The sequence below is a fragment of the Isoptericola halotolerans genome, assembly GCF_045689585.1.
Taxonomy (GTDB): domain Bacteria; phylum Actinomycetota; class Actinomycetes; order Actinomycetales; family Cellulomonadaceae; genus Isoptericola; species Isoptericola halotolerans_B.
Genome location: NZ_CP140108.1, coordinates 3512492 through 3743177, shown reverse-complemented (window position 1 = coordinate 3743177; position 230686 = coordinate 3512492). Strand labels below are relative to the sequence as shown.

Here is a 230686-nt window from a genome sequence, read left to right as displayed (position 1 = left end):
TCGGGCTCGTCGGCCTCGCGCTCGGGCTGGTCCCGCTCGGCGGCTCGTGGATCGTCCCGGCCGTCCTCGGCATGGGGATCGTGGGCTTCACCGTCACCAGCGCCGTGGTCGCCTACGTCACCGAGCGCCAGGTGCTCACGCCGGCCCGCATGCAGGGCCGCGTCGGCGCCGCCAGCCACGTGGTGCTCAACCTGCCCGGCGTGCTGGTGACGCTGGCCGGTGCGGCCGCGCTCGCCGTCCTCGACCACCGGGTCCTCGTGGCCGTCAACGTCGCCGTGTGCCTGGTGTGCGGCCTGGTCGCGCTGCGGATGCGCACCCCGGCCCCCGGCGCGGACTGACGACGTGGGCCCCGGCGACGGCATCCCTCGCCAGCACGTCTCGCACACGGCTTCTTCGCTGGTGGCAGCGGCTCGCCACGGTCGCGACCAGATCGGTGCCCCCGGCAGGATTCGAACCCGCGACCCGGTCATTAGAAGTGACCCGCTCTATCCGACTGAGCTACGGAGGCAAGCGTGCCGAGTTTAGCCCAGGGGTCAGGGCGTCGGGCGACCGGTTCGTCCGGAACGACCGGCAGGGCGCTCACGCGAAGCCGGTCGACAAGAGCGCTATCGATGTGGTCTGCATCTACTGTCCTGAGACCGACGGGTGCTACGACATCCGGCCGAGCGACCACGGTGCGTCGGTCACGCTCAGGATCACGCCGAGCAGAAACGGCCAACGAACCGGGGTGCTCGATGCTGGCGGATCTCGCAGTCTTGCGGATCGTGCCGGGGGTCGATACGACCTGCCAGTGCGAGGGGCCCTGGCAACGGCGTCTCGCGACCGAGGGGTACGGTCGGACGACCGCACCGTCTCCCGGACTGCCGAAGAGAGGACCGTCATGGCGAGCTCCGAGCTCAAGCTCCAGGTCGACCTGCCCAGCGAGCACGAGGCGGGTGTGCCGGCGGACTTCGCGTCGGTCTGGCACACCTCGGCGTCGTTCGTGCTGGACTTCGTGGCCGCGAAGTCCCCGGCCAAGGCGGCCGTCGACCAGTCGACCGGCACGCCGACCGGTGGCCGCGTGATGCCCGCGCGGGTCGTGTCCAGGGTCCGGATCCCCCCGCAGCAGGTCTTCGAGCTCGCCCGGGCGCTCACGCAGCAGCTCGACGCCTGGGAGCGGGAGACCGGACGCAAGGCCGACGGGTCGGGGGCGAAGGACTGACGGCCCGCCCCGTCGTCGGCGAGGAAGAGAAGTCCGGCCCGCACGGCGCGCGCGTTTGGCAGCGACCGCCGCGCACGCCAGGATGAGCGCGTGACATCCTCCACGCGCGCCTCCCGCTTCCGCGGCGGGCGGCCGGACGCCGCTGCGGCCGAGGAGCTCGGCCTCACCGTCCACGACGTCGCCCGCGACCTGCGCCGCGACGTCTCCGGTGTGCGCCTCCCGCTCCCGATCGAGGGCGCGGACGACGCCACGGCGTCCCGGGACCGTCTGCTGGCCCAGCTCGACGAGCACCTGCTGCCGCGGCTCGCGGAGCTCAGCTCACCCGCCGTCGTCGTGGTCGCGGGGTCGACCGGCGCCGGCAAGTCCACCCTGTACAACTCCCTGCTCGGCGAGGAGGTCTCCGCGGCGGGGGTGCTGCGCCCCACCACGCGCGAGCCCGTCCTGGCGTTCAACCCGGCCGACGAGGACGTGATCGCCCAGGGGCCCATCACCCGCCTGTCGCGGGTGATCCACCACGGCGGGGTGCCGCGCGGCACCGCCCTGCTCGACGCCCCCGACCTCGACTCGTTCGTGCAGGAGAACCGCTCCATCGCCCAGCAGCTCCTCGAGGGCGCCGACCTGTGGCTCTTCGTGACGACGGCCTCGCGGTACGGCGACGCGCTGCCCTGGCAGGCGCTCGCGCGGGCCACCGAGCGCGGCGCGTCGGTGGCGATGGTGCTCAACCGGGTGCCGCAGGCCGACCTCACCACGGTCCGGGGCGACCTGATGTCCCGCCTGCGTTCGCACGGCATGACGGACACCCCGCTGTTCGTGGTGCCGGACGTCGGTCCCCACGAGGGTCTGCTCGACGAGTCCGTCGTGCGGCAGATCAAGCGGTGGCTCAACATGCTCGCCGGCCCCGACCGCTCCCGCGCGGTGGTCGTGCGCACCCTCAAGGGTTCGCTCGCCGCGCTGCCCGGTTGGGTGACCTCGCTCGCCGACGCCGTCGAGGCGCAGGCGGACGCCGCGAGGGCGCTGCGGCGAGCGGTCGACGCCGAGCTCCCCGCCGCGGAGAAGCTTGCCCGGGAGGCGGTGGCCGCGGGAGTGGTCGCCGGGGCGTCCGTCGAGGCCCGGTGGCGCGAGCTCTCCGGGACGGCCGGCATCGACCGGGTCAAGGTCCGCGGTGACCGGGCGCGCAGCACACGACGGGCCGGACGGACCCGGTCGGAGGCGCTCGAGGTGCTGCGCGACGACGTCGAGGCTGCCGCCCGGCGTACCCTCACGGCGGCCGGGGCCCGCGTCGAGGAGCGGCTGCGGGCCGTCCTCGGGGGCACGGCGGCGCCGGCCGGCGGGTCGTACGTCGCGCCGGAGGTCGACGCGCGGGCGGACGCGCGCGCCGAGGCGGCCGAGCGCACGGTGGCGGGATGGGTCTCCGGTGCGGACGGCCGCGTCGCCGGGATGCTCGGAGCCGACGCCGGCGCCCCGGTCCGGGCGGCCGCGAAGGCGTTCGGGGAGCGTGGTCTGGCGACGCTGCTGCTCGCCGCCGCCGCCGGCAGCGACGACGCCGGCCGGCTCCTCGACCGGGTCGTCGGTGACACCGCGACGGAGCCGGCGGAGGTCCTGCGCGACGACCTCGCTGACCGCGCCGCGGCCGTCGTCGCTGCCGAGATCGACGCCGTCCGGGAACGGCTGGACTCACCCGACCTGGCCGACGACGCCGCCACCGCGCTGCGTCTGCGGCTCGCCGAGCTGAGGAGACTCACATGACGACGGCCTCGCACGACGCGACGCTGCGCGCGCGCACCGAAGACCTGGCCGAGGCGCTCGCGCTCGCGGGGCCCCGGCTCGACCGTGCCACCGCCCAGCGGGTCGAGACCGCGGTCGGGGGCGTCCGGCGCCGCCTCGAGCTCGGTGTCGACCACACCGTCGTGGCGTTCGCCGGAGGTACCGGCTCGGGCAAGTCGAGCCTCTTCAACAAGATCTCGCGGCTGTCGTTCGCGGACGTCGGGGTCAAGCGTCCGACGACGGCACGTGTCACCGCGTGCTCCTGGTCCGACGGCGCGGACTCGTTGCTCGACTGGATCGGCGTCGACCGCGAGCGTCGGATCACCCACAGCGAGGACCTCGAGGGCGACGGCGCGGCCGGCCTCGCCGGCCTGGTGCTCCTCGACCTGCCCGACCACGACTCCGTGGAGCCGGCGCACCGCGAGGTCGTGGACCGGGTGCTGCCGCTGGTGGACCTGCTGGTGTGGGTGGTCGACCCGCAGAAGTACGCCGACGACGCGCTGCACACCGGGTACCTGCGGGCGCAGGTCGGTTCCGAGTCCTCGATGGTGCTGGTGCTCAACCAGGTGGACACGGTGCCGGACTCGCAGCGGGAGAACCTGGTCGAGGACCTGGGCCGCCTGGTGACCGACGACGGTCTGACCGGCGTCCACGTGCAGCCTGCCTCCGCGAAGACGGGCGAGGGGATCGCCCGGGTGCGAGAGATCCTCGAGGAGGCGTGCGCACGACGCTCGGTGGCCGCGGGGCGGGCCGCCGCCGAGCTGGACGCGGCGGCGGGCGCGCTCCTCGCGCAGACCCCCTCGGACGTGCCGTGGCAGCTGGACGCGGCGGTGGAGCGCGAGCTCGAGCCCGTGGTCGGGGCCACCGGGCTGGACGCCGTCGCGAGCCAGGTCGGCGCGGCGGTGCGCAACGGGTACGGCATGCCCGAGCTGCCGGCGCCCGACCGGGACACGATCGCCCTGTCTCGGGCGCGCTGGCTGACGAGGGCCGGTGCGGCCCTGCGGCCGGGGTGGCAGCGCTCGCTCGCGGAGTCGGTGGCGGGTGCGGACCGGCTGCGGACCGCCGTGTCGGGTGCGCTCAAGGGCGTCGACCTGGACGTGCGCGGGCCGGCGTCGTCGCGAGCGATGCGCCGTGCGGCGTGGGCGTGCGCGGCCCTGGGCCTGGTGCTGGGGGTCGTGGGAGCGCTCGCTCTGACGGAGGTGCTCGACGTCCCCGCGCCGTGGGGCCAGGTGCTCGTGGGTGCGGGTGCGCTGCTCCTCGTCACGGCGGTGGTGCTGACCGTTGTACGGGTGGCGATGCGGCGCCGGCGCGCCCGGCGACGTTCCGCGGAGGTCGCCCGCCGTGGCCGCGCGGCGCTCCGTGACGTGCTGGTCCAGCATCTCGGTGAGCCGACGCAGCGCGTGCTCGTCGACCACCGGCGGGTGCGTGAGCTCGCACGGTCCGCGCGTGACCTGCCGTCGTCGCGTCCGCTGACCGGGGCGCTGAGGCTGCCCACAGCGGGGTCGCCGTCCACAGATGTCCCCGAGGAGGGCGACAGGGCCTCCGCCTCGGCCTGAGCCTGGGGCTGCGGCCGGCACTGTGCCGGCCGGAGACCTCAGGAGGAACGATGAGCGATGCGATCGTCACGGTGACCGGCTACGTCGGCACGAGCCCCGCGCTGCACCTGTCGCCCCACGACGTGCCCTGGACCAGCTTCCGGGTGGCCAGCACCCGGCGGGTGCGTGACCCGCGCACCGGTGAGTGGCGCGACGGGAAGACCGCGTGGTTCACGGTCAAGGCGTTCCGCGGCGCGGCCCGGACCGTCAGCGAGTCCCTCGTGCAGGGACAGCCGGTGGTGCTCACCGGACGGTTGTCCACCGAGGAGTGGACGGATCGGGACGGACGCGAGCGCACCAGCCTGGTCGTGGACGCGGACGCCGTCGGGCCGGACGCGACCCGGGGCATGACCCGGTTCACCCGGGTGGTGCACGAGTCGTCGGGCGAGCCCGTCGGGCGAGCCGTCGCCTCGGGCGCGCCGGACCGGTCCGACCCGTGGGCCGTCGCCGCGGCGCCGGACGACGCCCGCGCGCTGACCGGCGGGACCGACGACCAGGGGAGCACGGCCGCCGACGACCTCACCGGCGCCGGCGACGACTCCGCGGACGATGGTGCGGACGACGGCGCGGACGAGCCGGCGGCGTCGACCGTGGGCTGAGGGAGCACGTCGCGTAGGCTGGGGGACCGGCCGTACGCCGGTTTCCCCGGCGTGCCGCCGGTCCCTCTCCAACAGCGCGATCGAACGGTGGAAACGAGCCAGTGGCTGAGTTCATCTACTCCATGTACAAGGCGCGCAAGGCGCACGGCGACAAGGTCATCCTCGACGACGTGTCGCTGAACTTCTACCCCGGCGCCAAGATCGGCGTCGTCGGCCCGAACGGGGCCGGGAAGTCGACGATCCTCAAGATCATGGCCGGCCTCGACCAGCCGTCGAACGGCGACGCCCGGCTCTCGCCGGGGTACACGGTCGGCATCCTGCAGCAGGAGCCGCCGCTCAACGAGGAGAAGACCGTCCTGGGCAACGTCGAGGAGGCGGTCGGGCCGATCAAGGCCAAGGTCGACCGCTTCAACGAGATCTCGGCGCTCATGGCCGAGCCCGACGCGGACTTCGACGCGCTCATGAGCGAGATGGGTGAGCTGCAGGAGGCGATCGACGCGGCCGACGCCTGGGACCTCGACAGCCAGCTCGAGCAGGCGATGGACGCGTTGCGCTGCCCCCCGCCGGACGCCGACGTCACCGTGCTCTCGGGTGGTGAGCGCCGCCGTGTCGCGCTGTGCAAGCTCCTGCTGGAGAAGCCGGACCTGCTGCTGCTCGACGAGCCGACCAACCACCTCGACGCCGAGTCGGTGCTGTGGCTCGAGCAGCACCTGGCGACGTACCCGGGCGCCGTCCTGGCCGTGACGCACGACCGGTACTTCCTCGACCACGTGGCGCAGTGGATCTGCGAGGTCGACCGGGGTCGCCTGTACCCCTACGAGGGCAACTACTCCACGTACCTCGAGAAGAAGCAGGCGCGCCTGGAGGTCCAGGGCAAGAAGGACGCGAAGCTGTCCAAGCGTCTCAAGGACGAGCTGGAGTGGGTGCGGTCCAACGCCAAGGGCCGGCAGACGAAGTCGAAGGCCCGTCTGGCCCGGTACGAGGAGATGGCCGCCGAGGCGGAGCGCACCAAGAAGCTCGACTTCGAGGAGATCCAGATCCCGGCCGGCCCGCGGCTGGGCAGCCTGGTCCTGGACGCCGAGAACCTGCAGAAGGGCTTCGACGACCGCCAGCTCATCGACGGGCTGTCCTTCACGCTGCCGCGCAACGGCATCGTCGGCGTCATCGGCCCCAACGGCGTCGGCAAGACGACCCTGTTCAAGACGATCGTCGGCCTGGAGCCGCTCGACGGGGGAGAGCTCAAGGTGGGCGACTCCGTGAAGATCTCCTACGTCGACCAGTCCCGCGGAGGCATCGACCCGGAGAAGTCCCTGTGGGAGGTCGTCTCGGACGGGCTGGACTTCATCCAGGTCGGCAACGTCGAGATCCCCTCGCGGGCCTACGTGGCCTCGTTCGGCTTCAAGGGCGCGGACCAGCAGAAGAAGGCCGGCGTGCTCTCCGGCGGTGAGCGCAACCGCCTGAACCTCGCGCTGACTCTCAAGCAGGGCGGCAACCTGCTGCTGCTCGACGAGCCGACGAACGACCTGGACGTCGAGACGCTGGGCTCGCTGGAGAACGCGCTGCTGGAGTTCCCGGGCTGCGCCGTCGTGGTCTCTCACGACCGGTGGTTCCTCGACCGCGTCGCCACGCACATCCTCGCCTACGAGGGCACCGACGAGGACCCGGCGAACTGGTACTGGTTCGAGGGCAACTTCGCGTCCTACGAGGAGAACAAGGTGGAGCGCCTCGGTGCGGACGCCGCGCGTCCGCACCGCGTGACCTACCGTCGCCTCACGCGCGACTGACCCCGTCTCGCTGTGGGTAGGGAATCTCCCGGTCTGCGCCGCGCAGACCGGGAGATTCCCTACCCACAGCGAACGTGTGGCGACACGACGAGGCGGCCGGGTTCATGCACCGAACGTCCGATGTGTGCAGACTGGGCACATGACCGCGACCGGCCGCCCCGACGATCCCGACGAGAGCGCCGAACCCGACGAGCGCGCCGCGGGCGCCGTCTCCGTGAGCTCCGCGCTGACCCCCGACGCCGGCGCGGCCGCCCTCCTCGACGCCCTGGATGCGCTGCGCGCCCGGCTCGGCGCCCTGCGGCTGCCGCTGGAGACGCCGGGGGTCCACCACGCCCGCACCGACCTCGCCCGGGCGACCGACCAGCTCGACGACTACCTCCTGCCGCGGCTGCGCGCCGAGCGTGCGCCGCTGCTCGTCGTCGTCGGCGGCTCGACGGGTGCGGGGAAGTCCACCCTGGTCAACTCGTTGCTGGGGGAGCAGGCGACGGCGCCCGGCGTGCTGCGTCCCACCACCCGCGCGCCCGTGCTCGTGCACCATCCGCTCGACGCCCGCTGGTTCACCGGCGACCGGGTGCTGCCCGGCCTGGCGCGGACCAGCGTGCACGGCACGCCGCCGGACGGCGGCCGTGACGACGACCGCGGACCGGCGGCCGGGCCTCGTGCGCTGCGTCTCGTGGCCTCCAGCAACCTGCCGCAGGGGCTCGCCCTCCTCGACGCACCCGACGTCGACTCCGTGGAGGAGGCGAACCGCGACCTCGCCGCCCAGCTCCTCGGCGCCGCCGACCTGTGGCTCTTCGTCACCACCGCGGCCCGGTACGCGGACGCGGTGCCGTGGGAACTGCTGACGACGGCGGCGGCCCGCCGTGCGCAGGTCGCGCTCGTCCTCGACCGGGTCGACCCGGGCACGGAGGAGGTCGCGGCCGATCTGCGCCGCCTCATGACCGAGCACGGTTTGGCCGAGGCCGCGCTGTTCGTCGTCCCCGAGGCGGGACCGGGCGGCGAGACCGTGCTGTCGGACGGGCTGCTGCCGGAGCACGCCGTCGGTGAGCTCGCCACCTGGCTGACGGGCCTCGGCGGCGACCCCGACTCACGAGCGCGCGTCATCGCCGCGACGCGCGACGGCGTCGTCGACGACCTGGTCCGGCGCGCGAACGAGCTGGCCACGACGGCGGACGTCCAGCACGCGGCGGACACCCGCCTGCGCGACGTCGTCGAACGCCACCACGCCGACGCCCTGACGCAGGTCGAGGCAGCGACGTCGGACGGTGCGCTGCTGCGCGGCGAGGTGCTCGCCCGGTGGCAGGACTTCATCGGGACGGGCGAGTTCTTCCGGTCGCTGGAGGCTCGTGCCGGCAAGGTACGCGACGCCGTCGGCCGCGTCCTGCGCGGCCGCGTCAAGGAGGCCCCGCAGGTGGAGCAGGCGATCGCCCACGGCCTCGAGTCCGTGATCCTGGACGCCGCCGAGCAGGCTGCCGAGCGGACGCATGCCGCCTGGCGCGACGATGCCGCGGGCGCCGCGCTCCTGGACGGGCTCGAGCTGAGCAGGACCGCGCCCGGGCTCCGTCGTGAGGTCGCCGCGGCGATCCGTGCCTGGCAGGGCGACGTCCTGGAGCTGGTCCGGGAGCAGGGCGAGAGCCGGCGCGGGACCGCCCGAGCGCTCTCCTTCGGTGTCAACGCGCTGGGCGTGAGCCTGATGGTCGTCGTCTTCGCCTCCACCGCCGGCCTGACGGGACTCGAGGTGGGTATCGCGGGGGGCACCGCCGTGGTAGCCCAGAAGCTGCTCGAGGCGGTCTTCGGCGACGACGCCGTCCGTCGCCTCGCCGCGCAGGCGAAGGAACGGCTCGCGGCCCGCGTCGACGCCGTGCTGCGGGGCCAGTCCGCCCGGTACACCGCCCAGCTGGACGCGCTCGGCACCGACGACGTGCGGGGGGACCGGCTGCGCGACGCCGCACGCGACGTGGCGGATGCTGCCCGCCGGGAGCGGGCCACCCGTTCCCGGGCCGACGACGGCCTCACCCGGCCGTGGAGCGGCGGCATGCTGCGGGGAGCGGGGACCTTCCGGCCACCGACCAGCCCCGAGGGCATCCCGGGGCTCCCGGGAACTCTCGCGGGCCGTGAGGTGACGGTGCAGGACGCGGACGGCGCAGGCTCGCCCGAGGAGCCCAAGGTGCCCTTCTGGCGGCGCTGGCGACGAAAGGACCAGGGATGAAGCCGGACCTCGCCACCCGCACCGCCGCGTTGGAGCAGGCCCTGGCTGCCGGAGCCGGACGGCTGGACCGTGAGCTGACCGACGAGGCCCGCGGCGTCGTCGAACGTGCCCGCGAAAGGGGCGGCCTGAGCGCCGAGCACACGGTGGCGGCACTCGCCGGAGCCACCGGGTCGGGCAAGTCCAGCGTCCTCAACGCCGTGGCCGGCACGGAGCTGGCGGAGCGCGGCGTGCAGCGGCCCACCACCTCGTACGCGCTGGCGGCCGTGTGGGGCGAAGGGGCGGACGACCTGCTCGACTGGCTCGAGGTGCCACGCCGCCACGAGATGGAGCCGGACCCTGACGCGAGCACGGGCCGGGCGGCCGGGCTGCTGCGCCGTGCTCGGCCGCCGGCCGGCATCTCGACGGGTCTGGTGCTCCTGGACCTGCCGGACCACGACTCGGTGGTGGTCGAGCACCGGGTGCGCGCCGAGCGACTGGTGGAGCGCGCCGACCTGCTCGTCTGGGTCGTGGACCCGCAGAAGTACGCCGACGCGGCCCTGCACGAGCGGTACCTGCGCCCGCTGGCGGGGCGCTCCGAGGTCGTCGTCGTGGCCCTGAACCAGATCGACCGGCTGGCACCGGAGGAGGCCGACGCGATCCTGGCGGACCTGCGCCGGCTCGTCGCCGCGGACGGGCTCTCCGGGGCGCGCGTGCTCGGGGTCTCTGCGCGCACGGGGCAGGGTGTCGACCGGTTGCGCGGGCTGCTCGCCGACGCGGCCCGGCGGCGGGAGGCGGCGACGGCACGCCTGGCCGCGGACACCCGGGCGGTCGCGCGCCGCGTGGTGGACGAGTGCGGTCAGGCGCCGCCGGTGCGCGCCGCGGACCGAGCGCACGGTGCGCTCGTCGATGCGCTGGAGGAGGCGGCCGGCGTCACCACGGTGGTCGACGCCGTCCGCGGCACGGCGAGGCGGGACGCGCACCTGGCGACCGGCTGGCCCGTGACCCGCTGGATCGCCCGCGCCCGCAAGGATCCGTTGCGACGCCTCGGGCTGCGCACCGACCAGGTGCGGGTCCCGGTCGACCGGCCGGACCTGGCCCGCACGTCGTTGCCCCAGACCCGCCCGAGCGTGCGGGCCTCCGCGGCGACGGCGGTGCGCACCTACGTCGACCAGGTCACCGGCGGCGCGCCGGACGCGTGGGTGCTCGCCGCACGGGAGCGGGGGACCGAGGCCGTCGAGCGTCTGCCGGACACCCTCGACCAGGCCGTCGCCTCGACCCGGCTGGAGGAGGCGCGGCGGCCCCTCTGGTGGCGGGCGGTCGGGGTCCTGCAGTGGCTGCTGCTGGCGGCGGCGGTCCTCGGGCTGCTCTGGTTGGGTGTCGCGGCTGCGCTGCGCTACTTCCAGCTCCCGGCGCTGATCATGCCGGTCCTGACGGTCGACTTCACGCGGTGGGGCGGTGGCACCTTCGACGTGCCGTGGGCGACGGTGCTCGCCCTGGGCGGCGTCGTCGCCGGCCTTCTCCTGGCGCTGGTCTCCCGGCCGCTCGCCGCGCTGGGTGCCCGACGACGGGCGGGGCGGGTGCGCCGTCGGCTGCGGACGTCGGTGGAGGCCGTGGCGCGCGAGCAGGTGCGGGAGCCGGTCGCGGCGGAGATGGCCGCGCAGGCGTCGTGCCGGGAGCACGCGACGACCGCGGCGGCGTGAGGCGCGTGGTGAGACGCCGCCGCACCCGGGCCGGCCGTGGAGACGTGCGACGATGCCAGGCATGACTCGTCTGCACGTCCCCGTCTCGCTGCGCTGGTCGGACCTCGACGCGTACCAGCACGTCAACAACGTCGCGATGTTCCGGCTCCTGGAGGACGCCCGCATCACCGCGTTCTGGCGGCACCCGGAGGCGGAGGACCCGTGGCCGACGGCGATCCTCGACACGGGCCCGCACGCGACGTCGCACACGTTGGTGGCCGGTCAGCAGATCGAGTACCTGCGGCCGCTGGAGTTCTCCCGCGACCCGGTACGCGTCGAGATGTGGATCGGGTCGATCGGGGGAGCGTCGCTCGAGGTCTGCTACGAGGTGTACGACGGCGCCCCCGGCGGGTTCCCGCGCACGGGGCCGGCCTCGGGCCTGGATCCCTACACCCGGGCGACGACGACGATCGTGGTCCTCGACGCCGCGGCAGGGCGTCCGCGTCGGCTGACGGCCGACGAGCGCGCGGTGTTCGGAGAGTTCTCTGGGGACCCGATCGCCTTCCGCCGCCGCCGCTGACCCCCGCCCGAGCGCTGTGGGTATGAAATCTGCGGTTCTCCGCGTCGGAGAACCGCAGATTTCATACCCACAGCGGGGTCAGGCGGGGGTGCAGGGGTCGCCGTTGGCCGTCAGGCCGGTGACGGCGGCCGGTTCGCCGGCGCCGATGAAGCCGACGGTGGTGGACTGACCTGGGGCGAGGGTGGTCTGCCACGACGGACCGGTCACCGTGACGTGCGCGCCGGTCTGGGTGAGATCGCCGCCCCAGGACTGTGCGACGGTCTCGCCGCCGCTGAAGTCCCAGGCCAGCTCCCACGGGTCCAGCGCGTCCTGCCCGGTGTTCGTCAGCCGCGCCTCGCCCTGGAAGCCGCCCTGCCACTGGCCGACGACGGCGTCGATGTGGTCGTACATCGCGTCGCGCAGCCGCGCCGGGTCGGTCAGGCCCTCGACCCACCCGGGGAGCTGGGAGTGCCACACGAGGGTGTGGCCGTACAGGTCGGCGTCCTGCGCGTCGGCGAAGGCCACCACCTGGTCGGCCCGCCCCCAGCTGAATCCCCCCTGGCTGGGCTCCGTGGCGTCCCACTTCATCGCGTTCTCCGCGACGACGAGGTCGATCTCGCGCTCGGCGATCTCGCGGTAGCCGGAGTCGTTCAGATGGCCAGGCGTGAGGGCGAAGCCTAGCGTGACTCCCTGACGCTCGGCGGCGTCGCGGAGCGGCTCGTGGACGGGTTCGGCGGCCTGTGCGGGGTTGAGCAGCAGGCCTCCGGCGAGCAGCGTGCCGCCGACCAGAGCGGTGGCCGCGGCAGCGGCGGTGGTCCGTCGCGTCCGTCGATCGTCGTGGTAATCGTTTTCGAGACGTGGTCGCATGATTCCTCCGAGAAAGGGTGGAACCGCGGCCGGGGCACGCAGCCCCGGCCGCGGGGAGGTGGGGCGGGGGCGGCGCGAGCCGCCCCCGCGGGGGTCAGGCGATGTCGCAGACGACGCCGTCGAGGGCGAAGTCGTCCGGCGCGGTGTTCGTGCCGGAGTGCGACCCGTTGAAGCCGAAGGTCACGGACCCGCCGGCCGGGATGGTGGTCGACCACGCGGCCGGCGTGATCGTCACCGCGGAACCGGACTGCGACGCCTGCGCCGACCAGATCTGGTCGACCGTCTGACCGTCGGCGAACGTGAACGTCAGCTCCCAGCCGTCGACGGCGGCGCCGGAGTCGTTCGTCACGACGAACGACCCGGTGAAGCCCGAGTTCCACGAGTTCGCCGTGTAGTCGACGGTGCAGCCGCCGCCCGGGGTGACGTCGTCCTCCTCGGTCGTCACCGACAGCGGTGCCGAAGCGGCCGAGACGTTCCCGGCGGCGTCGTAGGCGGAGACCGTGTAGGAGTACTCCGTGCCGGCCGCCAGGCCGGAATCCGTCACGGAGGTGCCGGACACGTCCGCGACCTGCTCGCCGTCGCGGTGCACGAGGTATCCGGCCACGCCCGTGTCGTCGTCGGAGGCGTCCCAGTCGAGCGCCACCGAGGACGACGTCACGTCACCGGCTGCGAGACCCGCCGGCACGGTCGGCGCCTCGGTGTCCTCGCCGCCACCGCCTTCGGTCGTGGTGACCGACAGGGCGTCCGACGCGTCGGAGACGTTCCCCGCGGCGTCGCGAGCCGTGACGGTGATCTCGTACGTGGTCGACGCCGTCAGGCCGGTGAGCGTGGCCGACGTCGTCGCGCTGGTAGTCGCGGCGTCACCGTCGACCAGCACGGTGTAGCCGGTCACGCCGGTGTCGTCCGTCGAGGCGTCCCAGGTCAGGGCCACCGACGACGACGTCACCTGGCCGGCCGCGAGCCCCGCCGGGGCGCTGGGCGCCTCGGCGTCGGGGTCGACGGTCCCGCCGTCGATCGCCGGGTAGGCGTTCGTCACCAGCATCTCGAACTGGTCCTGGAACCACTGGCCGGCGAGCGGCGCGCCGCCGAGGGCGCCCGTGAGCGCGCCGTCGAGCTTGGGCGAGGCGAACGTCGGGTCGCACATGCGGTCGAAGCTCTTGCCCTGGTCGTTCGGGATCTCCTCGGAGTTGCCGTCCGACTCGCCCGGAGGCTTGACCCACACGTAGGCGTCGAGGTGCGAGGCGGCGTTGTCCGTCGGGTTGACGGTCGGGCGCTCGCCCAGGCCGGCGCCGTCCGGGTTGCACCACGCGCCACGGTGCGTGCGACGGTCCACGCGGGACTCGTCCACGTAGATGTTCAGGGTGCTGGAGCTGCTCTCGGCCGTCGGCCGGTCCGGACCGCCCCAGCCGTTGCGCGAGGTGTCGATGAGCATCCCGATGTCCGACGGGAACCCGGCCGCGACGGCCAGCGAGTACAGGTGCTCGGTCCAGTCGAGCTCGTCGAAGTCGCTGTTCCACTGGTAGAACTCCGCCTGGCGCACCTGGGTGCCGCCGCCGCTGCCGAAGGGCTCGTCCTCGAGGAAGGGCTCGTGCAGCGGGGTGGAGTTCGCGGTGTTGGTGACGAAGCCGGCCACGGTGTCGTACCCGTGCTCGGTGCTGGTCACGACCTCCTGGAACACGTCCACGGCGGGCCCGGCGTTGGAGTCCCAGCCCAGCCAGCCAGCGTGCGCGGCGTCGATGTACGAGTACACGTTGCCGGCCTCGTAGAGCCGGTCGAGGGCGTACGCCGTGCCCTCGCGGTAGTAGGGTGCCGACTCCTGGCACGCGGGCTCGGACATGTTGGTGACCAGGTTCGGCAGCGAGTCCGGCTCGATCGTCGCCACGACGCGCAGGTCGGCGTACTGGGGTTCGGCCAGCATGTCCGCGATGACGTCGATGTACTCGTTCTTGTACTCGGCCATGCCCTCCGGTGTCGGTTCGAGCAGGCCGTTGGAGGCGAGGGCGTAGCAGTCCCGCCCCGGCAGGTTGTAGATCACCAGGTTGAACACCATCGGTGTGTCGCCCTGCTGCTGCTCCACGGCGGCGTCCAGGTGGTACCGCAGGCCGGGCCCGTCCACGTTGCCCTCGATGGCGCTGGTCCGGTCCATCCAGACCGAGGTCGGGGTGTCGGCGATGGTGAGCATCTTCTCGCCGAGCTCGCCGCCGGCCACCGCGGCGGCGTCGACCACGTTCTCGGACCAGTAGGAGTTCACGTACTGGTCGGCGCCGACGTACGGGTTGTCGACGCGTTCTGCCGCCGAGGCGGTGGTGGCCATCAGCGGGCTCGCGGCCAGCGCCAGGGTCGCGGCCACGGCGAGCGGTCGGACCGACGCGGCTCTGCGCGGTCGCCAGGATCGAGATCGCACGGGATCCTCCAGAGGTTCGGGGGCACGGGCCTCGTCGCCCGTGCGCCGGGCGAGCTGCCCGACGCCCCCAACGTGGACTGGTTGCGCTCCCACGCGCACCTCGCCAAAACGTTTAGGTACCGACGCCGGGGGGTGGCGGCGCCGTCGTGCCCCGGATGACGAGACGTGCCGCCGGCGGGTCGACGGAGCCCTCCGGGCCGACGCCCAGGGCTGCCGCCACCGCCGGGGCGAGGCCCCGCCACGGGCGGGCGACCGCCGTGAGCTGCGGGTCCACCAGGCGGCACGTGTCGGCGTCGGCCCCCGAGACCACCGAGACGTCCCACGGCACCCGCAGGTCGCGGTGCCGGGCGGCCTCCAGGACGGCCAGTGCCGTCACGTCCCCGTCGGTGACCACCGCCGTCGGCGGGTCCTCGTCGGCGAAGAGGCGGGCCGCGACCGCTCCCGCCGCGGGCGCCGTGCTCGCTTCCAGGACGGAGACCGTCGCGGCCAGGCCCGCGGTCGCCGTGAGCAGCCCGGCGTGCAGGGCGCGCGCGACGTCCGCCCCGGCGTCCGCGACGAGCAGCACCGTCCGGCGGTGACCCAGGTCGACCAGGTAGCGCCCGACGGCGTCGTCCGCTCCGCCGCCGAACCACACGGCGTGCTCGGCGCCAGCGGTCCCGAGGTCCGGCGGCGTGACGGCGACGACCCGGGCGCCGACCCGGCCGACGACGCGGACCCGCGGGTCGTCGACGAGCAGGTCCGGCACGACGAACGCCGTGTGCCGCCGTTCGCTCCAGGCGCGTTCGAGGTCCGCGCTGCCGGTCTCCCGGTCCGCCGTGACCTCGAGCGCCAGCGCGACGTCGCCGAGGACGTCGCGCAGCCCGGCGGCGAGGTCGAGACCGGCCGAGCGGCTGTGCACGGAGCCCGTGCCGTCCAGGACCTGCAGCCCGACGCTGGTGGTGTCCGTCGAACGCAGGGAGCGGGCGGCGGCGCTGGGCCGCCAGTCGAGGTCCTGGGCCACCTTGAGCACGTGCCGGCGGGTGGTCTCGGAGACCCCGGGTCGACCGTTGAGCGAGTAGGAGACCACGGCGATCGAGACGCCGGCCGCCCGGGCGACGTCGGTGATCGTCACCCGACGCCCGGGGGCCGGTCGGGCGTCGTCGCCGCGCTGCGTTCTGGGCACGCTCCCACACTCTGCCGGTTTTCGGGGCATGATGCACCTGCGGGGGGCGCACGCAGGACTCGACGACGAGGACGGTGGTGCAGGTGTCGACGTGGACACGTGCGAGCGGCAGACCAGGCAAGGTCTCGACGATCGGGGTGCTGTGCCCGGTGGTCGGCGGCTACTACTTCGGCCGCGTCCTGGCCGGCATGGCGAGGGTGGTCCGGGCGGAGGGGCACCGGTTGGTCGCGGTGCAGACCTACCCGGCCGACGTCGACCGGGACGAGTTCCCCGTGCCGCCGTACCGGCGGGCGGCACCGGGCCTCGACGTGTACGACGGCCTCGTGGTCGTCACGACGGCGCTGCCGGACGAGGAGCTGCGCCGGCTCGACGCGACCGGTGTCCCGATGGTCACCCTCGGGGTGCCGCCGGACGACCTGCGTGCCCCGGCGGTGTCGCCGGACAACGCCGGTGGCGTGCGCGCCGCCGTCGACCACCTGGTCGAGCACGGTCACCACAGCATCGGGTTCCTGGGCAACACCGACCAGCGGGACATCGCCGAACGCTACGCCGCGTTCCGGGACGCGTTGGCTGTGCACGGGCTGGAGCACCGGCCCGAGCAGGTCTACCGCACGCGGGACAACCAGGAGGCGGCGGCCGAGACGGTCGGGCGCCGGCTGCTCGAGCAGGGTCTGACCACGACCGCGACGGTGGCCGCGACCGACCGCAACGCGATCGGGTTCCTGCGTGGCCTGCACGGGGCCGACCCGGATCGGGGCGCGGGGCAGGCGGTGATCGGTTTCGACAACGCCGACGTCGGTGCGCGCACCTGGCCACGGCTCACCTCCGTCGACCCGTTGCACGACGCCGTCGGTGAGCTCGCGGCCACGCTCGTGCTGGCCAGGACGCGTGGGGAGCAGCTCGGCGGGGTGCACCGGCTCGAGACGGCTGCGCTGGTGCGGCGTGAGTCGTGCGGCTGCGCCCGCGGCACCCGCAGCACGGTCGTGACCGCCGGCTCGACGGCGCCGCGGGACCCGGATTCGCTCGGGGCCGTCGCCCGGGTGGTGTTCGCCCGTGCCGAGGGGATGCACAGCCGTGGCGCGACCGACGCCTGGCTCGCCCTGACCCGACAGCTCGTCGAGGCGAGCGTCGCGACGGGTCAGCAGCCGCTCGCGGCCGCGCTGCGTGCGCTCGGGGACCGCACCGCGTCGCTGCGCCCGGGACCCGGAGCGCTCGAGCAGCTCGTGCCGGCCCTGCACGCGGAGGGCGTCCGGGTGCGTGAACGGCTCGCGGCCCGCTCCGCCGCACCGCGCGGGAACGACGACGTGCCCGCCCTGCCCGGGCTGGACCCGGGCGCCGCCGACGCCGTGGACGAGGCCCTCTTCCAGGTCATCGTCGCCCTGAGCCGCGGCTGCGCCCACGGGGACCTGGCCCGCGCCGGTCGGCTCGAGCAGGACCTCGTGGACCAGAACCTCGTGGACCTGGAGCTGATGCGGGCCGACGGCGAGTCCCTGCGACGCCTGGACTGGATGCCGAGGGCGCGGATCTCCACGGCTGCCCTGGCGCTGTGGGAGGACCACCCGGACCGCCCCGCCGAACGCGTCCTGCGCATCGTCGGGGCGCGGGGCGCGGCCGGCGAGCATCTGGTGGGTCAGAGCCTGGCGCCGCAGGAGTTCCCCCCGCCGGGCCTCGCGGACCCTCGCTCGCTGACGGTCGTGGTGCCGGTCGCGTTCGGCCGGGTCGACCTCGGTCTGCTGGCCGTAGGCGGCCTGGTCGACTCGCGGGCGACGAGCACACGGGCCCGCTACAACCACTGGGCGGCGATGCTGGCCGTCGCGCTCGAGGCCGAGGAGTCGCTCACGGCGCTGGAGGCGCAGCGCCGCTGCCTCGCCGAGGAGGCGGAGCGCGAGCGGGCGCTCGCGCTCGACGTCGCCGCGGGCGAGGAACGGTCGGCGCTCGTCTCCATCGCCTCCCACGACGGCACCTGGGACTGGGACGTCGACGCGGGCACGGTGCGCTACTCCCAGGCGTGGGCGCGGCTCGTCGGCGAGGACCGGGCGTCCCTCGCCGACGACCCGCGCGAATGGCTCTCCCGGGTGCACCCGGACGACCTGCGCCGGGTCCACGCCGCCGTGGCCGCCCAGCTCTCCGGGACCCGGGAACCGCTCGACGTCGAGCACCGGATCCGGGCGGCGGACGGCACCTATCTGCCGGTGCGCTGCCGCGCGGTGACCGTGCACGACGCCGGGGACCGGCCCGTCCGGCTGGTGGGGGCGATGGCGGTGGTCGCCGAGCAGACCCCTGACCAGCCACGGGACGTCGTGCCGCCCGAGAGGCCGTTCGTCGACGTCGCGACCGGCCTGGTCGCGCACGACCTGTTCGTCGACCGCCTCGACCGGGCCATCCGCCGTCGCAGGAGGCTGCCCGCCTACGCCTGGCAGGTCCTGGCGGTCGCGGTGCCGCAGGGCATCGACGGGCCACCGCTGCACCTGCTGCGCGGGGAGCTCGACGAGGACGACTGCGCCACCGCCGTCGGTGCCGGCGGGGTCGCCGTGCTGCTGGACGGCCAGGACGGCCGCTCGGCGCAGCACCGGGCCGCCCGCCTCGCCGCCGTGCTCGGCCCGCGGGCCGTGGTGCGGCGGGTGCCGACCGTCGAGCCGGCCGGGTCGACGCTCGTCGCGGCGGACGTGCTGGAGCGTGTCGTGGTCGCGCTCGGAGCCGCCGACGCGCAGCGGTGGCAGGTCGCGGTCGACGTCCACGCCTGAGCGGCGCCCTGCCGCCGGGCGGGGCTCGGGCGCCTCGTGGAGCGCCGGCCCTAAACGTTTCGTCGCGTTGTGGGATCGCTCCCACTGGCTGATCGTCGGGGAGTCCGCTCAACGAAGAGAGGTTCCCATGCATCGCACAACCGTCCGCACCCGCCTGGTGGCGGGTGCCGCGGCGTCGGTCACGCTGGCCGCCCTCGTCGCCGCCGTGCCGGCCGGCGCGGCGCCACCGGTGCCGTCCGTCGCCACCGCCGTCGAGGACCTCGACACCGGCGGGGAGTACACGCAGCGGTTCCTGGAGCTCTACGACAAGGTCCACGACCCCGCCAACGGCTACTTCTCACCGCAGGGCATCCCTTACCACGCCGCCGAGACGCTCATGGTCGAGGCGCCCGACCACGGCCACGAGACCACCAGCGAGGCGTACTCGTTCTGGCTGTGGCTCGAGACCTCCTACGGGCAGGTCACCGGCGACTGGGAGCCGTTCAACCACGCCTGGGACACCCTCGAGGCGTACATGATCCCCACCACCGAGAACCAGCCGACCAACGGCGCCTACGACCCCGGCAGCCCCGCCACCTACGCCCCTGAGGCCAACCACCCCAGCGAGTACCCGTCCGAGCTGGGCACGTCGGTCAGCGTCGGCACCGACCCCCTCGGCGACGAGCTGGAGCAGACGTACGGCACGCCGGAGATCTACGGGATGCACTGGCTCGCCGACGTGGACAACGTGTACGGCTTCGGGGCCGCACCCGGCTCCTCCGAGCTGCTGGGGCCCGACCACGAGGGCACCAGCTACATCAACACCTTCCAGCGCGGTCCGCAGGAGTCCGTCTGGGAGACCATCCCGCAGCCGTCGATCGACGACTTCTCGTACGGCGGAGAGAACGGCTACCTGGACCTGTTCACCGGGGACTCCTCGTACACGGAGCAGTGGAAGTTCACCAACGCCCCCGACGCCGACGCCCGCGCCGTCGAGGCCGCCTACTGGGCGAACAAGTTCGCCACGGAGCAGGGGCAGCCCGAGGCGGTGGCCGACACCGTCGGCAAGGCGTCGAAGATGGGCGACTACCTGCGGTACGCCCTGTTCGACAAGTACTTCAAGACGCCCGGCTGCGAGTCCGAGTCCTGCCCGGCCGGGACGGGCCGCGAGAGCGCCCACTACCTGCTGAGCTGGTACTACGCCTGGGGCGGCGCCCTGGACACCTCAGCACCCTGGGCGTGGCGCATCGGCTCGAGCCACGCGCACTTCGGCTACCAGAACCCGATGGCCGCGTGGGCGCTGGCCAACGACCCCGCGCTGGCGCCCGGGTCCCCGACCGCCGAGGACGACTGGTCCGCGAGCCTCGACCGCCAGGTGGAGCTGTTCCAGTGGCTGCAGGCACCCGAGGGCGGCATCGCCGGAGGGTCCACCAACAGCTGGGACGGGCACTACGCCGACCGGCCCGACGGCGTGGCCACGTTCTACGACATGGCCTACACCGAGGCGCCGGTCTACCACGACCCGCCCTCCAACGAGTGGATGGGCATGCAGGGCTGGGGCGTCGAGCGCATCGCCCAGCTCTTCCACGAGACGGGGGACGAGCGCGCCGAGGACATCCTCGACGACTGGGTGCCGTGGGTCATCGACCACATCACCGTCACCGAGGACACCTGGGAGATCCCCTCGAACCTCGCCTGGTCCGGCCAGCCCGACGACTGGGACCCCGCGAACCCCGGCGACAACGCCGGCCTGAGCGTCGAGGTCACCGGCTACGGCCAGGACGTCGGCGTGGCCGGGGCGCTGGCCCGCACGCTGATGTACTACGCAGCCGGGCCGGGTGAGGACCCGCAGCAGATCGCGGCGCAGCAGACCGCCCACGACCTGCTCGAGGCGATCTGGACGCAGAACAGCGACCCGCTCGGCGTCGCCACCACGGAGACCCGCGCTGACTACGGGCGCTTCGACGACGTCTACGCCGGCGGCGACGGGGACGGGATCTACGTCCCCGACGGCTGGAGCGGCACCATGCCGAACGGTGACGTCATCGAGCCCGGGGTGTCGTTCCTGGACATCCGCTCGTTCTACGAGGACGACCCGCAGTTCGACAAGGTCCAGGCCCACCTCGACGGCGGCCCCGCACCCGAGTTCACCTACCACCGGTTCTGGGCGCAGACGGCGGTGGCCACGGCGCTCGCCGACTACGACCGGCTCTTCGGCGACTCGCCGGAGCCGCCGGAGGACACCGAGCCTCCGACGGCCCCGCAGGACCTCACCGCGACGGCTGACGGCACCACCGTGGAGCTCACGTGGACGGCGGCGAGCGACGACGTGCGCGTCGCGGGCTACGACGTCAGCCGGGACGGGGCCGAGGTCGGCAGCGTCGGGGGGACCGCGACGTCGTTCACGGACCCGGGGCTCCCCGCGTCGACCGACTTCACCTACACGGTCACGGCGCGCGACGCCGCGGGGAACGTCTCGGAGGCGTCCGCCCCCGCGACGGTGACCACCGGGGACGACGAGCCCGACCCGCCCGCCGGGGCCTGCACGGCCGCGTACACCACCGCCAACGCGTGGTCGGGCGGGTACCAGGGCCAGGTGGTCGTCACCGCCGGGGCCGACGGCGTCCGGGACTGGGAGGTCATCGCCCCCGACGGGCTGACCACGTCCAGCCTGTGGGGCGGCCGGCTCGACGACGGCGTGATCACGCCCGAGTCCTGGAACGCGGACCTGGGTGCCGGGCAGTCCGCCACCGTGGGGTTCGTCGGCACCGGTGAACCGCCGGCCGCGCAGGAGCTCGGCTGCACGGGGGTGGTGCCGGGGTCCTGACCGGCGTCCCTCGAACCGGTCTCAGGAGGCCGGGCGGCCCGCCTGCCGCTCGGCCTCCTGAGCCACGTTGCGCTGCATCCCGCCGAAGACGATGCCGTGGAACGGGGCCACCGACCACCAGTACGCCTGACCCGCGAGCCCGTGCGGGTGGAAGAGCGCCCGCTGGGCGAAGTAGGTCCGGCCCGGTCCGACGGCGTCCCGCAGGCTCGGGGCGTCGGCCGCCTCGTCGGTCACCTCCGCGGCGGCCTCGTCCACGCGCAGCTCCAGCCACGCCAGGCCCGGCAGGCGCATCTCGGCGCGGAGCAGCAGGCGCTCGCCCGGCTCGATCGCCTCGACCCGCCAGAAGTCCAGCACGTCGTCGACGCGCAGCCGGTGCTCGTCGCGACGGCCGCGGCGCAGCCCGGGGCCACCGAGAAGCCGGTCCACCAGGCCCCGGGCCTGCCAGGCCAGCGACCACGAGTACCAGCCGCCCTGACCGCCGATCTCCTCGATCACCCGCCACAGCACCTCCTGCGGCGCGTCGACCACGGTGCGCCGCTCGTCGACGTACAGCGAGCCGCCCGTCCAGTCGGGGTCCGTGGGCAAGGGGTCCGACGGCGCGCCGGGCACCGACGCGGACGACCAGCGGGTGGTCACCTCGCCGTGGTGGATGCGGGTCAGCGCGAGCTCGATCGCACGGTCGACGCCGACGAGACCCTCCGGCGGGTCGGGCACGTAGCGGCGCACGTCGTCCTCGAGACACACGACCTCGTGCTGCAACGAGTCGACCAGCGGGCGTGCGATCCCGGACGGCACCGGTGTCACCAGGCCGACCCAGTGGCTCGACAGTCGCGGGGTCAGCATCGGCACGCCGACGATGACCCGCTGCCGCAGCCCTGCGACGCGTGCGTAGCGGTGCATCATCTCGCGGTAGGTCAGGACCTCGGGACCACCGATGTCGAACCCGCGCGAGACGTCGGCCGGGAGCGTCGCCGCACCCACGAGGTACCGCAGCACGTCCCGGATCGCGATCGGCTGGATCCGGTTGTCCACCCAGCGTGGCGTCGTCATCGCCGGCAGCCGCTCGGTGAGGTACCTCATCATCTCGAACGACGCCGAACCGGACCCCAGGATCACCGCCGCCCGCAGCACCGCCGTCGGCACCCCCGAGGCGAGGAGGATCTCCTCGACCTCCTTGCGCGAGGCCAGGTGCGCCGACAGGTCACCCTCCGGCACGTCCGGGTACAGACCGCCCAGGTAGACGATGCGGGCCACGCCCGCCTCGCGGGCCGCCTGCGCGAAGGTCAGGGCGTTGCGCCGGTCGACGGCCTCGAACGTCCGGCCCGTCCCCAGCGAGTGCACCAGGTAGTAGGCGACGTCGGCTCCGTCGAGGGCCGTACGGATCGCGTCGAGATCTCCCACGTCCGCGGCGACCCGCTCGATGTCATCGGCCCAGTCCCGTCCGTCGAGGCGAGCAGGGTCGCGGGAGACGGCGCGGACCGTGTGCCCGGCCGCGAGCAGCTCCGGGACCAGACGTCCCCCGACATAGCCGGTCACCCCGGTGACGGCGGCCCTCATCCGAGGAGCTCCAGGACCGCGCGCTCGGCCCGCGAGCGGACCCGCGTCGCGCCGATCGTCTCCCCGCGCTCCCACCGGTCGAACAGCCGTGGGTCGATGTAGGACGACCGGGCCACCGCCGGGGTGTTGCTGAGCTCCTCGGCGACGTCGCGCACGACGCCGGCGACGACGCGTCGTGGGGCACGCCGCGGCGACGGCGCAGGACCGGCGTCTGCCAGCGCCTGCGCCGTCAGCACGGTCGCGTGCCAGGTGCGGAAGTCCTTCGGTGTGGCGTCCTCGCCGAGCCGTGCCCGGACGTCGGCCTGCACGTCCGCGCTCGTGACGTCGTTCCAGGTCCGTCCGCCTCGCGTGTCGTCGCACCAGGCCAGGAGCTCGGTGCCACCGCGACGGCGTTTGAGCGTGGTGACGTGCCGCGCCACCGTCGCGTCGTGCACGACCGACTCGCGCACCTGGCCGGACTTGGCCGGGTACCGGAAGCAGACGCTGCCGTCCCGGCGCACCCGGGCGTGCTCCTTGCGGATCGTGGCCAGCCCGTAGCTGCCGTGGCGCCGTGCGTACACCTCGCTGCCCGCGCGGAAGGAGGCGTCGTCGAGCAGCCGGAACGCCAGCGCCAGCGCCTTCCGCCGCGGGAAGCCCGGACGGCGCAGGTCACGGCTCACCCCGCGCCGCGCCACGGGCAGCCGGCGACCGACCTCCAGGACGTGGTCGTGCTTGCGCCGGGCGCGCCGCTCCTGCCACTGCGGGTGGTACAGGTACTGGCCGCGTCCGGCGCCGTCGTGACCGAAGGCCTGCAGGTGGCCGTTCTCGAAGCGGCAGATCCAGACGTCGCACCACGCGGGCGGGATCGCCAGGTGCCGGCACCGTTCGATCGCGTCGGCATCGGCCAGGGGCATGCCGTCGACGTCCAGGAGGACCCAGCCGTCGCCCTTGCGACGGCGCGAGTACCCCGGGTCGGACGGTGACGAACGGCGCAGACGCACCCTGACAGTGTGGAACGACAGGCGCCATCGCGCACGGGGTACGGGTCAGCCGGGCAGGCGCACCATGCCCTCCTGCGCGATGGTCGCCACCAGGGCGCCTCCGCGGTCGTAGACCCGGGCGAGCCCCAGGCCACGGCCGCCCTGTGCTCCGGGTGACTCCTGGACGTACAGCAGCCACTCGTCGGCGCGCGCGTCGCGGTGGAACCACATCGCGTGGTCGAGGGAGGCCATGGGCACCTTGCCACCGACGTCGAGCCAGGACGTGCCGGCCTGGCGCAGCACCGGCTCCAGCATCACCTGGTCGCAGGCGAACGCCAGCAGGGCACGGTGCAGCAGCTTGTCGTCGGAGGAGATCTCGTGCCGCGCGCGGACCCACACCAGCTGCTCCGGGCGAGGGTCGGACGCCGCGCCGAGGTAGACGGACCCGCCCACGTGCGCCAGCTCGAACGCCGACCCCTCGGACCAGTAGCGGGCCGCCGGGTGGTCGACGCCCGCGAGAGCCTCGACGGTGGAGGTGACGTCCTCCGGCGCCGGGACGCCGTCAGGCATCGGCACCTGCGCCTCGTAGCCGGGCTGGTCCACCTGGAACGACGCCGTCAGCGACAGGATCGGCCGTCCGGCCTGGATCGCGTGGGTCCGCCGCGCGCTGAAGGACCTGCCGTCGCGCAGGCGCTCGACGGCGAAGTCCACCGGGGAGTCGAGCGCTCCCTCGCGCAGGAAGTAGGCGTGCAACGAGTGGGGGAGGCGGTCGTCCTCCACGGTGCGGCCGCAGGCGATCAGCGCCTGGGCGAGCACCTGGCCGCCGTACACGCGCCGGCCGGGCCCCGGCACGGAGTCGCCGCGCCACAGGTCGTCCTCGCCGCGCGGTCCCCAGCCCTCGACCTCGCGCAGGTCGAGTGCGGCCAGCAGCTCGTCGAGGGGCCCAGGATTCTCGGTCACGCTCGGACTCACTCCTCTGTGTCCTGTGGTCGGAATGGTGCTGCGCTCGCACGCTCGCTCCGCATCATTCCTCGAGCTTGTGGTCGGAATGGTGCTGCGCTCGCACGCTCGCTCCGCATCATTCCTCGAAGGTGTTGATCATGCTGAAGGCCGCCCGCTCCAGGTAGTCCCACAGCTGGGACTCGTGCGCGGGCGCCAGGTCGAGGGAGTCGACGGCGGTGCGCATGTGCTGCAACCAGCGGTCGCGGGCCTCGGGGTTGACCTTGAACGGCGCGTGCCGCATCCGCAGGCGAGGGTGGCCGCGCTGCTCGCTGTACGTCGTCGGACCACCCCAGTACTGCTCGAGGAACAGCGTCAGGCGCTCCTTGGCCGGGCCCAGGTCTTCCTCGGGGTACATCGGACGCAGCACCTCGTCCTGCGCGACGCCGTCGTAGAACACGTCCACGAGGCGCTCGAACGTGGTGTGGCCGCCGACGTCGTCGAAGAAGGTGGGTGTCGTCACCGGCACATCCTCCCAGATCGGGGACGGGCCGGGCCGCCGTCCGTCCGTGGCGGTGGTCACCCGGGAACACCCGCTCGTGCGAGACGTTAGGCTGGTAACGGACCTGCAACGACGCGATCCGACGAACCACTTCCTGGGGAGACACCGAATGAGCAAGGCGGACGACATCCTCTCAGCACTCGGCGGGACCACCAACGTCGTCGAGCTCGAACCCTGCATCACGAGACTGCGTGTCCAGGTGTCGGACCCGCAGCTCGTGGACGAGCACGCTCTGAAGACCTCTGGGGCGTTCGGCGTCGTCCGCTCGGGCCGCGTCATCCAGGTCATCGTCGGCCCGGAGGCCGACAACCTGGCCGCGGAGCTCGACGGGCGCCTCGCCTCGGCCTGAACCGCGCCGAGACGGTCCGCACGCGCCCCCAGGCGGGCGCGTGCGGACCGCGGCAGCACCCTGGTCCGCGCGGGCGCGTGCGGACCGCGGCAGCACCCCGGTCCGCGTCTGTGTCAGCCCTCGTCGCTCGCCGTCATCTCTGTCCGCAGCACGCCCGCGCCACGGAGGTGCGCCTGCGCGGCGCGGAGCATCGCTCGTGACACGTCCCACTGCACGCCGGGCTTGACCTGCGCGTGCAGGGTGAAGGTCATCGAGAAGTCCGTGACGGCGTCGACACCGCGGACCGACGGCGGCTCGAGGAACTCCGCGGCCAGCTCCGGGTCGGCCGCGACGGCGTCGGCCGCACGGCCGAGCGCGGAGCGGACCACGTCGACGTCCGCGTCCACGGGAACGCGGACCTCGGCCAGCGCCCGCGACCACCCCTGCGTGCGGTTGCCCGCCCGCAGGATCTCGCCGTTGCGGACCCACCACAGGGTGCCGTCGATCGAGCGCACCTGCGTGGTGCGCAGCTGCACCTCCTCGATGACGCCGTCGGCGCCCGAGCCGAGGTCGACGACGTCTCCGACACCGAACTGGTCCTCGACGAGGATGAAGACGCCGGAGATGAAGTCCTTGACCAGGGACTGGGCGCCGAAGCCCAGGGCAATGCCGGCGACGCCCGCGGAGGCGAGGAGGGGTCCGACGCTGAAGCCGATCTCGGTCAGGACCATCAGCAGGATCATGACGCCGACGACGATGTTCGCCGTCGAGTTGAGGACCGATCCCACGGTGCGCGCCCGCTGGGCGCGTCGCGCGGAGGCCAGCGGGTTCGCGGTCCCGATCGCGTCGCCCACGATCGGTGAACGGCGGAACCAGTCCTTCGCGCCCTTCTCCTCGGTGGGCGGCTTGCCGGTGGCGATCCGCTCCGTGACGTGGGAGATGAGGCGACGCAGCAGGACCAGCGCGAGGACGCCGACGACCACGATGATCACGACGCGCAGCGGCCAGCCGGTGAACCAGGGCCAGAACGAGTCGGTGATCCAGGTGCCGAACGAACTGAACCAGTCGGAGGCCTCCTCCACGGTGCCCGGATCGGGGACCGGCGTGCTGGCGTCGACGGGTGCGGGGGCGAGGTGTGGCGAGATCACGCCCGCCACCGTAACGGCCCGCGCCGCCGGTCGACACCGTCGACGAGCCGTCCGCTGGCGTGGGGCGACTGCTGCAGGCGTCCGATGGTGGCAGGATCGTCCCCGTGAGCATCAAGGACATGGACCAGACCGTGCCCGACGACGGCACGCGCCCCGACCTGCACGAGCTCGCCGGGGCGCACGGGGTGCTCACCGAGTACCACCGGTTCGGCGGCGGCACCGCCCAGGTGCCCGACACGACCCTGGTCGCGGTCCTCGGCGCGCTCGGGGTCGATGCCTCCGGGCCGCAGCAGGTGGCGCACGGCCTGCGCCGCGTGCGCGACGAGGAGTGGCGCTCGGTGCTGCCGCCGACCGTGGTGGCGCGCCAGGGCCACGAGACGCTCCTGCCCGTGCACGTCAGCGACGGCGCGTCGGTGCACGTGTGGCTGGAGCTGGACGGCGCCGAGCCGGCCGCGCGGCGGCATGCGGTCCGGCCGCGACGCGACCTGCAGCAGTCCGGCGACTACGTCCCGCCACGCGAGGTCGACGGACGGGTGGTGGGACGGGCGACGTTCGTGGTCCCGGCCGACGTCCCGCTGGGCTGGCACACCCTCTATGCGCTCAGCGAGGGCCAGGAGTCCTCGACGACCCTCGTGGTCACGCCCGACCGGCTCGACCTGCCGCCGGGGCTCGAGCGGGGCCAGGCGTGGGGGGTGCTCGCGCAGCTCTACTCGGTACGGTCGCGGACCTCGTGGGGCATCGGCGACCTGGCCGACCTCGCGGACCTCGCCTGGCTCACGGCGCACCGGGCGGGTGCCGACTTCGTGGCGGTCAACCCGCTGTCCGCGGCAGAGCCCGTCACGCCGATGACCCCTTCGCCCTACCTGCCCACCTCGCGCCGCTACGGCAACCCGATCTACGTGCGCGTCGAGGACATCCTGGAGACCGCCTACCTGTCGGCCGCAGACCGTTCCCTCGTGGAGTGGGCGGCGGACCCGGTGCGCGACCTCGACGGCAACGGCGGACCCATCGACCGCGACGCCGTCTGGGAGGCGAAGAAGGCGGCGCTCGAGGTGGTCTACTCGGCGCCACGGCGCGCCGCCCGGCAGGCCGCCTTCGAGGACTTCGTCGCCACCGAGGGCGCCGGGCTGCAGGACTTCGCGACCTGGTGCGCGATCGTCGAGGAGCTCGGGGGCCGGCCCTGGCCCACCGAGCTGGCCGACCCGGCGTCGCCGGCGGTCGCCGCGGCCCGCGAGCGGCTCGCCGAGCGCATCGACTTCTACGTCTGGCTGCAGTGGGTGTTCGACGAGCAGAAGGCCGGCGCCCAGCGCACGGCGGTCGACGCCGGCATGCGGCTGGGTATCGTCCACGACCTCGCCGTCGGCGTGCACCCGGACGGGGCCGATGCCTGGGCGCACGCGGACGTGCTGGCCCGCGGGGTCGGCGTCGGCGCCCCGCCGGACATGTACAACCAGCAGGGGCAGAACTGGTCCCAGCCGCCGTGGAACCCGCGGGCGCTGGCCCGGGCCGGCTACGCGCCGTACCGCGACATGCTGCGCACCGCGCTGCGGCACACCGGGGCGCTGCGCGTCGACCACATCCTCGGTCTGTTCCGCCTGTGGTGGGTGCCCGAGGGCGCCGACCCCACGCAGGGCGCCTACGTGCGCTACGACCACGACGCGCTCGTCGGCATCCTGGCGCTCGAGGCCCAGCGGGCCGGGGCGGTCGTGATCGGTGAGGACCTGGGCGTCTTCGAGCCGTGGGTGCGCGAGTACCTGGCGGACCGTGGCGTGCTCGGGACGTCCGTGTTCTGGTTCGAGAAGGACGGCGGGCGTCCGCGGGCGCCCCAGGACTACCGACGGCTGACGCTCGCGACGGTGGGGACCCACGACATGCCGCCGACGGCGGGATACCTGGCCGGCGAGCACGTCGACCTGCGCGAGCGGCTCGGCCTGCTCACCGAGGACGCGCAGGCGTTGCGGGGCCAGGCCAGGTCGGAGCGCAACGCCGCCGTGGCGGTGCTCGCCGAGCAGGGGCTGGTCGGGGACAACCCGTCCGAGCGCGAGGTCGTCGAGGCGCTGCACCGGTACCTGCGACGGTCGGAGGCCGCCCTCGTGGGGGTCCAGCTCGTCGACGCGGTGGGCGAGCGTCGCTCGCAGAACCAGCCGGGCACCGACACCGAGTACCCGAACTGGAAGGTCCCCCTCGGCGACTCCGCCGGCAACGTGGTCCTGGTCGAGGACCTCTTCGACAACGCGCGGCTGCGGTCGCTCTTCGCCGCGGTGGGCGCGGGCCGCTGACACCGGGAGCCCGCGAGGCGACGGCCTCGCGGGCTCCCGGAGTCAGGCGGCGTCGACCGCCTGGGCGGCCAGCGCCCGCTCGGTGCCGGCCAGCCCCTCGACGACCATCCGGCGCAGCGCCGCCGGTGCGTCGTGGTGCGTCTCGAGCCAGCCACGGACCACGTCCCGCAGCCGGGTCGACGCCAGGGGCGCCGGGTACAGCCCCTCGATGAGCTCCTCGGCGATGTGGTAGCTGCGCGTCTCCCAGATCGGCAGCAGGGAGTCCACGTACCGCTGGGCGAACGGAGTCAGCACGGCGGGGTCGGTGACCTGCACGAACCCGGCGGCGGTCGCGCGGATGATCGCGTTCGGCGCGTCCGCGTCGTCCACCACGGAGGCGAACGCGCGCTCCTTGCCCTCGACCGTGGGCGTGGCGGCACGGGCACGGGCCGCGGCCTGGCGGCCCGACGCCGTGTCGTCGGCGGACAGCGAGTCGTCGATCTCGTCGTCGCCGGCGGCGCCGAGCTGGACGAGCCCCTGGAGCAGCTCCCAGCGCAGGTCGGTGTCCACGGCGAGCCCGTCGAGGACGACGGAGCCGTCGAGCAGCCCGCGCAGCGGGGCCACGTGGGCGTCGGAGGAGGACATCGCCGCGAAGTACTTCACGAGCTGCAGCTGCAGGTCCGACCCCGCCGCGGCGTCCTGCGCCAGCGACCAGAGCGTGTCGCCGACGCGCTCGAGGGTCTCGGCGCGCCGCGCGGGCGCCACGTACGAGCGGGCGGCGAGCCCGAGCTGGGCCAGCGTGGTGCGCACCGTCGTCGACTCCGTCTCGGCCGCGATGTTGCCCAGCACCAGGTCGACGTACGCCGACGCCGGGGTCTCGCCGTCGCGCACGGCGTCCCACACCGAGCCCCACACCAGAGAGCGAGCCAGCGGGTCGCTGATGCGCGAGAGGTTCTCGACGGCGAAGGCGAGGGAGGCGTCGTCGAGCCGCACCTTGGCGTAGGCCAGGTCGTCGTCGTTCACGAGGACCAGGTCGGGCCGGGTCAGGCCGACGAGGTCGGGCACGGCGGTGCGTGGGCCGTCCACGTCGACCTGCACCGAGCGCGTGCGCACGACGGCGCCGGAGTCGTCGAGGTCGTAGCAGCCGATCCCGAGACGGTGCGGGCGCAGGGTGGGGTGGTCCGCGGGCGCCGACTGCTCGATGTGGAACGCCGTGATCCGGCGGTGGTCGTCCAGCTCGATCGCGGGCCGCAGGGTGTTGACCCCGGCCGTCTCGAGCCAGGTCTTCGACCAGGCGGTCAGGTCGCGCCCGCTGGTGGCCTCGAGCTCCACGAGGAGGTCGGGCAGCTCGGTGTTGCCCCACGCGTGCTTGCGGAAGTACGCCGACACCCCGCGGATGAACTCGTCACGGCCGACCCAGGCGACGAGCTGCTTGAGGACCGAGGCGCCCTTGGCGTACGTGATGCCGTCGAAGTTGACCTGGACGTCCTCGAGGTCGTTGATCGGAGCGACGATCGGGTGCGTGGACGGCAGCTGGTCCTGCCGGTAGGCCCAGGTCTTCTCCATCGCGTTGAAGGTGGTCCAGGCGGCCTCCCACTCGGTCGCCTCGGCGGTGGCGAGGGTGGAGACGTACTCGGCGAACGACTCGTTGAGCCACAGGTCGTTCCACCACTTCATGGTGACCAGGTCCCCGAACCACATGTGCGCGAGCTCGTGCAGGATCGTCACGACCCGACGCTCGCGGACGGCGTCGGTGACCTGGGAGCGGAACACGTACGACTCGGTGAAGGTGACGCAGCCCGGGTTCTCCATCGCGCCCATGTTGTACTCGGGCACGAACAGCTGGTCGTACTTGTCGAACGGGTACGGGACGCCGAACGTCTCCTCGTAGAACGCGAAGCCCTGCCGGGTGGTGGCCATGATGGCCTCGGCGTCGAGGTGCTCGGACAGCGACGACCGGCAGAACACACCGAGGGGAACGGTCCGGCCGTCCGACGACGTGACCTCGCCGCGCTCGACGGCGTACGGGCCGGCGACGAGCGCCGCGAGGTACGTGGAGATGCGCGGGGTGGGCCCGAACTCCCACCGGGCGGCCTCGATCCCGGGCTCGGTGGAGTGCGTGGCGGGGGTCGGCGCCGGCGTCGGCTGGTTCGACACGACGTGCCAGGCGGCCGGTGCGGTCACCGTGAGCTGGAAGGGAGCCTTGAGGTCCGGCTGCTCGAACGTCGCGAAGACCCGCCGGGCGTCCGGGACCTCGAACTGCGTGTAGAGGTAGACCTCGCCGTCGACGGGGTCGACGAACCGGTGCAGCCCCTCGCCGGTGTTCATGTAGCCGCAGTCCGCGACGACGCGGACCTCGTTGTCGGCCGCGAGACCGTCCAGGGTGATGCGGGAGTCGGCGAACACCTCGGCGACGTCCAGGGGGCGTCCGTTGAGCGTCACCTCGCGCAGGCGCGGGGCGACCAGGTCGAGGAACGTGCTGGCTCCGGGGGTCGCGGAGAACCGGACGACGGTCGTGGACTGGAACGTCGTCGGCCCGGTGGTCACGTCGAGCTCGACGCGGTAGGACTCGACGGTGCTGATGACCCCGGCGCGCTCGACGGCTTCGACGCGGGTCAGGTTCTCTCCGGGCACGGGTGCTCCCTGGGACGGTGACAGGTGACGGCGACCACGAGGTCGTCGCGGCCGCGTGCGTCGATCATGCCACCTCGGACCCGGCGTGCCGAACCCTTTCGCGGCGGAACGACGCCGGTCCGGCGAGGGCGTGGCACGGAGCTCTGGCGGACGGCGACCCGCACGACGGCGCGGACGGGTTCGACGGACGAGACCCGGTCGTGACATCCTGCGCTGTGCGCGTCAGCGCGTCGGCCGGTCGTCACGGCCGTCCGTCCCGGGAGGGAGCCCAGATGTCCGGCACCGTGCCGCCGCCACCGCCGCCCGGCCCTGCCCCGCAGGGACCAGGTGCCGACTCGCCGCAGGAGCCCGTGCGGCCCGCGTCCGCCGCGGCGACCGCGGCGACCCCACCGTCGTTCGCGCCCGGTTCCGCGCCGCAGGCCGGCGGGGCGGGTTCACCGTCGCCGGCGCCGGCGCCGGCGCCGCCGACGGCCGTGCAGCAGCCCACCGCGAGCCCGCACGCGCCGGTTCCGCCCGCTCCCACGCAGCGCCAGCCCGCGGGTCCGGCACCGACGAGCCCGGCACCGACGAGCCCGGCACCGACGAGCCCTGCGCCGGCCGGGTACTCCGCACCCGTCCGCCAGCCCGCCTATCAGCCGGCGGCCTACCGCCAGCCGGAGTACCACCAGCCCGCGTACCAGCAGCCGCCTGCTCCGCTCGCGGCATCTCAGCAGTACGGGTACACGCCTCAGCAGTACGCCTACCAGCAGCCGTCGCCGCCGACCGGGACGGCGCAGGCCCCCGCCGCGGCGGGCAGCGCGAAGCGTCCGAGCCGCCGGCTGTCCCCGGGGTGGATCGTGTTCATCGTCGTGGACGTGATCCTCATCGTCGTGGCGGTCACGTTCGCGATCAACATGCTCGGCGGCTCCGACGTGCCGACCGTCGCCGACGCGGAGCCGGACGCCGTCGCGACGCAGGACGCGCAGGACGGCGCGGAGGGCGAGGGCGCCGAGGAAGAGCCCGCCGCCGACCCGGGCGCGTCCGTCGCCGAGTTCGCCTCGCCGTCGCGGAACATCTCCTGCGAGGTCTTCGAGAACCAGGTCTCCTGCGCGATCGCCGAGCTGAACCAGCAGCCGGCCCCGGTGGAGGGCTGCGACGGGACGACGGGCTACGTGGTGACGCTGGGAGGAGACGGCGAGGTCGCCCTGCCGTGCGTGCCCGGTGCCGACAAGCCCACGGCGGCCGCCGGCGGCCTGGACGAGCTGCCCTACGGCGAGTCGACGACCGAGGGCGACTTCACGTGCACCAGCGAGCAGGACGGCATGTACTGCCAGCACGACCCGAGCGGCAAGGGTTTCTCGCTGGCGCGCGCCGGCGTCGGGACCTACTGACCGGTCCCGACGCCGGGCACGGTCACCAGATCCGCACGCGCTCCGCGGGCGGCAGGTACAGCGCGTCGGACGGCGCGACGTCGTACGCCGTGTAGTACTCGTCGAGGTTGCGCACGACGCCGTTGCACCGGAACTCGTTCGGCGAGTGCGGGTCGGTGGCCAGCCGTCGCACGACCTCCTCGTCGCGCCCCTTGGCCTGCCAGACCTGGGCCCAGCCGAGGAACACCCGCTGCAGCCCGGTCAGGCCGTCGACCACCGGGGCGTCGTCGAGGGAGCCGCCGAGGGCGATCCGGTAGGCCTTGATCGCGATCGAGAGGCCGCCCAGGTCGCCGATGTTCTCGCCGATCGTCAGCGCGCCGTTGACGAACGCGTCCTGGCCCGTGAGCTGGGCGGGGCGGAAGGCGCCGTACTGCTCCACCAGCGCCTTGGTGCGCTGCTCGAACTCCGCCCGGTCGGACTCGGTCCACCAGTCCTCGAGGCGACCGTCGCCGTCGTACTTGGAGCCCTGGTCGTCGAACCCGTGCCCGATCTCGTGCCCGATCACGGCACCGATCCCACCGAAGTTCACCGCGTCCTCGGCGTCCGGGTCGAAGAACGGCGGCTGCAGGATCGCCGCGGGGAAGACGATCTCGTTCATCCCCGGGTTGTAGTAGGCGTTGACCGTCTGCGGGGTCATGAACCACTCGTCGCGGTCGAGCGGGCGGCCGATCTTGCCGAGCTCGTGGTCCTGCTCGAAGGCGTGGGCCCGGCGCACGTTGCCGACCAGGTCGTCGGCGGTGATCTCGAGGCCGGAGTAGTCCCGCCACTTCACGGGATAGCCGACCTTGGGGGTGAACTTGTCCAGCTTCGTCAGGGCGCGCTGCTTGGTCTCGTCGGTCATCCAGTCGAGGCTCTCGATCGACTCGCGATAGGCGGCGACGAGGTACGCGACGAGCTCGTCCATGCGTTCCTTGTGCGACGGCGGGAAATGACGCGCCACGTACTCCTGGCCGACGGCCTCGCCGAGCGCCCCCTGGACGACGGTGACGGCCCGCTTCCAGCGCTCCCGGACCTCCTGCGCGCCCGAGAGGGTCCGCCCGTAGAAGTCGAAGTTCGCCTCGACGACCGCGTCGGCCAGGTACGGGGCGCGGGCGGTGATGAGGTGGTAGGCGGCCCACAGCTTCCAGTCCGCCAGCTCGGCCGAGGCCCACAGCGCCGCGAAGCCCGTGGCGAAGGACGGTTCGCGCACCACCAGGGCGTCGAGGGACCCGGCCGGCGCGCCCAGCTCCTCCGCCCAGCCCGCCCAGTCGAAGCCCGGGGCCGAGGCGACCAGGTCGTCGAACGTCGTCGGGTTGTAGGTCTCCGTGGCGTCGCGGTCGCGCACCACGTCCCAGTGGTGGGCGGCGAGCCGCGTCTCCAGCGCGACGACCCGCTCCGCGCCGTCGGCCGCCGCCGTGCCTGAGGCGTCCTGACCGACGCCCGCGAGCGCCAGCATGCGGGCCACGTGCGGCGTGTAGGCGGCCCGCACGGGGGCGTACTGGTCCTCGCGGTAGTACGCCTCGTCGGGCAGTCCGATGCCGGCCTGGGCGAAGTAGGTCACGTACGTCTCGGGATCCTTGGCGTCGTTGTCGACGTAGAACGCCACGGCTCCGCCGCCGCCGGTCCGCTGGAGCGCCCCGAGCACGCCGGCGAGCGAGGCGTGGTCGTCGGCGTCGCGGATCGCCACGAGCTCGTCGTGCAGAGGGGCGGTGCCCAGCTCCTCGACCCGCTCGGTGTCCATGAAGCTCGCGTACAGGTCGCCCACCTGGGCCTGCGCGCCGGTGGCCGCGCCCCGCCGGGCGGCCGCACCCGCGTCGGTGATGATCTCGCGGACCTGCTCCTCGGCGGCGTCGTGCAGGGCACGGAAGGCGCCGTCCATGGACCGGTCGGCGGGGATCTCGTAGGTGTCGAGCCACCGGCCGTTGACGTGGCGGAAGAGGTCGTCCTGGGGCCGGACGGCGTCGTCGAGCGTGGATGTGTCGATGCCGGACCGCAGCCCGGTCGCGTCGGTCGTCATGGCGCCAGACTACGCATCGTGCTCGCGCGTCCGTGCGACGGGTGCGTGAGACGGGTCGGCGGGCGGTCCGTCCGGTGGGGGAGAATGGGGCCATGCGTCTGCACATCGCCGCCGATCACGCCGGATACGAGCTCAAGTCCCACCTCGTCGAGCACCTGCGCGCCGCCGGGCACGACGTCCTCGACCACGGGGCCCACGACTACGACGCCCAGGACGACTACCCGTCGTTCTGCTTCTCCGCCGGCGAGGCCGTCGTCGCCGAGCCGGGCTCGTTGGGCGTCGTCATCGGCGGGTCGGGCAACGGCGAGCAGATCGCTGCGAACAAGGTCACGGGCGTCCGCGCGGTGCTCGCCTGGTCGCTGGAGACGGCCCGCCTCGGGCGCCAGCACAACGACGCCAACGTCATCGCCGTCGGCGGGCGCATGCACTCCCTCGAGGAGGCCACGTCGTTCGTCGAGGCCTTCGTCGCCGAGCCCTTCAGCGGCGACGCGCGCCACCAGCGCCGCATCGACCAGCTCGCGGCCTACGAGGCGTCGCGGCCGACCGCCTGACGTGCCCGAGGGGCACACCGTCCACCGGCTCGCCGGGATGCTGACCGGCCTGTTCGTCGGCCGAGGGGTAAGCGTCACCAGCCCGCAGGGCCGGTTCGCGTCCGGGGCGTCGCTGCTCGACGGCGGCACGGTGGTGGCGGCCGAGGCGTGGGGCAAACAGCTCTTCGTCGGGTTCGCGACCGGGTCGGCGGGCACCGACCGCTGGCTGCGCGTGCACCTGGGTCTCTACGGGGCGTGGACGTTCGCCGGTGACGCGAGCACCGACGTCGTGCATGCCATCGGCGCGCCACGGCGCCGGGTCGGTGAGCGGGACTCGCTCCCGGCTCCCGAGCCGTCGGCCGGTGCGTGGACCCCGCCGGAACCGCGCGGCGCGGTGCGGGTCCGCCTCCTCGGGGAGCACGCAGTGGCCGACCTGACCGGTCCGACCGCCTGCGAGGTGCTCACACCGGCCGAGAAGGCGGGCGTCGAGGCGCGGCTCGGTCCGGACCCGATCCGGCCCGACGGGGGCCGGGAGTCCCTGGCCGAGGCTCGCGAGGCCTTCGTCGCCAGGGTGCGGCGGTCGCGCGTGACCGTCGGGCAGCAGCTCATGGACCAGGCCGTGGTCGCCGGGGTCGGCAACATCTACCGCGCGGAGGCGCTGTTCCGCGCCGGTGTCGACCCGCTGCGCCCAGGCCGTGAGGTCCCCGCCGACGTCCTCGCCCGGATGTGGGGCGACCTCGTGGAGCTCATGCGCGACGGCGCCGCATCCGGGCGGATCGTCACCACCCGCCCGGAGCACCGCGGTGGCGGGACGCTCCCGCCGGAGGAGGGTCGTCGACGGACCCGCCAGAACACCGACGGCGACCCCGCGGCCGTGCCCGCCGACGAGGCGTTCTACGTCTACCACCGCGACGGGCTGCCGTGCCGGGTCTGCGGCACCCCCGTGCTGCTCAAGGAGCTGGCGGGACGCAACCTCTTCTGGTGCGGCGTCTGCCAGGCATAGCTCAGAAGACCCAGCTGCACACCGGAGCGACCGGCCACCCGAACGCCGCGCCGACCGTCGCGAGGGCGTCCGGCGTGCGCGCGGTCACCCGCCCCGCGGCAGCCAGCGCGGCCAGCGACGTCCCGCCCAGGTAGGCGGCACCGAGCTCACGCACGTCCAGCGCCAGGTCCGCCTCCGACGGCGGCACGTCGGAGCGCTCGCACGTCGCCGCGCCGAACGGTGCGGCCCGCAGCCGCCACACGCCGTCGTTGGCCCCGAGCCGGGTGTCGGTCACCGCGAGGGTCGTGTCGACGGGTGCCGCGTACTGCCGTCCGGCCAGCGCGACGGGGACGTCCACGAGTCGCACCCACACGTTGTCGACCCGCTGCTGCCCGACGGCCCGGGGGTCGGCGAGCAGGGAGAGCAGCGGGTCGTCGGGGGAGAGGATGAACGGCTTGATCTCGGTCATGAGATCCAGGTCGAGGAGCACGCCCCACAGTGCCCGCGAGGCCGCGGCGTCCAGGGCGACCGCTTCCTGGACGCTCACCGTGCCCCGCGCCCCGGAGGGGGCCCAGTCGAGCTTGCGGCGCAGCAGGGCATAGCCGCGAGGCGCGCCCGCGCGTTCGACCACGACGACGCGACGGGACTCCTGCCCGCCGCGGAAGGCCGGCGCGTCCTGCCACCAGGCGGCCTGCAGCTCGGGCGTCTCCCGGGTCGCCCACCCCGGACGGTTCAGCCCGGTGCCACCCACGGACTCCCCGGCGCCGCGGTGCACGGCGTCGACCAGGGCCGCGTGCCGCTCGCGGTCGGCGTGCTCGATGCGCACGCTGTGGTCGGAGGCGCCGGGTACGTTCCGCAACGCGGCGCCCCGCGCGATCGTCACGCGGACGTCGTCGGCGGCCTTGCCGTAGCCGAAACGGCCGTAGATCGGGTACTCGGCGGCGAAGAGCGCCGAGAGCGGCTCGCCGCGCTCGCTGCACCGGGCCAGGTGCAGGTCGATCATCGCCGTGGCGATGCCGCGGCGACGGTGCTGGGGGTGCACCCCGACCCAGGTGAGCCCCGCCGTGGGCAGGGTCCCACCCGGCACCGGGAACCGGCCGAACGGGTAGGAGGCGTGCATGGCCGCCAGCCCAGGGGCCGACGTCGTCGCGTCGTCCACCTCGACGCCCACGGTGCGCTCCCACGTCAGCGGCGAGGGGCCCCTCTCGATCACGTCGGGGTCGACGGAGGCCGGGAAGGCCCAGGAGTCCATCTCGGTGACCGCGCGGCGGTCGTCGGCGGTGAGCTGGCGGAATCGGTACCCGGGGGGTGTGGGAGCGTCGATGGTCACGGGCCGATCCTGCCGCCTGGCCGGGTGCGGCGCCAGACGATCTCGGCAGCGGTAGGGTCGCGGCGTGACCGACGACGCCGCCACCAGCGCCGGGACGAGCCCTGCCGAGGAGTACCTGGACGAGGTGCTCGCGGTCGTCGAACGGGTCCCCTCGGGGCGTGCCACGACCTACGGTCTGGTGGCCGAGGCCGTCGCCGAGGTGCTCGGCCGGGGAGGTCCGCGCCAGGTCGGTCAGGTGATGGCTCGCGCGGGCTCGGGCGTGGCCTGGTGGCGGGTCGTCAACGCCGCCGGGTCACCGCCCGCCCGGCACCTGGACCGGGCGCTCACCGAGCTGCGCGCCGAGGGCTGCCCGCTGACCCGCGACGGGCGACGGGTCGACCTGCACCGCGCCGCCTGGCTGCCCTGAGCCTCCCCGCAGGACCCGGCCGTCCCGTCGTCAGCCGAGCAGCGCGGCCGCGGAAGCGGCGTCACCCTGCACCAGCAGCGTCGTCAGCGCGGTGTCCTCCCACCGGGCGAGGTCGGCGCGGACCTTCGCCGCCGGGCCCACGAGCGCGATCTCCTCGACGAGCTCGGTCGGCACCGCGCGGGCGGCGTCGTCCTTGCGGCCCTCGAGGTAGAGCCGCTGGACCTCGTCGGTGACCTCGCCGTAGCCGAGGCGGTCGAGCGAGGCCTTGTGGAAGTTCGCCTCCTTGGCACCCATGCCGCCCGCGTACAGCGCGATGTGCGGACGCACGACGTCGGCCGCCGACTCGACGTCGTCGCGCACCACGACGGGCACGGTCGCCACGACCTCGAAGTCCTCGCGGCGGGAGCGTTCGTCGGCCCGGCGCGCGAAGCCCTCGGCCAGCAGCTCCCGGTGCTCGGCGTCCGTGCGGGGCGCGTAGAAACCCGCCATCCAGCCGTCGGCGATCTCGGCCGCCAGCGCCACGTTCTTCGGACCCTGCGCCGCGAGGACGATCGGGACCTCCGGCCGGACGGGGTGCACCGTCGGCTTGAGGGCCTTGCCCAGGCCGGTCGCCCCGAGGGTGTCGCCCGGCAGCGGCAGGCGGTAGAACTCGCCGTCGAACGTCACGGGGCGCTCGCGGGCGATCACCTGGCGCACGATGTCGACGTACTCGCGGGTGCGGGCCAGGGGCCGGCGGTACGGCTGGCCGTACCAGCCCTCGACCACCTGCGGGCCCGAGGCACCGAGGCCGAGCACGAACCGACCGCCGGAGAGGTGGTCCAGGGTCAGCGCCTGCATCGCGGTGGCCGTGGGCGTGCGGGCGGCCATCTGCGCGATCCCGGTGCCGAGCCGCAGGCGCGAGGTGTGCGACCCCCACCAGGCGAGCGGCGTGAAGGCGTCCGACCCGTAGGCCTCGGCGGTCCAGACGGAGTCGAGGCCGGCGGCCTCGGCCTGCTGCAGGGCCTCCACGATGCCTGCCGGCGGCTTGCGGGACCAGTAGCCGGTCTGGATGCCGATGCGCAGCGTGGTCATGGGTCTCCTCGTCGAGTCGTGGTACCTGGGACGTCCGGTCCCGGATATCGCCCACCCTAGCCGAGGTGGCGTCGACGGACGGCGTCCCGGATCCTGGGCAGATGCCCCCTACGACGACGTCGCACGCCTGGCGCTCGCCCTCCCGGGGGCCGCTGAGGGCACCTCGCGCGGCTGGCGGGTGTGGCAGGTCGCCGGCAGGCAGTTCGTCTGGGAGCGGCCCTTCACGCAGGCGGACCTGCGGAGGTCCGGGGACGACCCGGTGCCGGGCGGACCGATCCTCGCGGCCGCCGTCGAGGACCTGGGGGAGAAGGAGGCGGTGCTGGCGGCCCACCGCGGCACGCACTTCACCATCCCGCACCTGGACGGGTACGCCGCCGTGCTGATGCGGCTCGACGCGGTCGGCGATGGCACGCTCGCCGAGACCGTGGAGGACGCCTGGTTGGCCAGGGCGCCGCGGGGCGTGGCGGAGGACCACCGGGCCTCGTGACGGCCTCAGTGGTGCGGTGCCCCATTGCACCGCACCGCCCTCCTTTCTAGTGGCGTGGGCCACACCGGGCAAGGGCTGGGTGGCTCCGTTGCCGAATCGCAATCAGATGACGTACTCGATGAGCTGTGAGGGGTCCTCGAAGGTCTGCCCGTTGGACGGTCGCCGCGCCGGAGGCGTGCGCAGGCGTGCCGGGACGCCCACCGCGACGGCGGACGCGGGCACGTCCCGCGTCACCACGGCGTTGGCGCCGATCTTGGCGTCGTGACCGATCCAGAGGGGACCGAGCACCTTGGCACCGGACCCGACCATCACCCGGTCACCGAGGGTCGGGTGCCGCTTGCCGGGGTTCATGGAGCGGCCGCCGAGCGTCACGCCGTGGAAGAGCAGGCAGTCGTCCCCGACCTCGGCGGTCGCGCCGATGACGACGCCCATCCCGTGGTCGATGAAGAGCCTCCGGCCGATGCGTGCGCCGGGGTGGATCTCGATGCCCGTGAGAAGCCGCGAGACGAGCGACAGGATGCGGGCGAGCAGTCGCAGGGCCGGCTGCTGCCACAGGGAGTGCGCGATGCGGTAGTGCCACACGGCGTGGACGCCCGGGTACGTCAGGACGACCGCGGCGAGCGAGGACGCGGCCGGGTCCTGGGCGCGCGCGACCTCTGCGTCCTCCCGCAGGAGGCGCAGGAGCGCGCGCGCCGAGGAGTCTGCCATCAGTCGAGCAGGTCGGAGAACAGGATGGTGGACAGGTAGCGCTCACCGAAGCTCGGGATGATGACGACGATCGTCTTGCCGGCGTTCTCCGGGCGCGCGGCGACCTGGGCGGCAGCGGCGAGCGCAGCGCCCGAGGAGATGCCCACGAGCAGGCCCTCCTCCTTCGCGGCGCGCTTGGCCCACTCGACGGCGGTCTCGGCGTTGATGTCGAGGACCTCGTCGTAGACGTCGGTGTCGAGGATCTCCGGGACGAAGTTCGCGCCGATGCCCTGGATCTTGTGCGGTCCCGGCGCACCGCCGTTGAGGATCGGGGACTCCTCGGGCTCGACGGCGACGATCTGCACCTCGGGCTTGCGCTCCTTGAGCACCTGGCCCACACCGGTGATGGTCCCGCCCGTGCCGATGCCCGCGACGACGATGTCGACGCCGCCGTCGGTGTCGGCCCAGATCTCCTCGGCGGTGGTCTCGCGGTGGATCTTCGGGTTGGCCTCGTTGGCGAACTGGCGGGCCAAGACGGCGCCCTCCCGCTCGGCGGCGATCTTCTCGGCGGCGGCGACCGCGCCCTTCATGCCCTCCGCGCCGGGCGTGAGCACCAGCTCGGCCCCGTAGGCGCGCAGCAGCGCGCGCCGCTCCTTCGACATGGTCTCGGGCATGGCGAGCACCACGTTGTAGCCGCGGGCCGCGCCGACGAAGGCCAGGGCGATCCCGGTGTTGCCCGACGTGCCCTCGACGATGGTGCCGCCGGGCTTGAGGTCGCCGGACGCCTCGGCGGCGTCGATGATCGAGACGCCGATGCGGTCCTTGACCGAGCTCGCGGGGTTGTAGAACTCGAGCTTGGCGACGACCGTCGCCGCGGAGCCCTCGGTGAGGCGATTGATGCGGACCAGCGGGGTCCGGCCGATGAGCTTCGTCGCGTCGTCGTAGATGACCATGAGCGGTTGTTCCTCCGTGGGTAGCGGTGAGGCTGGCTGGTGAGAGCGGGGGTGCGGCACCGGTCGGGGCGGGGCCCCTGGTGCGGGCAACCGTGAGAAGCGGTGCACTGCGAGCGTCGCACGGTCGCCGCGGCCCGTCAGGTCGGGGTCAGGCGTGGCGTGGACGCTCTACCGACAGCGGCAGGCCGTCATGGGGGCGGCGCAGGCCGGCGAGCACGTCGACGTGCGCGGACGGGAGGCTGCCGCGAGAGCCGTGCGGGGGAGCGCGGTGGGCATCGTGCGTTCCTCCCTCGTGAGCGGCGTGCGCCGCGTGCATCGGCTCTCGTGCAGGGCTAACGTGCCCTGCGGCGCCGAGCCTATCCATGGCCCGACAGATCGACAAGGCCAGTCTCACTGATCGAGAACATCGATGAGTCGACGGCCTCGATGGACGCGCACGCCGGCCCCGGCCGTCTTCGGGCCGGGGCCGGCGCGGAAGCGGAGGGTCAGGTTGCCGAGCACTCCGTGGACAGCGCGGCGGGGTCACCGTCGCCGAGGAAGCCGAACGAGGTCGACGTGCCGGCCGCGAGGCTGCCGTTCCACCCGACGTTCGAGACGGTGCCGCCGGACACCGACCCGTTCCATGCCTGGGTGATCGTCGCTCCGTCGACGACGACGTCCCAGCCGTCGATCGCCGCGTCACCGGCGGTCACCGTCACGTCGGCCTGGTAGCCGCCGGACCAGGCGTTGGTGACGGTCACCTCGGCCGTGCACTCGCCCCTGGTCCCGTCACCGGGGTCTTCACCGTCGCCGGGGTCCTCACCGTCGGCGGGACCGTCGCCGACGATGTCCTCGCCGCCGATGTTGATGTCGGAGCACAGGTAGTACGGCTGGTCGGCGTGGCTCACCTGCCACACGGTGTAGAGCACGGCGCGACCGTCGTAGCCGGTCAGGTCCACCTCGGCCTGGTACTGCGAGGTGGTCGGGTAGGAGTCGGTCACCTGGAGCAGGTCGAGGTCGTCCCAGCCGAGCCGCTCGGTGGTGGGGTCGAAGCTGGGCTTGGAGACGTAGATCTGCAGGTAGTCGGCGCCGTGGTTGGCGCCGTCGGTCAGGGTCAGCGTGAACTGGTGGTCCACGCCCGTGGCGTACCAGCCGCCGGGCGTGTCGAGGTAGTCGTACCGGCCGCCCTCGGTCTGCCCGCCGGAGCAGAGCTGCCCGTCGGGGATGAGCTCCTCGTGCCGGTGGTTGATGCCCTCGTGGTAGAGGCCGTTCCAGTTCCACATGGCGGCCGGCTCGGCCTGCCAGGCTCCCCAGCACATGGGGTCCGCCTCGGCCATCTCCGGGTTGAGGTGGTCGTCACCCCACCGCTCGAGACAGCCGTAGTTGCGGGTCGGTGGGTCGGTGACCGACCCGTGAGCGGTGGCCGAGCTCGCGCCCACCGTGGCGACGGCCACGAATGCGAAGGGTGCGACGAGGGCGGCCGTGGCAGGCATCGCCGCCTTGCGCCATCGGGTTGTGCGGGACATCGATGTCCTCCTGGTGCTCGTGCGGCGGCCGCCGTGCAGCGGCCCGGACAGATGTCATGAGGACACGGGAGGGCACTGGAGGCCACGGCTCGAACCGTTTAGGTGGCGCGGGAGGTCACAGCAGGCGCTCGTACCCGGAGACGGAGAAACCCAGGCCGGCGCGACGCGGACCTGGGCTTCGACAAGGGGAGCGGGCGACGGGAATCGAACCCGCGTCATCAGTTTGGAAGACTGAGGCTTTACCATTAAGCTACGCCCGCACGTGCCCGACGGCGCCGCACCGGTGGGTGCCGCATGCGTCGGAACGCGGGCGCCAGCCTAGCAAAGGTCGTGGCATGCTCCGGGGCACTACACTTGCGCCGGGCCTGCCGTCCTCGGGCGGACAGGTACCTCGGGGTGTGGCGCAGCTTGGTAGCGCATCTGCTTTGGGAGCAGAGGGTCGCAGGTTCAAATCCTGTCACCCCGACCAGGGTCCGGGCGGTCTGCACGGGACGGACCGCCTCTTGTGGTGGCACGGGCCGGCGAGGATGCTGGTGGTGTGCGGCCCGTCGAGTTCGAGCTCGAGCGCCTGGTCCAGGCGCCGATCGACGAGGTCTTCGCGCGTCTCGTCGACATCGGCGGGCACAACGGCTGGCTCGCCGGCACGGTCCCGGTCGCGGTCCCGTGCCTGCTGAGGCAGGCTGCTCGGTGCAGACGCCGAGCGACCGGAGGCCAGCGCGTGAGCGACGAGACGGACGCCGCGGACGAGTCTGTCGCCTCCCGTGGACGCCGTCGCCACGATGACCCTGCTGGTGGGCGCCTGGATGATGCGCCTCGGCGTCCTCCGGCCCCAGGTCGCTGCCACCTTTCACGCTGCCTGACCTGGCGGCGATGCCTGCGCTCGTGACCGGCAGCCTCGCGATCGCCCTCGTCGCCCTCGCCCAGGCAGCCGGCATCGGGGCCGCCGTGCCGAACCCGGACGGCTCCCGCACGGACATCTCGAAGGACTTCACCGCCCAGGGGCTGGCGAACGCCGCCGGCGGCTTCTTCGGCGCCCTGCCCACGGGCGGGTCGTTTGTCCCGCACCGGTGTCGCCACCAGCGGCGGGGCGCAGACCCGGTGGGCGGGTGTCTTCGCGGGCGCCTGGCTGGTGGTCCTGGTGCTCCTGCTCGGCCCGTCGGCGGGGGCGATCCCGATGGCGGTCATCGGTGGACTGCTGCTCGTCATCAGCGGCGAGCTCGTCGCGGGCAGAGTGGCTGACGTCCGACTCGTCCTGCGCACCTCGAGGCTCTCCTCCGCGGCGATGATCGCGACCTTCGCCGCGACCACCCAGATCCCTCTGCAGCAGGCGATCTTCGTCGGTGCCGGGCTGTCGATCGTGCTGTTCGCCGTGCAGGTCGCGAGTCGGGGGCGGATCGTCGAGCTCGTCCCCACCGACGACGGCGCGGACTTCCGCGTCGCCGAGGTGCCGACGGCGCTGCCCAGCGGTCGCACGACCGTGCTGCACTACGTCGGCACCGGGTTCTTCGCGGAGGTCAACCGGCTCGAGGAGGAGTGGCCGCACACGGCAGGCACGCACGACGCCGGGCTGGTCGTCTCGCTGCGGGGGTCGGCGGGCATCCCGTCGACGACGTTCCTCAAGTCGCTCGACCGGCTCATCGACCGCTGGCACGCCCGGGGGGTCGAGGTGGTCCTCTGCGGCGTGCCGGACGACCTGCGCCGTCGCCTCGACACCGGCGGGGTGACCGACCGGTTGACCGGCGCGATCCTCTCCGACGCCGGCGGCGTCCTCACCTCCGTGCGCGAGGCCTACGACCTCGTGGAGAGCCGCCGTCGGGCACGCGCTGCGACCGAGGGCGACCCCGGCGGCGACGTGCCTCCTCCCCGCGCGGAACGTCCCCCGCGGTGCCATCGTGTGGCCATGGCCTCAGAGTCCAAGCCCCCCGCAGCCAGCATCGTCGACCAGCAGCAGGCCGTCCGGGACAGCCTGCCGTTCTCGGACACGCAGGACTTCGAGGACGCCACCCGCGGGCTGATCGGCCGTCGGCAGCCGAACGCCGTCACGGCGGACGACGGCACCGTCCTGTGGGACAACGACACCTATGCGTACCTCGACGGCGACGCGCCCGACTCGGTCAACCCGAGCCTGTGGCGCCAGTCACGGCTCAACGCGATCGACGGCCTGTTCGAGGTCGTCCCCGGCATCTACCAGGTGCGCGGTATGGATCTGTCGAACACCACGTTCGTCGAGGGCGACGAGGGCGTCGTCGTCATCGACACGCTGCTCTCCGTCGAGACCGGTGCCGCGGCACTCGCTCTCTACCGCGAGCACCGCGGCGACCGCCCGGTCAAGGCCGTCGTCTACACCCACTCCCACGCGGACCACTTCGGAGGTACCAAGGGGTTCGTCTCGCCCGAGGACGTCGAGGCCGGACGGGTGCGTGTCTTCGCTCCCGAGGGGTTCCTCGAGCACGCCGTCTCGGAGAACGTCTACGCGGGCGTCGCGATGAACCGGCGGGCTGGGTACATGTACGGGGCGGCGCTGGCGCGCGGGCCCCAGGGGCAGGTCGGTGCCGGCCTGGGGCAGACGCTGTCCGTCGGCGAGGTCTCGTTGGTCCCGCCGACGGACACGATCTCGACCACGGGCCACGAGGAAGTCGTCGACGGCGTCCGACTGGTCTTCCAGATGGCCCCCGGCACCGAGGCGCCGTCCGAGATGCTGATCTACCTGCCCGACTTCCAGGCGCTGTGCGCGGCGGAGGACGCCACCCACACGCTGCACAACCTGCTCACCCTGCGCGGTGCCGTGGTGCGCGACCCGCACGCCTGGGCCCGCTACCTCACGGAGACCATCGACCTGTTCGGGGACGTCGAGGTCGTGTTCGCCTCGCACCACTGGCCCACCTGGGGTCGGGAGCGGGTCGTGAAGTACCTGCAGGACCAGCGCGACATCTACGCCTACCTGCACGACCAGACGCTGCGGATGCTCAACCAAGGCCTGACCGGTCCGGAGATCGCCGAGGAGATCACGCTCCCGCCGGCACTCGAGAACGCGTGGAACGCACGCGGCTACTACGGGTCGGTCAGCCACAACGTCAAGGCCATCTATCAGCGCTACCTCGGCTGGTTCGACGGCAACCCGGCGCACCTGTGGGAGCACCCGCCGGTGGAGCGGGCGAAGCGCTACGTCGAGCTCGGGGGCGGCGCCGACGCCGTCGTCGAGGCGGCACGCGCGGCGTACGACGCCGGGGACTTCCGCTGGGTGGCCGAGCTCGTCAACCACGTGGTGTTCGCCGAGCCCGACCATGCCGCGGCCCGCGAGCTGCTCGCCGACACGTACGAGCAGCTCGGCTACGGTGCAGAGAACGGCACGTGGCGCGACTTCTTCCTGTCCGGCGCCACCGAGCTGCGGGACGGGCAGTTCGGTACCCCGACGGAGACCAACGCGCCGGACGTCATCGCCAACCTGTCGCCGGAGATGCTGTTCGACGCCCTCGCGATCCAGGTGAACGGTCCGCTGGCGTGGGACGAGAAGCTGACGGTCGACGTCGTGCTCACCGACACCGGCGACCGCTACCGGCTCCGGCTGGCCCACGGCGTGCTGACCTACAGCGCGGCGCCCCAGCGCGGCGAGGCGGACGCGACGCTGACGGCGTCGAAGCAGGCGCTGCCGGTGCTCGCGATGGGGGGCCTGCCGCCGGAGAAGCTCGCCGCCGTCGGCATCGAGCTCTCCGGCGACCCTGCCGTCCTCGGCCGCCTCGTGGCCGTGCTCGAACCGGGCGACAAGGACTTCGCGATCGTCACGCCCTGACCCTCTCGGGACCTGCCTGCGCGACCTCGGCGGACGTCAGAACGCGAGGACCAGCGCTACGCCGCCGAGGCCGAGCAGACAGGTCCCCGCGCAGATCAGCGCGATGCGTCGGCCGTGCCGCAGCCGCGGCGTCTCCTGCCGCAGGTGGGCGTCGGTGTGGCGCGCGTGCTGCTGGGTGAACCACCACAGCGGGGGAGTGGCCACCAGCAGGACGCCGACGGCGAGGGCGAGCGACCGCGAGCCCTGCACGGCCGGGAAGACCTGCACGGTCACCAGGGCGGCCGCCATGAACGACAGCAGGGTGCGCCGCCAGGCGAGGGCGGTCCGCTCGGCGGCCAGACCGCGCTCGGCCGGGTCGGTCATCGCAGCAGCAGGGCGAGCAGCGCCAGGATCCCGACCACGGTCACCGTCACCACCAGCACGAACCCGGTGATCGCGCCGGGCAGGGGGGCGTCCTCGCGCATGGCCCGTTCGGTCCGTGCCCACTCGACGGCGGCGACCACGGGGACCGCCGATCCGGCGACGAGCAGCACGATCGCGGCGGCCAGCCGCAGGGTCGGCTCCATCGGCAGGTCGAGGGCCTCCAGCGCCGTGCCCCCGGCGAGCAGCCCGAGCGACGTGCGCACCCAGGCGAGGATCGTGCGCTCGTTGGCCAGGGAGAACCGCGCGTCGGGCTCGGTGCCCCGGGAGTACACCCACCGGGGGAAGCGTTCGGCGGCCATGGGTCGACCCGTCTCCTCTCGCACGATGCGTCGCCGCCATCCTGGCACCTGGCGAGCCGGACGGCGCGGCGGTGCGGTGCGGCGGTGCGGCGCGACGGCGGTGTCCGCCGAGCGCCGGGTGCCCGCGGACCGTAGTTTGGGCGCGACGAGCGGAGAGGCGCACATGAGCACCGACACCACGGCCCGACTGGCGAGCGGGCGCGACGAGTCCTCCGAGAGCACGGTCACGGTCGTCGTGGCGTTCGCCGCCAACGCGCTGGTCGCCCTCGCCAAGTCCGCCGCCGCCGTGCTGACCGGGTCCGCGTCGATGCTCGCGGAGGCGGTGCACTCCTGGGCCGACACCGGCAACGAGGTGTTCCTGCTCGTCGCGGACAAGCGGTCGCGTCGGCCCGCCGACCGCGACCACCCCGTCGGGTTCGGTCGCGAGGCGTACGTGTGGTCCATGTTCGCCGCGATCGGGCTCTTCGCCGTCGGGGCGGGCGTATCGATCACGCACGGGGTGCAGGAGCTGCTCGACCCGCAGCCGGCGGAGGACTTCGGCATCGCCTACGGCGTGCTGGCACTGGCCTTCGTGCTGGAGGGCGTGTCGTTCGTGCGGGCGTGGCGGCAGGCCCGCGCCGAGGCGCGGGAGGCGCGACGCGACGTCGTGCGGCACGTCGTGGTCACGTCCGACCCCACGTTGCGCGCGGTGGTGGCCGAGGACGCCGCGGCGCTGGTCGGCCTGGCCGTCGCGTTCGCCGGGATCCTCGCCCATCAGCTCACCGGGTCCGCCGTGCCGGACGCGATCGGGTCCATCGCCATCGGCGTGCTGCTCGCGATCGTGTCCGTCGTCCTGGTCGACCGCAACCGGCGGTTCCTGGTCGGCGAGGTGGCCCAGCCCGCCACGCGCGACGCCGTGCTGCGCCACCTGGTGTCGCTGCCGCAGGTGGAGCGCGTCACCTACCTGCGCCTGGAGTTCGTCGGCCCGCGGTCCCTCTACCTCACGGCCAGCGTCGACCTGCTCGGCGACGAGCACGAGGTGGCGGTGGCCCGGCGGCTCGACGAGCTCGAACGGGCAGCGGTGCGGGTCGGCCCGATCAGCGGTGCCGTCTTCACGGTGTCGACCCCGGAGGAACCCTCGCTGGCCCCCGGTGCGGGTCCTCGCCCCGACGGCGCACCTCTGGCATGATCGTCGCCGTCTGACTTCGACCACTTTCGGCCGACTTCCACCTGGAGAACCATGACCACGCCGGACCCGAACGTCCCGCAGAACCCGTCGACCGGCCCTGACGGGTCCCACCCCGCCGGTGCGCAGGGTTCCTACCCCGCGGGTCCGCCCGCGCCCGCCTACGGTCAGCCCCCGGCCGAGAACCCCGGCAAGACGATGGGCATCGTCGGCCTGGTCCTCGGGTTCCTGGGGCCGCTCTCGCTCGTCGGGCTGATCCTGTCCATCGTCGGCCTGCGCAAGTCGAAGAAGGTCGGCCAGTCGAACGGCGTCGCGGTGGCGGGCATCATCGTGAGCAGCCTCATGCTCGTCGGCGTCATCATCGGCTCGATCGCGCTCGGCCTCGGTGTGGCGCACGTCCTCGAGGTGTGCAACGACCTCGGACCGGGCACGCACATCGAGAACGGTGTCACCTACACCTGCGGCTGACCCGCCGCCCGCGACGGCCCGCCCCGGCATGATGCCGGAGGCGGGCCGTCGTGCGTCAGGCGGCGGCCACGAGCGCCGCCGTGTCGGCCTCGACGAGCTCGGCCGTGATCTGGACCGCGGCCCAGGTGCCCTCCGCTGCCGCGGTCGAGACCTGGGCGGACAGGTTCGTCGCGTTGCCCACGACCCACACACCGGGAACCGAGCTGCGGCCGACGGAGTCGACGACGATGTGCTCGCCCTGCCCGGACGGGTGCGGCGCGACCTCGAGGCCGAGGTGCCGCACGACGTCGGCGCGAACGCGCGGGATGGTCGCCACGACGAGCGCGTCCAGCGGCACCGGTGTGCCGTCGTCGAGGAGGACGCCGGTGAGGCGGTCGTCGCGCACGATGACCTCCTGTACGCCCCCGTCGACGGTGCGCACCCCGCGCGCGGCCAGACGGGCGGCGTCGTCGCCGGAGAGCCCCGGTGAGGTATGCGTCAGCAGCGTGACCCGGTCGCTCCACTGGCTGAAGAGCGACGCCTGCCGGACGGCGTGCGGACCGGTGGACAGGACACCGAGGCGCTGGTCACGCACCTCGTAGCCGTGGCAGAACGGGCAGTGGAGGACGTCGCGTCCCCAGCGCGGCGCGAGACCCGGCACGTCGGGGATCTCGTCGACGAGTCCCGTCGCGACCAGCAGACGGCGTGCCCGGGCCACCCGGCCGTCGTCGAGCGTGACCGCGAACGGATGGGTGCCGCCGTCGTCGCGCACGATCTGCACCGCCCGTGCCTCGACGACGAGCCCGCCCGCTGCCCGCACCTCGCCGCGCCCGGCCGCGAGGAGGTCGGCGGGCGGCACGCCGTCGTGACCGAGGAGTCCGTGGATCCCCGCCGCCGGGGCGTTGCGCGGCTCTCCCGCGTCGATCACGGCGACGCGCCATCGGGCGCGCGCCAGGGTGAGGGCGCCGCTGAGTCCGGCGGGGCCTCCGCCGATCACCAGCACGTCGTAGGTCTGCTCCAGAGTGTCGTTCATCAGGCCACCATGAGAATGGTTCTCTTGCCGCGCAAGAGGTGTTGCCGGGATGGCAACATGGTGGCATGGCGCACCACGACCATCACGACCACCACGGCCCGACCGGTACCGACCTCGCTGCGGCCCTCGGAACCGTCGGGCCGCGGTTGCGGACCCTGCGCGCCGAGCGCGGCGTGACCCTCGTGACGCTGGCCGCGCAGACCGGCATCTCCGTCAGCACCCTGTCGCGGCTCGAGTCAGGTCTGCGCAAGCCCTCCCTCGAGCTGCTGCTGCCGCTGGCGCGGGCTCACGGGGTCGCCCTCGACGACCTGGTGGACGCGCCCGCCACGGGTGACCCGCGCGTGCATCCGGAACCGGTGACGGCCGACGGGGTCACCTCTATCGCGCTGACCCCCGGCGCCGCGGAGATCGGCGCCTACAAGCTGATCATCGAGGCCGGTGCCCGGTCCGGCGCCCCCGACCTGCGTACCCACGAGGGCTACGAGTGGTGCTACGTGCTGAGCGGCCGGCTCCGGCTGGTCCTGGGGCACCACGACCTCGTCATGGGACCGGGTGAGGCCGCGGAGTTCGACACCCGGGTGCCGCACTGGTTCGGACCCGCCGCCGACGGCGCGGTCGAGCTGCTCAGCCTGTTCGGCAAGGAGGGCCAGCGTGCGCACACGCGGGTCCGGCCCCGTGCGAAGGGCTGACGGTGGGTCGCGCGCGACAGTGGCGGACGCCACCGCCGCACGCCGTCCGGCCGTGCCGGCCGCAAGGCCGTGTGGCGTATGATCGACGGGTTGCCCGTACGCCTGCCGTATGGGCTCCGGTTCACACAGAGCACGTCCACAGCACAGCATCCAGCGCCGCAGCACACAGCCCGGCACCCACCGGCGAGACGCGCGCGCACGCACCCGACACGTTGGAGACCATCGAAGTGAAGAGCGCCGTCGAGACCCTGGACCCCACCAAGGTCAAGCTGACCGTCGAGGTGGAGTACGACGAGCTCAAGCCGAGCATCGACCACGCCTACAAGCACATCGCGGAGCAGGTGAACATCCCGGGCTTCCGCAAGGGCAAGGTCCCCCCGCGCATCATCGATCAGCGGGTCGGCTGGGGTGCCGTCGTCGAGCACGCCGTCAACGAGGGCCTGTCGGGCTTCTACCGCGACGCCGTCAACGAGAGCGAGCTGCGCCCGCTGGGCCAGCCCGAGGTCGAGGTCACCGAGGTCCCGGAGAAGGCCGGCGAGGGCCAGCTCGCCTTCGTCGCCGAGGTCGAGGTCCGCCCCGAGCTCACGCTGCCCGAGCTGTCCGGCCTCGAGCTGACCGTCGAGTCGACCGAGGTCGCCGACGCCGACGTCGACGAGCGGCTCGACTCCCTGCGCGAGCGCTTCGGCACCCTCGTGGGCGTCGACCGTCCCGCCGTCGAGGGCGACTACATCGTCATCGACCTCAAGGCCGTCATCGGTGACGAGGAGATCGACTCGGTCTCCGGCGTCTCCTACCAGATCGGCGCGGGCAACATGCTCGAGGGCCTGGACGAGGCCCTCACCGGCCTGTCCGCCGACGAGACGACGACCTTCACCTCGAACCTTGCCGGCGGCGAGCACGCCGGTGACGAGGCGACCGTCACGGTCACCGCCACCTCCGTCAAGGAGCGCGAGCTGCCCGAGGCGGACGACGACTTCGCGCAGATGGCGTCGGAGTTCGACACGCTCGACGAGCTGAAGGCGGACCTGCGCGAACAGGTCGCGTCCTCCAAGACGTCGAACCAGGCCGTCGCCGCCCGCGACGCCCTGCTCGAGAAGCTCCTCGAGGCCGTCGAGATCCCCGTGCCGCAGGGCGTCGTCGAGGCCGAGGTGCACCGCCACCTCGAGCAGGAGGAGCGCCTGGAGGACGAGGAGCACCGCGCCGAGGTGACCGTGGACGCCACCAAGGCGATCAAGAACCAGATCCTGCTCGACACCCTCGCCGAGGAGCTCAAGGTCCAGGTGGGCCAGGGCGAGCTCATCGAGTACCTGGTGCAGGCCTCCCAGCAGTACGGCATGGAGCCGCAGCAGTTCATCCAGACCCTCGACCAGGGCGGGCAGATCCCCGCGATGGTCGGCGAGGTCGCGCGCTCCAAGGCTCTCGCCGTCGCGCTGCGTGACATCGAGGTCAAGGACGGCGACGGCAACGTCGTCGACCTGACCGAGTTCATCGGCACGGCCGAGGACGACGCGGCCGAGGCCGCAGCGGCCGAGGACGCCGCCGAGGAGGAGACCGCCACGGAGGAGACCTCCGAGGGCGAGTCGACCGAGGAGCAGGCCAAGGCCTGAGCCTCCTCCCACGACGACGACGGCCCGCCCCTCCCACGACGGAGGTGCGGGCCGTCGTCGTCCCCGGTGGTGGCCTGTGCGCCCGCAGCGAAACAGGGCGTACCGGGGACTCTTCGTGCCGGTCGGGCGCGTTAGGGTCGAGCGACAGCGAACCGAAGGAGACGGACGTGAACGACCTGCTGCAGGTGGACCAGGCGGCACCCGAGGCCCGGTCCGAAGGACAGGGCCTGGGCCTCAACGACTCCATCTACAACCGGCTCCTCAGGGAGCGCATCATCTGGCTGGGTTCGGAGGTGCGCGACGACAACGCCAACGCGATCTGCGCCCAGCTGATGCTCCTGGCGGCCGAGGACCCCGACAAGGACATCTACCTCTACATCAACTCCCCGGGTGGCTCCATCACGGCGGGCATGGCGATCTACGACACCATGCAGTTCATCCAGCCGGATGTCGCCACGGTGGCCATGGGCATGGCCGCGTCGATGGGGCAGTTCCTGCTGTCCTCCGGCGCGAAGGGCAAGCGCTACATCACGCCCCACGCCCGCGTGCTGATGCACCAGCCCTCGGGCGGTGTCGGCGGCACCGCGACAGACGTGCGCATCGGCGCCCAGCTCATCATGCACATGAAGAAGGTGCTGGCCGAGCTCACGGCGGAGCAGACGGGGCAGCCGCTCGAGAAGATCCTCAAGGACAACGACCGCGACAGCTGGTTCACGGCGACCGAGGCGCTCGAGTACGGCTTCGTCGACCGCGTGGTCGACACGGCGTCGTCGGTCGCCGGTGGCGGTGGCACCAACGCCGGCTGACACCACCCATCGACCTCCGGTCGCCAGACCTTTCTTGTTCCGAGGAGAACCATGAGCCACTCGCCCGAGTACCAGTTCGCCATGACGGCCGAGCGCCTCGCCGGTGGCGCCGCACGCCCGGGTGGCGTCGCGATGCCTGCCGGTGCGCCGACCGCCCGCTACGTGCTGCCCCAGTTCGAGGAGCGCACGCCGTACGGCTTCAAGCGCCAGGACCCGTACACCAAGCTGTTCGAGGACCGCATCATCTTCATGGGCGTCCAGGTCGACGACGCCTCCGCCGACGACGTGATGGCGCAGCTGCTGGTCCTGGAGTCCCAGGACCCCGACCGCGACATCATGATCTACATCAACTCGCCGGGCGGGTCGTTCACGGCCATGACGGCGCTGTACGACACGATGCAGTTCATCAAGCCGCAGATCCAGACGGTGTGCCTGGGCCAGGCGGCGTCGGCGGCGGCCGTGCTGCTCGCCGCCGGGCAGCGGGGCAAGCGTCTCGCGCTGCCCAACGCCCGCGTGCTGATCCACCAGCCGGCGATGGAGAACGGTGGCTACGCGCAGGCCTCCGACATCGAGATCCACGCCAACGAGCTCATCCGGATGCGTGAGTGGCTGGAGACGACCCTCGCCGAGCACACCGGCAAGGACGTGAGCCAGATCCGCGACGACATCGAGCGGGACAAGATCCTCACGGCCGCGCAGGCCAAGGACTACGGCCTGGTGGACCAGGTGCTCGAGTCCCGCAAGGCCGCCCAGCTCGAACGCTGAGCGAGGCCGCCGTGGGGTGAGACCCGCGGCGCGACCCGGGGTGCCGACGCTCGTCGGTTGCCTCGGGTCGCGCCACACCGGGCCTATCGTGCTGACAACGGGGCCCGTGTGGTGTGGAATGGGCGAAGGACCTGCACGAGACGGCCCTGCACGAGACAAGGAGGCCCGAGGTGGCTCGAATCGGTGACGGCGCAGACCTGCTCAAGTGCTCGTTCTGCGGCAAGTCTCAAAAACAGGTCAAGAAGCTCATCGCCGGGCCGGGCGTGTACATCTGCGACGAGTGCATCGACCTGTGCAACGAGATCATCGAGGAAGAGCTCGGCGAGGCCACCGAGGTCGGGATGACCGAGCTGCCCAAGCCGCGCGAGATCTTCGCGTTCCTCGAGCAGTACGTGATCGGGCAGGAGCCGGCGAAGCGGGCGCTCGCCGTCGCGGTGTACAACCACTACAAGCGGGTCCAGGCCCCACCACCGGCCAAGGACGACGACGACTCCGTCGAGATCTCCAAGTCGAACATCCTGCTGATCGGCCCCACCGGTACCGGCAAGACGTACCTGGCCCAGACCCTCGCCAAGCTGCTCAACGTCCCGTTCGCCATCGCGGACGCCACGGCCCTCACCGAGGCGGGCTACGTGGGAGAGGACGTCGAGAACATCCTGCTCAAGCTCATCCAGGCCGCCGACTACGACGTCAAGAAGGCCGAGACGGGCATCATCTACATCGACGAGGTCGACAAGGTGGCCCGCAAGGCGGAGAACCCCTCGATCACGCGCGACGTCTCCGGCGAGGGCGTGCAGCAGGCGCTGCTGAAGATCATCGAGGGCACCAGCGCGTCGGTGCCGCCGCAGGGCGGGCGCAAGCACCCGCACCAGGAGTTCATCCAGATCGACACGTCGAACGTCCTGTTCATCGTGGCCGGCGCGTTCGCGGGGCTCGACGACCTCATCGCCGCCCGCGCCCGCAAGCGGGGGATCGGGTTCTCCGCGCCGATGGAGTCGAGCGTCAACGAGGACCTGTTCTCCGAGGTCCGGCCCGAGGACCTGCACAAGTACGGGCTGATCCCCGAGTTCATCGGACGCCTGCCGGTCATCGCCTCGGTGTCGCCGCTCGATCGGGAGGCCCTGGTCCGGATCCTGACGGAGCCGCGCAACGCGCTCGTCAAGCAGTACCAGCGCATGTTCGAGATCGACGGGGTGCGCCTCGAGTTCGCCGACGACGCGATCGACGCCATCGCCGAGCAGGCGCTGCTGCGAGGTACGGGGGCCCGCGGGCTCCGGGCCATCATGGAGGAGGTCCTCCAGCAGGTGATGTTCGACGTGCCGAGCCGTGACGACGTCGAGGGCGTGGTGGTCACGCGCGACGTGGTCGAGGAGAACGTGAACCCGACGATCGTGCCGCGGACCTCCGGGCCGGTGCGCAACCGCAAGTCGGCCTGACGCCTCGCCCCGGGATCAACCGTAGATCGCGTCGATCTCGTCGGCGAAGTCCTTGACGACGGCGGTCCGGCGGACCTTCATCGACGGTGTGAGGTGACCGCGGGACTCGGTCAGGTCGGAGTCCAGCACCCGGAACGCGTGGATCTGCTCGGCTCTCGAGACCGTCGAGTTCGCGTCGTCGACCGCTGACTGCAGCGCGGCGAGCACCTCCGGCTGGTGCCGCGCCGTGCGGGCGTCCGTCCGGGGCAGTCCCCGCGCCGCGAGCCAGCCGGCGAGCAGCTCGGCGTCCAGGGTGAGCAGCGCCGCGACGAACGGTCGGTCGTCACCCACCACGACCGCCTGGGACACCAGGGCGTGGGCGCGCACCCGGTCCTCGAGCGGTCCGGGAGCCACGTTCTTCCCGCCGGCCGTCACGATGATCTCCTTGGCGCGGCCGGTGAGCCTCAGGTGGCCGGACGCGTCGAGAGTCCCCAGGTCGCCCGTGCGGAACCAGTCCCCGTCGAATGTCTCCGCCGTGCGCGCGGGGTCGTTCGTGTATCCGCGCATGACGTGCGGTCCCCGGACCTGGACCTCTCCGCCAGGTGCGATCCGGATCTCCGTGCCGGGGAACGGCGGGCCGACCGTCCCGACGGTCATCGACCCCGGCAGGTTGACCGCCGGCGGGGCGGTCGTCTCGGTCAGACCGTAGCCCTCGAGGACGCTCACGCCCGCCCCCCGGAAGAAGTGTCCGAGCGGCTCGCCCAGCGGGGCGCCCCCGGAGATCGCGTGGCGCACCCGTCCGCCCATGGCGGCGCGCAGTCGGGCGAGGACGAGCCGGTCGGCGACCGCGTGCCGCAGCCGCAGCGCGAGACCCGGTCCGCCGTCGTCCAGGGCCCGCGACCACTCCGTCGCCACCTGCGCGCACCAGGCGAAGAGCCGGCCGCGCAGACCGCCGCCCGTCGACTGCTCGGCGGCGTGGTAGACCTTCTCGAAGACGCGTGGGACCGCGAGAAGGTAGGTCGGCCGGAACGAGCGCAGGTCCGGCACCAGGTTCTTCACGTCGCCCGAGTGCCCCACGACCGTGGTGCCCGCGATCGCTGCGACCTGGATGAGGCGGGCGAAGACGTGCGCGAGCGGCAGGAACAGCAGGGTCCGTGCGTCCCGGGCGGCGACGACGTCGGGCAGCGCCTGCTGGGCGTTGAGGGCCAGGTGGCAGAATGCCCGGTGCGTCAGCTCCGCGCCCTTGGGCCGGCCGGTCGATCCGGAGGTGTAGACGATCGTGGCGAGGTCGTCGGGGCCGACGGCGTCCCGCCGGGCGAGGAGGTCGCGGTTCGACACGCTGCGCCCGGCCGCGCGGAGCGTCGCCAGCGCCGTGTCCTGCCGGCCGCAGGCGCCGCCGTCGAGCACGAGGACCCGCTCGAGGTCGCCCAGGTCCGCGTCGACCTGCCCGACGGCGTCGGCGTGCGCGGGCGTCTCCACGACGGCGAGCCGCACCCGGGCGTCCGACAGGATCCAGTGCACCTGCTCGGGCGAGCTGGTCTCGTAGACGGGGACCGGGACGGCGCCGGCCGTCCAGATCGCGAAGTCGAGCAGCGTCCACTCGTACCGGGTGCGGCTCATGATCGCCACACGGTCGCCGGGACCCACGCCGAGGGCGACCAGGCCGCGCGCCACGGCGAGGACGTCCGCGTCGAACTCGTGGGCGGAGACGGGAGTCCAGGTGCGCCCGTCACGCCGCTCGAGGAGCGGTCCGTGGCCGGTCCGGTCGACCCGGTCGGCGAGCAGGGTGGTGATGCTGGTGCCCGCGGGTACCTCCACGAGGCTGGGCGTCGCGGCATGGTTCATCGAGAGTGGTCTCCGGCTACGGGCGGTGCGGCCCCGGGCGCGGAGCCTGCAGGACACTACACGGCGAAGGTCACATGCCGGTCACGGCCGCGGGCAGGGACCGGCGACCGTAGGATCGAGGCATGGCTCAGCCCTTCGACGAAGCACCCGTCCCCGAGACCGGCCGGGCCCTCCCGCCCGAGATCCTCGCGTTGCGCAGCACGATCGACAACATCGATGCGGCGCTGGTGCACCTGCTGGCCGAGAGGTTCCGGGCGACCGAGCGGGTGGGCGAGCTCAAGGCCACGGACGGTCTCCCGCCGGCCGACCCGCAGCGGGACCGCCAGCAGATCGAGCGGCTCAAGACCATCGCCGCCGGCGCGGGCCTCGACCCGCAGTTCGCCGAGGAGTTCCGTCATTTCATCGTCTCGGAGGTCATCCGCCACCACGAGCGCATCGCCGCCGAGCACGAGGCCGGGCGTCGCGCGGGGAACGCGCCCCCGCTCGACACCTACAGTTGAAGGGGTCCGAGGTAGCAGATCCGAGGTGGCGCACTGCGGGGATTCGTCGCACGCTGGGAGGCACAGTCGACCGACGCGAGGGAGACCCTGCATGACGATCGAATGGATCAAGCCCCTGGTCGGCCACCCCGGCCCGTTCGCCACCGTCTATCTGGACGCGACGCGATCGGTCGAGGCCGGCGACCGGGACGTGGCGAACCGCTGGCGGGCGATGCGCAAGAACCTGTCGAAGCAGGGCGCACCGGACCCCGTCCTGGCCGAGCTCGACGAGGCGGTCGGCCGCCCCACCCGGGTCCGGGGACCCCACGGACGGGTGCTCATCGCGGACGCCGGCGGGGTGCTCGTCGACCGGGTGCTGCGCGAACCGCCCTCGGTCATGGCCGCCGTCTGGCACCGCGTGCCCTCGTTGCTCCAGGCGGCCCGCTCCGCCGACGAGGCGGTGGACGCCCTCTGCGTCGCGGTGGACCGCCAGGGCGCGGACTTCTTCCCGGTCGGCACCGATGGTGCCCGCACCGGTGAGCCCGACACGTTCGAGGGTGGGCACGACGAGCTGTCCAAGACGTCGAGCACGTCGACGAAGCGCGCCACCATCGAGTCGCGGGCGGAGGACTCCTGGCGCCGCAACGCCGAGGCGGTCGCCGGCGAGATCGACCGGAGGGTCGCCTCCCAGCGTCCCGAGGTCGTGCTGCTCACCGGCGACGTCCGGGCCGTCAACCTGGTCCGCGGCGAGCTCGGCCAGCAGGCGACCGAGGTGACCGTCGAGGTCGCCGGGGGAGGGCGTGACGCCGGGGTGCACCAGGAGGCGTTCGCCGAGGCCGTGGCCGACGCCCTCGACTCGTTCCGCGCCCGGCGCAGCGAGCAGGTGCTCGCAGAGCTGCGCGAAGGGCTCGGGCGGGACAGCGGCGCCGTCGCCGGTGTCGAGGACGTCGTCGCCGTGCTGTCACGTGGCCAGGTCAAGCACCTCGTGCTGTCCGAGCAGCTGGCGGACGACGCGGCGCGCGCCCTGCGGTCGTGGACCGACGGCGCCGAGAACGGCCCGGACGCCGGCTCGCTGCTGAACGGCCGACAGCTCTGGATCGGCCCGGACCCGCTCCACATCGGCGTCGCCAGGGCTCAGCTCGAGGGGCTGGGGGTCAACGAGGGCCTGGAGGAGCTACCCGTGGCCTCGGCCCTGATGCGAGCGGCGGTCGGCCAGGACTCCGGACTGGTCTTCGCCCCGCAGGGGTCGGTGGAGCTGATGGACGGGGTCGGCGCGACGCTCCGGTGGGAGGACGACGGCACCCCGCACGAGTCGGCCGCCTCGATGAGCGGTGACGGGGGACGGCTGCGGGCCCTGTAGGTCCGGTGAGCCCCGGGGGAGGCCGTCCGGCGCACGATCGCGTTCACGGGCGCTGGGCGCCCTGCACTTCGCGTCTGACGTTCGTGCGCCGGACGGCCTCCCCCGGGCCGTGCGACCTGCGCTCTCAGCCGCGCGGCTTCTTGGCCGGCGGCTCGCCGAGCTCGTGACGCAGGACGACGATCCCGCCCTGCACGTCCGGGTCGCCCTGGCCCGCGGTCGCCTCGACCAGCTCGAGATCGCCGGTGGCGCGGCCGGCACCGCGGACGTCGTCGATCGCCGCCCGTACCCCGGGCAGGAGCCCGGCGGGTACCGCGACCGTCGCGGACAGGATCGGCGTCTTCATGGAGACCTTCGCCGCGGACTTCAGCTTGCGCAGCGAGGCGAGCGCATGCCCGGCCGCGGTGAGGTCCAGCGCGTCCGCGCCGTCGGCCGCCGCCCGCAGCGGCTCCGCCGTCGGCCACTCGGCACGGTGCACGGACCCGGTGCGCCACCAGGACCAGACCTCCTCGGTGGCGAACGGGATGAACGGTGCCAGCAGGCGCAGCATCACGTCGAGGGCGATCGCCAGCGCGGTGCGTGCCGACACGGTCTCGGCCGAAAGGTCGTCCGCGGTGGCGCCCGCGCCGTAGGCGCGATCCTTGACGAGCTCGAGGTAGTCGTCGCAGAACGCCCAGAAGTACGACTCGGTGATCTCGAGCGCCCGCGTGTGGTCGTAGGCCTCCAGCGCAGCGGTGGCCTGGTCGACGACGTCGGCCAGGCCGGCGAGCATCGCGCGGTCGAGCGGGACCGTCACCGCGTCGGGGTCGAGGACGATCTCGCCCGCACCCGTCTCCGGGTCGACGCCGAAGGTGAGAGCGAACTTCGAGGCGTTGAGGACCTTGATCGCCAGCCGGCGACCGATCTTCATCTGCCCCACCTCGAAGGCCGCGTCGGTGCCCAGGCGCGCCGCGGCGGCCCAGTAGCGCACCGCGTCCGAGCCGTGCTCGACGAGCAGGTCCATCGGGGTGACGACGTTGCCCTTGGACTTGGACATCTTCTTGCGGTCCGGGTCGAGGATCCAGCCGCTGATCGCCGCGTTCTTCCAGGGCAGGACACCGCACTCCAGGTGCGAACGCACCACCGAGGAGAACAGCCAGGTACGGATGATGTCCTGGCCCTGCGGACGCAGGTCCATCGGATAGACGCGCGCGAACAGGTCGGCGTCACGTTCCCAGCCGGAGACGAGGAGCGGCGTCAGCGAGGAGGTCGCCCAGGTGTCCATGACGTCGGCGTCGCCGACGAAGCCGCCGGGCACACCGCGCTGGGACTCGTCGTAGCCTGCGGGTGCCTGCGACGTCGGGTCCACCGGAAGGTCGGCCTCGGTGGGCACGATCGGGTGGTCGTGGTCGATGCTGCCGTCCTCGTCCACGGGGTACCAGATCGGCACCGCCACGCCGAAGAACCGCTGCCGGGAGACGAGCCAGTCCCCGTTCAGCCCGCCGACCCAGTTCTCGTAGCGCACGCGCATGAAGTCGGGGTGGAAGTCGAGCTCCTTGCCGCGGGCGAGCAGCTCCGCCTTCAGGTCGCGCTCGTCCCAGTCCCGGCCGCCGTTGCGGATGTACCACTGGCGCGAGGTGACGATCTCGAGGGGCTTGTCGCCCTTCTCGTAGAAGTTCGTCATCCGCTGGGTGGCCTTCGGCTCGCCGTCCAGGTCGCCGGACTCGACGAGCGCCTCGACGACGGCCTTGCGGGCGCTGAAGGTGGTCTTGCCGGCGAGGCCCTCGGCGTAGAGCTCGGCACCAGGGCCCGCGGCGATCCACTCCGGCGTCTCGCGGTGCAGCCGGCCGTCGCGTCCGATGACGGACCGGGTCGGCAGCCGCAGCTCGCGCCACCACTGCACGTCGGTCAGGTCGCCGAACGTGCAGCACATCGCGATGCCGGCACCCTTGTCCATCGCGGCGGCCGGGTGTGCCAGCACCGGGATCTCCACGCCGAACAGCGGCGACGTCACCGTGGTGCCGAAGAGGTCCTGGTAGCGCTCGTCGTCCGGGTGGGCGATGAGGGCGACGACGGCGGGCAGCAGCTCCGGCCGGGTCGTCTCGATGTAGACGGGCTGGGCCGGTGCGCCCTCGGGACCGGCGCGGTGGAACGCCACGCGGTGGTAGTGGCCCGGGTGCTCGCGCGCCTCGAGCTCGGCCTGGGCGACCGCCGTCTGGAACGTCACGTCCCACAGGCCCGGCGCCTCGGCCTGGTAGGCCTCGCCGCGCTCGAGGTTGCGCAGGAACGCCCGCTGCGAGGCAGCACGTGACGTCGCGTCGATCGTCTGGTAGGTCTGCGACCAGTCGACGCTCAGTCCGAGCCGGCGCCACAGCTCCTCGAACTGACGCTCGTCGTCGGCGGTGAGGCGCTCGCAGAGCTCGATGAAGTTGCGGCGGCTGACCGGGACCTGGTCTGCGGGCTTGACGTTCTTGCCGTCGGTGCCCTCGTGCGGAGGCTGGAAGTCCTCGGTGTAGGGCAGGGAGGGGTCGCACCGCACACCGAAGTAGTTCTGGACGCGACGCTCGGTGGGCAGGCCGTTGTCGTCCCACCCCATGGGGTAGAAGACCTCCTTGCCACGCATGCGCCGGAAGCGGGCGACGACGTCGGTGTGGGTGTAGCTGAACACGTGACCGACGTGCAGGGAGCCGGAGACGGTGGGCGGCGGGGTGTCGATCGAGTAGACCTGCTCGCGGGTCGCAGCGCGGTCGAAGGCGAACGTGCCCTCCGCCGACCAGCGTTCGTCGAACTTCTGCTCGAGACCGTCGGTGCTGACCTTCTCGGGTACCTCCCGGACCACCGCGCGCACGACGTCGCCGGCCTGACCGGTTCCGGTGGTGGGTGCGGAGGTCTGTGCGAGGGCCGCGTCGGACTGCGCGCGGGCCCCGGTGCTCGGGAAGTCGCTCATGGTCAGCCATTGTCCCAGATCGTGCTCCGTCCTCGTCACGGATTCCGTAGCACGAAATCCTCTGACTATGATCAGAGGTATGGCCTCCCCTCCGTCCGCACCGGCCGGCCTTGACGCGCCCGACGTGCCGCAGCACGTCGAGGTGGTCCGCCGCTTCAACCGCAGCTACACCCAGCGCATCGGCGTGCTGGAGGAGTCGTTCCTCGGCCTCGGCATGCCGCTCGGCACGGCCCGGCTCCTCTACGAGATCGGCGTGGAGGCCGGCACCACCCGCGACCTGCGCGCCCGCCTCCAGCTCGACTCGGGCTACCTGAGTCGGCTGCTGCGGCGCCTGGAGTCCGACGCGCTGGTGTCCGTGGAGCCCGACCCGGACGACCGCCGTCGACGGCGCGTGCACCTCACCCCGGCCGGACGGCGGGCGTGGGACGAGCTCGAGCGACGCTCGGGCGAGCGCGCGCGCCGCCTGGTCGCACCGCTGACCGACCGTCAGCGGGCCCGGCTGGCGGCCGCGCTGGCCGAGGCCGACCTGCTGGTCCGTGCGGCCACCGTCCGGATCGAGCAGGTGGAACCGACGGACCCGGCTGCGCTCGCCGCCGTCCGGGCCTACGTCGACGAGCTCGACGAGCGGTTTCCCGGCGGCTTCGCGGTGGGGGACCTCGCCGCGGGCACGGAGGGGCTGCGGGCACCGGACGGCGCCTTCGTCGTCGCCACCAGCGACGGCGTCCCGGTCGCCTGCGGGGGAGTGCAACCGCTCGGCGGCGGCGCCGGCGAGATCAAGCGCACGTGGGTGCACCCGGAGTGGCGCGGCGCCGGCCTCGGCTCGCGGCTGCTGCGCCACCTGGAGGGCGTCGCGGGAGACCTGGGCCACACCACCGTGCGGCTCGACACGAACGGGACGCTGGCCGAGGCCGTCGCCATGTACGAGCGCGCCGGGTACCGCGCCGTCGAGCGGTACAACGACAACCCGCACGCCACGCACTTCTTCGCCAAGGATCTCCACGACCGGCCCCCGGGTGGTGAGGGATACGCTCGGACGCATGGCTTCTGATCTCACCGTCGGCTACGCCGCGATGCTCGAGCAGTTCCACCCCACCGAGGTCGTCGACCTCTCGGCCTACGCGGAGGAGCACGGCTTCTCCGGCGTCATGGCCGCCGACCACTTCCAGCCCTGGGTGCCGCAGCAGGGCCACGCGGCCTTCGTGTGGAACGTGCTGAGCGCGCTCGGCGAGCGCACGCGCGGCGATCTCGGCCCGGGGGTCACCGCTCCCACCTTCCGCTGGCACCCGGCCATGGTCGCGCAGGCCTCGGCGACGCTCGCCGCGATGTACCCCGGCCGGCACTGGCTGGGCCTCGGTTCGGGGGAGGCGCTCAACGAGCACGTGACCGCGGGCTACTGGCCCGAGGCGCCGGAGCGCATCAACCGGATGTTCGAGGCCATCGACATCATCAAGAAGCTCTTCGCCTCCGGGCTGGAGGGCAAGGACGTCAAGCACTCCGGCCAGTTCTACAAGATGGAGTCGACCCGGCTGTGGACCATGCCGGAGGTCGCCCCGGAGATCCTGGTCGCCACCGCCGGGCCCGTCACGGCCAAGCGCGCCGGCAAGCACGCCGACGGGCTCATCACGGTCGGCGCCCCGCTGGAGAAGATCGAGATGCTCTTCGGCCGGTTCGACTCGGGTGCGCGCGAGGTCGGCCGCGACCCCGAGCCGATGCCCAAGGTGCTGCAGGTGCACATGTCCTGGGCCGAGACGGACGAGGAGGCCATGACGAACGCCATGACCGAGTGGCCCAACGGCGGCATGAAGTTTCCCAAGGCGGACATCCGCTCACCGCACGACTTCGCCCAGATGGCCAAGCTGGTCCGTCCGGAGGACTTCGAGGGCCGCATGGTGGTCTCCGCCGACCCCGACAAGCACCGCGAGGCCATCCAGAAGTACGTCGACCTCGGGTTCGACCGCATCTACCTGCACAACGTGGGCCGCAACCAGCGCGAGTGGATCGAGACCTTCGGCCGCGAGGTGCTGCCGAAGCTCGTCCGGTGAACCGGCCGCAGTCCCCGGGCGGGCACGGCACCGTGCCGCTCGACGGCGCCCGCCTGACGCTCTGGGCGCCGGCCGGCCTGCGCGAGGTGCGCCCCGGCGACGACCTCGCGGTGCTGGTCGGCGACCTGCTGGCGAGCGATGCGGAACGCTCCGGCGACGCCCTGGCAGAGGGCGACGTCGTCGTCGTCACGTCCAAGATCGTCTCGAAGGCCGAGGGCCGGGTGGTCCGTGCCGACGACCGGGAGCAGGCGATCACCGACGAGACGGTGCGCGTCGTGGCCACCCGCGAGCGGCCCGCGGGCCTGCCGCCGTTGCGGATCGTCGAGAACCGGCTCGGGCTGGTGATGGCGGCCGCGGGCGTGGACGCCTCGAACACCCCCGAGGGGACCGTGCTGCTGCTGCCCCTCGACCCGGACGCGTCCGCGCGGGCGCTGCGCGCGGCGCTGCGTGAGCGGTTCGGGGTCGACCGCCTCGGCGTGGTCGTGACCGACACCGCCGGTCGCCCGTGGCGGGACGGGCTGACCGACATCGCGATCGGTGCGGCCGGCGTGACCGTCGTCGACGACCTGCGGGGCGGGGCCGACACCCACGGCAGGGAGCTGTCGGTCACCGTCGCCGCCGTCGCCGACGAGATCGCCGCGGCCTCCGAGCTGGTCCGTGGCAAGGCGAGCGGACGAGCCGTGGCGGTGGTGCGCGGCGTGGGACGGTACGTGCTGGCGGGGGACGGTCCGGCGGGCGACGGCGCGGGGGCACGCAGCCTCGTGCGCGGTGGACCCGACGACCTCTTCCGGGAGGGGACGGCCGAGGCGTACGCGCGCGGCCTCGCGGACGGTCGCGCCGGGGCGGCGCGGCAGGAAAACTGATGGCCGGACGGCGGCCCGGTCGCTAGCGTGAGCCGCATGCTGCCTGCGGAGTGGATCGAGCACCGGCGACCCGGCGACCGTGAGGTCGTCGGTTGGATCCGGCCCGACGGCGACGACTGGGTGGCCGTCTCGCTGCTGGGTCACGACCTGACCGGGCCGGTCGACTGGCTGGCCGCCGAGGAGGCGCTCGACGCGACCAGCCTGGCGTGGTTCGCCGACCCGTGGATGCTCGAGACCGAGGGCGGGCCGCTGCGCGTCCGGATCGTGGAGGTCACCCCCGACCAGGTCGTGGTGCAGACCGACGACTTCGGCGCGATCGACGCGCCGGTCGAGCGGCACGTGCTGCCGTGGCCGGCGCCGTCCCGCCTGCGCGCCCGACGCTCCGGCGACCCCGACGGCCGCGTCCTCGCCGGAGTGCAGGACGAGACGTCGTCCGAGTCGCACTAGGGCGGTTCAGACGGGGTCGAGGCGGGCGCGGAGCAGGCAGAACTCGTTGCCCTCGGGGTCGGCGAGGACGTGCCACGGCTCCTTGCCGGTCCGGCCGACGTCGGCCCGGCGCGCACCGATGCCCAGGAGGCGTTCGAGCTCGGCGTCCTGGTCGCGGTCGGTGGCGTTGACGTCGATGTGCAGCGGGAGCTTTCCACGCCTCGGGTCGTGGCAGTCGAGGACGAGCTCGCTGAGACGGCACGCCACGGTCCTTCTCCTCTCAGTCCGTGATGGCGGCAGGCGCTTCGACCGGGGTGGGCTCGCCGCCGGTGATCCGCACAAGCTCGTCGAACGTGGTCGGGAACACGGTGCGTGCGTGCCCGGCCGCGGCCCAGATCTCGTCGAAGGACGCCAGGGCCGTGTCGACGAGGGTCCGCACCGGAGTGGGGTGCCCCAGCGGCGCGACGCCGCCGATCACCTGGCCGGTCGCCCCCTTGACCAGCTCCTTCGACGCGCGCCCGACGTGGCCGCCGAGCCCTTCGCCGAGGAACGCGGTGTCCACGCGGTGCGCGCCGGAGGTCAGGACGAGCAGCGGGTCACCGTCCAGGGTGAACACCAGCGAGTTCGCGATCGCGCCGACGTCGACCCCCAGCGCCCGGGCGGCGGCCGAGGCCGTGGTGACCGCGTCGTCGAACCACCGGATGCCGTCGGCGGCGGACGCGGCGTCGGCGGCGAGGAGGGCGGCCCGGACCTGGTCGACCGCGGAGTGGGACGTCGGGAGGCTCATGCCGTCGCAGCGTAGCGGCCACCATCGACGGGCGCACCGGCCCGCGCCGTCCCGCGTGCTGACGTCGCCGGTGTGGGTGGCAGGCGCTACGGTCGCGGAGGAGATCCGGGCGCCACCGCCCGGCGAGGGAGGAACCACGGATGACCCAGCACGTCACGAGCGTGACCGGTGATCGCATCGGCTTCGACCGCTACGGCGAGGGCGGCCCCGCCGTCGTGTTCGTCGCCGGCGCCGGCCCGTTCCGTCCGGTCGACCCCGTCACCGACCGGACGGCGAGGCTCTGCGCCGAGCACGGGCTCACGGCGGTCGTCCTCGACCGTCTCGGCCGCGGGGTCAGCCCCGCCGACGGCGTGCTCGACCTCGACCGTGAGCTGCACGCGCTGTCCGCGGTGATCGACGCGGCCGGGCCGCCCGCCGTGCTGGTCGGGCACTCGTCCGGCGCCGCGCTCGCCCTGTGCGCCGCGGACGCGGAGCTGCCGGTCGCCGGTCTGCTGCTGTGGGAGGCGCCGCTCGCCGCCCCGGCGGACGACGTCGCCAGGTGGATCACCGAGTTCGAGCGCCGCCTCGACGCCGAGGACTACGTCGGCGCCACGGAGCAGTTCATGAAGGACATGCCCCCCGAGTGGCTCGAGGGCATGCGCGCCTCGCCCGACTTCGACAACCTGGCGCGGGCCTCGGCCAGCCAGCGCGCGGACGGTCAGGCGTTGGTCCGGGCGACGGACCTCGTGGAGACCGAACGCCTGCGGGAGCTCGCCATCCCCGTCCTGGCCACCTACGGGTCCCAGACCTTCGCGGAGATGCCGGTGGCGGCCGAGCGGATCGCCGGAGCCGTCACGCGCGGGGCGGTGGAGGAAGTTCCCGGCGCCGAGCACTCGTGGGACCCCGACGCGATGGCTCAGCGGATCGTGCGCTTCGTGCGCGACGACGCCTGACGACGGCCGACTACCCCGCGGTGTCCCGCTCGGGCACGGTGTCCCGCGTGCCGGGAGCGGCCGAGGGGTCGTCGTCCGCCTCCGCGGACGAGGGGCGCTCTGCGCCGCCGGTCGGCACACCGCTGCCCGGTACGTCGTCGGTCACGTCGTCGCCGGAGAGCCAGCGCAGCCAGTTGTTCCGCGGGTCGCCCTCCAGGACGAGCGCTCGCACCAGCAGCGTCAGCGGGATGGCCAGGATCGCGCCGAGCGGACCGATGACGAACGTCCAGAACACCACCGAGACGAAGCTCAGGGTGAGGGAGAGCGAGACGGCGTCGGAGACGAACTTCGGCTGGACGAAGACCTGCAGCACCACGTTGACCACGCAGTACACGGCGACGACGGCGAGCGCGAGCTGCCACCCGCCGACGACGAATCCCATGACCATCGGTGGAATGAGGCCGAGCACGAACCCGATGTTGGGCACGAAGTTGGTGACGAACGCGAGGATCGCCCAGATGGCGGCGCCCGGGACGTCGAGCAGCCAGAGCGCCACGCCGTCGATGACCGCGACGACCGCTCCGAACGTCGCGTTGACGACGTAGTAGCGACGCACGCCGGTGCTGAACCGCGTGGTGCGGTCGATCGCGTCGGAGCGCGTGGCACCGAAGTGCTGGGCCGCCGTGGAGTAGCGCGCGGCGTCGACGGCCATGAAGACCGCGTACGCCAGGACGAAGAAGAACGCGGTGCCGACGGTGACGACCGTCCCGCTGACGGTGCCGGCCACCGACAGGACGTTGGCCGGCTGCAGCCAGGCGGTCACCGTCTCGGTGATCTGGGTGTCTATGCCGGTCGCCGCGAGCTGCTCCTCGATCTCGGCGACCGAGTCGGCCAGCTGGGGGATGTAGCTCTGCACCAGCGCCGCGAAGCGGAACCCGGCCCAGACCAGCATCGCCAGGAGCGCGGCGAGGATGAGGTAGGCGACGAGGATGACCGCGGTGCTCGCCGCCCAGGTTGGCCACCCACGGGCCTCGAGCGGGAACCGCACCGGGTGGCAGATGATGACGATCACGACGGCGAGGAACAGCGGGGCGAGGACCCCGGCGGCGACATGGACCGCGGCCAGGACGACGGCTCCCGCGGCCAGGACGAGCAGCGTCCGCAGTGCTGGGGACAGCACGGGGACGGTCGGGCCGGCCGGGGCGCTGGGCGTCGAGGTCACGCTCCGACCCTAGCGGGCGGGGCGGCGACGGCGAGGCGAGCCGCGCCGTCGGGCCGGTGCTCCGGCGCGGGGATATGCTCCCAGGACGGTGTCGAGAGGGGTGGTGGCCGTGCGTGGCGAGGTGGTGCGGTACGACGCGATCAAGGGCTACGCCTTCGTCGCGGTGGACGGCCTGGACGACGACGTGTTCCTGCACGTCAACGACATCGACTTCGACAAGGCGCTGATGGCCGTGGGCACGGTCGTGGACGTCACCCATGAGATGGGCGACCGCGGGCCCCGGGCGCTCGGCGCCGAGCTCGTGAGCTCTCCCGTCGCCGACGCCGTGCAGGCGGCCCTCGGGTCGCGGCCCGACGACGGGCCGGTAGTGGGCACCGCCGGCCCCCGCGCGCACGACGGGTTCGCCGACGTGCTGTCGGCCGCCGAGCTGCGTGCCGAGCTCACCGAGCGTCTGCTCGCCGCGGCCGGGGACCTCACCGGACGGCAGGTCCTGGCCGTGCGCGCCGCCGTCGAGCAGATCGCACGGAACCACGGCTGGCTGGACGCCTGAGCCCGCGGGCTACATCCACTTCTTCCAGCGGAACACCCCGTACAGGCCGATGCTCACGGCAAGCATCAGTACGAGCGCGAACGGGTAGCCGAACGCCCAGTGCAGCTCGGGCATGGCATCGAAGTTCATGCCGTAGATCGCTCCGACGAGGGTCGGCGCGAAGAGGATGGCCGCCCAGCCGGAGATCTTCTTGACCTCGTCGCCCTGCTTGATCGACACCTCGGTGAGGTGCGTCATCTCCTCGTTCTGGCGCTGGGCCACCAGCGTGGCGTTGACCGTGAGGATGTCGCGCAGCGCGACACGGAACGTCTCGACGGACTCCGCGACCTCGATGAGGTGGTCGGCGACGTCGCGCAGGTACGCCTGCATCTCGTCGTCCACCCGGTACTTCTCGGCACCCTTGGCCAGCGACTGGCAGACGTTCTGCAGCGGTCGCACGGCGCGCTGGAAGTCGACGACCTCGCGGGACAGCTCGTAGATGCGTCGCGACACCTGCGCGTCGCCGGAGAAGACCTCGCCCTCGATCTGGTCGATGTCGTAGTCCAGCCCGGACACGACCGGCGCGTAGTCGTCGACGATGCGGTCCATGATCGCGTAGAGCACGGCCTCGGGGCCGCGGGCCAGCATCTGGGGCGTCGACTCCAGGCGTGCGCGGACGGCGGCCAGGTCGGGGGAGTCGCCGTGCCGCACCGTGACGACGAAGTCCGGCCCGATGAAGACGTGCAGCTCGGAGAACTCCACCTCCTCGACGGAGTCGAGGTAGCGCGCCGCGTGCAGGACGACGAACAGCGTGTCGCCGTACCTCTCGATCTTGGGACGCTGGTGCGCCTGGATCGCGTCCTCCACGGCCAGCGGGTGGAGGTCGAACTCCCGTGCCAACGCGGCCAGCTCGCGCTCGTCAGGACGCTCCAGCCCGATCCACGCCATGCCGCCCGGTGCCGAGCGCAGCGTCCGGAACGTGTCCGCGAGACGCGTGAACGAAGCGGTGCGATGTCCCTCGTCGTCGTACACCGCCGCGGCGACGATCGCCGAGCGCGGGCGGATCGGCGTCGGGGGCGACGGCTCGGGGCTGGGGGCCGGCGTCCCGCCGCGTCGCGGGCGCAGGGCACCGAGGACCTGACGGGGGCGTGCCGAACGAGGTGAGCTGAAGGCCATGAGGGACTCCCAGGCGTGCAGGAACGATGGTCTGCGTGCTGTGGATCCCGCGACTGAGGCGGTGTCGCGTCAGGGGACGCGATCGAACGGGGGACGACGGCGTCGTCCGGTGCGGGCACCGGACGGTGTCGAGCCGAGGTCAGTCGCGGCTCGGACTACTAGGAGGCTCGCTGCGAGTCATGCGCGATACCTCCTTCGTTCTCGGACGGTGCCTGCACCGCGTGCTCCGGGCCGCCGTCAGTCTACTCCGACCTGCCCGGACGTGCCGGGAGGCGCCTGGTGACCTGTCTCACGGCGGCGACGATCAGCGGAGGCGGACCGACAGGCAGGTCACGCAGCCCTCGAGCTTCTCGAGCTCGGACACGGGTGTGGTGAGGACCTCGAGACCTCGGGTGCGGAACAGCCCGGCCGTGCGCGGGGCGCTCGCGGACATCAGGACGGTGTCCTCGTCGAGCACGACGACGGCGTTGCCCTCGGGCTCCGGGACAGGGAGGAACCGTTCGAAGACCGTCGGGTCGTCCACCAGGGGAGGGTGCCCGACGACGGTGCCGTCCGGCAGGGCGGTCACGCCGCTCTTGAGATGCAGCACCCGGGTGACGGGGACCGCCACGACCTGCCACCCGCGGGGGGCGAGCAGCTCGCGCAGGGTGGCGACCCCGGCATCGTTCGTCCGCGAGCTGCGGCCCACGTAGACCGTCCGCCCGACCGTGAGGACGTCCCCGCCGTCGAGCGTCGCCGGTGCTTCGATCACGGCCGTGTCGAGCCCGAGACCCGTGACGACGGGAACCAGCGTGTCCAGCTCGCCGCGGCGCGACGGTGCCCCGGGCCGCGTGATGACGGCCAGGCGGTCGAAGACGACGACCCCGTCCTCGACGAACACGCCGTCCGGGTGCTCGTCGGCCGTAGCGGCCTCCGACACGGTCCAGCCGCGCTCGCGGAAGACGGCGACGTAGTCCTCCCACTGCCGACGGGCGAGCGCGGCATCGACGGGCACCCGGTCGAGGTGGGTCAGCTCGCCGTCGGCGAGGTGCGGGGACGGCGGGCGGACGATGAGTCGGGTCACGATCCGACCGTATGACCGTTTTGCCGATGTCGGTAGTTCGTGTCGAGGTCGGCAGTGCGCACTGCCGACCTCGGCACAAACTACCGACATCGGCAAAACGGGTGGCGAGGGGAGGGTGGTCAGCGGCGGGGGTCCAGCACGGTCATACCGCTCCGCGGCTCGTCCCGCATCGACGGCAGGAGCCTCGCGGCCTCGTCCAGCCCGACGACCCGGCCCACCAGGTCCTGCGGCCGCAGGGAACCGTCCGCCACGAGCGCCAGCATCTCGGGGTAGTCGGCCGCGGCCATGCCGTGGGAGCCGAGCAGGTCCAGCTCGTAGGCGATGACACGGTCCATCGGCACCCGGGGATGCCCACCTGCCCCGCCTGTCTCACCGGCCCCCGCCGCGGCGGGCATCAGCCCGACCTGCACGTGCCGGCCCCGGCGACGCAGCCCGTGCACCGAGACGGCGCAGGTCGCCTCCGAGCCGGCAGCGTCGATCCCGACGTGCGTGCCGCCGTCGGACGCCGCCAGCACCTGCGCCGCCACGTCGGTGGTGCCGTCGGCGAGCACGGTGTGCTCCGCCCCGGCGTCGCGCGCGGCGCGCAGGGCGTCGGCGCTGCGGTCGACGGCGACGACCCGGGCGCCGTGGGCGGCCGCCACCATCACGGCGCTCAGTCCGACCCCGCCGGCACCGACGACGGCGACCAGCTCGCCGGGCCGCACCCGCGCACGGTGCACGACGGCGCGGTATGCCGTGGCGAAGCGGCAGCCGAGGCTCGCCGCCGCGACGGCGGTGACGTCTTCGGGCAGCGCCACCAGGTTGTGGTCCGCCGCGTGCAGCACGACCTGTTCGGCGTAGGAGCCGTGGTGCGTGAAGCCCGGCTGGGTCTGGTCCGGGCAGACCTGCGACTCCCCGGCGCGGCACCAGGAGCACCGTCCGCAGCCGCCGACGAACGGTGCGGTGACCCGGTCGCCCACCCGCCAGCGCCCGACGCCGGTGCCCACCGCCGCCACGGTGCCCGCCAGCTCGTGACCGGGGACGTGGGGGAAGGTGGTGATGTCCGGGTCGTGGCCCGCCCAGGCGTGCCAGTCGGACAGGCACAGACCGGTCGCGTGCACCTGGACGACCACCCCGCCGTCGGGCGCCGACGGCGGAGGCAGCTCACGGACGGTGAGCGGACCGCCGAAGCGGTCGAAGGTGAGGGCGCGCACGCTCACGCCTCGGCGATGCGCCGGATCGCTGCCAACGTCGCGGGGATGCCCTCGTGGGCCATCGCCGTGCGCGCCTCGATCTGGGCGTCGGCGTCGTCGCCGTACCGCTGGACGAACGCCGCCTGGCCCTCCGGGGTGAACTCCCAGGACTCGGTGAGCACCGTCGCCTCGCCGTCCCGTGCGGGCTCCAGCGTGTACGCCCAGCGCACGAACCCCTGGCCGACCACCCAGGCGAACTCCCGGCCCGGGTCGGCCACGACGACCTGCGACCGGGTCTCCCACGTGCGGTCCGCGGTCTCGTTGCGGCCGGTGAAGTGCGCGCCGATCCGCGGCGACACGTCCGGTGCGGGCGCGTCCGCCTCGTCCCACCAGCACGCCTTGCAGACGGGGGACCACTCCCCGGTGCGGGTCACGTCCGAGACGAGGGCGTAGACCTCGACCGGGGGCGCGGCGATCGTGATCGAGGCGGAGTGGGTGCGTGCGTCAGCCATCCCGCGATGATGGCACGTCCAGGCCGGCGCCCGTCACGGACGTCGAGCGGGTGGGGCCGACGGGGTCGGTGTGGCCGGGTCGCACACCTCCGAGCTGGTGCTGGTGGCGACGACCGTCGTGCTCTGACGGGTCGGGAGATCTCCCGACCGACAGCAGGCCGTCGTCCGACGTTCACCCGGTCGGGTCCTGGAGTTCGCCCACGGCGGGCAACGTGCGGGGCAACGCTCCCGAGCCGAAGGTGCCTTGTCGCATGCCGTCGTCCCGCCAGCTCCCCGTCCGCCTGACGTCCGCCCTGACCGCAGCGGCCCTCGCCACCGGGGCGCTGGCCACCGCGGTCCCGGCCGCTGCCGCCCCCTCACCGGGTCCCTCCGCGGACCTGCCCTGGCCGCTGGTCGTCACCGAGATCGCCCCCGACAACAGCGGGCCCGACCACTTCGAGTTCTTCGAGGTCACCAACACCACCGACGAGCCCGTCGACCTCGCCGAGCACACGTTCACCTACGTCTTCACGAACGAGGGCTCCTCGGGCAGCGACCGCCCGCTGACGCTCGCCGAGGACACGGCGACCGTGCCCGCCGGTGGCAGCGCGGTGCTCTGGCTGCAGTACACGAGCTCCACGGTCGACAGCTTCGCCCGGTCCGACGACGACTTCCGTGCGGCGGTCGGCGCGGAGGCCGACGTCCCGCTCTTCCACGTCACGGGCCAGGCCGGGATGGCGAACAGCGCCGAGCGCGGGATCCGCGTCGACGACGCGAGCGGCGACACGGTGAGCTGGTCGGTGTACGACCGGGTCTCGACCGCTCCGGACGTCTCGACGCACTTCGCAGTGCCCGCCGAGCCCGAGGTCGCGGCGATGGTCGAGCTCTCGTCGGGGCCGCACACACCCGGCGTGGTCGACCCCGACCAGCTCACCCCGACGGAGCCCGAGCCGGATCCGGAGCCGAGCGTGCCCGAGCAGGGCGCGCCGCCGCCGTCGGACCCGGACCTGGACGCCCCGGAGCTCCTGGTCACGGAGGTGGCGCCGGACACGACCAACGTCGGCGGTGCCGACGGGTACGAGTTCATCGAGGTGTACAACGCCTCCGACGCCCCCGTGCCGTTCTCCGAGCACACGATCGACTACCTGTACCTCGACGGTTCCCACCTCGTCACCAACAGCGCGACGTGGTCGTCCGTCCCGCGCGACCCGGTGATCGAGCCGGGCCGCACGCTGGTGCTGTGGATCAAGAACGGGTCCAACGACGACCTGACGGCGGCGGACTTCAACGCGCACTTCGGCAGCCGCCTGACCGCGGGCGTCGACCTCGTCGAGATCCCCGCGGCCGGGATGGCCAACGGGGGACAGCGTGGCATCCAGGTGGTGTCCAACAGCGGACACGTCCTCTCCCGCGCGGACTACATGGACGACGATCAGACCGTGGCCGACCGGCCGATCCAGTACCGGTGGGACGAGGGCACGAACCAGACCCTGGTCGGTACCGGTCTCGCGACCCCGGGCTACGCGTCGCCGGACCAGGTGCCCGCCGGCCTCGTCGTGGTGCCCGAGGACGCCGCCGACCCGGTGATCAGCGACCTCACCGGCGACGGCGAGGCCGGTGGGGACCTGCCGCTGCGGTTCGACGTCACCGACGACCGCCGGGTGACCACCGTCGAGCTCACCCTCGCCACCGACGTCGGCGAGCCCAGCACCCGGAACCTGCGGTTCGGCGAGGAGGGCGCCTACGTCTACGACGTGCCGGCCGTGGACGTCTACGGCAAGGCCTGGGCCGAGTACACGCTCACGGCGTCCGACGGCGTGCGTACCAGTACGCTCGGACCGGTGCGCGTCGACCTGGCCGACGGCGAGCCCGACCCGGTACGGCTGGACGTGACCGACGGGCAGCACGTCGGCGGGCGGACGCGGGTGACGGCGACGACGGCGGGCGCCGCCGCCGCGCTGCGCCTGGCGGTCGACGGTGTCGAGGTCGCCGCGACGCCGTCGCTCGAGGCGCCCGCGATGTTCGCCTTCGAGGCCACGAGCACTGACGCGTTCTTCCGCAACGGCGTCAAGATCGACGACGAGGTGCTCACGGTGTTCGACGAGGGCTTCTACGAGCTCGTCGAGACCGTGGCGAGCGAGGTCCCGATCGACCGGGTCGTACCCGGCGAGAGCGTCACGCTCGGCATCTACGCGGGGACCAAGGCGTGGCCGGAGCCCGACCCGGACGAGAACAACGACGACTTCAGCGCCTACGACGTGCGCCTCGCGCTGCCCGACGGGCGCGTGCTGCTCCCCGTCGCGTGCGGCGGTGCGGGCGAGGACCAGGAGGAGACCGTCCGCGACTGCCCGGCGCCCGGCGCACGGATCGGCTTCTCCGACGCCGACCAGGTCTACTTCACGGCCACGTTCGACGTGCCGGACGACGCCTTCGACTCCCTGGCGCACGTGTGGGACACCACCGCGCTGCCCGACGGGGAGCACACGATCACCGCGACGGCAGGAGAGGAGACGGTGACGCGCACCGTCGTCGTGGACAACACGGCGCCCGAGGTCGCCACCGACCTGACGGACGGCGAGACGTACCGCGGCGAGATCGTGGTGGGCGCACGGGCCACCGACGCCGGCTCCGGTGTCGCGACGCTGACCGCCATCCTGGACGGCGAGGAGATCGAGCTGCCCTACTCGACCAGCTCGATCGCGCTGGAGGCCGGGGAGCACACGCTCGTGCTGGAGGCAGAGGACGAGGTGGGCAACACCACCACGCGGACGGTCGGCTTCAGCACCCCTGACGAGACGCCCGACGTCGCGCTGGGCGAGCCGGCGGACGGTGCCGTGGTCGATGCCGGCGACGTGGTGCTGTCCGCCACCCCGGACACCGCGACGGGCGACGTCGTCGACGTCGAGTTCCGTCGCGGCCTCACGTACGGCGCCGCCGACGCCGAGGTGAGCGCGTTCGCGGGCACGACCACCGATGCCTCCGCGACCGAGCGGGACGGCCGGACGGCGCTGACCGAGGAGGAGGCCGCGCGGACCGTGACCGCCGACGGGACGTCGAGCGAGATCAGCTCCGACAGCGAGCTGCCGTACCAGCTCTTCACGGTGGACGTGCCCGACGACGCCGGGACCGACGGGCAGGTCCGCGTCTCGTGGACGGGGTCGGCGAACGCGGACGCCAAGGTGCTGCTCTCGGTGCTGGACACGGCCGACGACTCCTGGGACGAGATCGACCGGCACGTCACCACCGACGGGGTCACCGAGCTCGAGCTGGGTGGGACCGTGCCGCTGGCCGACCACGTCCGCGACGGCGAGGTGACCGTGCTGGTTCAGCACTCGGAGGGCTTCGCGGGCACGGAGCGGTCGCCGCGCGAGGACGCGGCCGCGCCGTTCCACCCGGATGCCACCCCGCGTTCGGAGTACGACTTCACGATCGGCTGGGAGTCGGACACCCAGTACTACAACGACAACGAGGGGCAACCCACCGACGGCTCGGGCGGGGAGTGGTACTCGCACCAGGAAGCCATCCACGACTTCTTCCTGGACCGGCGTGACGAGCTGAACCTGCAGTACGTGGTCCACACCGGCGACGTCGTCGACGACTGGGACCAGGAGTACCAGTGGGCGAACGCCGACCCGTCGTACCGGATGCTCGACGAGGCCGGGCTGCCGTACGGGGTGCTGGCCGGCAACCACGACGTCGGTGGGGCGCTCGCGGACTACGGCCCGTTCTCCCGCCACTTCGGGGCGGACCGGTTCTCGGGCAACCCCTGGTACGGCGGCGACCACCAGGACAACCGCGGCCACTACGACCTGGTCAGCGTCGACGGCGTGGACCTGCTCCTGCTGTACATGGGCTGGGCGCCGGGTGACGAGCAGATCGACTGGATGAACGAGGTCATCGCGCAGTACCCGGAGCGCACGGTCTGGCTCAACCTGCACGAGTACATGCTCACCACCGGTGGCCTCGGCCCGGTCCCGCAGCAGATCCTCGACGAGGTCGTCGCGCCGAACTCCAACGTCGCCCTGGTCAGCTCGGGCCACTACCACGACGCCTACACCCGCACGGACGACTTCGACGACGACGGCGACGGGGTGGCGGACCGGACCGTCTACTCGATGCTGTTCGACTACCAGGGCCTCGCCGAGGGCGGGCTCGGCTACATGCGGCTGCTGCACTTCGACAACGATGGCGGCGAGGACGGGACCGGGCGGATCGTCGTGCGCACGTATTCGCCGTCCTTGGACGACTTCGACTCCGACGACGCGGCGCTCAACGACCCGTCCGGCATGCAGGACTTCGAGATCCCGTACGCCGCCCTCGGGCTGACCCCGACGACGAAGACGCTCGCGACGGACGCCCTGAGCTTCGACGTGCTGACCACCGAGTCGATCGACACGGTCACCGGCGTGGCGAGCGGTGAGACGGCGTCCGGGACGTGGTCCGGGGTGGAGCCCGGCGAGCACGGGTGGTTCGCCGAGGTCACCGGTCCCTTCGGCGGCGTCGTCGCCTCACCGGTGCGGACATTCACCGCGCGCGAGGTCGCGGGGCCGGTCGTCGAGCCGGGCACGCCCCGGGTGGTGGCCCCCGGTCGTGGCGGGCCTCGCGAGGGCAAGCCGCTGCGCGTCGACCCGGGGCGGTGGACGCCCGGCACCCAGCTGACCTTCGTGTGGCGGGCCGACGGCGAGGAGGTCGCCGCCGGCAAGCGGCGGACGTACAAGCCGGACGCCTCCGACGTCGGCAGGCGGATCACCGTCGAGGTGACCGGAACGAAGAAGGGGCACGAGCCGGCGACCGCGACGTCGCAGCCCACGGAGCCCGTGGCCGGCCGCTGACCCCGTCAGCGGCCGTGCGGTGGACGGGGATGACGGCCGGTCCCCGCGGTGTTGGCGCCGGTGTGAACCCGACCGCTGCGCCGACCGTGCCCGAGACGGCCGACGTGGTCGTCATCGGTGCGGGCCAGGCGGGCCTTTCCGCCGGCTACCACCTGCAGCGGCGAGGCTTCGTGCCCGCCGGTGCACCGCCGTCGGGCCAGCACGACGCCACGCCGACGTACCTGGTCCTCGATGCCGAGGACGGGCCGGGCGGAGCGTGGCGACACCGTTGGCGCTCGCTGCGGATGAGCACGGTGAACGGCATCTACGACCTGCCCGGCATCGAGCAGCCGGGGGTCGCCCCCGAGGCGGCGAGCGTGGACGTGCTGCCCGCGTACTTCGGCGACTACGAGGCGGAGCTGGGGCTCGCCGTCGTGCGGCCGGTCCGGGTCCGCCGCGTGGAAGAGGCCGACGGCGCGACGGGCCGGCCCGGCGACCTTCTGGTCCGCTGGGCCTCCGGCGACCGGTCCGGCGCGATCACCGCGCGGGCGCTCGTCAACGCCACCGGGACGTGGTCCAAGCCGTTCTGGCCTGCCTACCCGGGTCAGGAGACGGTCCGCGGCCGCCAGCTCCACACGGCCGACTACGTGCGGGCGGAGGACTTCGCCGGTGCGCGCGTCGCGGTGGTGGGCGGCGGGATCTCCGCCGTGCAGCTCCTCGAGGAGGTCTCGCACGTGGCGCGGACATTCTGGTTCACGCGGCGCGAACCCGTGTGGCGTGACGACTTCGGGCCCGACGAAGGGTCGCGCGCCGTCGCGATGGTCGACCAGCGGGTGCGCGAGGGGCTGCCCCCGCAGAGCGTCGTGTCCGTGACGGGCCTGATCCGGACGCCGTCGCTGCATGCTGCCGCGGAGCGGGGTGTGCTCGAGCGGCGGCCGATGTTCACCCGGATCGTGCCCGAGGGTGTCGTCGCGGCGGACGGCCAGCTCCTGCCCGTCGACGTGATCTTCTGGAACACCGGGTTCCGCGCGGCCTTGGACCACCTGCGGCCGCTGCACCTGCGGGCCGCCGGTGGCGGCATCCGCATGGACGCCACGCAGGTGGCCGGTGAGCCGCGCGTGCACCTGGTCGGGTACGGGCCGTCCGCGTCGACCGTCGGGGCCAACCGTGCCGGGCGGGAGGCCGTGGCGCGGATCGTGCGGTATCTCGCCGCTGAGGACGAACCGCTGCCCGTGCCCCACGACGGGACACGGGCAGCCGCTCGTCGGCGGTCCAGGGACGTCACGGCGTCGTGAGGTCCGTGACCTCCCCGTCCGTGACGGCACCTGGCCGGCCGCGTGCGCGCGGGGGAGATCAGGGCCTGCCGGTCCGGACCTCGAGCGTGGCCGGCTCGGACGCCGTCGGCGTCGCGCCCTGCGCACCGGCGACCAGCACGCGGTACTCGCCCGCGTCCGGCGGCACGGCGCGCACCGTCAGGGACGACGCCGTCGCGCCCGGCACGTCCGTCCACTCGCCGTCGACCAGGCGCTGCCACTGGTAGCCCGTGGCGGCGACGATGCCGACGTCGAACGTGACCTGCCGCCCGGGCCGCGACGAGACGTCCTGCGGCTGCTCGGTCACCACGGCCGCTACCGGCGTCTGACCGGCGGTGTACCGCGTGAAGTTGTACTCCCGCGGTGACTGCGGACGCTGCTCGCCGGTGACCTTGGCCTCCAGGTCGCACTCACCGTTGGCCTTGATCTTGAGCCAGTCGCCCATCACGTACTCGACGACCTCCTCCTTGTCGTCGCTGCAGATGTCGACGTGCCACAGGCGGTCGTCGTCGAGCTCGGTGACGAACTCACCGTCGCCCGAGTGGATGCCGGTGGGTTCGCCGCAACCGCGGTTCCAGACCATGATCTGGTCGGTCCCGTCACCGGTCCAGTTGTGGATGGGTTCGGGGATCGTGCCGTAGCAGCCGCGGGTCTGGCGCTCCTCGGCCCACACGGTCTCGCCCTGGGCGTCGATCATGAACAACCCGTCCAGCCCGTTCGAGGACCGGTTGATGCGGTCCAGCCCGAACGTCTCCAGGCCGGGAAGGTCGGCACGGAACTCGCCGACCATGATGTTCTGCGACTCGACGGTGTCGTCGTTGACCCAGATGGTCTCGCCGGTGTCCCAGCGGTGGGCCGACGTCGAGGCGCCGCCGAGCAGCACGTCCGCGGTGCCGTCGGAGTCGATGTCCGCGACCCAGATGGTGTCGGCATGGTCGGGCAGGTCGGCGGACCACAGCAGGTTGCCGTCGGCGTCGACCATGTCGTAGCCGATCATGATCTCGTCGCGACCGTCGCCGTCGAAGTCGTACGGCCACGGGTAGTGCCCGGTGTTGCCCTCGTGCTCCCAGATGACGGTGCCGTCGGACTCGACCAGCCAGGCCTTCGTGTAGCGGTTCTTCAGCAGGATCTCGTCCGGGTGGCCCTCGCCGTCGGCGTCGACGAACACGATGGCGTCGTGGGCCTGGGGGTCCGGCAGGGCGAAGTCGCGCACGTGCTCGCCGGTGGCGCCGTCGAACACGTAGAACCGGCCCCCGGCCTCCGTGTCGCCGTCCGGGTACATGCCCGCGACGACCTCGAGGTCGCCGTCGCCGTCGGTGTCCACGACCTGGGCGGGGATGTCCTGGCTGTTGTTGCGCCCGTCGGGGTCGACCTCGCCGATCTGCCAGAGCTGCTCGCCGGTGGCCGTGTAGGCCGTCATCGAGGAGACCATCGGGCCGTCGCGCAGGGCACCCGCATTGATGTGGTGCGGCTGGACCATGACGATCTCGGGCCGGCCGTCGCCGGTGAGGTCGCCGAACCACGGCCGGGCGCCGTCGCCAGCACCGCTGGTGTCGATCTCGGCCACGGTTGTCGACTCGACCATCCGCTCGAGCACGGTGTTCTCGGACGGCGCGGAGATGCCGCCCGGACCGACCGCACGCACCTGGTAGGTCCAGGTGAAGCAGCACTCGGTGCCCGGGCCGACGTCCAGCGCGCTCGACGTGTCCTCGGTGCGCTCCAGCAGCTGCCAGTCGTGGGAGACGTGGTCGGTGCGGTAGACGTCGTAGGCGACGGCACCGTCGGAGGCGTCCCAGCTCAGCGTCGAGGTCGTGGCGTCGTCGTCGCCCACGACGCGCAGGTTCGCGGGTGCCGACGGTGGGTCCTGCTCCTCGTCGGCGGCCTCGATGACCAGAGGCTGGGATGGGCCGGACTCGGCGGCCGCGCCGTTCGTCTGCGTGACGGTGTACGTCAGGGAGTCACCGAGGCGGATGCTCGGGTCGGCGTCCGCGAACACCGGTGCGGTGGTGTTGCCGACCTGCTCGGCCTCGCCGCCGTTCATGCTGCGATACACGGTGTACCGGGCGGCGTCGGGGCGGGCGTCCCACGTGAGGTTGACCGTCACGGCCGTGCCGTCGACCTCGACGTCGGAGGCGAGGTTCGACGGCGGCAGCTGCGACGAGACCGTGACGCCGTTGAGCCGCCCGTCGCGGGCGACGTCGAGGTCGAGCCGGCCGTCGTCGACGGTGACGACGTCGGCCCAGGTGGCGAACTCCCCGGCGCCGGCCCCGAGCGTGCCCTCGTCGGAGCCCTCGACGGTGAGCTCGGTGTAGTTGGCGGCGATCTCGTCGCCGCTGATGACGGTGACCCAGTAGGTGCCGTCGGGTACGTCGGTGGAGAACGTCGTCGTGCCGACGGTGAAGTCGCGGCGCAGGTCGTCCGGGGCTCCGCGGTCGCGGACCGCGACCTGACGGGACAGGCCGTAGCCCGCGCCGTCGTCGTACAGCTTGGTGTGCGCCACGCGGGTGTGGCCGTCAGCCACGGGTGAGCTCGCCGAGCCGAAGTCGAAGCGCTGGTCGACGGTCGTGGCCTCGGTGGCGCCCTCGTCCGCCGTGGCGCTGGCGGCCAGGGTGAGCGGCGCGAGCGCGACCGTCGCGGCGGCCACGACGGCGATCGCTCGACGCGGTGATCGGGTGGTGCTGCGGTGGGTGGGTGACAACGTCGTCCTCCATCGGTGCGTGCCGACGCGTCGCCTGGATCGACGACGTCGTCGGTCTGGAACTGGTCATGAATCGATTCAAGGCCGGGATGGAAAGCGTATGCCACCTGCTCGGCCAGCGCGAATGGCGCCGACTCGCGCCTGTTCGGCAATTTGCGCTCTGTTCGGCAGTTCGAACTGCCGAACAGAGCGCGAAGTGCCGAACGGGATGGGAGGAACGCTCGGGCTACCAGATGGTTGCCCCGGCGACGGGTGAAGTTTCCCGAGCCGTCGTGGCGAGGCCAGCCGGGCTTCACTCTCCGGAGCCAGCGTGATCGTGGGCCGGCAGGGGGCCGGCCCACGATCACGACAGGAGAAGCTCAGTGAGATCTACTGCCAGCCGATCGACCTCTCGCACGTCCCGACTGCTCGGCGTGACCGGTGGCGGGCTCGCGCTCGTCCTCACCGGCGCGCTGCTCCCGTCCGCCTCCGGCGCACCCGGCGGGGACGGCTCCTCGTGGGGAGAGTCGGCCTACCGCGGCTCCGTCGACGTCGTCGCCGGGACCGACGAGGACCAGCAGACCATCGACGGCGTGGTCTTCGTCGACAAGAACCAGAACTCCGTGCAGGACCGCGGCGAGCGCGGCCTGCGCGGTGTCACCGTCACCAACGGCCGCGACGTCACGACGACGGACCGCCGGGGCCGCTACGAGCTCCCAGCGTTCGACAACATGACCGTGTCCGTCACCCAGCCGCGCGGGTACCAGGTGCCGGTGGACGAGGACAACGTCGCCCAGTTCTTCTACCACCACCTGCCGGAGGGCTCGCCCGAGCTGCGCTACGGCGGGATCGAGCCCACCGGCCCGCTGCCGGACGCGGTGAACTTCCCGCTCGTGAAGAGCGGCCTCACGGGATCCGCCGCCCAGCAGTGCGTCATCGGCGGCGACGTCCAGACGTACACCCAGGACGAGGTGGAGTACGCCCGCAACGGCGCGTTCGCCGACCTCGCCGCGCGGACCGACTACACCGGCTGCGGCGCGCTCTTCATCGGCGACGTCGTCGGCGACGACCTGGCGCTGTATCCCCAGACGCGCGAGCTCGTGAGCACGCTCAACGGCCCGGCACGATTCCTGCCCGGCAACCACGACCTGGACTTCGACGCCACGTCGAGCGAGCACACCTTCGACACCTACCGGGCCCAGATCGGTCCCGAGTACTACTCCTACGACGTGGGCAAGGCGCACGTCGTCGCGCTGAACACGGTCGAGTACCCGGTGGGCACCTCGTACACAGGCTCGCTCGACGAGCGTCAGCTCGAGTGGCTGCGCAACGACCTCGCCCAGGTCCCGGCGAACAAGCTGATCGTCATCGCGGCGCACATCCCGCTCCTCGACTACGCCGACCAGGGGAGCAGCAAGCACCAGGTCGCCCAGGTGAACGAGATCTACGAGATGCTGGAGGGTCGCGAGGCCATCGCCCTGGGCGGGCACACCCACAGCATCGAGAACCTGCGCGAGGGTGACCGGCTCGAGGGCTGGTCCGAGGTCATGGGTGTCGACGAGCTCCCGTTCACGCACATCACGGCCGGCGCGATCTCGGGCGACTGGTACTCCGGCGACCTGCTTCCCCAGGGGTATCCGGCGGCACTCCAGCGCGACGGCGGCCAGCCCGGTGTGCTGACCCTGGACATCACGGGCAACCGGGTCCAGGAGCGCTTCACGGTGCGCGGGGAGGACGAGTCGCTGCAGATGGCGCTCGGCGTGAACACGCCGCGCTACCGCGAGTGGTTCACCACCCACCGTTCCGCCGTCGGCTCGGCGCCGGAGTACACCGACCCGCTCGTGGTGTCGCGCGCCGACCTGGCGGACACCACGTGGCTGACCACCAACTTCTGGATGGGCGGCACGGGCTCGACCGTCACGGCGACGATCGACGGGGGCGAGCCGGTCGAGGCGGTGCGCACCCAGCCCCTGCAGGGCGAGGGGCAGAAGGTCGGCGCCGAGTGGTCGGACCCGGTCGCCGCGCAGCAGCAGCTGGTGCACGGCGGCAGCGTCGCCGAGCGCTCCATGCACCTGTGGCGGCTCGAGCTGCCCGCGGACCTGGCCGCCGGTGAGCACACCACCGAGGTCACGGCCACGGATGTCCACGGGCGTGAGTTCACCGACACCTTGACGTTCCAGGTCACCGACTGACGGCTGCACGACTCCGGGCCGGTGGCTCGCGGCGCTCGGTTCGCCGCGGGCCACCGGCCCTCTCGTATCGGTCGGCCACAGCGGGCACGCGTCCGGACGAGCCGTGTGCCGGCGTCTCGACGGGAAGACCGCTGACACGCTCCGAGTGGCGCCCCGAGCAACTGTCCTGGATCGTCGATGGCGATGAACCGGTCGACGACGCCCCGCCGCCCCCGCCCCTTCACCACGGTCGCCGCCCTCGCCGTCGGCGCGCTGCTCGCCGCCGGCCTGCCGGCCACGGCTGGCGCCGCTGAACGTGCGGCACCCGCCACGATGACGCCGTCCGCCGCCCCGCCGTCGTTGCCGGCCACGAGCGGGCTCCAGATCGACGCCCCGGTGCCGGACATCGACTGGCAGCCCTGCGCCGACGCCGAGGGCTACGACTGCGCCGAGATCCAGGTCCCGCGGGACTACGACCGCCCGCACGGCCGCACCACCACGATCGCGCTCACCCGGCTGCCAGCCACGGACCCCGAGAGCCGGATCGGGAGCGCACTGGTGAACTTCGGCGGCCCGGGCGGCCCCGGCGTGGAGACCCTGCACACCGTCGGCGAGGTGATGGTCGATCCCGGGGTCCGGGAGCGGTTCGACCTGGTGAGCTTCGACCCGCGCGGGGTCGGCCAGTCCGACCCGGTGACCTGCTTCCGCGACGCGGAGCGGGAGGCGGAGTACGTCGCCGGGCTGCCCGAGATGCCGATCACACGTGCCGAGGAACACCGTGCCGTCGCCGGGTTCGCGCGGATCGCCGCCGGGTGCCAGGTGATCTCCGGCGACCGGCTCTCGACCGCCTCGACGGCGAACGTCGCGCGGGACATGGACGTGCTGCGGCAGGCGCTCGGGGACGAGCGGCTGACGTACATCGGCTACTCCTACGGCACCATCCTCGGCGCCACCTACTCGGCGTTGTTCCCCGAGCGGGTCCGTGCCCTGGTGCTCGACGGCACGATCGACCCGGTCGCCTGGTCCGGCGAGGGTTCGCCGGACCCGATCGCGACCCGCCTCGGCCAGGCGGAGGCCACCACCGAGACGTTCGCCGAGTTCAACCGGCTGTGCGCCGAGGCCGGCCCCGGGGCGTGCCCGCTCGCCACGCTGGGCGATCCCGCCACCGTCACCGAGGAGGTCCTCACCACGCTGCGCGAGGGGCCGGTCGAGGTGCCGGCCGGTGACGGCACCACGGTCACGGTCACCTACGGCCAGATGGTGTCGGCCTCGTTCCAGGCGATGTACGGCACGTCGACGTGGCCGGAGCTGTCGCTCGCGTTCACCCAGGTCGCGGTCGCCGACGGCATCGGCGAGCAGCCGCCGTCGGCGCGCACGCAGGGTCCGTCGCTGGACGACCTGCTGCGCGAGCTCGGCGTCGTCGAGGACTACCCGTCCGTCGGCAACGCGCTGGCCGCGCAGTGCATGGACACCGTCGAGCCGCTGCGCCTGTGGCAGTACCCCGCGTACGTCGAGGAGCTGGACGCGGCGTACCCGCACTTCGGGCGCTTCCGCGGGTGGACCGGAGCGGGGTGCGCCCCGATGGTCCTGCGCGACGAGGACGCCTACACCGGGCCGTGGGAGCAGACGACGCAGGCACCGGTCATGGTGATCGGCACCCGGTACGACCCGGCCACGCCGTACCGCTTCACCGCCCCGTGCGCCGAGCACTACGACGACGCGCGGGTGATGACGGTCGAGGGCTGGGGTCACACCACCCTCGGCGTGAGCTCGTGCGCGGACGCGGCGATCGCCCGCTACCTCGTGGACGGTGAGGCAGACGACGGCGTCACGTGCACGCAGGACGTTGAGCCCTTCGCCCCGGTGGCGCAGCGCTCCGACCGCGAGGACCTGCGCACCGTCGTCGGCCGGTCCGCCTGGGGCGTCTGACCGGTTGCCTCAGACGCCCAGCAGGTCGCCGTCGATCGCTGCGGCGGCGATCTGCCCGGCGCTCATCGCGGCGGTCACCGACGCCATCGGCATCGGGAAGTCGGCGGTGTGCGCCAGGTCCCCAGCGGCGAGCACGCCGGGCCGGCTCGTGCGGCCCATGGCGTCGACTGCGACGCACCCGGACTCGCGCAGCTCGAGGCCGAGCTGTTCCGCGAAGGGTGCGGACTGGTGCAGCGACGGCATCACCATGAGCCCGCCGAGCAGCTCGGGCTCGCCGTCGTCGAGCACGGCCAGCGCGCCGCGGTGGCCGCCGTCGAGCAGCGTCGGCTCCACCTTCAGCACCTTCTCGTGCCGCACGGCGACGTCGCGGCCCTCGAGTGCCGCACGGACGTCCGGGTCGAGGGTGCCACCGTCGGCGAGGACGACGAGCCGGCTCGCGATGCGCTCCATGAGACCGGCGACGCGCGCGACGTGCGTGCCTGACCCGAGGATGCCGACGGGGGTGCCGGAGAACTCGTGGCCGTGGCAGTACGGGCAGTGCGCGGCCACGGTGCCGAACAGGTCGGCGACGCCGGGGGTGTCCGGCAGCTCGTCGCGCAGCCCGGTGGCGAGCAGCAGGCGCCGGGCTCGGACGTCGCCGTCGTCGGTGCGGACGACGAACCCGTCGCCCGACGTGCCCGTGTCGGCACTGTCGAACGCCGCGACCTCGTGGGCCGTGGTGCGGCGCAGCTCGACCGTGTCGTACGCGGCGAGCGTGCGGTGGGCGGCGGCACGGAACTCGGCCGGCGGCGTGCCGTCGAACCCGAGCACGTTGTGCATGGCGTCGGCGGGGTCGTTGCGGTACGCGCCGGAGTCGAGGACCACGACGTCGCGGTGGGTGCGGCCGAGGGTGAGGGCGGCCTGCAGCCCGGCCGGGCCGCCGCCGATGACGATCGCGTCGTGGAGGGTCTCGTCCATGGTGGTCTCCTTGCTGGTGGTTGCGTCGTTCCCCAGCCTGTGAGTTCATGTTGACATGAAGTCAAGCGGTGCGACGTTCAGCGTCGGAGAGCTCGCGGCACGGTTCGCCCTGGAGACGCACGTGCTGCGCTACTGGGAGGAGGTCGGGCTGTTGGCGCCCTCACGCGACGCAGCCGGACGGCGCAGGTACGGCGCCGACGACGTCGTGCGGGTGGCGACGATCCTCAGCTCCAAGGTCGCCGGGATGAGCCTCGAGCAGATCCAGGTGCTGCTCGACGCCGGCCCGGAGGGCGCCGGGGCGCCGGAGCGGCACCGGGTGCTGGCAGCGCATCTGGCCGATCTCGACCGTCGGCAGGCGGAGATCGAGCGCTCCCGGCACATGACCGAGCACGCCATGTCCTGCCGCGCGCACGACATCGCCGCCTGCCCGAACTTCCGCACCCACGTCGGCGAACTGTTCGAGGGCACCCGCACCTGGCCGGATCTGCAGGTCGACCGGGCGTCCGTCACTGACAGCAGCGCGGACCCGCGCTAGCCTGGTCGTCGGGTCGGCACCCCGGCCCGGACAGGTTTGTGTATCTACCAGGTGCTCCTCGCGCCCACGGCGGCACGACGACCGTGCGGCCCCGCCGCGCTGGAGGAGACCGACAAGCATGACCCTGACGCACGATCGCGCCGCTGCGCACGACACCGGCCCCGCGCCGGCCACCACCGTCCTGCAGGCCGTCGGCCCCACCTACTTCCCGCTGGCGTTCGTCGCGCGCCTGCCGTTCGCGATGATGGTCGTCGGCGTGCTCACGCTCGTCGTCGCGGGCCGCGACTCGCTCACGCTCGGCGGTGCGACGTCGGGCATGGTGGGCCTGGGCGCCGCGGCGTGCGGGCCGCTCATCGGCGCCTGGGCGGACCGCGCGGGTCAGCGCCGCGCGCTGCTCGCGGCCGCGACGGTGCACAGTCTCCTGCTCCTCGTCCTGACCCTGGCGGTGTTCTCGTCGCTGCCCGACGCCCTCGTGCTCGCCGTCGCGTTCGGCGTCGGCGCCAGCGCCCCGCAGGTGCCGCCGATGTCACGCAGCCGCCTGGTCGCACTCATCGGCTCCCGTCTCCCCGCGGCCCGCCGGGGCACGGCGCTGAGCCGGACCATGTCGTACGAGTCCGCCGTCGACGAGGTCGTGTTCGTCTTCGGCCCGTTCGTCGTGGGGATCCTCGCCGCGCTGCTCGGGCCGGCCGCGCCGATCCTCGCCGCGGCCGCGCTGACCGCCGTTGCCGTCGGCGCCTTCGCCCTGCACGCCTCCGCCCGGACGACGGCGGAGCAGCGCCCGACGGCGGAGCGCCCGGAGGCGGAGCGCACCGCCCGCTCGCGGTCGTCCGCCGCGCAGGCCCCGGTCCGCGAGCTGTGGAGCGGGCGCGTGCTGGTGCTGGTCGCCGGGTTCGTCGGCATCGGGCTGTTCTTCGGCTCCGTGCTCACGGCGCTGTCCGCCCACACCGGCGACGTCGGGCACGCGGAGCGGGCGGGGCTGCTGTACGGGTTCATGGGGATCGGCTCCGCGGTGACCGCGCTCGCCGTGGCAGGCTTCCCCGCGCGGTTCAGCCTGCGTGCCCGCTGGCTCGTCTTCGCGGCGGTCCAGCTCGCCGGTGCCGTCGTGGTGGCGACCGCGCCGTCGACGCCGGTGCTGGTCGTCGGGCTGCTGCTCGCCGGCCTGGGTATCGGCCCCAGCCTGGTGACGATCTACTCGCTGGGCTCCGAGCGCAGCCCGGTGGGCCGCAACGCCACGCTCATGACGATGCTGGGCTCGGCGATCATCCTCGGGCAGTCGGCCGCGTCGGCGGTCACCGGGGTGCTCGCGGACGCGTTCGGCACATCGGCGGCCATGCTGGTGCCGGTGGTCGCGGCCGGCGTCGTGGCCGGTGCCGCGGCGGTCAACTGGCGGCTCGGCCGGACATCCGACGTCGTGGTCGATCACGCATCAGCCGCCGATGCGTGATCGACCACGTCGTCGGACGCGCGGCGGTCAGCTCGATGCTGTGGGAACCGTGGCGCTGGTCACGCGGTCCGACGGCGGTGCTCGGCGGGACTGACGCCCCGGACCCGCTTGAACGCGGCGCTCAGGGCGAACGGCGAGGCGTACCCCACGGCGCGGGCCACGGAGGTCAGGGTCGCGGCGTCGTCGGCGAGCAGCATGTCCGCGGCCACGTCGAGCCGCCACCCGGTGAGGTAGGTCATCGGCGGTTCGCCGACCAGCTCGGCGAACCGGCGGGCGAACGCCGCGCGCGACAGGCCGACCTCACGAGCGAGGGTGTCCACCGTCCACGGCCGCGCGGGGTCGTGGTGGATGAGCCGCAGCGCGGTCCCGACGGCGGGATCGGCGTCGGCGCGGTACCACCCCGGGGCCTGCGGGTGGTCGAGCCAGGCGCGCAGGCACGTGATGAGCAGCAGGTCGAGCAACCGGTCGAGCACGGCCTCCTGGCCGGGCAGGTCCTGGACCACCTCGCGGGCCAGCAGGTCGACCAGGGTCGGGTCGACGTCGCCGCGGCGCAGCACCACGCGGTGCGGGAGCACCCGCAGGAGCCGCCGCCCGACCGCCCCGTCGAGCGGGTACGTGCCGGTGATGATGACGGTCTCACCGTCGAGGTCGTTGCCCCACGACCGCACGCCGAACACCGTCATCGGCGACGGACCGCCGTCGATGGCGCGGCAGACGTCGCTCGGTCCGACGACGACGGTCGGGACGGTCGCGGGGGAGTCGGCGACCACGTAGTGCTCGGGTCCGCGCAGCAGGACGACGTCGCCGGCCTCGACGGTGGTACCGCCGTCGGACCCGGTACCGTCCGTCCCTACCCAGGCCGAGCCGCGCAGGACGGGGACGATCGTCAGGGGCGCCTCGTCCTCGATGCGCATGCCCCACGGTGCTCGCAGGTGGCTGCGCAGGAGGAACGCATCCCGGGCACGGGGGCCGTCGAGCAGGCCGGAGACGACGTCCATGCCGTCACCCTAGCTCGGGTGTCGTGAGAACGGGAGACGATCTCGTATGTGACAGAGCGTCCAGGCGATGGATCGTCTCGTGCGGTGCCGCTTGACTCGGCATGTCAGCTCACCGCAACTCGGAGGTCACCATGTCTCAGCACACGCTCCACCCCTCGTCCGACGCCCTCGCGGGCACGCCCGTCGACCCGGGCACCGTCGCCGTGCTCGGCGCCACCGGCAAGACCGGCCGGCGCGTCGCCGAGCGGCTGGAGGCGCTCGGTGTGCCTGTGCGCCGCGCGTCCCGCAGCACGACACCCCGCTTCGACTGGGAGGACCCCGAGACCTGGGCGCCCGTGCTCGACGGCACCGCCGCCGTCTACGTCGCCTACGCTCCCGACCTCGCGATCCCGGGCGCACCCGAGACCGTCACCCGGCTGGCCGAGGCCGCCCGCGACGCCGGGGTGCGGCGGCTGGTGCTGCTGTCCGGGCGGGGCGAGACCGAGGCGCAGCGCGCCGAGCAGAGGGTGGCCGACGTCTTCCCGGGCCGCACCGTGCTGCGGTGCGCGTTCTTCGCGCAGAACTTCGACGAGAGCTTTTTGCTCGAGCCGCTGCTCGGCGGCGAGCTGGCACTGCCCGTCGACGGCGTCGCCGAACCGTTCGTGGACCTGGAGGACGTCGCCGACGTGGCCGTCGCCGCCCTCACCGACGACGCGCACGCCGGCCAGGTCCACGAGCTCACCGGGCCGCGCCTGCTGACGTTCGCCGAGGCGGTGGCCGAGATCGGTGCGGCCAGTGGCCGGGACGTGCGCCACGTGCCGATCACGATGGCCGACTTCACCGCGGGTCTGGCGGCGGTGGGCGTGCCCGCCGAGGAGGTCGGCCTCCTGGAGTACCTGTTCACCGAGGTGCTGGACGGCCGGGGATCGTTCGTGACCGACGGCGTGCAGCGGGCGCTGGGCCGGCCGGCGCGCGACTTCCGTGACTACGCCGCACGCGAGGCGTCCGACTGGGTACCGGAGGCCGGGGCGTGACCCCGTACACGGTGCTCGCCGGCGCCGCCGCGGTCGCGACGGGCCTGGCCGGCGGCGTCCTCTACGCGTTCTCGGCCTTCGTCATGGCCGGCCTGCGGCGCCTGCCGCCCGACGACGGCGCTGCGGCCATGCGAGGCATCAACCGCGACGCGGTCCGACCGCCGCTGATGGCGCTTCTGCTGGCCGCGACCGGGCTGCCCGTGGCGGCTGCCGTCGTCGGCCTGGTCGGCTCCGAGCCCGGCACCGCCTGGGCGGTCGCCGGGGCGGTCGTCGCAGTGCTCGGCGTGCTCGGGGTGACGGGTGTCGGGAGCGTGCCGCTGAACGACCGGCTCGAGGCCGCCGACGACCCGGGAGCCGAGTGGCAGCGGTTCGGGGGGCCCTGGCTGCGGTGGAACCACGTGCGCACCGCCGCGGGAGGCGTGGCCGCGGGGCTGTTCGTCGTCGCCGGCTGACGGGCCGTCGGCGGGCTCGGCAAGCGTGTCAGCCGAGCTCGGCGGACAGGACGATCTCCTCGCCGACGTCGAGACGCACGTCGGTCAGCCGCACGCCGGGAGGCAGCGCCTCGGCGAGGTCGATCCGTCGGCCGGCGACCTCCTCGACACGGCCCTTCATCGTGCCGAGGAGCGCGCCGACGATCGGGTTGCCGCTGGAGAGCCGGATGTCCCCGACGGTCACCACCATGGCGTCGTCCACCGCGGCCGACGCGGTCGCGGTGATCTTCGCGGAGAGGAACATGCCCTTCTTGATCGACGCGTCGATCGCGATGGCGGCGTCTCGTGGGCCGGTCTGGTCGATCCGCAGGTCGAAGTCCGTGAGCTGGATGCCGTTCCCGGCCAGGGCGACCGTGAGCAGCCCGCGCACGGTGCCGGCCAGCCCCTCGCGGGAGACCGCCACGCGCGCGTCGCCGGTCACGGGCGAGTCCTCGGACGGCTCGACCAGCTCGGCCCCGACCGAACCGTCGGCGCCGGCCACCCAAGAGAACCGCACGCCCTGCAGCTCGGTGGACACGTCCACCGGGAGGTCGACGGCGGTCAAGGGGTGGGCTCCGACGTGCAGCGTGCGCAGCACCGCGTCGTCGCGCGAGACCACGTCCGGGGTCCATGACGGGGCCTCGGGCGAACCGCCCTGGCCGGGCACGAACGCCACGCCCGTGAGGTCGATCTCGAGCGAGTGCACGTCGGCGCCGTCGAGGGTCGCCTCGATCCGCGCCTCGTCGAGTCCGTGCACCTGGCCGCGGGCGGTCTCGCGCAGAGTGTCACGCAGCCGCGCGGCGAGGTCGTCACCGGTCGCGGGGCGCGGGGCGGTACCGAGAGGCAGCAGGGAGTCCATGACGCCTGAGTCTAAGGCGGCCCGACCGCCGGGCCCGCACGGCGCACCGCGCGGCGCACCGCCCGGCGGGGTGGGCGGTGCGGACCCGCCGCTCAGACCGCCGCCAGGTCGTGGTAGCGCCCGCGCGGCAGCATCATCGGCCGCCCGGAGACGGGGTCGAGGATGATCTGGCAGGACAGCCCGAACACCGTCTCGACGGTCTCAGCGGTGAGGACCTCCTCGGCGGTGCCGGTGGCGAGCACCCGCCCCTCGGCCAGCGCCACGAGGTGGTCGGCGTACCGGGCGGCGAGGTTGAGGTCGTGCAGCACCATGACGACGGTGGTGCCCCGTTCGCGGTTGAGCGTGGTGAGCAGGTCGAGCACGTCGATCTGGTGACTCACGTCCAGGTACGTCGTCGGTTCGTCGAGCAGCAGCACGTCGGTGCGCTGGGCGAGGGCCATGGCGATCCACACGCGTTGTCGCTGCCCACCGGACAGCTCGTCCACGGACCGGTCGGCGAGCGCGACGGTGTCGGTGGCCTCCAGGGCGTCGGCGACCGCCTCGTCGTCGGCGGCGCTCCACCGCGCCAGCAGCCGCTGGTGCGGGTGCCGCCCCCGACCGACCAGGTCGCTGACGGTGATCCCCTCGGGGGCGGTGGGGGCCTGGGGGAGCAGCCCGAGGGTGCGCGCGAGCTCCTTGGCGGGCATCGTGTGCACCGCGCGTCCGTCGAGCAGCACCCGCCCACCGCGGGGCGACAGCAAGCGGGACATGGAGCGCAGCAACGTGGACTTGCCGCAGGCGTTGGCGCCGACGATCGCGGTGATCGCCCCCGCGGGCACGTCGAGGTCGAGGCCGTCGAGGACGACGTGGTCGTGGTAGCCGACGGTGAGGGTGTCGACGCGCAGTTCATGACCCATCAGAGCGCACCTCCGGTGCGGTTGGTCCGGATGACGAGGTAGACGAGGTAGGGGGCGCCGAGGACGCCGGTGACCACCCCGACGGGGAACCGGGTGCCGAACAGGTACTGCCCGGCCAGGTCCGCCACCAGGACCAGCAGCGCACCGACGAGCGCGGCGGGCACGAGCAGCGGCCCGTTGGGACCGACGATCCTCGCCGCGATCGGCCCGGCCAGGAACGCGACGAACGCGATGGGCCCGGTGGCGGCCGTGGCGCAGGCGATGAGGACGACCGCGGCGACGACGGCGGTCAGCCGGGAACGCTGCACCCGCACTCCCAGCGCGGCGGCGGTGTCGTCACCGAGCTGGGTGGCGGCGAGGTCGCGGGTCTGGGCCAGCAGCAGGGGCCCGAGCAGGGCCAGAGCGACCCCGACGAGCGCGACGTTCTCCCACTGCGAACCGTTGAGGCTCCCGGTGAGCCAGCGCATCGCGGTCTGCAGGTCCCACTCGGCGGCGCCGTCGAGCACGTGCAGCGTGACGGAGTCGAACATGGCGGCGAGGCCGATGCCGACGAGGATCAGCCGGCTGCCGGCCACCCCGTGCTTGGCGGCGAGCAGGTGGACGAGCAGCGCGGTGCCCAGCCCGGCACCGATGGCGATGCCGGAGACGGCCCACCCGGTCAGGCCGAGCACGACGATGCCGACGGCAGCGGCGGCGCTCGCCCCCGCGGTGATGCCGATGATGTCGGGGCTGGCCAGCGGGTTGCGCAGCATCGTCTGGAAGGTGATGCCCGACATCGCGAACGCCGCCCCGCACACGACGGCGAGGGTGGCGCGGGGTAGTCGCAGGGTGCCGACCGTGAACGAGGCGCCCTCGACGTCCTGCCCGGCCGCGACGCGCAGCACGTCCTCGAGCGGGTAGAAGGTGTGGCCCACCATGAGACTGACGGTGTACACGGCGAGGACGGCGACGAGCAGCGCGCCGGTGACCACGCGCCACCGGCGCCGTCGACGCCGTCGTCCGGCCACGACGGCGTCGAGCGCGTCGGTCCCGCTCGACGGCGGCGCGACGGTGCGGCGGACGGGTGCGGTGACGGTCACAGGGCACGCACCTTCTGTCGGCGGACGATGGCGATGAAGAACGGGGCGCCCACGAGGGCGGTGATGATCCCGACGTCGATCTCGGCGGGCGGCGCGACCACCCTGCCGAGCACGTCGGCGGCGGTGACCAGCGCGGCACCGCCGAGGGCGGTCAGGGGCAGCAGCCACCGGTGGTCCGGTCCGGCGAGCAGGCGGACCACGTGCGGCACGACGAGTCCCACGAACCCGATCGGCCCGGTGACCGCGGTCACGGCCCCGCACAGCACGACGGCACCGGCGCTCGCCGTGGCGCGGGTCAGCGCGACCTTCTCCCCGAGGCCGGTGGCCAGGTCGTCCCCGAGAGCGAGGGTGTTCAGCCCGCGCGCGGCCAGGAAGCACACGGCGAACCCGACGAGCAGGAAGGGCAGCACGGACGTGATGGTGGCGGTCGTGGCACCACCGACGCCGCCGACCTGCCAGGACTGGGCGCCGTCGGCGATGTCCCGGCGGGGCAGCACGACGGCGTTGACCAGGGAGATCAGGGCGGCGGACGCGGCGGCGCCGGCCAGTGCCAGCTTGAGCGGGGTGGCGCCGTCGCGGCCCAGGGACCCGATGACGTAGACGACGACTGCGGTGACGGCGGCACCGGCGATGGCGGCGCCGATGTACTGCCCGACCGTGCTGATCGAGAACCAGGCCATGCCGACCACGACGGCGAGCGCCGCCCCGGCGTTGACCCCGAGGATCCCGGGGTCGGCCAAGGGGTTGCGGGTGACGCCCTGCATGACGGCGCCGGCGACGGCGAGCGCCGCTCCGGCGAGCATCGCCATCAGGGTGCGGGGGATGCGCTTCGCCACGGCGGCGTGGTCGTAGCCGTCCGTGGAGCCGGCCAGGGCGGCGACGATGTCGTCGAGTCCGACGTCGCGGGACCCGAAGGCCACCGACAGGCAGACCAGTGCGGCCAGCACCACGGCGAGGACGGCGAGGGCGACGGCGCGCGCCCGGCGCGGGGCTCGCAGTGCGGCGAGCCCCGCGCCGGGCGGGGAGGCGGTGGTCACGGGTGCGGGCTCAGTCCTGGACCGCGCCCGCGAGGGCGTCGAGGTAGTCGTCGAGGATGTACGGGATCTGGAGCGGGGTGGGGTTCGCCGCGGTCCCCAGCGGGCCGTCGCCCGGCAGGTTGACGATGGCGTCGTCGGCCACGGCGGGCAGCTGGGACAGCACCGGGTCGGCCTCCAAGGCCTCGATCAGCTCGTCGCCGCCGTAGGTGACGAAGATGTCGACGTCCGAGAAGATGTCGGCGTTCTCGGTGCTGACGCTGCCGTTGTAGGAGTCACCCTCGGTGGAGTCGATCAGGCTCTGCGGCACCGCCATGCCGAGGTCCTCGAAGTACTGGCTGCGGGGGTCGTTGGCGGAGTAGAAGCTGATCTCGCTCAGGTCGGTGGGGTCGACGTGGGTGACCATCATCGCCGTCGCGCCCTCGATCTCGGGGTGCTCGGCGACCGCGCCGGCGATCTCGGCCTTGAGGTCGGCGATGAGCTGGTCACCCTCGGCGGACAGGCCGAGCCCGGCCGAGTTGATCTCGATCATCTCGCGCCAGGTGGTCGCCCACGGGCCGCTCTGGTAGGCCACGACGGGGGCGATCTGGCTGAGGGTGTCGTAGTCCTCCTGGCTCAGCCCGGAGTACGCGGCGAGGATGACGTCGGGGTTCGTGTCGGCGACGGCCTCGAAGTCGATGCCGTCGGTCTCGTCGAAGACGGCCGGCATCTCGGCGCCGAGCTCGTCGAGCTCGTCCTCGACCCAGGGGTGCACGCCGTCGCCGTCGTCGTCGCCCCACGGGGTCGCGGCCATCCCGACCGGGACGACGCCGAGGGCGAGGGCGATCTCGTGGTTCGCCCACGCCACGGTGGCGACCCGCTCGGGCTTCTCCTCGATGGTGGAGCTGCCGAAGGCGTGCTCGACGGTCACCGGGAACTGGTCGCCGGACCCGGCCGCGGCGTCGGTGGCGGCGGCGTCGGCCGCGGGCTCGTCGGTGTCGGTCGAGCAGGCGGCGAGCCCGAGCGTGAGGGCGGCGGCCGCGGTGAGCGCGGTCAGGCGGGCGGTGCGAGACATGGTGTCCTTCCACAGGTGTGAGCCGCGTGGCGGCGAGGTCGTCGGCAGCCGTCGTCGTGCGTCCGTCGCCGGACGTCGTGCTAAGTGAGGCTTGCCTTGCCTAACCTATGGTCGTCGTGACTCGGTGCGCAACGCCCCACGGTCGGTGGTGACGGGTCTCACAGGGGCGGGCCGCGTCGGCTCGCCAGGGGGCGCTCAGGCGGGAGCGAGCGGGCTGTGCCCGGCCGTCACCTGTTCGCCGTCGGGCACAGGGCCGGGTGGCGTGCCGCCGCCCCACGGGTCGTCGCCGAGCGCCTCGCGGCCGTGCGGTTCGAGCCATCCCCGCAGGTCGGGGCCGGCCGGCACGATCCGTGTCGGGTTGATGTCGGTGTGCACCACGTAGTAGTGCTCCTTGATCTGGGCGAAGTCCACGGTGTCGCCGAAGCCGGGCAGCTGGAACAGGTCGCGCGCGTAGGCCCAGAGCGCGGGCATCTCGGTGAGCTTGTTCCGGTTGCACTTGAAGTGGCCGTGGTAGACGGCGTCGAACCGAACGAGCGTCGTGAACAGCCGCACGTCGGCCTCGGTGATCGCGTCGCCCATCAGGAACCGTCGCGTGGTGAGTCGTTCCTCGAGCCAGTCGAGTGCCGTGAAGAGCCGTGCGTACGCCTCGTCGTAGGCCTCCTGGGAACCGGCGAAGCCGCACCGGTACACGCCGTTGTTCACCTCGGTGTAGACACGGCGCATCACCGAGTCCATCTCGGACCGCTCGGCGGGGTCCTCCGGGAGCAGGCGCGGCGCCCCCTCACGGTGGTGCTCGGTCCACTCGGTCGACAGGTCGAGCGTGATCTGCGGGTAGTCGTTGGTGACGACGGCGCCGTCGTGGGTGTCCACGACCGCGGGAACGGTGATGCCGCGCGGGTAGTGGGAATCGCGGGCGAAGAACGCCTCCTGCAGCCGCTCGATCCCCAGCACCGGGTCCTTGCCGCCCGGGTCGAGGTCGAACGTCCAGCTGCGCTCGTCGTGCGTCGGCCCCGGCGGGCCCAGGCTGATCGCGTCCTCGAGGCCGAGCAGCCGGCGCACGATGATGGAGCGGTTCGCCCACGGGCAGGCCCGTGCGGCGATGAGTCGGTAGCGGCCGGCCTCGACGGGGTAGCCGTCCTCGCCGTCGCGGGTGATGCGGGTCGAGAGGTAGTTCGCGTCGCGCACGAACTCCTGGCCCTCGACCGTGTAGGTGCCGCCCTGGGAGTGCTCCGGGCGTTCCGTCGTCGCGCCGTCGGTCACGGGGCCTCCTTCGCGGCAGCCTTGGCGGCCTTCTTGAACGCACGGACCTCTAGGAGGGTCTCGGCGCTGGTCACGTCGGCGATGGAGCGTCGGGAACCTTCCTCGCCGAACTCTCCGGCAGCTTCGCGCCACCCGGCCGGTTCGACCCCGCGCTGCTTGCCGAGCAGCGCGAGGAAGATCTTGGCCTTGCGCTCGCCGTAGCCGGGCAGGTCGTTGAGCCGACGGCGGACCTCGGCCCCGGTGGGTGCCTCGCCGGAAGCTCCGGGATCGGTCCAGATCCGGCTCGCGTCGCCGTCGTAGTCGTCGACGACGGCGCGGGCCACCGCCTGCACGCGGCCCGCCATCGAGCGCCCGTACCGGTGGATCGCCGGGGGAGTGGTCGCCATCGTGACGAACTCGTCCGGGTCGGCGTCGGCGACCGCCGCGGGTTCTAGCGTCCCGAACCGGTCGAGGATCTTGCGAGGCCCGGCGAACGCGTGCTCCATCGGGTACTGCTGGTCGAGGAGCATGCCGATGAGCAGCGCGAACGGGTCGTCGCCCAGGAGCTTGTCCGTGTCGGCGTCGCCGGTGATCCAGAGGTCGGTTGCCATGGATCCATCCTGCCTGGACGGGGACGTGGATGCACGACCCGTGCGGTCTGGGCCCGCGAGCGCGTGTGGGGCCGATGAGTCTGCCCGCCCCGCGGGGTCGGACCTGAGCACCGTGACAACCGATGAGGAGAGCTGACCATGCCGACATTCGTGACGATCGGGTACGGCGACCGACAGGGCTACGACCGCACCGCCGAGGGGATCCGCGACGCCGCGCACGATCACGACCGCCACCTGCAGAGCCTGGGAGCCACCATGGGCGTCGCCGGCGCTCCGGTCCAGGTCCGCAATCACGACGCGGCCGGTGTCACCACGTCGAGCGGGGCCTTCATGAGCGCGTCGCTTCCGGTGGCAGGCTTCACCGTCATCGAGGCCGCCGACATCGAGGAGGCCGTGAGGCTGGTGTCGGGCACTCCGTGCGCCGTAGCGCGCGGGGTGGTCGAGGTCTGGCCCCTCGAGCAGGCGGGGTAGCGCGGGCCGGTTGTCCACAGGCTGTGGACGACGGCGGCGCGCGGCAGCGCTGCCGCCGTAGCGTCGGCGGGCATGAGAGCACACGAGGTATCGCCCGTCCGCCCGACCGGTCGCCCGCCCCGGGCGGCCGCCGCCCTGGTGGCGGTCGCGACCGTCCTGGTGGGCGCCTGTGCCGGTCCGACGGACGACGGGTCAGGGCCCGCCGGCACGTCCGATGGATCCGGCGACGCCGTCGACCCGGACGCCGTCGACCCGGACGCATCCGACCCGGACGCCGTCGACCCGGACACGCCGGAGGCGGCCGCGGGCGCCGCTGTCGACTTCTTCGCGGCGTTCGACGAGATCGTGCTGTCCGGGGACGAGAGCCACTGGACGGACCGCTCCTCGCCGGACTGCTTCTACTGCACGGCGATGGCGGGGTTCGCCTCCACCTTCGGGTTCGGTGCGGGTGCCCAGGACGCCCGCGCCACCGATGCCGAGGTGACGCTGGAGGAGCTGGGTCTCGCAGGGTTCGACGTCGAGGTGCTCCAGGTCGCGCGGCGCGACGAGCGGACCGTCGCCGTCGACGTGGAGCTCGAGCAGCACCTGAGCGACCACGTCCCGGTCTCGCCGCGGGTGATCGGGCCGGACGGCACGGTGGATGCCACGCGCGCCGGCCTCGGCGGCGGGTCGGGCCCGCAGCGGGCGCGTGTGACGATGACGTACGACGGCGCGCGGTGGACGGTCACGGACATCACCTCCGTGCCGGGCGGTGACGGAGCTCGTGCGGGGGCGGCCGGGGCTGCCGGCGCGACGGAGCCGGCACCCTCGGCGGCGATGTCCCGAGGAGCCGTCGACGGCGCGGTCGCGGCGCTGGAGCACTTTCTCGCCCTCGAGCAGTTTGCGTACCGCACGGGCGAGGTCGAGGAGCTGGACAGGATGTCCGCTCCCGACTGCGCAGCCTGCCGGACGAACCGTGACCTCGCCGTGCAGGCGTTCGCCGCGGGGTTCGAGATCGAGGCCGGGCGTTCCCGGGTCGAGCTCGTGCGGCGCGTCCCTGCCGAGGAGGTTCTCGCAGCCGAGGACCTCGACCCGGAGATGGACGAGGACGTCTACCTGCTGGAGACCCGCGTGCACACGACCGACACGGCCCTGCGGACCGCTGAGGGAGAGGAGGTCTTCCCGGCCGGGCAGTACGGGCTGCGGGCGACCCTCCTGCACGGCCCGGAGGGGCGCTGGTACGTCGTCGAGCTCACCGAAGGCCCGTGACCGGCTCAGCGCTCGTCGAACGTGAGCACGGGTCGGCCGGTACCGGGGTGACGCAGCACCGTGGTCCGTACCCCGTAGACCGGGTCGATGACCTCCGGAACGAGCACCTCCTCGACGGGGCCGGCCGCCACCACGTGCCCGGCCTCTCCCGGGGCCAGGACGACGGCGTGGTCGCACGTCGACGCCGCCAGCGACAGGTCGTGCAGGGCGGCGAGCACGGTGACTCCCTCGGCGGCGAGCTCGTGCACGAGACGCATCGTCGCCAGCTGGGCCGCGACATCGAGGTGGTTGGTCGGTTCGTCCAGCAGCAGCACACGCGGTGCCTGGGCCAACGCCCGGGCCATGTGCACGCGTTGGCGCTCCCCGCCGGACAGGGTCGATATCTCCCGGCCGGCGAGCTCGGTCGCGCCGACGCGGTCGAGGGCCGCCCAGGCGATCGTGTGGTCGTCCTCGGTCGGCCCGGCGAGCAGCGACCGGTGGGGGGTGCGGCCGAGCAGCACCGCGTCCAGCACCGTGACAGGCAGCTCGGTGCCGGCGTCCTGCTCGACGAACGCCAGCGTGCGGGCCCGACGGCGGCGCGGCATGGCGAGCAGGTCCTCGCGGTCGCTCCCTCCCGTGCGGTCGGGCGTCCCAGCTCGCGCACCGGCGCCCACCAACGACACCTGTCCGCCGTCGGGCCGCTGCACCCCGGCGACCAGCCGCAGCAACGTCGACTTCCCGGTGCCGTTGGGCCCGAGCAGCCCGGTCACCGCACCCGGCGGCGCGTCGACGTCGACGTCGTCGAGGATCAGCCGTCCGCCGACGGACCAGCGCACCCGCTCGGCCCGCAGGGCGCCCCGAGTGCCGGTGCCGGCCCCGGAGGCGTCGGACCTGTGGTCCGCGACCCGTGCCGACCGCTCGTCGGTCTGCGTCATGAGCGCGCCCGTCCCTTCCACAGCAGCAGCGCGAACACCGGGGCGCCGATCGCCGCGGTGACGATCCCGACCGGCAGCTCGCGGGGCGCGAAGACGGTCCGTGCCAGGGTGTCGGCCCAGACGAGGAACGTCGCCCCGCAGAGCATGGACAGAGGCAGCAGGGCACGGTGGCGGGCGCCGACGAGGAGTCGCACGGCGTGCGGCAGGATCAGCCCGATGAAGCCGATCGCGCCCGACTGGGAGACCAGCGCCCCGGTCAGCAGCGCGACGGCGAGCAGCAGCCCCCAGCGCACCCTGGCCACCGGCACGCCGAGAGCGGCCGCCGAGGTGTCGCCGAACGTGAACGCGTCCAGGACCGACCCGGTCGAGGCCAGCAGGGTGCCGAGCACCAGCACCGCCCCGGCGGCCACGGCCACCGAGGTCCACGTGGCCCCGGCGACGGACCCGAGCAGCCACGACAGGATCTCGCGGTACTGGTCACCCTTCGCCGACCAGAAGATGACGAAGCTCGTGGCCGCCGCGGCGAGCTGCGACACCGCGAGCCCGGCGAGCACGGTCCGGGCGGGGGAGAGGCCTCCCGCACCGCGGCCCGAAGCCGAGGCCAGGGCGAGAGTGGTCACCAGCGCCGCCGTCGAGCCCACGAACGCCGCCACCGGCAGCAGGGCCGTGAGGCCGAGGATGAGCACGCACGCCGCGCCGAACGACGCCCCCGAGCTCAGCCCGAGCAGGTAGGGGTCGGCCAGCGGGTTGCGGGTCAGTGACTGCATGACGACGCCGCACACCGCCAGCCCGGCCCCCACGGCCGCGGCCGTCAGCACCCGCGGCATCCGCAGCTGCCACACGATGCCGTCGGCCAGCGTGTCGGGGGCGGCCAGCCCCAGCAGGTCGCCCAGGCCGAGCCGCGTGGCCACGACCTGCGCGACGTCCGACGGCGTCAGCCCGGCCGGGCCGATGGCGACCGTCACGACCACGGTCGCCAGCAGCGCCGCCGTCGTGCCACCGAGCCACGCGAGCAGCCGGCCGCGCGACAGCGTCCCGGGAGCCCCCGAGGCTGCCGAGCCCGCCCGGGTCCTCCCGGTGCTGGCGCGCGTGGCGGTCTCAGCCATCGATGTCGATCTCCGCGAGCTGCTCGGACAGGTCGAACGCCGCGTCGGCGTTGCGTACCCCCGCCTCCGAGGCGGGGAACGGCACCACGAGGTAGCGCTCCTCGGTGACGGCGGTCAGCCGGGCGGTGGCCGGGTTCTCCTCGAGGCGCGCGATCTTGTCCTCGGCGCTGTTCCAAGCGGCGTCGACCAGCACGATGACGTCCGGGTCGGCGTCGACGACCTCTTCCCAGCCCATCGACGTCCACGTGTCCTCGACGTCGCCGGCGACGTTGTCCAGTCCGACGGCGTCGAGGATCATCTGCGGCGCGCCGATGCCCGCACCGACGTATGGCACGTCGCTGCCGGAGGAGTACCACAGAGCGTCGAGGTCGCGGTCGTCGGGGGCGAGGGCACCGAGCACGGCGCTCTGCTCGACGACGACCGCCTCGGCCTCTCCGGCGACGTCGAAAATTCGGCCGACCTCGCGGATGTCGGCCCACACGTCCTCGAACGTCAGGGGGTTCGGCATGTACACCGGGTCCTTGCACGCGGCCGGGGCGACATAGCTCTGCACGCCCAGGGAGGCGAGGGTCTCGCGGTCGCCGGCGCCGTCGGCCGACACGTTCGACTCCCAGCCCGCGTAGACCAGGTCCGGCTCGAGCTCGAGCACGGCCTCGGTGCCGGGCACCTCGTCGCTGACCGGCTCGGCCACCGCGGTGCCCGCGGCGGCGTCGGCGAGCCAGTCGGGCACCTCGCCGTCGAGGAACGCCGCCCCGACGACCCGGTCCCCGAACCCGAGGGCCAGCAGGGTCTCGGCCGTGGAGGACTTGATGGTCACCACGCGCTCGGGGGCCGCCTCGAACGTCACCTCGGTCCCGCAGTTGTCGAGCGTGAGCGGGTACTGCGTGGCGGTCGTGGTGGACGTCCCGGCGCCGTCCGGCCCGGACGAACCGGCCGGGTCCGGGGAACCGCCGTCGTCGGCCGCGCCGGTGCCCGACGAGCAGGCGGCAAGGGCCAGGACGGTGAGGACGGGCAGGGCGAGAAGGTGCGGACGAGGCACGCGGAGGGCTCCCTCTGAGCGGACGGCGCACGGCGACGGGCAGGGCCGTGCAGGGTGGGCGGGGTGCGTCATCTCGCACCGGCCGGACCTGCGACCCAGAGGGGAGGGGCCGCGCCGACGGGCGATTCATCGGTGCCCGTGGTCCGTGCCGTCCACCCTAGTACGACGCTGAGCCGTCAGGTCCCGACATTCCTTCTCGACGTCCGTGCCAGCCGGTCCACGAGATCGTCCGGTATCGGTCTCCGAGGAGAGAAGGTGATGCCGGTCTTCGTCGCCTTCAGGCCTGTCGTCGCGATGTCCTCGGCATGCTCGGAGAGGGCGCTCGGCAGGAGATAGAGCCCGCACTGCTTGCTGAAGGCGGCATAGCTCGCGACGACGGTGCCGCCGATCGCGAACCCTGGCATGTGGTACGCGACGATCTCGTCGGCGTCCGGCAGTGCGTGGGCCAGCAGCCTGCGGATCCTGCCCAGTGTGGGCCGGAAGTGCTCGGGTGCCGCGGCGATGTACGCGTCGTGGTCGGTGATATCCGGCATGCGGTGCCTCGCTCCAGAAGGGGGTCATCACCTTAGTCGGTGCGGAGCGGGCCGGGAACAGAGCCGGCCGGAGCCTGGTTGGCAGCAGCATGACCAGCTCCACGACGTCCTCGACCGACGAGACGATCCGCCGCCTGCTGCAGGACACGACGACGTGGGCGGTGGTGGGCCTGTCCACGAACACCGCGCGCGCCGCCTACGGCGTCGCCAGGACGCTGCAGCGGCACGGCAAGCGCATCGTCCCGGTGCATCCCTCGGCGGCCACTGTGCACGGTGAGCAGGGGTACGCGTCCCTCGCCGAGATCCCCTTTCCCGTCGACGTCGTCGACGTCTTCGTCCGGGCCGAGCTGGCGGGCGACGTCGCCGACCAGGCGGTCCGGATCGGTGCCCACGGCGTGTGGTTCCAGCTCGGCGTCATCGACCACGACGCCGCCGACCGCGTGCGGGCCGCGGGCCTCGACATGGTGATGGACCGTTGCCCGGCCATCGAGCTGCCCCGTCTCGGCATCTCCTGAACCAGGTCCGGAGCCCGGCGCGGCCGCGAGGACCCGACTCCTTACGAGGCCGTGACGGTCGGCGTCCTCGGCCTGGTGAGCGCGCTCGATGGTGACAGAGTGGGCGGCATGGAACAGAGCACAGGGGGCCGCTGGGCCGCTCTCGGCGGGGTCGTCGCCGCGGGCGCGGGGCTGGCGGGCGCCGAGCTGGTCGCCGCCGTCGTCGACCCGGCGGCCTCGCCCGTGCTGGCGCTGGGCGCGGCGTTCGTCGACGTGGTGCCGCCGTGGCTGAAGGACCTCGCCGTCGAGTGGTTCGGCACGGCGGACAAGGCGGTGCTGCTGGCGTCGATGGGACTGGTCCTGGCCGCAGGCGCCGCCCTGGCGGGATGGCTCGAACGACGCCGACCGCCGTCCGGCGCCGTCCTCCTGGCGGCCGTGGGGCTGGCTCTCGCACTGGTCGCGATGAACCGTCCGGGCGCCACCGTCGTCTGGATGCTGCCCAGCGTGCTCGGCGTCGGCGCGGCGGTCGTGCTGCTGCGGGCGATCGTGTCCCGCGTGCCGCCGCCGGCCGCCCCCGAGGTGCTACCGGGCGGTGGCCCGCCGCCTGACGTCGTCCCCACCCGTCGCTCGTTCCTCGTGTGGACGGGAGCGACCGCCGCCGGCGCCGTGGTGGCCCTGGCCGCTGCCCGGGTGGTGTCCGCCGGGAGCCGTGCGGTCGAGGTGGTCCGCGAGGCGATCCGGCTGCCCGCACCGGCCACGCCGGCCCCCGCTGTCCCGGCCGGTGCCGACCTCGGGATACCCGACGTCGCGCCGTACATCAGCCCGAACGACGACTTCTACCGCATCGACACCGCCCTGCGCGTGCCCCAGGTCGACCCCGCCGAGTGGTCCCTGAAGGTCACGGGGCTCGTCGAGGAGCCGTTCGAGCTCACGTGGGACGAGCTCCTCGAGCTGCCGCTCACCGAGCACCACGTGACCTTGGCCTGCGTGTCCAACTCCGTCGGTGGAGACCTCATCGGTAACGCCCGGTGGCTGGGCTACCCGATCCGTGAGCTGCTGGCCCGGGCGAAGCCGCAGGCGGACGCCGACATGGTGCTCTCGACCAGCGCGGACAGCTGGACGGCCGGCACCCCGCTGGAGGTCCTCACCGAACCCGACCGCGAGGCGCTGCTGGCGATCGGCATGAACGGCGAGCCGCTGCCCGAGCAGCACGGCTTCCCCGCCCGCCTGGTGGTGCCCGGGCTGTACGGCTACGTGTCCGCGACCAAGTGGGTCACCGAGCTCAAGGTCACCCGGTTCGCGGACGACGAGGGCTACTGGACGCCCCGCGGCTGGACGGCGCTCGGTCCGGTGAAGCTGCAGTCACGGATCGACGTGCCGCGCGGCGGGAGCGTCACCGCGGGTGAGGTCGTCGTCGCCGGGGTGGCCTGGGCGCAGCACACCGGTATCGACGCGGTCGAGGTCAGCGTCGACGACGGTCCCTGGCAGACCGCCGAGGTCGCCGACACCGTCGGGCCCGACACCTGGCGCCAGTGGCGCTACGTGTGGGACGCCCCCGCGGGAGACCACACGATCGCCGTCCGGGCGACGGACGCGGAGGGTCAGGTCCAGACGAGCGACGAGGCGCCGCCGGCCCCCGACGGCGCGACCGGCTGGCACACCGTGCAGGTCAGCGTGGGCTGACCGCGGCGGAAGTGCCTCAGCCCGCCAGGGCGAGTGCGACGGCGCGCGCCACCGGCGCCGGGTCGTCGCGCAGCATGCCGACGGTGATCCGCACGTGCGCGGGGCCGCCGTGGCCCGCCTCGGGACCGTCCCGGCGGGCCTGGAACGGTGATCCGGGAGCTACCCGGATCCCGGCGGCCTCGAGCCGTACCCGGGCGACGGCCTCGTCGGCGACGGGAAGCCAGAGGTTGACGCCGTCTCCGGCGCGCGCCTCGACGCCGTGCTGGGCGAGCGCCGCGACGAACCCGCGCTGCCGGGCGAAGTAGAGGCGCCGCGCGTGCTCCACGGCCGCGACCGCCGTGGAGTCGGTGAGCAGGTCGACGAGCACGCGCTGCAGGAGCCGGCTGGTCCAGCCCGGGCCGAGCATCCGGCGCGCCACGAGGGGATCGAGCACCGTCGCCGGGCCGCCGACGGCGGCGATGCGCAGGTCGGGACCGTGCGACTTGGAGTACGAGCGCACGTGCACCACGCGGTCGGGCAGGTAGGCGCCGAGGCTGACGTCCCGAGCGGACGAGATCAGCCCGGAGTGGTCGTCCTCGATCACGACGACGCCGGGCCCGAGCCGTCGCAGCAGGCTCGCCAGCTCGCGCGCTCGCGTCGAGGTGAGGCTGCGGCCGGTGGGATTCTGGGCGCGCGGCTGCAGGACGACGGCGCGCACACCCTGGCCGAGCGCCGCGGCCAGGGACCGTGGCCGGACGCCGTGCTCGTCGAGGGCGAGCGGGACCTTGTCCAGCCCGAGCTGGTCGAGCAGGTCGAACGTCGGAGGGAATCCGGGGTCCTCGACGGCGACCCGGTCCCCGAACCCGGCGACCTGCTCGAGGGTGCGCCCGATCGCGTCGAGCGCGCCGTCGACCACGGTGACGCGCTGTGGCGTGAAGGGCCACGAGTCGCGCATCAGTCGCTCGAGCTCCGGCACCACCGGCGACTCGAGGTAGCTGGCCGTCTCGGCGGCCGGAGCGTGCTGCGCCGCCCGGCCGAGGGCGGGACCGAGCCGGGGGAGGAGCTGCGGGTCCGGCGTCCCGCTGGACAGGTCGACGCGGGGCGCGTCGCGCGCGTCCCCGGCGCCCCGGCCGCCCTGCGCGCCGTCGTCGGCCATCGACCGGTACCGCGGGGGCAGCCAGCTGCGCGGGGCGGGCAGCACGGACGTCCCCGCCCGGCCGCGCGAGGTGACGAGCCCGACGGCGGACATCGCCTGGAAGGCGCCGCTGACGGTCGCCGGACTGACGCCGAGCTCGCGAGCCAGCTCGCGCACCGTCGGCAGGCGGTCACCGGGCTGCAGCGCTCCGGACCGGACGAGACGCGAGAGCGCGGCGGCGATCCCGCGAGGGCTGCGCTCGGCCACCTCGGCGGCGAGCCGGGCAACGTCGTCGGAGGTCTCCATGCGGCCCATCGTGCCTGCCCGCGATGCCCAGGACCGCAGTGTTAACGCGGCCGGGCAGGTTCGACCACGTCTCGAAACCCAGGGTTACGCCACAGAAATGTTCAAGCCCCAGAGTCACATTCGTCGTCAACGAGAGGCTTCGACATGAGCGTGGTACGCGTCGCATTCACCCAGGCACGGTGGACCGGTGACAAGGAGTCGATGATCGCCCTGCACGAGCGCTGGGCCCGCGAGGCCGCCTCGCAGGGCGCACAGGTCGTCGCCTTCCAGGAGCTGTTCTACGGCCCGTACTTCGGCATCACCCAGGACACGGAGTACTACGACTACGCCGAGTCGGTGCCCGGCCCCACGGTCGACCGGTTCGCCGCGCTGGCCCGGGAGCTGGGCGTCGTCATGGTGCTCCCGGTCTACGAGGAGGAGCAGCCCGGAGTGCTCTACAACACCGCGGCGGTCGTCGACGCGGACGGCACCTACCTCGGCAAGTACCGCAAGCACCACATCCCGCACCTGCCCAAGTTCTGGGAGAAGTTCTACTTCCGCCCCGGCAACCTCGGCTACCCGGTCTTCGAGACGGCGGTCGGGAAGATCGGCGTCAACATCTGCTACGACCGGCACTTCCCCGAGGGCTGGCGCGTCCTCGCGCTGAACGGCGCCGAGATCGTCTTCAACCCGAACGCCACCGCCCCCGGGGTGTCCAACCGCCTGTGGGAGATCGAGCAACCCGCGGCGGCCGCCGCGAACGGCGTCTTCGTCGTCGCGAACAACCGCGTGGGCCGCGAGGACAACGAGTACGGCGACGACGCCGTCGCTTTCTACGGCAGCTCCTACGCCGTCGGCCCGGACGGCAGCTACGTGGGCGAGGTCGCCAGCTCCACCGAGGACGAGCTCGTGGTCCGCGACCTCGACCTCGGTCAGATCCGCGAGGTGCGTGAGCGGTGGCAGTTCTTCCGCGACCGCCGGCCCGACGCGTACGGCCCGATCGTCGCCCCGTGAGAACCCCCGCGCGCAACCAGGACAGGAGGAACCCATGAAGACGCTCATCACCGGCGGCACCGTGGTCAACGCCACCGGACGCTCCCGCGCCGACGTGCTCATCGACGGCGAGACGATCGTCGCGCTGCTCGAGCCCGGCTCGACCGTGCTCGGTGTCGAGCTCGCGCGCGCCGTGGACACGGTCATCGACGCGACCGGCAAGTACGTGGTGCCGGGCGGAATCGACGCCCACACCCACATGGAGATGCCGTTCGGCGGCACCTTCGCCTCGGACACGTTCGCCACCGGCACGACGGCGGCGGCCTGGGGCGGCACGACGACGATCGTCGACTTCGTGGTCCAGTACCCCGACCAGAACGTCCTCGACCAGTACGCCCAGTGGCACGACAAGGCTGCCGGGAGCTGCGCCGTCGACTACGGGTTCCACCAGATCCTCTCCGACGTGCAGGACTCCTCCCTGCGTGCGATGGACGAGCTCATCGCCGAGGGCGTGACCAGCTTCAAGCTCTTCATGGCCTACCAGGGCGTGTTCCTGTCCGACGACGGCCAGATCTTGCGTGCCATGCAGAAGGCCGCCGACAACGGCGCGATGATGATGATGCACGCCGAGAACGGCGCCGTCATCGACGTGCTCGTGCAGCAGGCGCTCGCCGCCGGCAACACCTCGCCGTCCTTCCACGGCACCACCCGCCCCTGGCAGGCCGAGGCCGAGGCCACCTCGCGCGCCATCATGCTCGCCGACCTCACGGGCGCCCCGCTGTACGTGGTGCACGTCTCGGCCAAGCAGGCCGTCGAGCAGATCGCGCTCGCCCGCGACCGCGGGCAGAACGTCTTCGGCGAGACCTGCCCGCAATACCTGTACCTGTCGTTGGAGGAGCAGCTCGGCGCCGCCAGCGGCCAGTGGGGCGACTTCGAGGGCGCCAAGTGGGTGTGCTCCACCCCGCTGCGCTCGAAGCACGAGGGCCACCAGGACCACATGTGGCAGGCGCTGCGCACCAACGACCTGCAGCTCGTGTCCACCGACCACTGCCCGTTCTGCATGGCCGACCAGAAGGAGCTCGGGCGGGGCGACTTCTCCAAGATCCCCAACGGCATCGGATCGGTCGAGCACCGCATGGACCTGATGTACCAGGGCGTGGTCACCGGGCAGATCAGCCTCGAACGGTGGGTGGAGATCACCTCGGTCACCCCCGCGCGGATGTTCGGCATGTACGGCCGCAAGGGTGTCCTCGCCCCGGGGGCCGACGCCGACGTCGTGATCTACGACCCGGCCGGGCACACGTCCATCGGGGTGGGCAAGACCCACCACATGAACATGGACTACTCCGCCTGGGAGGGCTTCGAGATCGACGGCAAGGTCGACACCGTGCTCTCGCGCGGACGCGTGCTGGTCGAGAACGACACCTTCGTGGGCGAGGTGGGCCACGGCAGGTACGTCAAGCGCGACCTGACCCAGTACCTGGTCTGACGCGCCCGGCCCTACCCCGCGAAGCATCGAGCAAGGAGCAATCTCATGGACTTCGGTGTCGTCCTGCAGACCGATCCACCGGCCTCGCGTGTCGTCGACCTCACCCGTCAGGCGGAGAACCACGGCTTCGACTACGCCTGGACCTTCGACTCCCACCTGCTGTGGCAGGAGCCGTTCGTCATCTACTCGGCGATGCTCGCCGCCACCCGCAGGATCACGGTCGGTCCGATGGTCACCAACCCGGCCACCCGCGACTGGACGGTGCTGGCCTCCCTGTTCGCCACCCTCAACGACATGTACGGCAACCGCACCATCTGCGGGATCGGCCGGGGCGACTCGGCGGTGCGGACGCTCAACGGCCGGCCGTCCAACCTGGCCACGCTGCGCGACGCCGTCCACGTGATCCGCGAGCTCGGGAACTCCCGGCCGGCGGAGGTGGGCGACCGCACGGTGCAGTTCCCCTGGAGCACGGGTTCGGCGCTGGACGTCTGGGTGGCCGCCTACGGGCCGCGGGCGCTCGAGCTGACGGGGCAGGTGGGCGACGGGTTCATCCTGCAGCTCGCCGACCCGGACATCGCGGCCTGGATGATCCGCGCGGTGCGCGACTCGGCCGAGGCGTCCGGCCGCGACCCGGACGAGATCGTCTTCTGCGTCGCCGCCCCGGCCTACACCGGCGACGGCGCGTCCCCGGCCGCGCGCGCCCACATGCGCGAGCAGTGCCGGTGGTTCGGCGGCATGGTCGGCAACCACGTGGCCGACATCGTGGCGAGGTACGGCACGGACTCGGCGATCCCGAAGGCCCTGACCGACTACGTCCGCGACCGCGAGGGATACGACTACAACGAGCACGGCCGGGCCGGGAACTCGCACACCCGGTTCGTCCCCGACGAGATCGTCGAACGTTTCTGCCTGCTCGGCTCGCCCGCGGAGCACGTCGCCAGGCTCGAGGAGCTGCGCGACCTGGGCGTCACCCAGTTCGCCGCCTATCTGCAGCACGACAACAAGGACGACACGCTGCGCACCTACGGCGAGCGCGTCATCCCCGCGATGCGCGAGCTGGTGGCGGCGAGCGCATGAGACGGCAGGTCTTCACCGGCGTCGCCGGTGTGCTCTCCCTGGTCGCGTTGTGGGAGGGATACAAGCTCCTCGCCCCCGACGACGGCCTGGTGGTCGGGGAGGCGACCCTGCTGCCGCGCTCGAACGACGTCGCGATGCCGCATCTGTGGACGATGGCGGCCCGGGCCATCGCCCCGGTGACGTCCGCCCCCGGGGCCGAGCCGCTGTGGCTCGCCGTGGGGCAGGCCGCGTGGTTCACGCTCGGGGTCGCCGCGGTGGGCTGGGTGATCGGCGTGACGGTCGGCCTGCTCACGGCGACCCTCATGCAGAGGTTCCGCACGGCGGAGGCCGCGCTGCTGCCGTGGGTCGTGCTCAGCCAGACCGTCCCGCTCATCGCGCTCGCCCCTCTGGTGCGTCGCTGGGGGAGCCACCTCGAGGTCGGCGCGTTCGCCTGGCAGGACTGGATGTCGGTAGCAGCCATCGCCTCCTACCTCGCGTTCTTCCCCGTCTCCGTCGGTGCGCTGCGCGGGCTGTCCTCGCCCGACGCCGTCCATCTCGACCTGCTGCGGTCCTACGGGGTCGGCTGGTGGCGGACGTACGCCACGCTGCGGCTGCCCGCCGCGGTGCCGCACCTGCTGCCCGCGGTCCGCCTGGCCGCGGCCAACGCCGTCGTCGGTGCCGTCGTCGCCGAGGTCTCCATCGGCCTGCGCGGCGGCATCGGTCGCATGATCGTCGAGTTCGGGGCCAGCGCGAGCGCCGACCCGGCCAAGCAGTGGTCGCCCATCGCCGGTGCCGTCGTCGTCGGCCTCGTCGCCGCGGGCGTCTGCCTCCTTCTGTCCCGTGCCCTGGACCGCTACCGCGTCTCGGAGGTCTCATGAGTGCCACCGCCCCCACCAGCCCGTCCCGACAAGCAGGCCCGCCCGACGGCGCCGACGGCACCTCGACCGCCGCTGCAGCGGTCGAGGTGCGCGGCGTCAGCCGACGGTTCGCCTCGCGGTCCGGCGACGTCGTGGCGCTGGCGGACGTCGACCTCACGGTGCGGGCCGGGGAGTTCGTCTCGCTCATCGGCCCGTCCGGGTGCGGCAAGTCCACGCTGCTGCGCCTGATCGCCGACCTGGACCGCCCGACCAGCGGCGAGCTGGCGGTCTTCGGCAGCTCCCCACGTGCGGCGCGGCAGAACCATGACTTCGGGATCGCGTTCCAGCAGGCCGGCCTGCTGCCCTGGCGGTCGGTCCGGGGCAACGTCGAGCTGCCGCTCGAGCTGCACGGCACCAGCCGCGCGGCCCGCCGCGCGCGCGCCACGGAGCTGCTCGGGCTCGTCGGCCTCGCGGACTTCGCCGATCACCGCCCGGACCAGCTCTCCGGCGGGATGCAGCAGCGGGTCGCGATCGCCCGGGCGCTCGCCGAGAGCCCCAGCCTGCTGCTCATGGACGAGCCGTTCGGTGCGCTCGACGAGATGACCCGCGAGCACGTCCAGACCGAGCTGCTGCGGTTGCGGGCGGAGTCCGGGGCCGCGGTCGTCTTCGTCACGCACTCCATCCCCGAGGCCGTCTACCTCTCGGACCGGGTGGTGGTGATGTCGGCACGCCCCGGCCGGGTCCGCGAGATCGTGCCGGTCGCGCTCGGTGACACCGGCGACCGGACCGAGGAGCTGCGTGAGGATGATCAGTTCTTCGACCGGGTGCGGGCCGTGCGCGAGGCGCTGCACGGCACGGACGGCGACGGCGGCCCGGCGCGTGGGGCGGAGCTGCGGTGAGGGCGGCCCCGCGGTGGCGCGAGGTCCTCGCACCGGTCCTGCTCGGTGTCGTGGCGCTGCTGGCCTGGCAGGCGGCCGTGGTCGGCCTGGGCCTCCGGCCGTTCGTCGTGCCCAGCCCGGCGGTGATCGGCGGGCAGCTCGTCGATCACGCGGCGGTGATCGCGGCGGCGAGCTGGTCGACGGCGCGCAACGCGTTCTGGGGACTCCTGATCGGCGTCGTCGTCGCGCTCCTGGCCGCCGCGGTGTCCGCGGCCGTGCGGGTGGTGGACGAGATGTCCGCGCCGCTCGTGGCGGCTACCGCCGTCGTACCGATTGTGGCTCTCGCCCCGGTGCTCTACACGATGTTCGGAGCGAACGCGCAGACCGCGCGGATCGTCGTCGCCGCGATCGTGTCGTTCGTTCCCGTCTACGTCAACACGCTGCGCGGTCTGCGCACCGTGGCGCCGGTGCACCGCGACCTCATGCGGGTCTACGCGGCGACCCGGCGCCAGACGACCCGCGTGGTGACCCTCCCCGGAGCGCTGCCGTTCTTCTTCTCCGGGCTGCGGGTCGCGGCGTCCGTGTCCGTCATCTCCGCCCTGGTCGCCGAGTACTTCGGCGGCCCGGTGGACGGTCTCGGCAAGGCCATCACCTCCGCCGTGTCGTCGAGCAACTACCCGCTCGCCTGGGCCTACGTCGCCGGGGCCGTCGTCATCGGTCTCGCGTTCTTCTGCGCCACGCTCGCCCTCGAGCGCGGCGTGCTCCACCGCGGGAACCTCCGCCAGCGAACCTGAACGTCCACGAGAGGAACGGAACATGAAGCACACAGCGCGCACCACCCTCGGGATCGGTGCCACGGTGACCACCGCCGCGCTCGCCCTGACCGCCTGTGCCGGCGAGGCCGAGTCGGCCGACGCCGGTGCGTCCAGCGGTCCGACCCCCGTGACCCTGCAGCTGCAGTGGGTGGCCCAGGCGCAGTTCGCCGGCTACTACGCCGCGCTCGACCAGGGCTTCTACGAGGACGAGGGCCTGGACGTCACGATCCAGGAGGCGGGCACCGACACCGTCCCGATCGACGTCCTCGCCGCGGGGGACGCCGACTACGCGATCTCCTGGGTTCCCAAGGTCCTCGGATCGATCGAGCAGGGCACCGAGGTGACCAACGTCGCGCAGGTGTTCGAGCGCTCCGGGACGCTGCAGATCGCCTTCGCGGACTCCGGCATCTCGGGACCGGAGGACCTCACGGGCAAGAACGTCGGGTCCTGGGGCTACGGCAACGAGTGGGAGCTGTTCGCGGGGATGCAGCAGGCGGGGCTCGACACGGAGAGTGACATCTCGCTGGTGCAGCAGGCGTTCGACATGAACGGCTTCCTCGCCGGAGACATCGACGCCGCCCAGGCGATGACCTACAACGAGTACGCGCAGGTCCTGGAGACGGTGGACCCGGCAACCGGTGAGCTCTACCAGCCCGAGGACCTGACCGTCATCGACTGGAACGACGTCGGGACGGCCATGCTGCAGGACGCGATCTGGGCCGACACGACGCGGCTGGCCGAGGACGACGCCTACGGCGAGACCACCGTGAAGTTCGTCAAGGCCTCGCTCAAGGGTTGGGCGTACGCCCGCGACGAGGCCGAGGCCGCCGCAGGCATCGTCACGGCCGCCGGCTCCACGCTCGGCCAGAGCCACCAGCTCTGGCAGACCAACGAGGTCAACAAGCTCATCTGGCCCTCGACCTCGGGTGTCGGCACCATCAACGCCGACCAGTGGGAGCAGACGGTCGACATCGCGATGGGCACGCAGAACGAGACCGGCGCCACCATCATCACCGCCGAGCCGCCGGAGACGGCCTACTCGAACGAGTACGTCGAGCAGGCGCTCGCCGAGCTCGCGGAGGAGGGCGTCGACATCATGGGCGAGGAGTTCGAGCCCATCGACGTCACCCTCGCCGAGGGCGGCGAGTAGCAGGCCCCCGGGCGCGGCGCCGTACCCCCCCGGCGGCGCCGCGCCCGGCCCCAGCCCGCTCACGCCGGCCCACGGAAGGAACCCAGTGGACACCTCTCAGCTCTCCGGCGCCGACCTCGACGCCGCGGTCCTCGAGGCCGATCACCGTCACGTGCTGCACTCCTGGTCCGCGCAGGCCCACCTGCCGTCCTTCGTCGTGGCCGGCGGCTCCGGCTGCCGGGTGTGGGACCACGCCGGCAACACCTGGCTCGACTTCTCCAGCCAGCTCGTCAACACCAACATCGGTCACCAGCACCCCGCCGTGGTGGCTGCCATCAAGGAGCAGGCTGACCTGCTGACCACCGTCTCCCCGGCCACCGCCAACGCCACCCGCGCCGAGGCGGCCGAGCGGATCCTGGCGCTCGCACCTGCCGAGCTCAGCAAAGTCTTCTTCACCAACGGTGGCGCCGACGCCAACGAGAACGCCGTGCGCATGGCGCGGCTGCACACCGGACGGGACAAGGTGGTCTCCGCCTACCGCTCGTACCACGGCAACACCGGATCCGCCGTCGTCGCCACGGGGGACTGGCGGCGCGTGCCGAACGAGTACGCGCGCGGGCACGTCCACGCGTTCGGGCCATACCTGTACCGCTCGGAGTTCTGGGCCGACTCGCCCGCGCAGGAGTGCGAACGCGCCCTGCAGCACCTCGAGCACGTCGTGGTCGCCGAGGGCGCCGCCTCGGTCGCGGCGATCCTTCTGGAGACTGTGCCCGGGACCGCCGGCGTCCTCGTCCCGCCGCCCGGCTACCTGGCCGGTGTCCGCGAGATCTGCGACCGGCACGGCATCGTGCTCGTCCTCGACGAGGTGATGGCCGGGTTCGGCCGGACCGGGTCGTGGTTCGCGTTCTCCCAGCACGACGTCGTCCCGGATCTCGTGACGTTCGCCAAGGGGGTCAACTCCGGATACGTGCCCGCCGGCGGGGTGCTCGTCAGTGCCTCGATCGCCGCGACCTTCGACGAGCAGGTGTATCCGGGCGGTCTCACCTACTCCGGCCACCCGCTGGCGATGGCCGCGATCGTCGCGACGCTCGGCGCCATGCGGGACGAGGGCGTCGTGGAGAACGCGGCCCGCATCGGCCGCGACGTGCTCGGGCCCGGCCTGGCTGCGATCGCGGCCGAGAACCCGGCCGTGGGGGAGGTGCGTGGGACCGGCGTCTTCTGGGCCCTCGAGCTCGTCGCCGACCAGGAGTCGCGTGCCCCGCTGCCGCCCGCCACGATGGCCCGTGTCAAGGCGTCGTGCCTGGAGCGCGGACTCCTGCCCTTCGTGGCCGAGAACCGCGTGCACGTCGTGCCACCGTGCGTCATCCGCGAGGATGAGGCCCACGAAGGGCTCGACATCCTCGCGCACGCACTGCACGACGTCGCGACCTGAACGTCGACCGGCCCCAGCCGCCACCGCACCACCGAGGAGAACCGATGAGCACCACCTCCGAGCCCGCACGCCGCATCCTGGTCACCGGCGCGTCGTCCGGCATCGGCGCCGCCACCGTCCGCCGTCTTCGCGCCGAGGGCTACGACGTCGTCGGCGCGGCCCGGCGCGCCGACCGGCTCGAGGCGCTCGCGGCCGAGACCGGTGCCGAGGCCTTCCCCCTGGACGTGACGGACCAGGCGGCCGTCGACGCCCTGGTGGCCCACCTGGGGGAGACCGGCGGCCTCGACGGCGTGGTCAACAACGCCGGCGGAGCGTTCGGCCTCGACCGGGTCGAGGACGCCGACGTCGACCAGTGGCGGCACATGTACGAGCTCAACGTGCTGGGCACGCTGCGGGTCACGCAGGGCGTGCTGCCGTTGCTGCGGGCGTCGGCCGGGCGTCGCGGGGGCGCCGACGGCGCGGGCGCGGACGTCGTCGTCGTCACCTCGACCGCCGCGCACGGCGCCTACGAGGGCGGTTCCGGGTACACCGCCGCGAAGCACGGCGAGCGGATGCTGTCGACGACCCTGCGGTGGGAGCTCGCCGGCGAGCCGGTCCGCGTCGTCGAGATCGCGCCGGGAGCGGTCGCCACGGAGGAGTTCTCGCTGGTGCGGTTCGACGGCGACGCCGAGAAGGCCGCCGCCGTGTACGAGGGCTACCAGCCGCTGGTGGCCGACGACATCGCCGACGGGATCGCGTACGCCCTGACCCGGCCGCCGCACGTGAACCTGGACCTCATGGTCATCCGGCCCCGTGCACAGGTGCACAACTCCAAGATCGCCCGCACCGGGATCTGACCGTCCGCCGAACCTGTCGACCCCGACCGGTCCACGGCGTCACACCGTGCCGGCCGGAGACGTCCGGCGCGGGGCGCGGCCGGCGAACGCGATGACGGGCAGCACGAGGAGGGCGAGCACGCCGCCGCCGAGCGCGAGGGCCGCATAGCTCGACGACGCGACGACGAACCCGGAGCCGAGCCCGCCGGCGGCGCCCGCCAGCGCGACGGCCAGGTCGACGGATCCCTGCGTGCGCGCCCGGACCTCCAGCGGCACCGAGGTGGTGAGCAGGGCGGTGCCCGAGACGAGGCCGAGGCTCCAGCCGAGCCCGAGCAGGCCCAGACCCACGGCGAGCCCCACCACCGACGACGGCGGGACGAGCGCCGAGACCAGGCCCGCCGCGAGCAGGGTGGCAGCGGCTGCGACGGCCACGCGCACGGGACCGAACCGGTCGGTGAGCCAGCCCGACAGCGGCGAGGGGAGGTACATCATCCCGACGTGCACGGCGATGACGAACCCGGCGGTGGCCACGGCGTGCCCGTGGTGCTCCATGTGGATCGGGGTCATCGTCATGATGGCGACCATGACGCCCTGGGTGAGCACCATGATCGTGCCCGCGAGCAGCACGGTGCGGCGCACCTGCCGGTCGGTCGGCTCGACCACCGGCGGCGGGGGAGCGAGCGTCGCCGTCGCTGTCGTCTGCGCGGCCGAGGCGGGTGCCGTCGGCGCGAGCGCGGCCTGCTCGGCCCGTTCGCGGGCGAGCAGCAGCGGGTCCGGCCGCAGGAGCACCCAGAGCACCACCCCGGCGGCCGCGTAGGCGGCGCCGCCGAGGAGGAAGGGGCCGGCGAGCGGCGGGATGCCCCAGCCGGCCGCGAGGTCACCCATGACGCCGACCAGGTTGGGGCCGGCCACGGCGCCGACCGTGGTCGCGACCAGCACGGTGCTCACGGCCCGGCCGCGGTGGCGGGGCGAGGCGAGGTCGGCGCCCGCGTACCGGGCCTGCAGGTTCGTCGCGGTGCCCGCACCGTAGACGGCGAAGGCGACGAAGAGCAGCACGACGTCGTCGAGGACGGCCGCGACCACGACGCCTGCCGCGCCGACCGCCCCGGTCAGGTAGCCGGAGGTCAGCCCGGCCCGGCGCCCCCAGCGCTGCGACAGGCGTCCGACGACCAGCGCCGCCGCGGCGGACCCGGCGGTGAACAGGGCGGCGGGCAGGCCGGCGTAGGCGGTCGTGGCGAGCATGTCGGCCGCGAGGAGGGCGCCCACGGTGATCCCGGCCGCGAGCCCGGCGCCCGAGAGCACCTGCGCCAGGACGAGGACGAGCACCGTCCGGCGCTGCTGCGGGTCCACCCGCGGGGCGGCGGCCGGCTCTGCCGCGGTCCGCGCCTGGTCGGTCATGGGTGCTCCTCGGGTCGTGGCGTCTGCTCCCGACAGTACGGTTGTCGAGCCGTCGGTCGCGTCCGCCGACGACCGATCGGCACGAACTCGGGGGACGTTGACGGAGATCGTTCGCCGACCCGTCGACCAGCACGGCCCGTTTCCGCGTGGTCTCTCGCGACCGGCTGCTGTCCGTCGAGCGTCGCAGCACCCTCGACGTCTTGGTCGAGCTCGTCGCGCAGGACGGCGATCCAGTCGTCGAAGGCGTCGAGGTGGGCGTCGTGACCCGCGCCCGCCAGGTCGGCACGCCTGGTCGTGGGCCGCCGGCAGACCAGCTCGTCCTTCGCCTCGACGGTGAACATGCCGTGGTCGGCGAAGACGGCGAGGGTCGGCGTGCGCAAGGCCTCCCACCGGCCCCACCGGGGCACGTGGACCGACTCGATCACGGCCGTCGCCGCCCCGGTCGGTGACGGCGAGGTCGACGCCGTCACGGCGCACGAACCGGTGCGGCGTCGGCGTCGTCATGGAGGTCCCGGTGTGGCCGATGTTCCTGCCTCCGTCGGCGTCGGTGCTCCTCGTGCGGTCGTGTCGGCCGGACCCTCGTCCCGTCGCGGTGACGGCCCGCAAAGGTCGGCAGCGATGAGTATGGTCGCGTCGCGCGGTCTGTGCTGCGGAACACGCTGCCGGACGTCGGCAGCGTCCGCCGGAAGGGGCTGCATCCATGAACGACGCCGCGACCGTCTGGGACGCCGTGCACGCCGAACGGCGCCGCCTCGTCGCCGATCTCGACGGGATCTCCGAAGGGCGGTGGCAGACGGCGTCCCTGTGCCCGGGGTGGACCGTGCACGACGTCGTGGCGCACCTCGTCGACTCCGCCACGACGACGAGGTGGGGCTTCGTGCGCCAGATGGTGAGGGCCCGCTTCGACTTCGACCGCGTGAACGACCGCGGGGTGGCGCGGCACCGAGCGGCCGACCCGCGGCGCACCCTGGCGGCGCTCCGCGCGGTGACAGACCGGACCGACACTCCTCCCGGTCCGCTGGCGACTCGGCTCGTGGAGGCGTACGTGCACGGCGAGGACATCCGCCGACCGCTCGGGATCGGGGCGTCCTACCCAGCGGAGCGGGTCATGCAGGCGCTACGCTACGTCGCCCGGACGGGAGCGTCGTTCGGTGGCGGGCGAGAGCGCGTCGACCGCCTGCGCCTCGACCCCGTGGACGCCGACGGGAGCATCGGTGACGGGCAACCGGTCCGGGGCGCGGCGATCTCGTTGCTGCTCGCGGCGTCCGGACGACCGGTGGGCGCCGACGAGCTGACCGGCGGCGGGGCCGGCGTGCTGGCCGGACGCCGCTGACGACGGCAGCTTGCGCGGCTCGCTATCATCGGAGCACAGGCATCGACCCGGCCATCACCGGCGAGCCTCCGGAAGAACGGGGCGACACGGCGCTCCCAGTAGAGCCGGACGGGTAGGCCCGTCACAGCCGTCAACGAGCGGCGGACCTCGATTCTCGACGAGACGGGTCCGCAAGCGGGGTGGTACCGCGGCACGGCCCGCGGCGTCCGGACCGGACGCAGCGAGCGCCGACGTCGTCCTCGTGCAGCAGTGCCGTCGTCGTACCACCGTCGCTCGTCCCAGGAGCCCACCCATGGCCTACCCGTTGCACCGCTCGGTCCCCTCGCCCGCCGGCACGCCCGGCGAGGCGTTCGGCATCCCCGCCTCGCCCCGCCTGCCCGCGATCGAGCAGGACGTCCTGGCCTACTGGGAGGCCGACGACACGTTCCGCGCGTCGGTGGCCAGGAACGACGCCGGAGCCGACGGCGAGAACGAGTTCGTCTTCTACGACGGCCCGCCCTTCGCCAACGGGCTGCCGCACTACGGCCACCTGCTGACGGGGTACGCGAAGGACGTCGTGCCGCGCTACCAGACGATGCGCGGCAAGCGGGTCGAGCGCCGGTTCGGCTGGGACACCCACGGCCTTCCCGCCGAGCTCGAGGCGATGAGCCAGCTCGGCATCAAGACGAAGGACGAGATCCTCGAGCTCGGCATCGAGACGTTCAACGACGCGTGCCGCAGCTCGGTGCTGAAGTACACCTCCGAGTGGCGCGACTACGTCACCCGTCAGGCACGGTGGGTGGACTTCGACGGGGACTACAAGACGCTCGACCCGACCTACATGGAGTCGGTCATGTGGGCGTTCGCGGAGCTGTACCGCAAGGGCCTGGTGTACTCCGACTTCCGGGTGCTGCCGTACTGCTGGAACGACCAGACGCCGCTGTCCAACCACGAGCTGCGCATGGACGACGACGTCTACCAGAACCGCCAGGACCCGGCGGTCACGGTGGGCTTCGAGGTCACGTCGGTGCCCGGCGGCGGCACGGACGTGGTGCGCCCCGGCGACAAGCTGCTCGTGTGGACCACCACCCCGTGGACGCTGCCCTCCAACCTGCTCGTCATGGTCGGCGAGGACATCGACTACGTCGTCGTGGAGTCGGCGTTCAGCGGCTCGACCGAGCGGTACGTCCTCGCCGAGGCGCGGCTGGGCCACCACGCCCGCGAGCTGACCGACGAGGGTGCCGAGGAGCCGCGCGTCGTCGGCCGCCTGACGGGCGCCGACCTGCTGGAGGCCGCCTACCGCCCGCCGTTCTCCTACTACGAGGGTCGCGAGCGCGCGCACCGTGTCGTGGCGGCGGACTTCGTCACCACCACCGACGGTACGGGCCTGGTGCACTCCGCCGGCGCCTTCGGCGAGGACGACAAGATCGTCTGCGACCGCGAGGGCGTCGCCTCCGTGATGCCCGTCGGGGCCGACGGGAAGTTCACGCACCCGGTCGACGAGTACGCCGGGCTGCAGGTGTTCGACGCCAACCTGCCGATCATCGACCACCTCAAGGCGCGCACCCGGGGCGAGGCTGACGCCGGGTCGGTCACGACCGGCACGGTGCTGCTGCGCCGCGAGTCCTACGACCACTCCTACCCGCACTGCTGGCGCTGCCGCCAGCCGCTGATGTACATGGGTGTGTCCTCGTGGTTCGTGGAGGTCACCAAGGTCAAGGACCGGATGCTCGAGCTCAACGAGCAGATCTCCTGGACGCCGGACCACATCCAGCACGGCCAGTTCGGCAAGTGGCTGGAGAACGCCCGCGACTGGTCGATCACCCGCAACCGCTTCTGGGGCTCCCCGGTGCCGGTGTGGCAGAGCGACGACCCGGCCTACCCGCGTACCGACGTCTACGGCTCGTTCGCCGAGATCGAGCGCGACTTCGGCCGCCTGCCGCGCAACGCCGCCGGCGAGCCGGATCTTCACCGCCCGTTCGTCGACGACCTCACGCGCCCGAACCCCGACGACCCGACGGGCCGCTCCACGATGCGCCGGGTCGAGGACGTGCTCGACGTCTGGTTCGACTCCGGCTCGATGCCCTACGCGCAGGTGCACTACCCGTTCGAGAACCGCGAGTGGTTCGAGCACCACTACCCGGGCGACTTCATCGTGGAGTACATCGGCCAGACCCGCGGCTGGTTCTACACGCTGCACGTGCTGGCGACCGCCCTGTTCGACCGGCCGGCGTTCCGCACCGCCGTCTCGCACGGCATCGTGCTGGGCTCGGACGGGCGCAAGATGAGCAAGTCGCTGCGCAACTACCCGGACGTCTCGGAGGTGTTCGACCGAGACGGCTCCGACGCCATGCGCTGGTTCCTCATGGCGTCGCCGATCCTGCGGGGTGGCAACCTCGTCGTGACCGAGGACGGCATCCGCGACGCCGTCCGCCAGGTGCTGCTGCCGCTGTGGAGCACGTACTACTTCTTCACCCTGTACGCGAACAGCGCCACGGGCGGGGCCGACGTCGAAGGGTCCGGAGCGGGCTACGCCGCGCGGCCCGTCGCGCCCGATCGCGTGGCCGGGCTGCCGGCGCTCGACCGGTACCTGCTGGCGCGCACGCACGACGTCGTGGGCACGGTGACGGCGCAGCTCGACGCCTACGACATCTCCGGAGCGTGCGAGTCGGTGCGCGAGCACCTGGACGTGCTGACCAACTGGTACGTGCGCACCCAGCGGGACCGGTTCTGGGCCGAGGACGCCGATGCCTTCGACACGCTGTACACGGCGCTCGAGGTGCTGTGCCGCGTCATGGCGCCGCTCGCGCCGCTGCTGACCGAGGAGATCTGGCGCGGCCTGACCGGTGGCCGGTCGGTGCACCTCGCCGACTGGCCCACGGCGCAGAACACCCCCGCCCTGGTGGCCGACGACGCGCTCGTCGCCGCGATGGACGAGGTGCGCGCCGTCGTGTCCACCACGCTGGCGCTGCGCAAGGCGAACCAGCTGCGGGTGCGCCAGCCGCTGTCCCGACTCACGGTGGCGGTGCCGGACCCGGCGGCGCTCGCCGACTACACGGCCCTGCTGACGGGCGAGCTCAACGTCAAGGCGGTGGACCTCGTGACGGCCGACGCCGACGCGTCCGAGCGGTTCGGCATCACCGAACGGCTCGCCGTCAACGCCCGCGCGGCCGGACCGCGCCTCGGCCGGGGCGTGCAGGCCGTCATCAAGGCCGCCAAGTCCGGTGCGTGGCACGTCGCGGACGGGGTCGTGGTGGTGGCGACCGCCGACGGCGAGGTCCCGCTGCTGGAGACCGAGTACGAGCTGACGACCGTCGTCGGGCAGGAGGCGGGCGAGAACGTGGCCGCCTCGGTGCTGCCGGGCGGCGGGTTCGTGGTCCTGGACCTGGCGCTCGACGACGCGCTGCGCGCCGAGGGGTACGCCCGCGACGTCGTCCGCGACGTCCAGGACGCCCGCAAGGCGGCCGGTCTCGAGGTGAGCGACAGGATCGACCTCGCCCTCGACGTCCCGGCCGGGCACGTGGCCGACGTCGAGGCGCACCGTGGGCTGGTGACGCGCGAGACGCTGGCCGTCACGCTGACGGTGACCGGCACCGACCGCGGCGACCGCGCGGTCGCCGTCACGAAGCACGAGGGAGACGCATGAGCGACGCGAAGAAGGCGAAGGCCGCCGAGCGCAAGGCCGCCCGGGATGCGGTGGAGGACGCTGCCGCCCGCGAGGACCTGGAACGCGTCTACGCCCACATCGTGTCCCGGGCCCCGGAGCACGACGTGTCGCCGACGATCGACCGGGTGGCTCGGCTCCTGGAGCTGCTCGGGGACCCGCAACGGTCCTTCCGGGCCATCCACCTGACGGGTACCAACGGCAAGTCGTCGACGGCGCGGATGGCCGAGCGGCTCGTGCGCGAGCACGGCCTGCGCACCGGCCTGTTCACCTCGCCGCACCTGACGAGCGTCACCGAGCGCATCTGCGTCGACGGCGAGCCGCTGAGCGCGGCACGGTTCGTGGAGGTCTGGGATGACGTCTTCCCCTACGTGCAGGTCGTCGACAGCGAGCTCGAGGAGTCCGGCCAGTCCCGGCTGAACTTCTTCGAGGTCCTCACGGGGCTGGCGTTCGCGGCGTTCGCGGACGCCCCGGTCGACGTGGCGGTCCTCGAGGTCGGGATGGGCGGCACGTGGGACACCACGAACACGGTGGACGCGGAGGTCGCGGTGATCACGCCCATCAGCGTCGACCACGAGAAGTGGCTCGGCTCGACGCCGGCCGAGATCGCCGAGGTCAAGTCGGGGATCATCAAGGCGGGGGCGACGGCCGTCGTGGCGGAGCAGCGGCCCGAGGTCGACGAGGTGCTCGCTGAGCGGGCCATGTCCGTCGGGGCGCGGGTGCTGCGCGAGGGCGTCGACCTCGACGTGGTCGCGCGTCAGATCGCCGTCGGCGGCCAGCTGGTCTCCCTGCGCACGCCGCTGGCGACGTACACGGAGATCTTCGTTCCGCTGCACGGGGCGCACCAGGCGCACAACGCGCTGCTCGCCCTGGTGTCGGTGGAGCAGATGCTGGGTGGGCGGTCGCTGGACGGGGGCGTCGTGGAGACGGCCTTCGCCGGCGTCTCGGTGCCCGGTCGCCTCGAGCTGCTGCGATCGAGCCCCACCGTGCTCGTCGACGCTGCGCACAACCCGCACGGTGCCGAGGCCCTGGTCGCGGCCCTGGACGAGTCGTTCAGCCTGCGGGCCGTGGTCGGCGTCGTCGGGGTGATGGCGGACAAGGACGCCGAGGGCCTGCTCGCGGCGCTGGAGCCGGCGCTGTCGCACGTGGTGCTGACGCGCAACTCCTCGGAGCGTTCCGCCGACCCGTTCGCCGTGGCGGAGGTGGCCCGCGAGATCTTCGGCGAGGACCGGGTGCACACCGTCGAGCGGCTCGACGCCGCGCTGCAGGTGGCGACCGACCTTGCGGAGGCGGACGACGTCGTCGGCGTCGGCACGGGCACCGGTGTGGTGGTGACCGGCTCGGTCATCACCGTCGCCGACGCGCGGATCCTGCTGGGTCGCGGCTGACGGTCGGGTCGTCGCGCGGCCCGGATGCTGCGGGGGTCGTCCTGCGGGTGTTGGATGGGCCCAGGGACGACCGAAGGGGATGGTCCGAGTGAAGAAGCTGCTGGACGACCCGGCACAAGCCGTCACGGACTCCTTGCGGGGGTTCGCGCAGGCGCACGTCGACGAGGTGACGCTGCACGAGGACCCGACCTTCGTGCAGCGCGCGGGGGGGACGCCGCCGGGTCAGGTGGCCGTGGTCAGCGGCGGGGGCTCGGGCCACGAGCCGCTGCACGCCGGGTTCGTCGGCGCGGGGATGCTCGACGCCGCGGTACCGGGGGCGGTGTTCACCTCGCCGACCGCCGACCAGGTCGCCGCGGCGATCATCGCCGCGGACGGCGGCGCGGGAGTGCTCGCGGTGGTGAAGAACTACACCGGCGACGTGCTCAACTTCGAGACGGGCATCGAGCTGGCCCAGGCCGAGGGCGTCGAGGTCACCAGCGTCGTGGTCAACGACGACGTCGCGGTGGAGGACTCCCTCTACACGGCCGGACGACGCGGCGTCGCGGGCACCCTCGCGGTCGAGAAGATCGCGGGGGCGGCGGCCGCCCGGGGCGACGACCTGGCCACCGTGACCGCGCTGGCCGAGCGGGTGGTGTCCGCGGTGCGCTCGATGGGCGTGGCGCTGACGGCCTGCACGGTGCCGCACGTGGGCCGGCCGAGCTTCGACCTGGAGGACGACGAGGTCGAGGTCGGCATCGGGATCCACGGCGAGCCGGGCCGGCACCGTGTCCAGGCCTCGGGGGCCAGCGACATCACCCGGCGTCTCGTCGACCCGGTCGTGGAGGACCTGGAGCTCGTGGCGGGGGAGCCGGTCCTGCTGTTCGTCAACGGCATGGGCGGCACGCCGGCGAGCGAGCTGTACGTCGTCTACGCCCGTGCTCGCGAGCTGCTGGCCGAGCGGGGGGTGGAGGTCCGGCGCTCGCTGGTCGGCAGCTATGTCACCTCGTTGGAGATGCAGGGGGCGTCGGTCACCGTCATGCGCCTGGACGAGGAGCTGACCGCGCTGTGGGACGCCCCGGTCCGGACGACGGCGCTACGCTGGTGAGCGTGCTGGACGTCGACTGGGCAGAACGTTGGATGCACGTCGCCGCCGCGGACGTGCGGTCCGCCCGGGACGAGCTGACCGAGCTCGACCGCCGGGTGGGCGACGGCGACCACGGGGTCAACCTCGACCGCGGGATGCAGGCGGTGGCCGCCCGGCTCGACGACCCCTCGCTCCCGCGCCGCGAGACGGTCGGGCAGGTGCTGCACCTCGCCGCCACCACCCTCATGTCGACGGTCGGCGGGGCGGCCGGGCCGCTCTACGGGACCGCTCTGCTGCGGGCCTCGAAGGTGACCGACCGCACGGTACTCGGGCCCTCCGGTGTGGTCGCCCTCGTCGAGGCGGCGCTGGAGGGCATCGTCGCCCGTGGCAAGGCGTCCCCGGGCGAGAAGACGATGGTCGACGCCTGGCAGCCGGCGGCCGAGGCGACCGAGCGTGCGGCCGCCACCGGCAGCGGGACCGACGAGGACGCGGTCGACGTGCTGCGGGCGGCGGCCGAGGCGGCGTCGGCCGGCGCGGAGGCGACCGTCCCGCTCGTCGCCTCCAAGGGCCGGGCCTCGTACCTGGGTGAGCGCAGCGCCGGTACCGAGGATCCCGGGGCGCGCTCGACCGCGATCCTCCTGGCCGCGGCCGTCGGCGCGGCGAAGGGACCCGGCGCGTGAAGGTCGGCCTGGTCCTCGTCGCGCACTCGGTCCGGCTCGCCGAGGGAGTGGCGGAGCTCGCCGGGCAGATGGCACCGGACGTGGTCGTGCGGTGTGCGGCCGGTGACGTCGACGGCGGCCTGGGCACGTCGCTGACGCGGGTGCAGGAGACGTTGGCCGGCGCGCTGGCCGAGGCCGACGGGGTCGTGGTCCTCGCGGACCTGGGCTCGGCGGTCCTGACGGTGGAGTCGGCGTTCGAGCTGGACCCGGACCTGCCGGGGCGCACCCGGTTCGTCTCGGCCCCGTTCGTCGAGGGGGCGGTCTCCGCGGCGGTGACCGCGCAGCAGGGCGCGACGCTCGACGCCGTCGCGGAGGCCGCCGAGGCCGCGGTGCGGTCCATCGGGCCGGAACCCGTCCTGCAGCTCGTCGAGGCGGACACGGCCGGGACGGCGGACTGGCCGGCGGTCGCGGCGACGCGGACGTCGGGGGAGGCGGTGCCCGTGCCGGGGCCGACGTCGTCGGGAGCCGCGGACGAGGTGAGTGTGACCGTCGCCGTGCGCAACCCGTTGGGTCTGCACGCCCGGCCAGCGGCGGTCGTCGCGCGCGCGGTCGCCGACCTGGGCGCGCCGGTGACTGTCGAGGGCGCCGACGCCACGAGCGTGCTCCAGCTCATGTCGCTCGGCACCTCGGCGGGTGACGTGGTGCGGGTCACCGCTCGCGGTCCGCAGGCGGAGGCGGCCGTCGCCGTCGTCGTCGGTCTGCTGGAGGGCGGCTTCGGCGAGGTGTGAGGCAGACCACGCGAAATTGCAGTTGATGCAAACTTGCAGTGGATGCATGAGTTTCGGGTGAACGCCCCCACCTCGGACGGCCTCGGCCTGCGGGCGCGCAAGAAGCGCGCCCGTGCCGACGCCATCGTCGACGCCGCACAACGCCTCGTGCTCGCCCACGGGTTCGACGCGGTGACCGTCGAGGCGATCGCCGAGGCGGCCGGGATCTCCCCGCGCACGTTCTTCAACTACTTCGAGTCGAAGGACGACGCGGTGCTCGGCCAGGGGTCCTTCGACCTCGATGCCGGGTTCCGCGGCGAGTTCGTCGCCGGCGGTCCGACCGGGCGGCTCACCGCCGACCTGGAGATCCTCGCGACGGCCCTGCTCGGGGCCGTGGCCGGCTCCGCGCCGGACGCACGCACCGGTCGTCGAGGCCCGTGGACTGGGCCGGGATCGCCACCATGGCCGTGGCGACCACGGGCATCGTGCTCGTCACCAGCTGGGAGTCGCTCGCCGAAGGCGGCTACGACTGGTCCGACGGCCGCCTCGTCGGTCTCGTCCTGCTGACCGCAGCGGCCATCGGCGCCTTCGTCCTGGTCGAGAACCGCGCCGCCGAGCCGCTGGTCCCGCTGCGCCTGTTCAAGAACCGGACGTTCACCATCACCACGCTGATCGGGCTCGTGCTCGGCATGGGCCTGTTCTCCGCCATGGCGATGCTGCCCACCTTCCTGCAGGTGTCCACCGGCGCCGGGGTGACCGAGTCCGGCTGGCTCATGCTGCCGATGTTGGCCGGCGTCATGCTGACGTCGATCGTCTCGGGGTTCGCCGTGGCGAGGTCCGGGCGGTACAAGGCCTACCCGGTCGTCGGGCTGGCCGTGGTCGCCGTCGGCATGGTGTCGCTGACCACCCTCGCGGGCGACACGTCCATGTGGGTGTTCGGGGCGATGATCTTCACGCTCGGCGCCGGCATGGGCCTCGTCATGCAGGTCGTGGTGCTCGCCGTGCAGAACGCCGTCGACCCGAGCGAGCTCGGGACCGCGACCAGCGCGAACAACTTCTTCCGCGAGGTCGGTGCCTCCATCGGCGTCGCGCTGTTCACCACCATCTTCACCTCCCGCCTCACCGACAACCTCGGTACGGTCTTCGCGGGCGTGCCCGGGGCGGCCGACGCCGGCACCGAGGCGAGCCTCACGCCCGCCATGGTCGCCGAGCTGCCCGAGCCGCTGCACACCGGCGTCATCGACGCCTATGCCGACGCGCTGGCCCCGTCCTTCTGGTACCTGGTGCCGCTGGTGCTGGTGGGCTTCGTCCTGGCGCTGTTCCTGCCGGTCATCAAGCTCTCCGACGTCGCCGGGATGGTCGCGCGCGGCGAAGCCGTCGAGGACCCGGCCAAGGTGGCGGCGCGTGAGCCGGCCGGCGTCGGGCACGGGACCGGCGCTCCGACGGATATCGTGGACCGGTGAGCAAGAAGGACGACCGCCCCCGCCCCGGCGAGACGATCAAGCCCCGCAAGCCCGCCACGGTGCAGTTCACGGCCACGGTGCTGCAGCTGGAGGCGTTCGCCGTGCTGTTCGCGGCCCTCGCGCTGTACGGGTTGCGGGGCTCGGCGTACGAGCGCGGTCCGCTCGTCCTCGACTCCACGGCCGCGCTCTGGACGGTGGCCGGGGTGCTCTTCCTGGTGCTGGTGGTGCTCTCGAGGATGGTGGCGCGCCCCGGCGGCTACGTGGCCGGGACGGTCGCCCAGGTGCCCGTGCTGGCGATGGGTCTGCTGCTGCCGATGATGTTCCTGGTCGGGGCGATCTTCGTGGCGATGTGGGTGGTCTCGTTGCGGCTGGGCGGACGGATCGACCGCGAGCGCGCCGCCTACGACGCCGCCCACCCGGAGACGGCGCCGAACACCTGACCGGGCCGGATAGTGTTGGCGGCATGACCGACGCAACAACCCCCGCACCCGAACGCACCCTCGTCCTCGTCAAGCCGGACGGCGTCCGCCGCGGCCTGTCCGGGGAGATCCTGCGGCGCATCGAGGCCAAGGGCTACACGCTCACCGCCGTCGAGCTGAAGCGGGCCACCCCCGACCTCCTCGCCCAGCACTACGCCGAGCACGAGGGCAAGCCGTTCTACGCCCCCCTGGTCGAGTTCATGCTCTCCGGGCCCGTCCTGGCGGTCGTCGCCGAGGGCCAGGGCGTCATCGCGGGCTTCCGGTCGCTCGCCGGTGCCACGGACCCGACGGCGGCCGCCCCGGGCACGATCCGCGGCGACCTCGGCCGCGACTGGGGTCTGAAGGTGCAGCAGAACCTCGTGCACGGCTCGGACTCGCCGGAGTCCGCCGAGCGCGAGATCGCGCTGTGGTTCCCCCAGCCCTGACCAGCCCCTCCTCGCTGTGGGTATGAAGAGTGCCGCCCTGGACCCGTCCAGGGCGGCACTTCTCATACCCACACCAGGTGGCGGCGGAGCCGGTCCAGATGCGCAGGATCCGGCCCGGCGCCGGATACCCTCGGCACGTGCACCTCAAGACGCTGACGCTCCGGGGCTTCAAGTCGTTCGCCTCGGCGACGACGCTGAACCTCGAGCCCGGCATCACGTGTGTGGTCGGGCCCAACGGCTCGGGCAAGTCGAACGTCGTGGACGCCCTCTCCTGGGTGATGGGGGAGCAGGGCGCCAAGTCGCTGCGGGGCGGCAAGATGGAGGACGTCATCTTCGCCGGCACCTCGGGCCGTCCGCCGCTGGGCCGCGCCGAGGTCTCGCTGACCATCGACAACACCGACGGTGCGCTGCCGATCGAGTACACCGAGGTCACGATCTCGCGCACGCTGTTCCGCAGCGGCGGCTCGGAGTACGCGATCAACGGCAGCTCGTGCCGTCTGCTGGACATCCAGGAGCTGCTCAGCGACTCGGGCATCGGCCGGGAGATGCACGTCGTGGTCGGCCAGGGCCAGCTCGACCAGGTGCTCCGTGCGACCCCGGAGGACCGTCGTGGCTTCATCGAGGAGGCCGCGGGCGTCCTCAAGCACCGCAAGCGCAAGGAGAAGGCGCTGCGCAAGCTCGAGGCGATGGCCGGCAACCTCGCGCGCCTGACCGACCTCACCACGGAGCTGCGCCGCCAGCTCGGTCCGCTCGGGCGGCAGGCCGAGGCGGCCCGCAAGGCGCGGACCGTGCAGGCCGACCTGCGCGACGCCCGCGCCCGGCTGCTCGCCGACGACCTCGCCCAGCTCGGCGCCCAGCTCGAGCAGGAACGGGCCGACGAGGCCGCCCTCGCCCGCCGTCGGTCCGCGGCGGAGCAGGAGCTCGACGCCGCCCGGCAGCGGCTCGCGCGTCTGGAGGTCGCGGCCTCCGCCTCGACGCAGGCCGCGTCACGGGCCGCCGACACCTTCCACGCGCTCGGCGCCGTCCGGGAGCGGTTGCGCGGCCTGGCGTCCCTGGCCGACGAACGGGTCCGGCTGCTCGGGACGGCCGAGCCCGAGCACCGCGGCCAGGACCCTGACGAGCTGGAGGCCCAGGCCGAGCGGGCCAGGGCGTCGGAGACCGAGCTGCAGCACGAGGTCGAGATCGAGCGGGGGCGCCTCGACGACGCCGTGACCGCGCGCACCCGCACCGAGCAGGAGGCGGCCGCCGCGGAGAAGGAGCTCGCCACGCTGCTGCGGGGTGCCGCCGACCGCCGCGAAGGGCTGGCCCGGTTGTCCGGGCAGGTCGCGGCCCGGCGCAGCCGGGTCGAGGCCGCCGACGCCGAGATCGAGCGCGTGCAAGCCGGCCTGGCGGCGGCGGAGCGCCGGGCCGAGGAGGCGGCGGGACGATTCGCGGAGCTGGAGCGCGAGGTCTCGGGCGCGGAGGCCGGTGAGGAAGGGCTCGATGCCGAGCACGAACGCGCCGTGGCGGCGCTGGTCGAGGCACGGGACACCGTCGAGGGGCTCGAGGAGCAGCTCGCGTCCGCGGAGACGGACCGGGCCACCTGGGCGGCGCGCGTCGAGACCCTCAGCCTGAGCCTGGACCGCAAGGACGGCGCGGGGGCGCTGCTCGCGGCCGACCCGGCCGGCGTCCTGGGTTCGGTGGCCGCGCTGCTCGGCGTCGAGGCGGGCTACGAGGAGGCGGTCGCCGCCGCCCTGGGCCCGCTCGCCGACGCCGTCGCGGTGGAGAGCCTGGAGGCCGCGGTCGACGCGTTGCGCCTCCTGCGTGACGACGACGCCGGTCGCGCCGGTCTGGTCGTGGGCGGGCCCGACGGCGGTGCCCCCGAGGAGACCGACGTCCCCTCGGGGGCACTGCCGCCCGGTGCGCGTCGGGCGACGGACGTCGTGACCGTCGCCGGCGACGCCGCCGGGGCGCTGCGTGCCGTGCTGGCCGGCGTGGTCGTGGTCGAGGACCTCGCCCAGGCCCGCGCGCTCGTCGCCGAGCACCCGGGCGTCGTGACGGTGACCCGGGCCGGGGACCTGCTGGCGGCGACGCGGGCGTCCGGGGGATCCGCGGGCGCGCCCAGCGTCCTGCACCTGACGAGCGCGCTCGACGAGGCCCGGGCAGGCCTCGACGACGCCGTCGCCCGGGGCGACCGCGCCCGCACCGGCCTGGCGTCCGCGCGCACCGAGCTGGAGGCCGCGCAGGCGCGCCACGACACGACGCTCGAGCGGCTGCACGAGTCCGACGCCGCGATGGCGGCGGTCGCCGAACAGCTCGGCACGCTCGGCGCCGCACGTGCCAACGCCCAGACGGAGGCCGAACGTCACCGGAGCGCGCTGGCCGAGGCGACCGACCGTCGTCGGGCGGACGCCACCGAGCTCGACGCGCTCGTGCGACGACTGGAGGTGGCCGAGAGCCAGGACTCCGCGGACGCCGCGGAGCTCGACGTGGCGGCGGCGACGACGGCGCGGGACGCGGCCCAGGAGGAGGCGACCGCGGCACGCCAGACCGAGACCGAGGCCCGGCTGTCCCTGCGCACCGCCGAGGAGCGGTCCCGGGCCGTCTCCGGGCGGGCCCAGGGGCTCGCGCGGGCCGCCGCCCAGGAGCGGCACGCCCGGGAGCAGGCCGCTGCGCGAGCACGGCGCCGGGCCGCCGAGGCCGACCGGGCCGCCGCGGTGCGCACGCACGTCGCCACCGCGCTGGAGGTGCTGTCCCGCTCGGCGGAGCGCGCGGCAGCCGAGCGTGCGGCCGCCGAGGCCGACCGCGACGCGCAACGCGTCGAGGTCGACGCCGTGCGAGGGGACGTGGACCGGCTCGCCGGGGAGCTGCGCGACCTGACCGACGTGGCCCACCGCGACGAGGTGGCCCGTGCCCAGCAGGTCGCGCGCCTCGAGCAGCTGCACGCCCGGGCGGTCGAGGAGCTGGGGACGGACCCCGAGGCGCTGGTGGAAGAGTTCGGCCCCCACCGGGAGGTGCCGGTGCCGCGGCCGCCCGACGCCGCCGAGGAGGACCCGGACCCCGAGCCCGTGCCGTACGCGCGAGCCGAGCAGGAGAAGCGTCTCGCCGCGGCGGAGCGCGCGCTGAGGCGGATCGGGACGGTGAACCCCCTGGCGCTGGAGGAGTTCGCGGCCCTGGAGGAGCGGCACCGCTTCCTCACCGAGCAGCTGGCGGACCTCAAGGGCTCCCGCGAGGACCTGCTGCAGATCGTCGCGGAGATCGACGAGCGCGTCCAGCAGGTGTTCGCCGAGGCGTACCAGGACACCGCCGCACAGTTCGAGCGGGTGTTCTCCCGGTTGTTCCCCGGTGGGGAGGGCCGGCTGGTCCTCACCGAGCCCGGCGACCTGCTCACCACGGGGATCGAGGTCGAGGCCCGTCCCGCCGGCAAGAAGGTCAAGCGGCTGTCGCTGCTCTCCGGCGGCGAGCGGTCGTTGACCGCCGTGGCGTTCCTCGTGTCGATCTTCAAGGCCCGGCCCAGCCCGTTCTACGTGATGGACGAGGTGGAGGCCGCGCTGGACGACGTCAACCTCGGCCGTCTGCTGGAGATCTTCCGCGAGCTGCAAGAGGACTCCCAGCTCGTGGTCATCACGCACCAGAAGCGCACCATGGAGGTCGCGGACGCGCTCTACGGCGTCACGATGCGCGGCGACGGTGTGACCACCGTCATCTCGCAACGCCTGCGCGAGACGGCGGAGGCGGGGTGACAATGGGTGCCATGGCTCTCGTCGTGTGGATTCTCGTGTCGTTGCTGGTCGCGGCGGCCGTCTTCCTCGTCGCCAACGTCATGGAGAAGCGCGACGACGACGACGTGCGTGGTGTGCGCGCCTTCCTGCGCGACTTCCGTGCAGGGCTGAGCCGGGGCCGGCGCACCGCGGCGCCCGAACCCGTGGACACCGACATGGACGCGTTCTTCGCGGGAGCGGTGGAGGACGCTCCGGCGTACGTCGACGCCGACGAGCTCTCCGACGTGCTCCAGCGGGCCCAGGACCGGGTGAGCACGCCGTTCCACGGCACCCCGCGCGCCGACGGGGGCAGACCGCGCGGCTGAGGCTCCTCGCACCGCCCTCGTCTGGGAGACTGGGGGACCGTGACTGACCTTCTCTGGCTCTGGATCGTCCTCGGTGTCCTCCTGCTCGCGGCCGCCGGCTCCGCGCTCGTCGTCCCCCGGCTGCGTCGCCGTGACCGGGACCGAGCTCCCGAGGGGGGCGCCACCACCCTCGCACCGGAACGGGACCGCGCCGACGTCCCGGAGACGGCGACCGTCGACACCGCCCCACCGCCCGCGGCCCCGGTCCTCGAGACGCCGGCACCGGTGGCCGGCCGGATGGTCCGGCTGCGTGACCGGCTGGCCCGCTCGGGATCCCCGCTCGGTGCCCGGCTGCTCTCCGTCCTGTCGCGGGACCACCTGACCGAGGACGACTGGGACGAGCTGGAGGAGACCCTCCTGCTGGCGGACATCGGTGCCGGGCCGGCCGGTGAGCTGCTGGAGGCCCTGCGCACCCGCGTGCGGGTCGAGGGCGCACGTGAGCCCGGGGCCGTGCGTGAGCTGCTGCGCTCGGAGCTTCTCAACGTCGTCGACCCGACGGCGGACCGCACCCTGGCGACGACGCCGCAGCAGGTCGACGGCGTGGCCCGGCCCGCCGTCGTGCTCGTCGTCGGGGTCAACGGCACGGGCAAGACGACCACGGTGGGCAAGCTGGCCCGCGTGCTCGTGGCCGAGGGCCGCAGCGTCGTGCTGGGCGCCGCCGACACCTTCCGCGCCGCGGCGGCCGAGCAGCTCACCACCTGGGGTGCACGCGTCGGGGTCGAGACGGTGCGCGCGGACCGCGAGGGCGCCGATCCGGCCGCCGTCGCCTACGACGCGGTGGACACCGGCGCCCGGGACGGCGTCGACGTCGTCCTGGTCGACACCGCGGGCCGCTTGCAGAACAAGGCGGGGCTCATGGACGAGCTCGGCAAGATCACCCGCGTCATCACCCGGGAGGCCCCGCTCGGCGAGGTCCTGCTCGTGCTGGACGCCACGACCGGGCAGAACGGGATGCAGCAGGCCAAGGTCTTCGGTGAGGTGGCCGGCGTCACCGGGATCGTGCTGACCAAGCTGGACGGCACCGCCAAGGGCGGCATCGTCGTGGCGGTGCAGCGCGAGCTCGGGGTGCCCGTCAAGCTCGTCGGCCTCGGCGAGGGGCCGGACGACCTGGCCCCGTTCGACCCGGAGCAGTTCGTCGACGGCCTGCTCGGCTGACCCGCCGGCCCGGTCCGGCGTGCCGCTCGCGAGCGCACTCCCGTCAGGTCACGGGAATGTCACGGCGGCCCGGATTCGTCTCGTCATCTGGACGGAAACCCGATGTTTACGCGGGTGAGAGGTCTGTCACACGGACGTAACACCACTTCCCTCGGGATGAAACGCCGCGCCGCCACGGTGGTCCTCGACCGGCCACACGGGCTGGCGAGGGGAGTAAGACAATGGAGCTGGATACCGGGGCAACCGCGTGGATGCTGACGTCAGCGTCTCTCGTGCTCCTGATGACGCCGGGACTGGCGTTGTTCTACGGGGGCATGGTCCGCGGCAAGTCCGTCCTGAACATGATGATGATGTCGTTCGGCGCGATCGCCGTCACGGCCGTGGTCTACGTCCTGTGGGGCTGGTCGATGTCCTACGGCAGCGACATCGGCGGCGGGATCGTCGGCAACCCGTTCGAGCAGTTCGCGCTGCAGGGGGCGATCTACGACGACGCCGGTGCCTTCCTCATCGACGACTACGGTGTCCCGGGCATCGTCGGCGTCGGCTTCCAGGCGACGTTCGCGATCATCACCGTCGCCCTCATCTCGGGTGCCATCGCCGACCGCGTGAAGTTCGGCACCTGGATGGTCTTCGTCGCCCTGTGGGTCACCTTCGCCTACTTCCCGATGGCGCACATGGTCTGGGGTGGCGGCCTGCTCTCCGGTGACGGCCCGTTCGCGTCCATCGCGGCGCCGATCGACTTCGCCGGCGGCACCGTGGTCCACATCAACGCCGGGGCGGCGGCCCTCGTGCTGGCGCTCGTCGTCGGCAAGCGCAAGGGCTTCGGCACCGAGCCGATGCGCCCGCACAACCTGACGCTCGTCATGCTCGGCGCGGCCCTGCTGTGGTTCGGCTGGTTCGGCTTCAACGGTGGCTCGGCCTTCACCGCCGACGGGTTCGCGGGTCTCGCGTGGGTCAACACCACCACCGCGACCGCGGCCGCCGTCCTCGGCTGGCTGGTCGTCGAGAAGTTCCGCGACGGCTCCGCGACCTCGCTGGGTGCGGCCTCGGGTGTCGTGGCCGGTCTGGTCGCCATCACGCCGGCCGCCGGGTCGGTCAGCCCGCTCGGCTCGATCGCGATCGGTGTGGTCGCCGGTGGTCTGAGCGCCCTCGCCGTGGGCCTGAAGTACAAGCTCGGCTACGACGACTCGCTCGACGTCGTCGGCGTCCACCTGGTCTCCGGCCTGTGGGGCACCCTCGCGATCGGCTTCCTCGCCACGGAGACGGGCCTGTTCTACGGTGGCGGCATCAACCAGCTCGCCGTGCAGGCGATCATCGCGGTGGTCGCCATCGTGTTCTCGGCAGTCGTCACCTACGTCCTGGCGATCATCCTCAAGCCCACGATGGGCTGGCGCGTCTCCGAGGAGGTCGAGGTCAACGGCATCGACCTCGCCGTCCACGGCGAGTCCGCGTACGAGGGGATCCAGCAGGGTTCCGTCATCAAGGAGGTCCGCGCATGAAGCTCGTCACCGGAGTCATCCAGCCCCACCGTCTCGACGACGTGAAGTCGGCCCTGGAGGCCGCCGGCGTCCGGGGGATGACCGTCAGCGAGGCCAGCGGCTACGGCCGGCAGAAGGGCCACACCGAGGTCTACCGCGGTGCGGAGTACACCGTGGACCTGGTCCCCAAGGTCCGCATCGAGATCCTCATCGCCGACGAGGACGCCCCTGCCATCGTCGACGTCGTGGTGGGTGCTGCCCAGACCGGCAAGATCGGTGACGGCAAGGTCTGGACGGTCCCGGTCGACGACGTCGCCCGCGTCCGGACCGGCGAGCACGGCGACGCCGCGCTCTGACGCGATGACCGACCACCCGACCACGGGCGGCGGTCCCGCGGAGCAGGCCCCGCACCCCGGCACCGGGGTGCGGGGCCCTGTCGTGGGACTGCGCGACGAGCTGCTCGCCGTGGCCACCGACCTCAGCGGCCCGCGGCGCTCCGGCGTCGCCCGTCGCGCCACCCTCCAGCAGGTCGTCACCGACCGGCTCGCCGCCCTCTACGCCGAGGCGACCGCCGGCGTCGACCCCGCGGGGCTGGCGCTGGCTGCCGTCGGTTCGCTGGGCCGGGGCGAGCTCGGCCCCCTGTCGGACCTCGATCTGGTGCTCGTGCACGACGGCCGCTCCCACAAGCCCGCGGAGCTGGCCGAGGTGGCGGAGCGTCTCTGGTACCCGCTGTGGGACTCCGGGGTCGACATCGACCACGCCGTCCGGTCGCTCACCCAGACACGTCAGCTCGCCGGGCGCGACCTGCCGGCTGCCGTCGGCTGGCTCGACGTGCGCCCGGTGGCGGGGGACGCCGTCGTCGTGCACCGTGCCGCCTCGGGGATCCTCACCGACTGGCGGTCGGCGTCGCGTCGCCGGCTGCCCGAGCTGCTGTCCAGCGTGCGGGAGCGGGCGGAGCGGTCCGGCGAGCTCGCCTACCTCATCGAGCCGGACCTCAAGGAGGCCCGGGGCGGCATCCGCGACGCCGTCGTGCTGTCCGCTCTCGCCGCGACCTGGCTGACCGACCGGCCGCACGGCCGGGTGGACACGGCCTACGCGCACCTGCTCGACGTGCGCGACGCGCTCCAGGTCGTCACCCGGCGTCGCTCGACCCGCCTGCTCCTCGCGGACCTGGACGAGGTGGCGGACCTCACCGGCTACCCGGATCCCGACGAGCTGCTGGCGAGCCTGGCCGCGGCCGGACGAGAGATCTCCTTCGCCCTCGACTCCACGGTGCGCCGGGCACGTCAGGCGCTGCAGCGCCCCGCGGTGCGCCGGCCCGTGCTCGTCCGAGGTCGGCGTCAGCCGCCGCGGCTGCGGTCGGTCGGCGAGGGGCTCGTGGAGCACGACGGCGAGCTCGTCCTGGGCGTCACGGCCCGGCCGGCGGAGGACCCGCTGCTGTCGCTGCGGGCCGCGGCCACGGCCGCCCGCACCGGCCTCGCGCTCTCGCCCGTGACCGTCCACTCCCTGGCCGAGTGCCCGCCGCTGCCCGAGCCCTGGCCGCGGTCCGCCCGGGGCCACCTGCTGACGCTCCTGGGTTCCGGCCCGGCGCAGGTGCACGTGTGGGAGGCCCTCGACCTGGCCGGAGCCGTCACGACGTGGATCCCCGAGTGGGCCGACGTCCGGAACAAGCCGCAACGGGCCGCCGTGCACCGGCACACCGTGGACCGGCACCTCGTCGAGACCGCCGCGCTGGCCACGGCGGTGCGCAAGCACCGGCTCGCCCGCGGCGTGGCCGCCGAGCACCTGCCCGCCGACCTGCTGCTGGTCACCGCGATCCTGCACGACATCGGCAAGCGCCGCCGCGCCGAGAGCTCCGACCACTCGGTGGAGGGAGCGCGCATCGTCCCCGGGATCGTGCGACGCATGGGGTTCGACGAGACGTTCGTCGCCGACGTCACGACGCTGGTGCGGCAGCACCTCACCCTGGCCCAGCTCGCCACGTCCGCGGACCCCGACGACCCCGGCACGGTGCAGCGGCTGCTCAAGGTGCTCGACCACCGCCCGGACCTGCTGGAGGTGCTGCGGGCGCTGACCGAGAGCGACTCCGCGTCCCTGGGCCCGGCGGGGTGGACGGGATGGCGGGCCAGCCTCGTCGACCGGCTGACGCGCAACGCTCGCGCCGAGCTCGGCGGGGCGAGCGGGTCGCCCGGGTGAGCCGGGGCGTCAGGGGCGACCGGAGGGGGCCGGTAGGCTAGGGGACCGCACGTCATCCACCCCGCGAAGAGGACCACCTGGTGTTCAACTCCCTGTCGGACCGGCTCACCGCGACCTTCAAGAACCTGCGCGGCCGGGGACGCCTCTCCGAGGCCGACATCGACGCGACCGTGCGCGAGATCCGTCGCGCGCTGCTCGACGCGGACGTCGCGGTCCCCGTCGTGCGCCACTTCACGGCGGCCGTGCGCGAGCGCGCGCTCGGCGCCGAGGTCTCGGGAGCGCTCAACCCGGCCCAGCAGATCGTCAAGATCGTCAACGACGAGCTGGTGACGATCCTCGGGGGGCAGACGCGCGCGCTCCAGCTCGCGAAGAACCCGCCGACCGTCATCATGCTCGCCGGCCTCCAGGGCGCGGGCAAGACGACCCTGGCGGGCAAGCTCGCCCTGGCCCTGCGCGAGCAGGGGCACACGCCCCTGCTCGTCGCGGCGGACCTGCAGCGACCGAACGCGGTCACCCAGCTGTCGGTGGTGGCCCAGCGTGCCGGGGTGCCGGTCTACGCGCCGCACCCCGGCAACACCTCCGACCAGGACACGGCCGACGACGCGCTCGTGGGCGACCCGGTCGGGGTCGCGCGCGACGGTGTCGCCGAGGCGCGCACCAAGCAGCACGACGTCGTGATCGTCGACACCGCGGGCCGTCTCGGTGTCGACCAGGTCCTCATGCAGCAGGCCGCGGACATCCGGGCCGCGATCACCCCCGACGAGGTCCTGTTCGTCATCGACGCGATGATCGGCCAGGACGCCGTCAACACCGCGCAGGCCTTCGCCGAGGGTGTCGACTTCACCGGTGTCGTGCTGTCGAAGCTCGACGGCGACGCCCGTGGTGGTGCCGCTCTCTCGGTCGCGCAGGTCACCGGCCGCCCGATCATGTTCGCCTCCACCGGTGAGAAGCTCACCGACTTCGAGGTCTTCCACCCGGACCGGATGGCCTCGCGCATCCTCGACATGGGCGACGTGCTGACGCTCATCGAGCAGGCCGAGAAGGCGTTCGACGCCGAAGAGGCCGAGAAGATGGCGGCGAAGGTCGCCGGCGGCGAGGACTTCACCCTCAGCGACTTCCTGGTGCAGATGCAGCAGATGAAGAAGCTCGGCTCGATGAAGAAGATGCTCGGCATGATGCCGGGCATGGCGCAGATGCGCGACCAGCTCGAGAACTTCGACGAGCGTGAGGTCGACCGGGTCCAGGCGCTCATCCAGTCCATGACCCCGGCCGAGCGGGAGAACCCGAAGATCATCAACGGCTCGCGGCGGGCACGGATCGCCCGCGGCGCGGGCCAGACCACCGCCGCCGTCAACGGGTTGCTCGACCGGTTCTCCCAGGCCCAGAAGATGATGCGCCAGATGTCCCAGGGCGGGGGCGGCGTGCCGGGGATGCCCGGAGGGATGCCCGGCATGCCGGGCATGCCGGGCGGCGGCAAGAAGTCGCGCGGCAAGCAGCAGCCGAAGAAGAAGGTCAAGGGCAAGTCCGGGAACCCGGCCAAGCGGGCCCAGCAGGAGCGCGAGGCCATGCAGCGGGCGCTGGGCGGCGGAGCGAAGAAGTCGGCGCCCGCCGGCTCGGCGTTCGGGATGGACGCCGCCGGCGACGAACAGCCGACCGCGGCCGACCTCGACAACCTCGAGCTGCCCGGCAACCTCGGCAAGCTGCTCGGCGGCGGTCGCTGACGCCCCGGTAGGCTGCCGTCATGTCGGTGCCTCACGTCCCCCTGCACGTCACGGGTCACATCCTGCTCGACGGGGACCGCGAGGTCGGCGAGATGTGGGTGCGCGACGGGCGCCTGAGCCTGTTGCGGCCGACGCCCCAGGGCAGTGCCGCCACGGAGGTCGACGGCTGGGTGCTGCCCGGGCTGGTGGACGTCCACTGCCACGTCGGTCTCGACGCCGGGGGCGCGGTCGACGAGGCCGCCGCGACCAAGCAGGCGCTCGCGGACCGCGACACCGGGGTCCTGCTGATCCGGGACGCGGGCTCCCCGCTGGACACCTCGTGGGTGGCCCAGCGGACCGAGCTGCCCAGACTGGTGCGGTCCGGGGCCCACCTGGCCCGCCCCAAGCGATACCTGCGCCACTACGGTCTCGAGCTCGACGACGTGGGCGACCTGCCGCGCGTCGTCGCCGAGCAGGCGCGGGCCGGGGACGGCTGGGTCAAGCTGGTCGGGGACTGGATCGACCGGGACCTGGGAGCCGACGGCGACCTGCGGCCGCTCTGGCCCGTCGACGTGCTCACCGAGGCGGTCGAGGCCGCCCACGCCGAGGCCGCCCGCGTCACGGTGCACGCCTTCTCCACCGAGGTGATCGAGGACCTGCTCACCGCCGGGGTCGACGGTATCGAGCACGGGACGGGCATCACCGCGGACTTGATGCCGGAGATCGCCCAGCGGGGCATCCGCGTCACCCCGACGCTGCTCCAGGTGAACCAGTTCGAGGCCATCGCGCAGCAGGCCGACGGCAGGTACCCGGTGTACGCGGCGCGCATGCGACGCATGCACGAGCGTCGCCACGAGCAGGTGCGGGCCATGTACGGCGCCGGCATCCCGCTCCTGGTGGGGACGGACGCCGGTGGCACGATCGATCACGGCAGGATCGCCGACGAGTGCTCCGAGCTCGTGGCGGCCGGGCTCCCGGACGCCGAGGTGGTGGCGATGGCGACCTGGCGGGCACGCGCCTACCTCGGCCACGGCGCGATGGTCGAGGGTTCCAGCGCCGACTTCGTCGTCTACCCGTCCGACCCGCGCGAGGACGTCGAGGTCCTGCGGCACCCGACCGCCGTCGTCCTGCGCGGACGCGTGGTCGCGCCCTGACGGCTGTGACGCGGTCGGGTGTTGGGGCACCGGCGCGCGTCTGGCACAATAGCGGGGTACTCGGCATGCCCAGGCCCCTCTCACCTGCGCAGGCCCAGTCCTGACCCGCCCACCCGCAGGACCCCACCCGCAGGTGTCCCGGGTCGCACCCACAGAACCAGGAGAGTCCACACCAGTGGCCGTCAAGATTCGTCTGAAGCGCCTCGGCAAGATCCGGGCACCGTATTACCGCGTCGTCGTCGCTGACTCGCGCACCAAGCGCGACGGTCGGGTGATCGAGGAGATCGGCAAGTACCACCCCACCGAGGAGCCGTCGCTCATCGAGATCAGCTCGGAGCGCGCCCAGTACTGGCTCGGCGTCGGCGCCCAGCCGACCGAGCAGGTCGCCGCCCTGCTGAAGGTCACGGGCGACTGGCAGAAGTTCAAGGGTCTGCCGGGTGCCGAGGGCACGCTGCGGACCAAGCAGGCCGCGGGCGACAGCTCCGCCGCCATCGAGGCCGTCCACGCCGAGGCCGAGAAGGCCAAGGCGAAGGCTGCCGAGAAGAAGTCCGCCGAGAAGGCCGACGAGGCTGAGGCCGAGGCCTGATGCTCGCGGACGCTCTCGAGCACCTGGTGCGGGGCATCGTGGACAACCCGGACGACGTCCGGGTCACGGCACGCACCCAGCGGCGCGGTGACCTGCTGGAGGTCCGGGTGCACCCCGAGGACCTCGGGCGGGTGATCGGCCGTGGTGGCCGCACGGCCAAGGCGCTGCGCACCGTCGTCGGCTCGCTGGCCACCGACGGTCCGGTGCGGGTCGACGTCGTGGACGTCGACCGCCGCTGACACCGAGAGCGACGAGCAGCACCGACGAGGCCCGGTCCCGCCACGGGACCGGGCCTCGTCGCGCTCACCGGGCGATGGTCGGCCGGACGCCGGGGCGACGGGCCCCAGGAACGAGGAGGAGACATGGAGCTCGTGGTGGCTCGCATCGGCAAGGCCCACGGACTGCGGGGAGAGGTCGCCCTCGACGTCCGCACGGACGTGCCCGAGGAGCGGTTCACCGTCGGTGCGGAGCTCAGGACCGTGCCGGCCGACGCCGGACCCCTGACCGTCACCGCGACGCGCGTCCACCAGGGCCGCTGGCTCGTCGCGTTCGCCGAGTCGCCGGACCGCACGACGGCGGAGGGCCTGCGGGGCGTCGAGCTGGTCGTCGAGGCCGGCGACTCGCAGGACGAGGACGCCTGGTACCCCCACGAGCTGGCGGGCCTGCGCGCGGAGCTCGCCGACGGCACGGTCGTCGGTGAGGTCGTCGGGCTCGAGCATCTTCCCGCGCACGACGTCCTCGTGCTGCGCGAGACCGGCGGCGAGCGGACTCTCGTGCCGTTCGTGCACGCGATCGTGCCGGAGGTCGACGTGCCCGGTGGGCGGGTCCGGCTCAGCCCTCCAGGAGGACTGCTGGCGCGCGACGCCGACGCCGCCGTCGTCGACCGGCCCGAGGACGAGGCCTGACGTGCGCATCGACGTCGTCACGATCTTCCCGGACTACCTCGCCGCGCTCGACCTGTCGCTCGTCGGCAAGGCCCGCCGTGCCGGTCTGGTCGACCTGCGCGTCCACGACCTGCGGGACTGGACGCTCGACCGTCACCGCACCGTCGACGACACCCCGTTCGGCGGCGGAGCGGGCATGGTCATGCGTCCCGACGTGTGGGGCCGTGCCCTGGACGACCTCCTGCCGGAGCCGTCGGGGCCGGACGACACCGTCGGCCCGGGTCCCGCGGCCGTCGCGGCCGGTGCGCACCTGGTCGTCCCGACGCCCTCGGGCGAGGTGTTCACGCAGCGCCGCGCCGAGGAGCTCGCGACCGAGGACAGGATGGTGCTCGCCTGCGGCCGCTACGAGGGCATCGACGCCCGGGTCGTGGAGCGGTACCGTGCGGCCGGTCACCGGGTGAGCGAGCTCTCCATCGGCGACTACGTGCTCAACGGCGGAGAGGTCGCCGCCCTGGTCATGGTCGAGGCCGTGGCGAGGCTGCTGCCCGGCGTCGTCGGCAACCCGCAGTCGTTGGTGGAGGAGTCGCACGGGGCGGCCGGGCTCCTGGAGTACCCCGTCTACACCAAGCCGCCGCGGTGGGGCGACGCGGAGGTGCCCGAGGTGCTGCTGTCGGGGCACCACGCACGGATCGACCGGTGGCGGCGCGACCGTGCCCTCGAGCGGACCGCCGCCCGACGTCCGGACATGATCGCCGCGCTGGATCCCGAGACGCTCGACGCCCACGACCTCGAGGTGCTCGCCGGTCTCGGCTGGCGGGCGACGCGTGACCCTCGCCACCCCGCGGACTCTCGGTACGCTGCGCGCTGGGAGCATGTGGCAGAATAGCGGGTCGGTGTGCCGCAGCCCGGACTCTGCCACAGGGGAGACCGTCGGGCCGAGGACGGTGCACCACCTCTACACGACTTCGGCCCGCCGCGTGCGGGCCCCAGAGCTTGCTCTGACCTGTGGCAGGGTGGGGAGACAACCATGAAGACGCTCGACTTCGTCGACGCGGCAGCGATGCGCGACGACATCCCGGACTTCCGCGCCGGCGACACCGTGAAGGTCAACGTGAAGGTCGTCGAGGGCAGCCGCTCGCGCGTCCAGGCCTTCCAGGGCGTGGTCATCGCCCGGCGCAACAGCGGCGTGGGCTCGACGTTCACCGTCCGCAAGGTCAGCTTCGGCGTCGGCGTGGAGCGCACCTTCCCGGTGCACGCCCCGACCGTGGACTCTGTCGAGGTCGTCACCCGTGGTGACGTCCGCCGTGCCAAGCTCTACTACCTGCGCGCCCTGCGCGGCAAGAAGGCGAAGATCCGCGAGAAGCGCGAGACCCCGGCCAAGTGAGCCGTGCCGGACGGTCCCTCCAGCGGGGGGCCGCCGGCTCCGACGGGCGGTCCCTCCTGCGGGAGGGGCCGCCCGTCGGCGTTTCGCGGGGTCCCGGTGCGTCTGGCAGGGTGAGGACGTGGCAGACTCCGACCCTGTGACATCCGCAGAGCGCCGCCCTGACCCCGAGGGCACCCCGGACCCCGAGACCGTCGAGGGTCCGTCGGCCGACGCCCCACGGTCCGCAGGAGCGCCTGCGCACGCCGCAGGCCCGCGGGCCCGGTCGGGTGGCGGTCTCGGTCTGCTGCGCGAGACGGCGATCATCGTGGTCAGCGCGCTGGTGCTGTCGTGGCTCATCAAGACGTTCCTCGTCCAGGCCTTCTACATCCCGAGCGCGTCGATGGAGGAGACCCTCCAGGTCGGCGACCGGGTGATGGTGTCCCGGCTCGTGCCGGACGCCCTCGACGTGCACCGCGGCGACATCGTGGTCTTCAAGGACCCCGGCGGCTGGCTGCCGCCCACCGAGGTGCCGGACGACGGCCCGGTGGGCAACGCCCTGCGGGATGCCGCCACCTTCGTGGGGCTGCTTCCCCAGGACACCGGCGAGCACCTCATCAAGCGGGTCGTCGGGACACCGGGGGACACGGTCGTGTGCTGCGACGCCGAAGGCCGAGTCAGCGTCAACGGGGTCGCGATCGACGAGACCGACTACATCGCGCCGGGGTCGCAGCCCAGCGAGAAGGAGTTCGAGGAGGTCGTCCCCGACGACATGCTCTTCGTCATGGGCGACAACCGCCAGAACTCGCGGGACTCGCGGTACAACACCGGCAACCCGGGCGGCGGCTTCGTGCCGATGGACAACGTCGTGGGTTCCGCCTTCGTGATCGTGTGGCCGTTCGGGGACGCGCGCGTGCTGCGCAACCCGGGCGACGTCTTCGCCGAGGTGCCGGAGCCGTGACCGGACGCAGTGCCCGGCGCAGCCCCACCCTGCGTTCCGAACGCTCCCTGCTGGGCGACGGTGCGTCGCTCGTGGGTGGCATGGACGAGGTCGGGCGGGGCGCGCTCGCCGGACCGGTCAGCGTGGGTCTCGTCGTCGTCGACGCGAGCACCCGCACCGCCCCGCGCGGGTTGACCGACTCCAAGCTGCTCTCGCCGGCGGCCCGCGAGAGCATGGTCGACCCGCTGCGACGCTGGGCCGTCGCGTGGGCGGTGGGGCACGCAGGGCCGGCAGAGATCGACGCGCACGGCATCGTGGCGGCGCTGCGGCTGGCGGGTCGGCGCGCGCTGGCGCAGGTGCGCCGGTCCGCCGGGGACGTCGACGTGGTGCTGCTGGACGGCTCGCACGACTGGCTCAGCCGTCCGGCCGCCGACCTGTTCGAGGCCACGGACCTCGACCCGAGCCGGACCCTGGACGCACCAGAGCCGGGCGTACGGACGCTCGTCAAGGCCGACCTGCAGTGCTCGTCCGTCGCGGCGGCCAGCGTGCTCGCCAAGGTCGAGCGCGACGGGTTGCTGCGACGGCTCGCCGCCCAGTACCCGGCCTTCGCCTGGGAGCAGAACAAGGGCTACTCCGCGCCGGCCCACCTCGAGGCGCTCCGGCGGCACGGACCGACGCCGCAGCACCGCCGTTCGTGGAACCTGCGGGTGCTGGACGAGTCCCCCCCTCGGACGACGGCGGACGGCGGTGCCGTGCCGGGTGGCGGTGCGGCGGAGCCGACCCTGCCCACCCTGGCCGAGGTGAGCGTCGGCTCGGGTGTGCCGTTGCGCTCCCGGGTGGGATGATGTCCGCGTGAGTGCCGAGGACCTCGAGAACTACGAGAACGACATGGAGCTCGCGCTGTACCGCGAGTACCGCGACGTCGTCGGGCTCTTCTCCTACGTGGTGGAGACCGAACGACGCTTCTACCTGGCGAACCAGGTCGACCTGCAGGTGCGGTCGGCCGCGGGCGAGGTCTACTTCGAGCTGCGGCTGGCCGACGCCTGGGTGTGGGACGTGTACCGGTCCGCGCGGTTCGTGAAGTCGGTGCGGGTGGTGACGTTCAAGGACGTCAACGTCGAGGAGCTCGCCAAGGCGGACATCGCGTTGTAGGGGTCGCGGTGCGCCGCCGCAGGATCGCGCGGCCTCGAACCTGTCCACAGGCCATGGACGTCCACGGGTCGGCCACCGGCCGTGGACCGGGCGCCGCGGCGGCCCACAGTCTGGGCGCGGAGGTGGTTCCGTGCAGGCCAAGGACGCCGTCGGGCGATACGGAGAACGGGTGGCGACGCGCTACCTGAGCGATCGCGGGTACGAGGTGCTCGACCGCAACTGGCGAGGGACGCGCGGCGAGCTGGACCTCGTGGCCCGCCGGGGCGGCACGCTCGTGGTCGTCGAGGTCAAGACTCGGCGGGGAGAGGCGTTCGGCCATCCGGCCGAGGCGGTGACCCGCGCCAAGCTGGCACGGATCAGGCGGCTGACCGGCGAGTGGTTGCACACCCATGCCGTGCCACGGCGCGAGGTTCGCATCGACGTCGTCGCGGTCGTCGTGCCACGCTCCGGCGCGGCCCGGGTGGAGCACCTGGAGGGGGTCGTCTGATGGGGCTGGGAACGACGGCCGCGGTCGCGCTCAGCGGGATGGAGGGCCACGTCGTCGAGGTCCAGGCCCAGCTCGCGGCGTCGGTGCCAGGGTTCACGCTGGTGGGCCTGCCGGACGCCGCCCTGGCGGAGTCGCGCGACCGTGTCCGGGCCGCGGTGCTCTCGAGCGGGGTGGCCTGGCCGCAGCGCAAGATCACCGTGAACCTGTCGCCCGCCTCCTTGCGGAAGTCGGGCACGGGATTCGACCTGGCGGTGGCGGTCGCCGTGCTGGCCGGTGCTGGGGTGGTGCCGCACCAGGGTCTCGACCGGGTGGTGCACCTTGCCGAGCTCGGGCTGGACGGCCGCCTCCAGCCGGTCCGCGGGGTGCTCCCTGCCGTCGCTTCGGCCGTCGCCGGCGGGTGCACCGACGTCGTGGTCTCGGCCGCCGACGCGGCCGAGGCCCGCCTCGTCCCCGGCGCCACCGTGCACGAGGCGACCCACCTCGGCGACGTCGTGCGTCTCCACGGGGGCGAGCTGAAGGGCGGCGGCGCCGTCGTGGCGGTGCCGCGCACGACGACGGTGGTCGCTCGGCGGCCGGTGGGTGACCTGCTGGACGTCGTCGGGCAGAGCGAGGCCCGCATGGCGTTGGAGGTGGCCGCCGCGGGCGGCCACCACCTGCTGATGATCGGCCCTCCGGGAGCGGGCAAGACGATGCTCGCGGCGCGGTTGCCGGGCATCCTGCCCGACCTCACGGAGGCCGAGGCCGTGGAGGTGACGGGCGTGCACTCGGTCGCCGGGACGTTCGACCCCGGGGGAGGGCTGCTGCGGCGGCCGCCGTTCGAGGACCCGCACCACACCGCCACCCCGAGCGCGATCGTGGGCGGTGGTACCGGCCTCGCGCGGCCAGGCGCCGTGTCCCGGGCGCACCGTGGGGTCCTCTTCCTGGACGAGGCGCCGGAGTTCGCCCCCCGGGTGCTGCAGACGTTGCGCCAGCCCCTGGAGGCCGGCGAGCTCGTCCTGCACCGCACCGGCGGGGCGACCCGCTACCCGGCCCGGTTCCAGCTCGTGCTCGCCGCGAACCCGTGCCCGTGCGGGATGGCGAGCACGAACGCCGGGCTGGAGTGCACGTGCACCCCGGTGGCCCGCCGGCGCTACGTGGGCCGCCTGTCCGGCCCGCTGCTGGACCGGGTGGACCTGCAGGTCCACCTGGCCGGGCTGACCCGGGCCGAACGGGTGCTCGGGGGCAAGGGCGAGTCGAGCGCAGCCGTGGCCGAGCGCGTGCGCCGGGCGCGGGCCGCGGCCCGGGAGCGGTGGGCCGGGACCCGCTGGAGCACCAACGTCGAGCTGCCCGGACCGTGGCTGCGTGAACGCCTGCGCGGCCAGCCGGGTGTGCTGGCGCAGGTCGAGCGGCAGATCGACGCGGGCGACCTGTCGATGCGCGGGGCCGACCGGCTGCTGCGGGTCGCGTGGACCGTGGCGGACCTCGACGGGCGAGAGGTCCCGACGACGACCGACGTGGACGCCGCCATGCTCTTCCGGACGGGGGAACGTCGTGGTTGACGGACTCTTCGACGTCGACCCGCCGCGCCGACCCGTCCGCCTCCGCTTCGACGTCGACGACCCCCGGCTGGCGGCCGCGGCGTGGAGCCGGCTGGCGGAGCCGGGGGACACGGTGGCCGGCGCCCTGGTGGCGCACCTGGGTGCTCCTGGTGCCCTCGCCTGGCTCGTGGAGGCCGCCTCGGAACCCGCTCGGGCGATGCGCGGCGAGGAGCTCGGGCGTCTCCAGGCCGTCGTCCGGCAGAGCACGCTGCGGCGGCTCGCCGACGCCGTGGGGCGCTGGTCGCAGCGGTTGGCGAGCCTCGACCCGCGGCGGGAGCTGCGCGTGCTGGACCGCTGCGGCGGGGTGCTGCTGACGCCCTCGGACGCCCGGTGGCCGGTCGCCCTGACCGACCTGGGCGCGGCCGCGCCGTTCGCCCTGTGGGTGCGAGGAGACCCGGAGCCCGCGCTCACGTCGACGCGATCGGTGGCGCTCGTCGGAGCCCGTGCCTCGACCTCGTACGGCGAGCGGGTCGCCGAGGAGCTCGCGTCCGGGCTCGTCGATCGCGGCTTCGTCGTGGTGTCCGGAGGGGCCTACGGGATCGACGCGGCCGCGCACCGCGGTGCGCTGGCGGCCGGGGGCGTGACGACCGCCGTGCTCGCCGGCGGGGTCGACCGGTTCTACCCGCAGGGCAACGACGCCCTGCTGCGCCGCGTCATCGACCGGGGCAGCGCGGTGGTCAGCGAGGTACCGCCGGGCTCGGCACCGTTCCGTCAGCGCTTCCTGTCCCGCAACCGCCTGATCGCGGCGACCACCGGTGCCACGGTGGTGGTCGAGGCCGCCCGACGCTCGGGCGCCCTGTCCACGGCGCGGCGTGCCGCCGAGCTCCTGCGGCCGGTCGGTGCGGTCCCCGGGCCGGTGACCTCGATGGCCTCCGCGGGCTGCCACGGGCTGCTCCGTGACGGCGCGGCGGTGTGCGTCGCCGATGCGGGCGAGATCGCCGAGCTGGCGGGCGAGATCGGCCCCGATGCGGTGCCCGCGCGGTCCGATGCCGACGCGGGAGACTTCGACCCGCGCAGTGGCCTCGGCCCGGACGAGCTGCTGGTGCTGGACGCGTTGCCGGCGCGCGCCGCAGCGACGGTCGACGCGCTGGCGAGGACCGCAGGGCTGCCGCCCCGGCAGGTCGTGGGAGTGCTCGGTGGGCTGGAGCGGCGCCGGCTCGCCCGTCGTGACGGCGCCCGGTGGCGGGGCGCACCGGGCTGAGCCGAGCAGCGAAACGCCGCGTCACCTGCGCAGTCGTCCTCTCGTGACGCGGCAGACTGAGGGAGATGACCAGCCCGGACGTCCCGCCGCTCCCCGCCGCGCTCGCCGACGCGGTGGACGGCTTCACGCGGTACCTGGCCGCACGGCGTGGCCACTCGGCGCACACCCGGCGTGCCTACCGCGCCGACGCCACCGGGCTGTTGCGGCACGCGGTGCGCCACGGGACGACCGATCTCGCGGGCGTCGACCTGGGAGTGCTGCGAGCCTGGCTCGGGACGCAGGCGGACCGAGGGCTGTCACGGGCGACGCTCGCGCGCCGGAGCGCCGCCGCGCGGGCCTTCCTGCGGTGGGCGCACCGTGAGGGGCTGATCGGCTCCGACCCCTCCGTCCGGCTCGCCAGCCCACGCGTCCCGCGATCGTTGCCGACCGTGCTCACGGCGGAGGCTGCGGGCCGGTTGCTCGACACCGCGCGGCAGCAGGCCGACGAGTCGGACCCGCCGCGACGTCCCGGCGCGCTGCGGGTCTGGGCCGCCGCCGAGCTGCTGTACGGCTCGGGCGTGCGCGTGGGCGAGCTCGTCGCCTGCGACGTGCGGGACGTGGACGCCCGGGAACGGCTCCTCCGCGTGCTCGGCAAGGGCGGCAAGGAGCGGGTCGTGCCGTTCGGGGTTCCCGCGGCCCGTGCCGTGGAGCTGTGGCTCGCCGAGGGGAGGCCGGAGCTGGACCGGGCCGACTCCCCGGCAGCGCTGTTGCTGGGCGACCGCGGCGGGCGGTGGGGGCAGCGTCAGGCGCGTGAGTCCGTGCACCGGTTGGCGGCGGGAGCCGGGGTCGACGACGTGGCCCCGCACGCGCTGCGGCACTCGGCGGCCACCCACCTGCTGGCGGGCGGGTCCGACCTGCGCTCGGTGCAGGAGGTCCTGGGGCACGCGGACCTGGGCACGACCCAGCGGTACACCCACGTGGACGCCGAACGGCTGCAGAAGGTCTTCCGGCAGGCGTTCCCGCGGGCCTGAGGGCGAGACCGCCCGGCCGCCCCGGTCCTGCTGGTCCGGTCGTGCTGGTCCCGTCGGTCATCCCGCAGACTGCGGCAGCAGCACCACGGGCACCGCGCGACCGAGCAGGACGAGGGGGTCCAGGTACGCCTCGCCGCGGCGGACACCCCAGTGGAGGCAGGCGGTCGCGACGCAGTGGTGCGTCACGGTGTCGTCGGTCGTCACCCCTACCACGTCGCCACGCGCCACCCGGTCGCCGACCGTCCTCCAGGCCTCGACCGGTTCGAGGGTCGAACGGAGGCTGCCGTGGGACACGACGACGACCGGCTTCCCCCCGACCGGACCGGCGAAGGTCACCGTCCCGGCGGCCGGGGCCGTGACCGGCGTGCCCGGCGGCGCGGTGAGATCGACACCTCGGTGCCCGGGCAACCAGGGCTGGGCCGGCGGGTCGAACGCTCGCACGACCGCGCCGCCGACGGGGGCGTGCCAGGACGCGTCCCGGGAGACGTCGAGTGCGCGGCCCGCGCCGGCTCCCGTGAGGACCAGGGCCGTCGTGACGAGGAGGGTGCTCACGGCCGTCGCGAGGGCCGGGCCGACCGGACGCCGCGGCGTGCGGGGGCTGGGGTGCGAGAGCATCGCCCCACCGTGGCAGCGGTCACCGGGCACGACGCCGCGCGTCGGCCGGGCCGTGGACGGCGAGGCGCGGTGGACGACCACCGAGGCGTCCGTCGCCGCGCCGACGACCGACGCTCGACCGCCGAGACGACCGCCTCGACCGCTGACGACCGCCGGCGATCGAGGCTGGTGCTCGGTGGCCGCACCGCGGCCCCCCGTCGGGTAGACTCACCTCTGCGACCACCCCTGTCTGCCCGGACCTGTCACCTGCTGGTGCCCGGCCAGGCGTCGGGCGTGGTCGACATCGCGCGTCACGGACGCGCCCTCGCGAGCCTGACCGGTGGTCGAGGGTGCGGTCGAACCGGCAGCGGTCCGTACGCCCCTGCGGGGTGACGGTGCCGGCTCGGCGTGACGTCAGGGGTGCCGGGTCAGATGCCCGTCGCCGACAACCGAAGCACTGCGACCGCCCGCCCCGCGCGCGGTCGCCTGATGCGCGCGGACGCCGGGAGGATCCCGTGCCCGCGCGGCGAAAGGACCAGTCATGGCCGTCGTGACCATGCGCCAGCTCCTCGAGAGCGGTGTCCACTTCGGGCACCAGACCCGCCGTTGGAACCCGAAGATGAAGCGGTTCATCTTCACCGAGCGCAACGGCATCTACATCGTCGACCTGCAGCAGTCGCTGTCGTACATCGACCGCGCCTACGAGTTCGTCAAGGAGACCGTCGCCCACGGCGGCACCATCCTGTTCGTCGGCACGAAGAAGCAGGCGCAGGAGCCGGTCGCCGAGCAGGCCGCCCGCGTCGGCATGCCGTACGTCAACCACCGCTGGCTCGGTGGCATGCTCACCAACTTCACCACCGTGCACAAGCGTCTCCAGCGCCTCAAGGAGCTCGAGGAGATCGACTTCGCCGACGTCGCCTCCTCGTCCCTGACGAAGAAGGAGCTGCTCGTCCTGCGCCGCGAGAAGGACAAGCTCGCCCGCACGCTCGGTGGCATCCGCGACATGGCCAAGACGCCGTCGGCCGTGTGGATCGTGGACACCAACAAGGAGCACCTCGCCGTCGACGAGGCCCGCAAGCTGGGCATCCCCATCGTGGCGATCCTCGACACGAACTGCGACCCCGACATGGTCGACTACGCCATCCCGGGCAACGACGACGCGATCCGCTCCGTCACGCTGCTCACCCGCGTGGTCGCCGACGCCGCCGCCGAGGGTCTGATGCAGCGCGCCTCCGGCAAGAAGGGCGACGCCCCCGCGGCCGAGGCCGAGCCGCTGGCCGAGTGGGAGCGCGAGCTCCTCGCCGGCGCCGAGGCCGAGGCGGAGAAGGCCGAGGACGCCGTGGAGGCTGCCGAGCAGGCTCCGGACGCCGCTGCGACCGAGGGCGCCTCCGGTGCCGAGGACGCCGTCGCGCCGGGCGCCGACGCGGCCCCGGCCGCCGAGGCCACCGCCGTGGCCGAGCCCGAGGCCGAGGCCAAGACCGAGAAGTCCGAGTGATCGGCGGCGGGCCGGGCGCTCGACGCCCGGCCCGCCGGTCCACCACACCGACACCAGCACGGAGGACATCCCCCCATGGCGAACTACACCGCCGCTGACATCAAGGCCCTGCGCGAGCGCACCGGTGCCGGCATGCTCGACGTCAAGAAGGCGCTCGACGAGGCCGACGGCAACACCGACAAGGCCGTCGAGATCATCCGCAAGAAGGGCCTCGCCCGCGCGGCCAAGCGTGAGGGCAACGCGACCTCCGAGGGCCTCGTCGCCGTGAAGGTCGCCGACGGCGACGCCGGCCAGACCGCCACGATGATCGAGCTCAACTCCGAGACGGACTTCGTCGCCAAGAACGACCAGTTCATCGCGCTGGCCGACGCCGTGCTCGAGGCCGCCGCCGCGGCCGGGGCGGCCGACCTCGACGCCGCGCTCGCCGCGCCTGCCGAGGGCGGGACGGTCGCCGACCTCGTCGCCGCCCAGGGCGCGACCATGGGCGAGAAGATCGTCCTGCGCCGCGTCGCGCGTGCCGAGGGCCCGAAGGTGACGGCGTACCTCCACAAGACCGCCAAGGACCTGCCGCCGTCGATCGGTGTCCTCGTGGTCACCGACGAGGCCGCCGAGCCCGTCGCGAAGGACGTCGCCCAGCACGTCGCCGCCATCGCGCCGAAGTTCCTGACGCGCGACGACGTCCCGGCCGACACGGTCGCCAAGGAGCGCGAGATCGCGCTCGAGACCTCGAAGAACGAGGGCAAGCCCGAGGCGGCGCTGCCCAAGATCGTCGAGGGCCGGCTGAACGGCTTCTTCAAGGAGGTCGTCCTGCTGGACCAGCCGCTCGCGAAGGACCCGAAGACGACGGTCGCCAAGCACGTCGCCGCCACCGGTGGCGAGCTGCAGGGCTTCGTCCGCTTCCGCGTCGGCAACTGACGCGCCCTCGGCCCGGCCGTACCTCCGTGGTGCGGCCGGGCCGTCGCATGCTCGCTCACGGTCCCGTGCGAGACGGCCGGGAGAGCGGGCGGGTGCATCCGGTGCCAGGATGCGCGAGGAGACCGGACCCGGGCGGACGCCCGGGCCATGCAGAGAGACGGACGGTGGCATGACCCAGATCGACCAGAACCAGCGTGTCCAGACCGAGGTCCCGCTCAAGGAGTCCGGTACCCGGCGGGTGCTGCTCAAGCTGTCGGGGGAGACCTTCGGCGGGGGGAACGTCGGACTGGAGACCGGTGTCGTGCGTCGCGTCGCCCAGGAGATCGGCGACGCCGTCCGCCAGGGTGTCCAGGTGGCGATCGTCGTCGGCGGCGGCAACTTCTTCCGCGGTGCGGAGCTCTCGCGTGCCGGCCTGGACCGGGCGCGGGCCGACTACATGGGGATGCTGGGCACGGTCATGAACTGCCTGGCGCTGCAGGACTTCCTCGAGCAGGACGGCGTCAAGACCCGCGTGCAGACCGCCATCACGATGGGTCAGGTCGCCGAGCCGTACATCCCCCTGCGTGCGATCCGTCACCTGGAGAAGGGCCGCGTGGTCATCTTCGGCGCGGGCGCCGGCATGCCGTACTTCTCGACCGACACCGTCTCCGTGCAGCGTGCGCTCGAGACCCACTGCGACGAGGTGCTAATGGGCAAGAACGGTGTGGACGGGGTCTACACCGCCGACCCGCGTACCGACCCCGGCGCGGAGCGGCTCGAGCACCTCACCTACACCGACGCCCTGGTGCGTGGGCTGAACGTCATGGACGCCACCGCCCTGTCGCTGTGCCGGGACAACGACGTGCGGATGCGCGTCTTCGGGCTCGAGGAGACCGGTAACGTGACCCGTGCACTGCTCGGCGACCAGATCGGGACCTCGGTCACGACCCGCTGAGACGTCCTGACGAAGCCACACCACACGAACAAGGAGCACCGGGTGATCGACGACACCCTCCTCGAGGCCGAGGAGAAGATGGACACGGCGATCGAGTTCGCCAAGGAGCAGTTCGCCGGCATCCGCACGGGCCGGGCGAACGCCGGGATGTTCTCCTCGATCGAGGTGGACTACTACGGGGCGCCCACGCCGCTGCAGCAGCTCGCCTCCTTCAACATCCCGGACGCACGCACCGTGCTGATCTCTCCGTTCGACAAGGGGTCGATGGCGGCGATCGAGAAGGCGCTGCGCGAGTCGGACCTCGGGGTCAACCCCTCGAACGACGGCAACGCGATCCGCATCATCATGCCGACGCTGACCGAGGAGCGCCGCCGCGACTACGTGAAGCTCGCCAAGACCAAGGCGGAGGACGCCCGGATCTCGGTGCGCGGCGTGCGGCGCAAGGCCAAGGAGCAGATCGATCGGCTCGTCAAGGACGGCGACGTCGGTGAGGACGAGGGCGCCCGGGCCGAGAAGGAGCTCGAGTCGTTGACGAAGAAGCACGTCGACCTCGTGGACCAGCTCCTCGCCGGCAAGGAGAGCGAGCTGCTCGAGGTCTGATGTCACCCGTCGACGCGCAGCGCGGTCCGTCCCGCGCCGGGCGCAACCTCCCGGCGGCCGTCGCGGTCGGTGTCGGTCTGCTCGTGGCCCTGGGGGCGTCGCTGTGGTTCCGGCCGGAACCGTTCGTCGCGTTCGTCGTCGTGGCGCAGAGCGCCGCCCTGTGGGAGCTGCGGACGGCGTTCGCGCGGCGCGACATCGTCATCCCGCTGACGCCGCTGCTGGTCGGCGGTGCGGGGATGGCGGTGTCGGCCTACGCCGCGGGCGCGGAGGCGCTGCTGGTGGCCTTCGTGCTGACGGTGGGTGCCGTCGTCGTCTGGCGGGTCCTGGACGGTTCGGGGCCGCGGGCGCTGCGCGACGCCGCCGCAGGGGTGTTCGCGGCGACCTACCTGCCGTTCCTGGCGGGTTTCGTGCTCCTCATCCTCGACGAGCCCGACGGCGAGCTGCGCGTGGTGCTGTTCGTGCTGCTGGCCGTGGCGAACGACGTCGGCGGATACGTCGCGGGTGTGCTCTTCGGCCGCCACCCGCTGGCCCCGTCGGTGAGTCCGAAGAAGAGCTGGGAGGGCCTCGGCGGGTCGGTCGTGCTCGCCGTCGTCGTGGGCGTCGCGGGTGCCCTGTTCGTCCTGGACGCCCCGTGGTGGGTCGGTGCGGGCCTCGGCGTGCTCACCGCGGTGACGGCGACCGCCGGCGACCTGGCCGAGTCCCTCATCAAGCGGGACCTAGACTTGAAGGACATGGGTTCGCTGCTCCCGGGCCACGGGGGCGTGCTGGACCGACTCGACTCGCTCGTCGTCACCGCGCCGTTCGTCTATCTCGTCCTGCAGGCGACCGTCTGAGCCCCGAAGGAACCGTCATGGCCACATCCCCTGCCCGCACCGCGACCGCGCTCGGCGTCCCCGCCGTCCGGCCGTCGGACGAGACGAAGCCCCTGCCGCTGCAGATGGCGCCCAAGCGCCGGGGCAAGCCGCCGAAGCACTTCGCGGACCTGACCCCGGACGAGCGGGTCGCCTCCGTGGTGGAGATGGGCGAGAAGCCGTTCCGCGCGAAGCAGCTCGCGGCGCACTACTTCACGCACTTCACCTCGGACCCCGCCGAGATGACGGACCTGCCGAAGGCGACCCGTGAGTCGCTCGCCACGACCATGTTCCCGCCGCTGATCCGTCCCACCCGGCGCATGGAGGCCGACGGCGGCACGACGGTCAAGACGCTCTGGCACCTGTTCGACGACGCGAAGGTCGAGTCGGTGCTGATGCGCTACCCGAACCGGACGACGTTGTGCGTGTCCTCGCAGGCCGGCTGCGGGATGGCCTGCCCGTTCTGCGCCACCGGTCAGCTCGGTCTGACGCGCAACCTGTCCACCGCGGAGATCCTGGAGCAGGTGCGGGCGGCCTTCCGGTCGCTGGACCGCGGGGAGATCCCGGGCGGGCCGGCCCGCCTGAACAACCTGGTGTTCATGGGCATGGGCGAGCCGCTGGCGAACTACAAGGCGGTCATCGAGACGGTCCGCGCGCTCGTGGCGCCGGCACCGCAGGGCCTGGGCATGTCGGCCCGCAACGTGACGGTCTCGACGGTCGGTCTCGTTCCCGCGATGCGGAGGCTCACGGACGAGGGTATCCCGGTCACGCTGGCCCTGAGCCTGCACGCCCCGGACGACGACCTCCGTTCGGAGCTGGTGCCGATCAACACCCGGTGGAGCGTGGACGAGACGCTCGACACGGCCCGCCGGTACTTCGAGGTGACGGGTCGTCGGGTCTCCATCGAGTACGCCCTGATCAAGGACATGAACGACCACGCGTGGCGTGCCGACCTGCTCGGCGAGAAGCTCAACGCGCGCGGCAAGGGCTGGGTGCACGTCAACCCGATCCCGCTCAACCCGACGCCCGGCTCCATCTGGACCGCGAGCGAGCGTTCCGTCGAGGACGAGTTCGTGGCACGATTGCGCGGGCACGGGATCCCCACCACGATCCGTGACACCCGCGGGAGCGACATCGACGGCGCCTGCGGGCAGCTGGCCGCCGAGGAGGACGACGAGTGAGCAGCACCCTCTTTTCCACCGTCTCGAAGATGCGTTCGGGGTACGACCCGGACGAGGTCGACGAGTTCTTCGACCACGCCCGTCAGGCGTACGAGGGTCGGACACCCGAACCGATGACGAACGCCGACATCGCGACGTCGACGTTCGAGCTGGTCCGGGGCGGGTACAACACCCACGAGGTGGATGCCGCGCTCGACCGGTTGGAGGGCGCCTTCATCGCCCGCCAGCGGGCCGACTTCGTCAACCAGCACGGGCAGGAGGCGTGGATGGGGGCGCTGGCCGAGCGTGCCCGCACCCTCTACGGCCGGCTCGGGCGCCCCGACGGCGCGAAGTTCGCGCCGGCCGAGCGTGGCCAGCAGGGCTATGACATCGACGACGTGGACGCCCTGTGCGACCGGCTGGTGGGGTACTTCGACCGTCAGGAGCCGTTGACGGCGGCCGACGTGCGATCGGCAACCTTCGGCCGGGCCAAGGGTGCGGACGCCTACGCCGAGGCCTCGGTGGACAAGTTCCTCGCCCGGGCGATCGAGGTGCTGCTCGGCGTCGAGTGACCCCGGGCGGTGCGGGATGATGTCGCCCATGCGCTCAGTCACCCTGCTCGGGTCCACCGGCTCCATCGGCACACAGGCGATCGACGTCGTCCGGTCCCATCCGGGGCGGTTCCGGGTCGAGGCGCTCAGCGCGGGGGGCTCGGACGTCGCGGCGCTGGCCGACCAGGCTGCCCTCCTCGAGGTGCGGGCGGTCGCCGTCGCGGACGCGACGCGCGCCGGGGACCTGCGGGCGGCCCTGACCGACCGTCTCGGGGACCGTGCCCGGGACGTCGAGGTCCTCGCGGGTCCGGATGCGGCGACCGAGCTGGCCGGCCGCGGGAGCGACGTCGTGCTCAACGGCATCACGGGCTCGGTGGGCCTGCGGCCCACGCTGGCCGCGCTGGAGGCGGGATCGACGCTCGCGCTCGCGAACAAGGAGTCCCTCGTCGTCGGGGGGCCGCTGGTCAGGGCCGCCGCCCGTCCGGGGCAGATCGTGCCGGTCGACTCCGAGCACTCGGCGATCGCCCAGGCGCTGCGGGGCGGTACGCACGGACCTGACCACAGCGAGGTCCGTCGGCTGATCCTCACCGCCTCGGGCGGCCCGTTCCGCGGCCGCAGCCGTGACGAGATCAAGGCGGTCACCGCCGAGCAGGCGCTGGCCCACCCCACGTGGGCGATGGGCCCGGTCGTCACCGTCAACTCCGCGAGCCTGATGAACAAGGGGCTCGAGCTCATCGAGGCGCACCTGTTGTTCGACGTGCCGACGGAGGACATCACCGTGGTGGTGCACCCGCAGTCGGTGGTGCACTCCATGGTCGAGTTCCGCGACGGCTCCACGATCGCCCAGGCATCGCCGCCGGACATGCGGCTGCCCATCGCGCTGGGGCTGTCCTGGCCCGACCGGCTCGACGCCGTCAGCCCGTCCTGCGACTGGACGCAGGCGGCCAGCTGGACCTTCGAGCCGCTCGATGACGCCACCTTCCCTGCCGTGCGGCTGGCGCGGGCAGCGGCCGCGGCGTCGGGTACCCACCCGGCGGTCTACAACGCGGCCAACGAGCAGGGCGTCGCGGCGTTCCTGAGCGGTCGGGTCGGCTTCACCGACATCGTGGACACGGTGGAGCGAGTGCTGGGCGAGCACGACGGCGTCGCCCCGGCGGCCGTGACGCTCGCGGGCGTCGAGGACGTGGAGCGCTGGGCCCGCGCCCGCGCGGACGAGCTGCTCGCCCGGCGCTGACCGGTTCCCAGGCTCGTCGCCTACCCTGCTGGTGTGGACATCCTTCCCGTCGTCGTCGGCATCGTCGTCATCGTGCTCGGCATCCTCGTCTCGATCGCCCTGCACGAGGTCGGGCACATGGTGCCGGCCAAGAGGTTCGGCGTGCGCGTGAGCGAGTACATGGTCGGCTTCGGTCCCACCCTCTGGTCGCGGAAGAAGGGGGAGACCGAGTACGGGCTGAAGGCGATCCCGTTGGGCGGGTTCGTCCGCCTGGTCGGCATGATGCCGCCGGCCCGACCGGGCACGCGCAGCCGCGACGGCTTCTTCGCCCGCATCGTGGCCGACGCCCGCGACGCCAGCGTCAGCGAGATCCGGCCGGGGGAGGAGCACCGCGCCTTCTACCACCTCTCGACGCCCAAGAAGCTGGTGGTGATGCTCGGGGGGCCGGTGATGAACCTCGTCATCGCCGTGGTGCTGCTGGCCGTGGTGTTCCTCGGCATCGGCATGCCGGCGGCGACGACGACGGTCGCGGACGTCGGGGAGGACTCGGCGGCCGCCACGGCCGGCGTGCAGGCCGGTGACGAGGTCGTGGCGTTCGACGGCGTGCCGGTCGAGGCGTGGCCGCAGCTCGTCGGGATGGTCAACGACTCCGCGGGCGAGGAGGTCCCGCTCACGGTGCTGCGCGACGGTGCGGAGCTCACGCTGCCGGTGACACCCACCCCGGCGGAGCGGCCGCTCACCGACGACGAGGGCTACCCCGTGACGGACGACGACGGCGAACCGGTCCTCGTCGACGGCGCGCTGCTGGGGGTGTCCTCGAGCGTCGAGCGGCAGCCGCTGCCCGTCTCCAGCGTTCCCGAGGCGGTGTGGATGCAGGTCTCCGGCACCGCGCATGCGATCGCGACGCTCCCGGTGCGCATCTACGACGCGGCCTACCAGGCCTTCACCGACGAGCCGCGCGCCCAGGACTCCGTGATGTCGGTGGTCGGGGTCGGTCGGGTCGCGGTGGACGCCGCCGGCGCGGAGGACTACTCCGTGCTGGCCCGCGTGCAGCTCATGCTGAGCCTGCTCGCGGCGCTGAACATCGCTCTGTTCATGTTCAACCTGATCCCGCTGCTGCCGCTGGACGGCGGCCACGTCGTCAACGCCCTGTACGAGGGCGCCCGCCGGACGGTGGCCCGCGTCCGCGGCCGGGTGCTGCCCGGCCCGGCCGACGTCGCCAGGATGATGCCGGTGGCCTACGTCGTCTTCGTGGTGCTCATCGGCGTCGGTGCCGTGCTCATGGTCGCGGACGTGGTGGATCCCGTCCGGCTGCTGTGAAGTTCGTGTGACGCCCCGGGCCGGACGGGGTGAGGTCCCTCTCCCGCGTGCGAACCACACCCCGGGACGCGCGATACTGGGCAGGTGACTGCAGTGAACCTCGGCATCCCTGCCGCTCCCGCCCCCGTGCTCGCCCCGCGCCGCAAGACCCGGAAGATCCGGGTGGGCAAGGTCGAGGTCGGCGGTGACGCGCCCGTCAGCGTCCAGTCGATGACGACGACGAAGACGACGGACATCAACGGCACGCTCCAGCAGATCGCCGAGCTGACGGCGGCCGGTTGCGACATCGTCCGCGTCGCCTGCCCGACGCAGGACGACGCCGACGCGCTGCCGATCATCGCCAAGAAGTCCCAGATCCCCGTCATCGCGGACATCCACTTCCAGCCGAAGTACGTGTTCGCGGCGATCGAGGCGGGATGTGCGGCGGTCCGGGTCAACCCGGGCAACATCAAGAAGTTCGACGACCAGGTCAAGGAGATCGCGCAGGCCGCGAAGGACCACGGCACCTCGCTGCGCATCGGCGTCAACGCCGGCTCGCTCGACAAGCGGCTGCTCGAGAAGTACGGCAAGCCGACGCCGGAGGCGCTGGTCGAGTCGGCGGTCTGGGAGGCCAGCCTGTTCGAGGAGCACGACTTCCACGACTTCAAGATCTCGGTCAAGCACAACGACCCCGTGGTGATGGTGCGTGCCTACGAGCTGCTCTCCCAGGCGGGGGACTGGCCGCTGCACCTCGGTGTCACCGAGGCCGGGCCGGCGTTCCAGGGCACGATCAAGTCGGCGACGGCCTTCGGCGCCCTGCTCAGCCAGGGGATCGGCGACACGATCCGGGTCTCGCTCTCGGCGCCGCCGGTGGAAGAGGTCAAGGTCGGTGCGCAGATCCTCCAGGCGCTCAACCTGCGGCCGCGCAAGCTCGAGATCGTGTCGTGCCCGTCGTGCGGACGCGCGCAGGTCGACGTCTACACGCTCGCCGAGAAGGTCACCGCGGGCCTCGAGGGCATGGAGGTCCCGCTGCGGGTCGCCGTCATGGGCTGCGTGGTCAACGGTCCGGGGGAGGCTCGCGAGGCCGACCTCGGCGTCGCCTCCGGCAACGGCAAGGGCCAGATCTTCGTCAAGGGCGAGGTCATCAAGACCGTCCCCGAGGCGATGATCGTCGAGACGCTCATCGAGGAGGCCATGCGCATCGCGGAGTCGATGCCGGCACCCGAGAACGACGCGCAGGCCGGCGCACCGGTCGTGTCGGTGTCCTGACGCGTCGTCGAGCACGGGCGAAGGAGGCAGGGCGATGGGCTGGCGACCGGCGTTGCGGGACGCTCGTGCCACGTCGCCCGTCGGCCGCCGCGGTCCGACGGCCCGCCTGCTCGGTCCGGCAGACCTCGCCGCCGCCCGTCGCGTGTGCGCCGCCGAGCCCGTCGCCTCCGTGCTCGCCGCGGCTCGGGTCGACGTCGCCGACCGTGCGGGCCTCGCCGCGGCCGGGGGCGAGCTCTGGGGATACCCGGCGTCCGGAGCGCCGGTGGCGGTGTGCTGGGCCGGTGCGAACCTGGTTCCCGTCGTGCCGGCCGGGCTGGGACGGGAGGCGGCCGCGGAAGCGGTCGAGGCCTTCGCGGCGACGGCCCGTACCCGGGGCCGACGCTCCAGCTCGATCGTGGGGGACCGGGGGGTCGTGGAGCGGTTGTGGGAGCTGCTGTCGCGGACCTGGCCGGCGCCGCGGGAGGTGCGGGTGGACCAGCCCTCGATGGCGATCGACCGCGATCCGGACGTCGAACCCGACCCGTCCGTACGCAGGTCGCGCTCCGACGAGCTCGGCCTCGTCCTGCCGGCCTGCGTGCGGATGTTCACCGAGGAGGTGGGCTACTCGCCGGTCTCCGGCGGGGGAGCGGCGTACACGGCGCGCGTCCGGTCGCTCATCGCCGACGGGCGCTCCTACGTCCGCGTCGCGCCGAGCACGGACGACGCCGGGCCGTCGGTGGAGTTCAAGGCCGAGCTCGGTGCGGTCGCCGGTGGCGTCGCCCAGGTGCAGGGCGTGTGGGTCGACCCGCGTCGCCGTGGCGAAGGGCTCTCGGTCGCGGGGATGGCCGCCGTCGTCGCGCTGACACGACGTGACGTCGCCCCGACGGTCTCGCTGTACGTCAACTCGTACAACGCTCCTGCGCTGGCCGCGTACCGCCGCGTCGGCTTCGAACGGGTCGGCACCTTCTCGACGGTCCTGTTCTGAGCGCGCCCGGGTCGGCGGACGCCGGTGCACCCGCTCGGCGTCAGCGCAGGAACTTCGAGGTGCGTCGGTCGGCCAGCACCTGACCGTCGGTCTGGCAGCTCGCGCAGTACTGCAGCGAGCTGTCCGCGAAGCTCACCTCGCGCACGACGTCGCCGCACGCCGGGCAGGCGTCGCCGGTGCGGCCGTGCACGCGCATCTGCGCCCGCTTGGCGTCCTTGAGCTGGGTCGCGGGCCGGCCCACGGCGGCGGCCACCGCGTCGTGCAACGTGGTCACGACGGCGTCGTGCAGCGCCGCGACGTCGTCGTCCGAGAACGACCGGGTGAGCCGGAAGGGCGACACGCCCGCGACGTGCAGGATCTCGTCGGAGTACGCGTTGCCGATGCCGGCGATCGCGTGCTGGTCTCGCAGCAGGCCCTTGACCTGCTGGTTCCGCGCGCCCATGAGCTCGGCGAGCGCGGAAGAGGTGAACTCCGGCGACAGCGGGTCGACGCCGAGGGTGCGTACCTGCTCGACGTCGAGGGGGTCGCGGACCACGTGGACCGCGAGCCGTTTGCGGGTGCCCGCCTCGGTGAGGTCGATGCCGGAGCCGTCGTCGAACCGCAGCCGCAGCGCGAGCGCCGCGCCCCGGGACGAGCCACCCATCCGTGGCCGCACCGGCGTGGTGGGCGCGGAGTCGTGCCGGCGCACCCACCCGCCGCGGGCCAGGTGGAACACCAGGTGGAGCACGGTGTGCTCGCCGGCGCCCGGCCTGCCGTCGTCCACCGCCACGGCGAGGTCCACCCACTTGCCGTGCCGGTCGACCCGGCGCACCGTGCCGCCGACCAGGTCCGGCACGGGTGGGTCGTGCGTCTTGAGCGCGGCGATCGCCGCGACGTCGGCCGCCACCAGGGTGCGGCCGGACGTCCGGTCGTCGAGGAACCGGGTCAGCGCCTCGACCTCGGGCAGCTCGGGCATGCACCCAGTGTCGCCGAAGCACCCCGTGCGCGCCGCTAGGCTGGGCCGCATGTCGATCGTGTCCGCCCGCACCGCCGCTCGCCGCGGTGACCTGCTGAGGCTCTCCTCCCTGTTCGTCCGCACCCTGCGCGAGGACCCGGCCGACGCCGAGGTGGCGAGCCACCGGCTGCTCGTGCGGGCCGGCTACATCCGCCGGGCCGCTCCCGGCGTGTACTCCTGGCTGCCGCTGGGCCTGCGCGTCCTCGCGAAGGTCGAGGCCGTCGTCCGCGAGGAGATGGACGCGATCGGCGCGCAGGAGGTGCACTTCCCGGCGCTGCTGCCGCGCGAGCCGTACGAGGCGACCGGCCGGTGGAGCGAGTACGGTCCGAACCTGTTCCGGCTGCAGGACCGCAAGCAGGCGGACTACCTGCTCGCCCCGACGCACGAGGAGATGTTCACCCTCCTCGTCAAGGACCTGTACTCCTCGTACAAGGACCTCCCGCTGGCGCTGTACCAGGTCCAGACGAAGTACCGCGACGAGGCGCGGCCCCGGGCGGGGCTGATCCGCGGCCGCGAGTTCATCATGAAGGACGCGTACTCGTTCGACATCGACGACGAGGGGCTGGCCGCGGCGTACGAGCGTCAGCGCGGGGCCTACCAGCGCATCTTCGACCGCCTGGGGCTCGACCACGTCATCGTGTCGGCGACGTCCGGCGCCATGGGCGGGTCCCGCTCGGAGGAGTTCCTCTCGCCGTCGCCCATCGGCGAGGACACGTTCGTGAGGTCCGCAGGTGGCTACGCCGCCAACGTGGAGGCTGTCGTGACCCCCGTGCCCGCCGACCTGCCGTACGACGACGCCCCGGCCGCGCACGTCGAGGACACACCGGACACGCCGACGATCGCCACGCTGGTCGAGGTCGCCAACGCGAAGCACCCGCGGCCGGACCGGCCCTGGACGGCGGCCGACACGCTGAAGAACGTCGTGCTGGCCGCGACGCGGCCCGACGGGACCCGCGAGCTCCTGGTCGTGGGTGTGCCCGGCGACCGGGACGTCGACGTCAAGCGCCTGGAGGCTGCCCTCGCGCCCGCCGAGGCAGAACCGGCGACGGACGCCGACTTCGCCGCGCACCCCGAGCTGGTCAAGGGCTACATCGGACCGGGCGTGCTGGGTCCGCAGGGCAAGCAGGTCCTCGACGAGTCCGTCGCCGCCGGCCCGACCGGTGACGCCGCACCGACCCGTCCGGCGATCCGCTACCTCCTCGACCCGCGCGTGGTCCCGGGCACCCGGTGGATCACCGGCGCGAACGAGCAGGGCAGGCACGTCTTCGACCTCGTGGCCGGCCGCGACTTCACCGCCGACGGCACGATCGAGGCCGCGGAGGTGCGCGTGGGCGACCCTGCGCCGGACGGGTCGGGACCGCTCGAGCTGGCCCGCGGCATCGAGATCGGCCACATCTTCCAGCTGGGCCGCAAGTACGCCGAGGCCCTGGGGCTGAACGTGCTCGACCCGCACGGCAAGCAGACCACCGTGACCATGGGCTCGTACGGGATCGGGGTCACGCGCGTGCTCGCCGCGCTCGCCGAGGCGCACCACGACGACCGGGGTCTTGCCTGGCCGGCCCAGGTCGCGCCCGCCCACGTGCACGTCGTCGCGACCGGCAAGGGCGCCGAGGTGTTCGAGGCCGCCGCCGGCCTGGCCGAGGCGCTGGCGGACCAGGGCGTGGAGGTCCTCTACGACGACCGGCCGAAGGTGTCGCCCGGCGTGAAGTTCAAGGACGCCGAGCTGTTCGGCGTCCCGCTGCTGGTGGTGGTCGGTCGGGGGCTGGCCGACGGCGTCGTCGAGGTCCGCCCGCGCAGCGGTGAGGCCGTGCAGGTGCCCGTGGACGACGTCGTGACGACGGTGGTCGACCGGGTCGAGGGGCTCCTGGCCGGGTAGGGCTGCTCGCCGCCCGCCCGCTCGGTGGCCGCGACCTCGGTCCGGCGGCGCCGGCCGCCGGGCCTCAGTCCTTCAGCTGCTCGGGCAGGCCGGGGAACGGCACCGGCTCGGCGCCCCACGCGTCGCGCGTGATCGCCGACTCGACGAGGAGGTCCACGAGGACCGCGCGGGTGTCCGGGGCGGTGGTGCCGATCAGCGTGGCGTAGCCGGTGGCCAGGCTCTCCTCCACCGACCGCACCAGGGCGGCGTCGCCGGGTCCGCGAGGCACGGCGTAGGCGACCTGCCGGGGGTCCTGGTCCGTACGGCTCGTCCCCGCCACGAGCGCCCAGGCCTCGCCGCGGGCCTCGTGCTGGTCGGCACGGTCGACCAGGCGCTCGCGCAGGTCGCCGGAGGCGAGGGCGGCCCGGAGCCGGAGCGCGTAGCCGGCCGAGTCCTCCGACTCGACGAGCGTGCGCAGGTCGGCGGCAGTGAGCCCGCGGGGGATGACGGCCGGTTCGTCGGAGTCGGGGACGGTGCTCGAGACGCCGTCCTCCTCGGCCTCGTCGTCGGCGGGCTCCTGCGACGGGTCCTCCTCGGCGGGGGCGGCGAGCAGCGACAGTGCGGACCCGGCGTCGTCGGCCGGTGGGTCGTCGACGCCCTCCGTGCCGTCGGCGTCGTCCTCGCCTCCGCCGTCGGCGACGGCGTCCGGTGCGGGGACCACCGGGACGACCGGCGCGGGCAGGTCGCCGTCGGTGTAGTCCACGACCCGCCGTGCCGAGACCGCCTGCGCGGCACCGACGGAGGCGAGCAGTCGTGCCAGGGGGCCGTCGATCGTCGTGCCGGCGGCGGTGCGGCTGCGACCCGAGGCGTCGACGAGGGCCACGACGACGTCCTGCGGGGAGACCTGCTCCTCGCTCGGCGAGGCCTCCGGCGATCCCTCCGGGCCCTCCTCCGGCTCCAGGCCGGAGTCGTACTCGCCCCCGAGCTCCTCGGCCTGCACGCGGGACTCCGCGGCGACCCGTCCGAGCTCGTCGCTGAGCCTCGGCCGCCGGCCGTCGAGCCCCTCGACGGCGGCCTCGGCCTGCTCGGCGACGTAGAGGGCGTCGGACACGGCGGTCCGGCGCACGATCTCGACGGTGTCCGGGACCGGCTCGGCGGGCGGGGGCGTCTCCAGCCGCAGCCCGCACCCTGCCAGCAACGCGACGGCGACCACGCCGACGACGACGGCCCGGCAGCGACGTCGGATGACCGGGGCAGGGACAGGATGCGGTTCCATCGTGCCTGATCTTGCCATGTCACGGTGTGACGTTCCTCCACCCGCCCGCGCGGGTCGTTCGGCACGCGAGCGGTGCGGCGTTCGTTACGCTGGACGACGCACCACGCACGACGCACAACGACACACCGGCCGCGGGACGTCCCGGCGCGGGAGAACCCACGGGAGGCATCCATGCCAGCAGAGCGGAGCCATACCTCGGACGAGCGTGTCCGGTCGGTGGTCGCGCCGGTCGTCGAGTCGGCCGGGCTGCACCTGGAGGACGTGCGGGTGGCGCGCGCGGGCAGCCGGTCGACGGTGCGGGTCATCCTCGACCTGCCCGAGGACCAGGTCGGCAGCCTCGACTCGGACCGGCTCGGCGACGCCTCCAGAGCCGTCTCGGCCGCCCTCGACGACGCCGACGTGGTCCGTGGTCAGTACACCCTCGAGGTGTCGACTCCCGGGGTGTCGCGCCCGCTGACGGAGCCCCGGCACTTCCGCCGCGCGCGGACGCGTCGGGTCGCCCTCGACCTCGTGGACGGCGGGACGACGACGGCTCGGCTGGTCGACGTGGTCGACGGGCCGGAAGGCGAGGTGCTCGTGCTCGACGACGGGACGCAGGTCGCGCTGTCGCGGGTGCGCGAGGGCAAGGTCGAGGTCGAGCTGAAGCGGCTCGAGGACGACGAGGCGGGCTCTGCCCGCCACGGTGACGACGACGCGGGCTCCGCCCGCCACGGTCAGGAGGGCTGACGATGGACATCGACATGAGCACGCTGAGGCTGTTGGAGCGCGAGAAGGAGATCAGCCTGGACGTCCTGGTCGAGGCCATCGAGCAGGCGCTGCTGTCCGCCTACCACCGGACGCCGGACGCGTACCAGAACGCCCGGGTCGAGCTCGACCGCCGGTCGGGGCACGTGACGGTCTTCGCCCGCGAGGAGATCCGGACCCCGGACCCCGAGGACCCGGAGGGCCGTGACCTGGTCGAGCTCGGTCCCGAGTTCGACGACACGCCGGCCAACTTCGGTCGCATCGCCACCGCGACGGCGCGCCAGGTGATCGTCCAGCGCCTGCGCGACGCCGAGGACGACCAGGTCCTGGGCATGTTCCGCGGCAAGGAGGGCGAGGTGCTCGCGGGGGTCATCCAGCAGGGCCGGGACCCCCGGGTCGTCCTGGTCGACCTGGGCGGCACGGAGGCGGTCCTGCCCCCGCACGAGCAGGTCCCCGGCGAGGACTACTCCCACGGCGAGCGGCTGCGAGGGTACGTCGTGGAGGTCTCGCGCGGCATGAAGGGTGCGCAGGTCACGCTGAGCCGTACGCACCCCGGGCTCGTGCGGAAGCTCTTCGAGCTGGAGGTGCCGGAGATCGCCGACGGGTCGGTGGAGATCACCGCCGTCGCGCGTGAGGCGGGGCACCGCACGAAGGTGGCGGTGCGTTCGCGGGTGGCCGGGCTCAACGCCAAGGGCGCCTGCATCGGGCCGATGGGTTCGCGGGTGCGGGCGGTGATGGCCGAGCTGCACGGCGAGAAGATCGACCTGGTCGACCACCACGACGACCCCGCCCGCTTCGTGGCCAACGCCCTGTCGCCGGCCCGTGTGAGCTCTGTCACGGTCGTGGACGCGGACGCGCGGGCCGCGCGCGCCGTCGTCCCCGACTACCAGCTGTCCCTCGCCATCGGCAAGGAAGGGCAGAACGCCCGGCTTGCCGCGAAGCTGACGGGGTGGCGGATCGACATCCGGTCGGACGAGGAGACCACCCGGCCCGTCACCGAGGCCGTGCCGGGCGGGGACACCTGAGCTGGTCGAGAGCCGTGAGCAGTCACGTTAGACTGACAGGGACCGGGCCACGCGCCCAGTACTCGGCACGCTCGCGCCCCACCCCGCCCCCGTCGGCGGGACCGGTGCGTAGCTGTGTCGGGTGCCGGGCCCGTGACCTGCGGTCGGACCTCCTGCGGCTCGTGATCGCGGTGGCCGACGGCGCACCTGCGGGCGAGCCCCAGGTGGTCGTGGACCCCCGTGGGAACCTGCCGGGGCGAGGAGCCTGGATCCATCCGGACCTCGCCTGCCTGGATCTCGCCGTCCGACGGCGGGCCGTGCCGCGCGCACTGCGTGTCGCCGGCCCGCTCGACCTGGCGGGCGTCCGGGCATATCTGGAGCAGCAGGACCGTTGAACCCCCTGGGCGGCACCGTCGGTGCCGCCCACGACACGACCGGACGTCCTCGTCCGGCCGCACCACGCGTACATCGACAAGGAAGCGGGTCAGAAGCCGATGGGCACCCGATGAGTCCCCAGCGATGAGTACTCGGTACTAACGACGGTCCTGCCTGTCTCGGTGGGGCCGAGACAGGAGAGATGTGGCGAAGATCCGCGTCCACGAGCTCGCGAAGCAGCTCGGAGTGGAAAGCAAGACCCTGATGGCCGAGCTGAAGGCGTCAGGAGAGTTCGTCCGCTCGGCGTCCTCTACCCTCGAGGCGCCGGTGGAGCGCACGATGCGCAGCAAGTTCCAGGGCGCCGGCGGCGAGCAGGGCGCGAAGAGCGCCCAGCCCACGCCGAAGAAGCCGGGAGCGCCCAAGCCGGGTGCGCGGAACGCACCGGCCAAGCCGGCACCGGCCGAGCCCGCGTCCCCGCCGGCCCCGACGCCGGACGCCGCTCCGCAGCAGGAGTCGGCGCCCGCGGCGGAGGCGCCCCGGCCGGACGCCGCCCCGCGGCAGGAGTCGGCGCCCGCCGCCGAGACCCCCCAGCCGGACGCCGCTCCCAAGCCGGGTGCGGCGCCGAAGCCGGGTGCGGCGCCGAAGCCGGGTGCGGCCCCCAAGCCGGGTGCGGCCCCGAAGCCCGGTGCTGCGCCCAAGCCCGGCAAGTCCGGGGGGCAGCAGCGCTCCGGCGGTCGCGGCGGCTCGCCGCGTCCGGGCAACAACCCGTACGCCTCGCAGCAGGGTATGCAGCGCTCGGGCGGCGGCCCTCGTCCGGGAAACAACCCGTACGCCTCTCAGCAGGGCATGCAGCGTCCGCAGCGTGGCGAGGGTGCCCCGGCCCAGGGCGAGCGCCCCGGTGGTCCGCGTCCGGGCGGTCCGCGTCCGGCAGCGCCGCGTCCGGGTGGTCCGCGTCCCAACCCGGGCATGATGCCGGGCAAGACCAGCATGCCGCGTCCGGGCGAGCGCCCGGCGGCCGGTGGTCGCGGCGGCGGCGGTCGTGGTCGTGGCGGCCAGGGCGGCGGTCCCGGTGGTCCCGGTGGCGCTCCCGGTGGCGGCGGTCGCGGTGGTTTCCGCCCCGGCGGCGGCGGCGGTTTCCGCGGCCGCGGCGGCGCGGGTCGTGGTAGCACCCAGGGTGCGTTCGGTCGCGCCGGTGGTCGTCCCGTCCGCGGGCGCAAGTCGAAGCGGGCGAAGCGCCAGGAGTTCGAGCAGATGCAGGCGCCGTCGCTCGGCGGTGTCAGCGTCCCCCGCGGCAACGGCAGCACCACGGTGCGCCTGCGCCACGGAGCCTCGCTCAACGACTTCGCGGACAAGATCGACGCGAACCCGGCCTCGCTCGTCACGGTGCTGATGCACCTCGGCGAGATGGCCACGGCCACGCAGTCGCTCGACGAGGACACGTTCGCCACGCTGGGCGTCGAGCTCGGCTACCGGATCGAGATGGTCTCCGCCGAGGAGGAGGACCGCGAGCTGCTCGGGTCCTTCGACATCGACCTCGAGGCGGAGGAGGCCGGCGAGGACGACGAGGACCTGATGCCTCGTCCGCCGGTCGTGACCGTCATGGGTCACGTCGACCACGGTAAGACCAAGCTGCTCGACGCGATCCGGTCCACGGACGTCGTCGCCGGCGAGGCCGGCGGGATCACCCAGCACATCGGTGCGTACCAGGTGCACACCGAGCACGAGGGTGCCGACCGTGCCGTCACGTTCATCGACACCCCGGGTCACGAGGCGTTCACCGCCATGCGTGCCCGTGGTGCCAAGGTCACGGACATCGCGATCCTCGTGGTGGCCGCGGACGACGGCGTGATGCCCCAGACGATCGAGGCGCTGAACCACGCCCAGGCGGCCGACGTGCCGATCGTGGTCGCGGTGAACAAGGTGGACAAGGAGGGCGCGAACCCGGACAAGATCCGCCAGCAGCTCACCGAGTACAACCTGGTCGCCGAGGAGTACGGCGGCGAGACCATGTTCGTCGACGTCTCCGCGCTGCAGCGCCAGGGCATCGACAACCTGCTCGAGGCCGTGCTGCTCACGGCGGACGCCGCGCTGGACCTGCGGGCCAACCCGGAGAAGGACGCCCGTGGTGTGGCGATCGAGGCGCACCTGGACAAGGGCCGCGGTTCCGTGGCCACGGTGCTCGTGCAGTCCGGCACGCTGAACGTCGGCGACGCGATCGTCGCCGGGACGGCGCACGGCCGCGTGCGGGCGATGTTCGACGAGCACGGCGAGTCCGTCCGGCAGGCAGGCCCGGCACGTCCGGTCCTGGTGCTGGGTCTGGCGTCCGTGCCGGGTGCCGGTGACACCTTCCTGGTGGCACCGGACGAGCGCACGGCCCGTCAGATCGCCGAGAAGCGGGAGGCCGCCGAGCGTGCCGCCCTCCTGGCGAAGCGCCGCAAGCGCATCAGCCTCGAGGACTTCACCAAGGCGCTCGAGCAGGGCAAGGTCGAAACTCTCAACCTGGTCCTCAAGGGCGACGTCTCCGGTGCCGTCGAGGCGCTCGAGGACGCGCTGCTCAAGATCGACGTGGGCGACGAGGTGGACCTGCGGGTCATCCACCGCGGCGTCGGCGACATCACGCAGAACGACGTGAACCTGGCCACGGTCGACAACGCCGTGATCATCGGGTTCAACGTCCGTTACGGCGAGCGTGTCGAGGACCTGGCGGAGCGCGAGGGCGTGGACGTCAAGTTCTACTCGGTCATCTACCAGGCGATCGACGACATCGAGGCGGCCCTCAAGGGCATGCTCAAGCCGGAGTACGAGGAGGCGACCCTCGGTTCCGCCGAGATCCGCCAGGTCTTCCGCTCCTCGAAGTTCGGCAACATCGCCGGTTCGATCGTCCGGTCCGGCACCATCCGACGGAACTCCAAGGCGCGCGTGCTGCGCGACGGCAAGGTCGTCGGGGACAACCTCACGGTGGAGTCGCTGCGGCGCGAGAAGGACGACGTCACGGAGGTCCGCGAGGGCTTCGAGTGCGGTATCGGTCTCGGGTCCTACAACGACGTCACCGAGGGTGACATCATCGAGACCTTCGAGATGCGCGAGATCCCGCGCGACTGAGGTCGACATCGCCGACGGCGTCCTGCTCGTCCCGCTGACCCCAGCGGTGGCGAGCGGGGCGCCGTCGGCGTCAGGAGAGGGAGCACGGATGAGTGAGAACCCACGGGCCCGCAAGCTGGCGGACCGCATCAAGGAGATCGTCGCGCAGCTGCTCGACACCCGGATCAAGGACCCGCGCCTCGGGTTCGTCACGATCACCGACGTCCGTGTCACGGGCGACCTGCAGCAGGCGTCGGTGTTCTACACGGTCTACGGCAGCGAGGAGGAGCACGTCGGCACGGCTGCGGCGCTGGAGAGCGCGAAGGGCATGATCCGCTCGGAGGTCGGCAAGCAGACCCAGATGCGGCTGACCCCGACCGTCGAGTTCCACCTGGACTCGGTGCCGGAGACGGCGGCGCACCTCGACGCCGCCCTCCTCGAGGCCCGGCGGCGCGATGCCGAGCTGGCGGCGTTGCGCGAGGGCAAGCAGCCCGCCGGCGACGCGGACCCGTACCGCACCGACGACGAGTGACACCGGCAGACCGGTCGGGCGCGGGGGAGCAGCGGACCGCGCGACCCCCGCGCCGGCCGACCGCGCCGGACGGTCTCCTCGTGGTCGACAAGCCCGCGGGCCTGACCAGCCACGACGTCGTCGCGCGCTGCCGCCGGCTGGCAGGGACCCGCAAGGTCGGCCACGCCGGCACGCTGGACCCCATGGCGACCGGTGTCCTCGTCGTCGGCGTGGGCCGGGCGACCCGTCTGCTGACCTACGTCGTCGGTGCGGACAAGGCGTACGACGCCACGATCCGGCTGGGCGTCGGCACGACGACGGACGACGCCGAGGGTGCGGTCACGACGACACCCGGTGTCGGGGCCGGCGTGGAGCGCACGGCCCTCGACCGGGAGGTGGCGGTCCTGACGGGGGAGATCCAGCAGGTGCCCACGACCGTCAGTGCGATCAAGGTGGACGGTCGTCGCGCGTACGACCGTGCCCGCGCGGGCGAGGACGTCGAGCTGGCAGCCCGGCGCGTCACGGTCAGCAGCTTCGAGGTGCTCGCGACCCGTCCCGGGACGGCGGACGACGGCACGCCCGTGCTGGACCTCGACGCCCGGGTGGTCGTCTCGTCGGGGACGTACGTCCGCGCGCTCGCGCGCGACCTCGGCACGGCTCTCGGGACCGCGGGCCACCTGACCGCGTTGCGACGCACGCGCGTCGGCGGGTACGAGCTGGCCGGGGCCCGGACGCTCGAGGCGATGGAGGCCCAGGCGGACGGGGACGGCGTGCTGGCCACGACGCCGCTCGCCGACGCGGCCCGGGCGACCTTCACGGTGCGCGAGCTCACCGAGGCAGAGGCGCGCGCGCTCGGCTACGGGCAGTGGGTGGCGCCGTCGGGCAGCGGCGGGACCGTGGCCGGGATCGGGCCGGACGGTGCGCTCGTCGCGCTCCTGGAGGACACGTCGCGGCGGGGTGAGCGGCTGGCCAAGCCGGTCCTCGTGCTCGCGCCGGCCGGGTGAGGAGACCTCCGGGCCGCGCCCGGGAGGCGTACCTCACGGTGCGCCGCGAGGTCGCCGGCGGTGCCGCCGGCCCGACCCGGACTATCCTGGTCCGTCGGTGCCGGTGACGGTGCCGTCCCGACGAGCGAGGAGCACGAGCGGCGTGCAGGTGTTCACGGACCTGGAGCAGGTCCCCGACGGCTTCGGCCCGTCCGCCGTGACGATCGGCAACTTCGACGGCGTGCACCGCGGGCACCAGGCGGTGCTCGGCCGGCTGGTGCGACTGGCCCGGGCCGATGCCCTCGCGGCCGTCGCCGTGACGTTCGACCCCCACCCCGCGGTGGTGCACCGCCCCGAGTCCGCGCCCGAGCAGCTGACGGGGCCGGCCGACCGGCTGGACCTGATGGCCGCCACGGGCCTGGACGCCGTCCTCGTGATCCCGTACTCGCTGGAGTTCGCCCGCCAGAGTCCCGAGGAGTTCGTCACGCGCTACCTCACGCAGGCGCTCGGGGCGCGCAGCGTCGTGGTCGGCCACGACGTCCGGTTCGGCCGCGACAACTCCGGCACGCTCGCGACGATGGTCCGGCTCGGCGGCGAGCACGGGTTCGAGGTCGTGGCGATCGACGACGTCGGGGAGTGCCTGGCGGTGTCGGCCGGTGCGCGGCAGCGCTGGTCGAGCTCGGCGGCGCGCGCGCTCCTGGCCGAGGGTGACGTCGCCCAGGCCGCCGACGTCCTGGGCCGGACCCACCGGGTGCGCGGCACCGTCGTCCACGGTGACGCGCGCGGCCGCGAGCTCGGCTTCCCGACGGCGAACCTCGGGGGGATCGCCGGCATGGTGCCCGCCGACGGCGTGTACGCGGGCTGGCTGCGCCGTCCTGCCCTGGCCGCACGGGAGCCGGGGCACCCCGACCTCCGGCTGCCCGCCGCGATCTCGATCGGGACCAACCCGACCTTCGACGGCGTCGCACGCCGTGTCGAGGCCTACGTGCTCGACCGCACGGACCTCGACCTGTACGACGAGGAGGTCGTGCTCGAGCTCGTCGAGCACCTGCGTCCCACGTTGCGCTTCGACGGGATCGATCCCCTGGTGCGTCAGATGCGCGACGACGTCGACCGCACCCGCGCGATCCTCGCCTGAGCGGCGGCGGCCGCGGCGGTGCCGGGTGAGGAGCGTCTCGCAGGCTCGGACGGGTGCGCTGGTAGCATGGCGGTGCCGTAGTTCGGCCGCGGATCCAGAGCGCCCGGTGAAGAAGTCCCGGAGCACCGCGCAACGACACCAGAAGGAGAGCCATGCCGCTCGACGCTGCCACCAAGCAGTCCATCATCACCGAGTACGCGACTCACGAGGGCGACACCGGCTCGCCGGAGGTGCAGATCGCGCTGCTGACGCAGCGCATCAACGACCTGAACGAGCACCTCAAGGAGCACAAGCACGACCACCACTCGCGTCGTGGCCTGCTGCTGCTCGTCGGCCAGCGCCGTCGCCTGCAGGGCTACCTGCAGAAGGTCGACATCGTGCGCTACCGCGCGCTCATCGAGCGCCTCGGTCTGCGCCGCTGACGTCACCGGCCGGCCCGGCCCCCTCGCAGGGGCCGGGCTGGTCTGATGTGATGTCCTGGTAACACCCACACCATCGCGCCGCCGGACCGTCGTCCGGTCCTCGGTAGTGGCCCCCCGAACCGCCCGGTCCGTCCGGTGCGCGGCTCCGTGGGCCTCGATCGAAGACCGTCGTGCGGGGGAGCGGCGCCTTCGAGAATCAGGAGGGCACCCGTGGAGGGTCCCGAGATCCAGTTCGCCGAGGCCGTGATCGACAACGGTCGGTTCGGCACCCGTACCATCCGCTTCGAGACCGGCCGTCTGGCCCGTCAGGCCGCCGGCTCCGTCGCGGCCTACCTCGACGGCGACACCATGCTGCTGTCGACCACCGCCGTCGGCAAGCACCCCAAGGACCAGTTCGACTTCTTCCCGCTGACGGTGGACGTCGAGGAGCGGATGTACGCCGCGGGACGCATCCCCGGCTCGTTCTTCCGTCGCGAGGGCCGCCCCTCGACCGAGGCGATCCTCACCTGCCGCCTCACGGACCGCCCGCTGCGCCCGCTGTTCGTCAAGGGCCTGCGCAACGAGGTCCAGATCGTCATCACGGTCATGGCCCAGCACCCCGACGACGCCTACGACGTCCTGGCGATGAACGCCGCGTCCGCGTCGACGCAGATCTCCGGCCTGCCGTTCTCCGGCCCGGCCGGCGCGGTGCGCATCGCGCTCGTCGACGGCCAGTGGGTCGCGTTCCCGAAGCACTCCGACAAGGAGCGCGCGGTCTTCGAGATGGTCGTCGCGGGCCGCAAGGTCACCGCCGCCGACGGCTCCGCCGACGTCGCGATCGCGATGATCGAGGCCGAGGCCACCGACGACGCGTGGAACCTCATCGCGTCCGAGGGCGCGACGGCTCCCACGGAGCAGGTCGTGGCCGAGGGCATCGAGGCGGCCAAGCCGTTCATCGCCGCGCTCTGCGACGCCCAGGCGTCGCTGGCGCAGCAGTCGGCCAAGGAGGTGCGGGAGTTCCCGCTGTTCCCGGACTACGCCGACGACGCGTACGCGGCCGTGGAGTCCGCGGTGTCCGCGACCGCCACCGAGGCGCTGGCGATCGCCGACAAGCAGGAGCGCGAGAACCGCCTGGACGCGATCAAGACCGAGCTGCTCGACCAGCTCGGCGCCCAGTTCGAGGGCCGTGAGAAGGAGCTGTCCGCCGCGTACCGCTCGCTGCAGAAGCAGCTCGTGCGCCAGCGCGTCCTCACCGAGGGCGTGCGCATCGACGGCCGGGGGCTCGCGGACATCCGCACCCTGTCCGCCGAGGTCGAGGTGCTCCCGCGCGTGCACGGTTCGGCGCTGTTCGAGCGCGGCGAGACGCAGATCCTGGGTGTCACCACGCTGAACATGCTGCGCATGGAGCAGCAGATCGACTCGCTCGGGCCGGTCACGCGCAAGCGCTACATGCACAACTACAACTTCCCGCCGTACTCGACGGGCGAGACGGGCCGCGTCGGCAGCCCGAAGCGCCGCGAGATCGGCCACGGGGCGCTCGCCGAGCGTGCCCTGGTGCCGGTCCTGCCGAGCCGCGAGGAGTTCCCCTACGCGATCCGCCAGGTCTCCGAGGCGCTCGGCTCCAACGGGTCGACGTCGATGGGTTCGGTCTGCGCCTCGACGCTGTCGCTGCTCAACGCCGGTGTGCCCCTCAAGGCCCCGGTCGCGGGCATCGCGATGGGTCTGGTCTCGGACACGGTCGACGGGGACACCCGCTACGCCGCGATGACCGACATCCTGGGCGCCGAGGACGCGTTCGGCGACATGGACTTCAAGGTCGCCGGCACCCGTGAGTTCGTCACGGCGATCCAGCTCGACACCAAGCTCGACGGCATCCCCGCCTCGGTGCTGACGGCCGCGCTCGGTCAGGCGCGCGACGCCCGCCTGACGATCCTCGACGTGCTCGCCGAGGCGATCGACACCCCGGACGAGATGTCGGTGAACGCCCCGCGCGTCATCGCGGTGAAGGTCCCCGTGGACAAGATCGGCGAGGTCATCGGACCCAAGGGCAAGATGATCAACCAGATCCAGGAGGAGACCGGCGCCGACATCTCCATCGAGGACGACGGCACCGTCTACATCGGCGCGACGGACGGCCCGTCCGCCGAGGCCGCGCGCGCGGCGATCAACGCGATCGCCAACCCGCACGTGCCGGAGGTCGGCGAGCGCTTCGTCGGCACGGTCGTCAAGACGACGTCGTTCGGTGCGTTCATCTCGCTCTCCCCGGGCAAGGACGGGCTGCTGCACATCAGCCAGCTCCGCAAGCTCGTGGGCGGCAAGCGGGTCGAGAACGTCGACGACGTGCTCTCCATCGGGCAGAAGATCCAGGTCGAGATCGGTGAGATCGACCCGCGGGGCAAGCTCTCGCTCGTCGCGGTCACCGAGGACGAGGAGTCGGCCGAGACCGCCGACGCAGGCTCCGAGCAGGCCGAGCAGCCGAGCGAGGCCTGATCGACCGCATGAGCCAGCACCTCCCGCTCGTCGGAGCGGGCCAGCCGGGTGCCGAGCTGACCGCCGGGCAGGACGGTGCGACGATCCGTCGCAGCGTCCTGCCCGGCGGTGTGCGTGTGCTCACCGAGCACATGCCCGGCCTGCGCTCCGCCACCGTCGGGGCGTGGGTCGGTGTCGGCTCCCGGGACGAGACCGACGGCCACCACGGCTCCACGCACTTCCTGGAGCACCTGCTCTTCAAGGGCACGCGCACCCGCTCGGCGCTCGACATCGCCGAGGCGTTCGACGCCGTCGGCGGCGAGGCCAACGCCGCCACCGGCAAGGAGCACACCTGCTACTACGCGCGGGTGCTCGACGAGGACGTCCCGATGGCGATCGAGGTGATCGCCGACATGGTGACCTCGGCGCGCCTGGACGCCGACGAGCTCGAGACCGAACGCGGCGTGATCCTCGAGGAGATCGCCATGACGGACGACGACCCCGGGGAGGTCGTCCACGAGGAGTTCGCCGCCGCGGTGCTCGGGTCGCACCCGCTCGGTCGCCCCATCGGCGGCACCCCCGACACGATCCGCGCCGTCCCGCGCGAGGCGGTGCTGGAGCACTACCGGTGGCACTACCGGCCGGAGACGCTCGTGATCGCGGCGGCCGGGGGCGTGGACCACGACGCGATCGTCCGGCAGGTGGGGGACGCGCTCGTCGCCGGAGGTTGGGACCTCGACCCGTCGGCGGTCCCGCGGGACCGTCGTCCGAGCGCCGCGGAGTCCCACGGCGTCCCGACGGCGGGCGTCGAGCTGAGCGTCCGGCGGCAGGTCGAGCAGGCCAACGTGATCGTCGGTGGGACGGGCCTCAGCGCGTCCGACGACCGCAGGTTCGCCTCGACCGTCCTGCACGCCGTCCTCGGCGGCGGCATGTCGTCCCGGCTGTTCCAGGAGGTCCGCGAGAAGCGCGGCCTGGCGTACGCGACGTACTCCTTCGCCCAGGGCCACGGGGGGCTCGGCCTCTTCGGGCTCTACGCGGGGTGCACCCCGGCGAAGATCGACCAGGTGACCGCCCTGATGGTCGCCGAGCTCGAGCGGCTCGCCACCGACGGCATCACCGGGGCGGAGCTCGATCGCTCGGTGGGCCAGCTCTCGGGAGGGCTGGTGCTCGGCCTGGAGGACTCCGGCTCGCGCATGAGCCGCCTGGGACGCGCGGAGCTGGTGCTCGGCGAGCTCCTGACGGTCGACGAGTCGCTGGAACGTGTTCGTGCCGTCACCGCTGCCGACGTCCGAGAGCTGGCCGCCGACCTCGCGTCGCGGCCCCGCTCGGTCGTGCGCGTCGGCCCCTTCGGAGAGTGAGGTAGTGCCAGTGAGCACCAGCAGCATCATCAGGGTGGCCGTGGTCGGTGCCGCCGGGCGGATGGGCGCCCAGACCTGCGACGCCGTCGAGGCAGCGCAGGGTGTCGAGCTCGTCGCGCGGCTCGACGCCGGCGACGACGTCGCGGCCGGGATCCGGGACGCCGGCGCACAGGTCGCGGTCGACTTCACCGTGCCGGCCGTCACCGAGGACAACGTGCACGCGGCCCTCGACGCCGGTGCCCACGTGGTCGTGGGCACCACCGGCTGGGACGACGCCTCCCGGGGGCGCGTCGTGGAGCACCTCGGACGCCTCAACGCCGGGAGGCCGGACGGCCAGGGGGTGCTCATCGCCCCCAACTTCGGGCTCTCGGCGGTCCTGGCGATGACGTTCGCCGCGAAGGCGGCACGCTACTTCGAGTCGGCCGAGGTCGTCGAGCTGCACCACCCGGACAAGGTCGACGCCCCGTCCGGGACCGCCCGTCACACGGCCGCGGCGATCGCGGCGGCGCGCGCGGAGGCCGGCCTCGCACCGTCCCCGGACGCGACGCAGGACGGCTGGGACGCCCGGGGCGCCGACGTCGACGGCGTGCGGGTGCACGCGGTGCGGTTGCGAGGACTCGTGGCGCACGAGGAGATCCTCTTCGGCAACGAGGGGGAGCAGCTCACGATCCGCCAGGACTCGTTCGACCGGGCCAGCTTCATGCCGGGCGTCCTGCTCGCCGTGCGCGAGGTCGGGTCACGGCCGGGGCTCACGGTGGGCCTCGAGAACGTGCTGGACCTGTCGTGACCGACGGCGCACCCGCCTCGCCCGCCCGGCGGCGGGTGCCCCGCGGACTCGTGGGGGCCCTGGCCGTCACCGCGCTGCTCGTCCTGTACGTGTGGGCCATCGCCGGCCGGGGTGCCGCCATGCTGGCCAGCGGCGAGCCGATGCTCATCGGCATCGGGGTCGCCGTGCTCATCATCCCGCTGCTGGTCCTCGGGCTCGTCGTCCGCGAGTTCTGGCTGGCAGCCCGTGTGCAGAGCATGGCGGACGATCTCGCCGCGGCGGGGGAGCTGCCCGTTGACGACCTGCCCCGGTCGCCGGGAGGCCGGATCGACCGTGCGGCGGCGGACGAGGCGTTCAGCGCGTACCGGGACGCGGCCGACGCGGCACCCGAGGACTGGCGGTCCTGGTACCGCCTGGCGTTCGCCTACGACGCCGCGGGGGACCGGCGTCGGGCTCGTGCGGCCCTGCGCCGGGCCTCGGCGCTGTTCAGACCGCGCGGCTGACGCCGCCCGGCAGGGCGGCCCAGCAGTACAGGGCGTGCCGGACGGCGTGGGCTCGTCCGGCCAGGTCGCCGAGGTCGCGCAGCGCGGCGCCGAGCTCCTGGGCCCCCGTGCCGACGGGACCGGACGGACGCGCCGCACGGGCCGCGACGGCGGCGAGACGATCCGGAGCCGCAGCGGCGAGCTCTGCGGCGACGACGTCCGAGACGGTGACCACCCACGGCCCCTCGGCCCCGCCGCTGAGCAGCCTGCCGTGCCGGGGGTTCTCGGTGATCTCGCCGTAGGAGCGCCCGCAGAGCAGGCCGCCCAGCCTGCCCAGCGTCACGAACGGTTCGACAGACGGCATCCGGACGGTGTCGAACAGTGCTTCGCCGGAGCCACGGGCTGAGCTCGACGGCCCGTCCGGCTGCTGGGCGACGGTCGCCGCCAGGGCGTCCGTCGGCGCAGCGAAGTACTCGGTGACGATCGACCCGGCATCTCCGCCCACGTGGCCCATGGGGTCAGGCTGGCACGCCCGTGCTACGGCGCGGTCACGTGGCGGTTACCGCACCGGGTCGGGGTCCGTGCGGGCCGCGTCGCGCGGGAAGGCGCCGCGTGCCACGAGGACGGCGACGCATGCCACCGCGACGACACCCGCACCCGTCAGGGCCAGCGCCTGCGTGCCCGGCCCAGCCACGAGGGTCGCCCCCAGGGCTGCGCCGAGGCCGATGCCGAGGTTCGAGGTCGCGTTGACGAACGCCCCGGCGACGTCCGCCGTCGCGCCCTGCGTGCGCAACGCCGCCGCCTGGAACGTCGCGGGGATCGCGCCGAACGCCGCGAGCCACACGCCGCCGGCGACGAGGACGCCCGCGGGGTGGGGCAGGGCGAGGGCGAGGACCGCCAACGCGACGACGATCGTGGCCATGGCGGTGATCGTCAGGGCGCGGGGCGTGCGGTCCAGGTAGCGGGCCGCGGCCCACAGCCCGACGAGACCCAGGGCCCCGAAGAGCAGGAGCACCGGACCGACCGCGGCCTCGGACAGCCCGGCCGCCAGGAGCAGCACCGAGATGTAGGTGTAGACGGCGTAGTGCCCGCCGAACAGCACTGTGTTGGTGCCGACCACGACCCCGAGCCGCCGGCGTCCCTGGCGGGCGGCCGAACGGTCGCGTGCCGGCGGCGGGTCGACGGCCACGGCGGGCAGCAGCCGGGCCACCAGCAGCGCCGTCAGGGCGCAGACGCCACCGAGCAGGGCGAACGACCACCGCCAGCCGACGGCGGCACCCAGGGACGTCGACAGGGGCACCCCCAGGACGAACCCCATGGTCCCGCCCGCGGTGACGAGCGTCAGCGCACGGCCGGTGTGGAGCGGCCCCACGAGGCGGGCGGCGTACGCGATCGACACCGAGAAGAAGACGGCGTGACCGATCCCGCCGAGGGTGCGCCCGGCGGCCATGACGGCGTACGACGGTGCCACCGCGACGAGCAGGTTGCCGGCCGCGTAGGTCGCGAGCGTGACGAGGAGCAGGGGTTTGCGGGGGAACCGTTGCGTGACCAGGGTGAGCGGCACGGCGCAGGCCGCGACGACGAGGGCGTAGACGGTGACGAGCAGGCCGGCGGTCGACTCCGGGACACCGACACCGCGGGCCAGCTGCGGCAGGAGGCCGACGGGCAGCACCTCGGTGGTGATGGCGACGAAGTTCGCGACCGCGAGGACCGCGATCCCTCCGGCCGCGTCGCGCACGGTGCGGGTGGTGGGGGTTGACGGTGGCACCGCCTCATCCTGCCATCCGGCGGCGTGCCCACCGTCCGTCGTGGGCCCGTCGTGCACGGGGGTGGCCACGCTCGTAGCATGACCGCAGGTCAGCAGTCGACGAGAGGACCACGCATGGCAACCGACGACGTGGACGCCACCGACGACGCCGCTGTCGGCGCGTTCCGCAACCCGTTCCGGCGGGTCTGGTGGCTGCCCGTCGTGCGGGGGGTCGCCCTCGTGGTGCTCGGCCTGCTGCTGATGATCGAGCCCCTGGGCGAGCTGGAGGTGCTGCGGCTGCTCGTCGGCGCGTTCCTGGTGCTCGACGCCGTGCTGGTCGTGGTCCAGTGGTTCGTGCACCGCCGGCAGGTGGGCTCGGCCTGGTGGCTCGCACAGGCTGGCGTCAACGTCCTCTTCGGCGTCGCCGTGGCGTTCTGGCCGGACCTGGAGCCGACGCCGCTCTACTACGTCCTCGCCAGCTGGGCGATCGTGCTCGGGATCGTCGCGGTCGTCGGCGGCGCCGCCCTGGCGCGCAACCGCGACCTCGGCTGGCCGTGGATGATCACTTTCGGCATCACGGCGGGGCTGTTCGGCCTGCTGCTGGTCACGCGTCCGCTCGACTCCCTGGACGTGCTGCGGCTCGTGACGATCGTCTTCGCGCTGTTCGCGTTCGTCGCCGGCTCGATCCACCTGGTGTCCGGGTTCGCCGTCCGCTCGGTCTCCCGTGAGCTGTGGGGGCTGCGCGAGCAGGCGGAGAGGATGGGCGTCGTGGTCACGGGCGGTTCGGTGCTGGGCTCGGCGAACCCGCAGGCGGCGCCCGCGGCGGCGGCCGGACCGACGGTGCGTCCCGCCGATGCTCCGGGTACGGCGTCGCCGCCTGGCGCCGCGGGGGGCCCGCCGTCGGTCTCGACCCCGGTGGACGACCCGGCCGCAGGTGGCGCGCCGGAGCGCGAGGGCGGGCCGGGGAGCGAGGGGACCGACGAGGTCAGATGACGGCCGACCAGCGGCGCTCGACGACGTCTCGTGCGCCGGTGGCGAGCGCCCGCTCGACACCGTCGGGGCCGAGACCGGACGAGGACAGGAAGCGCTCGCGACCCTCGTCACCGTCGAGCACCCAGGTGACCACCTCCGTCGCGCCGTCGGTGCGCAGCCGGTCGACGGCGGCGGCCAGCAGCCGGGAGCCGTGCCCGGCGAGCCGGTGGTCCGGCGCGACCTCGAGAGCCATCACCTGACCGGGGCCGACAGCGGCGAAGCCGACGACCCGCGGGCCGTCGAGCGCGACGAGCACCGCGAAGCCCGGACCGGGCGGGCGGACGATCGCGTCCGTCCACCGCACCTGCATCCGCGGCACGTCGAGGGCGTCGACGGCGCCACCGAGCGTCTCGGCGTGCGTGGAGCGCCAGGCGTCGACCTGGACCCGGGTCACCGCCTCCTCGTCGCCGGGGACGGCCGGGCGGACGGAGACGTCGGCGGTCTCGCGGAACAGTGCCATGGCTCACACCCTAGGTGCTCGTCAGCGGGTCGCGGGACGTCACGGGGGCGTCCCGCGGTGGCCGGACCTGCCCGGCCACCGCAAGACTGAGCACCACGGCGCCGCAGATGACGAGCAGCGCCGAGCGCACCCCGACCTGGTCGGCCAGCAGACCGAGCAACGGTGGTGCGGCGAGCATCGACACCGTCGAGAACGAGGTCGCGACGGCGACGCGGGGCGCGGCGTGGACGGGTTCGTCCGACGCCGCCGAGATGGCGATCGGGTTCGCCAGCGCAGCGCCGCACCCCCACAGGACGACACCGACCCAGGCCAGGGACAGCGTCGGTGCCAGACCGAACAGGAGCAGCCCGGCCAGGCCGGCGAACCCCGAGACGCGCAGGACGGTCACCCGCCCCCACCGGTCGATCAGGCCGGTGCCGGCGAGCCGCACGGCGGTCATCGAGGCCACGAACGTCCCGTAGGCGACGGCGCCGACCGCTTCCCGGGCGGCGAACCCGTCGACGACGGCGAGGGACAGCCACGTCCCGGCCGACCCCTCGGAGAGGGAGGCGGCCAGCAGCACCAGGCCGACGAGCAGCGTGCGGGGCTCGCGCCAGGCAGCCAGCGCGGCGCGCACCCCGCTGCCGCGCCTGGAGGTGGCCCCGTCCGAGGTCGCGCGCCCGTGGGCGGGAGCCAGCATCGTCGACGGCACGACGAGCAGGGCGCGCACGAGGGTGACGACGGCGGTGACCACGACGAGCTGGACGGCGACGTGCGCGCCGGACCAGGCGAAGGCAGCCCCGACGAGCGCGCCCAGGGCGGCTCCGACGGAGAACGCCGCGTGGAAGTGGGGCAGGATGGCCCGCCCGACCGCGCGCTCCACCCCGGCCGCGCTGATGTTGATCGGGATGTTGGTCAGGGCGCCGCACATCCCGTTCACGCACGCCCCCAGCGCGAACAGCGGCACGCTGGCCGTGGCCGTCGCGACGGCGAGCACCCCGAAACCGACGGCGTTGCCCGCCGTGGCCGCGACGAGCGTCCGCCGACTGCCGAAGCGGGCGACGACGGCGCCGGTGACGAGCACCGCCAGCAGCGTGCCGACGCCGCCCACGACAAGGAGCGACCCGAGCTGTCCGGCGCTGAGTCCCAGCTCCGACCGGATCGAGGGCAGCCGGCTCATCCACGACGTGCCCAGCACGCCGAACAGCGAGAACTGCACCAGGAGCGTCCACCGTGCCCGGGTGACCTCCTGCCTCAGCCCCACCCGAGAGCTCGCAGACCGGCTGCCGAGGCCGCCGCGAGCACGACGACCACGATGAACGGGGCGCGCAGCACCAGGGCCACGGCGGCCACCGCGAGCGCGGGGACGCGGGCGTCGACGACGACGGACGCGCCGTCGGCGAAGGTCTGCACGACGACGAGGGAGACGAGCAGCGCGACCGTCACGAGGGTGGAGGTGCGCTGCACCCGCTCGGTGGCCAGCCAGTGCTCGGGGACCCGGTGCCCGGCGAGCTTGAGCCCGAGGCTCGCGAGCGAGGCGACGACGACCGTCACCCAGAGCACGGTGGTGGTCATCGCCCACCCTCCGCGTCGGGCGTCGGCCGTGCAGGTGCCACGAGGCCGACGACGATCGCCGCCGCCGCCGCGGCGAGCACCGGGACGCCCGCCGGCGTCACCGGGACCAGGGCGAGCGTGACGAGCACGGCCAGTCCGGCGACGACCTGGGCACGGCGGTCGGCGAGCCGCGGCCACACCAGCGCGAGGAACGCCGCCCCGGCCGCTGCGTCGAGACCCCAGGCGCGGGGGTCACCGAGCGCGTCGCCGGCGAGCGCACCCACCAGGGTGAACGCGTTCCACAGCACGAAGACCCCGAGCCCTGCCGTCCAGAACCCGGCTCGCACCGCCGCGGGCGTGCGCTGGCCGACCGCCACCGCTATCGACTCGTCGATCGTGACCTGGGCGGCGACGAGCCGGCGCCAGCCGGTCAGGGACAGCAGCGGCGACACGACCGCCCCGTAGAGCATGTTCCGTACGCCGAGCAGCGTCGACGTCGCGATCGCCGCGACCGGTGACCCGCCCGCCGCGACGACGCCGATGAGCGCGAACTGCGAACCTCCGGAGAACAGCAGCAGGCTCAGCGCGGCGGTCTGCGCGACCGAGAGCCCGGCGACGACGGCCAGGGCGCCGAAGGAGATGCCGTACAGGCCGGTCGCGACCGCGACGCTCGCGCCCTGCCGGACGGCGGCGGCGACCTCGGGGGAGGCTCTCGGTGAGAACTGTCGGTCCACGACCCACAGGAAACCACGATCGCCCCCGGGGGCTCACAACGCGACGTACACCGTCTCGAGGTACTCCTCCAGCCCGGCAGCGCCGCCCTCGCGTCCCAGGCCCGACTGCTTGACTCCGCCGAACGGGGCGCTGGTGTCCGAGACCATGCCGCGGTTGACCCCGATCATGCCGGCGTCGATCTCGTGGGCCGCCCGCATCGCCAGGTCGAGGTCCCGGGTGTAGGCGTAGGCGGCGAGCCCGTACTCGGTGCCGTTGGCCAGCGCGAACGCCTCGTCGGCGTCGTCGAAGGCCACCACGGGGGCGACGGGGCCGAAGACCTCCTCGGTGACGCAGCGCGCGTCGGCGGGCGTGCCCGCGAGCACGGTGGGGGAGTAGAAGTAGCCCCTGCCATCGGGCCGCGACCCGCCGACGAGCGCACGTGCGCCGCGACGGGTGGCGTCGGCGACGAGCTCGTCGACCTTGTCGACGGCGCTCGCGCCGATCAGGGGGCCGACGTCGTGGCCCTCGGCCCCCGGGCCGAGGGACAGCGTGGCGAACCGCGCGGCGAGCCGCTCGGCGAACTCCTGCGCGAGCGACCCGTGCACGAGGAAGCGGTTGGCCGCGACGCACGACTGCCCGCCGTTGCGGAGCTTGGCGACCATCGCGCCCTCGACGGCGGCGTCGAGGTCGGCGTCGGCGAACACCACGAACGGGGCGTTGCCACCCAGCTCCATCGAGCAGTTGAGCACCTGCTCGGCGGCCTGGCCCAGCAGCACGCGCCCCACTCCCGTCGAGCCGGTGAAGGAGAGCTTGCGCAGACGACCGTCGGCGATCACCGGTCCCGTCACGGTCTTCGCCGAGGACGTCGGCACGACGTTGACCACACCGGTCGGCAGGTCGCGCGCGGCCAGCTCGGCGCGCAGGATCTCCGCGACGGCCATCGTCGTCAGCGGGGTGAGCTGGGCGGGCTTGATCACCACGGGACAGCCGGCGGCCAGCGCGGGGCCGATCTTGCGCGTGGCCATCGCGATGGGGAAGTTCCAGGGTGTGACGAGCAGCGCCGGACCGACGGGCCGGCGGTGCACGAGCTGGCGGTTGGCCCCGGCCGGGGCGGTGCGCATCAGGCCCGGCGCCCGCACCGCCTCCTCGGCGAACCAGCGGAAGAACTCCGCCCCGTAGGCGACCTCGGCCCGGGACTCGGCGAGCGGCTTGCCGCCTTCGGCCGTGATGAGGGCGGCCAGCTCGTCGGTGCGCTCGACGATCGCCTCGAAGCACGCCCGGAGGAGCTCGGAGCGGTCCCGGGGGGCGACGGCCGCCCAGGCGGGGGCGGCGTCGTGGGCGGCGGCGAGTGCCGCGAGCCCGTCCTCTCCGGTGCCGTCGGCGACGCTGGTGAGCACCTCCTCGGTGGCGGGGTCGATCACCTCGAAGGTGGAGCCGCCGGTCGCCGGACGCCACTCACCGCCGACGAGCACCTGGGTGGGGACGTCGCGGGCGGTGGAGGGAGTCGTCGCAGTCATACCGTCCAGTATGTGTCGGTGCCGTGCCGACGCAACAGCCTCGGCCGACGCCGTGCGCACCCTGGGACGACGTCTCACGACACCGGCCCGGGAAGGGCTGGACGGCGGCGCCCCGAAGCACCCGTAAACGGTACGGTGACCCTATGACGCTGCCCGGTACCCCTGCGCGCCCGTTCGGCGCCGTCCTCACCGCGATGGTCACGCCCATGACGGGCTCGGGGGAGATCGATCTCGATGCCGCGGCGGCGCTCGCCCGCCGCCTGGTCGACGACGGGAACGACGGCCTCGTGCTGTCGGGGACGACGGGCGAGGCGCCGGCCACGCACGCCCCGGAGAAGGCGGCGCTCGTGCGGACCGTCGTCGACGCCGTCGGGGACCGCGCCGCGGTGCTGACCGGGGCCGGCTCGAACGACACCGCGCACGCCGTCCGCATGGCCGAGCAGGCGGCCGAGGCCGGTGCGGACGGCCTCCTGGTCGTCTCGCCGTACTACTCCCGTCCCACCCAGGAAGGGCTCTACCGGCACTTCGCCACCGTCGCGGACGCGACCGAGCTGCCGGTCATGCTGTACGACATCCCGGGTCGGGCCGGCGTGCGGATCGCGCCGGCGACGTACGAGCGCATCGCCGCGCACCCCCGCGTCGTCGCCACCAAGGACGCCACCGGCGACCTCACCGACGTGCCCGCGCTGCGCGCCGCCACCGGGCTGGCCTGGTACTCCGGCGACGACACCCTGCTGCTGCCCTTCCTCGCCCACGGGGCCGCCGGGATCGTCTCCGTCTCCGCGCACCTGGTGGGACGCGCCTTCGCCGAGGTCGTGCGCCGCTTCGACGCCGGCGACCACGCCGGCGCGCTCGAGGTCTTCACCACGACGCTGCCCGTGGTCGCGGCCATCAACGGCGCCGGTGCGCAGGCCGTCATGACCAAGGCCGCGCTCGAGGTGCTCGGCGTCCTCGACAACCGCGAGCTGCGCCTGCCGAACGTCGCCGCCACGGACGACGACGTCGCCGCCGTGCGCGCCGCCCTCGCCGCCAGCGGTGTCCTGGACACCGCCCCCACCCTCCCGTGACGCCCGAAGACCAGGAGGCCCTGTGAGCCACCCGCACCCCGAGCTCCCTCTCCCTCCCGCGCTGCCCGCCGGCGGCCTGCGCATCGTGGCGCTCGGCGGGCTCGGCGAGGTCGGCCGCAACATGGCGGTCCTCGAGTACGACGGTCGGCTGCTCGTCATCGACTGCGGCGTCCTGTTCCCCGAGGACCACCAGCCCGGGGTCGACCTGATCCTGCCGGACTTCGAGTACATCGCGGACCGGATGGACGACATCGAGGCGATCGTGCTGACGCACGGGCACGAGGACCACATCGGTGCGGTGCCGTACCTGCTGCGCCGCCGCCGGGACATCCCGATCTACGGTTCGCAGCTCACGCTCGCGTTCATCGAGGCGAAGCTCAAGGAGCACCGGATCAAGCCGGTGACGCGCGTCGTCGCCGAGAACGACACCGTCCGTCTGGGCGTGTTCGGGCTCGAGTTCGTCGCGGTGAACCACTCCATCCCCGACGCGCTCGCCGTCGCCGTGACCACCGGCGCGGGCACCGTGCTGCACACGGGCGACTTCAAGATGGACCAGCTCCCGCTCGACGGCCGCGTGACCGACCTGCGTGCCTTCGCGCGGCTCGGCGAGCAGGGGGTCGACCTGTTCATGGTCGACTCCACGAACGCCGAGGTCCCGGGCTTCGTGACGAACGAGGTCGAGATCGGGCCGGTCCTCGACAGCGTCTTCGCCCAGGCCGAGAAGCGCATCGTCGTCGCGTCCTTCTCCTCGCACGTGCACCGCGTCCAGCAGGTCCTCAACGCCGCGCACGCGCACGGCCGCAAGGTCGCCCTGGCCGGCCGCTCGATGATCCGCAACATGGGGATCGCGGCCGAGCTCGGCTACCTCGACGTGCCGCCCGGCGTGCTCGTCGACCTCAAGCGCACGGGCGACGTCCCGGACCACGAGCTGGTCTACATGTGCACCGGGTCGCAGGGGGAGCCGATGGCCGCCCTGAGCCGGATGGCGAACGGTGACCACCGCGTCGAGATCGGCCACGGCGACACCGTGATCCTCGCCAGCTCCCTCATCCCGGGCAACGAGAACTCCGTGTTCCGCGTCATCAACGGCCTGACGCGTCTGGGGGCACGCGTCGTGCACTCGGGCAACGCGAAGGTCCACGTCTCGGGGCACGCCAGCGCGGGAGAGCTCCTCTACTGCTACAACATCCTGCGGCCCAAGAACGTCATGCCGGTGCACGGCGAGGTGCGGCACCTCGTGGCGAACGCGGCGCTCGCGGTCCGGACCGGCGTCCCGGCGGACCGGGTCGTGCTCGCGGAGGACGGCGTGGTCGTCGACCTCGTCGACGGCAAGGCCTCTGTCGTCGGTGCGGTGCCCTGCGGTTACGTCTACGTCGACGGTTCGTCGGTGGGCGAGGTCACCGAGAACGAGCTCAAGGACCGTCGCACCCTCGGCGAGGAGGGCTTCGTGTCCGTCTTCGCCGTCGTCGACTCCGCCACCGGCAAGGTGCTCGCGGGCCCGCAGATCCTGGCGCGCGGCATGGCGGAGGACGACGCGGTCTTCGGCGACATCCAGCCCGACGTCGTCAAGGCGCTCGAGGACGCGATCGCCGGCGGCGCCACCGACACCCACCAGCTCCAGCAGGTGATGCGCCGCGTGATCGGCCAGTGGCTCAACCGCCGGCTGCGCCGTCGCCCGATGATCGTCCCCGTCGTCGTGGAGGCATGACCCGGAGCGAGCGTGCGAGTGCAGGGGCAGGTCGACCAGAAGGTTCGCGAGGCATGACCCGGAGCGAGCGTGCGAGTGCAGGGGCAGGTCGACCAGAAGGTTCGCGAGGCATGACCCGGAGCGAGCGTGCGAGTGCAGGCGTGCAGACGGTGGGTCGTTTTACGCTACCCTGACGCGACTTGTCCGTCCTGTGGAGGAACGTATGACTCAGCCTGACCCGTTCGCACCGCCGTCCGGTCAACCTGTCCCCCCGGGGCCGTCGGGTGACGCGCGATCCTTCCCGGAGCCGTCCGTGGGGCGGCCCGCGGTGCCGGCCTACGGGGCGTACGCGCCGGAACCTGCGGCGTACCCGGGGCAGACGGCGGGGGAACCGTGGCTCGCGCCGGCACCGGTACCCGCCGCGCCGACCGGGCTGGCGGCATGGACGATCGGGTTGGCGTGCGCGTGGACGGCGCTCCAGGCACTGGTCCTGGTGCTGTCCCCGGCGGCGGCCGAGGAGTATGCCCGGGCGCTCGGCGCGGGCGGCAGCTCCATGGATGTCTTCACGGCGTACGACGAGATTGGCCTCCTGCTGCTACCGGTGCAGGTGGCGGTCTTCGTGGTGGGCTGCCTGTGGCTGCAGCGCAGTCGTGCGATCGCCGTCGCGGGGTCGCCGCACGTGCGGCAGGTCCGGGGCGCCGTGTGGGTGTGGCTGGGCTGGGTCGTGCCGGTGGTGTCCCTCTGGTTCCCCTTCCAGGTGGTGCGCGACGTGCGTGCGGGGACGGTCGGGACGCGGCGTGCGGGGGGTCTCGGGCTCTGGTGGGCGTGCTGGCTGGTGTCGTTGTGGGCGGCGAACCAGTCGGGCCTCGTGGCGATGGGCATGGGGTCGTGGGACCCGGCGTCGCTGCCCTTCCTCGAGGGTGTCGGCACGTTGGCGTGTGCGGTGGGCCTGGTGCTGTGGATCGGTGTCGTGCGGGAGATCTCGGCCGCGCAGGTGTCGGCGGCGACGGGCGGCTGAGAGCTCCGTGACGGTGCTCACGCCAGCCCGGCGTGACACGCGTCCGCGACCTGCGGCGTCGTGCCGGTGGGCGCGGGTACCGTGAGAGCATCATGGCCACCCGGACGACGCCCCGGAACTACCGCGGGAATCCTCGAGGTGCGGCACGCACGGGGCGGACCCCGGCGGTGTCCGCCTCGGGACGTCGTGCATCGTCGACGCGCGCCACCGGACGCGGTACGGGCCGGTCGGCGTCGTCGAAGGGCTCGGGGAGACGTCCGGCGCCGAAGCGCCGTCCGGCCGGGCCGCCGTGGCCGGTCCGGATGGTGCGCGGTGCCTACCTGGGCGTCGCGCACGGCCTGGGCACCGTGACCCGCGCGATCACCAAGGGAGCGAGAGACCTGGAACCGGAGCACCGTCGAGACGGCGTCGCCTTCTTCCTCATCGCGCTCGCGCTCGTCGTGGCGGCGCGCGAGTGGTGGGGCATACCGGGGACGTTCGGCGACGTCGTCCATGCCGTCGTGGCGGGGACGGTCGGGCTGGCCGGCGTGGCGGTACCGGTGCTGCTGCTGTGGCTCGGGGTGCGCATCATGCGTCACCCGGAGCGTGGCCGGGCGAACTCCCGTGTCGCGATCGGCCTGAGCCTCATCGTCGTCTCGGTCTGCTCCCTGGTGGCGGTCGCGGAGGGGACACCCTCCCCGCGGGACGGGTTCGCGGACGTCCAGGACGCCGGGGGCATCATCGGCTATCTGGCCGGGACCCCGGTCGTCATCGGTGTGACCGAGTGGGTCGCGGTGCCGCTGTTCCTCCTGCTCGGCTTCTTCGGGCTCCTCGTGGTGACGGCGACACCGGTGCACCGCATCCCGGAGCGCGTGCAGGGCCTCTACGACCGTCTGACGGGCAACCACAACGAGGCGGACGGGGAGTCGGACGAGGGTCTGCGCCTCGCGGACGGCGTCTCGGCGCACGACGGCTCGGAGGAGCGGGCCACGCCGCGCAAGCGTCGCAAGCGCCGCACGAAGGCCGAGCGCGCGGCGGACGCGGCGGCCGCGGAGCTCGACCGGTACGCCGGTGACGAGGCGTTCGAGAAGGCGGCGACGCTCGACCCGGCCGCCGAGGGTGGGACCGGGCCGGTCGACCGGGCGGCGGCCACGCAGCGGGTCCCCGCGGGCACGAAGGCCGCGCCGGCCGCCGCGGCCGCGCCGGTCGCGCGCACGGCACCGGAGCCGACGCCCGCGCCGGCCGGACGGGCGGAGCAACCGATGCTCTCGGGCGACACGGTCTACCTCCTGCCGAGCGAGGAGGCGCTGGTCGAGGGGGCGCCGCACAAGACGCGGTCGGCCGTGAACGACCGCGTGGTCGAGTCGCTGACGAAGGTGTTCGTCGACTTCGGCGTCGACGCTGAGGTCACGAACTTCACGCGCGGGCCGACGGTCACGCGGTACGAGGTCGAGGTGGGAGCCAAGACCAAGGTCGAACGCATCACGTCGCTGTCGAACAACATCGCGTACGCCGTGGCGAGCGCCGACGTGCGGATCCTCTCGCCGATCCCCGGCAAGTCCGCGATCGGCATCGAGATCCCGAACTCCGACCGCGAGACGGTCGTCCTGGGAGACGTGCTGCGCTCGTCGGCGGCCCGGCGCACCGAGCACCCGATGGTCATGGGTGTCGGCAAGGACGTCGAGGGCGGTTTCGTCGTCGCGAACCTGGCGAAGATGCCGCACATCCTCGTCGCCGGTGCGACCGGCGCCGGCAAGTCGAGCTTCATCAACTCGATGATCACCTCCATCCTCATGCGGGCGACGCCGGAGCAGGTGCGGCTGGTCCTGGTGGACCCCAAGCGGGTCGAGCTGACGATCTACGAGGGCATCCCGCACCTGATCACGCCCATCATCACGAACCCGAAGAAGGCGGCCGAGGCCCTGGAGTGGGTCGTGCGGGAGATGGACGCCCGCTACGACGACCTCGCGACGTTCGGCTTCAAGCACATCGACGACTTCAACGCCGGGGTGCGGTCCGGCAAGGTCAAGCCGCTGCCCGGTTCGGAGCGCAAGATCGCCCCGTACCCCTACCTGCTCGTCGTCGTCGACGAGCTGGCCGACCTGATGATGGTCGCCCCGCGCGACGTCGAGGCGTCGATCCAGCGCATCACGCAGCTGGCGCGCGCAGCGGGCATCCACCTGGTGCTGGCGACGCAGCGCCCCTCGGTCGACGTCGTCACCGGCCTGATCAAGGCGAACGTGCCCTCGCGGCTCGCGTTCGCCACGTCGTCGCTGGCCGACTCCCGCGTGGTCCTCGACCAGCCGGGTGCCGAGAAGCTCATCGGCCAGGGCGACGCCCTGTTCCTGCCGATGGGGGCGGCCAAGCCCATGCGTGTGCAGGGCGCCTGGGTGACCGAGTCCGAGGTGCACGCCGTCGTCGAGCACGTGAAGTCGCAGCTCAAGCCCGTCTACCGTCCGGACGTCACGGCACCCGCCGCGGCGAAGAAGCAGATCGACGAGGACATCGGCGACGACCTCGACCTGCTGCTGCAGGCCGCCGAGCTGGTGGTTTCCACCCAGTTCGGCTCCACCTCGATGCTGCAGCGCAAGCTGCGCGTCGGGTTCGCGAAGGCCGGCCGGCTCATGGACCTGCTCGAGTCCCGCGAGATCGTCGGACCGTCGGAGGGCTCGAAGGCGCGTGACGTGCTGGTGCAGCCCGACGACCTGCCGGCGGCGCTCGCGTTGATCCGTGGCGAGACCGCTCCAGCGGCCGCCTACGACCAGGAGTCCGACGGGGCGGCGGCGTCCGCGGACGGCACCGACACGCACCGGCCTCCCGTCGCCACGGAGTACCACGACGGCGCCGACACCGACGCCGAGAACCCGGTGCGCTGAGCAGGTCGGTGAGAGCGGGTCGGGACCGAGCAGGTCAGCCGTCCGCCGGGTCGCTCGCGCGGGGTAGCACCGTGGGTTCCGGTCCGGTCGATGCGGCCGGTTCGAGACGTTCGCTCGCGGCGTCCCGCACGGCGTCCGCGACGCGCTGCTGACGGGTCGCCAGCTCGGCGGCCGTCATCGTCGTCGTGCCGGGGTCGTCGAGCACGTCGGGCAGGGCGTGCACCCGGTGCCCGGCGGCGATGTCGACAGTCGTCGCCGTCCATCCGACGTCGGACAGCAGGGTGGGACCGGAGGGGCGTTCCTGGGTGAAGGTGGCCGACAGCAGCACACCGTTGCTGGTCCGGGCGTCGCAGCAGGCCGCGCTCTGGTTCGACAGCAGGTTGCCCAGGCCGTAGGCGGCCCACATGCCCTCGTCGGCCCGACCGCCGTCGACCCGTTCGATGCGCTGGGGGACGTGGGCGTGGTGGCCGATCACCAGGTCGACCGCACCGGACTCGCCGAGGGCCCGGACGACGTCGACCTGCTGGTCGGTGATGTCCTCCGTGTACTCGACGCCGGCGTGCAGGCTCACCAGCACCACGTCGGCGCCGTCCTTGCGGGCCTGCCGGGCGTCGTCGACGAGGCGTCCGGCGTCGATCATGTCTGCCGCCCACGGGGCGTCCGCCGGCATCGGCAGCCCGTTGAGCCCGTAGGTCGCCGAGAGGTGCGCCACGGTGAGCGTGCGCCCGGACCGTTCGACGCCGTAGCGCTGCGGTGCGGCCTGCTCCGCCTCCGAGCGGGCGGTGCCCACGTGGCCGAGACCGGCCTCGTCGAACGCGTCCAGGGTCGCGACGACGCCGTCGTACCCGCGGTCCACCGAGTGGTTGGACGCCGTCGAGCAGCCGTCCCAGCCCTGCTCCGCGACGGCGTCCACGAGTCCTGCCGGCGCGGCGAACATCGGGTACCCGCTCGGTGCGGTCCCTTCGGGCGCCACCGGCACCTCCATGTGGCACAGCGCCAGGTCGGCTCCCGCGACCCACGCGTCGAGGCCGGAGAGCAGCGTCCCGAAGTCGTCGCCGCCGTCGGCGGAGCGGACGACGGGGCCGTGAGGCAGCAGGTCGCCGGCCGCCAGGACGGTGAACCGCGCGGGCGGGACCGGTGCCGGCGGGGTGGACTTCGCGACGTCGACGTCGGGCGGGGCCGTGACGGTGCGGCCGGGAGGGGGTGGGCCGTCGGCCAGCACCTGCCAGGCGGCGAACGCGACCACCACGGCCGCGAGGAGCACGAGCAGGATCCCTCGGCGACGGGTGGCGCCGGGCAGCCGGCGCGCGTGCGCCGGACCGGAGGAGTCCGTGGAGTGCTGCACCCGCGTGAGACTACCGGTGGCCGAGGTACTGGTGCGGGCGGGACCGCGGAGCGGCCGCGGCCGGCGAGGTCGGGCCGCTCCGGGCCAGTAGGCTGGACGGATGACCGACCCCGCTCCTTCACCGTGGAACATCGCGAACCTCGTGACCATGGTGCGCATCGCCCTCGTCCCGGTCTTCGCGTGGGCGTTGCTCGTGGACGACGGGACGTCGGTGACCTGGCGGCTCGTGGCCACGGGCATCTTCGCCGCCGCCGCGCTGAGCGACAAGATCGACGGCTACCTGGCCCGCTCCCGGGGCCTGGTCACGGACCTGGGCAAGATCCTCGACCCCATCGCGGACAAGGCGCTGGTCGGGTCCGCGCTCGTCCTGCTGTGGTGGCCGTTGGGCGAGCTGCCGTGGTGGGTCCCCGTCGTCATCCTCGCCCGCGAGCTCGGCATCACGGTGATGCGCATGGCGATGCTGCGGTACGCCGTGATGCCGGCCTCCCGCGGCGGGAAGATCAAGACCGTCCTGCAGATCGTGGCGATCCTGCTGTTCCTGCTGCCGCTGGCCCACCTGCCCCAGGCCGTGCTGGTCGTGGCATGGATCGCCATGGGCGCCGCCGTGGTGGTCACCGTGGTGACGGGCGTCGACTACGTGGTCCAGGGCTGGCGCATCCGGCGCGACGCGCGCCGCACGGGGACGGGCCGGTGAGCGCTCGCGGCTTGCTGGAGCACGCGGCGCGGCGTGGCTGGACCGTCGGGGTCGCCGAGTCCCTCACCGGTGGGCTCGTCACCGCCACCCTCGTCGAGGTGCCCGGCGCGTCGGGCGTCGTGCGTGGCGGCGTCGTCGCCTATGCGACCGACCTGAAGGCGACGCTGCTGGGCGTCGACGTCGGTCTGCTCGCGGAGCGCGGTGCCGTCGACCCGGACGTGGCGACGGCGATGGCGCAGGGCGCCCGGCGGGTGACCGGGGCCGACGTCGGGCTCGCGACCACCGGGGTGGCCGGCCCCGCGCCCCAGGACGGGCGCCCGCCGGGGCTCGTCTACGTGGCCGTGGTGACGCCCGGTGCGAGCGTGGTCCGCCGGCTGGAGGTCGACGAGGACCGCGCCGGGGTCCGGGCGACCGCGGTCGACGCGGTGCTGGGGCTGGCGGTCGAGCTGGTGGCCGGGTGAAGGTCCTGTGCGCCGACGGCGAGGATCTCGCCCGGGGGCGGGGTGCGGGAACACGGCGGGCCGGCGGGGCGTTGGGCAGGTGTGATCGCAGACAGGCCACGAACCCGTATCGATGCGCGTCCCGGTCGGCGTGCGCTCCCCGGCTCGGGGTACGGTAGTGCCACTCCTCGACACGGGGTGGCGGACAAGGAGAGGGGGCGCGACATGATCGTCCTACGACGAGAGATCGGTGACGTGCTGCGCGACGCGCGGCAGCGTCAGGGGCGCACCCTGCGAGAGGTGTCCTCGGCCGCACGGGTCTCGCTGGGTTACCTCAGCGAGGTCGAGCGCGGGCAGAAGGAAGCCTCCTCGGAGCTGCTCGCCTCGATCTGCGAGGCCCTGGACGTGCCGCTTTCACTGGTGCTGCGCGAGGTGAGCGACAAGATCGCGGTGGCCGAGGGACTGCACGTCCCGGACACGATCCCTGCCGACGTCCTCGCGGGGATGTACGCGCGCGGCGGCGCGGCGCGCGAGGACCTCACGCCGGTCGGCTGACCCGCCGCCGTACGGTGCGACCTCACCCGGCTCGGCCCTGGGTCCCGCTCGCCTGACAGGTCGGGCACCAGAACACGGGTCGCACGTACGGAGGTTCGTTGGCCTGGCCGACGGCGATCGGCGTGCGGCAGCGTCGGCACGGCTCACCCAGTCGGCCGTGCACGGCCCGCTCCACGTGCTGCAACCCGTGGGAGCGGCCCACGTCGACGCTGCGCCCCATGAGCCGCCGGGCCGTCGTCAGGAGCCCTCGTCGGGCCTCGGCGCCGAGCGCGCTCACCGGGGTCCACGGGTGCCGACGCACGGCGAACAACGTCTCCGCCATCCAGATCGTGCCGAGACCTGCGAGGACCCGCTGGTCGAGCAGGACGTCGCAGAGGGGCCGGCTGCCCTGGTCCCCGAGCCGGTCGAGGCCGACGGCGAGGCCCGTGGCGGCGAAGTCGTCACCGAGCACGTCGGGACCGAGGTGCGCCAGCAACGTGTGCTCGTCGCGCGTGCGCACCAGGTCCAGCATGCCGAGCCGCCAGCCCACGCAGGTCCACCGGTCGGTGGCGAGCACCGCCCGCACCTCGGGGTGCCGGGCCGCCGCGGCCCGGCTTCCGGTGCGCTCCACCCGCCAGGCGCCCTCCATCCGCAGGTGCGTGTGCAGCGTGCGGCCGTCGTCGAACCGGGTGATCAGGTGCTTGCCGTACGCGACGCACGCCGTGACGGCCCGGCCGGTGAGGTCGGCACCGGCCGCGGTGGGCCACCGCAGGTCCGCACGCACCAGCGGACGGCCGCGCAGCGCCTCGTCGAGGCGTTCCGCCGTCAGTCGCAGCACGTCACCCTCGGGCACGGGGCCTCCCCTCCGCCGGTCCGGCGACGACCAGGGTCGCACACACGACGATCAGGGACCGACCAGGGAGGTACCTGATGGTTTGTGCTGGACTTTTCGGACATGATGGTGCGCCATGCGCCCCGACGTCGATGCCCACCGTCCCGACCAGACCGCGCACCGCAGCGTCCGCGGCGTCGGATGGTCGAGCCTCGCCGCGCTCACGGCGATGGCTGCCGCCCACACGCTCGGGGCGGAGGTCGTGGACCCGCTGATCGATCCGGTGAGCTTCTACGCGTTCGTGCCCGGGGGCGGGGAGGCGATCCTGGTCGGCGGGACGATCCTCGCGGCGGTCGGCGTGGCGCTGGTGGTCCGGGCCTACCGGGCCGGGCTGGCGACGGGGCGGGTGCCGGCGCTCGCCATGGCGACGTTCGCCGTCGCGATGGTGCTCGTCGGGGTCTTCCCGACCGACCCGCCCGGCGTGGCCACCACGTTCTCGGCGGCGGTGCACCGCACGAGCGCCGCCGCGGCCTTCGTCGTGCTCCCGGTCGTCGGGCACTGCGTGGCGCGGGCGGTGCCCTCGCCACGGTCCCTGGCCCCTCGGCGGCTGCGACGGGCGACCGTCGGCCTGGCGGTCCTGGTGGTGGCGTTCCTCGCGGTCCACCTGCCGCTGGCCGCCGTCGGCTCGGGCATCGTCGCCTTCGGCCTGCTGGAGAGGGTGGGCTTCGTGCTGATGATCGGCTACCTGTTCCTGCTGGCCGACACCCTGGACCGTGAGGAGATCCACTCCGTGCCGACGCCGACGCCGACGGCGGGGCCCGCGGCCGGCGTCAGCGGGCCACGACCCGTAGACCTTGCGGTGTGACACCGAACCCGTGGCGCAGCAGCGCCGCGGCGACGGGCTGGCGGTCGCGGGCCGCGGTCAGCGCGGGGACCCCGTCGACGCGCTGGACCAGCACCTTGCCCAGGCGGCCGGCGAGGGCCGCCTCGGCGAGCCCGGCGGCCGCGGCGTCGAAGTCGGCGGGGTCGTCGGTGAAGGACAGCAGCGTGCGGCCACCGCGTTCCACGTAGAGGGTCAGCGCGCCGGCGGTCAGGAGCACCACGGCACCGGCTTTGCGTCCGGGCCGGTGGCCCGGACCGTCGGCCGTCCCGTCGGGCCGGCGCGGCCAGCCCAGCGCGGCGCCGTACGGGTTCGCGGGATCGGTCGCGGCGAGCAGCACGGCCCGGCGGGGCGCGTCGGGGTCCGCGCGGAGGCGCTCGCGGTCGGCGGCATCGAGCCGGAGCTGGTCGACGGCGCCGGGCAGGGCGAACTGGGAGCCGCCCAGGCGCTCCACGAAGTACCCACGGCGCACGGCGCCGCGCTCCTCCAGCCCGGACAGCACGCGGTAGACGTCCCGGAACCGGCCGGCAGCACCCTCGGACGGTGCCACGGCGCGGGTGAGCACGCCGTGCCGGTCGAGGAGCACCTGGGTGAGCGCGTGGGTGCGCAGCGTGGTGTCGGTCTCACGGGCCGGTAGGGCCGACCACCGTCCGCCGCCGCCCCGCGGCGTCGTCGGCCGGGTCACGGCGAACCGGGACCTGCGGACGGGACGGGCACGTGCGGTCGTGCGTGGCGCGCGGTGCGTGCCCCCACCGGCACCGACCCGTTCGCGGAGCACGGACAGCCCGTCGTTCGTGACGTGGCCCGCCCACACCAGGTCCCACAGGACCTCGAGCGTGTCCGCCACGGTGGCGTCGGCGAGCTCGGCCAGGCGCGGCAGGAAGTGCCCGCCCGAGCCGGTGAGGAGGTCGAGCACCACGCGGTGCCGGTCGGAGTCGAGCGGCCCGTCCGGCTCGAGGTCCGACGGCGTGGCCAGGGTGAGCGGTGCGTCCTCGCTCAGGTGCAGGCTCACGAGCCCGTCGCCCCCGCCACCGCCGGTCAGCGCGGTGTGCCCCGCCCAGAGCACCTCGCCCGTGGTCGTCAGCTCGTCGAGGAGCGCGGGGGAGTAGTCCGCCACCCGGGCGGGGAGGACCAGCGTCTCCAGGGCCGAGGCGGGGACCGCGGAGCCGGCGAGCTGTTCGACCACCCGCAGCACGCCGTCCGTCCCGCGCAGGGGCGTCGAGGTGACGCCCTGCCAGCGGGGCAGGAACACTCCCAGCGCCTCGGGCTCGACCGGTTCCACCTCGGCCCGCAGCGCGGCGAGCGAGCGCCGGCGCAGGGTGCGCAGCACCCGGGGGTCGCAGAGGTCGTCGGCCGTGCCGCCGAGCACCTCGGGCCGCAGGGCACCGCGCACGAGCAGCCCTTCGGTCTCGAGCCGCGATGCGACGGCGGCCACGACGGCGATGCCGAGGCCGAGGCGGCGGGCGACGTCCGCCGTCGTGAACGGTCCGTGGGTGCGCGCGTGGCGCCGCACGAGGTCCCCGAGCGGGTCGGCGACCGGGGCGGTGTGCGCCTCGGCGACCCCCACGGGGAGCGCCACCCCGAGGGCGTCCCGCAGTCGCGCCGCGTCCTCCACGACGGCCCACTGCTCGGTGCCCGCCACCCGGACCTCGATCGCTCGCCGCGCCCGCTCCAGGTCGGCGAGCCAGCCGACGACGGCGCCGCGCGCCTCGTCGCGGGTGCGTGCGCGCAGCGCCTCGACGGGGTGCGGACCGGTGCGGCGCAGCACGTCCCACAGCGCCTCGGCGTCCTTGGCCTGCCGTTCCGGTGCCAGGCACTGCAGCTCCGCCTCGGTGCGTTCGACGGCCTCCGGGTCCAGGAGGTCGGCCAGGTCGGTGGCGCCCTGCTCCCCGAGCAGCTCTGCCAGGAGCGCGGGGTCGAGCGACAGCGCCGCGGCCCGGCGCTCGGCGAGCGGTGCGTCGCCGTCGTAGAGGAACTGGGCGGTGTAGCCGAACAGCAGCGAGCGGGCGAAGGGCGACGGTTCGGTGGTGGTCACCTCCACCATCCGCACCCTCCGCGCGGCCAGGTCGGCCATGAGGGTGCGCAGGGCGGCGACGTCGAAGTCGTCCTGGAGGCACTCGCGGGCCGCCTCCAGCATGATCGGGAACTCGGGGTGGGCCGAGGCCACATGCAGCAGCTGGGCCGCGCGCTGGCGTTGCTGCCACAGCGGTGACCTGCGGTCGGGGCGACGGCGCGGCAGGAGCAGCGCACGGGCGGCCGCCTCACGGAACCTCGCCGCGAAGAGCACCGACGAGCCGAGCTCGGCGCGCACGGCGTCGGCCACGTCGTCCGGGTCGATCAGCAGGTCCTCGGCGGTGACGGACGGCACCGGAGCGCTCGAGGCGTCGACGTCCCACGGCGAGTCGCCGGGCAGCCGGAGCACGATGCCGTCGTCGCCCGGCATGACCGCGACGTCGGCTCCGAGCCGGTCCCGGAGCCGTGCCGCCACGACGAGCGCCCAGGGCGTGTGCACCCGCGCGCCGAGCGGCGAGTGCACCACGACCCGCCGGTCGCCGAGCTCGTCGCGGAACGTCTCGACGACCACCGTGCGGTCGTCCGGCAGCCGACCCGTGGCGGTGCGCTGCTCGGTGAGGTAGCCCGCGAGGTTCTCGGCGGCCCAGTCGTCGAGGCCCGCCTCGCGCAGGTGAGCACGCCCGGCCTCCGGGTCGTCGGCGAGCACCCGGTCCGCCTCGCGGACGAACGCCCCGACCGCTCGCCCGAGGGACGCCGGCCGACCGGGTGAGTCGCCCTTCCAGAACGGCAGCCGCCCGGGCAGGCCGGGAGCGGGCGTGACCACGACGCGGTCCGGGGTGATGTCCTCGATGCGCCAGGTGGACGACCCCAGGGTGAAGGTGTCCCCGGCCCGGGACTCGTAGACCATCTCCTCGTCGAGCTCGCCCACGCGCTTGCCCCCACGGCCGCCGTCGTCCCCGGCCAGGAAGACCCCGTAGAGGCCGCGGTCGGGGATGGTCCCGCCGCTGGTGACCGCGAGGCGCTGGGCTCCCGGGCGGGCGGAGAGCCGTCCGGTGGCGCGGTCCCACACGATCCGGGCACGCAGCTCGCCGAACTCCTCGCTGGGGTACCGCCCGGCGAGCATGTCGAGCACGGCGTGCCAGGTGGCGTCGCCGAGCCCGGCGAAGGGCGTCGAGCGGCGCACGAGCGCGAGCAGGTCGTCCCCGTGCCAGTCGTCCATCGCGAGGGCGGCGACCACCTGCTGGGCGAGCACGTCGAGCGGGTTGGACACGACGTGCAGCGGCTCGATGTCGCCACCGCGCATGCGCTGCGTGACGACGGTGGCCGGGAGCAGCTCGCCCCGGAACGTCGGCAGCACGACGCCGCGGGACACGGCTCCGACCTGGTGGCCCGCGCGCCCGATGCGCTGCAGCCCGCTCGCCACCGACGGGGGCGAACCCACCTGGACCACGAGGTCGACCGCCCCCATGTCGATGCCGAGCTCCAGGGACGACGTCGCGACGACCGCGGGCAGCCGGCCGTCCTTGAGCTCGGACTCGGTGCGGGTGCGCTCGGCCCGGCTCATGGACCCGTGGTGGGCGCGGGCCAGCACGGGGGCGTCCTCGGGCGTGGCGACGGCCGTGCCGGACTGACCCGGGATCACCGCGGCCTGGGCGGCGCCCGGCGCCGGGAGAGCGATCCCCTGGCGCTCGGACCAGGTCTCGTTGACCCGCGCCGTCAGCCGCTCCGCGCCGCGCCGGGAGTTGGTGAACACGAGCGTCGAGCGGTGCGCGGCCACCAGGTCGACGACCCGGTCGGTGACGTGCGGCCACACCGAGGCCTGCCGCTGGGGCGTCCGGGGCGCCGTCGCCGGCCCGGACAGGTCCGGTTCCTCGCTCCCGCCCAGGTCGGTGAGGTCGGGCACGGGGACGGCCACCTGCAGGTCCCAGCGCTTGTCGGCCGGGGGCTGCACCACCGCCACCTCGCGGCCCCCGTCGTCCGGGGCGCGGTCGCCCCCCAGGAACCGTGCGACGTCGTCGACGGGCCGGACGGTCGCGGAGAGACCGATGCGCTGCGCGGGACGCTCGAGGAGCTCGTCGAGGCGCTCCAGCGTGACGGCGAGGTGGGCGCCGCGCTTCGTGCCGGCCACGGCGTGGATCTCGTCGACGATCACGGTCTCGACGCCGGCGAGCCCGGACCGGGCCGCCGAGGTCAGGACGAGGAACAGGGACTCGGGCGTCGTGATCAGGACGTCCGGTGGTCGGGTCGCGAACGCTCGTCGCTCGGCGGCCGGGGTGTCGCCCGTGCGCATGCCGACGTCCACGTCGTGCACCGGGGTGCCCGCCCGGGCCGCGGTCTGCCGGATGCCCGCCAGCGGGGCGCGGAGGTTGCGCTGCACGTCCGCGGCGAGCGCCTTGAGGGGGGAGACGTACAGCACGCGGCACCGGCGCACCGGGTCCGGTGGGGGCGGGACGGAGGTCAGCCGGTCGATCGCCCAGAGGAACGCCGCCAGGGTCTTGCCGGAGCCGGTGGGGGCCACCACGAGGGCGTGCCGGTCGGCCGCGACCACCTCCCACGCGCCCGACTGCGCCGCCGTCGGTCCGGCGAACGCGCCGGTGAACCACGCCCGGGTGGCGGGACTGAACCGGGCGAACGGGTCGGGGAGGGGGGACACCGACCCATCGTGCACCGGGACACCGACAGGCGCGCGCCGCGCCCGTGCGGACCCGTGGCACCCTGGGAGCGTGCGCTACTCCGACTTCTCCCAGCTCGTCGACGAGGTCTTCGGGCGCGCCCTCGGGCGCACGCTCGTGCGCGAGCAGGTGCTGCCGCGGCTCGGCGACCGCACGCCGGCGGAGGCGTTGTCCGCGGGCACGGAGCCGCGGGACGTCTGGCACGCGTTGTGCGACGCGCTCGACGTGCCGGAGGAGCGGCGCTGGGGGACCGACCGGAACCGGCAGGCACCACCGCCGCGCTGAGCCGCTGCGCGGAGCACTGCCGGGTGCCACGAGCCGAGCGCCGACACGCCGGCGAACCTCCCGCGTCGAACAGATGTTCGGGTAGAGTCTGACCACAGCAGAAGATCTCCGGCCGTCGTCCACACCGGGACGTCGGGACGCCGGTCGTTGTCGGTGGCGCCGAGTACGGTCGTCGACGACATGAGCAGCAAGCCGAAGGCGCGCGGGCGCGCCCAGAACACGAAGGTGACGAACATGCCAGCACCGGAAGACCGTGACAAGGCCCTCGAAGCCGCGCTCGCCCAGATCGACCGCAACTTCGGCAAGGGATCCGTCATGCGCCTCGGCCAGGAGGGGCGCGCCCCGGTCGAGGTCATCCCGACCGGGTCGATCGCGCTCGACGTCGCGCTGGGCATCGGCGGTCTGCCGCGCGGGCGTGTCATCGAGGTGTACGGCCCCGAGTCCTCCGGCAAGACCACCATCGCGCTGCACGCGGTGGCCAACGCTCAGCGGAACGGCGGCATCGCGGCCTTCATCGACGCCGAGCACGCCCTGGACCCGGACTACGCGAAGAAGCTCGGCGTCGACACCGACGCGCTGCTCGTCTCGCAGCCGGACACCGGCGAGCAGGCCCTGGAGATCACGGACATGCTGATCCGGTCGGGCGCGATCGACATCATCGTCATCGACTCCGTCGCGGCCCTGGTTCCGAAGGCCGAGATCGAGGGCGAGATGGGTGACAGCCACGTGGGTCTGCAGGCACGGCTCATGTCGCAGGCGCTGCGCAAGATCTCCGGTGCCCTGAGCTCCTCGGGCACCACGGCGATCTTCATCAACCAGCTCCGCGAGAAGATCGGAGTGTTCTTCGGCTCTCCGGAGACCACGACCGGCGGCAAGGCGCTGAAGTTCTACGCGTCGGTGCGTATGGACATCCGCCGGATCGAGACCCTCAAGGAGGGGACCGACGCGGTCGGCAACCGCACCCGGGTCAAGGTCGTCAAGAACAAGATGGCTCCGCCGTTCAAGCAGGCGGAGTTCGACATCCTCTACGGCGTCGGGATCTCCCGTGAGGGCGGACTGATCGACATGGGCGTGGAGCACGGGTTCGTGCGCAAGTCCGGTTCGTGGTTCACCTACGACGGCGACCAGCTCGGTCAGGGCAAGGAGAACGCCCGGTCGTTCCTGCGGGACAACCCCGACCTGGCCGACGAGCTCGAGAAGAAGATCAAGGAGAAGCTCGGCGTCGGGGCGAAGCTCGACGTGCCGGCCGAGGGCGATGACACCGCACCGGTGGCCGGCGATGTCGCGACGGCGGCGTCGGCCTCTTCGGCGGACGAGGGCAAGGCCCCGGCCAAGGCCCGGTCGACCGCGCGGTCGACGGCGGCCAAGACGAAGAAGGCACCGTTCTGACGGGCGTGCGCTGATGGCAGCCCGAGGACAGGGTGGTCGCGGCGAGGGGAAGCGCCGCGGCCGCCCGAGCGTGGGGGAACGGCTCGAGGCGGGCGAGATCAGCGTCGAGGAGGCGGCCGAGCTCGCTCGCGAGGCGGTGCTGCGTACGCTCACGGCGGCTCCCAAGAGCCGGGCGGAGCTGGCCCGTTCGCTCGCGCGCAAGGGATATCCGGAGCAGGTCGTGGACCCGGTGCTCGACCGGTTCGAGGAGGTCCGCCTCGTCGACGACACCGAGTACGCCGACATGATCGTCCGGACCCGGCACCACGAGAAGGGCCAGGCGCGCCGGGCGATCTCGGCCGAGCTCTACCGTCGAGGTGTCGACCCCGAGACCGCCGCCGCCGCCCTGGAGCAGGTCGACGGCGACGACGAACGGGCTGCGGCGGCCGAGCTCGCGCGCAAGCACGTGGCGCGGACGCGAGGTCTCGACCGCGACAAGAGGGTGCGCCGTGCCGTGGGAGCGCTGAGCCGCAAGGGCCACAGCCCGTCGGTGGCGTTCGCCGCCGTCAAGGACGCACTGGTCGCGGAGGGTGACGAGGCCGGCGACGCCGAGGACGTCTTCCTCGACGACTGAGGCCGGGCCGCTCCGACGACGGCGCGCCTGACCTCTACGACCAGCGTTCCGGACGGTCCCGATCGCCGGGTCCCGGCCCATGGCTCTCGGCGGCCCCATCGGCCGTGCCGCCGCGCACCGCGGTCGCACCGACGCCCACACCGGCGTCGAGGCCGGCGGCCATCGTCCCGGTCTTGCCGGCGGTACGGCGCATGGTGCGGCTGAGCCGCTCGGCCAGCTTCGACAGGCTGTAGTTGATGATGATGAACAGGGTCGCCGCCACCGTGAGCGCCTGGAGGATGTTGCCCTCGCCCGAGCCGAGACGGCGCGAGTACTGCAGGAGCTCGGTGTAGGAGATGATCGCGCCGAGGGCGGAGTCCTTGAGGACCACGACGAGCTGCGAGACGAGCGCCGGGAGCATCGCGACGAGGGCCTGCGGAACCTCCACGGAACGCAGCGACTGGCCCCGGGTGAGGCCCACGGAGAGTGCCGCCTCTCGTTGACCGCTCGGCAGGCCGTGCACGCCGGAGCGCACCAGCTCGGCCACGACGGCCCCGTTGTAGAGGATGAGCGCGATGACGACGCCCCAGAACGAGGAGTTCTCGACGCCGGCGTTCGCGAGCAGCAGCCAGAAGAACACCATCATCAGCAGCACGGGCACGGCACGGAAGAACTCCACGACGGTGCCGCACACCGTGCGGACCATCAGCTGCGACGACAACCGGCCGACGCCGAACAGCAGGCCGAAGACCATCGCGCCGACGATCGCCAGCGCGGCGGCCCGCACGGTGTTGAGGAACCCGGGCCAGTAGTAGTAGCGCCAGGCGTCAGCGTCGACGGCGTGCAACCACAGGGTGGGGTCGAGCTGCCCCTTGTCGGCGAGGCGCATCAGGACGAGCGCGGCCACGCCGGCGACGATCACGGCGCCGACGAGGTTGCCGAGCAGGATGCGGCGGCGTGCCCGTGGGCCCGGCGCGTCGAACAGGACGGACTGGGCGCTCATCGGGCCACCGCCAGACTCCTCGAGAGAGATGTGGTCAACAGGCCGACCGGTGTCACGAGGATCACGTAGCCGATCGCGAAGGTGAAGAAGATCGCGTAGATGTAGTCGGGCCGGAACTCGATCATCGTCTTCATCACCGAGGACGTCTCGGTGGCCACCGAGGCGGCGGCCGCCACCGTCGTGTTCTTGATGAGGGCGATGAGGACGTTGCCGAGCGGCGCGATGGCGCCGCGGAAGGCCTGGGGCAGGATGATCAGCCGTGCGGCGGGCAGGAACGACAGACCGATGGACCGGGCGGCCTCGGCCTGGCCGACCGGCACGGTGTTCACGCCGGAGCGGATCGCCTCGCACACGAACGCCGCGTGGTAGACGGACAGCCCCACCACGGCCAGCCAGAAGAAGTTCGTGTTGAAGTCGGTGGCGAGAGACAGCTCGAGCTGTCCCCAGGCGCCGAGGACCATGAACACCATGATGATCGTCAGGGGCATGTTCCGGAAGACCGTCACGTAGGCGGTGCCCGCCCACTGCAGGCTGCCGATCGGCGAGATCCGGAACAGCGCGAGGACGGAGCCCAGGGCGAGGGACAGCACAGCGGCCCAGAGCGCGAGCTGGATGTTCACCCAGAACGCGCCGAGCACGTCGTACTCGCGGAGGATGTCGAGGTACTCCTGCACGCGGCAGTCGCTCCTTCGGGGGAGAGGTCGGTCGATGGTGCGGTGTGCGGAGGTCGCCCGCGGGGTGGACCGGGCCCGCCACGCGGAGCGCGGCGGGCCCGGTGCCGGTCAGGCCCGCGTCACATGTCGCAGGGCTCGTACTCCGGCGGGTTGAGCTCGTCGTTCGGCACGTAGCCGGTGCCCTCGGTCGCGGCGTCGAGCGCCTCCTGCCAGGAGCCGTCGTCGACCATGTTGGTGATGGCCTCGTTGATCGCCTCGCACTGGTCGGACTCCTGCGGGATGCCGACGCCGTACTTCTCCTCGGAGAAGGTGTTGCCCACGACCTTCACCTGGCCGGCGTTGGCCGGCTGCGCGCCGAGGCCTGCGAGGATGATGTCGTCGGTCGTCACCGCGTCGACCTGACCGGAGATGAGCGCGGTGACGCACTCGGCGTACCCCGGCTGCTCGAGGAGGTTGACGCCCTCGGAGTACTCCTCCTTGATGCGCTGGGCCGACGTCGAACCGGTGACCGAGCACAGGTTCTTGCCGTCGAGGGTGTCGGGTCCGGTGATGTCGGTGTTGTCGGCGGCGACCAGCAGGTCCTGGCCGGCGACGAAGTACGGGCCCGCGAACGAGACCTGCTCACGGCGCTCGTCGGTGATCGAGTAGGTCGCGAAGATCATGTCGACCTGGCCGGTGGACAGCAGCGTCTCGCGCTGGGCGGACGGTGCCTCGGTCCACTCGATCTGGTCCTCGGAGTAGCCGAGCTCGTTCGCCACGTACTTGGCGACCTCGACGTCGAACCCGGTCGGCGTGTCGCCCTCCATGAAACCGAGCCCGGGCTGGTCGAACTTGATGCCGATGGTGACCGACTCGTCGCCGCCATCGGTCTCGCCGCCTTCACCGCCGCCGCTGCCGCTCTCACCGCCGTCCGAGCAGGCGGCGAGCGTCAGAGCAACGGTCGCTGCGAGGGCGACCACCCCGGTGGTGCGTGTGCGTCGCATGATGCTTCCCTTCGTCGTGATGCTGGATGTGGAGATCAGTGGGTGAGGATCTTCGACAGGAAGTCCTTCGCGCGGTCACTGCGCGGGTGGGTGAAGAACTCCTCGGGGGTGGCCTGCTCGACGATCTGCCCGTCGGCCATGAACACGACGCGGTCGGCGGCCTTGCGCGCGAAGCCCATCTCGTGGGTGACGACGATCATCGTCATCCCCTCGTGCGCGAGCTGGACCATGACGTCCAGGACCTCGTTGATCATCTCCGGGTCGAGCGCGGAGGTCGGCTCGTCGAAGAGCATCACCTTGGGGTGCATCGCCAGCGAGCGGGCGATGGCGACACGCTGCTGCTGACCCCCGGAGAGCTGGGCCGGCAGCTTGCTCGCCTGGTTCTTCACCCCGACGCGGTCGAGGAGCGCCAGGCCCTCCTCGTCGGCCTGGGACTTCGACAGCCCGCGCACCTTGCGCGGGCCGAGGGTGACGTTCTCGAGCACCGACTTGTGCGCGAAGAGGTTGAAGGCCTGGAAGACCATCCCGACGTCGGCCCGCAAGCGCGCGAGCTCGCGTCCCTCGGCGGGCAGCTCCTCGCCGTCGATGCGGATCGTGCCGTCGTCGACGGTCTCCAGCCGGTTGATCGCCCGGCAGAGGGTGGACTTCCCGGAGCCCGACGGGCCGATGACGACGAGCACCTCTCCCTTGCGGACGGTGAGGTCGATGTCCTGCAGCACGTGCAGGTCGCCGAAGTGCTTGTTGACTCGTTCGAGCTCCACGAGCGGAGCACCCAGGTGCTCTCCCGCGGCACGAGCCGATCCGCTGTGATCCATCCCTCGAACCTAACCAGTCGATGTTACGTTCACCAGCATCGTTGGTCCCGCGTCGGCAACGAATCGGTAACGACACCGCCGCTCAGCGTGCCGTACCGGCCGTCGCGCGTGCGGAGGCCGTCTGTCGCCCGCCGTACCCTAGGAGGCGATGTCCACCACCATGCCCCCACCGCACGCCACCGGCACGCCCGGCCGCGCCGAGGCGGACGCGCGCACCTATGTCGTCCGCACCCTCGGGTGCCAGATGAACGTGCACGACTCCGAGCACATGGCCGGGATGCTCGAGCAGGCCGGCTACACCCGGGCCTCCGCGGCGGACGACGCCGCGAGCCGAGCCGACGTCGTCGTCATCAACACCTGTGCGGTGCGGGAGAACGCCGCGACGCGCCTCTACGGCAACCTCGGCCAGCTCGCGAGCCTCAAGGCGGAGCGTCCGGGCATGCAGATCGCCGTCGGCGGCTGCCTCGCGCAGAAGGACCGTGGCGACATCGTCTCGAGGGCGCCCTGGGTGGACGTCGTCTTCGGCACGCACAACCTCGACGCCCTGCCGGTGCTGCTGGAGCGCGCGCGGCACAACGAGGCCGCGCAGGTGGAGATCGCCGAGTCGCTGCAGGTCTTCCCCTCGACCCTGCCGACCCGTCGGGAGTCGGTGTACGCGGGTTGGGTCTCGATCTCCGTGGGCTGCAACAACACGTGCACGTTCTGCATCGTGCCGCACCTGCGGGGCAAGGAGCGCGACCGGCGACCCGGCGAGGTCCTGGCGGAGGTCCAGGCCCTGGTCGACGCCGGAGCCGTCGAGGTGACGCTGCTCGGCCAGAACGTCAACAGCTACGGCGTCGAGTTCGGCGACCGGGGAGCCTTCGCCAAGCTGCTGCGCGCCTGCGGCCGGATCGACGGCCTCGAGCGCGTGCGGTTCACCTCGCCGCACCCGGCGGCGTTCACGGACGACGTGATCGACGCGATGGCCGAGACGTCGAACGTCATGCCCCAGCTGCACATGCCGCTCCAGTCCGGCTCGGACAAGGTGCTGCGGGCGATGCGTCGCAGCTACCGGTCGGAGAAGTTCCTCGGCATCCTGGACCGGGTGCGGGGAGCGATCCCGGACGCCGCCATCACCACGGACATCATCGTCGGCTTCCCGGGGGAGACCGAGGAGGACTTCGCGGAGACGCTGCGCGTGGTCGAGGCCTCGCGCTTCAGCTCGGCGTTCATGTTCCAGTACTCGCCGCGGCCCGGCACCCCGGCCGCGACGATGGACGACCAGCTGCCCAAGGAGGTCGTCCAGGAACGTTTCGAGCGGCTCCTGGCCCTGCAGGAGCGCATCAGCGCCGAGGAGTCCGCCACGCAGGTCGGCCGCACGCTGGAGGTGCTGGTCGCCGAGGGCTCCGGCAAGAAGGACGGGGCGTCGCACCGGCTCAGCGGGCGCGCCCGGGACAACCGCCTGGTCCATCTCGCGCTGCCCTCCGGCGTGCTGCCGGACGGCGCCACGCTCGCCGACCGGCCCGCCGGTCTCGACGACCCGCGGCTCGCCGGTGCCGCGCACCTCGACCCGCGGCTGCCCCGGCCGGGCGACATGGTCACGGTCGAGGTCACGCGCGCCGCGCCGCACCACCTCATCGCGGACTCGGCCGTCGACGGCGGGACCTACGCCGTGCGGCGCACCCGCTCGGGCGACGCCTGGGTGCAGCGCGAGAAGACCCGCCTCGGCGGTGGCGAGGACGAGCACTCCCACGGCGCCCCGGCACCGGACGGTCCCGTGGTGCTCGGCATGCCGACGCTGCGCGCGAGGGCGTAGCGGCCGCGCGCGGCGTGGGCCCGGTCTCTCGTCAGGGCTCCGTCAGCGGGCCGACGCTGGCGAAGAACTGCGACGCCGTGACGAGGCCGCACGAGACCGTCTCGGCGAGCTGGACGTCCGTCGCCCCGTGCTCCAGGTCCACCGACACCTCGGTGTAGAGCGCGAGGCCGTCGCCCTCGGGACGGGTGTATACCTTGGGCCAGATGCGCTCGCGGTTCCAGTCGTTGCAGGCCTGCAGCACCGCGGGACGGGCGGAGTCCGGCACCGTGCCGGCCCACCGGCCCCGCACCTGGAGTATCTCGGAGTCCTCGCCCAGGAGGAGGAACCAGAACCGGTTGCCGTCCCAGGTCCCGGTGATGTCGCCGTCGTCGTCCGTGCGGAACCGGTAGCCGCGGCGCGCCAGGTCGTTGCCGACGCGCGCCAGGGACACCGGGCTGGGCAGGGCAGGCCGTACCCCGGGCCGACCGCCGTCGCGGCCACGCCGGCGGGCGGCCTGCAGGACGGCGGCCGTGGCGCGTCGCAGCGGGCCGCTCACGGGGCGCTCCGCAGCGGGTCGGCGAAGACCTCGTCGAGGTGCTCGAAGAACATGGCCGAGGTGGACAGGCCGCACTGGAGGTGCTGACCGAGCTGGTCGTCGTTCGCGCCGTGCTCGACGCTGACGGTGACCTCCGCGCACACGACGACGGCGCCGTCGTCGCGGACGCGGGCGTACGTCTTCGGCCAGATCCGTTCGGCGTTCCACTCGTTGCAGACCTCGAGGACCTCGCCGAGGCGTTCGATGGTCGCCTCACGGTGCCACTGCCCGCGGATCTGGAGCACCTCGCCGTCGGGTCCCAGCGCGAGGAAGTGGAACAGGCGACCGTGCCACAGCCCGCCGAGGTCGCCGTCGGTGTCGACGAAGTAGGTGAACCCCGACTGGTCGAGCCAGGCGCTGATCCGTTCCCGCGACACCGGGGCGGGCAGCGCGCCCACGGCGTCCCCGACCGGTCCGGCCAGCAGGACGTTCTGGACGTCGGAACGCAGCCGGTCCGGTTCGCCGCCCTCGGGAGCCGGGGGCGTGGACGACCTGGCGGCCCGACGTGATCCGAAGAACCTCACACGACCCACGCTACACGGCCCGGGTAGCGTGGCAGCGTGCCCGTCCACGCCGTGGCCCTGCCCGCCACCGTCCTGCTCGTCACCGGTGCCGCCGGTGGTGCCCGCCCGCTGGCGGAGGTCCGCGCCGCGATCCGGACGGAGGTCGGCCGGTGCGCCGCCCCCGACGGGGGTCCGGTGCGCACCTGGGGCGTGCTCGCCCCGGCCGTGCGCTCGACCACCGGTCGGCGCCGTCCCTCGTTGGCGGCGGCGGGCATCGCCGACCGCTGGGTGCCCCTGCTGCGGGACGCCGGGGACGTCGGCGCCGACGTGCGACCGTGGCCGCCGGATCCAGCCGGTCTCGCCGCGTCGGTGGCCCTGCTCGTGCTCGCCGACGCCAGGGGACCGGCCACGGCGGCCGAAGCCGTCGTCGTCGAGCTGGCGCCCGCTGCCGACCAACCCGCCCGCCAGGCCGCCGTCGACGCCCTGGCGCGTTGCGACGCCCTCCTCGTGGCGGACGGCACGGGTCCGGGCGACCCGGGCGGCACCGGCGGCACCGGCGGCACGGACGGTGCCGTCGACGCCGTCGTGGCACGCCTCGCGGACCGGGCCGGCTGGGAGGCCACGACCCGGACGGTCGCGGTGACCGGGCCGCACCTGCCCGAACGGTACGACGTGGTCGTGTGGGGCGGGCCGGGCACGCCCGGCCCGTCCGGGCACCGGGCCGGGACTCAGAGCGCCGCCGCGAACCAGCCGACCCCCGCCAGCAGCAGCCAGAACCGGACGGTCCGTCCCACCAGGAGCGTCGGCACGTAGATCGACAGCGGGACCCGCAGCGAGCCGGCGACGACGGCGATGATCATCAGCGGCGGGAACCCGAGGCACGCGGAGGCGAGGAGGACCGCGATCGTGAGGACCGGCCGGCCGGCGATCCGGCCGTGCCAGCGCTCGTACGCCAGTCGCCAGCGCTCCTGGGAGAGCTTGCGCTGCAGGCGACGCGACTGCATCGATCGCGCCGCCAGGAGGTACCAGGCGACCTTCGCGAGCGTCTGGCCGACACCGGCCACCAGGGCCAGCGCTGCCACGCGGGCCGGTGACCCGGCGGCATCGGTCGCCGCGGCCACGCCGCCCAGGTACACCTCGATGCTGACGACCGGCACGAGCCCGGACAGCAGGCTCACGGCGAAGGTGGTCAGCAGCAGCACCCGCGGAGCCTATCCCGGCGCCGGTCCCGGCTAGCGTGGACCCGTGATCGTCGCCGTCGTAGGACCCACCGCCACCGGGAAGTCGGACCTCGCGCTGGACCTGGCCGAGGCGTTGTCCCACGCCGGTCCCGGCGTGGCGACCGTCCCGGCCGAGATCGTGAACGCGGACGCCTTCCAGCTCTACCGCGGCATGGACGTCGGCACGGCCAAGGTGCCGCCGTCGCAGCGCCGCGGCGTCGTGCACCACCAGCTCGACGTCCTCGACCCGGACCAGGACGCCTCGGTGGCGCGGTACCAGGCAGAGGCCCGCGCCGACCTCGACGCGATCGCCGGGCGTGGCGCGCGCGCCGTCGTCGTCGGCGGGTCCGGGCTCTACGTGCGAGCCCTCCTGGACCACCTGGACTTTCCCGGCACCGACGCCGCCGTGCGCGCACGGCTGGAGGAGCGCGCCGAGACCGAGGGACGGCACGCGCTGCACGCCGAGCTCGCCCACGTCGACCCGGCGGCGGCGGAGTCGATCGGCCCGACGAACACGCGTCGCATCGTCCGGGCGCTGGAGGTCGTCGAGATCACCGGGCAGCCGTACACCGCGAACCTGCCCCGGCAGGAGTACGTCCGGCCCGCCGTGCAGATCGGGCTCGACTGCGACCGCGAGACGCTGGACGCCCGGGTGGCAGGCCGGGTGGACCGGATGTGGGACGCCGGTCTCGTCGACGAGGTGCGGCGTCTCGCCTCGCCCGCCCAGGGCGGCACGGGCCCGGGCCTCGGGGCCACGGCCGCCCGCGCGGTCGGCTACGCCGAGGTGCTGCGCTGGTTCGCCGGGGAACGGACCGAGGGCGAGGCGCGCGCCGACGTCGTCGCCAACACCCGTCGCCTGGCCCGCAAGCAGATGGGCTGGTTCGGGCGCGACCCGCGCGTACGGTGGCTCGACGCCGGGTCGCCGAGCCTGCTCGACGAGGCGCTCGCCGTCGTGCGGGCCGCCGACGACGGTGAGCTGCCGGCGCCGGGGGACGGGCCCGTACGCCGTAGTCTGGGCTCATGACCTTGCGCTTCACCAAGGGCCACGGGACGCACAACGACTTCGTCCTGGTCGCCGACACCCGGGGAGACCTCGACCTCACGCCCGAGCAGGTGCGGCACCTGGCCGACCGCCGCGGGGGAGTCGGCGGCGACGGCGTCATCCGCCTCGCCCCGACGTCCGCGGTGGCCCGCGCGGGGGAGACCGCGGCGGACGCCGTCCTGGCCGAGGAGCCGGAGGCGATCTGGTTCATGGACTACCGCAACTCCGACGGCACGGTGGCCGAGATGTGCGGCAACGGTGTGCGGGTCTTCGCCGCGTTCGCCGAGAGCCTCGGGCTGGTCGACCTGTCCGGCGGCGGCGAGCTCGCCCTCGGCACCCGGGGCGGCGTCAAGCGCGTCCGCAAGGAGCCGAACGGCTGGTACGCGGTCGACATGGGCCCGTGGGCGTACCCCGGCGGCCAGGACGCGGTGGCCGCCGGCGCCGACGCGGCGGTCATGGTGGCCGGCTGGGACGCTCCCCGGCCCGCGCTGAGCGTCGACCTGGGCAACCCGCACACCGTCGTCGCGCTGTCGCGGCCGGCGGAGCTCGACGCGCTCGACCTGAGCCGGACGCCCGCCGTCGATCCCGCGCCGCCGCACGGCACCAACGTCGAGCTGGTCGTCCCGCTCGGCGAGGAGACGACGCCCGACGGCGGCACCGTCGGCCGCGTCCGCATGCGCGTCCACGAGCGGGGCGTGGGGGAGACGCAGTCCTGCGGCACGGGCGCCTGCGCGGCGGCGCTCGCGGTCCGCGCGTGGGCCTCCCACGGGACCGCCGACCCCGACCAGGTCCCGACCACGTGGTTCGTCGAGGTCCCCGGCGGTGAGGTCCGCGTGCGGCTCCTCGACGGTGGTCACGTCGAGCTCGCCGGTCCCGCCGAGCTCGTGTTCAGCGGCGACGTCGAGCGGTAGCGCGCGGCGGGCCTCGCCGCGAGGTCTCGCCGTCGCGCGGCCCGCCGCTCGTCAGAGCGTCGTGTGCAGGACGCGGAACCCCTTCGACGACGCCGTCCGTGCCGTCGTCAGCCCCAGCTCGGAATCGATCCAGCGGGCGAGCGAGTCGGACCCGAGGTTCTTCTGCACGACCATCCAGGCGCCGCCCGGGGCACCACCGGGCACCAGCCGCGGCAGCCATCGCCGCAGCATGTCGTGCAGCACCTGCTTGCCGACCCGGATGGGTGGGTTGGACCACAACGCGGCGAAGGTGACGTCGTCGGGCACCTCGTCCGGCGTGACGGCTCGAACCCGCCCGGAGAGCCCGAGCCGGTCCGCGTTGCGGCGCACCAGGTCGAGAGCGCGGAGGTTGACGTCGACGGCCCAGACCGTCGCTCCCGGGCTCCGCAACGCCATCGACAGGGCGACCGGGCCCCAGCCGCACCCCAGGTCCAGGAGGTCGCCGGCCGGAGGGGCGGGCACCTCGTCGAGCAGGATGCGGGTGCCCTTGTCGATCCCGCCGGGGGAGAACACGCCGCCGGCGACCTCGACCTCGACCCCGCCGCCCGCGAGGTGGACCTCGAGCGTGCGGCGCTCGGCGTCGGAGGCGGGCTCGGCCGTGAAGTAGTGGTCGCTCACACCGGCATCGTAGAGGGATGCCGGAAAAGTCCTCGGCCGGGACGAAACCGCGTGGGATCCTTGTTCTACCGACGTACCCCACGGAGAGGACCATCTTGACCCACATCCCGACCGACCCCGAGCGCACCTCCGCCGAGCCCGTCGAGCCGCGCGGGTCCCGCGACGCCCAGTCGATCGCCAACGACGTCGTCGCGCGGGTGCTGGCACGGGCCGGGACGGCTCGGTCGGAGGGCACCACGGTCCACACCGCCCACGACGGTGACCAGCTCGACCTCGCCGAGCGCGCGGCGCTGCGCCGGGTCGCGGGCCTGTCGACCGAGCTCGACGACGTCACAGAGGTCGAGTACCGACAGCTGCGCCTGGAGAAGGTCGTGCTGGTCGGTCTGTTCCCGGGCGGCGAGGCCGCCGCGCGGGAGGCCGACGTCTCGTTGCGCGAGCTCGCGGCGCTGGCCGAGACGGCCGGGTCCCAGGTGCTCGACGGCCTGCTCCAGAAGCGCGCCAAGCCGGACCCCGGGACCTTCCTCGGTTCGGGCAAGGCCGCCGAGCTCGCCCAGATCGTCGCGGCGTCCGGCGCGGACACCGTCGTGGTCGACACCGAGCTGGCCCCGTCCCAGCGCCGCGGGCTGGAGGACATCGTCAAGGTCAAGGTGGTCGACCGCACCGCCCTGATCCTCGACATCTTCGCCCAGCACGCCAAGTCGCGTGAGGGCAAGGCGCAGGTCGAGCTCGCACAGCTCGAGTACCTCCTGCCGCGCCTGCGCGGCTGGGGCGAGTCGATGTCCCGCCAGGCCGGTGGCCAGGTCGGCGGCGCGGGAGCCGGGATGGGCTCGCGCGGACCGGGTGAGACGAAGATCGAGCTCGACCGCCGCCGCATCCGCAACCGGATGGCCAAGCTGCGCCGCGAGATCGCGGCGATGGCACCGGCGCGGGAGACCAAGCGTCACGACCGCAAGCGGCACGCGATCCCGAACGTCGCGATCGCGGGGTACACGAACGCCGGCAAGTCGTCGCTCCTCAACGCGCTGACCGATGCAGGCGTCCTGGTGGAGAACGCTCTCTTCGCCACGCTCGACCCCACCGTGCGTCGGTCGCGGACCGAGGACGGGCGCGTCTTCACGTACGCCGACACCGTCGGTTTCGTGCGTCACCTGCCGCACCAGCTCGTCGAGGCGTTCCGCTCGACGCTCGAGGAGGTCGGCGACGCCGCCCTCCTGCTGCACGTCGTGGACGCCTCCCACCCCGACCCGGAGGGCCAGATCGACGCGGTCCGCGAGGTGCTGAGCGAGATACCCGGCATGGACGCCGTCCCCGAGGTCGTCGTGCTGAACAAGGCGGACGTGGCCGACCCGACAGTGGTCGGGCGCGTGCAGCGGCGAGAGCGCCGCACCGCGGTCGTCTCCGCGCACTCGGGCGAGGGGATCGCCGAGCTGCGCGCCCTCATCGCGGACGCTCTGCCGCGACCGGCCGTCGAGATCGACCTGGTGGTCCCGTACCACCGCGGCGACCTGGTCCACCGCGTCCACGAGAACGGCGAGCTCGTCGGCGAGGAGCACCTCGCCGGGGGCACGCGGCTGCGTGGCCGTGTCGACGCCGCGCTGGCCGCCGAGCTGGAGGGCGTCGCGCTCTGAGAGGTGTGGACGAGGTAGGGAGCCCGGCTCCCGCGCCCGTAGGATCGTCCGGTGAACTCGTCCGCCGCGTCCGCCGACCCTCCTGAGACCGTGCCCGAGGTCACCGAGCTGCTCGACCTCGCCGTCTCGTCGCTGGGCGGCTCGCGGCGCGAGGGACAGGACCGCATGGCCCGGGCGGTCACCGAGGCGGTCGAGTCCGGCCGTCACCTCCTCGTGCAGGCCGGCACCGGCACGGGCAAGTCGCTCGGGTACCTGGTGCCCGCCGTCCGGCACGCGGTCGCGTCGGGGGAACGGGTGGTGGTCTCGACCGCTACCCTCGCCCTCCAGCGCCAGGTGATCACCCGCGACCTGCCGCTGGTCGCCGACGCGGTCGCGCCGCGGCTGCCGCGGCCGCCCCGCGTCGCCCTGCTCAAGGGCTGGCACAACTACCTGTGCCGCCACAAGGTCACCGGCGGCTACCCGGTGGACGGGGCGACGCTCTTCGACCTGCCGGCCGACCCGGGCCCGGGCGAGGGGTCCTCGGCCGAGCAGCACCCGAGCGCGGCCGGCGGAGGCTCCGACGACGGCGCGCGGCTCGCCGACCACGTCCGCCGCCTGCACGCGTGGGCGCAGGAGACCACCACCGGCGACCGGGACGACCTCGTGCCGGGCGTGCCGGACCGTGCGTGGCGGCAGGTGTCCGTGACCTCGTTGGAGTGCCTGAACCAGCGCTGCCCGCTCATCGACGAGTGCTTCGGCGAGCAGGCGCGCAACACCGCCCGCGAGGCCGACGTCGTGGTGACGAACCACGCGATGCTCGGTATCGCGGCGTCGGGCAACCCGAACGTCCTGCCGGAGCACGGAGTGCTGGTGGTCGACGAGGCGCACGAGCTCGTCGACCGGATCACCGCCGCCGCCACGGTCGACCTGTCGGGCGGCAGCGTGGAGCACGCCGCCAGGCTGGTGCGCCGGCACGGCGGGATCCTGACCGACGACCTGGACGCGGCGGCGCGGGCGCTGGCCGGACTGCTCGCCAGCGTCCCGGCGGAGCGATACCCCCAGGGTCTTCCCGCTGAGCTGCGGACCGCGGTCGAAGCGGTCCGCGACGCCGCACGGTCGTTGCTCAGCGACCTCAAGCCCGAGAAGGGCGCCGAGCCCGACGCCGGGCTGAAGATGGCGCAGTCGGCCACGCAGCAGCTCTTCGAGGTCGCCGAGCGCATGGCGGCCCAGGACACGGGCGACGACGTGCTGTGGTGCTCGCGGCCACCGGCCGACGCGCCCTGGGGCGACGGTGTCGGGCGCCTGCACGCCGCCCCGCTCGCCGTGGCCGGCCTGATCAGCACCCAGCTCCTCGCGGAGCGCACCGGGGTGCTGACGTCCGCGACGCTGGCACTGGGCGGGACGTTCGACCCCGTGGCCCGGTCGCTGGGCCTGGCGGCCTCCACGGGCGACGACGGCGGCGCGTGGCGGGGCATGGACGCGGGGAGCCCGTTCGACTACCGCAAGCAGGGCATCTGCTACGTCGCCAAGCACCTGCCCGCCCCCGGTCGCGAGCCGACCACGGCGGCGCAGCTCGACGAGATCGCAGGGCTGGTCGAGGCCGCCGGTGGGCGCACCCTCGGCCTGTTCTCGTCCCGCCGGGCCGCGAACGCCGCCGCGGAGGCGATGCGCGAGCGGTTGGACGTCCCGGTGCTCTGCCAGGGAGACGACCAGCTCCCCACCCTCGTGCAACGCTTCGCCGCCGAGCCGGAGACCTGCCTGTTCGGCACCCTCTCGCTCTGGCAGGGAGTCGACGTCCCCGGCGACGCCTGCCGGCTCGTCATCATCGACCGGGTGCCCTTCCCCCGGCCGGACGACCCGGTGCGCTCGGCGCGGGCCCGGGCCGTCGAGGAGGCCGGCGGCAACGGTTTCATGCAGGTCGCCGCCACCCACGCCGCGCTCCTGCTGGCGCAGGGTGCGGGACGCCTCATACGGTCCGCGACGGACCGGGGTGTCGTGGCGGTCCTCGACCCGCGGCTCGTCACCGCCCGCTACGGGTCGTTCCTCACCCGGTCGATGCCCGACTTCTGGCGCACCACCGACGCCGACCTGGTGCGGTCCGCGCTGCGTCGGCTCCCCTCGCGCGACGCGGGCGGCAGCCCTAGCCTGGGCGCGTGACAGCACCTCGCAGCACGACCAAGCTCGCCGTCGTCGGTGCCGGGGCGGTCGGTGCCACCCTCGCCTTCACGGCGCTGGCACGCGGTACCGCCCGGACCGTGGCGCTGATGGACGTGAACCGGGCCAAGGTCGAGGCGGAGGTGCTCGACCTGCAGCACGGCGGGATGTTCGTCCCGCAGGCGGAGGTGATCGGCTCCGACGACGTCGAGGTCTGCCGTGACGCCGACGTCGTGGTCGTCACGGCCGGGGCGAAGCAGCGGCCTGGCCAGTCCCGCCTGGACCTGGCGGAGGCGACCATCGCGCTGACCCGGTCGATCCTGCCGGGGCTGGTGGAGGTCGCCCCGGACGCGACGTACCTGCTCGTGACCAACCCCGTCGACGTGGTCACGTCGGCGGCGCAGCAGGTCTCGGGGCTGCCGCCGGAGCGGGTCTTCGGCTCCGGGACGGTCCTGGACTCGTCGCGGCTGCGCGCGGCGCTCGCGCAGCACTGCGGGGTGGCGACGGCGAACGTGCACGCCTACGTGGCCGGTGAGCACGGCGACTCCGAGATCGCGCTGTGGAGCTCGGCACGGATCGCCGGGGTCCCGCTCCTGGAGTGGGAGCCGCTGCCGGGTCGTTCGCCCCTCGACGCGCAGGTGCGTCGGGCGATCGCCCGCGAGGTCGTCGAGTCCGCGTACCGGGTGATCGCCGGCAAGGGGGCCACCAACTACGCCGTCGGTCTGGCGGCCACGCGGATCGTGGAGGCCGTGCTCAACGACGAGCACCGCGTCATGCCCGTCTCGACGCGGATCGACGGTTTCCACGGGATCGACGACGTGTGCCTGTCGCTGCCCACCCTGGTCGACTCGCGAGGGGCGACCACGGTCGTCGATACGCCGCTGTCCGACGAGGAGGTCGAAGGGCTGCGTTCGTCGGCGGCGAGCGTCCGCGCCGTGCAGCGGCGGTTCGGCCTCTGAGGACCTCGACCTCCCGGTGGGCCCGTCAGAGGCTGCGCAGCACGGCGACGACGCGGCCCAGCACCTGTGCCTCGTCCCCGACGATCGGGTCGTACGCCGGGTTCTGCGGCAGCAACCACGTGCGGCCGTCGGACTGCTTGAACGTCTTGACGGTCGCCTCGCCGTCGAGCATCGCGGCCACGATCTCTCCCTGCTCCGCGACGTTCTGACGACGCACGACGACCCAGTCGCCGTCGCAGATCGCGGCGTCGATCATGGAGTCGCCGGCCACCTTCAGCAGGAACAGCTCGCCGTCACCGACGAGCTGGCGCGGCAGCGGGAAGACGTCCTCGACGACCTGCTCGGCCAGGATGGGGCCGCCGGCCGCGATCCGGCCGACGAGCGGCACGTAGGAGGGCGCCGGCGTCCCGCCGTCGGCGCCGTCCGTGGCCCGGAGGTCCGCCAGGGCCGGTGAGGCCGCGCCGGCCGACGACGCCTCGGCCGTCCCGGGCTCCACGACCTCCATCGCCCGTGGCCGGTTCGGGTCGCGCCGCAGGTACCCCTTGCGTTCGAGCGTGGTCAGCTGGTGCTTCACCGAAGAGGGGCTCGCCAGGCCCACGGCCTCGCCGATCTCGCGCATGGTGGGCGGGTAGCCGCGGGTCTCGACCGAGTCGCGGATGGTGTCCAGGACACGGCGCTGGCGGGCGGTGAGGCGGTCCAGCCCGGGCGAGATCTCCGACACCGACGCGAGCCCGCCGCCGCGCGCCCCGGTGCCGCCGTCACCGCTCGTCTCGCGTGTCGTCCTCATGCGTCACTCCCGTCAGTACCGAACCCACCGCGCCGGACAAAAATCGGACAAACCTGCCGTCGATGGACCCAGCCTAGGTCAGATCGCCCTCGACATCAAACATTTGTTCGAGATCTCTCGACGCGTGTCGGGGCGACGTGCTACCAATGGGTACAGGTGTTCGACGAACAGGTGTATGAAGGACACGTGTTCGAATCGGCCGACGGTCCGGGAGCGTCTCCGGCGGAGAGGGGTACGTCATGACATCGCGCACAGCGGTTCCGGCAGTCGACGAGGTGCGGGGGCTCGGTGACCTGCGGCTCACCGCTCGTGGCCGCCGCGCTCTCGTCGCGCTCGCGGTGCTCGTGCTGTCCGCCTCCCTGATGGCGTGGGGTGCCGGCGCCGTCGCGGACGCCCCGGGACGAGCCATGGAGGTGCAGCTGAGGACGGTCGCGCCGGGGGAGACGTTGTGGCAGTACGCCGAGTCCGTGGCGGAGCCCGGGGACGACCTGCGCGACGTCGTCGCCGAGCTGAAGGAGCTCAACGGCCTGCGCACCACGGCGCTGCAGGTCGGGCAGGTCGTGGTGCTTCCTGGCGGTGGGGCCGGTCACGGCCGGACCTGATGTTGCACGGAGGTGGCACCGGCGCATACTTTCGTCGGGCCGCCGGGCACGGGCTCGGCCTCGACCGCAGGAGACTCCGGATGCACTGCCCGTTCTGCCGACACGCCGACTCCCGCGTCGTCGACTCGCGAACCGCCGACGACGGCTCGTCGATCCGGCGTCGCCGCCAGTGCCCCTCCTGCCAGCGACGGTTCACCACGATCGAGACGGCAAGTCTGTCGGTGGTGAAGCGCTCGGGTGTCACGGAACCGTTCAGCCGCGACAAGGTCGTCTCGGGGGTGCGCAAGGCGTGCCAGGGGCGCCCGGTCAGTGCCGACGATCTCGCACTGCTGGCGCAGCGGGTGGAGGAGACGCTGCGCGCGTCCGGCAGCGCGGAGATCGACGCCTACGAGATCGGGCTCGCGATCCTCGGCCCGCTGCGTGAGCTCGACGAGGTCGCGTACCTGCGGTTCGCCTCGGTCTACCAGGCGTTCGACTCTCTCGACGACTTCGACGCGGCCATCACCTCGCTGCGCGCCGAGCGCGCCGAGCGAGAGGCGTCCTCCGGCTCGGACGGGGGCTCCGCCGGGGACTGACAGGCACCGACCGGGCGCAGTCGTCGGTGTCCCGCGAGACACGGCGCGAATTCCCCTCGCCACGGAGCCCTGCGAGGGGCATGCTGGTCCCATGAGCGACGACAAGAGGGCGACCGCGCCGGGTGACGAGGCCAAGGCTCGGTTCAAGGCGGCACTCGAGAAGAAGAACGCCGCGCACCACCCGACCGCCGAGTCCGGGCGGAACACCGGGGCGGTGCACGGCTCGGAGACCTCCGGTCCTGTCCAGCCGATGTTCCGGCGGAAGTCCGGCTGACGCGAGCGACGTGGCGATCCCGTCACGACGAAGGGGGCCGGCACCGTCGTGGTGCCGGCCCCCTTCGTCGTCGTGGTCGGCGTGCGGCGGTCAGCCGGCCGCCGGCCCGGGCGGGAACTCGGGGCGGTCGAAGGCGTCCCGGATCCGGAGCCGGACCGTGGTGTCCATCGCCATGAGCTTCTTGGACGCGCCGCGCTGTGTGACGTCGGAGATGTCGGTGACGACGTAGCCGAGATCTCCCCGGGTGGCGAGCATCTGCGCCTCGATGTTGGCGCCGTGGTCCGCGAAGACCTGGTTCACGGCGGCCAGGACGCCCGGGACGTTGCGGTGCAGCAGCGCGATGCGCCCGACGCCGGTGTGCTCCAGCTGCAGGTTGGGAAGGTTGACGGACAGCGTCGTCGACCCGGTCAGGAAGTAGTCGCGCAACTTCTTCGCCACGAAGTGACCGATCGACTCCTGGGCCTCCAGGGTCGACCCGCCGACGTGAGGGGTCAGCACGACGTTGTCGAGCCCGCGCAGCGGGGAGTCGAAGCGGTCGCCCCGCTTCTTCGGCTCGGAGGGGAAGACGTCGACGGCCGCCCCGGCGAGGTGGCCGGACAGGATGTGCTCGCGCAGCGACTCGAGGTCCACGACGAAGCCGCGCGACAGGTTGAGGAAGATGGCCCCCGGCTTCATCCGGGCGAACATGTCCCCGGTGAACATCCCGGCGTTGCCGGCCCGGCCGTCGACGTGGATGGTCACGGCGTCGGCGACCTCGAGGAGCTCGTCCAGCGTCTCGACACGGCGCGCGTTGCCCAGGGCCAGCTTCTCGGCGGCGTCGAAGAAGACGACCTTCATCCCCAGGTTCTCGGCGAGCACCGAGAGCTGCGAGCCGATGTTGCCGTACCCGATGATGCCGAGCGTGCGACCGCGCACCTCGTGGGAGCCGTCGGCGGTCTTGTCCCAGACGCCGTCGTGCAGGGCCTTGTCGCGCACCGTCAGGCGCCGGGTCAGGGCGATGATCTCGGCCACGGCGAGCTCGACGACCGAGCGGGTGTTGGAGAACGGTGCGTTGAACACCGCGACGCCGCGGGAGGCGGCCGCCTCGAGGTCGATCTGGTTCGTCCCGATGGAGAACGTGCCCACGGCCAGCAGGCCGGGGACGGACTCCAGGACGTGGCGGGTGACCTGGGTCTTGGAGCGGATGCCGAGGATCTGGAAGTCGGCGAGCGTCTCGATCAGCTCGGCCTCGTCGAGCGCGCCGGGGCGCGTCTCGACCTCGATCCCCGCATCACGGAGGATCTCGACGGCAGCAGGATGGACGTTCTCGAGGAGGAGGGCGCGCAGCACGGACCTATGGTGCGCCACCGCGCCCCGCCCCACAAACCCGTCTCACCCCTCGTGCACCAGACCGTCGGGCAGCTCGCGGGAGTGCACCACCACCAGGGCCTGCGTCGGCCGTGTCATGGCCACGTACAGATCCCCCCACCGGCCGGGGCCGTCGGCGACGTCCGCCGGCTCGACGAGCACGACGGCGTCGTACTCCAGCCCCTTGGCCTCGCGCGGAGAGGTCACCACGACCTGGGCGTCCTCCGCGCGCTGCGCCTCGAGCCGTGAGGCCTCGGCCGGGCCGAGGGTGTCGGCGAGGGAGCCGAGCACCTGCTCGCGCAGCTTCGCCAGGTCGTCCCCGGCGGCGATGACCGCCACGCGCCCGGACCCGTCCGGGGCGACGTGCTCCTGGGCGAGGTCGGCCGTCCAGGAGGCCGCCCGTCCGAGGGGGTCGTCGGTGCGTTCGAGCCGCAGCGCGCCGGGGACGTCCCGCGCCGCCGTGAGCGGCGAGACGGGCAGGCCCGCCGCCGTGGCGACCCGTTGGGCGGCGTCCGCCACCGCAGCGGGCGTCCGGTAGCTGACCGTCAGCTCGCTGAGGCGCCAGCCGTCGCGCAGGACCGGGTCGAGGGCGTCGGGCCAGGACCCGGCGCCGGCCGCGGACGACGTCTGGGCGACATCCCCGACGATGGTCAGGGAACGGGTCGGCACGCGCCGCACGATCGCGTGCCACGCCATCGGGCTCAGCTCCTGCGCCTCGTCGACGACGACGTGCCCGTAGGTCCAGGAGCGGTCCGCCGCGGCTCGTTCGGCGGTCGTCAGCACCGGCCCGCTCGGCGCGAACCGGTCGGCGAGCGTCTGCGCGTCGACGAGCCCCCCGCCCGCTCCCGTGGACTCGAGCACCGACCGGGCGTACTCGACCTCGGCGGCACGCTGCGCCTCGGCGGCACGCTGCTCCGCACGGGCCACGGAGTAGTCGACCCCGAGCAGCTCGGCCGCCTCGTCGAGGATCGGGACGTCGGACTCCGTCCACGCGGCGTCGGGCGAGCGCTGCAGGAGCCGGCGCTCGGCGGCGCTCAGCTCCGGCGCGGCCTCGGCGAGCCGGTGGGGCTTGGCCCACAGGTCGGCGACGAGCTTCTCGGGCGAGAGGGGGAACCAGGCGAGGTTCACGGCGACCCGCACGTCGCGCTCGCCGCGCAGGTCCTCCTGGAGCACCGCGACGTCGTGCTCGGACAGCTCGGAGTCGGTGCGCTCGCGGTACTGGTCGACAAGGCGTGCGAGGATCTCGCGCACGAACGTCGCCCGTGCCTCGTTGTGCGGCTTGTGCGTGCGCCGGGCCCGGGAGATCGCCTCGCGCACCTCCCGCCGCCGGATCGTCAGGTCGACGCCGTCGACCCGGACGGGGACGTCCTGGGCCGGCACCCGTTCGCGTGCCCGCACGGCACGCCGGACCGCCGTGCGCCACAGCAGCCGCCCCTTGATCTCGGCCACCGGACCGTCGTCGACGCCGTCCGCGCGCACCCCCGGCAGCAGCTCGCCGACGGTCGTGGAGACGACGCCGGTCTCCCCGAGGGAGGGCAGGACCTGGTCGATGTAGCGCAGGAACGCCCGGCTGGGGCCGACGAGGAGGACCCCCGACCGTTCCAGGACCCGGCGGTGGGCGTAGAGCAGGTAGGCCGCACGGTGCAGCGCGACGGCGGTCTTGCCGGTGCCCGGCCCGCCCTGGACGACCAGGGCGCCCCCGAGGTCGTCGCGCACGATCCGGTCCTGCTCGCCCTGGATGGTCGCGACGATGTCGGCCATCCGGCCGGTGCGCCGGGTGGCCAGGGAGGCGAGCAGGGCCCCCTCGCCGGAGAGGGAGGAGGCGTCGAGCCCGTCGGCCACGGCGTCGAGGTCGAGCACCTCGTCCTCGACGCCGGTGACGGTCCGTGCCGAGGTGACCACGTGCCGCCGACGGCGCACACCGTCCGGGTGCATCGCCGTCGCCCGGTAGAACGCCTGGGCCGCGGGCGCCCGCCAGTCGGTGAGCAGCGTGCGGTGCTCGTCGTCCGTCAGGCCGAGACGACCGACGTAGCGGATCTCGCCGTCGTCGAGGTCCAGCCGACCGAAGGCGAGCCGGTCCTCCACGGCGTCGAGCTGGGCGGCGCGGTCCGCGTAGAGGGTCGCGAAGGCGTCCCGTTCGCTGCGGTTCTGCGGCGATCCCGACGGCCCCACCCGCCGTACCTCGGCGAGCCGTTCGCGCGCGGTGGCGCGCAGCTCGTCGAGGCGGGCGTACAACTTCGTGACGACCGCCTGCTCGCGTGCCAGCTCCTCGCGCCTGCCTGCCACGCGTCCTCCTGGTGCTCCTCGGATGTGCGGCCGACCATCATTCCACGACTGCGCGGCCCGGCGCGCCGACCGGCGCGGTCGGCCGGCGACGCGCCGGACCACGGTGGCGATGACGGAGGCGGTGGCGACGGCATAGGATCGCGGTCATGATCAGCGGCGACGGGGGACGCGCCGGGTCCGGGGACGGGGAGTCGGCGGAGCCGGCGGTCGTGCTGCTCGTGGAGGACGACGACGGCGACGCCCTCCTCGTCACGGAACTGCTCGCGGACGCCGAGGTCGAGATCGAGGTGCGCCGCGCGACGTCGGTCGCCGAGGCGGCCGAGGAGCTGGACCAGGGGCGCGTGGACTGCCTGGTCGTGGACCTGGGTCTGCCGGACGCCGTCGGACTCGACGCGGTCGAGCAGCTGCGCCGTTCGACCGAGCGGCACCCCGTCCCGCCGGCCCTCGTCGTGCTGACGGGCCACGCCGGCATCGACCAGGGCGTCCGGGCCGTGGCCGCGGGTGCCGACGACTACCTCGTGAAGGGCGAGACGGGTGCCGACCTGCTCGGGCGGTCCTTGCGCTACGCGCTCCAGCGCCGCCGGTCGGCCGCCCAGCAGCGGGCGCTGTACCGCAGCGAGGTGCGGGCGGCCGAGACCGCACGGCTGGAGCGTGCGCTGCTGCCCAAGCCGCTCGTCGAGGACACGACGGTCTCGGTGATGGTCGGCTATCTCCCCGGGGGTAACGGTCTGCTCGGCGGCGACTTCTTCGACTCCGTCGAGACGGCGGACGGCACGGTGCTGTCCATGATCGGGGACGTGGCCGGCCACGGACCGGACGAGGCGGCCCTGGGCGCGACGCTGCGCACCGCCTGGCGCACGCTCGTCCTGACGGGAACCCCGCCCGCCGACGTGCTCGGCCACCTCGAGCGCGTCCTGGTGACCGAGCGACCCCGCCCGGAGACGTTCGTGACGCTGTGCCAGGTGGCCGTCGCGGCCGACCGTCGCGGTGTCGACGTCTACCTGGCGGGCCACCCGGCGCCGATGCTCCTGACGGGTCCGGTCGGCGACGTCCGGTGCGACGATGTCGTGCCGACGGCCCGCGGACGGGCGCTCGGCGTCCCGGTGGACGGCGGCTGGACGCCGCAGCGCGTGGAGGTCGACGGCCCGTTCGCGGTGCTGATGTACACCGACGGGCTGGTGGAGGCCTCCGTCGCCGACGGTGCGGGGATGCCGCCGCAGGAGCGGGGTCGGCGCGGTGCCCGCCGGGTCGGGGTGGACGGGCTGCGCGACCTCGTGCAGCAGGAGCTCGACGAGTCAGGCTTCGTCGGTGTGGTGGAACGGGTGCTGCGCCGGGTCCGAGCGGTGCACGGCGGCCCGCTCGTGGACGACGCCGCCGTGCTCGTCGTGGGCTGGACGGGTGCGGACGAGGTGGTCGGGGAGCGGTCCTCCACCCTCGCCGACTCGGCGGAGTGGGCGCGCCCGTGAACGCGGCGCCGTCGGTGCTGCACGGGCTGCGTCGCCTGCTGCGGGGCGCCGGTCTGGTGCTGCTGCTGGTTCTCGTGGTGGCGTTCGTCGCGATCCTGGTGTCGTTGCGGCTGCTGACCACCGAGGCGGACCCGGAGGCCATCGAGCTCGCCCGCCGCTGGAACGAGGTGGTGCTGGTCGTCGTGGGTGTGCTCGGGGTCGTCGCGGTGGTGCTCGGCTGGATGGTCTGGCAGGCGCTCCAGCGCGGTGTGACGGCCCCGCTCGGGACTCTCGCGGCCGAGGTGCGCGCGGCGAGCACGGGCGAGCACGACCATGAGATCCCCCGGGTCGGCACCGGCGAGGTCGCCGCGCTGAGCCGGGACGTCGAGGACATGCGCCGCGAGCTGGTCCAGCAGGTGGCCGAGGCGCTGGCGGCGCACGCGGAGGCCGAGGACGCGCAGGCGCGGCTGCAGGACCAGGCCCGGGAGCTGGAGCGGTCCAACCGCGACCTGGAGCAGTTCGCCTACGTCGCCTCGCACGACCTGCAGGAACCGCTGCGGAAGGTCGCGAGCTTCACGCAGCTGCTGCAGAAGCGCTACGGGGACCAGCTCGACGAACGTGCCGACCAGTACATCGCGTTCGCCGTGGACGGCGCGCACCGGATGCAGCGCCTCATCCAGGACCTGCTGAGCTTCTCCCGGGTGGGCAGGTCCGGGGCGCCCCCGGAGGACGTCGACCTCGAGGTGCTGATGGGCCAGGTGCTCGCGGACCTCTCGGAGCGGGTCGAGGAGGAGGCCGCCGAGGTCACCCACGACCCGCTGCCGGTCGTCCGCGGGGAGCGGGGGCTGCTCCTGCTGCTGCTGCGCAACGTCGTCGGCAACGCCCTGAAGTTCCGGCATCCCGACCGTCCCCCGCGGGTGCACGTCTCGGCCGCGCCGGCCGACGACGGCACCGGGTGGGAGCTGTCCTGCCGCGACAACGGCATCGGTATCGACCCGCAGTACGCCGAGCGGGTCTTCGTCATCTTCCAGCGCCTGCACCCCAAGGAGGTGTACAGCGGTACCGGGATCGGCCTCGCCCTCGTCAAGCGGGTCGTGGAGCACCACGGCGGACGGGTGTGGATCGACACGGGCGCCACGCAGGGCGCCACGATCCGCTGGACGCTCCCGGGTCCGCATAGGGTGGCGGGATGACGGAGCAGCAGGTCGGTATCGAGGTCCTCCTCGTCGAGGACGACCCGGGTGACGTCCTCATGACGCGCGAGGCGTTCGCGGAGCACAAGGTCGCGAACCGGTTGTCGGTGGTGTCCGACGGCGTGAGCGCGATGGAGTTCCTGCGTCGCGAGGGCGACCACGCCGACGCGCCACGTCCGGACCTCGTCCTGCTCGACCTGAACCTGCCCCGCATGGACGGCCGTGAGGTGCTCGCCCTCGTCAAGGAGGACCCGGTCCTCAAGCACATCCCGGTGGTCGTGCTCACCACGTCGGAGGCCGAGGAGGACGTGCTGCGCTCGTACACGCTGCACGCCAACGCCTACGTGACCAAGCCCGTGGACTTCGAGCGGTTCATCGACGTCGTGCAGCAGATCGACGAGTTCTTCGTCTCGGTGGTCCGCCTGCCGCGTCACTGACCTCGCGGGAAGATCCGGGGGCCCCGTCGGGTTGACCCCCGTGAGTGGCGCTGATGCGTCACCGCGGTCGAGAGGAGGAGGCGCGGTGCTGGACCCGCAGGGGATCTACGAGGTCGACGACCAGGCGTTCGCACGGACGCTGGGCGACGGCACGTCCACGACGCCCGCAGGGACGTCCCAGACCGGACCGGTGCTCGTCCACGCGCTGCGCGGGTTCGTCGACGCGGGGGCGGCGGGCGAGGTGGCCGTCGAGCACCTCCTGGAGCGATTCTCAGTCACCCGGCTGGCCACGTTCGACGTCGACCGGCTCGTCGACTACCGCTCGCGCCGGCCGCCGATGACGTTCGACGCCGACCGCTGGACCGAGTACGACGAGCCGTCGCTCGTCGTGGACCACCTCACCGACGACGAGGGCGCGGGGTTCCTGCTGCTGCACGGCGTCGAGCCGGACCTGCAGTGGGAGCGCGTCGCGGCCGCCGTGCGCGAGCTCGTGGAGCGGTTCGACGTGTCCCTGACCGTCGGCGTCCACGGCATCCCGATGGGGGTGCCGCACACCCGTCCGCTGTCGTTGACGGCGCACGGCACGCGCGAGGGCCTCGTCGAGGACTACACGTCGTTCTTCGGCCGGGTGCGCGTGCCCGGGTCGCTCGGCGCGCTGCTGGAGCTGCGCCTGGGGCAGACCGAGCACGACGCGCTGGGCGTCACCGTGCACGTGCCGCACTACCTCGCTCAGTCGAGGTACGTCCCGGCCGCCGTGGTCGCGCTGCAGCACGTGGAGAAGGCGACGGGCCTCGCGCTCGGCACCGACGGGTTGGCGGAGGCTGCGGCCGAGGCGCAGGTGGAGGTCGCCGAGCTGGTGGCCCAGAACGACGAGATGGCCGCCGTCGTGCACCAGCTCGAGGAGCAGTACGACGCCTTCACGCGATCGGTCGGCCGGACGAACCTGCTCGCGGAGGACGCGGCGCTGCCGACGGCCGACGAGCTGGGTGCGGAGTTCGAGCGGTTCCTGGCCCAGCGCGACGAGGGCTGACGTCCGCCCGCGTACTCCGTGCACATCGCAGTGGTCCGTGCCACACTGACGGGCGTCGCACCTGCTCACCGGCGTACGGGCCGGCACCCCGGGCAGGGGTGACGGCGGGTGCCCGTCCGGTGCACCCGTGCATCGGACGGAAGGTCGAAGGATCAGCATGGCGCAGGGTTCTGTGAAGTGGTTCAACTCCGAGAAGGGCTACGGGTTCATCGCCCAGGACGGCGGCGGGGCCGACGTCTTCGTCCACTACTCGGCGATCCAGACGCAGGGGTACCGCACGCTCGACGAGGCCCAGCGGGTGGAGTTCGAGATCACGCAGGGGCCGAAGGGTCCGCAGGCGGAGCAGGTCGTCCCGCTCTGACCGCTGGACGTCCCCCGAGGGCCGCCGCTCCGGAGCGGAGCGGCGGCCCTCGCTGCGTCCGGGCGTCCGGGGCGCCGCACGGCGTCAGGCGGACAGGCCGGCGAACCGGGTGACGTCGTCGGTGACGAGCAGCCGCGCGGGGACGGGCAGGCTGCGCAGGTCCCGGGCGAGGCCCGCGTCGCGCAGGTCGACGACGGCCGGGTCGTCCGTGCGGCCGGCGGGGTCGTCGGTGGGAGCGCGGACGGCCGCCAGCACCACGTTGCCGTACCGGCGGCCCTTGAGGACGGCGGGCTCGGCGACGAGGCCGAGCCGGCCGGTGCGGGCGCTCTCCGTCCCGAAGGCGTCGGCGAGAGCCGCCGCCTCCCGGCGAGCCAGGTGCAGCGGTGGCCGGTCGGCGCAGTTGGCGAGCAGCACCCCGCCGGGACGCAGCACGCGGTGAGCGGCGACGGCGAACTCCGCTCCCACGAGGTGGTCGGGTGTCCGGTCCCCGTCGAACACGTCGCGGACGACGACGTCGAAGGACGCCGCCGGGAGCCCGGCGAGCGCGTGGCCGGCGTCCTCGGCCCGCAGCCGCAGGCGGGGTGACCGTGGCAGGTCGAACCAGTCGCGCACGAGGGTCAGGAGGCGCGCGTCGATGTCGACGCCGAGCTGCCGCGACCCCGGGCGGGCGTGCTCCACCTGGCGCGGCAGCGCGCAGCCCGCGGCGCCCAGGTGGAGCGCGCGCACCGGCCCGGGCGGCAGCAGGTCGATCACCGCGGCCATCTGCTGGAGGTACTCGAAGGCGAGGAATCCCGGGTCGGCGAGGTCCAGGCACGAGCTCGGCACGCCGTTGACGTGCAGGGTCATCCGTGCCGGATGGTCGGGGTCCTGCTCGACGTGCGCCGTGCCGGTGTCGATCGGCACCGGCGCGGTGGGGACTGTCGGTGCCGCGCGGGACGATCGGTCCGGACGGGGACGGGAGCGTCTGGCCATGAGGACAGTCTCTCGCGCCCGCCAGGA

The 230686-nt window shown here is 73.4% G+C and carries 204 protein-coding genes, 3 tRNA genes and 4 pseudogenes (1 of these 211 only partly in view); 139 read left to right on the top strand and 72 right to left on the bottom strand.

Annotated elements, in window-relative coordinates; translation table 11 throughout:
* Positions 1-338, top strand: partial view of an MFS transporter gene (locus UQW22_RS17580; RefSeq protein ID WP_407318465.1) — the 3' end only. Its footprint begins 871 nt before the window's first position; the window shows 338 of its 1209 coding nt (coding positions 872-1209); its start codon lies beyond the left edge, outside the window; it ends in the stop codon at positions 336-338.
* 96 nt (positions 339-434) lie between these two features.
* On the opposite strand, the gene UQW22_RS17575 is transcribed toward UQW22_RS17580, so the two are convergent.
* Positions 435-508 (bottom strand) — tRNA-Arg (locus UQW22_RS17575).
* Between UQW22_RS17575 and UQW22_RS17570 the strand changes: the two are divergent.
* The 9 genes and pseudogenes from UQW22_RS17570 to UQW22_RS17530 form a co-directional block, all read left to right on the top strand.
* Positions 476-721 (top strand): annotated as a pseudogene (locus UQW22_RS17570) (group I intron-associated PD-(D/E)XK endonuclease); the annotation flags it as partial. The gene UQW22_RS17575 and the pseudogene UQW22_RS17570 overlap by 33 nt on opposite strands.
* Positions 722-880: 159 nt before the next feature.
* Entirely contained in the window at positions 881-1201 is a 321-nt protein-coding gene (locus UQW22_RS17565; protein ID WP_407320850.1) for a DUF3467 domain-containing protein, read from the top strand.
* A gap of 90 nt (positions 1202-1291) precedes the next feature.
* On the top strand, positions 1292-2947 hold the full coding sequence (locus UQW22_RS17560) for a GTPase (RefSeq protein WP_407318464.1): 1656 nt from the start codon (positions 1292-1294) through the stop codon (positions 2945-2947).
* Entirely contained in the window at positions 2944-4521 is a 1578-nt protein-coding gene (locus UQW22_RS17555) for a GTPase (protein WP_407318463.1), read from the top strand. The genes UQW22_RS17560 and UQW22_RS17555 overlap by 4 nt, the downstream gene beginning before the upstream one ends.
* Positions 4522-4571: 50 nt before the next feature.
* Positions 4572-5159 (top strand): single-stranded DNA-binding protein, encoded by a 588-nt coding sequence (locus UQW22_RS17550; protein WP_407318462.1) that lies wholly within the window; start codon positions 4572-4574, stop codon positions 5157-5159.
* Positions 5160-5260: 101 nt separating this feature from the next.
* The gene (ettA, locus tag UQW22_RS17545) at positions 5261-6943 is read left to right on the top strand and encodes an energy-dependent translational throttle protein EttA (protein WP_407318461.1); all 1683 of its coding nucleotides are present in this window, start codon (positions 5261-5263) and stop codon (positions 6941-6943) included.
* A 139-nt stretch (positions 6944-7082) separates the two neighbouring features.
* Positions 7083-9152 carry a dynamin family protein gene (locus UQW22_RS17540; protein WP_407318460.1) on the top strand — a complete coding sequence of 690 codons (2070 nt, stop codon included), beginning with the start codon at positions 7083-7085 and terminating at the stop codon, positions 9150-9152.
* Complete coding sequence (locus UQW22_RS17535; RefSeq protein WP_407318459.1) at positions 9149-10831, top strand: GTPase family protein; 1683 nt, start codon at positions 9149-9151, stop codon at positions 10829-10831. Before UQW22_RS17540 ends, UQW22_RS17535 begins: the two co-directional genes overlap by 4 nt.
* A gap of 61 nt (positions 10832-10892) precedes the next feature.
* Positions 10893-11390, top strand: coding sequence for an acyl-CoA thioesterase (locus UQW22_RS17530; RefSeq protein ID WP_407318458.1), 498 nt, complete (start codon positions 10893-10895; stop codon positions 11388-11390).
* Positions 11391-11468: 78 nt separating this feature from the next.
* Here the strand turns inward: UQW22_RS17530 and UQW22_RS17525 are convergent, their stop codons facing one another.
* The 3 genes from UQW22_RS17525 to UQW22_RS17515 form a co-directional block, all read right to left on the bottom strand.
* A complete protein-coding gene (locus UQW22_RS17525) occupies positions 11469-12236 on the bottom strand; it encodes an endo-1,4-beta-xylanase (protein WP_407318457.1) in 768 nt (255 codons plus the stop codon).
* A gap of 94 nt (positions 12237-12330) precedes the next feature.
* Positions 12331-14586: a glycoside hydrolase family 6 protein gene (locus tag UQW22_RS17520; protein ID WP_407318456.1), complete on the bottom strand. Its 2256-nt coding sequence runs from the start codon at positions 14584-14586 to the stop codon at positions 12331-12333.
* A 166-nt stretch (positions 14587-14752) separates the two neighbouring features.
* Positions 14753-15802 (bottom strand): LacI family DNA-binding transcriptional regulator, encoded by a 1050-nt coding sequence (locus UQW22_RS17515; RefSeq protein ID WP_407318454.1) that lies wholly within the window; start codon positions 15800-15802, stop codon positions 14753-14755.
* An 83-nt stretch (positions 15803-15885) separates the two neighbouring features.
* Here UQW22_RS17515 and UQW22_RS17510 point away from each other — a divergent pair, with 83 nt between their 5' ends.
* Positions 15886-18546 carry a substrate-binding domain-containing protein gene (locus tag UQW22_RS17510; RefSeq protein WP_407318453.1) on the top strand — a complete coding sequence of 887 codons (2661 nt, stop codon included), beginning with the start codon at positions 15886-15888 and terminating at the stop codon, positions 18544-18546.
* Between the two features lie 127 nt (positions 18547-18673).
* Complete coding sequence (locus tag UQW22_RS17505; RefSeq protein WP_407318452.1) at positions 18674-21352, top strand: glycoside hydrolase family 48 protein; 2679 nt, start codon at positions 18674-18676, stop codon at positions 21350-21352.
* Positions 21353-21373: 21 nt separating this feature from the next.
* Here the strand turns inward: UQW22_RS17505 and UQW22_RS17500 are convergent, their stop codons facing one another.
* From UQW22_RS17500 to UQW22_RS17485, 4 genes are all read right to left on the bottom strand, one after another.
* Positions 21374-22909: an SDR family oxidoreductase gene (locus UQW22_RS17500; protein ID WP_407318450.1), complete on the bottom strand. Its 1536-nt coding sequence runs from the start codon at positions 22907-22909 to the stop codon at positions 21374-21376.
* Positions 22906-23889, bottom strand: a complete 984-nt coding sequence (locus tag UQW22_RS17495; RefSeq protein ID WP_407318449.1) for a DNA topoisomerase IB — start codon at positions 23887-23889, stop codon at positions 22906-22908. Before UQW22_RS17495 ends, UQW22_RS17500 begins: the two co-directional genes overlap by 4 nt.
* Before the next feature lie 45 nt (positions 23890-23934).
* Entirely contained in the window at positions 23935-24828 is an 894-nt protein-coding gene (locus tag UQW22_RS17490; protein ID WP_407318448.1) for an acyl-CoA thioesterase, read from the bottom strand.
* Between the two features lie 118 nt (positions 24829-24946).
* A complete protein-coding gene (locus UQW22_RS17485) occupies positions 24947-25330 on the bottom strand; it encodes a globin (RefSeq protein WP_407318447.1) in 384 nt (127 codons plus the stop codon).
* Positions 25331-25478: 148 nt separating this feature from the next.
* On the opposite strand from UQW22_RS17485, the gene UQW22_RS17480 reads away from it, so the two are divergent.
* Complete coding sequence (locus UQW22_RS17480) at positions 25479-25718, top strand: glucose PTS transporter subunit EIIB (RefSeq protein WP_407318445.1); 240 nt, start codon at positions 25479-25481, stop codon at positions 25716-25718.
* Positions 25719-25831: 113 nt separating this feature from the next.
* Here UQW22_RS17480 and UQW22_RS17475 read toward each other — a convergent pair whose 3' ends face one another.
* Entirely contained in the window at positions 25832-26845 is a 1014-nt protein-coding gene (locus tag UQW22_RS17475) for a mechanosensitive ion channel family protein (protein ID WP_407318444.1), read from the bottom strand.
* A 119-nt stretch (positions 26846-26964) separates the two neighbouring features.
* On the opposite strand from UQW22_RS17475, the gene malQ reads away from it, so the two are divergent.
* Positions 26965-29124: a 4-alpha-glucanotransferase gene (gene malQ / locus UQW22_RS17470; RefSeq protein ID WP_407320849.1), complete on the top strand. Its 2160-nt coding sequence runs from the start codon at positions 26965-26967 to the stop codon at positions 29122-29124.
* Between the two features lie 42 nt (positions 29125-29166).
* On the opposite strand, the gene pepN is transcribed toward malQ, so the two are convergent.
* Complete coding sequence (gene pepN / locus UQW22_RS17465) at positions 29167-31737, bottom strand: aminopeptidase N (RefSeq protein WP_407318442.1); 2571 nt, start codon at positions 31735-31737, stop codon at positions 29167-29169.
* Between the two features lie 272 nt (positions 31738-32009).
* Between pepN and UQW22_RS17460 the strand changes: the two genes are divergently transcribed.
* A complete protein-coding gene (locus UQW22_RS17460; protein ID WP_407318441.1) occupies positions 32010-33107 on the top strand; it encodes a hypothetical protein in 1098 nt (365 codons plus the stop codon).
* Between the two features lie 22 nt (positions 33108-33129).
* Here the strand turns inward: UQW22_RS17460 and UQW22_RS17455 are convergent, their stop codons facing one another.
* Complete coding sequence (locus tag UQW22_RS17455; RefSeq protein ID WP_407318439.1) at positions 33130-35142, bottom strand: M13 family metallopeptidase; 2013 nt, start codon at positions 35140-35142, stop codon at positions 33130-33132.
* 92 nt (positions 35143-35234) lie between these two features.
* Between UQW22_RS17455 and UQW22_RS17450 the strand changes: the two genes are divergently transcribed.
* A complete protein-coding gene (locus tag UQW22_RS17450; protein ID WP_407318437.1) occupies positions 35235-35693 on the top strand; it encodes a ribose-5-phosphate isomerase in 459 nt (152 codons plus the stop codon).
* A gap of 1 nt (position 35694) precedes the next feature.
* Positions 35695-36675: an Fpg/Nei family DNA glycosylase gene (locus UQW22_RS17445; protein ID WP_407318436.1), complete on the top strand. Its 981-nt coding sequence runs from the start codon at positions 35695-35697 to the stop codon at positions 36673-36675.
* Between the two features lies 1 nt (position 36676).
* Here UQW22_RS17445 and eis read toward each other — a convergent pair whose 3' ends face one another.
* Positions 36677-37984, bottom strand: coding sequence for an enhanced intracellular survival protein Eis (gene eis / locus UQW22_RS17440; protein WP_407318435.1), 1308 nt, complete (start codon positions 37982-37984; stop codon positions 36677-36679).
* A gap of 64 nt (positions 37985-38048) precedes the next feature.
* Here eis and UQW22_RS17435 point away from each other — a divergent pair, with 64 nt between their 5' ends.
* Positions 38049-38390 carry an MGMT family protein gene (locus tag UQW22_RS17435; protein WP_407318434.1) on the top strand — a complete coding sequence of 114 codons (342 nt, stop codon included), beginning with the start codon at positions 38049-38051 and terminating at the stop codon, positions 38388-38390.
* 30 nt (positions 38391-38420) lie between these two features.
* Here the strand turns inward: UQW22_RS17435 and UQW22_RS17430 are convergent, their stop codons facing one another.
* A complete protein-coding gene (locus UQW22_RS17430) occupies positions 38421-39452 on the bottom strand; it encodes an LLM class F420-dependent oxidoreductase (protein ID WP_407320848.1) in 1032 nt (343 codons plus the stop codon).
* On the opposite strand from UQW22_RS17430, the gene UQW22_RS17425 reads away from it, so the two are divergent.
* On the top strand, positions 39439-39948 hold the full coding sequence (locus UQW22_RS17425) for an MmcQ/YjbR family DNA-binding protein (protein ID WP_407318433.1): 510 nt from the start codon (positions 39439-39441) through the stop codon (positions 39946-39948). The two genes, UQW22_RS17430 and UQW22_RS17425, sit on opposite strands and share 14 nt — an antisense overlap.
* Positions 39949-40050: 102 nt before the next feature.
* On the opposite strand, the gene cysE is transcribed toward UQW22_RS17425, so the two are convergent.
* The 4 genes from cysE to UQW22_RS17405 form a co-directional block, all read right to left on the bottom strand.
* Positions 40051-40656, bottom strand: coding sequence for a serine O-acetyltransferase (gene cysE, locus UQW22_RS17420; RefSeq protein WP_407318432.1), 606 nt, complete (start codon positions 40654-40656; stop codon positions 40051-40053).
* A complete protein-coding gene (gene cysK, locus UQW22_RS17415) occupies positions 40656-41588 on the bottom strand; it encodes a cysteine synthase A (protein ID WP_407318430.1) in 933 nt (310 codons plus the stop codon). The genes cysE and cysK overlap by 1 nt, the downstream gene beginning before the upstream one ends.
* A 485-nt stretch (positions 41589-42073) precedes the next feature.
* Positions 42074-43093, bottom strand: a complete 1020-nt coding sequence (locus UQW22_RS17410; RefSeq protein WP_407318429.1) for a lytic polysaccharide monooxygenase — start codon at positions 43091-43093, stop codon at positions 42074-42076.
* A gap of 189 nt (positions 43094-43282) precedes the next feature.
* Positions 43283-43353, bottom strand: a tRNA-Gly gene (locus tag UQW22_RS17405).
* Positions 43354-43485: 132 nt separating this feature from the next.
* Between UQW22_RS17405 and UQW22_RS17400 the strand changes: the two genes are divergently transcribed.
* The 3 genes and pseudogenes from UQW22_RS17400 (at position 43486) to UQW22_RS17390 (ending at position 46883) form a co-directional block, all read left to right on the top strand.
* A tRNA-Pro gene (locus UQW22_RS17400) sits at positions 43486-43562 on the top strand.
* Between the two features lie 401 nt (positions 43563-43963).
* A pseudogene (locus tag UQW22_RS17395) lies at positions 43964-44092 on the top strand (hypothetical protein); the annotation flags it as partial.
* 55 nt (positions 44093-44147) lie between these two features.
* A complete protein-coding gene (locus UQW22_RS17390; protein ID WP_407318428.1) occupies positions 44148-46883 on the top strand; it encodes an alkyl sulfatase dimerization domain-containing protein in 2736 nt (911 codons plus the stop codon).
* A 36-nt stretch (positions 46884-46919) separates the two neighbouring features.
* Here the strand turns inward: UQW22_RS17390 and UQW22_RS17385 are convergent, their stop codons facing one another.
* On the bottom strand, positions 46920-47246 hold the full coding sequence (locus UQW22_RS17385) for a DUF202 domain-containing protein (protein ID WP_407318426.1): 327 nt from the start codon (positions 47244-47246) through the stop codon (positions 46920-46922).
* Entirely contained in the window at positions 47243-47605 is a 363-nt protein-coding gene (locus UQW22_RS17380; protein WP_407318425.1) for a YidH family protein, read from the bottom strand. The genes UQW22_RS17385 and UQW22_RS17380 overlap by 4 nt, the downstream gene beginning before the upstream one ends.
* A 163-nt stretch (positions 47606-47768) precedes the next feature.
* On the opposite strand from UQW22_RS17380, the gene UQW22_RS17375 reads away from it, so the two are divergent.
* Positions 47769-48773: a cation diffusion facilitator family transporter gene (locus tag UQW22_RS17375; RefSeq protein WP_407318424.1), complete on the top strand. Its 1005-nt coding sequence runs from the start codon at positions 47769-47771 to the stop codon at positions 48771-48773.
* A 51-nt stretch (positions 48774-48824) separates the two neighbouring features.
* Positions 48825-49238 carry a DUF4190 domain-containing protein gene (locus UQW22_RS17370; RefSeq protein WP_407318422.1) on the top strand — a complete coding sequence of 138 codons (414 nt, stop codon included), beginning with the start codon at positions 48825-48827 and terminating at the stop codon, positions 49236-49238.
* Positions 49239-49293: 55 nt separating this feature from the next.
* Here UQW22_RS17370 and UQW22_RS17365 read toward each other — a convergent pair whose 3' ends face one another.
* On the bottom strand, positions 49294-50250 hold the full coding sequence (locus tag UQW22_RS17365; protein WP_407318420.1) for an NAD(P)/FAD-dependent oxidoreductase: 957 nt from the start codon (positions 50248-50250) through the stop codon (positions 49294-49296).
* Between the two features lie 65 nt (positions 50251-50315).
* On the opposite strand from UQW22_RS17365, the gene UQW22_RS17360 reads away from it, so the two are divergent.
* The 5 genes from UQW22_RS17360 to clpX all read left to right on the top strand — a co-directional run bounded on the left by UQW22_RS17360 (position 50316) and on the right by clpX (position 55553).
* Positions 50316-50939 carry a helix-turn-helix domain-containing protein gene (locus UQW22_RS17360; protein ID WP_407318418.1) on the top strand — a complete coding sequence of 208 codons (624 nt, stop codon included), beginning with the start codon at positions 50316-50318 and terminating at the stop codon, positions 50937-50939.
* A gap of 227 nt (positions 50940-51166) precedes the next feature.
* Positions 51167-52546: a trigger factor gene (gene tig, locus UQW22_RS17355; RefSeq protein ID WP_407320847.1), complete on the top strand. Its 1380-nt coding sequence runs from the start codon at positions 51167-51169 to the stop codon at positions 52544-52546.
* 167 nt (positions 52547-52713) lie between these two features.
* Positions 52714-53352: an ATP-dependent Clp protease proteolytic subunit gene (locus UQW22_RS17350; RefSeq protein ID WP_407318417.1), complete on the top strand. Its 639-nt coding sequence runs from the start codon at positions 52714-52716 to the stop codon at positions 53350-53352.
* A 51-nt stretch (positions 53353-53403) separates the two neighbouring features.
* Positions 53404-54117 carry an ATP-dependent Clp protease proteolytic subunit gene (locus UQW22_RS17345; RefSeq protein WP_407318416.1) on the top strand — a complete coding sequence of 238 codons (714 nt, stop codon included), beginning with the start codon at positions 53404-53406 and terminating at the stop codon, positions 54115-54117.
* Positions 54118-54287: 170 nt separating this feature from the next.
* A complete protein-coding gene (gene clpX, locus UQW22_RS17340; RefSeq protein ID WP_407318414.1) occupies positions 54288-55553 on the top strand; it encodes an ATP-dependent Clp protease ATP-binding subunit ClpX in 1266 nt (421 codons plus the stop codon).
* Positions 55554-55568: 15 nt separating this feature from the next.
* On the opposite strand, the gene UQW22_RS17335 is transcribed toward clpX, so the two are convergent.
* A complete protein-coding gene (locus UQW22_RS17335; RefSeq protein WP_407318413.1) occupies positions 55569-57377 on the bottom strand; it encodes an AMP-dependent synthetase/ligase in 1809 nt (602 codons plus the stop codon).
* A 122-nt stretch (positions 57378-57499) separates the two neighbouring features.
* Between UQW22_RS17335 and UQW22_RS17330 the strand changes: the two genes are divergently transcribed.
* Positions 57500-57877, top strand: coding sequence for a chorismate mutase (locus UQW22_RS17330; RefSeq protein ID WP_407318412.1), 378 nt, complete (start codon positions 57500-57502; stop codon positions 57875-57877).
* Between the two features lie 91 nt (positions 57878-57968).
* A complete protein-coding gene (locus UQW22_RS17325) occupies positions 57969-59216 on the top strand; it encodes a hypothetical protein (protein ID WP_407318410.1) in 1248 nt (415 codons plus the stop codon).
* Positions 59217-59340: 124 nt separating this feature from the next.
* Here the strand turns inward: UQW22_RS17325 and valS are convergent, their stop codons facing one another.
* Entirely contained in the window at positions 59341-62139 is a 2799-nt protein-coding gene (valS, locus tag UQW22_RS17320) for a valine--tRNA ligase (protein ID WP_407318409.1), read from the bottom strand.
* A 79-nt stretch (positions 62140-62218) separates the two neighbouring features.
* Here valS and UQW22_RS17315 point away from each other — a divergent pair, with 79 nt between their 5' ends.
* From UQW22_RS17315 to UQW22_RS17300, 4 genes are read left to right on the top strand one after another with little or no spacing between them, the layout of a single operon-like run.
* Positions 62219-63187 carry a GNAT family N-acetyltransferase gene (locus UQW22_RS17315; protein ID WP_407318407.1) on the top strand — a complete coding sequence of 323 codons (969 nt, stop codon included), beginning with the start codon at positions 62219-62221 and terminating at the stop codon, positions 63185-63187.
* Positions 63177-64181, top strand: a complete 1005-nt coding sequence (locus UQW22_RS17310; protein WP_407318406.1) for a TIGR03557 family F420-dependent LLM class oxidoreductase — start codon at positions 63177-63179, stop codon at positions 64179-64181. Before UQW22_RS17315 ends, UQW22_RS17310 begins: the two co-directional genes overlap by 11 nt.
* Positions 64178-65044 (top strand): coenzyme F420-0:L-glutamate ligase, encoded by an 867-nt coding sequence (cofE, locus tag UQW22_RS17305; RefSeq protein WP_407318405.1) that lies wholly within the window; start codon positions 64178-64180, stop codon positions 65042-65044. Before UQW22_RS17310 ends, cofE begins: the two co-directional genes overlap by 4 nt.
* A 36-nt stretch (positions 65045-65080) precedes the next feature.
* Entirely contained in the window at positions 65081-65491 is a 411-nt protein-coding gene (locus UQW22_RS17300; protein WP_407318404.1) for a hypothetical protein, read from the top strand.
* A 6-nt stretch (positions 65492-65497) separates the two neighbouring features.
* Here the strand turns inward: UQW22_RS17300 and UQW22_RS17295 are convergent, their stop codons facing one another.
* Together UQW22_RS17295 and UQW22_RS17290 are read right to left on the bottom strand one after the other, a co-directional pair.
* On the bottom strand, positions 65498-65737 hold the full coding sequence (locus tag UQW22_RS17295; RefSeq protein WP_407318403.1) for a VOC family protein: 240 nt from the start codon (positions 65735-65737) through the stop codon (positions 65498-65500).
* A gap of 13 nt (positions 65738-65750) precedes the next feature.
* A complete protein-coding gene (locus UQW22_RS17290) occupies positions 65751-66257 on the bottom strand; it encodes a YbaK/EbsC family protein (RefSeq protein WP_407318402.1) in 507 nt (168 codons plus the stop codon).
* Between the two features lie 140 nt (positions 66258-66397).
* On the opposite strand from UQW22_RS17290, the gene UQW22_RS17285 reads away from it, so the two are divergent.
* A complete protein-coding gene (locus UQW22_RS17285) occupies positions 66398-67189 on the top strand; it encodes an alpha/beta fold hydrolase (RefSeq protein WP_407318400.1) in 792 nt (263 codons plus the stop codon).
* A 10-nt stretch (positions 67190-67199) separates the two neighbouring features.
* Here the strand turns inward: UQW22_RS17285 and UQW22_RS17280 are convergent, their stop codons facing one another.
* On the bottom strand, positions 67200-68390 hold the full coding sequence (locus tag UQW22_RS17280) for an AI-2E family transporter (protein ID WP_407318399.1): 1191 nt from the start codon (positions 68388-68390) through the stop codon (positions 67200-67202).
* 109 nt (positions 68391-68499) lie between these two features.
* Here UQW22_RS17280 and UQW22_RS17275 point away from each other — a divergent pair, with 109 nt between their 5' ends.
* The gene (locus UQW22_RS17275) at positions 68500-68940 is read left to right on the top strand and encodes a cold-shock protein (RefSeq protein ID WP_407318397.1); all 441 of its coding nucleotides are present in this window, start codon (positions 68500-68502) and stop codon (positions 68938-68940) included.
* 9 nt (positions 68941-68949) lie between these two features.
* On the opposite strand, the gene corA is transcribed toward UQW22_RS17275, so the two are convergent.
* From corA to UQW22_RS17250, 5 genes and pseudogenes are all read right to left on the bottom strand, one after another.
* Positions 68950-70095 (bottom strand): magnesium/cobalt transporter CorA, encoded by a 1146-nt coding sequence (corA, locus tag UQW22_RS17270; protein ID WP_407318395.1) that lies wholly within the window; start codon positions 70093-70095, stop codon positions 68950-68952.
* Positions 70096-70399: 304 nt separating this feature from the next.
* Positions 70400-71158, bottom strand: coding sequence for a dimethylargininase (ddaH, locus tag UQW22_RS17265; protein ID WP_407318392.1), 759 nt, complete (start codon positions 71156-71158; stop codon positions 70400-70402).
* A gap of 119 nt (positions 71159-71277) precedes the next feature.
* A pseudogene (locus UQW22_RS17260) lies at positions 71278-71880 on the bottom strand (zinc-binding dehydrogenase); the annotation flags it as partial.
* A gap of 75 nt (positions 71881-71955) precedes the next feature.
* A pseudogene (locus tag UQW22_RS17255) lies at positions 71956-72270 on the bottom strand (alcohol dehydrogenase catalytic domain-containing protein); the annotation flags it as partial.
* Positions 72271-72353: 83 nt separating this feature from the next.
* Positions 72354-72842 (bottom strand): SRPBCC family protein, encoded by a 489-nt coding sequence (locus tag UQW22_RS17250; RefSeq protein ID WP_407318390.1) that lies wholly within the window; start codon positions 72840-72842, stop codon positions 72354-72356.
* A 251-nt stretch (positions 72843-73093) separates the two neighbouring features.
* Here UQW22_RS17250 and UQW22_RS17245 point away from each other — a divergent pair, with 251 nt between their 5' ends.
* Both UQW22_RS17245 and UQW22_RS17240 read left to right on the top strand, forming a co-directional pair.
* Positions 73094-77653 (top strand): metallophosphoesterase, encoded by a 4560-nt coding sequence (locus UQW22_RS17245; protein WP_407318389.1) that lies wholly within the window; start codon positions 73094-73096, stop codon positions 77651-77653.
* Positions 77654-77682: 29 nt separating this feature from the next.
* Positions 77683-78927, top strand: a complete 1245-nt coding sequence (locus UQW22_RS17240; RefSeq protein ID WP_407318387.1) for an FAD-dependent oxidoreductase — start codon at positions 77683-77685, stop codon at positions 78925-78927.
* Positions 78928-78985: 58 nt separating this feature from the next.
* Here the strand turns inward: UQW22_RS17240 and UQW22_RS17235 are convergent, their stop codons facing one another.
* Positions 78986-81643 (bottom strand): hypothetical protein, encoded by a 2658-nt coding sequence (locus UQW22_RS17235; RefSeq protein ID WP_407318386.1) that lies wholly within the window; start codon positions 81641-81643, stop codon positions 78986-78988.
* A gap of 413 nt (positions 81644-82056) precedes the next feature.
* On the opposite strand from UQW22_RS17235, the gene UQW22_RS17230 reads away from it, so the two are divergent.
* Positions 82057-83814 (top strand): calcineurin-like phosphoesterase C-terminal domain-containing protein, encoded by a 1758-nt coding sequence (locus UQW22_RS17230; RefSeq protein ID WP_407318384.1) that lies wholly within the window; start codon positions 82057-82059, stop codon positions 83812-83814.
* 183 nt (positions 83815-83997) lie between these two features.
* Positions 83998-85722 carry an alpha/beta fold hydrolase gene (locus tag UQW22_RS17225; RefSeq protein WP_407318383.1) on the top strand — a complete coding sequence of 575 codons (1725 nt, stop codon included), beginning with the start codon at positions 83998-84000 and terminating at the stop codon, positions 85720-85722.
* A gap of 9 nt (positions 85723-85731) precedes the next feature.
* Here the strand turns inward: UQW22_RS17225 and UQW22_RS17220 are convergent, their stop codons facing one another.
* Positions 85732-86679 carry an NAD(P)/FAD-dependent oxidoreductase gene (locus UQW22_RS17220; protein ID WP_407318382.1) on the bottom strand — a complete coding sequence of 316 codons (948 nt, stop codon included), beginning with the start codon at positions 86677-86679 and terminating at the stop codon, positions 85732-85734.
* Positions 86680-86734: 55 nt separating this feature from the next.
* On the opposite strand from UQW22_RS17220, the gene UQW22_RS17215 reads away from it, so the two are divergent.
* Both UQW22_RS17215 and UQW22_RS17210 read left to right on the top strand, forming a co-directional pair.
* Positions 86735-87214, top strand: a complete 480-nt coding sequence (locus UQW22_RS17215) for a MerR family transcriptional regulator (RefSeq protein WP_407318380.1) — start codon at positions 86735-86737, stop codon at positions 87212-87214.
* 118 nt (positions 87215-87332) lie between these two features.
* The gene (locus UQW22_RS17210) at positions 87333-88658 is read left to right on the top strand and encodes an MFS transporter (protein WP_407318379.1); all 1326 of its coding nucleotides are present in this window, start codon (positions 87333-87335) and stop codon (positions 88656-88658) included.
* Between the two features lie 59 nt (positions 88659-88717).
* Here UQW22_RS17210 and UQW22_RS17205 read toward each other — a convergent pair whose 3' ends face one another.
* Positions 88718-89656 (bottom strand): AraC family transcriptional regulator, encoded by a 939-nt coding sequence (locus UQW22_RS17205; protein ID WP_407318378.1) that lies wholly within the window; start codon positions 89654-89656, stop codon positions 88718-88720.
* 131 nt (positions 89657-89787) lie between these two features.
* Between UQW22_RS17205 and UQW22_RS17200 the strand changes: the two genes are divergently transcribed.
* Positions 89788-90669 carry an NAD(P)H-binding protein gene (locus UQW22_RS17200; protein WP_407318377.1) on the top strand — a complete coding sequence of 294 codons (882 nt, stop codon included), beginning with the start codon at positions 89788-89790 and terminating at the stop codon, positions 90667-90669.
* On the top strand, positions 90666-91121 hold the full coding sequence (locus tag UQW22_RS17195; RefSeq protein WP_407318375.1) for a DUF1772 domain-containing protein: 456 nt from the start codon (positions 90666-90668) through the stop codon (positions 91119-91121). The genes UQW22_RS17200 and UQW22_RS17195 overlap by 4 nt, the downstream gene beginning before the upstream one ends.
* A gap of 28 nt (positions 91122-91149) precedes the next feature.
* On the opposite strand, the gene UQW22_RS17190 is transcribed toward UQW22_RS17195, so the two are convergent.
* The 7 genes from UQW22_RS17190 to UQW22_RS17160 form a co-directional block, all read right to left on the bottom strand.
* Complete coding sequence (locus UQW22_RS17190) at positions 91150-91998, bottom strand: hypothetical protein (protein ID WP_407318373.1); 849 nt, start codon at positions 91996-91998, stop codon at positions 91150-91152.
* A 92-nt stretch (positions 91999-92090) separates the two neighbouring features.
* The gene (locus UQW22_RS17185) at positions 92091-92894 is read right to left on the bottom strand and encodes an ABC transporter ATP-binding protein (protein WP_407318372.1); all 804 of its coding nucleotides are present in this window, start codon (positions 92892-92894) and stop codon (positions 92091-92093) included.
* Positions 92894-93973, bottom strand: a complete 1080-nt coding sequence (locus tag UQW22_RS17180; RefSeq protein ID WP_407318371.1) for a FecCD family ABC transporter permease — start codon at positions 93971-93973, stop codon at positions 92894-92896. Before UQW22_RS17180 ends, UQW22_RS17185 begins: the two co-directional genes overlap by 1 nt.
* On the bottom strand, positions 93970-95010 hold the full coding sequence (locus UQW22_RS17175) for a FecCD family ABC transporter permease (protein ID WP_407318370.1): 1041 nt from the start codon (positions 95008-95010) through the stop codon (positions 93970-93972). Before UQW22_RS17175 ends, UQW22_RS17180 begins: the two co-directional genes overlap by 4 nt.
* Before the next feature lie 10 nt (positions 95011-95020).
* On the bottom strand, positions 95021-96061 hold the full coding sequence (locus UQW22_RS17170) for an iron-siderophore ABC transporter substrate-binding protein (protein ID WP_407318369.1): 1041 nt from the start codon (positions 96059-96061) through the stop codon (positions 95021-95023).
* A 195-nt stretch (positions 96062-96256) separates the two neighbouring features.
* Positions 96257-97321 (bottom strand): glutathione S-transferase family protein, encoded by a 1065-nt coding sequence (locus tag UQW22_RS17165; protein WP_407318368.1) that lies wholly within the window; start codon positions 97319-97321, stop codon positions 96257-96259.
* Positions 97318-97911, bottom strand: a complete 594-nt coding sequence (locus UQW22_RS17160) for an HhH-GPD-type base excision DNA repair protein (RefSeq protein ID WP_407318367.1) — start codon at positions 97909-97911, stop codon at positions 97318-97320. The genes UQW22_RS17165 and UQW22_RS17160 overlap by 4 nt, the downstream gene beginning before the upstream one ends.
* A gap of 138 nt (positions 97912-98049) precedes the next feature.
* Here UQW22_RS17160 and UQW22_RS17155 point away from each other — a divergent pair, with 138 nt between their 5' ends.
* On the top strand, positions 98050-98382 hold the full coding sequence (locus tag UQW22_RS17155; RefSeq protein WP_407318366.1) for a hypothetical protein: 333 nt from the start codon (positions 98050-98052) through the stop codon (positions 98380-98382).
* Between the two features lie 72 nt (positions 98383-98454).
* The gene (locus tag UQW22_RS17150; protein WP_407318364.1) at positions 98455-99630 is read left to right on the top strand and encodes a DUF6318 family protein; all 1176 of its coding nucleotides are present in this window, start codon (positions 98455-98457) and stop codon (positions 99628-99630) included.
* 5 nt (positions 99631-99635) lie between these two features.
* Here UQW22_RS17150 and UQW22_RS17145 read toward each other — a convergent pair whose 3' ends face one another.
* From UQW22_RS17145 to UQW22_RS17130, 4 genes are all read right to left on the bottom strand, one after another.
* The gene (locus UQW22_RS17145) at positions 99636-100544 is read right to left on the bottom strand and encodes an ABC transporter ATP-binding protein (RefSeq protein WP_407318363.1); all 909 of its coding nucleotides are present in this window, start codon (positions 100542-100544) and stop codon (positions 99636-99638) included.
* Entirely contained in the window at positions 100541-101650 is a 1110-nt protein-coding gene (locus UQW22_RS17140; protein ID WP_407318362.1) for a putative F420-0 ABC transporter permease subunit, read from the bottom strand. Before UQW22_RS17140 ends, UQW22_RS17145 begins: the two co-directional genes overlap by 4 nt.
* Positions 101643-102689: a putative F420-0 ABC transporter substrate-binding protein gene (locus tag UQW22_RS17135; protein ID WP_407318360.1), complete on the bottom strand. Its 1047-nt coding sequence runs from the start codon at positions 102687-102689 to the stop codon at positions 101643-101645. The genes UQW22_RS17140 and UQW22_RS17135 overlap by 8 nt, the downstream gene beginning before the upstream one ends.
* 176 nt (positions 102690-102865) lie before the next feature.
* The gene (locus tag UQW22_RS17130; RefSeq protein WP_407318359.1) at positions 102866-103222 is read right to left on the bottom strand and encodes an iron chaperone; all 357 of its coding nucleotides are present in this window, start codon (positions 103220-103222) and stop codon (positions 102866-102868) included.
* Positions 103223-103311: 89 nt separating this feature from the next.
* On the opposite strand from UQW22_RS17130, the gene UQW22_RS17125 reads away from it, so the two are divergent.
* Positions 103312-103737, top strand: a complete 426-nt coding sequence (locus UQW22_RS17125; RefSeq protein WP_407318358.1) for a CoA-binding protein — start codon at positions 103312-103314, stop codon at positions 103735-103737.
* Positions 103738-103845: 108 nt separating this feature from the next.
* On the top strand, positions 103846-105399 hold the full coding sequence (locus UQW22_RS17120; RefSeq protein WP_407318357.1) for a molybdopterin-dependent oxidoreductase: 1554 nt from the start codon (positions 103846-103848) through the stop codon (positions 105397-105399).
* A gap of 16 nt (positions 105400-105415) precedes the next feature.
* On the opposite strand, the gene UQW22_RS17115 is transcribed toward UQW22_RS17120, so the two are convergent.
* Positions 105416-106819, bottom strand: coding sequence for an aminotransferase class I/II-fold pyridoxal phosphate-dependent enzyme (locus UQW22_RS17115; protein ID WP_407318356.1), 1404 nt, complete (start codon positions 106817-106819; stop codon positions 105416-105418).
* A 144-nt stretch (positions 106820-106963) separates the two neighbouring features.
* Between UQW22_RS17115 and UQW22_RS17110 the strand changes: the two genes are divergently transcribed.
* From UQW22_RS17110 to UQW22_RS17070, 9 genes are all read left to right on the top strand, one after another.
* Positions 106964-107812 (top strand): nitrilase-related carbon-nitrogen hydrolase, encoded by an 849-nt coding sequence (locus UQW22_RS17110; protein WP_407318355.1) that lies wholly within the window; start codon positions 106964-106966, stop codon positions 107810-107812.
* 34 nt (positions 107813-107846) lie between these two features.
* Positions 107847-109280, top strand: a complete 1434-nt coding sequence (hydA, locus tag UQW22_RS17105) for a dihydropyrimidinase (RefSeq protein WP_407318354.1) — start codon at positions 107847-107849, stop codon at positions 109278-109280.
* Positions 109281-109325: 45 nt separating this feature from the next.
* Positions 109326-110357, top strand: a complete 1032-nt coding sequence (locus UQW22_RS17100; RefSeq protein WP_407318353.1) for a TIGR03842 family LLM class F420-dependent oxidoreductase — start codon at positions 109326-109328, stop codon at positions 110355-110357.
* On the top strand, positions 110354-111214 hold the full coding sequence (locus UQW22_RS17095; protein ID WP_407318352.1) for an ABC transporter permease: 861 nt from the start codon (positions 110354-110356) through the stop codon (positions 111212-111214). Before UQW22_RS17100 ends, UQW22_RS17095 begins: the two co-directional genes overlap by 4 nt.
* Complete coding sequence (locus UQW22_RS17090; RefSeq protein WP_407318351.1) at positions 111211-112092, top strand: ABC transporter ATP-binding protein; 882 nt, start codon at positions 111211-111213, stop codon at positions 112090-112092. Before UQW22_RS17095 ends, UQW22_RS17090 begins: the two co-directional genes overlap by 4 nt.
* Entirely contained in the window at positions 112089-112865 is a 777-nt protein-coding gene (locus UQW22_RS17085; protein ID WP_407318350.1) for an ABC transporter permease, read from the top strand. The genes UQW22_RS17090 and UQW22_RS17085 overlap by 4 nt, the downstream gene beginning before the upstream one ends.
* A 22-nt stretch (positions 112866-112887) precedes the next feature.
* Positions 112888-114036 (top strand): ABC transporter substrate-binding protein, encoded by a 1149-nt coding sequence (locus UQW22_RS17080; RefSeq protein ID WP_407318349.1) that lies wholly within the window; start codon positions 112888-112890, stop codon positions 114034-114036.
* A gap of 85 nt (positions 114037-114121) precedes the next feature.
* A complete protein-coding gene (locus tag UQW22_RS17075; RefSeq protein ID WP_407318348.1) occupies positions 114122-115447 on the top strand; it encodes an aspartate aminotransferase family protein in 1326 nt (441 codons plus the stop codon).
* A gap of 44 nt (positions 115448-115491) precedes the next feature.
* Positions 115492-116283 carry an SDR family oxidoreductase gene (locus UQW22_RS17070; RefSeq protein WP_407318347.1) on the top strand — a complete coding sequence of 264 codons (792 nt, stop codon included), beginning with the start codon at positions 115492-115494 and terminating at the stop codon, positions 116281-116283.
* 39 nt (positions 116284-116322) lie between these two features.
* Here UQW22_RS17070 and UQW22_RS17065 read toward each other — a convergent pair whose 3' ends face one another.
* Positions 116323-117660 carry an MFS transporter gene (locus UQW22_RS17065; protein WP_407318345.1) on the bottom strand — a complete coding sequence of 446 codons (1338 nt, stop codon included), beginning with the start codon at positions 117658-117660 and terminating at the stop codon, positions 116323-116325.
* Positions 117657-118130, bottom strand: a complete 474-nt coding sequence (locus tag UQW22_RS17060; protein ID WP_407318343.1) for an alpha/beta fold hydrolase — start codon at positions 118128-118130, stop codon at positions 117657-117659. Before UQW22_RS17060 ends, UQW22_RS17065 begins: the two co-directional genes overlap by 4 nt.
* Positions 118131-118360: 230 nt before the next feature.
* On the opposite strand from UQW22_RS17060, the gene UQW22_RS17055 reads away from it, so the two are divergent.
* From UQW22_RS17055 to UQW22_RS16910, 30 genes are all read left to right on the top strand, one after another.
* On the top strand, positions 118361-118993 hold the full coding sequence (locus UQW22_RS17055; RefSeq protein ID WP_407318342.1) for a maleylpyruvate isomerase family mycothiol-dependent enzyme: 633 nt from the start codon (positions 118361-118363) through the stop codon (positions 118991-118993).
* Positions 118994-119285: 292 nt separating this feature from the next.
* Entirely contained in the window at positions 119286-122618 is a 3333-nt protein-coding gene (gene ileS / locus UQW22_RS17050) for an isoleucine--tRNA ligase (RefSeq protein ID WP_407318341.1), read from the top strand.
* On the top strand, positions 122615-124024 hold the full coding sequence (locus UQW22_RS17045; RefSeq protein WP_407318340.1) for a bifunctional folylpolyglutamate synthase/dihydrofolate synthase: 1410 nt from the start codon (positions 122615-122617) through the stop codon (positions 124022-124024). Before ileS ends, UQW22_RS17045 begins: the two co-directional genes overlap by 4 nt.
* An 88-nt stretch (positions 124025-124112) precedes the next feature.
* The gene (dhaK, locus tag UQW22_RS17040; protein ID WP_407320846.1) at positions 124113-125108 is read left to right on the top strand and encodes a dihydroxyacetone kinase subunit DhaK; all 996 of its coding nucleotides are present in this window, start codon (positions 124113-124115) and stop codon (positions 125106-125108) included.
* A 32-nt stretch (positions 125109-125140) separates the two neighbouring features.
* The gene (gene dhaL, locus UQW22_RS17035; RefSeq protein ID WP_407320845.1) at positions 125141-125767 is read left to right on the top strand and encodes a dihydroxyacetone kinase subunit DhaL; all 627 of its coding nucleotides are present in this window, start codon (positions 125141-125143) and stop codon (positions 125765-125767) included.
* The gene (gene dhaM / locus UQW22_RS17030) at positions 125764-126534 is read left to right on the top strand and encodes a dihydroxyacetone kinase phosphoryl donor subunit DhaM (RefSeq protein ID WP_407318339.1); all 771 of its coding nucleotides are present in this window, start codon (positions 125764-125766) and stop codon (positions 126532-126534) included. Before dhaL ends, dhaM begins: the two co-directional genes overlap by 4 nt.
* 57 nt (positions 126535-126591) lie before the next feature.
* Complete coding sequence (locus UQW22_RS17025; RefSeq protein ID WP_407318338.1) at positions 126592-127080, top strand: TetR/AcrR family transcriptional regulator; 489 nt, start codon at positions 126592-126594, stop codon at positions 127078-127080.
* Positions 126975-127976 (top strand): MFS transporter, encoded by a 1002-nt coding sequence (locus tag UQW22_RS17020; RefSeq protein ID WP_407318337.1) that lies wholly within the window; start codon positions 126975-126977, stop codon positions 127974-127976. Before UQW22_RS17025 ends, UQW22_RS17020 begins: the two co-directional genes overlap by 106 nt.
* Positions 127973-128416: a DUF4233 domain-containing protein gene (locus tag UQW22_RS17015; RefSeq protein WP_407318335.1), complete on the top strand. Its 444-nt coding sequence runs from the start codon at positions 127973-127975 to the stop codon at positions 128414-128416. Before UQW22_RS17020 ends, UQW22_RS17015 begins: the two co-directional genes overlap by 4 nt.
* Positions 128417-128439: 23 nt before the next feature.
* Positions 128440-128880: a nucleoside-diphosphate kinase gene (gene ndk, locus UQW22_RS17010; protein WP_407318333.1), complete on the top strand. Its 441-nt coding sequence runs from the start codon at positions 128440-128442 to the stop codon at positions 128878-128880.
* A gap of 137 nt (positions 128881-129017) precedes the next feature.
* Positions 129018-132602 (top strand): chromosome segregation protein SMC, encoded by a 3585-nt coding sequence (smc, locus tag UQW22_RS17005; protein WP_407318332.1) that lies wholly within the window; start codon positions 129018-129020, stop codon positions 132600-132602.
* A gap of 11 nt (positions 132603-132613) precedes the next feature.
* Positions 132614-132946, top strand: a complete 333-nt coding sequence (locus tag UQW22_RS17000) for a hypothetical protein (protein ID WP_407318331.1) — start codon at positions 132614-132616, stop codon at positions 132944-132946.
* A 39-nt stretch (positions 132947-132985) separates the two neighbouring features.
* Positions 132986-134140 carry a signal recognition particle-docking protein FtsY gene (ftsY, locus tag UQW22_RS16995; RefSeq protein WP_407318329.1) on the top strand — a complete coding sequence of 385 codons (1155 nt, stop codon included), beginning with the start codon at positions 132986-132988 and terminating at the stop codon, positions 134138-134140.
* A gap of 221 nt (positions 134141-134361) precedes the next feature.
* Entirely contained in the window at positions 134362-135639 is a 1278-nt protein-coding gene (locus UQW22_RS16990; RefSeq protein WP_407318328.1) for an ammonium transporter, read from the top strand.
* Positions 135636-135974, top strand: a complete 339-nt coding sequence (locus tag UQW22_RS16985; protein ID WP_407318326.1) for a P-II family nitrogen regulator — start codon at positions 135636-135638, stop codon at positions 135972-135974. Before UQW22_RS16990 ends, UQW22_RS16985 begins: the two co-directional genes overlap by 4 nt.
* A gap of 4 nt (positions 135975-135978) precedes the next feature.
* Positions 135979-137814 (top strand): HD domain-containing protein, encoded by a 1836-nt coding sequence (locus UQW22_RS16980; RefSeq protein ID WP_407318325.1) that lies wholly within the window; start codon positions 135979-135981, stop codon positions 137812-137814.
* 80 nt (positions 137815-137894) lie between these two features.
* Complete coding sequence (ffh, locus tag UQW22_RS16975) at positions 137895-139535, top strand: signal recognition particle protein (protein ID WP_407318323.1); 1641 nt, start codon at positions 137895-137897, stop codon at positions 139533-139535.
* A 20-nt stretch (positions 139536-139555) separates the two neighbouring features.
* On the top strand, positions 139556-140668 hold the full coding sequence (locus tag UQW22_RS16970) for an amidohydrolase family protein (protein WP_407318322.1): 1113 nt from the start codon (positions 139556-139558) through the stop codon (positions 140666-140668).
* 175 nt (positions 140669-140843) lie between these two features.
* Complete coding sequence (gene rpsP / locus UQW22_RS16965; RefSeq protein WP_407318321.1) at positions 140844-141254, top strand: 30S ribosomal protein S16; 411 nt, start codon at positions 140844-140846, stop codon at positions 141252-141254.
* A complete protein-coding gene (locus UQW22_RS16960) occupies positions 141254-141493 on the top strand; it encodes an RNA-binding protein (RefSeq protein WP_407318320.1) in 240 nt (79 codons plus the stop codon). The genes rpsP and UQW22_RS16960 overlap by 1 nt, the downstream gene beginning before the upstream one ends.
* Positions 141494-141616: 123 nt before the next feature.
* Positions 141617-142159 carry a ribosome maturation factor RimM gene (gene rimM / locus UQW22_RS16955; RefSeq protein WP_407318319.1) on the top strand — a complete coding sequence of 181 codons (543 nt, stop codon included), beginning with the start codon at positions 141617-141619 and terminating at the stop codon, positions 142157-142159.
* 1 nt (position 142160) lies between these two features.
* Complete coding sequence (trmD, locus tag UQW22_RS16950; RefSeq protein ID WP_407318318.1) at positions 142161-143024, top strand: tRNA (guanosine(37)-N1)-methyltransferase TrmD; 864 nt, start codon at positions 142161-142163, stop codon at positions 143022-143024.
* Positions 143025-143165: 141 nt separating this feature from the next.
* On the top strand, positions 143166-143522 hold the full coding sequence (gene rplS, locus UQW22_RS16945) for a 50S ribosomal protein L19 (RefSeq protein ID WP_407318317.1): 357 nt from the start codon (positions 143166-143168) through the stop codon (positions 143520-143522).
* A gap of 136 nt (positions 143523-143658) precedes the next feature.
* Positions 143659-144459 carry a signal peptidase I gene (gene lepB, locus UQW22_RS16940; RefSeq protein WP_407318316.1) on the top strand — a complete coding sequence of 267 codons (801 nt, stop codon included), beginning with the start codon at positions 143659-143661 and terminating at the stop codon, positions 144457-144459.
* Positions 144456-145283, top strand: a complete 828-nt coding sequence (locus tag UQW22_RS16935; RefSeq protein ID WP_407318315.1) for a ribonuclease HII — start codon at positions 144456-144458, stop codon at positions 145281-145283. The genes lepB and UQW22_RS16935 overlap by 4 nt, the downstream gene beginning before the upstream one ends.
* A 7-nt stretch (positions 145284-145290) precedes the next feature.
* On the top strand, positions 145291-145590 hold the full coding sequence (locus UQW22_RS16930) for a DUF2469 domain-containing protein (protein WP_106268126.1): 300 nt from the start codon (positions 145291-145293) through the stop codon (positions 145588-145590).
* Positions 145591-145720: 130 nt separating this feature from the next.
* Positions 145721-146077, top strand: a complete 357-nt coding sequence (locus tag UQW22_RS16925; RefSeq protein ID WP_407318313.1) for a YraN family protein — start codon at positions 145721-145723, stop codon at positions 146075-146077.
* Positions 146077-147615, top strand: coding sequence for a YifB family Mg chelatase-like AAA ATPase (locus UQW22_RS16920; RefSeq protein ID WP_407318312.1), 1539 nt, complete (start codon positions 146077-146079; stop codon positions 147613-147615). The genes UQW22_RS16925 and UQW22_RS16920 overlap by 1 nt, the downstream gene beginning before the upstream one ends.
* Positions 147608-148855 (top strand): DNA-processing protein DprA, encoded by a 1248-nt coding sequence (dprA, locus tag UQW22_RS16915; protein ID WP_407318311.1) that lies wholly within the window; start codon positions 147608-147610, stop codon positions 148853-148855. Before UQW22_RS16920 ends, dprA begins: the two co-directional genes overlap by 8 nt.
* Before the next feature lie 65 nt (positions 148856-148920).
* The gene (locus UQW22_RS16910) at positions 148921-149865 is read left to right on the top strand and encodes a tyrosine recombinase XerC (RefSeq protein WP_407318310.1); all 945 of its coding nucleotides are present in this window, start codon (positions 148921-148923) and stop codon (positions 149863-149865) included.
* A gap of 57 nt (positions 149866-149922) precedes the next feature.
* On the opposite strand, the gene UQW22_RS16905 is transcribed toward UQW22_RS16910, so the two are convergent.
* Entirely contained in the window at positions 149923-150561 is a 639-nt protein-coding gene (locus UQW22_RS16905) for a peptidoglycan DD-metalloendopeptidase family protein (protein ID WP_407318309.1), read from the bottom strand.
* A 439-nt stretch (positions 150562-151000) separates the two neighbouring features.
* On the opposite strand from UQW22_RS16905, the gene rpsB reads away from it, so the two are divergent.
* The 11 genes from rpsB to UQW22_RS16850 all read left to right on the top strand — a co-directional run bounded on the left by rpsB (position 151001) and on the right by UQW22_RS16850 (position 161710).
* Positions 151001-151954, top strand: coding sequence for a 30S ribosomal protein S2 (gene rpsB, locus UQW22_RS16900; RefSeq protein ID WP_407318308.1), 954 nt, complete (start codon positions 151001-151003; stop codon positions 151952-151954).
* 75 nt (positions 151955-152029) lie between these two features.
* Positions 152030-152869, top strand: a complete 840-nt coding sequence (tsf, locus tag UQW22_RS16895; RefSeq protein WP_407318307.1) for a translation elongation factor Ts — start codon at positions 152030-152032, stop codon at positions 152867-152869.
* Between the two features lie 169 nt (positions 152870-153038).
* Positions 153039-153803, top strand: coding sequence for a UMP kinase (pyrH, locus tag UQW22_RS16890; protein ID WP_407318306.1), 765 nt, complete (start codon positions 153039-153041; stop codon positions 153801-153803).
* 42 nt (positions 153804-153845) lie between these two features.
* A complete protein-coding gene (gene frr / locus UQW22_RS16885) occupies positions 153846-154403 on the top strand; it encodes a ribosome recycling factor (protein WP_407318305.1) in 558 nt (185 codons plus the stop codon).
* On the top strand, positions 154403-155236 hold the full coding sequence (locus tag UQW22_RS16880; RefSeq protein ID WP_407318304.1) for a phosphatidate cytidylyltransferase: 834 nt from the start codon (positions 154403-154405) through the stop codon (positions 155234-155236). Before frr ends, UQW22_RS16880 begins: the two co-directional genes overlap by 1 nt.
* Positions 155237-155340: 104 nt before the next feature.
* On the top strand, positions 155341-156435 hold the full coding sequence (rlmN, locus tag UQW22_RS16875) for a 23S rRNA (adenine(2503)-C(2))-methyltransferase RlmN (RefSeq protein ID WP_407320844.1): 1095 nt from the start codon (positions 155341-155343) through the stop codon (positions 156433-156435).
* On the top strand, positions 156432-156986 hold the full coding sequence (locus UQW22_RS16870; RefSeq protein ID WP_407318303.1) for a DivIVA domain-containing protein: 555 nt from the start codon (positions 156432-156434) through the stop codon (positions 156984-156986). Before rlmN ends, UQW22_RS16870 begins: the two co-directional genes overlap by 4 nt.
* 28 nt (positions 156987-157014) lie before the next feature.
* On the top strand, positions 157015-158199 hold the full coding sequence (dxr, locus tag UQW22_RS16865; protein WP_407318302.1) for a 1-deoxy-D-xylulose-5-phosphate reductoisomerase: 1185 nt from the start codon (positions 157015-157017) through the stop codon (positions 158197-158199).
* Between the two features lie 33 nt (positions 158200-158232).
* Positions 158233-159498, top strand: a complete 1266-nt coding sequence (locus UQW22_RS16860) for a M50 family metallopeptidase (protein WP_407318301.1) — start codon at positions 158233-158235, stop codon at positions 159496-159498.
* Between the two features lie 84 nt (positions 159499-159582).
* Complete coding sequence (gene ispG, locus UQW22_RS16855; RefSeq protein WP_407318300.1) at positions 159583-160746, top strand: flavodoxin-dependent (E)-4-hydroxy-3-methylbut-2-enyl-diphosphate synthase; 1164 nt, start codon at positions 159583-159585, stop codon at positions 160744-160746.
* Between the two features lie 34 nt (positions 160747-160780).
* A complete protein-coding gene (locus tag UQW22_RS16850; RefSeq protein ID WP_407318299.1) occupies positions 160781-161710 on the top strand; it encodes a GNAT family N-acetyltransferase in 930 nt (309 codons plus the stop codon).
* A 40-nt stretch (positions 161711-161750) separates the two neighbouring features.
* On the opposite strand, the gene UQW22_RS16845 is transcribed toward UQW22_RS16850, so the two are convergent.
* Positions 161751-162665 carry a DNA-formamidopyrimidine glycosylase family protein gene (locus UQW22_RS16845; RefSeq protein ID WP_407318298.1) on the bottom strand — a complete coding sequence of 305 codons (915 nt, stop codon included), beginning with the start codon at positions 162663-162665 and terminating at the stop codon, positions 161751-161753.
* A gap of 49 nt (positions 162666-162714) precedes the next feature.
* Between UQW22_RS16845 and UQW22_RS16840 the strand changes: the two genes are divergently transcribed.
* Positions 162715-164580 carry a proline--tRNA ligase gene (locus tag UQW22_RS16840; protein ID WP_407318296.1) on the top strand — a complete coding sequence of 622 codons (1866 nt, stop codon included), beginning with the start codon at positions 162715-162717 and terminating at the stop codon, positions 164578-164580.
* A 64-nt stretch (positions 164581-164644) separates the two neighbouring features.
* Here the strand turns inward: UQW22_RS16840 and UQW22_RS16835 are convergent, their stop codons facing one another.
* Positions 164645-165835 (bottom strand): DUF4439 domain-containing protein, encoded by a 1191-nt coding sequence (locus tag UQW22_RS16835; protein ID WP_407318295.1) that lies wholly within the window; start codon positions 165833-165835, stop codon positions 164645-164647.
* A 171-nt stretch (positions 165836-166006) separates the two neighbouring features.
* Between UQW22_RS16835 and rimP the strand changes: the two genes are divergently transcribed.
* The 12 genes from rimP to UQW22_RS16775 all read left to right on the top strand — a co-directional run bounded on the left by rimP (position 166007) and on the right by UQW22_RS16775 (position 179168).
* Entirely contained in the window at positions 166007-166561 is a 555-nt protein-coding gene (gene rimP / locus UQW22_RS16830; RefSeq protein ID WP_407318293.1) for a ribosome maturation factor RimP, read from the top strand.
* 2 nt (positions 166562-166563) lie between these two features.
* Positions 166564-167604, top strand: coding sequence for a transcription termination factor NusA (gene nusA, locus UQW22_RS16825; RefSeq protein WP_407318291.1), 1041 nt, complete (start codon positions 166564-166566; stop codon positions 167602-167604).
* A gap of 161 nt (positions 167605-167765) precedes the next feature.
* Entirely contained in the window at positions 167766-167978 is a 213-nt protein-coding gene (locus UQW22_RS16820; RefSeq protein ID WP_407318290.1) for a YlxR family protein, read from the top strand.
* A gap of 184 nt (positions 167979-168162) precedes the next feature.
* Positions 168163-171060, top strand: coding sequence for a translation initiation factor IF-2 (infB, locus tag UQW22_RS16815; protein ID WP_407318289.1), 2898 nt, complete (start codon positions 168163-168165; stop codon positions 171058-171060).
* A gap of 88 nt (positions 171061-171148) precedes the next feature.
* Positions 171149-171571: a 30S ribosome-binding factor RbfA gene (rbfA, locus tag UQW22_RS16810; protein WP_407318288.1), complete on the top strand. Its 423-nt coding sequence runs from the start codon at positions 171149-171151 to the stop codon at positions 171569-171571.
* Between the two features lie 80 nt (positions 171572-171651).
* On the top strand, positions 171652-172554 hold the full coding sequence (gene truB, locus UQW22_RS16805; protein WP_407318286.1) for a tRNA pseudouridine(55) synthase TruB: 903 nt from the start codon (positions 171652-171654) through the stop codon (positions 172552-172554).
* Between the two features lie 142 nt (positions 172555-172696).
* Positions 172697-173671 (top strand): bifunctional riboflavin kinase/FAD synthetase, encoded by a 975-nt coding sequence (locus tag UQW22_RS16800; RefSeq protein WP_407318285.1) that lies wholly within the window; start codon positions 172697-172699, stop codon positions 173669-173671.
* 152 nt (positions 173672-173823) lie between these two features.
* Positions 173824-174093, top strand: a complete 270-nt coding sequence (gene rpsO, locus UQW22_RS16795; protein WP_106268080.1) for a 30S ribosomal protein S15 — start codon at positions 173824-173826, stop codon at positions 174091-174093.
* A gap of 210 nt (positions 174094-174303) precedes the next feature.
* Positions 174304-176562, top strand: a complete 2259-nt coding sequence (locus tag UQW22_RS16790) for a polyribonucleotide nucleotidyltransferase (RefSeq protein ID WP_407318284.1) — start codon at positions 174304-174306, stop codon at positions 176560-176562.
* An 8-nt stretch (positions 176563-176570) separates the two neighbouring features.
* On the top strand, positions 176571-177899 hold the full coding sequence (locus tag UQW22_RS16785) for a M16 family metallopeptidase (RefSeq protein ID WP_407318283.1): 1329 nt from the start codon (positions 176571-176573) through the stop codon (positions 177897-177899).
* Positions 177900-177909: 10 nt separating this feature from the next.
* Positions 177910-178686: a 4-hydroxy-tetrahydrodipicolinate reductase gene (dapB, locus tag UQW22_RS16780; protein WP_407318282.1), complete on the top strand. Its 777-nt coding sequence runs from the start codon at positions 177910-177912 to the stop codon at positions 178684-178686.
* A complete protein-coding gene (locus UQW22_RS16775) occupies positions 178683-179168 on the top strand; it encodes a tetratricopeptide repeat protein (protein WP_407318281.1) in 486 nt (161 codons plus the stop codon). The genes dapB and UQW22_RS16775 overlap by 4 nt, the downstream gene beginning before the upstream one ends.
* On the opposite strand, the gene UQW22_RS16770 is transcribed toward UQW22_RS16775, so the two are convergent.
* A complete protein-coding gene (locus UQW22_RS16770) occupies positions 179152-179661 on the bottom strand; it encodes a hypothetical protein (protein WP_407318280.1) in 510 nt (169 codons plus the stop codon). The genes UQW22_RS16775 and UQW22_RS16770 overlap by 17 nt on opposite strands.
* A 45-nt stretch (positions 179662-179706) precedes the next feature.
* Positions 179707-180984: an MFS transporter gene (locus tag UQW22_RS16765; protein ID WP_407318278.1), complete on the bottom strand. Its 1278-nt coding sequence runs from the start codon at positions 180982-180984 to the stop codon at positions 179707-179709.
* Positions 180985-181029: 45 nt separating this feature from the next.
* Here UQW22_RS16765 and UQW22_RS16760 point away from each other — a divergent pair, with 45 nt between their 5' ends.
* Positions 181030-181887 carry an HdeD family acid-resistance protein gene (locus UQW22_RS16760; protein WP_407318277.1) on the top strand — a complete coding sequence of 286 codons (858 nt, stop codon included), beginning with the start codon at positions 181030-181032 and terminating at the stop codon, positions 181885-181887.
* On the opposite strand, the gene UQW22_RS16755 is transcribed toward UQW22_RS16760, so the two are convergent.
* The 5 genes from UQW22_RS16755 to UQW22_RS16735 are packed head-to-tail and all read right to left on the bottom strand — an operon-like array spanning position 181880 to position 186150.
* Complete coding sequence (locus UQW22_RS16755) at positions 181880-182386, bottom strand: GNAT family N-acetyltransferase (protein ID WP_407318275.1); 507 nt, start codon at positions 182384-182386, stop codon at positions 181880-181882. The two genes, UQW22_RS16760 and UQW22_RS16755, sit on opposite strands and share 8 nt — an antisense overlap.
* 10 nt (positions 182387-182396) lie before the next feature.
* Positions 182397-183629: an MFS transporter gene (locus UQW22_RS16750; RefSeq protein ID WP_407318274.1), complete on the bottom strand. Its 1233-nt coding sequence runs from the start codon at positions 183627-183629 to the stop codon at positions 182397-182399.
* Positions 183620-183940, bottom strand: coding sequence for an AzlD domain-containing protein (locus UQW22_RS16745; protein ID WP_407318273.1), 321 nt, complete (start codon positions 183938-183940; stop codon positions 183620-183622). Before UQW22_RS16745 ends, UQW22_RS16750 begins: the two co-directional genes overlap by 10 nt.
* Complete coding sequence (locus tag UQW22_RS16740) at positions 183937-184653, bottom strand: AzlC family ABC transporter permease (RefSeq protein WP_407318271.1); 717 nt, start codon at positions 184651-184653, stop codon at positions 183937-183939. The genes UQW22_RS16745 and UQW22_RS16740 overlap by 4 nt, the downstream gene beginning before the upstream one ends.
* 33 nt (positions 184654-184686) lie before the next feature.
* Positions 184687-186150, bottom strand: a complete 1464-nt coding sequence (locus UQW22_RS16735; protein WP_407318270.1) for an NAD-dependent succinate-semialdehyde dehydrogenase — start codon at positions 186148-186150, stop codon at positions 184687-184689.
* A gap of 143 nt (positions 186151-186293) precedes the next feature.
* On the opposite strand from UQW22_RS16735, the gene dapA reads away from it, so the two are divergent.
* The 4 genes from dapA to UQW22_RS16715 all read left to right on the top strand — a co-directional run bounded on the left by dapA (position 186294) and on the right by UQW22_RS16715 (position 192777).
* Positions 186294-187217 (top strand): 4-hydroxy-tetrahydrodipicolinate synthase, encoded by a 924-nt coding sequence (gene dapA / locus UQW22_RS16730; RefSeq protein ID WP_407318269.1) that lies wholly within the window; start codon positions 186294-186296, stop codon positions 187215-187217.
* A 22-nt stretch (positions 187218-187239) separates the two neighbouring features.
* Positions 187240-188925, top strand: a complete 1686-nt coding sequence (locus UQW22_RS16725) for a ribonuclease J (RefSeq protein WP_407318267.1) — start codon at positions 187240-187242, stop codon at positions 188923-188925.
* A 292-nt stretch (positions 188926-189217) separates the two neighbouring features.
* Complete coding sequence (locus UQW22_RS16720; protein WP_407318266.1) at positions 189218-189922, top strand: DUF4328 domain-containing protein; 705 nt, start codon at positions 189218-189220, stop codon at positions 189920-189922.
* A gap of 302 nt (positions 189923-190224) precedes the next feature.
* On the top strand, positions 190225-192777 hold the full coding sequence (locus tag UQW22_RS16715; protein WP_407318264.1) for a DNA translocase FtsK 4TM domain-containing protein: 2553 nt from the start codon (positions 190225-190227) through the stop codon (positions 192775-192777).
* A gap of 34 nt (positions 192778-192811) precedes the next feature.
* Here UQW22_RS16715 and UQW22_RS16710 read toward each other — a convergent pair whose 3' ends face one another.
* Positions 192812-194122: a CapA family protein gene (locus UQW22_RS16710; protein WP_407318262.1), complete on the bottom strand. Its 1311-nt coding sequence runs from the start codon at positions 194120-194122 to the stop codon at positions 192812-192814.
* Positions 194123-194222: 100 nt separating this feature from the next.
* Here UQW22_RS16710 and pgsA point away from each other — a divergent pair, with 100 nt between their 5' ends.
* From pgsA to UQW22_RS16695, 3 genes are all read left to right on the top strand, one after another.
* A complete protein-coding gene (pgsA, locus tag UQW22_RS16705) occupies positions 194223-194816 on the top strand; it encodes a CDP-diacylglycerol--glycerol-3-phosphate 3-phosphatidyltransferase (protein ID WP_407318261.1) in 594 nt (197 codons plus the stop codon).
* Positions 194813-195277 (top strand): CinA family protein, encoded by a 465-nt coding sequence (locus UQW22_RS16700; RefSeq protein ID WP_407318260.1) that lies wholly within the window; start codon positions 194813-194815, stop codon positions 195275-195277. Before pgsA ends, UQW22_RS16700 begins: the two co-directional genes overlap by 4 nt.
* A 204-nt stretch (positions 195278-195481) precedes the next feature.
* Positions 195482-195811 (top strand): helix-turn-helix domain-containing protein, encoded by a 330-nt coding sequence (locus UQW22_RS16695; protein ID WP_407318259.1) that lies wholly within the window; start codon positions 195482-195484, stop codon positions 195809-195811.
* Between the two features lie 22 nt (positions 195812-195833).
* On the opposite strand, the gene UQW22_RS16690 is transcribed toward UQW22_RS16695, so the two are convergent.
* The gene (locus tag UQW22_RS16690) at positions 195834-196643 is read right to left on the bottom strand and encodes a DNA-formamidopyrimidine glycosylase family protein (RefSeq protein ID WP_407318258.1); all 810 of its coding nucleotides are present in this window, start codon (positions 196641-196643) and stop codon (positions 195834-195836) included.
* Positions 196644-196758: 115 nt separating this feature from the next.
* Here UQW22_RS16690 and UQW22_RS16685 point away from each other — a divergent pair, with 115 nt between their 5' ends.
* Positions 196759-197487 (top strand): DUF998 domain-containing protein, encoded by a 729-nt coding sequence (locus UQW22_RS16685; protein WP_407318257.1) that lies wholly within the window; start codon positions 196759-196761, stop codon positions 197485-197487.
* Here UQW22_RS16685 and UQW22_RS16680 read toward each other — a convergent pair.
* Positions 197453-202168, bottom strand: coding sequence for an ATP-dependent helicase (locus UQW22_RS16680; RefSeq protein ID WP_407318256.1), 4716 nt, complete (start codon positions 202166-202168; stop codon positions 197453-197455). The two genes, UQW22_RS16685 and UQW22_RS16680, sit on opposite strands and share 35 nt — an antisense overlap.
* Positions 202169-202238: 70 nt before the next feature.
* Here UQW22_RS16680 and UQW22_RS16675 point away from each other — a divergent pair, with 70 nt between their 5' ends.
* From UQW22_RS16675 to UQW22_RS16665, 3 genes are all read left to right on the top strand, one after another.
* Positions 202239-202472: a DUF3046 domain-containing protein gene (locus UQW22_RS16675; RefSeq protein WP_407318255.1), complete on the top strand. Its 234-nt coding sequence runs from the start codon at positions 202239-202241 to the stop codon at positions 202470-202472.
* 234 nt (positions 202473-202706) lie between these two features.
* Positions 202707-203861: a recombinase RecA gene (gene recA, locus UQW22_RS16670; RefSeq protein WP_407320843.1), complete on the top strand. Its 1155-nt coding sequence runs from the start codon at positions 202707-202709 to the stop codon at positions 203859-203861.
* 13 nt (positions 203862-203874) lie between these two features.
* The gene (locus UQW22_RS16665) at positions 203875-204474 is read left to right on the top strand and encodes a regulatory protein RecX (RefSeq protein ID WP_407318254.1); all 600 of its coding nucleotides are present in this window, start codon (positions 203875-203877) and stop codon (positions 204472-204474) included.
* 34 nt (positions 204475-204508) lie between these two features.
* Here UQW22_RS16665 and UQW22_RS16660 read toward each other — a convergent pair whose 3' ends face one another.
* The 4 genes from UQW22_RS16660 to UQW22_RS16645 all read right to left on the bottom strand — a co-directional run bounded on the left by UQW22_RS16660 (position 204509) and on the right by UQW22_RS16645 (position 207928).
* Complete coding sequence (locus UQW22_RS16660) at positions 204509-205456, bottom strand: amino acid ABC transporter permease (protein WP_407318252.1); 948 nt, start codon at positions 205454-205456, stop codon at positions 204509-204511.
* Complete coding sequence (locus tag UQW22_RS16655) at positions 205453-206130, bottom strand: amino acid ABC transporter permease (RefSeq protein WP_407318251.1); 678 nt, start codon at positions 206128-206130, stop codon at positions 205453-205455. Before UQW22_RS16655 ends, UQW22_RS16660 begins: the two co-directional genes overlap by 4 nt.
* A gap of 119 nt (positions 206131-206249) precedes the next feature.
* Positions 206250-207113: a glutamate ABC transporter substrate-binding protein gene (locus UQW22_RS16650; protein ID WP_407318250.1), complete on the bottom strand. Its 864-nt coding sequence runs from the start codon at positions 207111-207113 to the stop codon at positions 206250-206252.
* A 35-nt stretch (positions 207114-207148) separates the two neighbouring features.
* On the bottom strand, positions 207149-207928 hold the full coding sequence (locus UQW22_RS16645) for an amino acid ABC transporter ATP-binding protein (RefSeq protein WP_407318249.1): 780 nt from the start codon (positions 207926-207928) through the stop codon (positions 207149-207151).
* A gap of 148 nt (positions 207929-208076) precedes the next feature.
* Here UQW22_RS16645 and miaB point away from each other — a divergent pair, with 148 nt between their 5' ends.
* The gene (miaB, locus tag UQW22_RS16640) at positions 208077-209723 is read left to right on the top strand and encodes a tRNA (N6-isopentenyl adenosine(37)-C2)-methylthiotransferase MiaB (protein WP_407318247.1); all 1647 of its coding nucleotides are present in this window, start codon (positions 208077-208079) and stop codon (positions 209721-209723) included.
* A 31-nt stretch (positions 209724-209754) separates the two neighbouring features.
* On the opposite strand, the gene UQW22_RS16635 is transcribed toward miaB, so the two are convergent.
* Together UQW22_RS16635 and UQW22_RS16630 are read right to left on the bottom strand one after the other, a co-directional pair.
* The gene (locus UQW22_RS16635) at positions 209755-210258 is read right to left on the bottom strand and encodes a YbjN domain-containing protein (protein WP_407318245.1); all 504 of its coding nucleotides are present in this window, start codon (positions 210256-210258) and stop codon (positions 209755-209757) included.
* Positions 210255-210821 (bottom strand): YbjN domain-containing protein, encoded by a 567-nt coding sequence (locus UQW22_RS16630; RefSeq protein ID WP_407318243.1) that lies wholly within the window; start codon positions 210819-210821, stop codon positions 210255-210257. The genes UQW22_RS16635 and UQW22_RS16630 overlap by 4 nt, the downstream gene beginning before the upstream one ends.
* 36 nt (positions 210822-210857) lie before the next feature.
* On the opposite strand from UQW22_RS16630, the gene UQW22_RS16625 reads away from it, so the two are divergent.
* The gene (locus UQW22_RS16625; protein ID WP_407318242.1) at positions 210858-211613 is read left to right on the top strand and encodes a hypothetical protein; all 756 of its coding nucleotides are present in this window, start codon (positions 210858-210860) and stop codon (positions 211611-211613) included.
* Here UQW22_RS16625 and UQW22_RS16620 read toward each other — a convergent pair.
* The gene (locus UQW22_RS16620) at positions 211529-212002 is read right to left on the bottom strand and encodes a hypothetical protein (RefSeq protein ID WP_407318241.1); all 474 of its coding nucleotides are present in this window, start codon (positions 212000-212002) and stop codon (positions 211529-211531) included. The genes UQW22_RS16625 and UQW22_RS16620 overlap by 85 nt on opposite strands.
* A 43-nt stretch (positions 212003-212045) precedes the next feature.
* On the opposite strand from UQW22_RS16620, the gene miaA reads away from it, so the two are divergent.
* Both miaA and dapF read left to right on the top strand, forming a co-directional pair.
* Positions 212046-213044: a tRNA (adenosine(37)-N6)-dimethylallyltransferase MiaA gene (miaA, locus tag UQW22_RS16615; RefSeq protein WP_407318240.1), complete on the top strand. Its 999-nt coding sequence runs from the start codon at positions 212046-212048 to the stop codon at positions 213042-213044.
* Positions 213041-213973 (top strand): diaminopimelate epimerase, encoded by a 933-nt coding sequence (dapF, locus tag UQW22_RS16610; protein WP_407318239.1) that lies wholly within the window; start codon positions 213041-213043, stop codon positions 213971-213973. Before miaA ends, dapF begins: the two co-directional genes overlap by 4 nt.
* A gap of 51 nt (positions 213974-214024) precedes the next feature.
* Here the strand turns inward: dapF and UQW22_RS16605 are convergent, their stop codons facing one another.
* Entirely contained in the window at positions 214025-214630 is a 606-nt protein-coding gene (locus UQW22_RS16605; RefSeq protein WP_407318238.1) for a class I SAM-dependent methyltransferase, read from the bottom strand.
* Positions 214631-214725: 95 nt separating this feature from the next.
* Here UQW22_RS16605 and hflX point away from each other — a divergent pair, with 95 nt between their 5' ends.
* From hflX to UQW22_RS16590, 3 genes are read left to right on the top strand one after another with little or no spacing between them, the layout of a single operon-like run.
* Positions 214726-216258, top strand: coding sequence for a GTPase HflX (gene hflX, locus UQW22_RS16600; protein ID WP_407318237.1), 1533 nt, complete (start codon positions 214726-214728; stop codon positions 216256-216258).
* A gap of 51 nt (positions 216259-216309) precedes the next feature.
* A complete protein-coding gene (locus UQW22_RS16595; protein WP_407318235.1) occupies positions 216310-218394 on the top strand; it encodes an ATP-dependent DNA helicase in 2085 nt (694 codons plus the stop codon).
* Positions 218391-219350 carry an L-lactate dehydrogenase gene (locus UQW22_RS16590; protein WP_407318234.1) on the top strand — a complete coding sequence of 320 codons (960 nt, stop codon included), beginning with the start codon at positions 218391-218393 and terminating at the stop codon, positions 219348-219350. The genes UQW22_RS16595 and UQW22_RS16590 overlap by 4 nt, the downstream gene beginning before the upstream one ends.
* A 25-nt stretch (positions 219351-219375) precedes the next feature.
* On the opposite strand, the gene lexA is transcribed toward UQW22_RS16590, so the two are convergent.
* Entirely contained in the window at positions 219376-220137 is a 762-nt protein-coding gene (gene lexA, locus UQW22_RS16585) for a transcriptional repressor LexA (protein ID WP_407318233.1), read from the bottom strand.
* Positions 220138-220376: 239 nt separating this feature from the next.
* Between lexA and UQW22_RS16580 the strand changes: the two genes are divergently transcribed.
* From UQW22_RS16580 to UQW22_RS16570, 3 genes are all read left to right on the top strand, one after another.
* A complete protein-coding gene (locus tag UQW22_RS16580; protein ID WP_407318232.1) occupies positions 220377-220739 on the top strand; it encodes a LysM peptidoglycan-binding domain-containing protein in 363 nt (120 codons plus the stop codon).
* A gap of 80 nt (positions 220740-220819) precedes the next feature.
* Positions 220820-221314 carry a transcriptional regulator NrdR gene (gene nrdR / locus UQW22_RS16575; RefSeq protein WP_407318230.1) on the top strand — a complete coding sequence of 165 codons (495 nt, stop codon included), beginning with the start codon at positions 220820-220822 and terminating at the stop codon, positions 221312-221314.
* A gap of 91 nt (positions 221315-221405) precedes the next feature.
* Positions 221406-221588, top strand: a complete 183-nt coding sequence (locus tag UQW22_RS16570; RefSeq protein ID WP_407318229.1) for a DUF5302 domain-containing protein — start codon at positions 221406-221408, stop codon at positions 221586-221588.
* Between the two features lie 90 nt (positions 221589-221678).
* Here the strand turns inward: UQW22_RS16570 and serA are convergent, their stop codons facing one another.
* The gene (gene serA / locus UQW22_RS16565; protein WP_407318228.1) at positions 221679-222917 is read right to left on the bottom strand and encodes a phosphoglycerate dehydrogenase; all 1239 of its coding nucleotides are present in this window, start codon (positions 222915-222917) and stop codon (positions 221679-221681) included.
* 42 nt (positions 222918-222959) lie between these two features.
* Positions 222960-225221 carry a HelD family protein gene (locus UQW22_RS16560; RefSeq protein WP_407318226.1) on the bottom strand — a complete coding sequence of 754 codons (2262 nt, stop codon included), beginning with the start codon at positions 225219-225221 and terminating at the stop codon, positions 222960-222962.
* Positions 225222-225367: 146 nt separating this feature from the next.
* Between UQW22_RS16560 and UQW22_RS16555 the strand changes: the two genes are divergently transcribed.
* The 5 genes from UQW22_RS16555 to UQW22_RS16535 all read left to right on the top strand — a co-directional run bounded on the left by UQW22_RS16555 (position 225368) and on the right by UQW22_RS16535 (position 229687).
* Positions 225368-226687 (top strand): PP2C family protein-serine/threonine phosphatase, encoded by a 1320-nt coding sequence (locus UQW22_RS16555; RefSeq protein WP_407318224.1) that lies wholly within the window; start codon positions 225368-225370, stop codon positions 226685-226687.
* Positions 226684-227859, top strand: a complete 1176-nt coding sequence (locus UQW22_RS16550; protein WP_407318223.1) for a sensor histidine kinase — start codon at positions 226684-226686, stop codon at positions 227857-227859. The genes UQW22_RS16555 and UQW22_RS16550 overlap by 4 nt, the downstream gene beginning before the upstream one ends.
* Positions 227856-228296: a response regulator gene (locus UQW22_RS16545; RefSeq protein WP_407318222.1), complete on the top strand. Its 441-nt coding sequence runs from the start codon at positions 227856-227858 to the stop codon at positions 228294-228296. The genes UQW22_RS16550 and UQW22_RS16545 overlap by 4 nt, the downstream gene beginning before the upstream one ends.
* An 85-nt stretch (positions 228297-228381) precedes the next feature.
* On the top strand, positions 228382-229326 hold the full coding sequence (locus UQW22_RS16540; protein ID WP_407318221.1) for a PAC2 family protein: 945 nt from the start codon (positions 228382-228384) through the stop codon (positions 229324-229326).
* Positions 229327-229483: 157 nt separating this feature from the next.
* Positions 229484-229687 (top strand): cold-shock protein, encoded by a 204-nt coding sequence (locus UQW22_RS16535; protein WP_106267998.1) that lies wholly within the window; start codon positions 229484-229486, stop codon positions 229685-229687.
* Positions 229688-229771: 84 nt separating this feature from the next.
* Here the strand turns inward: UQW22_RS16535 and UQW22_RS16530 are convergent, their stop codons facing one another.
* Positions 229772-230590, bottom strand: coding sequence for a spermidine synthase (locus tag UQW22_RS16530; protein WP_407318220.1), 819 nt, complete (start codon positions 230588-230590; stop codon positions 229772-229774).
* Positions 230591-230686 lie beyond the last annotated feature (96 nt).

Excerpts from the sequence above, each read along its gene's own strand:
- UQW22_RS17290 (WP_407318402.1), bottom strand. The coding sequence starts at position 66,257 with ATGAGCCTCCCGACGTCCCACTCCGCGGTCGACCAGGTCCGGGCCGCC.
- UQW22_RS17055 (WP_407318342.1), top strand. The coding sequence starts at position 118,361 with ATGAACGACGCCGCGACCGTCTGGGACGCCGTGCACGCCGAACGGCGC.
- UQW22_RS17045 (WP_407318340.1), top strand. The coding sequence starts at position 122,615 with ATGAGCGACGCGAAGAAGGCGAAGGCCGCCGAGCGCAAGGCCGCCCGG.
- UQW22_RS17150 (WP_407318364.1), top strand. The coding sequence starts at position 98,455 with ATGAGAGCACACGAGGTATCGCCCGTCCGCCCGACCGGTCGCCCGCCC.
- UQW22_RS17245 (WP_407318389.1), top strand. The coding sequence starts at position 73,094 with ATGCCGTCGTCCCGCCAGCTCCCCGTCCGCCTGACGTCCGCCCTGACC.
- UQW22_RS16570 (WP_407318229.1), top strand. The coding sequence starts at position 221,406 with ATGAGCGACGACAAGAGGGCGACCGCGCCGGGTGACGAGGCCAAGGCT.
- UQW22_RS17505 (WP_407318452.1), top strand. The coding sequence starts at position 18,674 with ATGCATCGCACAACCGTCCGCACCCGCCTGGTGGCGGGTGCCGCGGCG.
- UQW22_RS17375 (WP_407318424.1), top strand. The coding sequence starts at position 47,769 with ATGAGCACCGACACCACGGCCCGACTGGCGAGCGGGCGCGACGAGTCC.
- UQW22_RS17335 (WP_407318413.1), bottom strand. The coding sequence starts at position 57,377 with ATGAACCATGCCGCGACGCCCAGCCTCGTGGAGGTACCCGCGGGCACC.
- ndk (WP_407318333.1), top strand. The coding sequence starts at position 128,440 with ATGACCGACGCAACAACCCCCGCACCCGAACGCACCCTCGTCCTCGTC.
- dapF (WP_407318239.1), top strand. The coding sequence starts at position 213,041 with ATGACCTTGCGCTTCACCAAGGGCCACGGGACGCACAACGACTTCGTC.
- UQW22_RS16970 (WP_407318322.1), top strand. The coding sequence starts at position 139,556 with ATGTCGGTGCCTCACGTCCCCCTGCACGTCACGGGTCACATCCTGCTC.
- UQW22_RS17385 (WP_407318426.1), bottom strand. The coding sequence starts at position 47,246 with ATGACCGACCCGGCCGAGCGCGGTCTGGCCGCCGAGCGGACCGCCCTC.
- UQW22_RS17120 (WP_407318357.1), top strand. The coding sequence starts at position 103,846 with ATGGAACAGAGCACAGGGGGCCGCTGGGCCGCTCTCGGCGGGGTCGTC.
- rpsB (WP_407318308.1), top strand. The coding sequence starts at position 151,001 with ATGGCCGTCGTGACCATGCGCCAGCTCCTCGAGAGCGGTGTCCACTTC.
- UQW22_RS17070 (WP_407318347.1), top strand. The coding sequence starts at position 115,492 with ATGAGCACCACCTCCGAGCCCGCACGCCGCATCCTGGTCACCGGCGCG.
- dhaL (WP_407320845.1), top strand. The coding sequence starts at position 125,141 with ATGCACGTCGCCGCCGCGGACGTGCGGTCCGCCCGGGACGAGCTGACC.
- UQW22_RS17110 (WP_407318355.1), top strand. The coding sequence starts at position 106,964 with ATGAGCGTGGTACGCGTCGCATTCACCCAGGCACGGTGGACCGGTGAC.
- UQW22_RS17535 (WP_407318459.1), top strand. The coding sequence starts at position 9,149 with ATGAAGCCGGACCTCGCCACCCGCACCGCCGCGTTGGAGCAGGCCCTG.
- UQW22_RS17550 (WP_407318462.1), top strand. The coding sequence starts at position 4,572 with ATGAGCGATGCGATCGTCACGGTGACCGGCTACGTCGGCACGAGCCCC.
- UQW22_RS17190 (WP_407318373.1), bottom strand. The coding sequence starts at position 91,998 with ATGGACTCCCTGCTGCCTCTCGGTACCGCCCCGCGCCCCGCGACCGGT.
- pyrH (WP_407318306.1), top strand. The coding sequence starts at position 153,039 with ATGACCCAGATCGACCAGAACCAGCGTGTCCAGACCGAGGTCCCGCTC.
- rbfA (WP_407318288.1), top strand. The coding sequence starts at position 171,149 with ATGAGTGAGAACCCACGGGCCCGCAAGCTGGCGGACCGCATCAAGGAG.
- UQW22_RS16745 (WP_407318273.1), bottom strand. The coding sequence starts at position 183,940 with ATGACCACCACCGTGCTCTGGGTGACGGTCGTCGTCGCCTCGCTCGCG.
- UQW22_RS17325 (WP_407318410.1), top strand. The coding sequence starts at position 57,969 with ATGACGATCGAATGGATCAAGCCCCTGGTCGGCCACCCCGGCCCGTTC.
- UQW22_RS17225 (WP_407318383.1), top strand. The coding sequence starts at position 83,998 with ATGAACCGGTCGACGACGCCCCGCCGCCCCCGCCCCTTCACCACGGTC.
- hydA (WP_407318354.1), top strand. The coding sequence starts at position 107,847 with ATGAAGACGCTCATCACCGGCGGCACCGTGGTCAACGCCACCGGACGC.
- UQW22_RS17330 (WP_407318412.1), top strand. The coding sequence starts at position 57,500 with ATGGCTCAGCCCTTCGACGAAGCACCCGTCCCCGAGACCGGCCGGGCC.
- dapA (WP_407318269.1), top strand. The coding sequence starts at position 186,294 with ATGACGCTGCCCGGTACCCCTGCGCGCCCGTTCGGCGCCGTCCTCACC.
- UQW22_RS17365 (WP_407318420.1), bottom strand. The coding sequence starts at position 50,250 with ATGAACGACACTCTGGAGCAGACCTACGACGTGCTGGTGATCGGCGGA.
- dxr (WP_407318302.1), top strand. The coding sequence starts at position 157,015 with ATGCGCTCAGTCACCCTGCTCGGGTCCACCGGCTCCATCGGCACACAG.
- UQW22_RS17480 (WP_407318445.1), top strand. The coding sequence starts at position 25,479 with ATGAGCAAGGCGGACGACATCCTCTCAGCACTCGGCGGGACCACCAAC.
- UQW22_RS17500 (WP_407318450.1), bottom strand. The coding sequence starts at position 22,909 with ATGAGGGCCGCCGTCACCGGGGTGACCGGCTATGTCGGGGGACGTCTG.
- rplS (WP_407318317.1), top strand. The coding sequence starts at position 143,166 with ATGAAGACGCTCGACTTCGTCGACGCGGCAGCGATGCGCGACGACATC.
- UQW22_RS16650 (WP_407318250.1), bottom strand. The coding sequence starts at position 207,113 with ATGCGACGCACACGCACCACCGGGGTGGTCGCCCTCGCAGCGACCGTT.
- cysK (WP_407318430.1), bottom strand. The coding sequence starts at position 41,588 with ATGGTCATCTACGACGACGCGACGAAGCTCATCGGCCGGACCCCGCTG.
- UQW22_RS16535 (WP_106267998.1), top strand. The coding sequence starts at position 229,484 with ATGGCGCAGGGTTCTGTGAAGTGGTTCAACTCCGAGAAGGGCTACGGG.
- UQW22_RS16980 (WP_407318325.1), top strand. The coding sequence starts at position 135,979 with ATGACCGACCACCCGACCACGGGCGGCGGTCCCGCGGAGCAGGCCCCG.
- UQW22_RS16660 (WP_407318252.1), bottom strand. The coding sequence starts at position 205,456 with ATGAGCGCCCAGTCCGTCCTGTTCGACGCGCCGGGCCCACGGGCACGC.
- UQW22_RS16985 (WP_407318326.1), top strand. The coding sequence starts at position 135,636 with ATGAAGCTCGTCACCGGAGTCATCCAGCCCCACCGTCTCGACGACGTG.
- UQW22_RS17080 (WP_407318349.1), top strand. The coding sequence starts at position 112,888 with ATGAAGCACACAGCGCGCACCACCCTCGGGATCGGTGCCACGGTGACC.
- UQW22_RS17525 (WP_407318457.1), bottom strand. The coding sequence starts at position 12,236 with ATGCGACCACGTCTCGAAAACGATTACCACGACGATCGACGGACGCGA.
- UQW22_RS16555 (WP_407318224.1), top strand. The coding sequence starts at position 225,368 with ATGATCAGCGGCGACGGGGGACGCGCCGGGTCCGGGGACGGGGAGTCG.
- UQW22_RS16960 (WP_407318320.1), top strand. The coding sequence starts at position 141,254 with ATGCTCGCGGACGCTCTCGAGCACCTGGTGCGGGGCATCGTGGACAAC.
- UQW22_RS17460 (WP_407318441.1), top strand. The coding sequence starts at position 32,010 with ATGTCCGGCACCGTGCCGCCGCCACCGCCGCCCGGCCCTGCCCCGCAG.
- UQW22_RS17530 (WP_407318458.1), top strand. The coding sequence starts at position 10,893 with ATGACTCGTCTGCACGTCCCCGTCTCGCTGCGCTGGTCGGACCTCGAC.
- UQW22_RS17100 (WP_407318353.1), top strand. The coding sequence starts at position 109,326 with ATGGACTTCGGTGTCGTCCTGCAGACCGATCCACCGGCCTCGCGTGTC.
- UQW22_RS16910 (WP_407318310.1), top strand. The coding sequence starts at position 148,921 with ATGACCAGCCCGGACGTCCCGCCGCTCCCCGCCGCGCTCGCCGACGCG.
- malQ (WP_407320849.1), top strand. The coding sequence starts at position 26,965 with ATGGACCAGACCGTGCCCGACGACGGCACGCGCCCCGACCTGCACGAG.
- UQW22_RS17425 (WP_407318433.1), top strand. The coding sequence starts at position 39,439 with ATGCCGATGCGCAGCGTGGTCATGGGTCTCCTCGTCGAGTCGTGGTAC.
- UQW22_RS17240 (WP_407318387.1), top strand. The coding sequence starts at position 77,683 with ATGACGGCCGGTCCCCGCGGTGTTGGCGCCGGTGTGAACCCGACCGCT.
- UQW22_RS17565 (WP_407320850.1), top strand. The coding sequence starts at position 881 with ATGGCGAGCTCCGAGCTCAAGCTCCAGGTCGACCTGCCCAGCGAGCAC.
- UQW22_RS16880 (WP_407318304.1), top strand. The coding sequence starts at position 154,403 with ATGTCACCCGTCGACGCGCAGCGCGGTCCGTCCCGCGCCGGGCGCAAC.
- UQW22_RS17215 (WP_407318380.1), top strand. The coding sequence starts at position 86,735 with ATGAAGTCAAGCGGTGCGACGTTCAGCGTCGGAGAGCTCGCGGCACGG.
- UQW22_RS16850 (WP_407318299.1), top strand. The coding sequence starts at position 160,781 with ATGGGCTGGCGACCGGCGTTGCGGGACGCTCGTGCCACGTCGCCCGTC.
- UQW22_RS16645 (WP_407318249.1), bottom strand. The coding sequence starts at position 207,928 with ATGGATCACAGCGGATCGGCTCGTGCCGCGGGAGAGCACCTGGGTGCT.
- UQW22_RS17115 (WP_407318356.1), bottom strand. The coding sequence starts at position 106,819 with ATGGAGACCTCCGACGACGTTGCCCGGCTCGCCGCCGAGGTGGCCGAG.
- UQW22_RS17455 (WP_407318439.1), bottom strand. The coding sequence starts at position 35,142 with ATGACGACCGACGCGACCGGGCTGCGGTCCGGCATCGACACATCCACG.
- valS (WP_407318409.1), bottom strand. The coding sequence starts at position 62,139 with ATGAGCGACTTCCCGAGCACCGGGGCCCGCGCGCAGTCCGACGCGGCC.
- UQW22_RS17310 (WP_407318406.1), top strand. The coding sequence starts at position 63,177 with ATGGCTTCTGATCTCACCGTCGGCTACGCCGCGATGCTCGAGCAGTTC.
- UQW22_RS17220 (WP_407318382.1), bottom strand. The coding sequence starts at position 86,679 with ATGGACGAGACCCTCCACGACGCGATCGTCATCGGCGGCGGCCCGGCC.
- UQW22_RS16785 (WP_407318283.1), top strand. The coding sequence starts at position 176,571 with ATGAGCCAGCACCTCCCGCTCGTCGGAGCGGGCCAGCCGGGTGCCGAG.
- cysE (WP_407318432.1), bottom strand. The coding sequence starts at position 40,656 with ATGGCAGACTCCTCGGCGCGCGCGCTCCTGCGCCTCCTGCGGGAGGAC.
- rlmN (WP_407320844.1), top strand. The coding sequence starts at position 155,341 with ATGGCGCCCAAGCGCCGGGGCAAGCCGCCGAAGCACTTCGCGGACCTG.
- UQW22_RS16845 (WP_407318298.1), bottom strand. The coding sequence starts at position 162,665 with ATGCCCGAGCTGCCCGAGGTCGAGGCGCTGACCCGGTTCCTCGACGAC.
- nrdR (WP_407318230.1), top strand. The coding sequence starts at position 220,820 with ATGCACTGCCCGTTCTGCCGACACGCCGACTCCCGCGTCGTCGACTCG.
- UQW22_RS17140 (WP_407318362.1), bottom strand. The coding sequence starts at position 101,650 with ATGGCTGAGACCGCCACGCGCGCCAGCACCGGGAGGACCCGGGCGGGC.
- UQW22_RS17065 (WP_407318345.1), bottom strand. The coding sequence starts at position 117,660 with ATGACCGACCAGGCGCGGACCGCGGCAGAGCCGGCCGCCGCCCCGCGG.
- UQW22_RS17095 (WP_407318352.1), top strand. The coding sequence starts at position 110,354 with ATGAGACGGCAGGTCTTCACCGGCGTCGCCGGTGTGCTCTCCCTGGTC.
- rimM (WP_407318319.1), top strand. The coding sequence starts at position 141,617 with ATGGAGCTCGTGGTGGCTCGCATCGGCAAGGCCCACGGACTGCGGGGA.
- lexA (WP_407318233.1), bottom strand. The coding sequence starts at position 220,137 with ATGAGGACGACACGCGAGACGAGCGGTGACGGCGGCACCGGGGCGCGC.
- UQW22_RS17090 (WP_407318351.1), top strand. The coding sequence starts at position 111,211 with ATGAGTGCCACCGCCCCCACCAGCCCGTCCCGACAAGCAGGCCCGCCC.
- UQW22_RS16990 (WP_407318328.1), top strand. The coding sequence starts at position 134,362 with ATGGAGCTGGATACCGGGGCAACCGCGTGGATGCTGACGTCAGCGTCT.
- UQW22_RS17300 (WP_407318404.1), top strand. The coding sequence starts at position 65,081 with ATGCTGCCTGCGGAGTGGATCGAGCACCGGCGACCCGGCGACCGTGAG.
- UQW22_RS16835 (WP_407318295.1), bottom strand. The coding sequence starts at position 165,835 with ATGGAACCGCATCCTGTCCCTGCCCCGGTCATCCGACGTCGCTGCCGG.
- UQW22_RS17200 (WP_407318377.1), top strand. The coding sequence starts at position 89,788 with ATGTCTCAGCACACGCTCCACCCCTCGTCCGACGCCCTCGCGGGCACG.
- UQW22_RS17410 (WP_407318429.1), bottom strand. The coding sequence starts at position 43,093 with ATGTCCCGCACAACCCGATGGCGCAAGGCGGCGATGCCTGCCACGGCC.
- UQW22_RS17370 (WP_407318422.1), top strand. The coding sequence starts at position 48,825 with ATGACCACGCCGGACCCGAACGTCCCGCAGAACCCGTCGACCGGCCCT.
- UQW22_RS17450 (WP_407318437.1), top strand. The coding sequence starts at position 35,235 with ATGCGTCTGCACATCGCCGCCGATCACGCCGGATACGAGCTCAAGTCC.
- nusA (WP_407318291.1), top strand. The coding sequence starts at position 166,564 with ATGGACATCGACATGAGCACGCTGAGGCTGTTGGAGCGCGAGAAGGAG.
- UQW22_RS17130 (WP_407318359.1), bottom strand. The coding sequence starts at position 103,222 with ATGCCGGATATCACCGACCACGACGCGTACATCGCCGCGGCACCCGAG.
- UQW22_RS16770 (WP_407318280.1), bottom strand. The coding sequence starts at position 179,661 with ATGGGCCACGTGGGCGGAGATGCCGGGTCGATCGTCACCGAGTACTTC.
- tsf (WP_407318307.1), top strand. The coding sequence starts at position 152,030 with ATGGCGAACTACACCGCCGCTGACATCAAGGCCCTGCGCGAGCGCACC.
- UQW22_RS16695 (WP_407318259.1), top strand. The coding sequence starts at position 195,482 with ATGATCGTCCTACGACGAGAGATCGGTGACGTGCTGCGCGACGCGCGG.
- UQW22_RS16715 (WP_407318264.1), top strand. The coding sequence starts at position 190,225 with ATGGTGCGCGGTGCCTACCTGGGCGTCGCGCACGGCCTGGGCACCGTG.
- UQW22_RS17210 (WP_407318379.1), top strand. The coding sequence starts at position 87,333 with ATGACCCTGACGCACGATCGCGCCGCTGCGCACGACACCGGCCCCGCG.
- UQW22_RS17285 (WP_407318400.1), top strand. The coding sequence starts at position 66,398 with ATGACCCAGCACGTCACGAGCGTGACCGGTGATCGCATCGGCTTCGAC.
- UQW22_RS16735 (WP_407318270.1), bottom strand. The coding sequence starts at position 186,150 with ATGACTGCGACGACTCCCTCCACCGCCCGCGACGTCCCCACCCAGGTG.
- UQW22_RS17345 (WP_407318416.1), top strand. The coding sequence starts at position 53,404 with ATGAGCCACTCGCCCGAGTACCAGTTCGCCATGACGGCCGAGCGCCTC.
- UQW22_RS17250 (WP_407318390.1), bottom strand. The coding sequence starts at position 72,842 with ATGGCTGACGCACGCACCCACTCCGCCTCGATCACGATCGCCGCGCCC.
- UQW22_RS17170 (WP_407318369.1), bottom strand. The coding sequence starts at position 96,061 with ATGTCTCGCACCGCCCGCCTGACCGCGCTCACCGCGGCCGCCGCCCTC.
- UQW22_RS17205 (WP_407318378.1), bottom strand. The coding sequence starts at position 89,656 with ATGGACGTCGTCTCCGGCCTGCTCGACGGCCCCCGTGCCCGGGATGCG.
- ileS (WP_407318341.1), top strand. The coding sequence starts at position 119,286 with ATGGCCTACCCGTTGCACCGCTCGGTCCCCTCGCCCGCCGGCACGCCC.
- rpsO (WP_106268080.1), top strand. The coding sequence starts at position 173,824 with ATGCCGCTCGACGCTGCCACCAAGCAGTCCATCATCACCGAGTACGCG.
- UQW22_RS17555 (WP_407318463.1), top strand. The coding sequence starts at position 2,944 with ATGACGACGGCCTCGCACGACGCGACGCTGCGCGCGCGCACCGAAGAC.
- rimP (WP_407318293.1), top strand. The coding sequence starts at position 166,007 with ATGCCAGCAGAGCGGAGCCATACCTCGGACGAGCGTGTCCGGTCGGTG.
- UQW22_RS17160 (WP_407318367.1), bottom strand. The coding sequence starts at position 97,911 with ATGGCAACCGACCTCTGGATCACCGGCGACGCCGACACGGACAAGCTC.
- UQW22_RS16580 (WP_407318232.1), top strand. The coding sequence starts at position 220,377 with ATGACATCGCGCACAGCGGTTCCGGCAGTCGACGAGGTGCGGGGGCTC.
- UQW22_RS17155 (WP_407318366.1), top strand. The coding sequence starts at position 98,050 with ATGCCGACATTCGTGACGATCGGGTACGGCGACCGACAGGGCTACGAC.
- UQW22_RS16920 (WP_407318312.1), top strand. The coding sequence starts at position 146,077 with ATGGGGCTGGGAACGACGGCCGCGGTCGCGCTCAGCGGGATGGAGGGC.
- UQW22_RS16755 (WP_407318275.1), bottom strand. The coding sequence starts at position 182,386 with ATGGCACTGTTCCGCGAGACCGCCGACGTCTCCGTCCGCCCGGCCGTC.
- UQW22_RS17315 (WP_407318407.1), top strand. The coding sequence starts at position 62,219 with ATGGCCTCCCCTCCGTCCGCACCGGCCGGCCTTGACGCGCCCGACGTG.
- UQW22_RS16760 (WP_407318277.1), top strand. The coding sequence starts at position 181,030 with ATGGCAACCGACGACGTGGACGCCACCGACGACGCCGCTGTCGGCGCG.
- UQW22_RS17185 (WP_407318372.1), bottom strand. The coding sequence starts at position 92,894 with ATGGGTCATGAACTGCGCGTCGACACCCTCACCGTCGGCTACCACGAC.
- pgsA (WP_407318261.1), top strand. The coding sequence starts at position 194,223 with ATGACCGACCCCGCTCCTTCACCGTGGAACATCGCGAACCTCGTGACC.
- UQW22_RS17540 (WP_407318460.1), top strand. The coding sequence starts at position 7,083 with ATGACCGCGACCGGCCGCCCCGACGATCCCGACGAGAGCGCCGAACCC.
- miaB (WP_407318247.1), top strand. The coding sequence starts at position 208,077 with ATGTCCACCACCATGCCCCCACCGCACGCCACCGGCACGCCCGGCCGC.
- UQW22_RS17020 (WP_407318337.1), top strand. The coding sequence starts at position 126,975 with ATGGCCGTGGCGACCACGGGCATCGTGCTCGTCACCAGCTGGGAGTCG.
- UQW22_RS16840 (WP_407318296.1), top strand. The coding sequence starts at position 162,715 with ATGTCGATCGTGTCCGCCCGCACCGCCGCTCGCCGCGGTGACCTGCTG.
- UQW22_RS16685 (WP_407318257.1), top strand. The coding sequence starts at position 196,759 with ATGCGCCCCGACGTCGATGCCCACCGTCCCGACCAGACCGCGCACCGC.
- UQW22_RS17360 (WP_407318418.1), top strand. The coding sequence starts at position 50,316 with ATGGCGCACCACGACCATCACGACCACCACGGCCCGACCGGTACCGAC.
- UQW22_RS16545 (WP_407318222.1), top strand. The coding sequence starts at position 227,856 with ATGACGGAGCAGCAGGTCGGTATCGAGGTCCTCCTCGTCGAGGACGAC.
- recA (WP_407320843.1), top strand. The coding sequence starts at position 202,707 with ATGCCAGCACCGGAAGACCGTGACAAGGCCCTCGAAGCCGCGCTCGCC.
- corA (WP_407318395.1), bottom strand. The coding sequence starts at position 70,095 with ATGGCCTTCAGCTCACCTCGTTCGGCACGCCCCCGTCAGGTCCTCGGT.
- UQW22_RS17380 (WP_407318425.1), bottom strand. The coding sequence starts at position 47,605 with ATGGCCGCCGAACGCTTCCCCCGGTGGGTGTACTCCCGGGGCACCGAG.
- UQW22_RS16665 (WP_407318254.1), top strand. The coding sequence starts at position 203,875 with ATGGCAGCCCGAGGACAGGGTGGTCGCGGCGAGGGGAAGCGCCGCGGC.
- UQW22_RS17125 (WP_407318358.1), top strand. The coding sequence starts at position 103,312 with ATGACCAGCTCCACGACGTCCTCGACCGACGAGACGATCCGCCGCCTG.
- UQW22_RS17000 (WP_407318331.1), top strand. The coding sequence starts at position 132,614 with ATGGCTCTCGTCGTGTGGATTCTCGTGTCGTTGCTGGTCGCGGCGGCC.
- UQW22_RS17145 (WP_407318363.1), bottom strand. The coding sequence starts at position 100,544 with ATGACGCAGACCGACGAGCGGTCGGCACGGGTCGCGGACCACAGGTCC.